Raw genomic sequence first — 179,628 nt, 5'->3', positions numbered from 1 at the left:
CAAACTCTGAAATCAGGCTTTAGCAACCCAAATCCGGCTGCTGAAGCGGCTCTCGGAGACCCCTATAGGGTGAGAGCGTCGATTTCAGATCGATGATTCTGGTTCCTCTGGAGCCGCCTCGAGCGGATATTCAGTGGGCCTCCTGGCAATCCGCAAAGTCGCTGACCGCAATGGAAAGTGCTTGACAGCCAAGGTAGGTTGCACCATAATCACAAGTTCTCTGCGGAGAGGTGCCCGAGTGGCTAAAGGGGGCAGACTGTAAATCTGTTGGCTTACGCCTACGCTGGTTCGAATCCAGCCCTCTCCACCAGAATGCAAGGCAGCAACCAGGCGAAAGCCGGTGAAGCAGGAAGTAACCGGGCGGGTGTAGCTCAATGGTAGAGCAGAAGCCTTCCAAGCTTACGACGAGGGTTCGATTCCCTTCACCCGCTCCAGCCTACCGGTTGCCGCCAGAGAAGTAAGTCAAGTTTCGCCCATGTGGCTCAGTGGTAGAGCACTCCCTTGGTAAGGGAGAGGTCGGCAGTTCGATCCTGCCCATGGGCACCATCAATCCCGCACTGGCAATTGCTACCGAGACAGGAGTCGCGAAATGGCAAAGGAAAAGTTCGAGCGGACCAAGCCGCACGTGAACGTAGGTACGATTGGTCACGTTGACCACGGCAAGACGACGCTGACGGCAGCGATTGCCACGGTGCTGGCAGCCAAGTTCGGTGGCGCAGCCAAGAAGTACGACGAAATCGACGCAGCGCCGGAAGAGAAGGCACGCGGCATCACGATCAACACCGCGCACGTGGAATACGAGACGGCCAACCGTCACTACGCTCACGTTGACTGCCCGGGCCACGCTGACTATGTGAAGAACATGATCACGGGCGCTGCGCAGATGGACGGCGCGATTCTGGTGTGCTCGGCCGCTGACGGCCCGATGCCGCAGACGCGTGAGCACATCCTGCTGGCCCGTCAGGTTGGCGTGCCGTACATCATCGTGTTCCTGAACAAGTGCGACATGGTGGACGACGCCGAGCTGCTCGAGCTGGTGGAAATGGAAGTGCGCGAGCTGCTGTCGAAGTACGAATTCCCGGGCGACGACACGCCGATCATCAAGGGTTCGGCCAAGCTGGCGCTGGAAGGCGACAAGGGCGAACTGGGTGAAGTGGCGATCATGAACCTGGCCGACGCGCTGGACACGTACATCCCGACGCCGGAGCGCGCTGTGGACGGTACGTTCCTGATGCCGGTGGAAGACGTGTTCTCGATCTCGGGCCGCGGTACCGTGGTGACCGGTCGTATCGAGCGTGGCGTGATCAAGGTCGGTGAAGAAATCGAAATCGTGGGTATCCGCCCGACGGTGAAGACGACTTGCACGGGCGTGGAAATGTTCCGCAAGCTGCTGGATCAAGGCCAGGCTGGTGACAACGTTGGTCTGCTGCTGCGCGGCACGAAGCGCGAAGACGTGGAGCGTGGTCAAGTTCTGTGCAAGCCGGGCTCGATCAAGCCGCACACGCACTTCACGGGTGAGGTGTACATTCTGTCGAAGGACGAAGGTGGTCGTCACACGCCGTTCTTCAACAACTACCGCCCGCAGTTCTATTTCCGTACGACCGACGTGACCGGCTCGATCGAGCTGCCGCAGGACAAGGAAATGGTGATGCCGGGTGACAACGTGTCGATCACTGTCAAGCTGATCGCCCCGATCGCCATGGAAGAAGGTCTGCGCTTCGCTATCCGCGAAGGTGGCCGTACCGTCGGCGCCGGCGTTGTGGCAAAGATCCTCGACTAAGTATTAGTCGAACTGGCGAACGCGGCATCAACCGGCCGCGTTCGTTTGCCAGAGGGGTTGGCAATGCCGACCCAAAGTTGTTCTAGGGGTATAGCTCAACTGGCAGAGCGTCGGTCTCCAAAACCGAAGGTTGGGGGTTCGATTCCCTCTGCCCCTGCCAAATCAATCAGCCGCGTCGCGAGGGGTAATCGTGACGCGGCTTAGTCTCGTTTGCGAAACATGGCCAATCCCAATGTCGAAACCGTAGGCGCCTCGAGCGGCAAGTGGCTGCTCGGCGTGGCGGTGCTCCTGGTGGTTGCCGGGGTCATCGGCTTCTACGCGCTCGCGCAGCAGCCCTCGTATGTACGAGGTGCCGCGCTCTTCGCCGGTATCGCAGCTGGCGTGGTTGTCGCGCTGCTGTCGGCGCCGGGCAAGGACTTCGTGGGATTCGCTCGTGAATCGTATCGGGAAGTTCGCAAGGTCGTCTGGCCGACGCGCAAGGAAGCCGGTCAGATGACCGGCCTTGTGTTCGTCTTCGTCGTCATCATGGCGCTGTTCCTGTGGTCGGCTGACAAGCTCATCGAGTGGGTGATTTTCTCCCTCGTGCTGGGCTGGAAATAAGAGGTAGCACATGACGGATAACGCTCAGCAGGAAACCACGGCCGCGGAATCGCCTTCGTCGAAGAAGCGCTGGTATGTGGTGCATGCCTACTCCGGTATGGAGAAGAGTGTGCAGCGCGCGCTGCAGGAGCGCATCGAGCGCGCCGAGATGCAGGACAAGTTTGGCCGCATCCTGGTGCCTTCGGAAGAAGTCGTCGAGATCAAGGGCGGCCACAAATCTGTGACCGAGCGTCGTTTCTTCCCTGGCTATGTGCTGGTGGAAATGGAAATGACCGACGAGACCTGGCACCTGGTGAAGAACACCAGCAAGGTGACTGGCTTCGTGGGCGGTGCGCGTAATCGCCCGAGCCCGATTTCCCAGCGGGAAGTCGACAAGATCATGACCCAGATGCAGGAAGGGGTCGAGAAGCCGCGTCCCAAGACGCTGTTTGAAGTGGGCGAAATGGTGCGAGTCAAGGACGGCCCGTTCACCGACTTCAACGGCAACGTCGAGGAAGTGAACTACGAAAAGTCGCGCCTGCGCGTGACGGTCACGATCTTCGGACGCGCAACGCCGGTCGAACTCGAGTTCGGTCAGGTCGAGAAGGTTTAAGCATTTTTGGCTGCTGGCGTCGTAAGACAGGCAGCAGCCAGGATAGGGTGCCCGCAAGGTGTGCCCAAGAGGAGCGTGAGGTTGTGCCGATTGGCATGGCGATAGCGCGTTACGACTCAACAGGATCTGATTCCAAAGGAACGGATCCGGATTGGAGTAAAGATGGCCAAGAAGATTATTGGCTTTATCAAGCTGCAAATCCCGGCTGGTAAGGCAAATCCCTCCCCGCCCGTTGGTCCCGCACTGGGTCAGCGTGGTCTGAACATCATGGAGTTCTGCAAGGCGTTCAACGCGCAGACTCAGGGCATGGAGCCTGGTCTGCCGGTGCCGGTGGTGATTACCGCCTTCGCTGACAAGAGCTTCACCTTCGTGATGAAGTCGCCGCCGGCGACCGTGCTGATCAAGAAGGCAGCAGGCATCACCAAGGGTTCGCCGAAGCCCCATACCGACAAGGTTGGCAAGATCACCCGCGCCCAGGCTGAAGAAATCGCCAAGGCCAAGAACGCTGACCTCACCGCTGCTGACCTCGACGCCGCCGTGCGTACGATCGCTGGTTCGGCCCGTTCGATGGGCATCACCGTGGAGGGTCTGTAAATGGCTAAGGTTTCCAAGCGCGTCGCCGCCAACAAGGCGAAGATCGAGCGTACCAAGTTCTACCCGATCGACGAGGCCCTGAGCCTGGTCAAGAGCTGCGCTTCGGCAAAGTTCGACGAGTCGATCGACGTGGCCGTGCAACTGGGCATCGACGCCAAGAAGTCGGACCAGGTCGTGCGTGGTTCCGTGGTGCTGCCGGCTGGTACCGGTAAGTCGGTTCGCGTTGCCGTGTTCGCCCAGGGTGAAAAGGCTGAAGCCGCCAAGGCCGCCGGTGCTGACGTGGTCGGCATGGAAGACCTGGCCGAGCAAGTCAAGGCCGGTAACCTGGACTTCGACATCGTGATCGCTTCGCCGGACACGATGCGTATCGTTGGTACGCTGGGTCAGATCCTCGGCCCGCGTGGCCTGATGCCGAACCCGAAGGTTGGCACCGTGACGCCGGACGTAGCCCAGGCTGTGAAGAACGCCAAGGCTGGTCAGGTTCAGTTCCGTGTCGATAAGGCCGGTATCATCCACGCCACCATCGGTCGTCGCTCGTTCGAAGACACCGCGCTGAAGAGCAACCTGAGCGCCCTGCTGGACGCACTGGTCAAGGCTAAGCCGGCTACGAGCAAGGGTGTCTACCTGCGCAAGATCGCTGTGTCGTCCACGATGGGCGTTGGCGTTCGCGTCGAACAGACTTCGCTGTCGGCCTGAGCTGACGGCAATCACTTGACCGGAACCCGATAACACCGGTCAGGGCAGGAATTGAAGATCTCGGCATCGCCGGGATCGTCTCCCGAGCCGAGGGGCAAAGGAGCATGGCTTTGGGCAGTGGCGCCCGTTGCGCGGAATGCGCGGCAGGTGCTGCTGGTTATCAAAGACCGCTGGTGTTCACACTGCAGCATTTCGGCAGCGTGGACTTAATCGGTCGGCACTTGCGGGGCACGCCCCGATGTGAGCCGGCCCGCCAGCGCAGATGGCGCACCCGAAGGGATTGATGAAGCTGGGCATGACCCGGCCGATTCGGGCCAATCGGACGCCGTTCGTTTGGACTGATGTGTCTGTATCAGGTTCACCTGGTGTATTCGCATCGTTTTGGAGCTTAACCGTGCCACTCAATATTGAAGATAAGAAGGCCGTCGTAGCTGAGGTTTCGGCGCAAGTCGCCAAGGCTCAGACCATCGTCGTGGCCGAATATCGCGGCATCACGGTTGGCGATCTGACCAAGCTGCGTGCTACCGCTCGTACGCAAGGCGTGTACCTGCGTGTTCTGAAGAACACGCTGGCCCGCCGTGCTGTCGAAGGTACGCCGTTTGCAGGCCTCGCAGAGCAAATGACCGGTCCGCTGATCTACGGTATTTCCGAAGATGCAGTGTCGTCGGCCAAGGTTCTGAACGACTTTGCCAAGACCAACGACAAGCTGGTCCTGCGCGCAGGGTCGTACAACGGTAACGTTCTCGATGCTGGCGCCGTCAAGGCCCTGGCTTCGATCCCGAGCCGTGACGAACTGATCGCTCAGCTGCTTGGCGTGATGCAAGCGCCGGTGTCGGGCTTTGCCCGCCTGCTGGCTGCAGTTGCCGCCAAGAAGGCAGAAGGCGCTCCCGCGGAAGCGGAAGTCCCGGCCGCCTGAGCCGTCGCATAGACAGATCGCATTACCGATCCCGAATCAAATCTAGTAGGAGTAATCCAAATGGCAATCACTAAAGACGACATCCTGGAAGCCGTTGGCGCGATGTCCGTGATGGAACTGAACGACCTGGTCAAGGCGTTCGAAGAGAAGTTTGGCGTGTCGGCTGCTGCCATGGCTGTGGCTGCTGCCCCGGGCGCTGGCGGTGCTGCCGCTGCTGAAGAAAAGACCGAGTTCAACGTGATTCTGGCCGAAGTCGGCTCGAACAAGGTTGGCGTGATCAAGGCCGTGCGCGAAATCACCGGTCTGGGTCTGAAGGAAGCCAAGGACCTGGTCGATGGCGCACCGAAGCCCGTCAAGGAAGGCGTGGACAAGGCTACCGCCGACGACGCGAAGAAAAAGCTGGAAGACGCTGGCGCCAAGGTCGACGTCAAGTAAGTGGTACCACGCGTGCCCCCGGGCACGCGGATGGGGCTGGCAAAGGGAAATTCCCGGCGCCAGCCTTTTTGCGCTTCTGTGGGGTGTGTTGGATGATTCACCCGGGCGGCGCAAAGACGCGCGAAATACGCGGAAATGTGCGGCAAGATATGCTTGGCACGCGACAATCGTTCGCTGCCTCAGCAGAAGCCAAACATCAGTGGCACACTAGGTGGTTGCTGATGTTTGTCTTCTGAACCGACTGCAGAAGACAAGTTTGGTCGGGTGTCCCCCGGGCGAGTACAGGCATTGCGCCGTGCAATGACCACACCGCCCGCAGCGTGCGGGCACCGTCAGCCAGAGGTTGGTAGCGGCCAACCGCCAAATCCCCTCCCAGTCGCTGAACACCTCAGGTGTTGGCCAGGTCCAGCCAGCCCTGCGATGATTCGGAGATCCCATGGCGTACAGCTTCACCGAAAAGAAGCGCATTCGCAAATCCTTTGCGAAGCGTGCGACGGTTCATCAGGTTCCATTCCTGCTTGCCACACAGATTGAATCCTACACCCAGTTTTTGCAAGCGGAAACGCCGCCCGCGCGTCGCAAGAGCGAGGGTCTGCAGGCCGCTTTCAACGCGATTTTCCCCATCTCCTCCCATAACGGGCTTGCCCGTATGGAGTTTGTCTCGTATCACCTGTCCAACCCGCCGTTCGACGTCAAGGAATGCCAGCAGCGTGGCCTGACGTTCCACTCGGCGCTGCGCGCAAAGGTTCGCCTGATCATCAATGATCGCGAGAACCCGGGCAAGGTGAAGGAAGTGAAGGAACAGGAAGTCTACATGGGCGAAATTCCGCTCATGACTTCGACGGGCTCCTTCGTCATCAACGGCACCGAGCGTGTCATCGTCAGCCAGCTGCACCGCTCGCCGGGCGTGTTCTTCGAGCACGACAAGGGCAAGACGCACAGCTCGGGCAAGCTGTTGTTCTCGGCACGGATTATTCCGTACCGTGGCTCGTGGCTCGACTTTGAATTCGATCCGAAGGACATCCTGTACTTCCGCGTCGACCGCCGCCGCAAGATGCCGGTGACGATCCTGCTGAAGTCGATCGGCCTGACGCCGGAACAGATCCTGGCGCACTTCTTCGTGTTCGACAATTTCACGCTGCAGAGCGAAGGCGCGCAACTCGAGTTCGTGCCCGAGCGTCTGCGCGGCGAAGTCGCGCGCTTCGACATCGTAGACAAGAACGGTCGCGTGGTCGTCGAGAAGGACAAGCGGATCAACGCCAAGCACATCCGTGATCTGGACTCCGCCGGCACCAAGCTGATCAGCGTGCCGGAAGACTACCTGCTGGGTCGCGTCCTGGCCAAGAACATCATTGATCCGGACACCGGTGAAGTGATCGCCAACGCCAACGACGAACTGACTGAGACGCTGCTGGAAAACCTGCGAGAAGCCGGCGTCAAGGACATCCAGACGCTGTACACGAACGACCTGGACCAGGGTCCGTACATCTCGCAAACGCTGCGTGCGGACGACACCGCGGACCAGACGGCCGCGCGTATCGCCATCTACCGCATGATGCGCCCGGGCGAGCCGCCCACCGAAGACGCCGTGGAAGCGCTGTTCCAGCGCCTGTTCTACAGCGAGGAATCGTACGATCTGTCGCGCGTTGGCCGCATGAAGGTCAACAGCCGTCTGTCGCGCCCGAGCGGCGAAGGCAGCATGGTGCTGCAGGACGAGGACATCCTCGAGACGATCAAGATCCTGGTGAATCTGCGTAACGGCAAGGGTGAAGTCGATGATATCGACCACCTGGGCAACCGTCGTGTGCGTTGCGTCGGCGAACTGGCAGAGAACCAGTTCCGTGCCGGCCTGTCGCGCGTGGAGCGCGCCGTCAAGGAGCGTCTGGGCCAGGCCGAGACCGAGAACCTGATGCCGCACGACCTGATCAACTCGAAGCCGATCTCGTCGGCGATTCGCGAGTTCTTCGGTTCGTCGCAGCTGTCGCAGTTCATGGACCAGACCAACCCGCTGTCGGAAATCACCCACAAGCGCCGTGTTTCGGCTCTTGGCCCGGGCGGTCTGACGCGCGAGCGCGCCGGCTTTGAAGTCCGAGACGTGCACCCGACCCACTATGGTCGCGTGTGCCCGATCGAAACGCCGGAAGGCCCGAACATTGGTCTGATCAACTCGCTGGCACTGTACGCCCGCCTGAACGAGTACGGCTTCCTGGAAACGCCGTACCGCAAGGTGGAAAACAGCAAGCTGACCGACCAGGTGGATTACCTGTCGGCCATCGAGGAAGGCAAGTACGTGGTGGCGCAGGCCAACGCGACCGTTGACGCCGAAGGCAACCTCATCGACGAACTGGTGTCGGCGCGTGAAGGTTCCGAACGTGAAACGCGTATGGTCACGCCGGACCGCGTCCAGTACATCGACGTGGCGCCGTCGCAGATCGTGTCGGCCGCTGCATCGCTGGTGCCGTTCCTGGAACACGATGACGCGAACCGTGCACTGATGGGCGCGAACATGCAGCGTCAGGCCGTGCCTTGCCTGCGTCCGGACAAGCCGCTGGTTGGTACCGGCATCGAGCGTACCGTGGCCGTTGACTCGGGCACGGCCGTTCAGGCAACGCGTGGTGGCGTGGTGGATTACGTCGATGCAATGCGTGTGGTGATCCGCGTGAACGACGACGAAGCCGTAGCCGGTGAAGTCGGCGTGGACATCTACAACCTGATCAAGTACACGCGTTCGAACCAGAACACCAACATCAACCAGCGTCCGATGGTGAAGGTTGGCGATATCGTTGCCCGTGGCGACGTGATCGCCGACGGCGCATCGACCGACCTGGGCGAACTGGCGCTGGGCCAGAACATGCTGGTCGCGTTCATGCCGTGGAACGGCTACAACTTCGAGGATTCGATCCTGATCTCGGAGCGTGTGGTTGCCGAAGACCGCTATACCTCGATTCACATCGAGGAACTGTCGGTCGTCGCCCGCGACACGAAGCTCGGACCTGAAGAAATCACGCGCGACATCTCGAACCTGGCCGAAGCGCAACTGGCGCGTCTGGACGAGTCTGGCATCACGTACATCGGCGCGGAAGTCGAAGCCGGCGACGTGCTGGTGGGCAAGGTCACGCCGAAGGGCGAAACCCAGCTCACGCCGGAAGAGAAGCTGCTGCGCGCGATCTTCGGCGAGAAGGCTTCGGACGTGAAGGACACGTCGCTGCGCGTGCCGTCGGGCATGAGCGGTATCGTGATCGACGTGCAGGTCTTCACGCGTGAAGGCGTGACGCGCGACAAGCGCGCCCAGTCGATCATCGACGACGAACTGAAGCGCTACCGTCTGGACCTGAACGACCAGCTCCGTATCGTGGAAGGCGACGCGTTCCAGCGTCTGGAGCGCATGCTGCTCGACAAGACCGTCAACGGCGGTCCGAAGAAGCTGGCGAAGGGTGCCAAGCTGACCCGCGAGTACCTGGCCGACCTGGACAAGTACCACTGGTTCGACATCCGTCCGGCCGACGAGGAAGTGGCTGCCCAGCTCGAAGCGGTGAAGGAAGCCATCGAGCAAAAGCGTCACGAGTTCGACCTGGCCTTCGAAGAGAAGCGCAAGAAGCTGACGCAGGGCGACGAACTGCCGCCGGGCGTGATCAAGATGGTCAAGGTGTACCTGGCCGTCAAGCGTCGCCTGCAGCCTGGCGACAAGATGGCAGGCCGTCACGGTAACAAGGGTGTCGTGTCGAAGATCGTTCCGATCGAAGACATGCCGTACATGGCCGACGGTACGCCGGCGGACATCGTGCTGAACCCGCTGGGCGTGCCTTCGCGGATGAACGTGGGTCAGATTCTGGAAACCCACCTGGGCTGGGCCGCTCGCGGTCTGGGCCAGCGTATCGGCGACATGCTCAAGGCTTCGGCCAAGGCGCAGGAACTCCGTCCGCTGCTCGCGCAGATCTACAACGAGAGTGGCAAGGCCGAAGACCTGGATAGCCTGAGCGACGCTGAAGTGCTGGAACTGGCGGGCAACCTGAAGAAGGGTGTTCCGTTCGCCACGCCGGTGTTCGATGGCGCGCACGAAGCGGAAATCCGCCGGATGCTCGACCTGGCCTACCCGGACGATATCGCGAAGGAACGCGGCCTGACGGCATCGAAGCAGCAGGTCACGCTGCACGATGGCCGTACCGGCGAAGCGTTCGAGCGTCCGGTCACGCTGGGTGTGATGCACATGCTGAAGCTGCACCACTTGGTCGACGACAAGATGCACGCCCGTTCCACCGGCCCGTACTCGCTGGTGACGCAGCAGCCGCTGGGCGGTAAGGCCCAGTTCGGTGGCCAGCGTTTCGGTGAGATGGAAGTGTGGGCACTGGAAGCCTACGGCGCATCGTACGTGCTGCAGGAAATGCTGACGGTTAAGTCTGATGACGTGAACGGCCGTACGAAGGTGTACGAGAACATCGTCAAGGGCGAGCACTCGATCGACGCCGGCATGCCGGAATCGTTCAACGTGCTGGTGAAGGAAATCCGCTCGCTGGGTATCGACATCGACCTGGATCGCTACTGATCCGGAGGACGAGGGTGCCGGCCGAGGCCGGTGCCCACCAGTGAGTGGTTTCCCACAGAATTGAATGCTGCTGCTCCGGACGAATTCCGGACCGGCGGCGAAACAAGGAGTTGCAATGAAAGCATTGCTCGATCTCTTTAAGCAGGTTCAGCAGGAAGAGCAGTTCGACGCGATCAAGATCGGCTTGGCCTCGCCCGAGAAGATCCGTTCGTGGTCGTACGGTGAAGTGAAGAAGCCGGAGACGATCAACTACCGTACGTTCAAGCCGGAACGCGACGGCCTGTTCTGCGCCAAGATCTTTGGCCCGATCAAGGACTACGAGTGCCTGTGCGGCAAGTACAAGCGCCTGAAGCACCGTGGCGTGATCTGCGAGAAGTGCGGCGTGGAAGTGACGCTGGCCAAGGTGCGCCGCGAGCGCATGGGCCACATCGAACTGGCTGCTCCGACCGCTCACATCTGGTTCCTGAAGTCGCTGCCGTCGCGTCTGGGCATGGTGCTCGACATGACGCTGCGCGACATCGAACGCGTGCTGTACTTCGAAGCGTTCGTGGTGCTGGAACCCGGCATGACTCCGCTCAAGAAGAGCCAGATCATGTCGGAAGACGATTACATCGCGAAGTGCGATGAATACGGTGAAGGCGAATTCGTGGCGATGATGGGTGCCGAGGGCATCCGTGAACTGCTGCGCGGCATCGACATCGAGAAGCAGATCGAACAGATCCGCGCCGAGCTGCAGGCCACCGGTTCCGAAGCCAAGATCAAGAAGTTCGCCAAGCGCCTGAAGGTGCTCGAGGCGTTCCAGCGCTCGGGCATCAAGCCCGAGTGGATGATCCTGGAAGTGCTGCCGGTGCTGCCGCCCGAACTGCGTCCGCTGGTTCCGCTCGATGGCGGCCGTTTCGCCACGTCGGACCTGAACGACCTGTATCGTCGCGTCATCAACCGTAACAACCGTCTGAAGCGCCTGCTGGAGCTGAAGGCTCCTGAAATCATCGTGCGCAACGAAAAGCGCATGCTGCAGGAAGCCGTCGACTCGCTGCTGGACAACGGCCGCCGCGGTAAGGCGATGACCGGTGCCAACAAGCGTCCGCTGAAGTCGCTGGCCGAAATGATCAAGGGTAAGGGCGGTCGTTTCCGTCAGAACCTGCTGGGCAAGCGCGTGGACTACTCGGGCCGTTCGGTCATCGTGGTGGGCCCGACGCTGAAGCTGCATCAGTGCGGTCTGCCCAAGCTGATGGCGCTCGAGCTGTTCAAGCCGTTCATCTTCCACAAGCTGGAAACGATGGGCATCGCCACGACGATCAAGGCTGCCAAGAAGGAAGTGGAAAGCCAGACGCCGGTGGTGTGGGACATCCTGGAAGAGGTGATCCGCGAGCATCCGGTGATGCTGAACCGCGCGCCGACGCTGCACCGTCTGGGCATCCAGGCGTTCGAGCCGGTGCTGATCGAAGGCAAGGCAATCCAGCTCCACCCGCTGGTCTGCGCCGCGTTCAACGCCGACTTCGACGGTGACCAGATGGCCGTTCACGTGCCGCTGTCGCTGGAAGCCCAGATGGAAGCCCGCACGCTGATGCTGGCGTCGAACAACGTGCTGTTCCCGGCCAACGGCGATCCGTCGATCGTGCCGTCGCAAGACGTGGTGCTGGGTCTGTACTACACGACCCGCGACAAGATCAACGGCAAGGGTGAAGGCATGACCTTCGCTGATATCAGCGAAGTCATCCGCGCCTATGAGAACAAGGAAGTCGAGCTCGCATCGCGCGTGAACGTCCGTATCACCGAGTACGAAGTGGTGAACAAGGACGCCGACGGCGACGCACGTTTCGCACCCAAGATCACGCTGCAGGCCACCACGGTCGGCCGCTCGATCCTGTCCGAGATCCTGCCGAAGGGCCTGCCGTTCTCGGTGCTGAACAAGCCGCTGAAGAAGAAGGAAATCTCGCGCCTGATCAACACCGCGTTCCGTAAGTGCGGTCTGCGCGAAACGGTGATCTTCGCTGACAAGCTGCTGCAGTCGGGCTTCCGCCTGGCTACGCGCGCCGGTATCTCGATCGCGATCGACGACATGCTGGTGCCGCCGCAGAAGGAGAAGATCATCTCCGACGCAGCCGCCAAGGTGAAGGAATACGACAAGCAGTACATGTCGGGTCTGGTGACGGACCAGGAGCGTTACAACAACGTCGTGGACATCTGGGGTGCTGCTGGTGACCAGGTGGGCAAGGCGATGATGGAGCAGCTCCAGCACGAAGACGTGGTCGACCGCACCGGCGCGACGGTCAAGCAGGAATCGTTCAACTCGATCTACATGATGGCGGACTCGGGTGCTCGCGGTAGCGCGGCCCAGATTCGTCAGCTGGCCGGTATGCGTGGCCTGATGGCCAAGCCGGACGGCTCGATCATTGAAACGCCGATTACGGCGAACTTCCGTGAAGGCCTGAACGTTCTGCAGTACTTCATCTCGACCCACGGTGCACGTAAGGGTCTGGCGGATACGGCACTGAAGACCGCGAACTCGGGTTACCTGACCCGTCGTCTGGTCGACGTGACGCAGGATCTGGTGGTGGTGGAAGACGATTGCGGTACCTCCAACGGCGTGGCCATGAAGGCCCTGGTCGAAGGCGGTGAAGTGATCGAAGCCCTGCGCGACCGTATTTTGGGCCGTGTGACCGTGGCTGACGTGGTGAATCCTGAAACCCAGGAAACCGCGATCGAGACCGGCACGCTGCTGGACGAAGACCTGGTCGAGCTGATCGACGCCATCGGCGTGGACGAAGTGAAGGTGCGTACTCCGCTGTCGTGCGATACGCGCTACGGCCTGTGCGGCAAGTGCTATGGCCGTGACCTCGGCCGCGGTGTGCTGGTGAACTCCGGCGAAGCGGTGGGTGTGATCGCTGCACAGTCGATCGGTGAGCCGGGTACCCAGCTGACCATGCGTACGTTCCACATCGGTGGTGCGGCATCGCGTGCGGCAGTGGCATCGAGCGTGGAAGCGAAGGCAACCGGTACCGTGCGTTTCACGGCGACCATGCGTTACGTTACCAACACGAAGGGCGAGCTGATCGTCATTTCGCGTTCGGGCGAAGCGCTGATCACCGACGACCACGGCCGCGAGCGCGAGCGCCACAAGATCCCTTACGGCGCTACGCTGCTCGTGCAAGACGGCCAGGCCATCAAGGCTGGTACGCAGCTGGCCACGTGGGACGCCCTGACGCGCCCGATCGTGTCGGAGTACACCGGCACGACCAAGTTCGAGAACGTCGAAGAGGGTGTGACTGTCGCCAAGCAGATGGACGAAGTCACCGGCCTGTCGACCCTCGTGGTGATCGACGCCAAGCGCCGCACGGCTGCCACCAAGGGTCTGCGCCCGCAGGTGAAGCTGCTCGACGCGAACAACCAGGAAGTGAAGATCCCGGGCACGGACCACTCCGTGACCATCGGCTTCCAGGTGGGCGCACTGATTACCGTGAAGGACGGCCAGCAGGTGCACGTGGGTGAAGTGCTCGCACGTATCCCGACCGAGTCGCAGAAGACCCGTGACATTACCGGTGGTCTGCCGCGAGTGGCTGAGCTGTTCGAAGCACGTTCGCCGAAGGACGCCGCCGTGCTGGCGGAAGTCACCGGTACCGTGTCGTTCGGCAAAGACACCAAGGGCAAGCAGCGCCTGGTGATTACGGACCTGGACGGCAACGCCCACGAGTTCCTGATCGCCAAGGAAAAGCAGGTGCTGGTGCACGACGGCCAGGTGGTGAACAAGGGCGAGATGATCGTGGAAGGTCCGGCGGATCCGCACGATATCCTGCGCCTGAAGGGCATCGAAGAGCTGGCGCACTACATCGTGGACGAAGTGCAGGACGTGTACCGTCTGCAGGGCGTGAAGATCAACGACAAGCACATCGAAGTGATTGTTCGTCAGATGCTGCGCCGCGTGCAGATCGCCGATGTGGGCGACACCAAGTTCATCCCGGGTGAACAGGTGGAGCGTTCGGAACTGCTCGACGAGAACGATCGTGTGATCGCCGACGGCAAGCGTCCGGCTACGCACGAGAACCTGCTGCTGGGTATTACGAAGGCGTCGCTGTCGACCGACAGCTTCATCTCGGCTGCATCGTTCCAGGAAACGACGCGCGTGCTGACCGAGGCCGCGATCATGGGCAAGACCGACGACCTGCGTGGTCTGAAGGAAAACGTGATCGTGGGTCGTCTGATCCCGGCCGGTACCGGCCTGGCCTACCACCGTGCCCGCAAGGCACGCGAGGCTGCCGAGCGCGAACGCGCCCAGGCGATCAGCGACGAAGAGCAATCGCTCTTCATCGAGCCGCCGGTGGTGCAAGCGACCGAAGGCGAGGGCGACGCAGTCTGATCGGCATCACGCCAAGCAGTACAGCGGTATAGAAAACCCGGCTCATCCGAGCCGGGTTTTTTTTTGCTTCCGCGTTTCCGTGCGGGCCGGAAATTTGCGTGACGTCAGGAAATCGATCGACGATGGGCGCTATGGTTGGCCGGAACGATTCTCAGCACGTCAACCAAAACCCATGCAGCCTCCATTTCCCGTTTCTCGTATTTCGCCAAGCCATCGAATTGTCCGTGGACTTGCAATTGCCGGGAGCTTGATGCTGGCTTCGACGCGGGCGGCAGCCGACGAGGCCTTATGGCTCGATCTGTCGGCCAGCCAGCCGGGCGCCACGGTGGAGGAACATCGCCGTCAGCGGTTCGAGGAACACTATGATTGCCTCTCGGGCCGCGGCAATGCACGCCTGTGCGAACGGCTCGAGGATCAGGCGCGCCAAGGCCAGATGGATGTGCTGCGTCAGAGTGCATCGCCGGCCCCGCTAACTCCGCCGGTTGACCCGGACGAATTCCGGCGGCAAGACATACCGTTGCCGGGGAGACGCTAACTGCAGCCGTACCCACGGCAGTCGTTCCCTAACCTGCCAACCGTACCCATCACCTTTCAGTTTCCATCCCCTGCGCGCCGTCACTCGACGGAACAGACTTCAATTGTTGCTGCGCGATTGCGTGGGGTACTTGGAGTCTGGTCCATGTTCGGAAGAACGATGTTGTTTGTCACGTTGACCGGTGTGTCGTCGGCCATCTCGGCCATGACCGCCGAGGAGATAAAGCGCGCCGACGCGCTCTATCAGGCCAATTGTGCAGTGTGTCACTCGGCAAGCCGGGGCGGGTATGTGGGGCCCGCCTTGCACAAGGACCGCCTTGTGCAGAGCGAGGCTGCGTTGCGTGGCACGATCATGACCGGTATCCCCGATACGCTGATGCCACCATTCCACTCGCGCCTGCCCGATGCAGATATTCATTTGCTGGCGGAGTACATCCATTCGCAGCCGGTCAGCAAGCCGGAATGGTCGATGAAGCAGGCCCAGGACAGCCTGGAAGTGCTGATCGACGAGAAGACGCTCCCGTCGAAGCCGACTTACAAGATCGACTCGGTCTACGACCTGATGGTGGTCATGGCCCGTGGACGCTATGGCCGGGGAATGGGTTCCGATAACGCCAAGACGGTCTTCCTCGACGGCAAAACCAATCAGGTGGTTGGCGAGATTGCCACACCGATTGCGCCGCACATCATGGATTTCAGCCCGGTCAATGAGCGATGGGCGTGGCTCAAGAGCGACGATGGCTACGTCTACAAGATCGACCTTTACTCGCTCAAGGTTGTACGCAAGATCAAGACGGGTTTGACGGGGCCGGGCATCGCCGTGTCGAACGACGGCAAATGGCTTGCCGCCAGTTCATTCGTGCCAAACCTCGTCATGATCCTGAAGGCGGATACGCTCGAACCCGTGAAGCACCTTCGGCTGGAAGGCACGGACCCGGACGGCAAGTTCATTCAGTCGGCAGGCGGGCCGGTAATCGGCAGCCGGATTAACAACAAGTTCGCGCTGACTCTGCGCCAGGCGGGGCAGATCTGGATCGTGGACCCGGATCGAGAGGGGATGCCCGTCACCAAGCTCGAGAAGGTCGGACGCAAGTTGCACGATACGTTCCTGACGCCAGATGGGCGATATTCGATGGTGGCCTCGTATGACGACAACAAGATCGTCGCCATCGATCTCAAGGAAGACAAGGTGGTTCGCGATATTCCAGCGGGCTGCCAGCCGCACGTCGGATCTGGCGCGGTGACGCCGATCGGCGGCCGAATGCTGGCTTTTGGTACCAACATCGGCAAGTGCGACAAGGGCGATGTGGTGACAGTCTGGGACACCAAGGATTTCTCGGTTGTGAAGAACATCCGCGTGGCCGGCCCGACCGAATCGCCGGCAGCCCATCCTGATGCGCCGTATGTCGCGGTCGATATCGTCAGCAAGGACAAGAGGGCCTCACAGATCCAGCTTATTGACAAGCAGAAGCTTGAAGTCGTGCGCACGCTCGAAGCCGGTGGCCATGCGTTCTTCCCGGAGTACACGCGTGATGGCAAGTATCTGTACGTGAGCGCGGGCTACTACGGAGACCGGATTCGTATCTACGACAGCAAGACACTGGAGTTGGTCGCCGAACACAAGATGGAAAGCCCGGCAGGCATCTTCTCGCGTGCCCGGACGCAATGGATCACCGTGGGCCTGCCGCCCACTCGCAAGAACTGATGGAGGAGTGACGCGATGACCGATTTTCGTTTGAACCGTAGCGCCGTCACGCTTGCATTGGTGCTGTTCTCGGTAGGAGTGCACGCCGAGACACCGAAGCTTGACGAGAAGGTGAAGGCAATCCTGCCGCTGTGTGCCTCTTGCCATGGCATCGATGGCATCAGCAGCGTTGGGCTGTACCCGAACCTATCGGGGCAGAAGCCGGAATACCTGGCCAAGCAGTTGCACGATTTCAAGGCTGGGCGCCGCAACGATCCTGTGATGCGGCCAATGGCCGAACCGCTGGACGATGCTGCGATCGATGCATTGTCGCGCTACTTCAGCAAGGTGAAGCCACCGAAGTGATGGAGCGTGCGGTGGCGGGCTCCGCCACCGCACGCCTGAAGCGGGCAGTCAGCACGGATTTGAGCAGGCTCATGGCTTCGCCGATTTGCTTGGTCGTCAACGAGGCATAGCCAAACAGCACGACCCGATCGGTCTTCTCCGATGCATTCCCGCAGGCGGCTTCCGGCAGCGGGTAAAGGCGGATGCCGTTGGCCAGTGCGCACTGAACGATCTCGTCAGCGGGTGGGCTGTCGGTCGGGAGGTGCAAGGCCAGGTGCATTCCGGTACTTGCCCCGCTGATCTGGCAATCGTCACCCCAGATACTGCGCAGGCCGGCCAGCAAGGCGTCGCGCTGGGCGCGATATCTCCGGCGCAGTTTGTAGAGATGGCGGCTGTAGTCCCCATACTCAAACAGACGCGCAAGCACTGCCTGCTCCAGCCATGGGCACCCATGATTCAGCAGTGCTTTTCGGCGTGCCATTGCATCGGCGAGTCTTGGGGGGCAGACCATGAAACCAAGACGGAGCCCTGGACCCAGCACTTTCGAGAAGGTACTCACATAAACGACGCGTGTGGGATCGAGTGCGGCCAGTGGCGGGAGCAGCGCGCTGTCATAGGCGAAGTCTCCGTCATAGTCATCCTCGATCACGCAGGCACCGACGCGTGCTGCCCACGCCAGCAACTCGCGCCGCCTGTCGAGCGACATTGTGTAGCCGAGCGGGTACTGGTGCGATGGCGTGGTATAGGCCAGTTGCACCGGTGCTTCCGGCAGGGCATGGGTGCATAGCCCTTGCGCGTCGACGGGGACGGTGACATGAACGGCATTCCCCAGTCGCGGCAGGTTGCAGAACCCCGCATAGCCCGGGGATTCCATCACGACGCGGCTGCCGTGGCGGATGAAGTGCGTGGCAAGGAGGTGGAGTGCTTCCTGCACGCCGGCGACGACGATGATCTGGCCTGGATCTACGGCCAGCGCACGTGTCGCGGCCAAGTAATCCGCGATCTGCACCCGCAGCCCCCACAGGCCTTCAGCGGGCGTGTACTCCGTCATGGCATGCCCCATATGGCGCAGCAACGGGTTCGCCAGTTTCGCCCAACGACGCGCCGGGAAGGCATCCGGCGCGGGGCGCCCGATCTTGAAGTCGAAGCGTACTGGCGACGGCGGCGGCGAGGTGTGAACGCCGGGGGTGGCGATGTCCGCGCCGGATTCGGCGAACTGGTGCGCGGATGTGGCATTCCCCGATGTTTTCACGCCGGGTGACGGCAGCGAAGACATTCGCGGTGTATCGGTCGCGACGAAGAATCCCCGGCCCGGCTCTCCACGCAGCAGGCCAGTATCGGCCAGGCATTCATATGCGCCAACCACGGTATTGCGCGAGACGCGCAACATCGCCATCAGAGCGGTAATCGAAGGGAGTCGATCTCCAGGTTGCAGGCACCCGGAGACGATCAGCCATTCGATCTGTCGCATGATCTGCCGCTTGTACGGCTCGGTGCCGTCCCGGGTAATGGAGATCGGCAGGGCAAAGGAATGGGTTTGCATCTTCCGTGGGGTTCGCTGAACCGTTGCTCGCGTCACAGAATGCGCGGCTTCGAATCATCCTAGGCCTGACGGGCAGTGCGATGGTTGTGCTGAGGCAAGGTGAGCCGGGATGCGTCGGATTGGGGCAACGCGGTTGTCGGCCGTTGAAGTCTTCACGACATTGACACGGACACATACAGGTGAGCCGGGCCTTAGTGGTATGGTTACGCCTTTCCTGGCTTTCCGAATCCCGCTGTCCCATGTCGCGCGCCCTGGCGATCCTCAAAGAAGTCTTCGGCTACCACGCATTCCGCGGCCGGCAGGGCGAGATCATCGACCACGTGGCCGAAGGCGGTGATTGCCTGGTGCTGATGCCGACCGGTGGCGGCAAGTCGCTCTGCTACCAGATTCCCGCGCTGCTCCGGCAGCAGGCAGGCCACGGCGTGGGTATCGTCGTATCGCCACTGATCGCGCTGATGCAGGATCAGGTCGCCGCACTGACGGAGGCGGGGGTTCGCGCCGCGGTGCTCAACTCGACGCTGAGCAGCAGCGAGGCATCGGCAGTCGAGCGGGACCTGCTGGCGGGGCGGCTGGATATCCTCTATGTGGCGCCGGAGCGGCTGATGACGCCGCGGTTCCTCGATCTGCTCGAGCGGACACGCGTGGGTCTCTTTGCGATTGACGAAGCGCATTGCGTATCGCAATGGGGACATGACTTCCGGCCCGAGTACATCCAGCTGTCGGTCCTGCACGAGCGCTTTCCGCGTGTTCCGCGTATCGCCTTGACGGCCACGGCCGATGCACTGACGCGCCAGGAGATTGTCGAGCGTCTGGCGCTGGACGAGGCGAGCGTCTTCATCTCAAGCTTCGACCGCCCCAATATCCGCTATCGGATCATCGAAAAGGACAACGCCCGGCAGCAGTTGCTCGCGTTCATCAAGGCAGAGCACATGAACGCGACTGGCGGGCACGACAGCGGCATTGTCTACTGCCTGTCGCGCAAGAAGGTCGAGGATACCGCAGCGTGGCTGTCCAGCCACGGCATCAACGCGCTGGGCTATCACGCCGGCATGGACTCCCAGATTCGCCAGACGCACCAGGCCCGATTCCGCGAGGAAGAAGGGATCGTGATGGTAGCCACCATCGCTTTCGGCATGGGTATCGACAAGCCGGACGTACGCTTTGTGGCGCACCTGGACCTGCCCAAGAGCATGGAAGGGTACTACCAGGAAACCGGACGCGCGGGACGCGACGGCCTGCCCGCCAATGCATGGATGGCATACGGGCTGGGCGACGTGGTGCAGCAGAAACGCATGATCGACGAGTCGGAAGCGGACGAGGCGCACAAGCGCGTCTCGTCGTCCAAGCTCGATGCCTTGCTGGGTTTGTGTGAAACCGCTGGCTGCCGGCGTGTGCGCATCCTGGCGTATTTCGACGAGACGGCCGAGCCTTGTGGAAATTGCGATACCTGCCTGGAGCCACCTTCCACATGGGATGGGACACGCGAGGCCCAGATGGCGCTGTCGTGTGTCTACCGTATCGCGCAGGCGAGCCGCGTCTATTTTGGCGCCACACATCTGATCGACGTGCTGCGTGGCAATGCCAACGAGAAGATCCGGCAATGGGGGCATGACAAGGTGTCGACGTTCGGCATCGGCAAGGATCGCTCGGTATCCGAATGGCACGCGATCTTCCGTCAGTTGATCGCGCACGGGCTTCTGGTCATCGATCACGGTGGACACGGAGCGTTGCTGCTAGGCGATTCGGCGCGTGCCGTGCTCAAGGGTGAGGAATTGATCACCCTGCGCCGCCAGGTCAGCAAGCCGGGCAAGTCCGGCGACCGTGGCGCGCGCGGGGCGCGGATCGACCATACGGCGACGATGGATGCCGACATGCTGGCCAACTGGGAAGCGCTGCGCGGCTGGCGGACCACCACGGCGCGCGAGCATGGCGTGCCCGCCTATGTGATCTTCCATGACGCCACGCTGGCGGAACTGGCGCGCAGCGCACCCGAGTCGCTCGATGAGCTGGCGGAAGTGCCCGGAATCGGTGCGTCGAAACTCGAACGCTACGGCGAGGAAATCCTCGAAATCCTGCGCGCGGTCTGAGCGTGAGGGCGCCCGGGGGATCTTCGGGTATACCGCTTGACCATTGCAAGCCGGCCTGCTAGAGTGCCAGATTCGAGTTTTTGGCTTTGGATTTCGCTCGTCTGTCGGATATGTGGATTTCGGTTCGCAACCAGGCAAGGCGACAGCGGGATCCTGGCGAGCTCGCGCTCTTTGGCAAGTCTGTCACTTCACAGCCCTTCCTCCAGAGCGTTCGCTCACCTTTCCCGTCCGAAACCCGTAGTTGCCCCTCATGTCGTCCGCTGGCAGAGGGGTGTTTTTGTAAAAACCAAGCTGGATTGAACAATGCCAACTATCAACCAACTGGTTCGCAAGCCGCGTGTCTCTGAAGTCATCAAGAGCAAGAGCCCAGCGCTTGAGAACTGCCCGCAGCGTCGCGGCGTGTGCACCCGCGTGTACACCACGACGCCGAAGAAGCCGAACTCGGCACTGCGTAAGGTCGCCAAGGTGCGCCTGACCAACGGTTTCGAAGTCATTTCGTACATCGGCGGTGAAGGCCACAACCTGCAGGAACACTCGGTCGTGCTGATTCGCGGCGGCCGTGTGAAGGACTTGCCGGGTGTGCGTTACCACATCGTCCGTGGCTCGCTGGATCTGCAAGGCGTGAAGGACCGCCGGCAGGCCCGTTCGAAGTACGGTGCGAAGCGTCCGAAGGCTGCCTAAGCTTCTACGCAAGCAATACCCGACAGAGCTGTGGCGCGAGTCATGGAACTGTCACCAGGCGGCGGTACAACGGAGCGTTTTTGTGCGCCGTGCCGTCGAGTAAGTGGTCACCCGGCGAATTTGCCCATTAAGCGAAGGCAAGCTAGTTGGTGACCGGAGAGCGGGAACAAGCAAGACCGCTTCTCAACTGAATCTAAAGGAAAAAAGATGCCACGTCGTCGTGAAGTCCCCAAGCGGGACATTCTGCCTGATCCGAAGTTCGGTAACGTTGAAGTTGCCAAGTTCATGAACGTGCTGATGCTGGACGGCAAGAAGTCGGTTGCCGAACGTATCGTGTACGGCGCGTTCGACCAGATCGAAAAGAAGGCAGGCAAGGCCCCCATCGAAGTGTTCTCCGTTGCGATCAACAACGTGAAGCCGGTGGTGGAAGTAAAGAGCCGTCGCGTGGGCGGCGCCAACTATCAGGTTCCGGTCGAAGTCCGTCCGTCGCGTCGTTTGGCATTGGCGATGCGTTGGCTGCGCGAGGCCGCGAAAAAACGCAGCGAGAAGTCGATGGCGCTGCGCCTGGCAGGTGAACTGCTTGAAGCTGCAGAGGGCCGTGGTGGCGCGATGAAGAAGCGCGACGAAGTGCACCGCATGGCCGAAGCCAACAAGGCGTTCTCGCACTTCCGCTTCTAAAGCGCGCGAGAAACATTGTTGGTTGCCGGGCGGGCTGTGTTTTTACACATCTCGCCCGTTTGTGTTAAGGGCGCAGACCATGAGATTTCTGCGCCTCATGGACGAATAGAGGATTAAAGTGGCTCGTAAGACTCCTATTGAGCGCTACCGTAACATCGGTATTTCGGCTCACATTGACGCGGGTAAAACCACCACGACCGAGCGGATCCTGTTCTACACCGGTGTGAACCACAAGATCGGTGAAGTGCATGATGGCGCGGCCACCATGGACTGGATGGAGCAGGAGCAGGAGCGCGGCATCACCATCACGTCTGCTGCGACCACCGCCTTCTGGAAGGGCATGGGCGGCAACTACCCCGAGCACCGCTTCAACATCATCGACACCCCGGGCCACGTGGACTTCACCATCGAGGTGGAGCGCTCCATGCGCGTGCTGGATGGCGCCTGCATGGTCTACTGCGCAGTGGGTGGCGTGCAGCCCCAGTCGGAAACCGTCTGGCGTCAGGCCAACAAGTACGGCGTGCCGCGTCTGGCGTTCGTCAACAAGATGGACCGTACCGGCGCGAACTTCTTCAAGGTCTACGACCAGCTGAAGACCCGCCTGAAGGCCAACCCGGTGCCCGTCGTGGTGCCGATCGGCGCTGAAGACGGCTTCCAGGGCGTTGTCGACCTGCTGGAAATGAAGGCGATCGTCTGGGACGAAGCCAGCCAGGGCGTGAAGTTCGAGTACCAGGACATCCCGGCCGAACTGCAAGCTACCGCTGACGAATGGCGCGAGAAGATGGTTGAGTCCGCCGCCGAAGCCAGCGAAGAGCTGATGGAAAAGTACCTGGGCGGCGAAGAGCTGACCCGCGCCGAGATCGTGAAGGCGCTGCGTGACCGTACCATCGCCTGCGAAATCCAGCCGATGCTGTGCGGCACCGCGTTCAAGAACAAGGGCGTGCAGCGTATGCTCGACGCCGTGATCGACTTCCTGCCGTCGCCGGTTGATATTCCGCCGGTCAAGGGCGTGGACGAAAGCGACGACGAGAAGAAGCTCGAGCGCAAGGCTGACGACAACGAGAAGTTCTCGGCGCTGGCGTTCAAGATCATGACCGACCCGTTCGTTGGTCAGCTGATTTTCTTCCGCGTGTACTCGGGCAAGATCAATTCGGGCGACACCGTGTACAACCCGGTGAAGCAGAAGAAGGAGCGTCTGGGCCGTATTCTGCAGATGCACGCCAACCAGCGCGAAGAAATCAAGGAAGTGCTGGCCGGTGACATCGCCGCCGCGGTGGGCCTGAAGGACGCCACCACGGGTGACACGCTGTGCGACCCCGCTGCCCCGATCGTGCTCGAGCGCATGGTGTTCCCGGAGCCGGTGATCTCGCAGGCTGTCGAGCCGAAGACCAAGGCTGACCAGGAAAAGATGGGCATCGCCCTGAACCGCCTGGCCGCTGAAGATCCGTCGTTCCGCGTGCGTACCGATGAAGAATCGGGCCAGACCATCATTTCGGGCATGGGCGAGCTCCACCTCGAAATTCTGGTCGACCGCATGAAGCGCGAATTCGGCGTGGAAGCCAACATCGGCGCGCCGCAGGTTGCCTACCGCGAAACCATTCGCAAGAAGGCCGAGGACGTCGAAGGCAAGTTCGTCAAGCAGTCGGGCGGCCGCGGCCAGTACGGTCACGCCGTGATCACGCTGGAACCGCAAGAGCCGGGCAAGGGCTTCGAATTCATCGACGCCATCAAGGGCGGTGTGATTCCTCGCGAATACATCCCGGCGGTCGAGAAGGGTATCGTCGACACGCTGCCGGCCGGTATCCTGGCTGGCTTCCCGGTGGTGGACGTGAAGGTCACGCTGACGTTCGGTTCGTACCACGATGTGGACTCGAACGAAAACGCGTTCCGCATGGCCGGCTCGATGGCTTTCAAGGAAGCCATGCGCAAGGCCAGCCCGGTTCTGCTCGAGCCGATGATGGCCGTGGAAGTGGAAACGCCGGAAGACTACACGGGTACCGTGATGGGCGACTTGTCGTCCCGCCGCGGCATCGTGCAGGGCATGGACGACATGGTGGGCGGCGGCAAGATCATCAAGGCCGAAGTCCCGCTGTCGGAAATGTTCGGTTACTCGACCGCGCTGCGTTCGGCCACGCAAGGCCGCGCCACGTACACCATGGAATTCAAGCACTACGCTGAGGCACCGAAGAACATCGCCGAAGCTGTGATGACGGCCAAGGGCAAGCAATAAAACGCTGTACCGCCACGCATGATCTGCGTGGCGGTGTAAAGAATCGAATCAGACTGTATTCCATTAGGAGCTGAAACATGGCAAAGGAAAAGTTCGAGCGGACCAAGCCGCACGTGAACGTAGGTACGATTGGTCACGTTGACCACGGCAAGACGACGCTGACGGCAGCGATTGCCACGGTGCTGGCAGCCAAGTTCGGTGGCGCAGCCAAGAAGTACGACGAAATCGACGCAGCGCCGGAAGAGAAGGCACGCGGCATCACGATCAACACCGCGCACGTGGAATACGAGACGGCCAACCGTCACTACGCTCACGTTGACTGCCCGGGCCACGCTGACTATGTGAAGAACATGATCACGGGCGCTGCGCAGATGGACGGCGCGATTCTGGTGTGCTCGGCCGCTGACGGCCCGATGCCGCAGACGCGTGAGCACATCCTGCTGGCCCGTCAGGTTGGCGTGCCGTACATCATCGTGTTCCTGAACAAGTGCGACATGGTGGACGACGCCGAGCTGCTCGAGCTGGTGGAAATGGAAGTGCGCGAGCTGCTGTCGAAGTACGAATTCCCGGGCGACGACACGCCGATCATCAAGGGTTCGGCCAAGCTGGCGCTGGAAGGCGACAAGGGCGAACTGGGTGAAGTGGCGATCATGAACCTGGCCGACGCGCTGGACACGTACATCCCGACGCCGGAGCGCGCTGTGGACGGTACGTTCCTGATGCCGGTGGAAGACGTGTTCTCGATCTCGGGCCGCGGTACCGTGGTGACCGGTCGTATCGAGCGTGGCGTGATCAAGGTCGGTGAAGAAATCGAAATCGTGGGTATCCGCCCGACGGTGAAGACGACTTGCACGGGCGTGGAAATGTTCCGCAAGCTGCTGGATCAAGGCCAGGCTGGTGACAACGTTGGTCTGCTGCTGCGCGGCACGAAGCGCGAAGACGTGGAGCGTGGTCAAGTTCTGTGCAAGCCGGGCTCGATCAAGCCGCACACGCACTTCACGGGTGAGGTGTACATTCTGTCGAAGGACGAAGGTGGTCGTCACACGCCGTTCTTCAACAACTACCGCCCGCAGTTCTATTTCCGTACGACCGACGTGACCGGCTCGATCGAGCTGCCGCAGGACAAGGAAATGGTGATGCCGGGTGACAACGTGTCGATCACTGTCAAGCTGATCGCCCCGATCGCCATGGAAGAAGGTCTGCGCTTCGCTATCCGCGAAGGTGGCCGTACCGTCGGCGCCGGCGTTGTGGCAAAGATCCTCGACTAAGCAATCTTCCTGGGACATGCCCGCGGGCATGTCCCCTTTTATCCGGGCCACTAGCCCATCGCTCTTTTAAGGAACAATCATGCAGAACCAGAAGATCCGTATCCGCCTGAAGGCTTTCGACTATCGCCTGATCGACCAGTCGGCAGCCGAAATCGTGGATACCGCCAAGCGTACCGGTGCTATCGTCAAGGGTCCCGTGCCCCTGCCGACCCGTATCCAGCGCTTCGACATCCTGCGTTCGCCGCACGTCAACAAGACCAGCCGCGATCAGTTCGAGATCCGCACTCACCAGCGCCTGATGGACATCGTCGACCCGACCGATAAGACCGTCGACGCGCTGATGAAGCTCGACCTGCCGGCAGGCGTGGACGTCGAGATCAAGGTGTAAATATGTTTCGGGCCGAATCGGCGGCCTGTTGCAGCAAAACGGCGAACTTCGGTTCGCCGTTTTTGTTTTGTGGTGACCCGGTTTCTTGCCTGGCTTAGCCCCGGCCGCGTCGCCGCAAGGTTTCTCCCGGGCACTCCCCAAACGCACGCCGGTATTCGACGCTGAATCGCCCCAGGTGAGCAAAGCCCCAGCGCAACGCGGCGGCCGTTACCGAAGACAGCGTTGCGTCATTGAGCAGATCCTGCCTCACCCGTTCCAGGCGGACCGTGCGCAGATAGGTCATCGGGCTCAGGCCACGATGCTCGCGGAATCCCGCATACAGGCTGCGCAGACTGACCCCCGCCATCTCGGCGAGCAGCGCGGGCGTCACCGCTGCATCGGCGTGGGCATGGATGTATTCCTCGACAACCTTCACGTGCCTTGGCGCCAGCGGCTTGCCGTGTTCGCGTAACACGTCGGACAGGCTGTGCGGCTGGAACGTCAGCAATGTGCCGATTGCCAACTGCTCGAGCTGGCAGGCAGTTAGCGGGTGGCTCGCGGTTTGCGGCGCGTGGTTCAAGGTGTCGGCAAGATACTGGACGAGCGACTGCCACCCCGTGTTGCGCCAGGCCATGCCGAGCTGGAAGCGCAGCGGCTGGTTCGGTCGCCGGCCCAGATATGCCGCGCAAACGCGTTCCAGCGCGCTGCGTTCGATGCGTACGATGAGTTGGTCGTTGTCGGCGCTCCATCGCATCCGCAGGGGTTCGCTCGGCGTCAGCACCGAGGCGCATTCCGAATCCGAGACAACGTGCTGCCCGCCGCAGTGAATATCCGCCTGGCCAGCCATCGGCATCTGTATCAGCAAGAAATCGCCGAGCGGGCCTGGGTCGATTGTCACGTCTCCGCCGTAACTGAGCCGGTTGAAGGACACTGCCCCCACGGGCACGTGATGCATTCGCGCACGCAGAGCATTGCCATGCAGGGTGAGTCGATGGGGCTTGAAGACCGACGCAACCCGTGCACGCGTGGTGTCGAGGTCGTCCGAATCGAACACCAGACGGCCGGTGTCGTGAAGCAGGGCACCTGCCAGCGGCACCATGGCCGGGGCAGTGGGGGGCATCTGCGGCATGTCTCGCTCCTGGCGGGGCCGGCCCGGGCGCTGCCGCTTCTGCCGGTGGATCGCCACCTTGACCGAACGTGCGCGCCGCGTGATTCCGGCTGTTGTCAGCCGGCTGGCACAGTGCGCAGCGGCTGATTCGCTGCGCACCACTATAGCGGATTCGTCCCCGGCCCCAACGTCCCCCTTGAACGGGGACGCACTTTCCTGCACTAATCGGATAGCCGCTGCACTAGGCGGCTAGTTTGCTGCGGTGCGGGTCTCCGATCATGAAGGCAACGGCGGGGCACGCACGGCGGCCATACCCACAAAACATACAGGAGCAAAAGGCATGGGCCAGACTATCCAGATCCAGACCCAGGACGGCAACTTCAGTGGCTATCTCGCCACTCCGGCAGGAGGCAAGGGCCCTGGCATCGTGCTGTGCCAGGAGATCTTCGGCGTCAATGCCACCATGCGGCAGGTGGCCGACTACTACGCCGAGGAAGGCTATACCGTGCTGGTGCCGGATCTGTTCTGGCGCATCGAGCACGGGATCGAGCTATCCGACCGCGGGGCGGACTTCCAGCGTGCACTCGGCTTGTACCAGCAATTTGACGAAGATAAGGGCGTGCAGGACGTCGGCGCCGCTCTCGCCACGCTACGCCAACGCCCCGAATGCGCTGGCCAGACCGGTGTGCTCGGCTTCTGCCTCGGCGGCAAGCTGGCCTATCTGGCGGCGTGCCGACTGCCGGACGTAGCCTGTGCCGTCGGCTACTACGGGGTTGGTATCGAGCGCGCGCTTGGCGAGGCCAGAAACATCCGTGGCCGGCTGGTACTGCATGTCGCCGAGCGCGATGGCTTCTGCCCGCCCGAGGCGCAGGCGAGCATCCGCGAAGCGCTGTCCGGCCAACCCGGTGTCGAACTGTACGTCTATCCGGGGATGGATCACGCGTTCGCGCGCACCGGCGGCGAGCACTTCGACAAGGCATCGGCTCTGATGGCGCACCAGCGTTCGATCGCGGCGTTCCGCGCCGAGATGGGGCCGCACTACGATTTCTCCGCGCTGTGGGACAAGCATTGCGAGTACGAATTCGCCACGCGCGATGTCGATGCCACGATGGCGACGATGGTGGCCGAGCCATACGTCAACCACATCCCGACGATGACCGGCGGCGTGGGCTACCGGCAGCTCAAGCGCTTCTACCAGCACCACTTCGTCCACAGCAATCCGCCCGACACCACGCTGATTCCGCTGTCCCGCACGATCGGCGCCAGCCAGGTAGTGGACGAGATCCTCTTCTGCTTTACCCACACCTGCGAGATCGACTGGATGCTCCCCGGCGTGCCTCCAACCGGCAAGCGCGTCGAGATCCCGCTGATCGCCATCATCAAGTTCCGTGGCGACAAGCTCTATCACGAGCATATCTATTGGGACCAGGCCAGCGTGCTGGTACAGGTCGGCCTGCTCGATCCCAAGGGGCTGCCCGTGGCCGGAATCGAGACGGCACGCAAGCTGCTGGACGAAACGCTGCCATCCAACACGCTGATGGCGCGCTGGAGCGAGAGCGAAGGCAAGTAACGCCCCCGGCCCACGTCGCGGAACGGGCGGAACGCGGGGACGGCACGTCAGAGGCCGCCCCGCACATCAATCGAGGAGACACCATCATGCAAGGCTTGCAGGACAAGGTAGCCATCGTCACAGGCGGCGCCACACTGATCGGCGCGGGGGTTGCCCGCGCATTTGCCGAAGCGGGTACCCGCGTGGCGATTCTCGATATCGACGCCGCCGGCGGCGAGCGCGTGGCGGCGTTGTTGGGACCGATGGCCATGTTCGTGCCCACCGACGTCACCCAGGACGATCAGGTCCGCAGCGCGGTGGCGCAGGTGGTCAGCCGATTCGGCGGCGTGGATTTTCTGGTCAACCTGGCCTGCACCTATCTGGATGATGGCTTTCGCTCTTCCCGCGCTGACTGGTTGGCGGCACTCGATGTGAACGTGGTGTCCGGCGTCATGCTGGCGCAGGCCGTGCACCCGCACATGCGCACGCGTGGCGGCGGTGCCATCGTCAATTTCACCAGCATCTCGGCGCGGGTCGCGCAGACCGGGCGCTGGCTCTATCCAGTATCCAAGGCCGCCATGGCGCAACTGACGCGCAGCATGGCGATGGACCTCGCGCCGGACCGCATCCGCGTCAATGCCGTCTCGCCGGGATGGACCTGGTGCCGGCTGATGGACGAAGTCAGCGGTGGCAACCGCGCGCGCACCGATGCCGTGGCCGCGCCCTTCCACATGCTCGGCCGCGTTGGCGAGCCGGACGAGGTCGCACAGGTGGTCCTGTTTCTCTGCTCGGATCACGCCAGCTTCGTCACCGGAGCGGACTACGCGGTGGATGGCGGATACGCCGCCATGGGCCCTGAACAGAACGTCCCGGCCATCGGCAAGCTGGCTGGCTGAATCGCCTTCCGAAAACAGATCACGGAGACAACCATGAGCCAACGTATTGCCATCGTCGGTGCCGGCCAGTCCGGATTACAGATGGCCCTGGGGCTGCAGGCCAGAGGCTATCGGGTGACATTGCTGTCTAATCGCACCGCGGACCAGATTCGCGCGGGCAAGGTGATGTCCAGCCAATGCATGTTCGACCGCGCGCTGCAGACCGAGCGCGATCTCGATCTCAACTGGTGGGAGGAAGCGTGCCCGCCCGTGGAAGGTATCGGCCTGGCCATTCCCCATCCGGAACGGCGCGGCGAGAAGCTGATCGACTGGGCGGCCCCGCTGGACCGCGTGGCGCAGGCAGTGGACCAGCGCCTGAAGATGCCGGCGTGGATGGATGCCTTTGTCGAACGCGGCGGCGATCTGCGCATTGTCGATGTTGGGCTGAATGAGTTGGAAGCCCTGACGCTCGACCACGACCTGGTGCTGCTGGCCGCCGGCAAGGGGGAGATCGTCAGCCGCTTCGAGCGCGACGCCGCACGCAGCCCTTTCAGCGCGCCACAACGCGCGCTGGCGCTGACGTACGTCACCGGCATGTTGCCGCGCACACCCTTCTCGCGGGTTTGCTTCAACCTCATCCCGGGGGTAGGGGAGTACTTCGTGTTCCCAGCGCTTACGCTATCCGGGCCATGCGAGATCATGGTGTTCGAAGGGGTACCGGGCGGCGACATGGACCGCTGGTCCGAAGCGCGCACGCCGGAAGCACACCTCGAGGAGAGCCTGCGCATCCTGCGTACCTATCTGCCCTGGGAGGCCGAGCGTTGCGATCGCGTGGCGCTGACCGATGCCAACGGCATCCTGTCGGGCCGCTTCGCGCCGACGGTGCGCAAGCCGGTACTGACCTTGCCTTCCGGTCGACTGGTGTTTGGCATGGCCGACGCCGTGGTCGTCAACGATCCCATCACTGGTCAGGGTTCGAATAACGCCGCCAAGTGCTGCAAGGTCTATCTGGATGCCATCCTCGCGCGGGACGGCCTTCCCTATGACGCGGACTGGATGAACCAGACGTTCGAGCGGTACTGGGCGTACGCGGGCGATGTGGTCAACTGGACCAACTCGCTGCTGACCCCGCCGCCGCCTCATATCCTCGGCCTCTTGGGCGCCGCGGGCCAGTCGCCGGCTTTGGCCGCGCGCATTGCCAACGGATTCGACAATCCACCGGATTTCTTCCCGTGGTGGTCCGATCCGGTGGCATGTCAGCAGTTGATCGACCAGCAACTGGCCAAGGCAGCGTGACGTGGACTCGACCAAGATAGTCGCAAGCGCGCCGGCGGGCGCGCCCGATCCCCGCGCCCTGCGAAGGGTCTGCGGACGGTTCGCGACGGGCGTGGCGATCATTGGTGCGTGCGCCCCACAAGGCCGGCCGGTGGGGCTGACCGTGAACTCGTTCGCCTCGCTGTCGCTGGATCCGCCGCTGATCGTTTGGAGCCTGGCGCGCCATTCGCCCAATGCGGCACTGTTTCAGTCAGGAGAGGCGTTCGGCGTGAGCATCCTCCGGGCCGGGCACGACGAACTGGCGCGTCGATTCGCCAGACCCCAGCCCGACAAGTTCGCCGGTGTGCCGCACTGGCGCTGTCCGCGTGGCGTGCCATATCTTGACGAGGCGCTCGCGACGCTTTCGTGCCGTGTCGAGCGCGCCGACCCGCTCGGCGATCACCTGCTGATCGTCGGTGCGGTAGAGGATTTTGCAGCCTCCGATGGTGATCCGCTGGTGTTCTACGGGGGCGATTTCGTCCGCGTGGCCGCCTGAAATGCACACTTCGGCGGCCATCGCGCCGCCACGAGTTGGCTTTACGCCGCAATTTCGCCGAATTCTGTCGCTACAGACGTGGTCCTGCGCGGGATTCGGCAATTGAACTTGCCCTTTCCAAGCTCCTGCGTTATAGTGTAAGGCTACCCGTTTCTCCGGGTAGCGGGGACCGTTTTGGTCGTGCGCAATTTCTTTCGCGCAACCCGCACTCACACAGTTTTCGTGTATCAATCAGCCCCGGCCAATCGCAGCTGGGAATGGAGCAAACCATGAGCCTTGGCCTTGTAGGTCGCAAGGTTGGCATGACCCGTATTTTCACGGACGACGGTGATTCGATTCCCGTTACCGTGGTCGAGGTCGGCGACAACCGCGTGACGCAAATCAAGACGGACGAGACCGACGGTTACACCGCCGTTCAAGTCACCTTTGGCAGCCGACGCGCAAGCCGCGTTACCAAGCCGCTGGCGGGTCACCTCGCCAAAGCCGGTGTGGAAGCTGGCGAAGTCATCAAAGAATTCCGCATCGATGCAGCCAAGGCTGCCGAGCTGCAAGCTGGCAGCTCGCTCTCCGTCGACCTGTTCCAGGTTGGCCAGAAGATCGACGTGCAGGGCGTGAGCATCGGTAAGGGCTACGCCGGTACCATCAAGCGCCACCACTTCGCATCGGGTCGTGCCACCCACGGTAACTCGCGTTCGCACAACGTTCCGGGTTCCATCGGTATGGCACAGGATCCGGGCCGCGTGTTCCCGGGCAAGCGCATGACGGGTCACCTGGGTGACGCTACCCGCACCGTGCAAAACCTCGAGATCGCCAAGATCGACGCAGAGCGCAAGCTGCTGCTGGTCAAGGGCGCCATCCCCGGTTCCAAGGGCGGCAAGGTCATCGTGACCCCGGCCGTCAAGGCCAAAGCTTAAGGAGCGCATGTAATGGAACTCAAGCTCCTCCAGGACAACGGTCAAATCGGCGCCGGCGTTGCCGCGTCTGCCGAAGTGTTCGGCCGTGACTACAACGAAGCCCTCGTTCACCAGATCGTCGTCGCTTACCAGGCCAACGCGCGTAGCGGTAACCGTAAGCAGAAGGATCGTGAAGAGGTCAAGCACACGACCAAGAAGCCGTGGCGCCAGAAGGGTACGGGCCGTGCTCGTGCCGGTATGTCGTCCTCGCCCCTGTGGCGTGGCGGTGGCCGTATCTTCCCGAATTCGCCGGAAGAGAACTTCAGCCAGAAGGTCAACAAGAAGATGTTCCGTGCTGGTATGCGCTCGATTTACTCGCAGCTCGCACGTGAAGGTCGTATCAACGTGGTGGACGGTTTCGCTGTCGACGCGCCCAAGACCAAGCTCTTGGCCGACAAGTTCAAGGCCATGGGCCTGGACTCGGTGCTGATCATCACCGACAACCTCGACGAGAACCTCTACCTGGCTTCGCGCAACCTGCCGAACGTGGCAGTCGTGGAGCCGCGTCATGCTGATCCGCTGTCGCTCGTGCACTACAAGAAGGTGCTGGTGACGAAGGCGGCTGTCGCGCAGATCGAGGAGTTGCTGAAATGACGCAAGTAGCCAAGAACGATCATCGTTTGATGCAGGTGCTGCTCGCGCCGGTGGTTTCCGAAAAGGCAACCCTGGTAGCCGACAAGAATGAACAAGTCGTGTTCGAAGTGGCTCGCGATGCCAACAAGGCAGAAGTGAAGGCCGCAGTCGAACTGCTGTTCAAGGTCGAGGTGCAGTCCGTTCAGATCCTGAACCAGAAGGGCAAGCAAAAGCGCTTTGGCCGCTTCATGGGCCGTCGCAACCACGTGAAGAAAGCTTACGTGTCGCTGAAGCCGGGTCAGGAAATCAATTTTGAAGCGGAGGCCAAGTAATCATGGCACTCGTCAAGACCAAGCCGACTTCCCCGGGTCGTCGCTCGATGGTGAAGGTGGTCAACAAGGACCTTCACAAGGGCGCCCCGCACGCTCCGCTGCTGGAAAAGCAATTCCAGAAGTCGGGTCGTAACAACAATGGTCATATCACCACCCGCCACAAGGGCGGTGGTCATAAGCACCACTACCGTGTGGTCGACTTCAAGCGCAACGACAAGGACGGCATCGCCGCCAAGGTCGAGCGCCTGGAATACGATCCGAACCGCAGCGCGAACATCGCGCTGGTGCTGTTCGCCGACGGCGAGCGCCGCTACATCATCGCCACGAAGGGCATGGTAGCCGGCCAAGCCCTGATGAACGGCTCGGAAGCGCCGATCAAGGCTGGTAACAACCTGCCGATCCGCAACATCCCGGTTGGTACCACGATCAACAACGTGGAAATCCTGCCTGGCAAGGGCGCGCAAGTTGCGCGTGCTGCTGGTGGTTCCGCCGTGCTGCTGGCCCGCGAAGGCCTGTACGCTCAGGTTCGTCTGCGCTCCGGTGAGGTGCGTCGCGTGCATATCGAATGCCGCGCCACCATCGGTGAAGTGGGCAACGAAGAGCACAGCCTGCGCGTCATCGGCAAGGCCGGTGCAACTCGCTGGCGCGGTATTCGCCCGACCGTTCGCGGCGTGGTGATGAACCCGGTCGACCACCCGCATGGTGGTGGTGAAGGCAAGACTGCTGCTGGTCGCGATCCTGTGTCGCCGTGGGGTACCCCTGCTAAGGGTTACCGTACACGCAGCAACAAGCGCACGGACAGCATGATCGTCCAGCGCCGCCACAAGCGCTAATCGGTAGGTAGGAGCTAAAGATATGACTCGTTCCGCAAAAAAGGGTCCGTTCTGCGACGGCCACCTGCTGAAGAAGGTGGAAGCGGCCGTTGGCGGCAAGGACAAGAAGCCCATCAAGACATGGTCGCGTCGTTCGACCATTCTGCCGGACTTCATCGGCCTGACGATCGCCGTGCACAACGGCCGTCAACACGTGCCGGTGTACGTGACGGAAAACATGGTTGGCCACAAGCTCGGCGAATTTGCGATCACTCGCACGTTCAAGGGCCACGCGGCTGACAAGAAAGCGAAGAGGTAAGGTGCCATCATGGAAGTGAAAGCGATTCATCGCGGTGCCCGCATCTCCGCCCAGAAGACGCGTCTGGTCGCTGACCAGATCCGTGGTCTGCCGATCGAGCGTGCGCTCAACATCCTGGCTTTCAGCCCGAAGAAGGCCGCCGGGATTGTGAAGAAGGTGGTCGAATCGGCCATCGCCAACGCTGAGCACAACGAAGGCGCCGACATCGACGAGCTGAAGGTCAAATCGATCTTCGTCGACAAGGCAACCTCGCTCAAGCGCTTCACCGCACGGGCGAAGGGCCGCGGCAACCGCATCGAGAAACAAACCTGTCACATCACTGTGACGCTCGGCAACTAAGGAGTCACGATGGGACAGAAGATTCATCCGACTGGCTTCCGTCTGGCCGTCAGCCGTAACTGGGCTTCGCGTTGGTACGCCAACAACACGAAGTTCGCCGGCATGCTGAAAGAAGACATCGAAGTTCGCGAGTTCCTGAAGAAGAAGCTCAAGAACGCATCGGTTGGCCGCGTCGTGATCGAGCGTCCTGCCCGTAATGCACGTATCACCATTTACAGCTCGCGTCCGGGCGTGGTGATCGGCAAGAAGGGTGAGGACATCGAACTGCTGAAGGCCGAGCTGCAACGTCGCATGGGCGTGCCCGTGCACGTGAACATCGAGGAAATCCGCAAGCCGGAAACCGATGCGCAGCTGATCGCCGATTCGATCACGCAGCAGCTCGAGCGCCGCATCATGTTCCGTCGCGCCATGAAGCGCGCGATGCAGAACGCGATGCGTCTGGGTGCCCAAGGCATCAAGATCATGAGCTCGGGTCGTCTGAACGGTATCGAAATCGCACGTACCGAGTGGTACCGCGAAGGCCGTGTGCCCCTGCACACCCTGCGCGCCGACATCGACTACGGCTTCTCCGAAGCCGAAACCACCTACGGCATCATCGGTGTCAAGGTGTGGGTCTACAAGGGTGATCACCTGGGCCGCAACGATGCGCCCGTGGTTGAAGAGCCGCAAGAAGACCGTCGTCGTCGCCCGGGTCGTCCGGAAGGCCGTCGCCGCGAAGGTGAAGGCCGTCCGGCTGGCAACCGCCGCGGTGGTGCCGGTGCTGGTCGTCGTGCTGCGCCTGGCGCAGATGCGAAGAGTGGAGAATAACAATGCTGCAACCGAAGCGTAGGAAGTATCGCAAGGAGCAGAAGGGCCGCAACACGGGTAAGGCTACCCGTGGTAACGCCGTGTCTTTCGGCGAATTCGGCCTGAAGGCAATGGGCCGTGGTCGCCTGACCGCTCGTCAGATCGAGTCGGCACGTCGTGCGATGACCCGTCACATCAAGCGTGGCGGCCGCATCTGGATCCGGATTTTCCCGGACAAGCCGATCTCGAAGAAGCCTGCCGAAGTTCGTATGGGTAACGGTAAGGGCAACCCGGAATACTACGTGGCTGAAATTCAGCCGGGCAAGATGCTGTACGAAATGGATGGCGTGAGCGAAGAGCTGGCGCGTGAGGCGTTCCGCCTCGCGGCCGCCAAGCTGCCGATCGCCACGAATTTCGTGGTGCGTCAGGTCGGTACGTAAGGAGAGTTAAGGATGAAAGCATCCGAACTGCGCGGCAAGGACGCCGCAGGCCTGAACCAGGAGCTCTCCGAGCTGCTGAAGGCCCAATTTAGCCTGCGCATGCAAAAGGCCACCCAACAGCTGCAGAACACCAGCCAGCTGAAGAAGGTGCGCAAGGACATCGCGCGTGTGCAAACCGTGCTGACCGAAAAGGCGAACGCGAAATGACTGAAGCTGCGAAGACTGAAACGTCGCTTCGCCGTACCCTCGTGGGTCGTGTCGTGAGCGACAAGATGGACAAGACCGTGACGGTCCTGATCGAAAACCGCGTCAAGCACCCCCTGTACGGCAAGTACGTGCTGCGTTCGAAGAAGTACCACGCACACGACGAGGCCAACCAGTACAAGGAAGGCGACAAGGTCGAGATCCAGGAAACCCGTCCGCTGTCGCGGACCAAGTCCTGGGTGGTTTCCCGGCTGGTAGAAGCTGCGCGCGTCATCTAAACACAACAGTGTATTGATGACTTGCAAGTCCAGGGTTATATGCTATAATCCTGGACTTCCGCTTTGTTGCGCTTGCCCCTGCAGTATCACCCGGGCGGGCCTGCGAAGCGAGCCAGGGTCTGGTGCTCCATGTTTTGCGGGGTAGCAGGCACTACCGACTTCCAAGTTGATCAACCCAAGCGGTGCGGGGCGCAATGCCAGGTACCGACGGGACCAAGACTGACCGGCGGGCTTCCTATATGGAGAGTCTGGCGGATTAAGTTGGGAAGATAACACCATGATTCAGACAGAAAGCCGGCTCGAAGTGGCCGATAACACCGGTGCGCGCGAAGTGCTGTGCATCAAGGTACTGGGTGGGTCCAAGCGCCGCTACGCGAGCGTGGGCGACATCATCAAGGTGACCGTGAAGGACGCAGCGCCGCGCGGTCGCGTGAAGAAGGGCGACATCTACAACGCAGTCGTCGTGCGTACCGCCAAGGGCGTGCGCCGCGCTGATGGTTCGCTCGTCAAGTTCGACGGCAATGCTGCTGTCCTGCTGAACAACAAGCTCGAGCCGATCGGCACCCGTATTTTCGGGCCGGTGACTCGTGAACTCCGTACCGAGCGCTTCATGAAGATCGTGTCGCTCGCTCCGGAAGTGCTGTAAGGAGCCGCCATGAACAAGATTCGCAAAGGCGACGAAGTCATCGTGCTGACCGGCAAGGACAAGGGCAAGCGCGGCACGGTGCAAGCAGTGCAGGGTGACAAGGTCGTGGTTGAAGGTGTGAACGTTGCCAAGAAGCACGCTCGCCCGAACCCGATGCTGGGCACCACCGGTGGTGTGGTCGACAAGCTCATGCCGCTGCATATTTCCAACGTTGCGCTCGTAGATGCCAATGGCAAGCCGTCGCGCGTCGGTATCAAGGTCGAAGACGGCAAGCGCGTGCGCGTGCTGAAGACGACCGGTGCCGTCCTGGCCGCTTGATTCTGGGCACAGATAGGAGTTGAGCATGACAGCACGTCTGCAAGAGTTTTACAAAGAACAGGTTGTGCCGGCGCTGATGAAGCAGTTCGGCTACAAGTCGGTCATGGAAGTGCCGCGTTTCACCAAGATCACCCTGAACATGGGCCTTGGCGAAGCCATCAATGACAAGAAGGTCATTGAACTGGCCGTCGGCGACCTGACCAAGATCGCCGGTCAGAAGCCTGTGGTGACGAAGGCCAAGAAGGCCATCGCCGGCTTCAAGATCCGTCAGGGCTACCCCATCGGTGCGATGGTGACCCTGCGCGGTGAGCGTATGTTCGAATTCCTGGATCGTTTCGTGACCGTGGCCCTGCCGCGCGTGCGTGACTTCCGTGGTGTGTCGGGCAAATCGTTCGACGGTCGTGGTAACTACAACATCGGTGTGAAAGAGCAGATCATTTTCCCCGAAATTGAGTACGACAAGATCGACGCACTGCGTGGTCTGAACATCAGCATCACGACGACGGCTAAGAACGACGAGGAAGCCAAGGCTCTCCTGAATGCGTTCAAGTTCCCGTTCCGTAATTAAGGGGTAACCGTGGCTAAACTGGCTCTGATTGAACGTGAGAAGAAGCGCGCAAAGCTCGTGGCGAAGTACGCCGACAAGCGCGCAAACCTCAAGGCCATTATTGACGACCAAGAAAAGTCGGAAGAAGAGCGTTATCTGGCGCGCCTCGAGCTGCAAAAGCTCCCGCGCAACGCGAACCCGACTCGCCAGCGTAACCGCTGCGCGATCACCGGTCGTCCCCGCGGTACCTTCCGCAAGTTTGGCCTGGCGCGTAACAAGATTCGTGAAATCGCCTTCAAGGGCGAAATTCCGGGTCTGACGAAAGCCAGCTGGTAATTACGCACAGGCTACAGGAGAAACAGTATGAGCATGAGCGATCCTATCGCCGATATGCTGACGCGCATTCGCAACGCCCAGGGCGTGCAGAAGGCGTCGGTGGTCATGCCCTCGTCCAAACTGAAGGCTGCGATCGCCAAAGTCCTGAAGGACGAAGGCTACGTCGAAGACTTCTCGGTGCAGGAAGAAGGCGGCAAGGCGCAACTGACCATTGGTCTGAAGTATTACGCCGGCCGTCCGGTGATCGAGCGCATTGAACGCGTTTCGAAGCCCGGTCTGCGCGTGTACAAGGGCCGCAGCGACATTCCCCACGTGATGAACGGCCTGGGCGTTGCGATCATCTCGACCCCGCAGGGTCTGATGACCGACCGCAAGGCACGTGCCACTGGCGTGGGCGGCGAAGTTCTCTGCTACGTCGCGTAAGGAGCAAACATGTCCCGTGTAGGTAAGGCTCCCATCGCGCTGCCGAAAGGCGCGGAAGTTAATGTGGCGGCTGGCGTGCTCTCCGTAAAGGGCCCGCTCGGTACGCTGTCCCAGCCGATTCATAGCCTGGTGAAGGTCAACGTTGCCGAAGGCACGCTGACGTTCGAACCGGCCGACGAATCGCGCGAAGCTAACGCCCTGCAAGGCACCATGCGCGCGCTGGCCGCGAACATGGTCAAGGGCGTGACCACCGGTTTCGAGCGCAAGCTGCAGCTGGTTGGCGTGGGTTACCGCGCTCAACTGCAGGGCGCCGCTCTGAAGCTCCAGCTTGGTTTCTCGCACGACGTGATCCATGAGATGCCGGAAGGCGTGAAGGCCGAAACGCCGACGCAGACCGAGATCATCATCAAGGGTGCGGACAAGCAGAAAGTCGGTCAGGTTGCCGCGGAAGTTCGCGCGTACCGTCCGCCTGAGCCCTACAAGGGCAAGGGTGTTCGCTACGCTGACGAGCGCGTCATCCTGAAGGAAACCAAGAAGAAGTAAGGGGTGCAATGATGAACAAGAAAGACGCTCGTTTGCGCCGTGCACGTCAGACCCGCGCCAAGATCGCGGAACTGAAGGTGAATCGTCTGACCGTGTTCCGTACGAATTCGCATATTTACGCTCAGGTGTACTCGCCGTGCGGCACGCAAGTGCTGGCTTCGGCTTCGACCGCCGAGGCAGAAGTGCGCAAGGAACTGAATGGCAACGGTGCTACCGTCGCTGCCGCCACCGTGGTGGGCAAGCGTGTTGCCGAGAAGGCAAAGGCTGCCGGCGTGGAAACCGTCGCGTTCGATCGCGCTGGCTTCCGCTTCCACGGCCGCGTGAAGGCCCTGGCTGACGCTGCCCGCGAAGCCGGCCTCAAGTTCTAAGCGCTCACAGAGAGATACGTCATGGCAAAGATGCAAGCAAAAGTCCAACAGGACGAACGCGACGACGGCCTCCGCGAGAAGATGATCTCGGTCAACCGTGTCACCAAAGTGGTGAAGGGTGGCCGTATCCTCGGTTTCGCTGCGCTGACCGTGGTGGGTGACGGCGATGGCCGCATCGGCATGGGCAAGGGCAAGGCCAAGGAAGTTCCGGTGGCCGTGCAGAAGGCAATGGACGAAGCCCGTCGCAAGATGGTCAAGGTCGCACTGAAGAACGGCACGCTGCAGCACGAAGTTGTTGGTCGTCACGGCGCCGCCAAGGTTCTGATGATGCCCGCCAAGGAAGGTACTGGCGTGATCGCCGGCGGCCCGATGCGCGCGATCTTCGAAGTGATGGGTGTGACGAACGTTGTGACCAAGTCGCACGGTTCGACGAACCCTTACAACATGGTTCGTGCCACCCTCGATGGTCTGACCAAGATGAGCACGCCGGCAGAAATCGCCGCCAAGCGTGGCAAGTCGGTTGAAGACATCCTCGGCTAAGGTGAACGAAATGTCGCAGAAAACCGTAAAAGTGCAACTCGTGCGCAGCCTGATCGGCACGCGCGAGGATCATCGCGCCACCGTTCGTGGCCTGGGCCTGCGCCGTCTGAACTCCGTTTCGGAGCTGCAGGACACGCCCGCCGTGCGCGGCATGATCAACAAGGTCTCGTACCTGGTCAAGGTTCTGGCCTGATCGGGACTTGGAGAGCAACATGCAACTGAACAACCTGAAACCGGCTGACGGTTCGAAGCACGCTAAGCGTCGCGTCGGCCGCGGTATCGGCTCCGGCCTGGGCAAGACGGCTGGTCGCGGTCACAAGGGTCAGAAGTCGCGTTCGGGCGGCTTCCACAAGGTGGGCTTCGAAGGCGGTCAAATGCCGCTGTATCGCCGCCTGCCGAAGCGTGGTTTCACCTCGCTGACCAAGGCCTTCACCGCCGAAGTGACCCTGCGCGACATCGAACGCCTGGAAGCTGCTGAAGTGGACCTGCTGGTCCTGAAGCAAGCTGGCCTGGTGGGCGAGCTGGTCAAGAGCGCAAAGGTCATCAAGGCCGGTGAACTGTCCCGCAAGGTGACGATCAAGGGTCTGGGCGCCACCGCTGGTGCCAAGGCTGCGATCGAAGCCGCTGGCGGCCAGATCGAAGCGTAATTACGCAGTAGCATTCGCAGCATAGGCGAAGTCACAGTCGGAGCATCGTTTGGCCACGGCGAAACCCAATGCAAGCGCGCAGGCCAGGAACACGGCGAAGTACGGCGACCTCAAGCGCCGGTTGATGTTCCTGGTGCTGGCTTTGATCGTCTACCGCATCGGTGCGCATATTCCGGTGCCGGGGATTGATCCGGACCAGCTTGCGAAGCTTTTCCAGTCTCAGTCAGGTGGCATCCTCGGGATGTTTAACCTGTTCTCGGGCGGTGCGCTGTCGCGCTTTACCGTCTTCGCGCTCGGCATCATGCCGTACATCTCGGCGTCGATCATCATGCAGTTGTTGACGATCGTGCTGCCACAGTTGGAGTCGTTGAAGAAGGAAGGGCAGGCAGGGCAACGCAAGATTACGCAGTACACGCGTTACGGCACTGTGGTTCTGGCCACGTTCCAGGCGCTGTCGATTGCGGTTGCGCTGGAATCGCAGCCTGGTCTCGTGTTGGAACCGGGTCTGATGTTCCGGGCCACGGCGGTGATCACGCTGGTGACTGGCACGATGTTCCTGATGTGGCTGGGTGAACAGATCACCGAGCGTGGTCTGGGCAACGGTATCTCGATCATCATCTTTGGCGGTATCGCGGCGGGCTTGCCCAATGCGATTGGCGGACTGTTCGAACTGGTCCGTACGGGTTCCATGAGCATCATCGCGGCGATCTTCATCGTGGCGATCATTGCGGGTGTGACCTTCGCCGTGGTGTTTATCGAGCGTGGCCAGCGCAAGATTCTGGTGAACTATGCCAAGCGTCAGGTCGGCAACAAGGTGTACGGCGGTCAGTCGTCGCACCTGCCGCTGAAGCTGAACATGGCAGGGGTGATTCCGCCGATCTTTGCATCGTCGATCATCCTGTTCCCGGCAACGATTGCGGGCTGGTTTACGTCGGACTCGACGAGTGCGGTGGGTCGGTTCATCAAGGACCTGGCTGCCACGCTGTCGCCGGGTCAGCCGGTGTACATCCTGCTGTATGCAACTGCGATTGTTTTCTTCTGCTTCTTCTATACGGCTCTGGTGTACAACAGCCGGGAAGTGGCGGATAACCTGAAAAAGAGTGGTGCCTTCATTCCGGGCATCCGTCCGGGCGAGCAAACGACGCGCTATATCGACAAGATCTTGGTGCGCCTGACGCTGGCTGGTGCGATTTACATCACACTAGTCTGCCTGTTGCCGGAATTCCTGGTGCTGCGCTGGAACGTTCCGTTCTATTTCGGCGGAACCTCGCTGCTGATCATCGTGGTCGTCACGATGGACTTCATGGCACAGGTACAGTCCTACGTCATGTCGCAGCAGTATGAGTCGCTGCTGAAGAAGGCGAATTTCAAGGGTAACCTGACCTTGCGTTAAAAACAGGTTGGGACAGGCTCAGGTATGGCAAAAGACGACGTCATCCAGATGCAAGGGGAGGTCCTGGAAAATCTCCCCAACGCGACGTTCCGCGTCAAGCTTGAAAACGGCCACATAGTACTGGGCCATATCTCCGGCAAGATGCGAATGAACTACATCCGGATTCTTCCGGGTGACAAGGTGACTGTCGAGCTGACCCCATATGATCTGTCACGCGCACGCATCGTCTTCCGGACGAAGTGAAGCGAACAGGAATTGAAGGAAGAGGAAAATCATGAAAGTGCTGGCTTCTGTTAAGCGCATTTGCCGCAACTGCAAAATCATCAAGCGCAACGGTGTCGTGCGCGTGATCTGCTCGTCGGATCCCCGCCACAAGCAACGCCAAGGCTAATCGGAAAGAGGATTGACGAATGGCACGTATCGCAGGGGTTAACATCCCGAACCACAAGCATACCGAAATCGGCCTGACGGCCATTTACGGTATCGGCCGCTCGCGCGCCCGCAAGATTTGCGAGGCCACCGGTGTACCGTTTGACAAGAAGGTCAAGGACCTGACCGACGCCGACCTGGAAAAGCTTCGTGATGAAGTGGGCAAGGTCACGGTCGAGGGTGACCTGCGTCGTGAAACCACGATGAACATCAAGCGTCTGATGGACCTTGGTTGCTATCGTGGCATGCGTCACCGCAAGGGTCTGCCGATGCGCGGTCAGCGTACCCGCACCAACGCTCGTACCCGTAAGGGTCCGCGCAAGGCCGGCGTGGCACTGAAGAAGTAAAGCCGAAGGCATAGGAAGAATCGAATGGCAAAAGGTCCGAATAACGCCGCCCAGCGCGCGCGTAAGAAGGTCAAGAAGAACGTTGCCGACGGCATTGCGCACGTCCACGCTTCGTTCAACAACACCATCATCACCATCACCGACCGCCAGGGCAACGCCCTGTCGTGGGCGACCGCAGGTGGCCAGGGCTTCAAGGGTTCGCGTAAGTCGACCCCGTTCGCTGCCCAGGTTGCTGCCGAGAACGCCGGCCGTGTTGCGCAAGACCAGGGTATCAAGAACCTGGAAGTGCGCATCAAGGGCCCCGGTCCCGGCCGTGAGTCGGCTGTCCGTGCGCTGAACGCGCTGGGCATCAAGATCGCGGTGATCGAAGATGTGACGCCGGTGCCGCACAACGGCTGCCGCCCGCCGAAGCGCCGTCGTATCTAAGCGCTTGGTTTGCCGGAGAATCGCAAGGGGGTTCTTATCCCTTGCCTCCGGACTGTGGTAGTATCGCGCGTTCACCTGCTGCAATCTGATTGCAGCAGGTTTTCGTTTTGCGTCTGGACGAAGGGGTCATTTCCTCCGCAGTCCGGCGTGTTGTCATGCTTTTGCGTTGCGTCCGTGCGGCAGGCTGCCTGTCGTTGGCGGATGAAGAACCATAAGCCCACCGTCCGTTACAACCGGTGACGGACTCATGGCGCGTCATGATGGCGCCGTGATCGATCAAAGGAAGATAAAGTGGCACGTTATATCGGCCCGAAGGCCAAACTCTCCCGCCGCGAAGGCACAGATCTGTTCCTGAAGAGCGCACGCCGCTCGCTGGCCGACAAGTGCAAGCTGGACAGCAAGCCTGGCCAACACGGTCGCACTTCGGGCGCCCGTACGTCCGACTACGGCAACCAGCTCCGCGAAAAGCAGAAGGTCAAGCGTATTTACGGCGTGCTCGAGCGTCAGTTCCGCCGTTACTTCGCCGAAGCCGATCGCCGCAAGGGCAACACTGGTGAAAACCTGCTGCAACTGCTGGAATCGCGTCTGGACAACGTGGTGTACCGCATGGGCTTCGGCTCGACCCGCGCTGAAGCGCGTCAGCTGGTGTCGCACAAGGCGATCCTGGTGAACGGTGAGACGCTGAATGTCCCGTCGGCCCAGATCAAGTCGGGCGATATCGTGTCGGTGCGCGAGCAGTCGAAGAAGCAAGTGCGTATCGCCGAAGCACTGTCGCTGGCCGAGCAGTCGGGCTTCCCGACCTGGGTTGCTGTGGACGCCAAGAAGTTCGAAGGCACGTACAAGCAAGCCCCGGATCGCGCCGACATCTCCGGCGACATCAACGAAAGCCTGATCGTCGAATTGTATTCGCGTTAATCGCCGAATCGATCATCGAACGGTTCAGCGCTTGCCTTTCAAGCAAGGCTTCGCTTTCAGCCCGACGCGCTTTGTGGCGCGCCGGGCTTATTGCCCATCGTACGATGGGATTCTCAGGTTCCAAACGTCAGCCTTATCGGTGTAACGAGCCGAGGGTATTGAAAAGGACAACCTAATGCAAACAGCACTCCTCAAGCCAAAAATCATCGCCGTTGAACCGCTGGGCGACCACCACGCCAAGGTCGTGATGGAGCCGTTCGAGCGCGGTTACGGTCATACGCTCGGTAATGCCCTGCGTCGCGTGCTGCTGTCGTCGATGGTCGGTTATGCACCGACTGAGGTCACGATCGCTGGGGTGGTCCACGAGTACTCCACCATCGACGGCGTGCAAGAAGACGTCGTCAACCTGCTCCTCAATCTGAAGGGCGTGGTGTTCAAGCTGCACAACCGCGACGAAGTCACGGTTTCTCTGCGCAAGGACGGTGAAGGCGTGGTGACGGCAGCCGATATCGAACTGCCGCACGACGTCGAGATCATCAACCCGGGTCATGTCATTGCTCACCTGTCCGCCGGTGGCAAGCTCGACATGCAGATCAAGGTTGAACAAGGCCGCGGCTATGTGCCGGGTAACGTTCGCAAGTTCGGTGACGAAGCCAGCAAGGTGATCGGCCGTATCGTGCTGGACGCCTCGTTCTCGCCGGTCCGCCGAGTTTCGTACGCCGTCGAATCGGCGCGTGTGGAACAGCGTACGGACCTGGACAAGCTGGTGATGAACATCGAAACCGACGGCGTGATCTCGCCCGAGGAAGCGATTCGTCAGTCGGCCCGTATCCTGGTTGACCAGCTGTCGGTGTTCGCCGCCCTGGAAGGCACCGAATCGGCTGCCGAAGCTGCTTCGAGCCGCGCGCCGCAGATCGATCCGATCCTGCTGCGTCCGGTCGACGACCTCGAACTGACGGTGCGTTCGGCCAACTGCCTGAAGGCCGAGAACATCTACTACATCGGCGACCTGATCCAGCGTACCGAGAACGAACTGCTCAAGACCCCGAATCTGGGTCGCAAGTCGCTCAACGAGATCAAGGAAGTCCTGGCTTCGCGTGGTCTGACGCTCGGCATGAAGCTCGAGAACTGGCCGCCCGCAGGTCTGGAGAAGTAATTGAAGTCGTGGGGCAGCGGTAACGCCGCCCCACACTTCGCACGCGCCACAGGCATTCCGCCCGTGGCATGGAAGCCCCACCGGCCCGCGCCGTTGCGTAAGCAAAGGCGATAGAAGAGCTGGTTAAACACTGAAATCGAAAGGAATCATCATGCGTCACCGTCATGGTTTGCGGAAACTGAACCGCACCTCGTCGCACCGTCTCGCGATGCTGCGCAACATGTCCAACTCGCTGTTCCAGCACGAGCTGATCAAGACCACCCTGCCCAAGGCGAAGGAACTGCGCAAGGTTGTCGAGCCGCTCATCACGCTGGCCAAGAAGGACACCGTTGCCAACCGCCGTCTGGCTTTCGCCCGTCTGCGCGACCGCGACATGGTTACCAAGCTGTTCACCGAACTGGGCCCGCGCTATGCCACCCGTCCGGGCGGCTACACCCGTATCCTGAAGTTCGGCTTCCGTCAGGGCGACAACGCGCCGATGGCGCTGGTCGAGCTGGTGGATCGTCCGGAAATCACCGAAGCCCCGGCTGAAGAAGCAGCGGAATAAGTGATGCCTGATCCCGTCTTTCGCTGACGGGATTCTGGACACGGCACTACAATCGAGCCAGGCTTTTGCCTGGCTCATTTGTTTTGTGCCTTGTTTGCGCTGGAATCTGGATATGACCGCTTCGAACGCTTCCCTTTCCGCTCAGTCGGCGGACCCGACGGAGTCGGTACTGATTGCGATGACGAACCTGCCCGACGAGGCGTCGGCGATCCGCCTGAGCGCGGCCATTCTCGAGGCGCGCGTAGCGGCGTGTGTGAACCGGATGGCACCATGCCAGTCGGAGTACTGGTGGCAGGGCAGGCTGGAGCAAGCGCAGGAATGGCCGCTGCTGATCAAGACGACGCAGCGTCAGTACGCGGCCTTGGAAAAGCTGATCCGCGCCACGCATCCTTACGACGTGCCGGAGCTTGTCGCATGGCCGCTGGCGGTCGGTTTGCCGGCCTATCTGGGCTGGGTCCGGAGTGAAGCGACGGGTGCTGACGACAAGGTCTGAAGCTTCTCAAGTATCGGAATATCAACACATGGTAATGACGGGTAGCAGCATCGGAACAATGTGGAAAACCGGTGCAACGCGCGGGAATCTGGTGCGACATATCGCCGCACTTTGGCTGACTGTATTCGCCTGCCTCTTCTTCTGGAACGTTGCACATGCGGCGACCGAAGACGATTTCCTGCCGCCGGAGCAGGCCTTTCGATTTGCCGCCAGACAGGTCGACCAGAAGACCGTCGAGGTTCGCTTCGACGTGGCAGATGGCTACTACCTGTACCGGGAGCGCTTTTCCTTCGCTGCCCAGCCGGCTGACGTAAAACTTGGCAAGCCGGAGATGCCTGCCGGAAAGGTCCATTTCGATGAGACCTTCGGCAAGGACATGGAGACGTATCGCGGCGCCGTTGTGATCAAGGTGCCGGTTGAGCAGGCGCCCGCAGATGGCCGCTGGTCGCTCGTGGTGACGTCGCAGGGTTGTGCGGACAAGGGGCTTTGCTATCCGCCGATGGAAAGCGTCTACAAGGTCGGTGGCTCCGTACTTGGCAACTTGTTCGGCGATCGTGGTGCGGCGGCTCAGTCGACGCCGGAGGCGCAGGCTCCTGCCGCAGTGCAACCTGCACCGGATCGCGCGGCGCCGACGCGTCAAAGCAAGGTGGTCGACGACACCGATCGCATCGCCAATGCGCTCGCCAGCCGCAATCTCGCGCTGATCGGGGCCCTGTTCTTCGGCCTCGGCATTCTTCTGACATTCACGCCGTGCGTGCTGCCGATGGTGCCGATTCTTTCGTCGATTGTCGTCGGCGAGCATGTCACGCGCGGGCGTGCGTTCCTGGTGTCGCTCTCCTACGTGCTTGGCATGGCCGTGGTCTACACCACGGTGGGCGTAGCGGCCGGTCTGGCTGGCGAAGGCCTGGCCGCGGCGCTCCAGACGCCCTGGGTGCTTGGCGCTTTCGCAGCCTTGATGGTCGCGCTCGCGATGTCCATGTTCGGCATGTACGAACTGCAGATGCCGCAGCGCTGGCAAGCCCGACTGACCGAATCCTCGAATCGCCGGCAGAGCGGGCAGTTTGTCGGTGCGGCCCTGATGGGGGCGATTTCCGCGCTGATCGTGGGGCCCTGCGTCACGGCACCGCTCGCGGGCGCGCTGGCGTATATCGCGCAAACCGGCGATGCCATCACCGGCGGCGCGGCCCTGATGGCGATGGCTCTCGGCATGGGCGTGCCGCTGATGCTGGTTGGGATGGGCGCCGGCAATCTGCTGCCACGAGCGGGCAAGTGGATGGAGGCTACCAAGCGCTTCTTCGGCTTCCTGCTTCTGGGCGTGGCGATCTGGATGGTGACGCCCGTACTGCCAGCGTGGGTCGTGATGCTGGCATGGGCGGCGCTGCTGCTTGTGGCGGCCGTCTATCTCGGCGCGTTCGATGCGCTGGGCCCGGACCCACGGGGCGTGATGCGACTGGGCAAGGGGCTTGGCCTGCTGGCGGCATTGGTGGGCGCGATTCAGATCGTTGGTGTGGCGTCGGGCGGACGAAATCCCTTGCAGCCGCTTTCCCATCTGAGTTTGTCGGCGGCCACGCTGCCACCGCATGTGGCCGAGATTCGCTTCGAGCGCGTGCGGAACATCGCCGAACTCGATGCGCGGATCGCTCAGGCCTCCGCTGCCGGGCATCCGGTGCTGCTGGATTTCTATGCCGACTGGTGCGTCAGTTGCAAGGAGATGGAGAAGCTCACGTTCCCGGACACGAAAGTCAGGGCGCAACTCGCGGACGTCGTCCTGTTGCAGGCTGACGTGACGGCCAACAATGCCGACGATCGCGCGTTACTGAAGCGTTTCGGTCTGTTCGGCCCGCCGGGCATCATCCTTTTCGGCAAGGATGGACAGGAGCGCCCGGTGCGGGTGATCGGCTATCAATCGGCATCGCGCTTCCTCGACAGCCTTGAGCGCGCGCTGGGGCCGCGGTCGCAGACCTGACCCGGCCCGGTCCGCGTCCTAGCGATCCAGCCAGCGGCCCAAGCCCCAGACGCCACCGATCACGGCGACCACGGCTCCCATCAGCCCGATCGACCACCAGAAGCCTTCAGGCTCTTGCAGCCACGGCATTCGCGCGAAGTTCATGCCGAAGATGCCCGTGATGAGCGTCAGCGGCATGAAGACCGCCGTGATGACGGTCAGCGCGCGCATGGTCCGGTTGGTTCGGTGGGCCACTGCGGAAAAGTGGATCTGCACCGCGGATTCGATCGAATCCTCGAGTCGCCGGGCGTGCGCCAGCACGCGCAGGATGTGCTCCATCAGGTCGTTGATGCGTACGAGCAGGACTTCGTCGCGGCTCGCTTCTTGCATACCTTCGGCATCTTCGGCGCTATAGCGGTTGTCGAGCAGACTGTCGCGAAACTCCTGCAGCGCATCCCGCTGCTCTTCACTGAGATGCTCCAGCCGCCTGAGCTGGATGCGCGCATCCAGCAGACCTTCCCAGCTTGAGAAACTATGGCGACTGCTCAGCAGCGCCCGCTGCCAGCGATCGAGCTGCCGGGTCAGCGGGGCACGCAGATCCAAGTAGCGGTCGACCATCGCGTTCAGCAGTCGCAGCATGAGGTCTTCGGGCCGGGTTGGCGGCCTGACGCCATGCACCAGCGCCGCCGTGCCGCCGGCGCGCGCGGACGCGGGGCGAGGCGCGCCACAGCTCTCGAGTAGCCTTTGGCGTACCTGTTCGATAGTGCGTGACGGCGAGGGCCGCACGGTTACCAGTACGTTGTCGAAGACGAAGAATGCAACTGGCTGTGTATCAATGCGGGCGAGCGCTGGCAGGAAGCCCGGCGCGTACTTGCGCGATGCCTTGCGCTGCGCGACGGATTGTGTGGCTTCGGCCTCGGCGAACTGCCGGCTGGTTTCGAAGGTGAGCTTGCGAAAGATCACCATGTCGTACGCGTGGGTCGTATCGAAGAACGACGGATGCGCAGGATTGGTGGCGTCGGCCAGATGCAGGTCGAGGATGGGAGCACCCGTCAGCGCCATCAGGCTGTCTCGCCAGACGCTGGGCGCTGGCGTGACTTCCTCGGTGCCAAAGTCCGCCCAGACAAACCGCGCGGCCGCATTTCCGGAGAGGAAGTCGCGTGCCGCGTCGAGTGTGTCCAGCGGATGTACCTGGTTGGCCGAGAAGCCTAGCAGCTGCATCCGCCGCTCAGGCCTGCAGCAGGCGCGCGGCGTCGCGCGCGAAGTAGGTCAGGATGCCATCCGCGCCGGCACGGCGGAATGCCAGCAGCGATTCCATCATGACCTTGTCGTGGTCGAGCCAGCCATTCTGCGCGGCGGCCTTGAGCATCGCGTACTCGCCGCTGACCTGATACACGTACGTCGGAAAGCGAAATTCGTCCTTCACGCGGCGCACGATGTCGAGGTACGGCATACCCGGCTTCACCATGACCATGTCGGCGCCTTCCATGATGTCCTGTGCGACTTCGCGCAGGGCCTCGTCTGTATTGGCCGGGTCCATCTGGTAGGTCATCTTGTTGCCCTTGCCCAGATTGCTGGCCGAGCCCACCGCATCGCGGAACGGGCCGTAGAACGCGGACGCATACTTGGCCGAGTAGGCCATGATGCGCGTGTGGATGTGGCCCGCTTCTTCCAGCGCGTTGCGCACGGCGCCGATACGGCCGTCCATCATGTCTGACGGCGCGACGATGTCGACACCTGCTTCCGCCTGGACAAGTGCCTGCTTGACGAGGATCTCGACGGTGATGTCGTTGATCACGTAGCCGTTCTCGTCGAGCACGCCATCCTGGCCATGGCTCGTGTACGGATCGAGCGCGACGTCGGTCAGCACGCCAAGCTCGGGAAAGCGATCCTTCAGCGCTCGCACGGCGCGAGGCACCAGGCCTTCGGGGTTCGTGGCCTCGATGCCGTCAGGTGTTTTCAGCGACGGATCGATCACCGGGAACAGCGCGATGACCGGAATGCCGAGCTTCACGCAGTCTTCCGCGACCGGCATCAGCAGGTCCACGGACACACGCTCCACGCCGGGCATCGACGCCACGGTCTGTCGCTGGTTCTGGCCTTCCAGGATAAAGACCGGATAGATCAGGTTGTCAGGCGACAGGCGATTCTCGCGCATCATGCGGCGCGAGAAGTCGTCGCGACGCATGCGGCGGGGACGGAACTCGGGGAACGTGGACATGGCTGAATCTTGGGAGAGTCGTGGACGAATGCGCGGCGCACGTCACCGCGAAAAGCCCGCGGCAGACAACAGCAGAAGTACGCCGAAAGAAAAAAGAACTTTTGTGCGTGCCCGCTATCATACTCGCGGACACCCTGTGTTGCTCCGCGCAGCGCGGATGTCCCCCGCTACTCCTCCCTGAGCGGGTACCCGCCCTGAACCGGCGGGAAAGTTCGTCCCCGTTGTTCGCAACGGGGCTTTTTTTTGCCGGTTCGAAGTCGATGCGTGGCCTCAGCCCTGCGGCGTGTCGGGCGTATCCGTCTTCGCAACGGCAGGCTGCGCTTCAGGCAACGCCAGCCAACCCGCCACTACCCGCTGCGCTTCTTCGATGCCGCGACGCTTCAGGCTGGAGAACAACTGGGCGGTGAGCGCCGGCGGGTTTTCCATCTGCGCCGCGTAATCGGCGAGCACCTTGCGCGTTTCGCGCAGCGCCTTGGCATTATCGCTGGTGGTCAGCTTGTCCGCCTTGGTCAACAACACGTGGATCGGCTTGCCGGTCGGCAGAAACCACTCGACCATCTGGCAATCGAGGTCCGTGAACGGGCGGCGCGCATCCATCATCAGGATCAGGCCGGACAACTGCGTCCGGGCCTGCACGTAGTCGGAAAGCAGGCCTTGCCAGTGAAACTTGGCGCTGCCAGACACTTCCGCATAGCCGTAGCCGGGCAGGTCGACCAGGAAGCCGACAGGATCGGGCGCCTTGACCGGCGCCACGGTGAAGAAGTTGATATGCTGCGTGCGCCCGGGCGTGCGTGACGAGAACGCCAGCCGCTTCTGGTTGCACAGGATGTTGATGGCCGTGGACTTGCCGGCGTTGGAGCGGCCGGCGAACGCCACCTCTGGGACGGCCGTGGCAGGCAGGTCGCGGAGGTGGTTGACGGTCGTAAAGAAGCGGGCCTGATGTAGGAGGGACATGCGCTGGAGTGTTGAGGCAGGTGACGAGTCGGCGGGGTGGTATACGACCCCTGGAAGGGACGTCGCCATAGAGACTGATCTAAGTCAATCCGGAAAGCGATTTATTGTACAATAACCCGGTTTACGGTCTCCTGAGCAGGTGACGTGTGGCATCCTTGCGCGATGTCATCGGCGATGCCTTAAATCGCCCGGGAAGCAATGTCCGGGGCAGGTTGGCGGGTGTTGCGTATACCGGTCTCACCCCTTGCTCGAAAAGGCGCTTCCTCACCGCCTGGCAAGGGAAGATCGGCATGCATTACGGTGTTCATAACAAATCTGACAAGGTATACGAATGAACCGCATTGCGAAACTTCTGGGTGTCATGGCGCTGGCCGTTCCGATGGCCGCCATGAGTGGGCTGGCATCTGCCGCAGAGCAGGCCGCCGCCAAGGCAGATCCCGCCAAGGGCGAGACGCTGTATTCGCAAGGCGCACCCGATCGCAATGTGCCGGCATGTCTTTCCTGCCACGGCGCAGCCGGCAACAGTGCCGCGGCCACCAATCCTAAGCTGGCTGGCCAGCAAGCGGAGTACGTGCACAAGCAACTGGCAGACTTCAAGGCCAAGAGCCGTAACAACGCCATCATGACGCCCTATGCGTCGGCGCTGAACGACCAGGAAATGAAGGACATCGGCGCCTATCTCGCCAAGCAGCAGGTCAAGCCTGCCACCGCGAAGAACAAGGACACGATCGAGGTTGGCCAGAAGATCTACCGCGGTGGTATCGCGGCCAAGGGCGTGCCGGCCTGCGCTGGCTGCCACGGCCCGACCGGTGCTGGCATCCCGGCGCAATATCCGCGAATCGGCGGCCAGTATTCCGAGTACACCGAAGCGCAACTGGTGGCGTTCCGCCAGGGCACCCGTACCAACAATTCGGTCATGAGCACGATCGCCGCCCAGATGTCGGATACCGAGATCAAGGCGGTCGCGGACTACGTCGCCGGCGTCCGTTAAGTCGTATCCGGCCGGCATGGCAGGGTATCCCCTTGGGGGGTGAACCAGCCGTGCCAGCAGCAATCGAAGAGGGTGGCCTGCTTGCCAAAGCACGTCCACCCTCTTTTGTTTTCCGGCGCCCAACCGGCGTCACATCAAGCACCAAACCGGATTTCGGGTATTACCGCACATGTCGACCCCTTCCACTTCAGGCCTGCACCTGAAGACTCATCACCGCGTGCTGCGCGACGGCGTCGAGTTGCTGTCCTCGATGCGCTTCGCCATCACGCTGCTGACGGTGATTGCCATCGCCAGCATCATCGGCACGGTGCTCAAGCAGAATGAGCCGTACCCGAACTATGTCAATCAGTTCGGGCCGTTCTGGGCGGACCTGTTCCACGCGCTGTCCCTGCAGAAGGTGTACAGCTCCTGGTGGTTCCTGCTGATCTTGGGCTTTCTCGTTGTCTCGACATCGCTCTGTATCGCGCGCAATGGGCCGAAGATGATCGTCGATATGCGCTCGTGGAAGGATCACGTGCGCGAGCGCAGCCTCCGCGCGTTCCATCATCGGGGTGAGTACGATGCATCGCGCGTCCGCACCGATGCCGCCGGCCGGGCGTATGCGCTGCTGCGCAACCGGGGTTATCGCATCAAGCCCGTCGAGCACGAGGGCGCCACCTTGCTGGCTGCCAAGGCCGGTTCGGCGAACAAGCTCGGCTACATCCTCGCGCACACGGCCATTGTCGTGATCTGCCTGGGCGGTTTGCTTGATGGCGACATGCTGATCCGGGCGCAAATGTGGTTTGGCGGCAAGAGCCCGATCGACGGCAATGCCATCATCAGCGAGATTCCGGCCAAGCACAGGCTCTCGCCGAGCAACCCGGGCTTCCGTGGCAATGCGTTCGTGCCCGAAGGCGCGACCGTGTCGACCGCGATCCTCAACATCGCCGACGGCGCGCTGGTGCAGGACCTGCCGTTCACGATCATGCTCAAGAAGTTCACCGTGGACTTCTATTCAACCGGGATGCCCAAGTTGTTCGCCTCCGATGTGGTGGTGACCGACCGGGCCACCGGCAAGAAGACCGAGGCGACGATCAAGGTCAATGAGCCATTGGTCATCGACGGCGTGGCCATCTATCAGTCGAGCTTCGAAGACGGCGGCTCGCGGCTGAAGTTCGTCGGGTATCCCATGACGGGCAGTACCCATGCGACGTTCCCGTTTGCCGGCACGATCGGTGGCAACGCGCCTCTCGCGGGCACGGGCACCGGTGCCGACAAGGATGGATTGACCGTCGAGTTCAGCGATTTCCGGCTGATGAACGTCGAGACCGTCACGGATGCGTCGGGCAAGGCCGACGCGCGTGGTGTGGCGCGCAAGTCCTCGCTGGGCACGCTGGAGCAGCACCTCGGCGCCGCCGCTAATCCGAACAAGGAAAAGGACCTGCGCAATGTCGGTCCGTCGGTGCAGTACAAGCTGCGCGACGCCAATGGTCAGGCGCGCGAGTTCAACAACTACATGCTGCCGGTGCAATTGGATGGGCAGACTGTGTTCCTGGCCGGTATGCGTGAATCGCCGAATGAGCCATTCCGCTACCTGAGAATTCCGGCAGATGACCAGAGTAGTGTGGCGGACTGGATGCGCCTGCGCGCGGCGCTGCAGGACAAGGGGATGCGCGGCGAAGCTGCCCGCCGTTTCGCCGAGATATCGATGCCGGGCGCCGACAAGGCGGACCTGCGCAAGCAACTGGCCGAAAGCGCCATGCGTGCGTTGGACCTGTTTGCCGGGGCCACTCGTACGTCGCCCGACGCGCCCCCGGGCGGTTTCACGGCGATCGCTGCCTTCCTGGAAAAATCGGTCCCGCAGGCTGATCAGCAAAAGGCCGCGGACGTGCTCCTGAAGATTCTAAACGGCTCGATGTGGGAGCTCTGGCAACTGGCGCGCGAGCAGGACAAGCTGCCGGCCATCCCGAATGACACGAAAAGCGGTGTCTTCCTCCAGCAGGCAATCAATGCGCTTTCGGACAGTTTCTTCTACGCCGCGCCGGTGTTTCTGCAGCTCGAAGACTTCCAGCAGGTCCAGGCCAGCGTGTTCCAGATGACTCGTGCGCCGGGCAAGAACATCGTGTATCTTGGGTGTTTGCTGCTTGTCCTGGGCGTGTTCGCAATGTTCTACATTCGCGAACGGCGCGTCTGGATCTGGATCAAGGACAAGGGCGCAGATGCTGCCGGACACTCCAGCGGTAGTCACGTCCTGATGGCGATGTCCACACAACGTCGCACGATGGATTTCGAGAAGGAATTCGTGGCGTTGCGCGCCGATATCGGCCGCGCCGTTGGCGCCGAGGTGACGGAAGCGGCTGCTGGTCATGATGCCGCGATGACGCAAGGGGCACCGCAATCGGGGCCATCAGCGTCAGATGATAAGCACGCGTCATCGCTATAGTACAAAGTACAAGAGCATGAACCGGCGTCAGCCTGTGCGGAGACCCGCGGGCGGGGGCGCAGCAGATAAAACAGGCGCGTAGCGCCAAAGAGCAGGAATGCCATGTCCTCGAATGTGAATCACGTCAATCCTGGCCTGACGCCGCGGCGTGCCGCGGCAACCGACGATGTGTCCCGTGACGCTGCCGGCCAGGACACCGCCTATCTCGAACCTTCGTTTCTGAGCCGCCTGGGCTGGACCGACTGGGTCTTCGCGCTGCTGCTCGTGGTCGGCGCCGGGTTTGCGCTCTCGCGCTACGGCCAGTGGATGAACGTCTATGACAAGGGCGTGCTGATTGCCGCAGTGCCGACGTTCGCGCTGCTGGGCTGGCACTGGAAGCCCGTCCGTCTGCTGATGATCGGCATCGCGGCGTTTTCGCTGTTCGCGATCCAACTCTATCAGGGCGACCTCGCGCGCGCAGAGCAGGCTTTCTTCCTGAAGTACTTCCTGTCGAGCCAGTCGGCCATCCTCTGGATGAGTGCGCTGGTGTTCCTCTCGACCCTGTTCTACTGGGTTGGACTGATTTCGCGGTCGGAAACCGGCTACAGCATTGGCAGCAAGCTCTGCTGGGCTGCGGTCGTGCTGGGCTTCACGGGTCTGATGGTGCGGTGGTACGAGTCGTACCTGATCGGCGCGGACATCGGCCATATTCCAATCTCGAACCTCTATGAGGTTTTCGTTCTCTTTTCGCTGATCACGTCCCTGTTTTATCTGTACTACCAGCGCCGCTACGCGACCCGCGCGCTTGGGCCGTTCGTGATGCTCGTGGTGTCCGCGGCAGTCGGTTTCTTGCTGTGGTACACGGTCAGCCGCAATGCCCAGGAGATCCAGCCGTTGGTGCCCGCCCTGCAGAGCTGGTGGATGAAGATCCACGTGCCGGCGAACTTCATCGGATACGGCACGTTCGCGCTGGCGGCAATGGTGTCGGTGGCCTACCTGCTCAAGCAACGTGGCATTCTGGCCGAGCGTCTGCCTTCGCTCGAGCTGCTCGACGACGTCATGTACAAGGCGATCGCGGTCGGGTTCGCCTTCTTCACGATCGCAACGATCCTCGGCGCACTGTGGGCTGCCGAGGCTTGGGGTGGCTACTGGAGCTGGGATCCGAAAGAGACCTGGGCGCTGATCGTCTGGCTCAACTATGCAGCTTGGCTGCACATGCGCCTGATGAAGGGGCTGCGCGGTACGGTTGCTGCATGGTGGGCGCTGGTTGGCCTGTTGGTGACGACCTTCGCCTTCCTCGGTGTGAACATGTTCCTATCGGGGCTGCACAGCTACGGCGAACTCTGATCCGCCAGACCATCTATCCAGATGACGAAGCCTGCCGATTCCGGCAGGCTTTTTTGTCTTCTGAGCGGACCCTGAACATCGGACAGGTGCGAACCGTCGCATGATGTTTTGCAGAGAATGCACTTCGATTTACGAAATATGCATCTTTAGGCATTTTTTACTATCTAAGAAGCCACTTTCCGCCGCTGAACGCCACATTTTTTTGAGGTGGGAGGAATAAATACATCACATCGGGTGTTTACTGAAAGAGAACGGCGCCGGCTGTCGGCACCGCCCTGAAGAAGGAGACCCTCATGATGGCTTCTCGTCACACTGCTGTATCGAAGCTCCGCCCGATCGCACTCGCGCTGGGTGCTGCCACTGTCCTGCTGGCCGGTTGTTCCAGCTTGGGGATGGGTGGTGGCAACATGCCGCCTACCGTGAAAGTCACCAACGGCGCGCTGACCGATCCGCAGGGCTTGACGCTGTACACGTTCGATCGTGACCCGGTGAACGGTGGCAAGAGCGTCTGCAACGGCATGTGCTCGACCAACTGGCCGCCGCTGCTGGCAGAGCCAGGCAAGAGCGCATCGGGTGACTACTCGATCATCACGCGCGATGACGGTACCCGGCAGTGGGCGTACAAGGGCAAGCCGCTTTATCGCTTTGCCAAGGACGCCAAGGCGGGCGACAAGTCAGGCGACAACTTCAACGCCGTCTGGCACGTCGCGATGCCGTGAAGCCCTGATCGTCGCTAGGCAATCCCGGCATGGAACCGTTTGAACGTCAGTTGGTGGTACTGGCGCCGCGTTTGCGGCGCCATGCCCGTGGTCTGACCGGCGATGCCATGCTGGCCGACGATCTCGTGCAGGACACGCTTGAGCGTGCCCTGCGTTATCGCTGGAGATTTCGCCTTCGCCCCGGCGCGTTATGGGGCGATGGCGCGGATGGGCTGCTGCCGTGGTTACTGACACTGATGCATCGGCTGCGCCTGAATCATCTGCGCAAGAGTGATGTCGTGACCGCAATGGATACGCTGCCGGAGGTGGTTGCCCATACCGCCGACCTCGGCCTGCGTCGCGATCTGTTACAGGCACTCGGCCAGTTACCGGAGCCACAGCGCGCGGTGCTGCTGCTCGTCAGCCTGGAGCAGTTCTCGTACGCCGAGGCCGCCAGGGTGCTCGACGTGCCGATCGGCACCGTGATGTCGCGCCTGGCGCGCGCTCGCGAACATATGCGTCGCCTGCTGGATGGCGGCGCCGATGGTGCTGCGGCAACAACTTCGTTGCAGCGGGTGAAATGATGGTGACCCCGACTCCAGTCGGCGAAGCCGACCTCCATGCATACGCGGACGGCCAGTTAAGCGGCCCGCGCCGGGCCGAAGTCGAAGCCTTCCTGGCAGCCGATCCGGAGGCCGCGCGCAAGGTCGAGGCCTGGCGTCGCCAAACGGCGGGGCTGCACGCATCATTGAACGCCGTCCTCAAGGAGGCGGTACCGCTGGACGCGCTTCCACGCGGATTGCGCGCCGGCAGCGGGCGCACAAAGGCTCACCGCCCGCTCTGGCCCGTGGCGCTAGCGCTGGCCGCCAGCGTCGCGACATTCATCATCGGTGGCACGAGCGGCTGGATGGCGCGTGGCCGTTTTGACGCCAACCTGGGTGGCGTGCCTCCACTCGAACGATTTGCGCGCGATGCATTGGCCAGCCATGTGGTTTATGCGCCCGAGGTTCGCCATGTGGTCGAGGTTCCCGCCAGCGATGAGGCGCATATGGTCGCCTGGCTGTCCAAGCGGCTCGGTGCGCCGCTGCAGGTCCCTGATCTCCGCGCACAAGGCTTTCGCCTGATCGGCGGGCGGCTCGGTGTGGCTGAGGGCGGTCCGATGGCTATCCTGATGTATGAGAATGACGCCGGGACACGCCTGTCGCTGCAACTGCGGCGGATGGCGCAAGGGACACCGGATACCGCATTCCGGCTCGAACGGCTGGCGCCTGCCCAGGGTGCTCAATCCACCGGGCCCGCTGCCATGGCGTTTTACTGGGTCGATCACAATCTCGGCTTCGCACTGGCGGGGCCGATCGATCGTGAGCGGCTGCTGGCACTGGCGACTGCCGTCTATCAGCAATACCAACGGGGATAATCGCACTGCCGCACCTTTCAGCAGTCTTCCCTGTCAAACTCCCCAGGCTCCATCAGGCTTCGTACGAACCATGCTGATTCCCTCTCCGAAATGGCTGCGCGGCGATGACATCGCTGCCACCGAGATTACCCCGCAGCACGTATTCACGGCGCGACGGCGCCTGCTGGCCATGGCGGCAGCGGGTACGGCCGGGGGCCTGGCAACGCCTTGGTTTGCGCGGGAGGCGTTCGCGCAGGGCTCGCCAGGCAAGCTCCCCAAGCTGACGGCCACGCTGAACAATGCCTACGCGGTGACGGAAAAACGCACGTCGTATGAGGACGTCACGACCTACAACAACTTTTACGAGTTCGGCACCGATAAGTCCGACCCGGCGCGATACGCCGCAACGCTGCGGCCGCGTCCGTGGCAAGTCGCGGTGGAGGGGCTGGTCAAGCAGCCCAAGGTTTACGACCTCGACGAACTCCTGAAGCTTGCGCCGCTTGAGGAGCGGGTGTATCGGCTCCGCTGTGTCGAAGGTTGGTCGATGGTGATCCCGTGGATTGGCTATCCGCTTGCGGAGCTAATCCGGCGTGTCGAGCCGCAGCCGGGCGCGAAGTTCGTCCAGTTCATCACGCTGGCCGACAAGAAGCAGATGCCCGGTATCAGCAGCGGGGTGCTGGAATGGCCCTACAGCGAGGGCTTGCGCATGGACGAGGCGATGCATCCGTTGGCACTTCTCACATTCGGACTCTACGGCGAGGTGTTGCCGAACCAGAACGGCGCGCCGGTGCGCATGGTGGTGCCCTGGAAGTATGGCTTCAAGAGCGCCAAGTCGATTGTGAAGATCCGCTTTGTCGACAAGCAGCCGCCGACGAGCTGGAACATCGCCGCGGCGAACGAGTACGGCTTCTACTCGAACGTGAACCCTGACGTGGACCATCCGCGCTGGAGCCAGGCCACGGAACGGCGTATCGGCGAAGACAAGGGGGGAGGCGGCTTCTCGGCCCTGTTCGCGCCGAAGCGCAAGACCTTGATGTTCAACGGCTACGGTGCGCAGGTGGCGTCGCTCTATCAGGGTATGGACCTGAGGAAGAATTTCTGATGGCCGAGCGCGATCTGCCGGCGTCGGCCGCGCAGGCTTCGCCGCGCCACGGTGGAGTGGCGTTGCTCGCGCCATCACGCGTGCGCGCGGTGAAGGTCTGTGCCTGGCTTCTGGCGCTCCTGCCGTTCGCGCGATTGATGTACCTCGGTGCCACGTCGCAGTTCGGAGCGAATCCACTCGAGTTCGTCACACGATCGACGGGCACTTGGACGCTAGTCATGCTGTGCGTCACGCTCGCGGTAACGCCGCTGCGCCGGATCACCGGCTGGCACTGGCTGATCCGGTCGCGCCGCATGTTTGGCCTGTTCACGTTTTTTTACGGCGTGCAGCACTTCATGCTGTGGCTCGCGGTGGATCGCGGCTTCGACGTAGCCTACATGATCAAGGACATTGGCAAGCGGCCATTTATCACGGTGGGGTTTGCGGCATTCGTGCTGATGGTCCCGTTGGCCGCCACATCGGCCAATGCGATGGTGCGCTGGCTTGGCGGCAGGCGCTGGCAATTGCTGCACCGGGCAATCTACGCGATTGCGGTACTGGCGATCCTGCACTACTGGTGGCACAAGGCCGGCAAGAACGATTTCCAGGAGGTCTCGATCTATGCCGTAGTGGTGTTCGTGCTGCTGGCGCTACGCGTGTGGTGGTGGCAGCAAAGGCGGCGGGCAGTGCCATAAAGAAGAAAAGGGCGACGTAGAACGTCGCCCTTTTTGCTTTGGCCGAGAGCCTGTCAGGCATCAGGCCTAAAGCCTCAAGCCTTTGGCCTCAGGTCAGACCTTCAGCAGTCGCTCGTTGCGGAACAGGTCCGCCGGCAACTCGCGCTCGCGCACCAGATGCACGGTATCGCCGTCGACCATCACCTCGGCCGCGCGGCCGCGCGTGTTGTAGTTCGAGCTCATCACGAAACCATAGGCGCCGGCCGACATCACCGCCAGCAGGTCGCCGGCCTGAACGGCCAGCGTGCGGTCGCGGCCGAGCCAGTCGCCGGACTCGCAGACCGGACCCACTACGTCGTACATCACCCCCGCGTCGTTGCGAGGGGCGACCGGTTCGATGCGGTGGAATGCCTCATACATCGCGGGACGCGCCAGATCGTTCATTGCCGCGTCGACGATGCAGAAGTTCTTGGCCGCGCCGGGCTTCAGGAATTCCACACGGGTCAACAACACGCCGGCGTTGCCGACCAGCGAACGGCCCGGTTCGAACAGGACCTCGCGGTGCCCGTGGCCGCGCGCGGCCACACGGTCGATCAGCGTGGTGGCGAACTTCGTGATGTCCGGCGGGGTTTCATCGTTGTAGGTGATGCCCAGGCCACCGCCCACATCGATATGTTCCAGCTTGATGCCTTCGGCCTCGAGCGCCTCGACCACGTCGAGCACCTTGTCGAGCGCCTCCAGATAAGGCGCCACCTCGGTGATCTGCGAGCCAATATGGCAGTCGATGCCGGTGACCTCAATATTCGGCAGCGCTGCGGCGGCACGATAGGTCGGCAGCACGTCCTCGAAGGCGACGCCGAACTTGTTGGCCTTGAGGCCCGTCGAGATGTACGGATGCGTCTTGGCATCCACATCCGGGTTGATGCGCAGCGATACGCGCGCGCGCTTGCCAAGACGGCCGGCGACAGCGTTCAGGCGGTCCAGTTCGGGAATCGACTCGACGTTGAAGCCGCGCACGTCGTGGCTCAGCGCCAACTCCATGTCGGCGACGTTCTTCGCGACACCAGAGAACACCACCTTGCGCGGGTCGCCGCCAGCCGCGATCACGCGCAGCAGCTCACCACCGGAAACGATGTCGAATCCCGCGCCGAGTTGCGCGAAGACCTGCAGTACGGCCAGGTTCGAATTGGCCTTCACCGCATATTGCACGTGGGCGTTGCGGCCCTTGCACGCGGCCGCGTAGGCGTTGTACGCGGCCGTCAGCGCGGCCCGCGAGTAGACAAAGGTCGGCGAGCCGAACTGGTCGGCAATGCGGGTCAGCGGGACTTGCTCGACGGCGAGAATGCCATCGCGGCGCGAAAAGAAATCGGTCATATTCAAACGGCACTCAACGTGCTGAGGGGGCGGAACTGTCACGAGCCGGTTCCACGGGCACGGGCGAGGCGGTCGACGGCTCCGACATGGGGCGCGCGGGCTCGACGGCTCCGGGCGCATCAGGTTTGCCCAGTCCGGGATCGGCCACGGTTGGCGCCGTCGGAGCGGGCGGCACGGTCGGCATGTACAGCGGGCCGCGAATGCCACATCCGGCCAGGGGCATCGCGAGTGTGGCGGCAAACGCCGATACAATCGCAGCACGACGCAGCATCGGGAAGTCCTTCATTGTCTGGATGGGTTCTCGGATGGCTGCGGGAAGCGCAAGGTTTCCCGACTTTTCCATCAATTGATGCCGGCCCGAGTGCCCATTCCGAACGGGGCGCCGGCGGCCTTGGAGTGTAGCATGCCCCCCCTCAGTGAAAGCGAGTTCCTGGCGCTGGCCAGCAAGGCACTGGACCAGCTGGAAGCGGCGATCGAAGCCGCCGCCGATGCGGCAGACGCCGACGTGGAAATCAATCGGACCGGCAACGTGATGGAACTCGAGTTCGAGGACGGCTCCAAGATCATCGTCAACAGCCAGGCGCCCATGCAGGAACTGTGGGTGGCAGCCAAGGCCGGTGGCTTCCATTTCCGTAACGATGGCAGCAAATGGGTCGATACGCGGGGCGGTGGCGAACTGTATGCCGCGCTGTCCGGGTACATGAGCCAGCAGGCAGGGGTCACCTTGACGCTGAAGTAAGCGTTCTGGCACGCCACGCCGAAACGAAAAAACCGGCCGCGAGGGCCGGTTTTTCGTTGGAGGCGGTGCCGGTCAGGCTCCGCCGAACATTTCCAGGATCTTCTTCTTTTCCGCCTCGGTGTCCTGTGGCGGGCGCGAGCTTTCGTCCGGCTTGCCAGGCCATGGGTCGCCCAGGCCCACAGATGCCACGCCTGCGCCGCCGGCGTTTTCCTCGAGCGTCCAGTCTCCCGCTACCATGACCACACCTTCAGGCGGCTGGCGATCCGGGCTTTCCGGCACACCCTTGAGCGCCTTGCTCATGTAGCCGACCCAGATCGGCAGTGCCAGTCCGCCACCGGTTTCGCGCACACCGAGGCTCTTGGGCTGGTCGTAGCCCATCCAGGCAATCGCCACCAGCTTCGGCGTGTAGCCGGCGAACCACGCATCGACCGCATCGTTGGTGGTACCGGTCTTGCCGGCCATGTCGTTACGGCCCAGGCGCTGCTTGGCCGGGTTCGCCGTGCCGCTACGCACGACCTCGCGCAGCATGCTGTCGGCGATGAACGCGGTGCGTGCGTCGAGCACCCGCACGGCATCGCCGCCAGCCTTCTGAGGATGAGTCTCCGAGACGATCTTGCCGCGCGAATCCTCGACCCGCTGGATCAGGAACGGGTTAATGCGATAGCCGCCATTGGCGAACACCGAGTAGGCGCCCGCCATCTGCAGCGGTGTCACGCTACCCGCGCCAAGCGCCATCGGCAGGTAGGCCGGATGCTTGTCGGCCTCGAAGCCGAAGCGCGTGATGTAGTCCTGGGCGTACTGCGTGCCGATCGCGCGCAGGATACGCACCGACACCAGGTTCTTCGACTTGGCCAGTGCGCGGCGCATCGTCATCGGACCTTCGAACTTGCCGTCGTAGTTCTTGGGTTCCCAGACCTGGCCACCCGTATCCGGTCCGATCGTCAGCGGTGCGTCATTGATCACCGTGGCCGGCGAGAAGCCCTTTTCGAGCGCAGCCGTGTAGATGAACGGCTTGAAACTCGATCCGGGCTGACGCCAGGCTTGCGTCACATGGTTGAACTTGTTCCGGTTGTAGTCGAAGCCACCCACCATCGAGCGGATCGCACCGTCCTCGGGGTTGATCGAGATGAACGCGGCGGCGACTTCCGGCAATTGTGTCACCGTCCACGAGTTGTCCTTCGGGTCCTGCGTCACGCGGATGATCGCGCCCGGGCGGATCTTCACTTTGGGCTGCGCGCTGGCCGCCAGCGACGGCGCGATGAAGCGCAGCGCCGTGCCTTCGATCGTTGCCACCTCGCCCGAGAGCAGAGTCGCGCGAACCTGTTTCGGCGTGACGCTCGTGACCACGGCGGAGCGCAGGTCGTCGCTGCCCGGATGCTCGACCAGCGCATCGTCGATGGCCTGTTCACGTTCGGTCGGATCGGACGGCAGGTCGATGAACGCTTCGGGGCCGCGATAGCCGTGCTTGCGCTCGTAGTTCATGATGCCGCTGCGCACGGACTCGTAGGCGGCATCCTGATCGGGCTTGGTCAGCGTGGTGTAGACCGTCAGGCCGCGGGTATAGGTTTCCTCGCGGTACTGCGCGTACATCAGCTGGCGCACGATTTCCGCCACGTACTCGGCGTGGGTCGAGAATTCGTTGCCTTCACTACGCACGTTCAGTGGTTCGCGCACGGCTTGGTCGTACTGTTCCGGCGTGATGTAGTGCAGGTCGCGCATGCGCTGCAGGATGTACTCCTGGCGCACCTTCGCGCGGCGTGGGTTGACCACCGGGTTGTAGGCCGACGGCGCCTTGGGCAGGCCGGCCAGCATGGCGGCCTCGGCCGGCGTCACGTCCTTGATCGACTTGCCGAAGTACACGCGCGCCGCGCTGGCGAAGCCGTAGGCGCGCTGCCCCAGATAGATCTGGTTCATGTAGAGCTCGAGGATCTGATCCTTGCTCAGATTCGCCTCGATCTTGTACGCGAGCAGCATTTCATAAATCTTGCGCGTGTAGGTCTTCTCGCTCGAAAGGAAGAAGTTGCGCGCCACCTGCATCGTGATCGTCGAGGCACCTTGCGACAGACCCCCGCGCAGGTTGGCCAGGCCGGCGCGCATCACGCCGACGAAGTCCACGCCGCCGTGCTCGTAGAACCGGTCGTCCTCGATCGCGAGCACGGCCTTCTTCATGACATCGGGGATTTCGGTGATCGGCACGAAGTTGCGACGTTCCTCGCCGAACTCGCCGATCAGCACGTTGTCGGCCGTATAGATCCGAAGGGGGATCTTGGGGCGGTAGTCGGTGATCGTGTCCAGCGACGGCAGGTTCGGCGCCGCCACAACCAACGCATAGCCAACCAGCAGCGCTACCGCTGCCATGCCGGCGATAAGCAGTCCGATCACCCAGATCATGATCCGTGCCCACAATGGGCGGCGGACGGGAAGGGACGGCTTCTGTTGTGCTGTGGCCATAAGGGTTTACCTAATCAGAGTGCCCGGATTATATCGCCGCCCCTCCGGCGGCCCGGCGTTCCTGTGGCGCGAAAGGCGCTATCGCGCTGTTACAAGATGTAATGGCCTGGGAGCTTGCGTGTCCTGCCTTGCAGGCGATTGCCATGGAACGCGCGCGGCGGGCCGGAAACGGGAGCGGTGGTGTCGAGTGTGTCGCCAGGAATACGGGCAAGGATCGCAGAATTGGCGCGGGGCAACGCTATGCAACGAAGTTGTTGTTGAGCGTCGGATTTTGGCAACGCTTTGGCAGGGTCGATCTGAAAAAGAAAGCGTGGTTAAACCGGCACATTGCCAGCGCCCTTGGATTTTGTAAGAATCGTCGACCATAAAAGAGCAAAACGTTTCATCCAAAGAAACTGGCTCGCACCGTTAGAGCAGACATGCCGTGGGCGAGTTCAAATGTCAGGGGGTCACCTTGCGACGGGGCATCTTGTCGGGTCTTCTACGCCGGACTACGGTCGGCGTAGATATTGGGTCGTCTAGCGTCAAGGTCGTGGAGCTGTCCGTCGGGGCAGGCAGAAACGACTTCAGGCTGGAAAAATGCGCCAGCGAATTGCTGGATCGCAACGCCGTTGCCGATGGCAACGTGGTCAACATCGAGGCCGTGGGTATCGCGCTGAAGCGCGCGCTCGGCAAGGCTGGCATCCGCACGAAGGAAGTCGTGCTCGGCGTGCCGTCCATGCTGACGGAGTCCCAGACGGTCAGTCTTCCGGACAATCTCTCGGAAGACGAACTCTATTCCCAGGTCGAATCCGAGGCGCACCGCCTCTATCCGCCTTCGCAGGCGGTCAACTTCGACTTTGCGGTGATTGGTCCCAGCGAAACCGAAGGCGGCATCGGCGTGCGTGTCACGGCCGCCAATAGCGATCGCGTGCAGGAGCGCGTGACGGCCGCCGAGATGGCTGGCCTGAAGCCTCAGGTGATGGACGTCGAAGAGTACGCCGTTCAACGCTCGATCGTGCAGATGCTCGGCGTGCCAGAAGGTCTCTCGGAAGCCGATGCCAAGGACCTCCCGGTTGTGGCGGTCGTCCATCTTGGCGGTAGCCGCTCCAAGGCGATCTTCTACCAGGGCTGGAAGGAACTGTACGAGCAGCCACTGAACAGCTACGGCGATCAGCTCACCCAGAGCGCCGCGCGCATGTTCACGCTCGATGCGCTCAAGGCCGAAATCAAGAAGCGCAAGAACACGCTGCCGGAGTCGTGGCGCGCGCAACTGCTCAAGCCGTCGCTCGAGGCGCTGGCCATGGAAGTGCAGGGCGCCATCGGCAACTTCATCGCCAGTTCCAGCCTTGGCCGTGTGGACGAGATCCTGCTTTCGGGCGGACATGCGTCCCTGCTCGGCGTGCAGGCGGCTATCCAGCAACAGACACAGATCACGACGACGCTGGCCAATCCTTTCGCAAACATGATGACCGCAGGCAAGGTCAACGAGCGCTATCTCCAGCGTGACCTGCCTGCGTACATCGTCAGTGCGGGACTGGCGCTGCGCGGTTTGCAATAACCCACCGGGGGGCAAGCATGTCCACGACGACGAATTCCATTCCGTCGGTCAACCTGCTGCCGTATCACGAGGCGCGCAAGGCGGCCCGGCGGAAGAAGGTCTACACGATGCTGGGCGGAGCAGCGGGCGCGGGGGCGCTCGTGGTTCTGATCGGCGGCTTCTATATCGACTCGCAGATCGATGCCGTCGCGGCACGCAATCAGGTGCTGAAGACGGAAAACGCCAGCATGGATGCGACGATCAGCAGGGTCAACTCGCTGAAGAAGGACATCGAGGCACTGCTGGATCGCCAACGCGCGATCGAGAGCCTGCAGGCGCAGCGAAACCTGCCCGTGCAACTGCTCGAGGAACTTGTGCGTCAGGTGCCGGAAGGCGTCTACCTGTCCAGCCTCAAGCAGACCGGTGACAAGTTCGTGATGTCTGGCGTGGCGCAGTCCAACGAGCGGGTGTCCGAGCTGTTGCGCAACATCAGCCAGGTGACCTGGCTCGACCAGGCGGATCTGGTGGAGTCCAAGGCCATCAACATGACCAACAACCTGCGCGAACAGCGCCGGTTGTTCGAATTCTCGATGCGCTTTTCCTATCGCGCGCCGGAAGTCCCGGGCGACAAGAAAAAGGGCGCCTCCGACGCCGCGGGCACGCCCGCTGGTCGAAAGGTCTGATCATGGCGCTCAATACCGAAATCTCCCTGCAGGACCTGACCGCGCAGTTCCGTGGCCTGAACCTGAACGAGCCGGAGACCTGGCCGACGGCGCCGCGCGTGGCCTTCTCCGCGCTTGCCGCCGCCATCGTGCTGGCGCTCGGCTGGCAGTTCTACTGGAGCGACAAGAGCGACGAGTTGGACCGCAAGCGGGCCGAGCAGGAAACGCTGAAGCAGCAGTTCCAGACCAAGGTGGCGCAGGTTGCGAACCTCGACGCGCTGGTCGCGCAGAAGGCCGAGGTTGAAAAGCGCGTGGCGCTTGCCGAGCACCAACTGCCGAACAGCACCGAGATGGATGCGCTGCTGGCCGATGTAAACCACGCAGGCGTGGCGCGCGGACTGCAGTTCGAACTGTTCAAGCCTCAGCCAGCCACGATCAAGGCGTACTACGCCGAAATCCCGGTCAACCTGAAAGTGACGGGCCGCTACCACGATGTCGCGCTCTTTAACGCCGACGTGGCGGCACTCTCGCGGATTGTTTCGATGGGGAACCTGAACATGTCGGTGAGCAAGGACGGCACGCTATCAATGGAAGCCGTCGCCATGGCCTACCGTGCATTGGATCCCGACGAGCAGGCCGCGCAGCGCAAGGCAGCCGCGGACGCCGCGAAGAAGGCCAAGGGAGGTGCCAAGTGAGCCGCCTGACCCGACGCCCTCCCATGGCACTGCGCGCAGTGGCGGTTGCGGCATTGGCCGTTGTCGCCCTGGCCGGCTGCGGTGCAGGCGAGGATGAACACCTCCAGCAATGGATGGCGCAGACGCGCGCGGCAAAGGTGCCGCCGCCCGAACCCTTGCCCGAGGTCAAGCCCTACGAGCCGCGCCAGTATGCAGGCACCAAATCTCCCGAGCCCTTCGCGCAGACGAAGATCGGTGAGTTGAACAAGGCGATGTCGGAGTCGCCGGAGGCCGGACGGCGGCACGAGCCCCTTGAAGACTATCCGTTGGAGAACTTCAAGATGCTCGGGATGCTGAAGAAGAACGGCGAGACCTACGGTGTCGTACGCGTAGATAACAAGATCCATCACGTAAAGGTGGGTCAGTATCTCGGCCAGAACTATGGCCGGGTGGTCCGCATCACCGATCAGGAGATCGTGCTGCGCGAATTGGTCCGGGAAGGGGTCTCAGAGTGGAAAGAGAAAATGACCAGCCTGAAGCTGGAGGCATCGGCATGATCACGGCACGATGGGTCAAGGCGCTCGCGGGCGCGGCAACGATGGTGCTGGTGCTCGCCTCTTCGGCGGCGCTGGCGCAGAACAACCAGGTCAAGCAGATGGAAGCCAACGTGCTTGGCGAGCAGACCGTATTTACGGTCGATCTGCAGGGACCATTGGCGCAGAAACCAGCGGACTTCACCACGCAGAATCCGGCGAAGATCGCGATCGACTTCTTCGACACGGGCTTCGCGGCGGGGCGCGCCCAGTACGAGTACGGCGGCAAGGTGCTCAAGAGCGCCAACGTGATGCAGATTGGGGACCGCACACGCGTGGTGCTGAACCTGAGCCGGTCGACAACATATCGCACCGAGGTGCGTGGCAACCAGTTCGTGGTGATGCTGGACAACGTCCAGCAGGCCGCGACCGGCGCGGTGCCGACGTTCGCGCCGGCGACGACGGTGCCGACATCGGCGATGGCAGCGAATCGTCCGTCGATTCGGAACATCGATTTCCGTCGCGGGGGCGATGGCGCCGGGCGTGTGGTGGTGGATCTCTCGTCGCGTGATTCAGGCATCAACATCGCGCAGCAGGGCCAGAACCTCGTGGTCGACTTCATGGGCACGTCGGTGCCGGCGGATCTGCGCCGCCGCTTCGATGTGACCGATTTCGGCACGCCAATCCAGAGCATGCGCGCGAGCGATGCCAATGGCAGCGCGAAACTGACGATCGAGCCGCGTGGCAACTGGGAGTACAGCTCGTACCAGACGGACAACCAGTTCGTGGTGGAGGTGCGGCAGGTCAAGGATGACCCGAACAAGCTGATCGCGGGCCAAGGCTTCCGCGGCGAGCGGCTATCCCTGAACTTCCAGAACATCGACATCCGCTCGCTGCTGCAGGTGTTCGCCGACTTCACGAACCTGAACATCATCACGAGCGACACGGTCCAGGGCAACCTGACGCTGCGCCTGAAGGATGTGCCGTGGGACCAGGCGCTGCAGATTGTGATGGATTCGAAGGGCCTGGCCTCGCGCCGCAACGGCAATGTGCTGTGGGTGGCGCCCAAGGCGGAACTGGCGACCAAGGAGAAGCTTGAACTCGAGGCGATGCAGCAGATCAACGAACTCGAGCCGATCCGCAGCCAGGTGTTCCAGCTCAACTACCAGCGTGCCGACGACGTTCGCAAGATGCTGCTCGGCATGGTTACAGGCACTGCCGGGGCGGCAGGTGCGATGCCGGTGCCGGTTGGTGGCGCAGCAGGCATGATGGGCGCGACGCGGATGCTGTCCAAACGCGGTTCGCTGACGGCGGATCCCCGCACGAACCAGCTGTTCGTGTCCGATGTATCGAGCAAGCTGGAGGAAGTGCAGATCTTCCTGCAGAAGATCGATATCCCGGTTCGGCAGGTGATCATCGAGGCACGCATCGTTGAGGCTAGCGATACCTTCAGCCGGAACCTCGGTGTGAAGCTCGGCTTTGCGTTGCCGAAGTCCGGCAGCTCGCTGAGCAGCAACTACGGTAACTCGCTGCCGAATGCCACGAACGACGGTACCCCGGCACTGAGCCTGCCGGCGGCAGCCATCAACAGCGTGAACCCGGCTACGGCGGCATTCAGTATCTTCAACGCCGCCGCGGGCCGATTCCTGGATCTGGAACTGTCCGCACTGGAAGCCGACGGCAAGGGCAAGATCATCTCGAGCCCGCGCGTCGTGACGGCCAACAACATCAAGGCACTGATCGAGCAGGGTACCGAACTGCCGTACCAGTCGGCCACCTCAAGCGGCGCGACCTCGGTGCAGTTCCGCAAGGCCAACCTGAAGCTTGAAGTCACGCCGCAGATCACGCCGGAAGGCAATGTGCTGCTGGACGTCGACGTGAACAAGGACAGCGTCGGTATCCGAACGGACAACGGCTTCGCCATCGACACCAAGCACGTGCAGACGCAGGTGCTGGTGGAGAACGGCGGCACGGTCGTAATCGGCGGTATCTATAGCCAGGAAGAGTCCAATACCGTGAACAAGGTACCTTGGCTGGGCGACCTCCCGGTGCTTGGCAACTTCTTCAAGAACAACGCCAAGGTCAACAACCGGACCGAACTGCTGGTGTTCCTGACGCCGCGTGTCCTGAACGATAACGTGTCGCTCAAATAACGCCGGCCGGGTGCAGCAGGGGGCCCGGATGCAGTAGACTGGCAGGCCGCGTCGCAAAACGACGCGGCCTTTTTCTATTTGGCGGCAACGTTGGCGGCTCTGAGGGTCGGCCAGGACCAGCGCGGCGGGATGATGCACAATGGCGTATGCATCACGCCCCTTGCGGGTTCCCGGCCTGACGCGGGTGCCCGCCGCCTTATCGTGCAAGACCTCAGTCCAGTGACAGCCAATCGCCCGAATATCTTCTTTGTTGGCCTGATGGGCGCCGGCAAGACCACCGTCGGCCGCACCGTGGCCCGTCGTCTCAACTATCCGTTCTTCGATTCCGATCATGAACTTGAGGCGCGCTGCGGCGTACGAATTCCGATAATTTTCGAGCATGAGGGCGAAGCGGGGTTCCGCGATCGCGAGGCCCAGGTGATTGCCGAGCTGACCGGGCGCAGTGGCATCGTTCTGGCCACAGGCGGCGGCGCGGTGCTCCGCGAGGTCAACCGCGCGGCGTTGAAGGCCAATGGCACTGTGGTCTATCTGCGCGCCAGCCCGCACGATCTGTGGCTGCGCACGCGGCATGACCGTAACCGACCGCTCCTGCAGACGGAGGATCCGAAGGGTCGCCTCGAGGCACTCTATGCCGAGCGCGATCCGCTCTATCGCGAGGTGGCGGACTTCATTATCGAAACCGGCAAGCCGACCGTGGCGCAGCTTGCTAATATGGTTCTTATGCAACTTGAAATGGCCGGCTTTGTGTTTCCGCCCGCGGAAATCGTGCCCGAATCTGCCGAGGATGGTGGGCCGCCGGCGCAGGACACCCATTCATGATCACGCTTGAAGTCGATCTCGGGACGCGTAGTTACCCGATCCACATTGGCAGCGGCCTGCTGGACCGCGCCGACCTGCTGGCCCCGCATGTACGCGGCCAGCATGCCGTCATTGTCACCAACGAGACCGTGGGCCCGCTGTACGCGGCGCGCGTCGAAGCTGTGCTTGCCGGCCTTGGCAAGACCGTGCGCACCGTGGTGCTGCCGGACGGCGAGCGCTTCAAGCACTGGGAAACGCTGAACCTGATTTTCGATGCGCTGCTCCAGGCAGGGGCCGACCGCAAGACCACGCTGATCGCGCTGGGCGGCGGGGTGGTGGGAGACATGACCGGGTTTGCCGCCGCATGCTACATGCGTGGCGTGCCGTTCGTGCAGATGCCGACCACGTTGCTGGCGCAAGTCGATTCGTCGGTGGGCGGCAAGACCGGCATCAATCATCCGCTCGGCAAGAACATGATCGGCGCGTTCCACCAGCCCAACGCGGTGATCGCCGACATTGACACGCTGCGCACGTTGCCCCCGCGCGAACTGGCGGCGGGCATGGCCGAGGTCATCAAGCACGGGGCAATCGCCGACGCCGACTACTTCGCTTGGATCGAGGACCATATCGCCGGGCTGAACGCCTGCGACACCGGCCTGATGGCCGAAGCGGTGCGACGCTCCTGCGAGATCAAGGCGTCCGTGGTGGCCCAGGACGAACGCGAAGGCGGCTTGCGCGCGATTCTCAATTTCGGCCATACGTTTGGTCACGCGATCGAAGCTGGCATGGGCTATGGCGAATGGCTGCATGGCGAGGCCGTGGGCTGTGGCATGGTGATGGCCGCGGACCTCTCGCATCGGCTCGGTTTTATCGACGTCGAGACGCGCGCCCGCATTCGCACGCTGACGCAGGCGGCGATGCTGCCGGTGGTGGCGCCGGATCTGGGTATCGATCGCTATATCGAGTTGATGAAGGTGGACAAGAAGGCCGAAGCGGGCAGCATCAAGTTCATCCTGCTGCGCAAGCTGGGTTCTGCCTTCATCACCACCGTGCCGGACGCGGACCTGCGCGAGACGCTGCGTCACGCGATATTGAAACCTCCCACCGAGGCCCCGGTCGCCTGAGCGAACGGTTATGCCTCGCAGCCCTGACCCTGTAACGGATAACGGATTGCCGCATGACCGCCCTGTCGACCGACCTTGAAGCCCACCTTGCTCCGTACGCCGCCCACTCCGCGCAGACCCGCGGACGGGTGCACGCGGAGCCGGCCTCGTCCTCCCGCAGCGAGTTTCAGCGCGACCGCGACCGTGTGATCCACAGTACCGCGTTCCGGCGGCTCGAGTACAAGACCCAGGTTTTCGTGAATCACGAGGGCGATCTGTTTCGGACGCGGCTGACCCATAGCCTGGAAGTCGCGCAGATCGCGCGGTCGATCGCGCGCAACCTGCGCCTCAACGAGGATCTGGTCGAGGCGATCTCGCTGGCCCACGATCTCGGCCACACACCGTTCGGCCATGCCGGGCAGGACGCGCTGAATGGCTGTATGAAGAACCACGGCGGATTCGAGCACAACCTGCAAAGCCTGCTGGTGGTGGACGAACTGGAAGAGCGCTACGGCGGCTTCAATGGCCTGAACCTGACCTTCGAGACGCGCGAAGGGATTCTCAAGCACTGCTCGCGTGTCAACGCGGCGGGGCTCGGCGAGCTGGGACGCCGCTTCCTGCAGGGCACGCAGCCGTCGCTCGAGGCCCAACTGGCCAACCTGGCGGATGAGATCGCCTACAACAATCACGATATCGACGATGGCCTGCGATCGGGGTTGCTGACCCTGGAGCAGCTCGACGAGGTGCCCATGTGGGGTCGCCACCGTGCCGAAGTGGCCGAGGCGTTCCCGGAGATCAATGGGCGCCGGGCAATCAACGAGACCGTTCGGCGCATGATCAATACGCTGATCGTCGACCTGATCGAGACCACGAGCCGCAACATTGCCACCGCCAATCCGAAATCTATCGACGCGGTGCGCGCGGCTGGCCCGCTGGTGTCCTTCAGTCCCAAGGTGCACGAGGAAGCCGCAGCCCTCAAGCGCTTCCTGTTCCGGCACCTGTACCGCCACTATCTGGTGATGCGGATGTCGGCCAAGGCCCAGCGGATCATCTCGGACCTGTTCACGGCCTTTATGCAGGATTCCCGCCTGTTGCCGCCGCAATATCAGGCAGGCCACGGGGCGGACCAGCCTCGCCTGATCGCGCATTACATCGCGGGCATGACTGACCGGTACGCCATCCGCGAGCACCGGCGGGTTTTCGCCGTCAGCGAGAGCAACTAGGCAGGCAGCGGGTGGGCAATTAGCGCCCACCAATAAACGGGGACAGATCCGCGTATCATTGCGCCATCGTTTCAGCAGGATGTTCGATGGCTCGTCTTCCCCGCTTCTCTCCCGCCGGCCTGCCGGCCCTCGTGTTGCAACGCGGCAACAATCGTCAGCCCGTGTTTCTGGGCCCGGACGACTATCTGCATTACCTCGACTGCCTGCGCATGGCCGCGCGCGAGCATGACGTCGCGGTCCACGCCTACGTTCTGCGTCCGAACCATATCCACCTGGTTGCCACGCCCAAGGGTGCTGACTCGCTGAGCCTGACGATGCAAGCCGTCGGCCGTCGCTACGCGCGCCATTTCAACCGAGCGGCCAGCCGTACCGGCACCCTTTGGGAAGGGCGCTTCCGTTCGGCCGTGATCGAGCCAGGCGCCTGGCTGCTGCCGGCCATGCTCTACGTAGAGTCCAACGCCATGCGCGCGGGCGATACAGCAACACTAGAGGCGGATCGCTGGAGCAGCTATCGTCATCACATCGGCATCGAGGCGAGCCCGCTTGTGAGTGATCACTCTATTTACTGGGAGCTTGGCAATACGCCATTCGAGCGGCAGTCCAATTACCGTGCGCTGGCGCTGGAAGGGCTGTCTGGCAAAACGCTGGCGACGTTGCAGAAACATGCGCACAGTGGCTGGCCGTTAGGCGACGATGCTTTCCTGGCGCAGCTCGAGCGTCATGCCACGCGACGCATTCATCCGCTGCCGAAAGGACGCCCCCGGAAATCCACCGAGTCCGAGAGCGAACGCCCGGGCGATACAGAGGATTTCGACAGCGCACCAACATGATGCATTTGTGCCCCATAAATAATATGTCCCCAATTAAATTGTGCGCCGAGATGGTGAGAAATTTAATGTGCTCTGACCCCATTTAATTTTTTTGCAAGGGCTCGGACGATTCTTTTATAGTTGCTCCACCCACAGTCATTGTGCGGCGCGTCACGCTCGTGTACGCCGCTGCGGTCCCGCTGTCTGACATCGTCGCTCGAAGAAGCACGTACACAGCCATCCCGTTCGGTCTGCCTTGCTGGCTGCGCAGCCTTCACCGGAATTCAGCCCGTGGACCACTCGCAACAATCCTCCGAACTCGCCGCCCGCCCGCAGGCTCAGGGCCTGTATGACCCGTCCAACGAGCACGATGCCTGCGGCGTCGGCATGGTGGCTCACATCAAGGGCAAGAAATCCCACGAAATCATCTCGCAGGGTCTGAAGATCCTCGAGAACCTGGACCACCGGGGTGCCGTGGGCGCCGACGCGCTGATGGGCGATGGCGCCGGTATCCTGATCCAGATCCCGGATCAGTTCTACCGCGAGGAAATGGCCAAGCAGGGCGTGACCCTGCCGCCCGCCGGCGAATATGGCGTGGGCATGATCTTTCTGCCTAAGGAACACGCATCGCGTCTGGCCTGCGAACAGGAACTCGAACGCACCGTGCGCCTGGAAGGCCAGGTCGTGCTGGGTTGGCGTGATGTGCCGGTGGACGCGAACATGCCGATGTCCCCGACCGTGCGCAAGACCGAGCCGGTGATCCGCCAGATCTTCATCGGTCGTGGCCGCGACATCATGACCACGGACGCGCTGGAACGTAAGCTCTACGTCATCCGCAAGACCGCCAGCCACGCCATCCAGGCGCTCAAGCTCAAGCACGGCAAGGAATACTTCGTGCCGTCGATGTCGGCCCGTACCGTCGTGTACAAGGGCCTGCTGCTGGCCAACCAGGTGGGCGAGTACTACCTGGACCTGCTGGACGCCCGCGCCGTGTCGGCCCTGGCTCTGGTCCACCAGCGCTTCTCGACCAATACGTTCCCGGCCTGGGAGCTGGCCCACCCGTACCGCATGGTTGCCCACAACGGCGAAATCAACACGGTGAAGGGCAACGTGAACTGGGTGAACGCGCGTACCGGCGCGATCTCGTCGCCGGTGCTCGGCGATGACCTGCCCAAGCTCTGGCCGCTGATCTACCCGGGCCAATCGGATACGGCATCGTTCGACAACTGCCTCGAACTGCTGACAATGGCCGGTTACCCGCTCGTCCACGCGATGATGATGATGATCCCGGAAGCTTGGGAACAACACACGCTGATGGACGACAACCGTCGTGCCTTCTACGAGTACCACGCCGCGATGATGGAGCCGTGGGACGGCCCGGCCGCGATCTGCTTCACCGACGGCCGCCAGATCGGCGCGACGCTGGACCGTAACGGTCTGCGTCCGGCCCGCTTCTACGTGACCGAAGACGATTTCGTCGTGCTGGCGTCGGAAGCCGGCGTGCTGCCGTTCCCCGAGTCGCGCATCGTCCAGAAGTGGCGTCTGCAGCCGGGCAAGATGTTCCTGATCGACATGGAGCAGGGTCGCATCATCGACGACAAGGAACTCAAGGACAACCTGGCCAACGCCAAGCCGTACAAGAGCTGGATCGACGCCGTGCGCATCAAGCTCGACGAGCTCGAGGCCAAGGCCGAGGACGTAGCCGCCGAGAAGAAGCCGGTGGCGCGTCTGCTCGACCGCCAGCAGGCATTCGGCTACACGCAGGAAGACGTCAAGTTCCTGATGGCCCCGATGGCCCTGGCCGGTGAGGAAGCCACGGGCTCGATGGGCAATGACTCGCCGCTGGCTGTGCTGTCGTCGAAGAACAAGACGCTCTACAACTACTTCAAGCAGCTTTTCGCGCAGGTGACCAACCCGCCGATCGACCCGATCCGCGAGAACATGGTGATGTCGCTGGTGTCGTTCATCGGTCCGAAGCCGAATCTGCTGGAGCTGAACAACATCAACCCGCCGATGCGCCTCGAAGTGTCCCAGCCCGTGCTGGACTTCAAGGACATCGCCAAGATCCGCAACATCGAGCACTACACCGGCGGCAAGTTCCGTTCGTACGAACTGAACATCTGCTACCCGGTGGCGTGGGGCAAGGAAGGCATCGAGGCCCGCCTGGCGTCGCTGTGCGCGGAAGCCGTGGATGCGGTGCGTTCGGGCTACAACATCCTGATCGTGACGGACCGTCGCGTGGACGATGGCCAGGTGGCCATTCCCGCGCTGCTGGCCACGTCGGCCATTCACCACCACCTGGTCGAGAAGGGCCTGCGCACGTCGGCCGGCCTGGTCGTGGAAACCGGTTCGGCCCGCGAAGTGCACCATTTCGCGCTGCTGGCCGGCTATGGCGCTGAAGCCGTGCACCCGTACCTGGCGATGGAAACGCTGGCCGACATGGCCTCGGGCCTGTCGGGTGACCTGTCGCCGGAAAAGGCTGTCAAGAACTTCGTCAAGGCGATCGGCAAGGGCCTGCACAAGGTGATGTCGAAGATGGGCATCTCCACGTACATGTCGTACACGGGCGCCCAGATCTTCGAAGCCATCGGCCTGTCGCGCGAACTGGTGCAGAAGTACTTCCACGGTACGCCGTCGAACGTCGAAGGCATCGGCATCTTCGAGGTGGCCGAGGAAGCGCTGCGCCTGCATCGCGACGCGTTTGGCAGCAACCCCGTGCTGGAAAACATGCTCGAAGCCGGCGGCGAATACGCATTCCGTATCCGCGGTGAAGAACACATGTGGACCCCGGACTCGATCGCCAAGCTGCAGCACTCGGTGCGCGCCGACGATGGCAAGGGCCAGTACCAGACGTACAAGGAATACGCGAACATCATCAACGACCAGAGCCGCCGTCACATGACGCTGCGTGGCCTGTTCGAGTTCAAGGTCGATCCGGCCCGCGCCATTCCGCTGGAAGAAGTGGAGTCGGCCAAGGACATCGTCAAGCGTTTCGCCAGCGGTGCCATGTCGCTGGGTTCGATCTCGACTGAAGCCCACACGACGCTGGCCGTGGCGATGAACCGCATCGGCGGCAAGTCGAACACCGGCGAAGGCGGCGAGGACGAGAAGCGCTATCGCAACGAACTGCGCGGCATCCCCATCAAGCAGGGCGACACGCTCAAGGGCCTGCTGGGCGATGGCGTGATCGAGCGCGACCTGGAATTGAAGGCGGGCGATTCGCTGCGCTCGAAGATCAAGCAGGTGGCCTCGGGCCGTTTCGGCGTGACTGCCGAATACCTGGCATCGGCCGATCAGATCCAGATCAAGATGGCCCAGGGCGCCAAGCCGGGCGAAGGCGGCCAGCTGCCCGGCCACAAAGTCTCGGACTACATCGGCAAGCTGCGTTACTCGGTGCCGGGTGTGGGTCTGATCTCGCCGCCGCCGCACCACGACATCTACTCGATCGAGGATCTGGCACAGCTGATCCACGACCTGAAGAATGTGAACCCGGTGTCGGACATCTCGGTCAAGCTCGTGTCCGAAGTGGGCGTGGGTACCGTGGCGGCTGGCGTGGCCAAGGCCAAGGCCGATCACGTGGTGATCGCCGGCCATGACGGCGGCACCGGCGCATCGCCGCTGTCGTCGATCAAGCACGCCGGCACGCCGTGGGAACTGGGTCTGGCCGAGACGCAGCAGACGCTGATGCTGAACGGCCTGCGCAACCGTATCCGCGTGCAAGCCGACGGTCAGATGAAGACCGGCCGCGACGTCGTGATCGGCGCGCTGCTGGGCGCTGACGAGTTCGGTTTTGCTACCGCGCCGCTGGTTGCCGAAGGCTGCATCATGATGCGCAAGTGCCATCTGAACACCTGCCCGGTGGGCGTGGCCACGCAAGATCCGGCGCTGCGCAAGAAATTCCAGGGCAAGCCCGAGCACGTTGTGAACTTCTTCTTCTTCGTTGCGGAAGAAGCGCGCGAGATCATGGCGCAACTGGGTATCCGCACGTTCGACGAACTGATCGGCCGCGCCGACCTGCTCGACATGCGCGCCGGTATCGAACACTGGAAGGCGCGTGGCCTGGACTTCGGCCGCATCTTCTACCAGCCGCCGTTCCCGGCCGACGTGCCGCGCTACCACACCGACGTGCAGGATCACGGCCTGTCGGCGGAAGCCGGCAAGGCGCTCGACCACGTGCTGATCGCCAAGGCGCGTCCGGCCATCGACAAGGGCGAACGCGTGTCGTTCATCCAGCCGGTGAAGAACGTGAACCGTACCGTTGGCGCGATGCTGTCCGGCGTGATCGCCAAGCAGCACGGCCACGAAGGCCTGGCCGACGACACGATCCACATCCAGTTCCAGGGCACCGCCGGCCAGTCGTTTGCCGCGTTCCTGGCACATGGCATCACGATGGATCTGGTGGGTGACGCTAATGACTACGTGGGCAAGGGCCTGTCGGGCGGCCGCGTGATCGTGCGCGCTCCGCACGAGTTCCGTGGCGATCCGACCCGCAACATCATCGTCGGCAACACGGTGCTGTACGGCGCCATCGCTGGTGAAGCCTTCTTCAACGGCGTGGGCGGCGAGCGCTTCGCGGTGCGTAACTCGGGTGCCACGGCTGTCGTGGAAGGCACGGGCGACCACGGTTGCGAATACATGACCGGCGGTACCGTCGTGGTGCTGGGTGGTACGGGACGTAACTTCGCAGCCGGCATGTCCGGTGGCGTGGCCTACGTCTACGACGAGGATGGCCTGTTCGACAAGCGCTGCAACACGTCGATGGTGGCGCTCGAGGCAGTGCTGGCTTCGGCCGACCAGGAGAAGGGCCAGCCCAAGGCGCAGTGGCACAAGTTCGGTGGCGAGCGGACGGCCGACGAAGTCATCCTGCGTAACCTGATCGAGCAGCACTTCCGCTACACCGGTTCGGAGCGCGCCAAGGCGCTGCTGGCGGACTGGACCACGGCACGCCGCAAGTTCGTCAAGGTCTTCCCGACCGAGTACAAGCGCGCGCTGGGCGAGATGTACGCGAAGGAACAGGCCGCGCGCGACAACGATCGCGAGGCAGTGGCCGCCTGATCGGTAGCCCCACGAGATGGCGCCGCGGCCAGGTTCGCGGCGCCGACAAGATACTGACCCCACGCGAGGCCGGCCCGGCCGCCTCGCGCCAAGCAAGACCAAGGATGCAACATGGGTAAGGCGACTGGTTTTCTCGAATTTGCGCGCCAGAATGAAGGCTACGAACCCGTAGTCAAGCGCGTGAAGCACTACAAGGAATTCGTGTTCGCGCTGTCGGACAGCGAGGCGAAGATTCAGGGTGCGCGCTGCATGGACTGCGGTATCCCGTTCTGCAACAACGGCTGCCCGGTCAACAACATCATTCCGGACTTCAACGACCTCGTGTATCGCCAGGACTGGAAGTCGGCGATCGAAGTCCTGCACCAGACCAACAACTTCCCCGAGTTCACGGGCCGCATCTGCCCGGCGCCGTGCGAAGCCGCCTGCACGCTCGGCATCAACGAGCTGCCGGTTGGCATCAAGTCGATCGAGCACGCGATCATCGACAAGGCCTGGGAAGAGGGCTGGGTCCAGCCGCAGGTGCCTGCGCACAAGACCGGCAAGACCGTCGCTGTCGTGGGTTCGGGACCCGCCGGCATGGCAGCCGCCCAGCAACTGGCGCGCGCCGGCCACGCTGTGACCGTGTTCGAGAAGAATGACCGCATCGGCGGCCTGCTCCGCTACGGCATTCCCGACTTCAAGATGGAGAAGACCCTGATCGACCGCCGCATCGAGCAGATGCAGGCCGAAGGCGTGACCTTCCGCGCTGGCGTGATGGTGACCGACGGCGCGCTGCCGGCCGGCATCAAGAACTACGCTCGCGAGACGATCTCGGCCCAGGCGCTGATGGAGCAGTTCGACGCCGTGGTACTGGCCGGTGGCGCCGAAGTGCCGCGCGACCTGCCCGTGCCGGGCCGCGATCTGGCCGGCGTGCACTACGCGCTGGAGTTCCTGATCCCGCAGAACAAGGAAGTGGCGGGCGATGGCGTCAACGAGATTCGTGCCGAAGGCAAGCACGTCATCGTGATCGGCGGTGGCGATACGGGTTCGGACTGCGTGGGCACGTCGAACCGCCACGGCGCAACCTCGGTGACGCAGTTCGAACTGCTGCCGCAGCCGCCGGAAGAAGAGAACAAGCCGCTGGTGTGGCCGTACTGGCCGATCAAGCTGCGCACGTCGTCGTCGCACGACGAAGGCTGCTCGCGTGACTGGTCGGTGGCCACCAAGGAACTGGTTGGCGAGAACGGCAAGGTCAAGGCCCTGAAGGCCTGCCGCGTCGAATGGAAGGACGGCAAGATGCAGGAAGTGCCGGGCAGCGAGTTCGTGCTGCAGGCCGACCTGGTGCTGTTGGCCATGGGCTTCACGAACCCGGTCGGCTCGATGCTCGAAGCGTTCGGTGTCGACACGGATGCACGCAAGAACGCCAAGGCATCGACCGAAGGCGATCGCGCTTACTACACCAACGTGCCGAAGGTGTTCGCCGCTGGCGACGTGCGCCGTGGTCAGTCGCTCGTGGTGTGGGCCATCCGCGAAGGCCGCCAGGCTGCCCGCTCGGTGGACGCGTTCCTGATGGGCCATTCGACCCTGCCGCGCTGATCCGTAGCGTTGGGTTCAAAAGCAAAACCCCCCGCAAGTGCGAACTTGCGGGGGGTTTGTTTATGGCTGGGTTGAGAGTCGTGGCGGGGCGTTCTAAAGCCGACGCTCCATCAACACGGCGTCATCACCGTAGTCAGCCAGCTTCTCCGCATACTCGCCAGCGGCGATCGTCGCGTACCCAAGCCTGCGCCACCACACGGCCGCCGACTGCACGGCGATCAGGCGAGACGACAGCAAGCCGTCCGCCAGCGCGGCATCGCGGGCCGCCGCGTATAGCCGTTGCGCCAGGCCCATTCCCCGGCCGACCGGCGCCACCGCCATGTCATGCACGAACCAGGTGAGCGCAGCCCCCGGCATCCAGTCTCGCGCCAGCACGCCATCGAGGGGCGGCAGCGCGTCTTCGGGCCAGGGGTGCGTGAACAGGTACGCCGCCAGCGCGCCATCTGGCAGGGCGGCTGCCCAGCAGGTGTCGGGGGATAGCGCCAGCCGGCTGGCGAGGGCATCGGAGGATTCGAGCAACATGTCGCCGTAGCACTGCGCCTGGACGGCGAGCACGGCGGGCATGTCGGCGACCGCTAATGGCCGCAGGACGATTTCAGGCATCCAGCGATTATAAATGGGCTCACATTGGGGTCCTCCCGGACAGCGTTTACGTGGTCTGTGCTGGCCGGGAGCATGTCTCTACAATGGCCCGAAACGATAACGAAGAAACTGCCTCGAATCCCTTTCAGCCGATTTGGAGCCGTCGCCTTGTGTGGCGGACCGGAGGAAATTGATGTCCGAAGTGCGCAAATCGAGGCGACTTTGGCGAGGTATAGCGAAGTTGCCAAAACTTGCTGCCATCCTGGCAGTTCTGCGGTGCGGGCCGCGGAGCGCCATATCGTGGGGCCTGGTTGCCTGTGCCGCGAGCACGGCGACGGCTCTCGCGCAACCGCCCGCCATCGCGCAGCTGGCAAGCATTCCCAGCGCCGGTCGTTCGGAGATGAGTCGTCCGGTGTCATTTCCGGCACGTCCTATCAGGATGATCGTTCCGTTTCCTGCGGGCGGTGTGTCTGACGCCGTCGCGCGGCTGCTGGCCGAGCGGCTGTCGGCTCGGCTCGGCGTGCCGATCGAGGTCGACAATCGTCCCGGAGCCTCGGGCACCATGGCTGGCGATGTGGTGGCGAAGGCAAGCTCCGATGGCCACACGTTGCTGTTCCATCAGGCCAACATACTGATCCAGCCCGGTCTGGAGCCTGTGCCATACGATGTCATTCGAGACTTCGTGCCGGTGGGCCGTGTGGCGACAATGCCGCTGTTCCTGGTCATTGACGGCCGCCTGCCCATGCAGACGCCCCAGCAGTGGGCCACCGCGGTACGCTCGAATCCGGGCTCCTACAGCTATGGCTACGGCCAGCCCGGCAGTCCATCTCACCTCTATGCCGAGTACGCCGTGCGGGGGCTCCCGAATGCGGTCCCGCTGGTAACGGCCAAGGGCGAGAGTGCCGTGGTGCAGGAAATGCTGGCCGGTCGCATCAGCGCCTGCTTTTGCTCGTACGTATCGATCCAGCAACACATTCGCTCGGGCGCGCTGCGCATGATCGCCGTGACCGGTGTGGCGCGTTCGCCGCTTGCGCCGCAGGTGCCAACGCTGCAGGAGTCGGGCATCGAAGGCTATGCCGCCGCCGCGTGGTATGGCGTGATGGTGCCGGCGAAGACGCCGCGGGCGATCGTGGCCAGGCTGGCGAATGAACTCGACAACGTCACCGAAGAGCGCGAAGTGCGCGCCCGGATGCTTGCCGCGGGCCTCACGCCGATGCAGGACTCGCCTGAGGCATTCGCCACGGCCATCCGCTCCGAATCGACCCAGTGGCAGGCCATCCTGCGTCAGACAGGGCAACACGGCGATCCCTGAAATGTCTTCTGCCGAGCGAAGATACTTCTCTTAACGATTGTTATCGTTTCCGGAACAGTGCGGTCACCATTTGGAACCGGCGCTGGGTAGGTACTAGCCCTTATAATGGCGGACTGTCCAAAAACGGTGACAATGTGACCGCTACTGTGCCGAACCCTTCTGGCCAAGTATTTGCTGGCCCGAATGTCGTCGAACTCGCGGATGTCGATTTTGCATACGCGGCTGGCGACAAGCCAATCCTCTCCGGCCTTTCCATGCGCTTTCCGCGCGGGAAGGTGGTGGCCGTCATGGGTGGCTCCGGCTGTGGCAAGACCACGGTCATGCGCCTTATCGGCGGCATGGTGCGCCCGCAGCGCGGCAGCGTCACTTTCAACGGTGCCGACATCGACGCCATGGACCAGAAGGGCCTGTATGCGGTCCGGCGACAGATGGGAATGTTGTTCCAGTTTGGCGCGCTGTTCACTGACTTGTCGGTATTCGACAACGTTGCATTTCCGCTGCGCGAACACACCGATCTGCCGGAGTCGATGATCCGGGATCTGGTGCTGATGAAGCTCAACGCAGTAGGGCTGCGCGGCGCACGCGACCTCATGCCCGCGCAGATTTCGGGCGGCATGGCGCGACGCGTGGCGCTAGCCCGCGCCATAGCGCTGGACCCCGCGCTACTGATGTACGACGAGCCGTTCGCCGGCCTCGACCCGATCTCGCTCGGCCTGACCGCAAGCCTGATCCGGAATCTCAACGACGCGCTCGGCGCGACCACGATCATCGTCTCGCATGACGTGAACGAGACATTCCTGATCGCCGATTACGTCTATTTCATCGCCAACGGCCGTATCGCGGCGGAAGGCACGCCCGACGCGATGCGCGGCTCGGATGATCCATTCGTGCGCCAGTTCGTTCACGCCGAGGTGGACGGTCCGGTGCCGTTCCACTATGCCGGTCCGGCACTGGCCGATGATTTCGGCGTAGGAGGCGCGAAGTGAACGGCTTCTTTACCTCGATTGGCTCGACGGTACGCCAGTTCGTCGGCGGCCTGGGTCATGCCACGCGCATGTTCCTGACGATGCTGGCGCTCTCGCCCGCGCTGTTGCGCCGCTTCCGGCTGGTGACCGACCAGGTGTTCTTCGTCGGCAACCTTTCGCTCGTGATCATCGCGGTGTCGGGTTTGTTCGTCGGATTCGTGCTGGGTCTGCAGGGCTACTACACGCTGAACCGCTTCGGTTCGGAGCAGGCGCTGGGCCTTCTGGTAGCCCTGTCGCTGGTGCGCGAGCTGGGGCCGGTGGTGGCAGCGCTGCTGTTCGCCGGCCGCGCTGGCACGTCGCTGACGGCCGAAATCGGTCTGATGAAGGCCGGTGAGCAACTCAGCGCCATGGAGATGATGGCCGTGAACCCGTTGCAGCGCGTGATCGCACCGCGTTTCTGGGCCGGCGTGATCGCCATGCCTGTGCTGGCCACGATCTTCAGCGCCCTGGGTGTCCTGGGTGGCTACCTGGTCGGCGTGCAACTGATTGGTGTGGACGCCGGCGCATTCTGGTCGCAGATGCAGAACGGCGTCGATGTGCGCGCGGATGTGCTCAACGGCGTGATCAAGAGCTTTATTTTCGGTATCACCGTGACGTTCATCGCGCTGTATCAAGGTTTCGAAGCCAAGCCGACCCCGGAGGGCGTATCGCGCGCCACCACACGTACCGTGGTACTGGCCTCGCTGGCCGTGCTGGGACTGGATTTCCTGCTGACCGCGCTGATGTTCAGCTAGGCCAGCCGCACCGATCGCATGAGAAAGAGAATCGCATGAAGAAGACTACGCTCGACTACTGGGTAGGGGTGTTCGTGGTACTGGGCTTTGCCGCGCTGCTGTTCCTGGCGCTCAAGGCCGGCAACATGAGCAGCTTCTCGTTCCAGGAGACCTACACGGTTACCGCGCAGTTCGACAACATCGGCGGACTGAAGCCGCGCGCGCCGATCAAGAGCGCGGGCGTGGTGGTTGGCCGCGTCGCATCCATCCGCCTCGACGACAAGAACTACATGGCCACGGTCGAGCTGAACCTCGACAAGCGCTACCAGTTCCCGAAGGACACGTCGGCCAAGATCCTGACGTCGGGCCTACTCGGCGAGCAGTACATCGGCCTCGAGGCCGGTGGCGACACGGCGATGCTGGCGCAGGGCGGCAAGATCACGATGACCCAGTCGGCGGTGGTGCTTGAAAACCTGATCGGCCAGTTCCTCTACAACAAGGCGGCCGATGCCGGCGCTGGTGGCGGATCGACCTCGTCAGGCTCGGGTGCCGGAGCGCTGCCTGCAGCGCCCGGTACTGGCGGGAGCGGCAAATGATGGTCTTGCAGCGCCTGGCCGTTGCATCGCTGGCGGCGCTTGCCCTGGCGGGTTGCGCAACGGGCCCGAACGCGAATCCCGCGGATCCGCTCGAGCCGTTCAACCGCGGCGTCAGCACGTTCAACGAGAAGCTCGACACCTATGCACTGAAGCCGGTGGCCACGGTCTATTCGGACTACACGCCGACCCCGGTGCAAATTGCGGTCGGCAATTTCTTCTCGAATGTCAGTGACGTCTACTCCGCGGCGAATAATCTGCTGCAAGGCAAGCCGTCGCGCGCGGCCGAGGACACGATGCGCGTGGCGATCAACAGTGTGCTCGGCATCGGGGGGCTGATCGACATCGCCACGCCGGCCGGCCTGCCGAAGTACAAGGAAGACTTCGGCCAGACCATGGGCGTGTGGGGTGTGCCTGCGGGGCCGTACCTGGTGCTGCCGCTGTTCGGGCCGAGCAGCGTGCGGGATACCGCAGGCATGATCGTGGACCGCTTCTCGGATCCGACCACCTATATCTCGCCCTGGTATGCCGGCTTGGGCCTGCAAACCGTCCGCGTGATCGACACGCGCGCGCAATTGCTTGGCGCGTCGAGCCTGATCGAGGCGGCGGCGCTGGACCGCTATTCGTTCCTGCGCGATTCATACCTGCAGCGGCGCAACTACCTGATCCACGACGGTGAGGTGCCGGACAAGGATGGTGGCGCGCCGGACGGAAAGCAGGACGACAACAGCGCGCCCGCGCAGCCATCCGCACCGGAGCCCGCCACGCCCACGACCCCAGCAAGTCCGAAGGCGGGTTGATTGCCCCATCAGGCCAGTGCTGACAACGCCTGTGTCGCCTGTGAGCACGCTGTGAGCCCTGCAACAAAGTGTTTGAATGTGGTGTTTGGAACATTTCGCGCCCCGCGCTTGCCCAACGCCTGTGTTTCAATGGTTCCGGTACCCGGCAGCGTCCAGGCCGGACCAGAATCGAAAGGATATTCACGATGATCAAGCGACTGCTGCTTCCCTTCCTCACCGTTTTCGCCTTCGCCGGTGCCGCGCACGCCCAGCAGGCGGCGGACACGTCTACCCCTGACGGCCTGGTCAAGTCCGTGGTCAACGACGTGATGACCAGCGTGCGCGCGGACAAGGACATGCAGGCCGGCAACATTGGCAAGATCTCGGCGCTGGTGGAGCAGAAGATCCTGCCGAACGCCAATTTCACCAAGACCACGCAGATCGCGATGGGCCGTAACTGGTCGAAGGCGTCGCCCGAGCAGCAGAAGGTCATCACCGACGAGTTCAAGACGCTGCTGATCCGCACGTACGCGGGCGCCATCGCGCAGATTCGCGACCAGCAGGTCCAGTTCCGTCCGTACCGCGGCACGCCTGAGGACACCGATGCCACGATCCGCACCCAGGTGATCAACAAGGGCGAGCCGATCCAGCTCGACTACCGTCTCGAGAAGACCGCGCAAGGCTGGAAGGTCTACGACATCAACGTGCTGGGCGCCTGGCTGACCGAGGCCTACAAGGGCAGCTTCAACACGATCGCCAACCAGCAGGGTGTCGACGGCATCATCAAGACGCTGCAGGACCGCAACCGCCAGTTGGCCAGCGCCAAGGGCTGATCCGGATTTCGTTGCGGCGCACCACGTCGCAACGATCTGGTCTACAATGGCCGTTCGCTCCCGCCTGCAACCGCTGAGCGGGAGCGTTTCATTTCCATCTCCCTGATTCCACGACCTTTCATGCCCGCCCTTGGCAATTCGCTGACCAACCGCAACGCCGCCACTGTGCTGCGTGACGGGCTGTCGCGTGTGACGCAGGGCGAAGTGACGGTCGATTGCAGCGCGCTGCAGCAGGTCGATTCGGCTGCCGTTGCCGTGCTGCTGGCCTGGCAACGTGTCGCGTCGCGGCGCGGGCAGACCCTGGCATTGAGTGGCGTGCCCGCCCAGCTGCGGTCGCTGGCCAGTCTCTATGGCGTCGATGGCCTGCTGGGCCTCGCTTCGGCCGCCGATCACGCGGACCATCACCACCGACATTGAACCGGCATCCGTTGCCGCGCGCCAGCAGCTTTCGCGCGTAGCCATGCGATGCCACGGCGTCCGGCCGAGGGTCGGCGTCGCGTCGAGCAAAGCGGGGTTTCCCCTGCATCCCCTATAATTCCGGGTTGTTCGTCCCCAAGTCGTCCCCAAGTGTCCTGACACGATTCCCCCAGGTGCTGCGCGGCTAACCTCAAGGGCGTTCCCCAACTCAAGATAGGCCGGCCGCAAAGCGGCCCAGTCACAAGACATTCGGCCATGAAAGCCATCGAAATTACCGATGTCCGCAAGCGCTACCGCAATCTGCAGGCGCTCAAGGGGGTCAGTTTCAGCGTCGAGCGCGGCGAGTTTTTCGGCCTGCTCGGGCCCAACGGCGCGGGCAAGACCACGCTGATCTCGATCCTCGCGGGCCTGAACCGCGCCAATTCGGGACGCGTCAGCGTGCTTGGCCACGACGTCGTGGACGACTACCGCATGGCGCGCCGCATGCTGGGCGTGGTGCCGCAGGAACTGGTCTTCGACCCGTTCTTCACGGTGCGCGAGACCCTGCGCCTGCAATCGGGCTACTTCGGGCTGACGCGCAACGACGACTGGATCGACGAGATCATGGCCAATCTCGATCTCACGAACAAGGCGGACAGCAACATGCGCCAGCTCTCGGGCGGCATGAAGCGCCGCGTGCTGGTGGCGCAGGCGCTGGTGCACCGGCCGCCCGTGATCGTGCTGGACGAGCCGACCGCCGGCGTGGACGTGGAACTGCGCCAGACGCTCTGGAAGTTCATCTCGCGCCTGAACCGCGAGGGCCACACGATCATCCTGACCACCCACTACCTGGAAGAAGCCGAGGCGCTGTGCGATCGCATCGCCATGCTCAAGTTCGGGGAAGTGGTGGCGCTGGACCGCACCAGCAACCTGCTGACCCAGTTCGCCGGGCTGCAACTGGTGCTCACGCTGTCACGGGGCACGCTGCCGCCGGCGCTGGAAGCGCTGCGCACGCCGTCCAACCCGGGGGAGCGCGCGCATCGCCTGCGCCTGTCCGGATACGAAGCCGTGGAGCCGATTCTTGCTGCGCTGCGGGAAGCCGGTTGCGAAATCGAAGACATGGAAATCAGCAAGGCCGACCTCGAGGACGTGTTCGTCCAGATCATGCGCCGCGAAGGCCAGATGCCGGGCGCCCTGCCCAATACCGCGATGGAGGCTGCGGCATGAAGAACCCGGCTGAAATCGACGTTGCCGACCAGCAGCGCCTGGAGTCGATGGCCGTGGGTGGCCTGATCGGCTTCCGCACGTTGCTCTACAAGGAGGTGCTGCGTTTCTGGAAGGTGTCCTTCCAGACCGTGGCCGCGCCGGTCCTGACCGCTGTGCTGTACCTGTTGATCTTTGGTCACGTGCTGGAAGACCGCGTGCGCGTCTACGACCAGATCAGCTATACCGCGTTCCTGGTGCCGGGCCTGGTAATGATGAGCGTGCTGCAGAATGCGTTCGCGAACAGCTCGTCGTCGCTGATCCAGTCAAAGATCACGGGCAACCTGGTGTTCATCCTGCTGCCGCCGCTGTCGCACTGGGAAATGTTTGGCGCCTACGTGGTGGCGTCGATCATCCGTGGGCTCTGCGTCGGCCTGGGCGTGCTGCTGGTGACCGCCTGGTTCGCCAACCTGCATTTCGCCCATATCGGCTGGATCCTGGTGTTCGGCCTGATGGGCGCGGGCATTCTCGGCACGCTGGGCCTGATCGCCGGCATCTGGGCCGAAAAATTCGACCAGCTGGCCGCGTTTCAGAACTTCCTGATCATGCCCGCGACGTTCCTGTCCGGCGTCTTCTATTCCATACATTCGCTGCCGGCGTTCTGGCAGGCTGTGTCCCACGCGAACCCGTTCTTCTACATGATCGACGGCTTCCGCTACGGCTTCTTTGGCGTGTCGGACGTGCCGCCGCTGCAGAGCCTGGCCGTCGTGGTCGTGGCCTTCGTGGTGCTGGCGGCGCTGGCGCTGCGGCTGCTGCGCAACGGATACAAGCTACGGTACTGATGTGCCGCCCTAACGGATTCAACCAGAGATAGACATGCTGCCAACACCGGAACAAGTCAGGGATTACATTGCCCAAGGATTGCCCTGCGAACATCTGGAAGTGGACGGCGACGGCCAGCACTTCTTCGCGACGATCGTGAGCGCGGAGTTCGATGGCAAACGCCTGATCCAGCGGCACCAGCGCGTGTACGCGGCGCTGGGAGAGCGGATGCGCGCGGAGATCCACGCGCTGTCGATGAAGACGCTGACCCCCGCCGAATGGCAGGCTGGCGGCAAGTAAGCGGCGTTCCGCACCACAGAACAACTTTGCCGGCTGGGCGTGTGCCCGGCTGGGACTACTGACAGAACATGGACAAATTCCAGATCCAGGGCAATGGGCCGCTCAAGGGCGAAATCCGCATCTCGGGCGCCAAGAACGCTGCGCTGCCGATCCTGTGCGCCGGCCTGCTGACCGCCGATACGGTGACCATCGGCAACGTTCCCGACCTGCAGGACACGCGCACCATGCTCAAGCTGCTGCGCCAGATGGGCATGAAGGCCGAGATGGTCGACGGCGTCGCCACGTTGCAGGGCGCCGACATCAACTCGCCCGAAGCGTCGTACGACCTCGTGAAGACGATGCGCGCGTCGATTCTCGTGCTCGGGCCGCTGGTGGCGCGCTTTGGCGAGGCACGTGTATCGCTGCCCGGTGGTTGCGGCATTGGCGCGCGTCCGGTGGACCAGCACATCAAGGGCCTGCAAGCGATGGGCGCCGAGATCACCATCGAGCACGGCTTCATTCATGCCCGCGCCAATCGTCTGAAGGGCGCTCGCGTGGTCACGGACATGATCACCGTGACCGGCACCGAGAATCTGCTGATGGCAGCCACGCTGGCCGAAGGCGAGACCGTGCTTGAAAACGCCGCGCGCGAGCCCGAGGTCACCGACCTGGCCGAACTGCTGGTGAAGATGGGCGCCAAGATCGAAGGCATCGGTACTGACCGCCTGGTGGTGCAGGGCGTGGATCGCCTGCACGGCGCCGAGCACAAGGTAGTGGCCGACCGCATCGAGGCGGGCACGTTCCTGTGCGCCGCAGCGGCCACGCTTGGCGACATCGTGCTGCGCGGCATCCCGCCGCTGATTCTCGACGCTGTGCTGATCAAGCTGCGCGAAGCCGGCGCTACCGTGGAAACCGGTGATGACTGGATTCGCCTGGCCATGCCGCAGCGCGCGCAGGCCGTGAGCTTCCGCACCTCCGAATACCCGGCGTTCCCGACCGACATGCAGGCGCAATTCATGGCGCTCAATGCCGTCGCCGAGGGTACCGCGCGTATCACCGAGACGATCTTCGAGAACCGCTTCATGCACGTGCAGGAACTGAACCGCCTGGGCGCCAACATCACCGCCGAAGGCAATACGGCCGTGGTGACCGGTGTGCCGCGACTGTCCGGCGCCAGCGTGATGGCCACCGACCTGCGCGCGTCGGCCAGTCTCGTGATCGCGGGTCTGGTGGCGGATGGCGAGACGGTGATCGACCGCATCTACCACCTGGATCGTGGGTACGACCGCATGGAAAACAAGCTGTCCGCGGTCGGCGCGAAGATCCTCCGCATCAGCTGAGGCACGACGCCCGCCACGAACGATGCCGAAACGGCAAGCCGCCCCCGAACACTGCTGAAGAATCTACGATGAGCCCCGCTTTCAATGCTTCGCCCGACCAGCTTACGCTGGCACTGTCAAAGGGCCGCATCTTCAAGGAAACGCTGCCACTGCTGGCTGCCGCCGGCATTCAGGTGACAGAGGATCCCGAGACTTCGCGCAAACTGATCCTGCCCACGTCCGATCCGGCTGTGCGCGTGATCATCGTGCGTGCTTCGGACGTGCCGACCTACGTGCAGTACGGCGCGGCCGATTTCGGCGTGGCCGGCAAGGACGTGTTGATGGAGCACGGCATGGCCGGCCTCTACGCGCCGATCGACCTGAACATCGCGCGCTGCCGCATGTCTGTGGCGGTGCCGGCCGGCTTCGACTACGTCAATGCGGTGCGCCAGGGCGCGCGCCTGGCCGTGGCCACCAAGTACGTGCAGACCGCGCGCGAGCACTTCGCGAAGAAGGGTGTGCACGTTGATCTGATCAAGCTCTACGGTTCGATGGAACTGGGGCCGCTGGTGGGGCTGTCCGACGCGATCGTCGATCTGGTCAGCACCGGCAGCACCTTGCGCGCCAATAACCTCGTCGAGGTGGAGGAGATCGTCCAGATCTCGTCGCGTCTGGTGGTCAACCAGGCAGCGCTCAAACTCAAGCGCGAACGGCTGGCGCCGATTCTCGATGCATTTGAACGGGCCTCGGCCGCGCTCGCCTGAGGCGGGCGGTGACCGGAGACCCGCGAGGAAAGAAGTCATGAACGATACCGAAATGGAAAACCTGTCGATCCGCCGGCTTGATTCGCGCGAGCCCGGTTTCGCCGGCGCGCTGCGTCAGGTGCTGGCGTTCGAAGCATCCGAAGACGAGGCGATCGACCGCGCTGCTGCCGATATCCTGGCCGATGTGCGCCGCCGTGGCGACGAGGCCGTGCTCGAGTACACGCGCCGCTTCGATCGCATGGAGGCCTCGTCGATGTCGGCACTGGCATTGTCGCAATCCGAACTGGAAGCCGCGCTGGAGGACCTCGAGCCGAAGCGCCGCGCCGCGCTGGAAGCCGCCGCTGCCCGCGTGCGTGCGTACCACGAGAAGCAGAAAATCGAATGCGGCAGCCATAGCTGGGAATACACCGAGGCCGATGGCACGATGCTGGGCCAGAAGGTGACCCCGCTCGACCGCGTGGGCCTCTACGTGCCGGGTGGCAAGGCCGCCTACCCGTCGTCGGTGCTGATGAATGCAATTCCGGCGCGCGTGGCTGGCGTCAAGGAAGTCATCATGGTCGTCCCGACGCCGGGCGGCGTGCGTAACGAACTGGTGCTGGCCGCCGCGCAGATCGCCGGCGTCGATCGCGTGTACACGATTGGTGGCGCGCAGGCCGTGGGCGCGCTCGCGTACGGCACCGCCACGCTGCCGCAGGTCGACAAGATCGTCGGCCCGGGCAATGCCTACGTGGCCGCTGCCAAGCGCCGCGTGTTCGGCACGGTCGGTATCGACATGATCGCCGGCCCGTCGGAAATCCTCGTGATCTGCGATGGCACCACCGACCCCGACTGGGTGGCGATGGACCTGTTCTCGCAGGCCGAGCACGACGAACTCGCGCAATCGATCCTGCTGTGCCCGGATGCCGAGTACCTGAACCGCGTGCTGGAAAGTATCCAGCGCCAGTTGCCGACGATGCCCCGCCGCGAGGTCATCGCCGCGTCGCTGTCGGGCCGTGGCGCACTGGTCAAGGTGCGCGACATGGAGGAAGCCTGCGAGATTGCCAACGCGATCGCGCCGGAGCACCTCGAGATCTCCGCCGAGAATCCGCGCCAGTGGAGCGAGAAGATTCGCCATGCCGGCGCCATCTTCCTGGGCCGTTACACGAGCGAGTCGCTCGGCGACTACTGTGCCGGCCCGAACCACGTGCTCCCCACTTCGCGCACCGCCCGTTTTTCGTCGCCGCTGGGTGTCTATGACTTCCAGAAGCGTTCGAGCCTGATCGAGGTGAGCGAGAACGGTGCGCAGATGCTGGGCCAGATCGCTGCCGAGCTTGCCTATGGCGAAGGCCTGCAGGCCCACGCGCGCAGTGCCGAGTACCGCTTCAAACGTTAAGCTGGATTCATCAAAGCAGGACCAACGAGGACCATCATGTCAGCCGTAGACCCATCCCTGATCGAACGCATCATCCGTGACGACGTGCGCGCCATGGGCGCCTACCACGTGGCCGATTCGCACGGACTGGTGAAGCTCGACGCGATGGAGAATCCGTACCGGCTGCCGCCCGAGCTGCGCGCGCAACTGGCCGCGCGGCTCGGCGAGGTCGCGCTGAATCGCTATCCGGTGCCGAGCAGCGAGGCGCTGCGCGCCAAGCTCAAGACGGTGATGAACGTGCCGGCCGGCATGGATGTGCTGCTGGGCAATGGCTCCGACGAAATCATCAGCATGTTGTCGCTGGCCGCGGCCAGGCCGGGTGCCAAGGTGATGGCGCCGGTGCCGGGCTTCGTCATGTACGCAATGTCGGCGCAGTTCGCCGGGCTCGAGTTCGTTGGTGTGCCGCTGCGCCCGGACTTCACGCTGGACCGCGCGGCAATGCTGGCGGCGATGGCCGAGCACAAGCCCGCCATCATCTATCTGGCCTACCCGAACAACCCAACGGGCAACCTGTTCGACGCCGACGATATGGCGGCGATCGTGCGTGCCGCCCAAGGCGAGGTGTGCCAGAGCCTGGTGGTGGTCGACGAGGCGTACCAGCCGTTCGCGCAGGAAAGCTGGATGCCGCGCCTGACGGAATTCGGCAACCTGCTGGTCATGCGTACCGTGTCGAAGCTTGGTCTGGCCGGTATCCGTCTGGGCTATGTAGCCGGCGCGCCCGAATGGTTGTCGCAGCTCGACAAGGTGCGCCCGCCGTACAACGTCAACGTGCTGACCGAAGCCACCGCGCTGTTCGCCCTCGAACACGTGGCCGTACTGGATGACCAGGCCGCCAAGTTGCGTGCGGAACGGTCGAAACTGGTCGAGGCCATGGCCGGAATGCCGGGCGTGACGGTGTTCCCGAGCGCGGCCAACTTCGTGCTGGTGCGCGTGCCGAATGCTGCACAGATCTTCGATCGCCTGCTGGCCCGGAAGGTATTGATCAAGAACGTGAGTAAAATGCACACGTTGCTGGCCAACTGTCTGCGCGTGACGGTCAGCACTCCGGAAGAAAACGTGCAGTTTCTTGAGGCATTCAAGGCCTCGTTGCAGGATTAACCCCACCATGCGTGTCGCAGAGGTCACCCGCAATACTTCGGAAACGCAGATCCGCGTTTCGCTGAATCTCGATGGCACTGGCCGCCAGAAACTGGCGTCCGGCGTGCCGTTCCTCGACCACATGCTGGATCAGATTGCCCGCCATGGCATGTTCGACCTCGAGGTCGAAGCCACGGGCGATACCCATATCGACGATCACCATACGGTGGAAGACGTCGGCATCACGCTGGGCCAGGCCGTGGCGCGTGCCATCGGCGACAAGAAGGGCATCACGCGCTATGGGCACAGCTACGTGCCGCTCGACGAGTGCCTGTCGCGGGTGGTGATCGACTTCTCGGGCCGTCCGGGCCTGGAGTTCCACGTGCCGTTCACGCGCGCCCGTGTGGGTAGCTTCGACGTTGACCTGACGATCGAGTTCTTCCGCGGTTTCGTCAATCACGCCGGCGTGACGCTCCATATCGACAATATTCGCGGCATCAACGCCCATCATCAATGCGAAACGGTGTTCAAGGCCTTCGGGCGTGCGCTGCGCATGGCGGTGGAGCTGGATCCGCGCGCGGCCAACACGATTCCGTCGACCAAGGGCACGCTCTAAGCCAGGTTGATCTCACGCGCCACCCTGTAGGCGTGCCGGCTGGTTGCGGCGCCCGCTGACCACCACCGACACCCGCACCCGATGGATACGCTCAAGTCCTTCATCTCGCTGCTGGCGCTGATCAATCCGATCGGGGCGATCCCGTTCTTCATCAGCCTGACCAGCCAGCAGACCGAGGCGGAAAAGCTGCGGACCATCAAGACGGCATCGGTATCGGTGGCGATCGTGGTGGGGGTCTCGGCGTTGCTCGGCCAGCAGATCATCGAGTTCTTCAATATCTCGGTGGCCTCGCTGGAAGTGGGTGGCGGCTTGCTAATGGTCATGATGGCCATGAACATGCTGAACGCGCAGACCAGTCGTACCAAGGCCACGCCGGAGGAAGAGAATGAGGCCGAAGCCAAGGCCAGTATCGCGGTGGTGCCGCTGGCGCTGCCGCTGCTGACCGGGCCGGGGTCGATCAGTACCGTGATCGTCTATGCGGGCAAGACGCAGCACTGGTACCAGTTGCTGATCCTGGTTGGCATTGGCGTGTTGCTTGGCGCTGTGGTGTATGTGACGTTCCGCGCGGCTGACCCCATCGCGCGGGTGATCGGACAGACCGGGATCAATATTGGCACGCGCCTGATGGGTCTAATACTCTCGGCGCTGGCCGTTGAATTCATTGTGGACGGGCTGAAGACATTGTTGCCTGTTTTGAAATCATGACTACCATAGCAATTGTGGATTACGGCATGGGCAACCTGCGCTCGGTAGCGCAGGCCCTGCGCACGGCGGCGCCGGAGGCGGATGTCCAGGTTGTGGATCGCCCGGAAGCGATCCGCGCGGCAGACCGCGTGGTCCTGCCGGGGCAGGGCGCGATGCCTGACTGCATGGGCGCGCTTGGCAATTCCGGCCTGCAGGAGGCGGTACTGGAAGCCGCCGCGACCAAGCCGATGCTGGGCGTGTGCGTTGGCGAACAGATGCTGTTCGAACGTAGCAGCGAAGCTCGTGCGGGCGAACGCAGCACGCCGGCGCTGGGGCTGATGCCCGGCGAGGTGATCCGTTTTGAACTGGAAGGCATGACGCAGCCCGACGGCTCGCGCTACAAGGTGCCGCAGATGGGATGGAACCGGGTACGCCAGTCGAAGCCGCATCCGCTGTGGAATGGCATTCCGGACAACAGCTGGTTTTACTTCGTGCACAGCTACTATGTGCACGCGCAGGATCCGGCCCACATCGCCGGCGAGACTGAATATGGCGTCGTGTTTACCAGTGCGGTGGCACGCGATAATATTTTCGCCACGCAGTTTCACCCGGAGAAGAGCGCCGCGATGGGTTTGCAGCTATACCGGAATTTCGTGCACTGGAATCCGTAAAGCGTCAGAAGCACCTGTTACCTGAAGCGCCAGTAATACCGTACAGCGATCACCTTTTCGTTCAGAGCCACCAACCAGACTGCGCATCTTTTGCCAAACTGACATGACCTGAGCGCCGACGCCCGGCGTCGGAATCGCTACCTTTTTCCCTTTACACAACCACCACGCTCGTCACGCATATGTTGCTCATTCCGGCCATCGACCTGAAGGACGGTCAGTGTGTACGCCTCAAACAAGGCGACATGGACCAGGCCACCGTCTTTTCCGAAGATCCCGCCGCCATGGCACGTCACTGGGTCAACCAGGGCGCGCGTCGCCTGCATCTGGTCGACTTGAATGGCGCATTCGTTGGCAAGCCACGCAACGAAGCCGCCATCAAGGCCATCATTGCCGAGGTTGGCGACGAGATCCCCGTCCAGCTTGGCGGCGGCATCCGCGATCTGAATACCATCGAGCGCTGGCTCGATGACGGCCTGTCGTACGTGATCATCGGCACGGCAGCGGTGAAGAACCCCGGCTTCCTCAAGGACGCTTGCGCCGCATTCGGCGGCCACATCATCGTCGGCCTCGATGCCAAGGACGGCAAGGTGGCCACCGATGGCTGGAGCAAGCTGACCGGTCACGAGGTGGCGGACCTGGCACGCAAGTACGAAGACTACGGTGTCGAGTCGATCATCTACACCGACATCGGTCGCGACGGCATGCTGCAGGGCATCAATATCGACGCCACGGTCAAGCTGGCCCGGTCGATGTCGATCCCGGTGATCGCCAGCGGTGGCCTGTCGAACATGGCCGACATCGACCAGCTTTGCGCCGTGGAAGGCGAAGGCGTGGAAGGCGTGATCTGCGGCCGCGCGATCTACTCGGGCGACCTGAATTTCGCGGCGGCCCAGGCCCACGCGGACAAGCTGGGCGCGGAGTAATCCAAGCTCGCGCGCCACAACCAGCCGTCGCCGATGCGGGCGACGGCGGGCAAGGAAACTCATGTTAGCCAAACGTATCATCCCCTGCCTGGACGTGACCAATGGGCGGGTGGTCAAGGGTGTCAATTTCGTCGAGCTGCGCGACGCGGGCGATCCCGTCGAGATCGCGCGGCGCTACGACGAGCAGGGTGCTGATGAAATCACATTTCTCGACATCACGGCAACCAGCGACGGCCGCGACCTGATCCTGCACATCATCGAGGCGGTGGCGTCGCAGGTGTTCATACCGCTGACCGTCGGGGGTGGCGTGCGCACTGTGGAAGATGTGCGGCGACTGCTGAATGCAGGCGCAGACAAGATCAGCGTGAACTCGTCGGCCATCGCCAATCCGCAGCTCGTGTCCGACGCAACGGGCAAGTACGGCTCGCAGTGCATCGTTGTGGCCATCGACGCCAAGCGCAGCTCCGCGCCCGGCGAACCGCCGCGCTGGGAAGTGTTCACTCACGGCGGCCGCAAGGCCACCGGACTCGATGCGGTGGAGTGGGCCCGCGAGATGGCACGGCGCGGCGCGGGCGAGATTCTGCTGACCAGCATGGATCGCGATGGCACGAAGAGCGGGTTCGACCTCGAACTCACGCGTGCTGTCAGCGACGCGGTGCCCGTGCCCGTTATTGCATCTGGCGGGGTCGGTGGCCTGCAGGATCTGGCCGATGGCATCCGCCTGGGACACGCCGACGCCGTACTGGCCGCCAGCATCTTCCACTATGGCGAGCACACCGTTGGTGAGGCAAAGGCTTTCATGGCCCGCGAGGGCATTCCCGTCCGGATGTGATCATGGCGAAGAAGTGGTTGAACAAGGTGAAGTGGGACGACAACGGTCTGGTGCCGGTGATCGTCCAGGAAGTCGGTTCCAACGACGTCCTGATGTTCGCGTTCATGAATCGCGACGCGCTGCAACGCACGGTGGAACTGGGCGAGGCCGTGTTCTGGTCGCGCTCGCGCAAGCGCCTGTGGCACAAGGGCGAAGAATCAGGCCACGTCCAGAAAGTGCATGAGATTCGTCTGGATTGTGACGAAGACGTGGTGTTGCTCAAGGTGACGCAGATCGACAGCATCGCCTGCCACACCGGCCGTCACTCATGCTTCTTCCAGAAGTTCGAGGGCGATGTCGAGTCCGGGGACTGGCAGACCGTCGAGCCGGTGCTCAAGGACCCGTCCTCGATCTACGCGGCCAAGCCATGAGCGATAACCTGTCTCAGGCCGATATCCTGGCCCGCGTGGCGGCCACGCTGGAATCGCGCAAGCCCGAAAACGGTGGTGACCCGGAGAAATCCTATGTCGCCAAGCTGTTCAAGAAGGGTGACGACGCGATTCTCAAGAAGATCGGCGAGGAAGCCACCGAAACGGTCATGGCCGCCAAGGATGCACGGGCTGCAGACTTGGCCGACGAGGCCGTTAGCAAGGTGGTCTACGAGGTGGCCGACCTGTGGTTCCACACCATGGTGCTGCTGGCTCGCATCGGTCGGACCCCGGAAGACGTCGTCAATGAACTGGCGCGCCGCGAAGGATTGTCCGGACTGGTCGAGAAGGCCAGCCGCAAGGAGTAGGATACGAGTCACGCGGCCCGAACCGGTTCGGGCGCGGCTTGATCCTGGAGGGCATGATGGCGACGGACTATACCTCGCAAGTCACGACGACCGCGGATGCTGACAGGCTCGATGGCCTGCGCAAGCTCACGCACATTCTTTATGCGCTCTATGCAGTCCACTGGTTCACCGGTGGCATCACGGCGTTGATCGCGATCATCGTCAATTACGTGAAGCGCGACGACACTCGGGGCACGCTCTACGCTTCGCACTTCGCCTGGCAGATCCGCACGTTCTGGTGGTCTATTGTGTGGTTCGTGGTGGGCGGCTGCATGTTCGTCACGGTATTGCTGTTTCCGGTGGCGATCGGCCTGTGGAGTGTTCTGTCATTGTGGATGCTGTATCGTATCGTCAAAGGCTGGCTGTATCTGAATGATCGCAAGCCGATGTATCCGGACGAGCAGTTCTGAGGCGTCCCAAGACGATGGCGGCAAGTCCGGAAGTGACTAGGCATTATTCGGACAAGCTGCAACAAGATCTCCATGAAAACCCAGGACAATTGCATTTTCTGCAAGATCGTGGCCGGCCAGATTCCTTCGAACAAGGTGTATGAGGACGAAGACTTGCTGGCGTTTCACGATATCCACCCCAAAGCGCCGGTACACTTTCTGCTGATTCCTAAATCGCATGTCGATTCGTTGGCCGATTGCGGTCCCGGCGAATCGGATGTGCTTGCTAGAATGATGCTTAAGGTGCCCGAACTGGCACGCCAGGCCGGCTGCAACAATGGATTCCGGACGGTGATCAACACCGGCACCGACGGAGGACAGGAAGTGTTCCACCTCCACATCCACGTGATGGGCGGACCGCGCAGCCAGTGGAAGGCGCCGGCGCCCTGACTGTTCGGGGCAACCAAGGTATGAGTGGACCGGGACGGATGTCGCGGTCCGGTGTCGCGCCGGCAACCGTCGCCCGGCGCGGCCTTTGAGGGACGGAACTACGGGGCCGGGCGGCATATCTTCCGACGCCCGCGGCTTTATCAGGAGCAAGAAATGGGTTCGTTTAGCATTTGGCATTGGCTGATCGTGCTGGTGATCGTCATGCTCGTTTTCGGTACCAAGAAGCTGCGCAATATTGGCCAGGATCTGGGTGGTGCGGTAAAGGGCTTCAAGGACGGCATGAAGGAAGGCAATACCGACGAGCCGGCCACTCCGACTCCGGCCAAGGAACTGCGCGATTCCACCACCATCGACGTCGAAGCCAAGGAAAAGTCGCGTCAGCAATAATTGTCTGACGGAATTTTCTCCTTGCCAGTCACCCTTGCGGCGGCCGCCGCCACGTACGTTGCGACGGCCCGCCATTCCCGTGTCCCTGTTCTGATGTCTGCATGATCGATCTCGGCATTTCCAAGCTGGCACTGATCGGCGCCGTCGCGCTGATCGTGATCGGCCCCGAGCGTTTGCCGAAGGTCGCGCGGACCGTCGGCGCGCTGGTCGGTCGCGCCCAGCGCTATATCAATGACGTCAAGGCCGAAGTCAGTCGCGAGGTGGAACTCGAGGAACTGCGCAAGATGCGCACGGAATTCGAGAACGCCGCGCGCGACGTCGAGCAGACCATCCACAAGGAAGTCAGCGAGCACACCCAGGCGCTTAACGAAGCGTTTGATGGCTCGGCCTCGTCGTCATCGTCCAGCGACACGGGTTCGGGCTATGTGCCCAGCTGGGACAGCGCGCACAAGTCGCACAATGGCCGCAAGAGTTGGCGCGTCAAGCAGGGCGCGCGTCCGATCTGGTTCAAGCGTCAGCAAAACACGCGCATGTGGGTGCAGTCCGGCGCCGCACGCGTGAAGCGCCACCGGCCCGCCAGTGGCCGCAACCGTTCCTTCTTCGAATAAGCATGGCGGGCTCCGCAGACCCCAACGACGAATCCCAGCAGGAAACCTTCATCTCCCACCTGATCGAATTGCGCGAGCGATTGGTCAAGGCGGTGGCGGGGGTGATTATTGTTTTCCTGGCCATGGTCTACTGGGCGCCACAGATCTTCAATCTGTTCGCGGCCCCGCTACTGCATTCGCTGCCCAAGGGCGGACGCATGATCGTCACCGATGTCACCGGCTCGTTCTTCGTTCCGATGAAGGTGACCATGCTGGTCGCATTCCTCATCGCCTTGCCATGGGTGCTGTACCAGATCTGGCAGTTCGTGGCGCCGGGACTTTATCAGCATGAAAAGAAGCTGGTCGTGCCGCTGGTGTCCAGTACCTATGTGCTGTTCCTGTGCGGCGTCGCATTCGCATACTTCCTGGTGTTCCCGACCGTGTTCCACTTCATGGCGCACTACAACGCGCCGCTTGGCGCGGACATGTCGACGGACATCGACAAATACTTGAGTTTCGCCATGACGACATTCCTGGCCTTCGGCATTACGTTCGAAGTGCCGGTAGTGGTGATCGTGCTGGTGAAATTCGGCGTGGTCGAGCTCGAGAAGCTCAAGCAAATCCGGCCTTATGTGATCGTCGGCGCATTTATTATCGCCGCAGTCGTCACGCCGCCGGATGTCATGTCACAGCTCCTGCTGGCCGTACCCCTGATCGCGTTGTACGAACTCGGGCTGCTGATGGCGCGATTCGTCTCGAAACAGCCGCTTGGTGCACCTGCCGAGGGTGAAACCCAGGCAGATTGAGTCCCAGGACATCAGTTAACGGCTGGCAACCCCTGAGACTGAATGCTGCGCATTGCACCAATTTGGTGAAAGTCCTCCCAATTGCTGTTGCTTCATCACAACAAGAAGCGTCGGTAAACCGCGTTTACGGCGAAAAAGACTTCTGGCGAGCAAGGGGGGTGACACATAATACGACGCAGACGTGAAGGTGAATGCGTCGCCCAAACACTTGGGCAACCAAGATTTCCCAATCAGTTGACAAGGAAAGTGTCGATATGAAGATGAAACTGTTTGCTGCTGCCGTCGCCGCTCTGGCCGCTGGTGGCGCCTATGCCCAGTCGAGCGTGACCCTGTACGGTGTGGTTGACGCTGGCGTCGAGTACGCTAACCACCAGCCGGGCGTGTCCGGTAGCCACGACGTCGTGCGCCTGAACTCGGGCGGCATGTCGGGCAGCCGTTGGGGCCTGCGTGGCGTTGAAGACCTGGGCGGTGGCCTGAAGGGCGTTTTCGTGCTGGAAAGCGGTTTCAACGTTGACACCGGTACGTCGGGCCAAAACAACCGTCTGTTCGGTCGTCAAGCCTTCGTCGGTATGCAAAGCCAGTTCGGCACGCTGACCCTGGGTCGCCACCAGACGCCGTTCTATGACTTCGGTCTGGCCTTCGACCCGATGGCCATCTCGTCGAACTACTCGATCACGGCTCAAGCTCCGGAATTCCAGCAACGTGCTGACAACTCGATCAAGTACATCGGTACGTTCGGTGGCCTGACCGGCTCGCTGCTGTACAGCACCGGCTCGAACACGGCTGGCACGGCTAGCGTCTACCAAGGTATCAGCGGCGAAGTTCCGGGTAACTACCACCTGGGCCGCGAGATGAGCGCAAGCGTGATGTACAACGGTGGCCCGTTCTCCGTTGGCGCCATCTATGACGAAACCAACGTTGGTATCGCTGCTGCTGACGGCGCCAAGATCCGCCGCACGTCGATCGCTGGTACGTACGCCTTCGGCCCGGCCAAGGTGTTCGCTGGCTACCGTTACGCTCACGCTCAAGGCGGCGCAGTTCTGCCGGGTGGTGTGAACACCGTTGACGGCGCTGCGAAGATTGCGAACGTCTCGAACCTGTACTGGCTGGGCATGGGTTACCAGCTGACCCCGGCTCTGTCGCTGACCGGCGCCGCGTACTACCAAGACTTCCGCAACACCGGTGCTGATCCGTGGAGCTTCGTTGTGTCGACGGACTACGCTTTCTCGAAGCGTACGGACGCCTACTTCAACGTGGCCTACACGAAGAACAAGGACGGCTCGACTCTGGGCACGTCGTCGGCTAGCCCGGGCAGCCTCGGTGGCTCCGGCTTCGGCACGACTCTGGGTTCGTACAACCAGTTCGGCGCCATGGTTGGCCTGCGCCACAAGTTCTAATTTGACGCGGGTGTAAGCCCGCTTCAGATTGGCTTCAGAACGCCGGCATCCTTTCGGATGCCGGCGTTTTGTTTTGTCCGGGGCTTTGATTGTGTGGGCATGCCAGCGATAGGTTTCGGGCCCGAATCGGAGGCTTCATCCGGTCCGATACTGGATGGCCACCGGCTTGCTGACCGATGACCAAAGCGATGCCGGGCACGCGGACACGGAAGGTGAGTCGCCCTTATGCTGCCGGCCCGGACGGGGTTGGCGAAGGCAGCGAGTCTGTGATCGTAGGGCGCTAGGCTTCTCATCCACCGCAGCAATACCTTCGGAATCCATGTGTGCCGAAGAGCGCCGTGTGCTTCCGGGGGGGGCCGATGTACCCAAACGAATATCTCTCCCAGCCAGCACAAACAAAAACCCCCGTCACTGCTGACGGGGGTTTTTGTATTGATATCTATGCCGGATGACTTACTAGCGAGCAGCGAGCTTGCCTACTCTTCCTCATCCAGCGGCATCGGCCTGCGCGGAGGAGGCGGGCGCTTGCCGATCGTGACAGTGAGTTCCGCCGGTTTGCCGCGTCGAATCACCTTCATCTTCACCTCGGCGCCCGGTTTCAACTGTGCAATCGCGTTGAGCAGGGCGGTGGTGTCCGAGATCGATTGATTGTCGACCGAGACCAGCACATCCCCAGGTTTGACGCCGGCCTTGTCAGCTGGCCCACCCTGGACCACCGCTGCAATCAGCGCGCCTTCCTTGGCTTCGAGCCCGAAAGACTCGGCAATCTCTGGGGTCAGATCCTGCGGCTCCACGCCGATCCAGCCACGTGTCACGCTACCCGTGGAGATGATCGATTCCATGACTTGCTTGGCGGTCGACACAGGAATCGCAAAGCCAATACCGAGCGAGCCGCCGGAGCGCGAATAGATCGCCGTGTTGATGCCAAGCAGATTGCCCTGTGCGTCGACCAGTGCACCACCAGAGTTACCGGGGTTGATCGCTGCATCGGTCTGAATGAAGTTCTCGAATGTGTTGATGCCGAGATGGCTGCGGCCGAGCGCCGAGACAATACCCATTGTCACGGTCTGGCCGACACCAAACGGGTTGCCGATAGCCAGCACCACATCGCCCACCTTCACGTTCTCGATCCGCCCCAGCGTGATCGCAGGCAAGTCCTTGAGCGTGACCTTCAGCACGGCAAGGTCCGTTTCGGGATCGGAGCCCACCACCTTGGCATTTGCCTTGCGTCCGTCGGTCAGCGCCACCTCGATTTCGTCGGCGCCATCCACAACGTGGTGGTTGGTTAGAATGTAACCTTCGGCACTGACGATCACGCCCGAGCCCAAGCTCGACACCGGCTCTTGGCGCTCCGGCAAGCGGTCGCCAAAGAAGAACCGGAACCACGGATCTTCGGCCTGCGGATTATTGGGCGATCGCTTCGATCCGTTCTTGCTGGTGAAAATATTGACGACTGCGGGCATGGCAAGGCGGGCCGCCTCGCTATAGGACCCCGGAGCGGCCGAACCTTCCACACTGGGGACGACCTCTTTTAGCGCCACAATGGGCGAACCCGATTGCACGGCCACCCGCCCGCGCTGCAGCCACTCGGGTTTGAGTGTGGCCACGACGAACCACACGGCCAGAACAACCGTGACAGCCTGAGCGAAGAACAGCCAGAAGCGGCGCAACATATTGGATTTTTGAGCAGAAAATGAAAACAAAAGAGCTTGAATTGTACTTGAACGACCTGCTGCAGGTTTCCCGTTTCAAGGACTATTGCCCGAATGGACTCCAGGTGCAGGGTCGGCCGGAGGTTGCCCATATTGTCACCGGTGTGACGGCGAGCTTGGCGCTGATCGATGCGGCGATCGAAGCCGGCGCGGACGCCATCCTCGTGCACCACGGCTATTTCTGGAAAAATGAGGACGCCTGTATCGTTGGCCAGAAACACGCCCGCCTGAAGCGCCTGCTGGGCGCCGATATCAATCTGCTGGCGTACCATCTGCCGCTAGACAGCCATCCTGAGCTTGGCAACAACGCCCAACTGGGTCTGCAGCTCGGGATCACCCCGACGGGCCGCTTCAGCGATGATCAGTTGGGCTGGACCGGCACGCTGCCGCAGCCCATGCCGCTCAGCGCCTTTGCGGCCCATGTGGGTGGCGTGCTGGAGCGGGAGCCGCTGGTCATCGGCGACGCCGACCAGATGATCCGCACTGTGGGCTGGTGTACCGGCGGCGCGCAGGGGTACTTCGCGGCCGCGGTGGACGCGGGCGTGGATCTTTATATGAGTGGGGAGGTGTCCGAGCCCACCACGCACCTGGCGCGGGAGAGCGGCGTGGCCTATCTGGCTGCCGGTCATCATGCGACGGAACGCTACGGCATCCGTGCAGTGGGCGAACATCTGGCGCAGCGCTTCGGGCTGCGTCACACTTTCATCGACATTCCGAACCCGGTCTGAGCCGGGCCGCAATCATCAGCTGCGCGGGGCTTTCAGGCTGTCGCGAATTTCGCGGAGCAGAACAATATCTTCCGGCGTGACGGCCGGCGCGGCAGGCTCTGCCTCCTTTTCGCGCATCTTGTTGAAGGCACGCACCATCATGAAAATGATGAATGCGAGAATCACGAAATTCACCACGATGGTCAGGAAATTTCCGTAAGCAAATACCGGCACGCCCGCTTTTTTCAGCGCATCCAGCGTTTGCGGGGTGCCTGGGGGGGGATCCGCCAGCATGACAAACATGTTGGAAAAGTCGAGTTTTCCCACGATTCTGCCGATGACAGGCATGATCAGGTCATTAACGACCGAATCGACGATCTTGCCAAATGCCGCCCCGATGATGACACCGACCGCCAGGTCGATGACATTGCCACGCATGGCGAAGGTCTTGAACTCGCTCATCATTCCCATAGCGCTATTCTCCGTTTTGTTGTTCCAGATTAACGTCTGAGTTTGACAGAGACTGCATCATCGCACCCTCGAGTGCAAGTCTGGATGCGGAAATTGCGTCTCCATGACCGATAAAAGCGCGGTCGGCTATCCGTAGTTCGCCTATCGTCGCCAGATGTGCCTCAGGTATAATTTTTTGTTGACGCAAGATTCAATTGATGACATCCCCTGGGGTTTGGAATGAGTGACCAGCAAGACGTGAAGAGCGTGGACAAAGGTCGCCGCAATTGGTTGATCGCGACTTCTGTCGCAGGCGGCGTAGGAGGCGTAGCAGTAGCAGTACCGTTCGTGAGTACCTTTGCACCTTCCGAGAAGGCGAAGGCTGCGGGCGCACCGGTCGAGGCGGACATTGGCGCCCTGAAGCCCGGTGAGATGATGACGGTGGAGTGGCGTGGCAAGCCAGTCTGGATTCTGCGGCGCACGCCGGAGATGATGGCTTCCCTGAAGAAGACCGACGCCGAAGTCGCAGACCCTAATTCCGACGTCCCCTTCACGATGCCGACGCCGGAGTACTGCAAGAACGAAAGCCGTTCCCGTGCCGACCACAAGGACCTGCTGGTCGTGGTTGGAATCTGTTCCCACCTCGGCTGCTCGCCATCCGGCCCATTTCCCGCAGGCGCCAACCCTCAGCTCGGCGCTGATCCCGGCTTCCTCTGCCCGTGCCATGGCTCGACCTTCGACCTGGCTGGCCGCGTGTTCAAGAACAAACCGGCCCCGCAGAACCTTGACGTACCCCCGTACCAGTTCCTGACCGACACCAAGCTCGTGATCGGCAAGGACGAGAAAGGAGAAGCCTGATCATGGCGGCCGAAAAAGAAGTCAAGACTACCGGGCTGCTGGGTTGGATCGACGCCCGCTTCCCAGCCACCCAACTTTGGGAAGACCACCTCTCCAAGTACTACGCGCCGAAGAACTTCAACTTCTGGTACTTCTTTGGTTCGCTCGCACTGCTGGTGCTGGTGATCCAGATCGTCACCGGCATCTTCCTGGTGATGAACTACAAGCCGGACGGCACGCTGAACGCGGCTGGCATTCCAGTGGCATTCGCCAGCGTGGAATTCATCATGCGCGAAGTGCCATGGGGCTGGCTGATCCGCTACATGCACTCCACCGGCGCTTCGGCGTTCTTCGTCGTGGTGTACCTGCACATGTTCCGGGGGCTGCTGTACGGTTCGTACCGAAAGCCGCGCGAACTGGTCTGGATCTTCGGCTGCCTGATCTTCCTGTGCCTGATGGCCGAAGCGTTCATGGGCTACCTGCTGCCCTGGGGCCAGATGTCCTATTGGGGCGCGCAGGTGATCGTGAACCTGTTCTCGGCGATTCCGGTGATCGGCCAGGACCTGTCGCTGTTCATCCGCGGTGACTACGTGGTGAGCGATGCCACGCTGAACCGATTCTTCTCCTTCCACGTGATCGCGGTGCCGCTGGTGCTGCTGGGCCTGGTGGTGGCGCACATCATCGCGCTGCACGAAGTGGGCTCGAACAACCCGGACGGCGTGGAAATCAAGGCGAAGAAGGATGAAAACGGCATTCCGCTCGATGGCATCCCGTTCCACCCGTACTACTCGGTGCATGACCTGCTGGGCGTGGCCGGCTTCCTGATCATCTTCTCGGCCGTGATCTTCTTCTTCCCGGAGGTGGGCGGCTATTTCCTGGAAGCCAACAACTTCTTCCCGGCGGATCCGTTGAAGACACCGCCGCACATCGCGCCGGTGTGGTACTTCACGCCGTTCTACTCGATGCTGCGCGCAACCACGGCGAACTTCCTGCCGATCCTGTGGGCGTTCTTCGCCATCGTGCTGGGCATGGTGTTCCTGCGCACCAAGGATGCACGCATCAAGATGGGTTCGGTGGCGATCCTGGTGATCCTGGCCGTGGGCTTCTATTTCATCGACGCCAAGTTCTGGGGCGTGCTGGTGATGGGCGGATCGGTGATCGTGCTGTTCTTCATGCCGTGGCTCGATTGCTCGCCGGTCAAGTCCATCCGCTACCGTCCCGCATTCCACAAGACGATCCTGGTTGTCTTCGTGGTGGTGTTCCTGATCCTCGGCTACCTCGGCGTGCAACCGCCGTCGCCGGTGGGTGAGAAGGTGTCGCAGCTCGGTACGCTGCTGTACTTCGCCTTCTTCCTGACCATGCCGCTGTGGAGCCGTGCCGGCACGTTCAAGCCGGTGCCGGAGCGCGTCACGTTCCATCCGCACTAAGACGCTGCGCGACCCTACAAGAGGACAAGGACACAAGATGAAAAAGTTGCTTTCGATCTTCGCACTGGTCGGCGCTTGTTTCGCGGCAATGCCCGCGATGGCTTCAGAAGGGGGCTTCCCGCTGGAGCCGGCGCCGCTGGACACGAGCGATGTGTCATCGCTGCAGCGCGGTGCCAAGCTGTTCGTCAACTACTGCCTGAATTGCCACGGCGCGTCGATGATGCGCTACAACCGGCTCAAGGGCCTGGACCTTACCGACGAACAGATCCAGCAGAACCTGCTGTTCTCGGCGGGCAAGGTGGGCGAAACGATGACAATCGCGATGCACCCGAAGGACGCCAAGGCATTCTTCGGCGCGATTCCCCCGGACCTGTCGGTCATCGCCCGCGCTCGCGGCAACGACTGGCTCTACACGTACCTGCGCACGTTCTACCGTGATGACACCCGCGCCACGGGCTGGAACAACCTGGTCTTCCCGAGCGTCGGCATGCCGCACGTGCTGTGGGAACTGCAGGGCCAGCGCGCCGCCAAGTTCGCGGAAGCCGAGGAACACGGCGAGAAGGTGCACAAGTTCACAGGTTTCGAGCAGATCACCCCGGGCAAGCTGAGCTCGCAGGAATATGACCAGGCCGCAGCCGATCTGGTGAACTACCTGAACTGGATGGCCGAGCCGGAACAAAGCCATCGCAAGCGTCTGGGCGTGTGGGTGCTCCTGTTCCTGGGCATGTTCACCGTGTTTGCCTGGCGCCTGAATGCCGCTTACTGGAAAGATGTGAGGTAAGCCTGTGTGGCTTGTCAGGCTGGTTGTAACAGCCTGGCGGTGCCCGCCGAAGGGCCGGCGCGGAGGTTGCAGCAGTGCAGCACCGCGTCGGCCCTTTTGTTTTACGCGACACCGGGCTGCCGTTCGGTCAAGTCGGCTTGGGGGCACACCTTGTATTTGTAACTTATTTGCTTTTCGATAGGGCGTTCTGACAGAATGTCTGCCCTGTCCGACCTAGCTCTGCCAAGTTCGCTGAAGTTATATCGATCTGGCGCACTCCACACCCAAGGAATTCAACCATGATGGTGTTGTATTCGGGTACCACTTGCCCGTTTTCCCAACGTTGCCGCCTTGTCCTGTTCGAAAAGGGCATGGACTTCGAGATCCGCGACGTTGACCTGTTCAACAAGCCGGAAGATATCTCGGTGATGAACCCGTACGGCCAGGTACCGATCCTCGTCGAACGTGACCTGATCCTGTACGAATCGAACATCATCAACGAGTATATCGACGAGCGCTTCCCGCACCCGCAGCTGATGCCGGCCGACCCGGTGCAGCGCGCCCGTGCCCGTCTGTTCCTGTTCAACTTCGAGAAGGAACTGTTCACGCACGTCTACGTGCTGGAAAACGAAAAGGGCAAGGCCGCTGAAAAGAATCACGAGCGCGCCCGCGCCGCGATTCGTGACCGCCTGACGCAACTGGCCCCGATTTTCGTCAAGAACAAGTACATGCTCGGCGAAGAGTTCTCGATGCTCGACGTCGCCATCGCCCCGCTGCTGTGGCGTCTGGATCACTATGGCATTGAGCTGTCGAAGAACGCCGCGCCGCTGCTGAAGTACGCCGAGCGTATCTTCAGCCGCCCGGCCTACATCGAAGCTCTGACCCCGTCTGAAAAGGTGATGCGTCGCTAAGACACATCCGACGTCGCCACCGCAAAGCGTAATGTCTGAAACATCCACCAAGCCCTATCTGATCCGGGCCATTTACGAATGGTGTACAGATAACGGCTTCACGCCGTACATCGCAGTCTTCGTCGACGGCAATACCAGCGTGCCGCGCGAATTCGTGAAGAACAACGAAATCGTGCTGAACGTGAGCTTCGACGCGACCAGCGGTCTCGATATGGGGAACGAGTGGATTACGTTCAGCGCGCGCTTCGGTGGCGTGTCGCGCAAGATCGAAGTGCCCGTGGATAACGTGCTGGCGATCTACGCGCGTGAGAACGGCCAAGGCATGGCGTTCCCGGTGGAACGTAGTATCCCCGAAACCCAGGCTGCGACGGAGCGGGAGAACAACCCGCCGCCGAAGCTCGCCTCGGTCGACAGCGATACGCCGGCGCCGGTAACGGCGGAAGAGGGCGTCTCTCCTGACGACGACCCGACGCCGCCGTCCGTGCCACGCATCGGCGGGAAGAAGCCTTCACTGAAGGTGGTCAAATAAGCCATCGTCAAAGCGGTCCGCTTGAAGTAGAATCGCGGACTGCACCAAAAATGCCGGCTTAGCTCATCAGGTAGAGCAGTTGATTTGTAATCATCAGGTGGCGGGTTCGAGTCCTGCAGCCGGCACCAAGAATTATGTGAAAAGGCCACGCGAGAGCGTGGCCTTTTTGCTTTTTGAGTACCTTATGTCGATGGTCGACGTAATGGGGCGATGTTATGTCGGATGGGGATGTCGACTGTAGCATCTAAAGAGTATCTGGCGGCCAGTGGCGACGTGATAACAGTTGCTTGGCGTCCGCCACTCAACCAACCATCAGTTCCCAATCCCCCTCAATCCGATTCCTCCCCCCGCGCTTCGCCCGATAAAGCATCAGATCCGCCTGCCTGATCAGCGCCGAGAGGTCCTGGCCCACATCCTCCCGGCGTCCGATGGCGACGCCGAGGCTGACCGTCATGCCGAACGGTCTGGCGCTCTCCAGCGTCACCCGGATCTCGCGCAGCTTTTCCTTTAGCTGCTCGGCGAGCCTCAACGCTTCGCCGGGTGTGCTCACCAGCGAAACCACCGCGAATTCTTCCCCGCCAAAGCGCGCGGCCAGGTCTCCGGTACCCAGCACTTCCCGGCACACGGCGCCAACGATCTCAAGCGCCCGGTCCCCCGCGATATGCCCATATGTGTCGTTGATCCGCTTGAAATGGTCGATATCGAACATCACCAGCGCGACGTAGGGTTTGTCGGCTGCAGGGCTTGCGCACAGGTCGCAAGCCCGTGCTTCGAGTGCGCGACGGTTCAGCAACTGCGTGAGCGCGTCCGTTTCCGCCATGGTGGTCAGCTGGGCGATCAGTCGCTGGCGGTCTTGTTCCAGTTGCTGCTTGTCCAGGCTGTAGCGCTTGAGTGTGTGAACGGCCTCGAGCAGCGCTCGGATTTCGCCACGGTAGTTGTTGGGCGATGGCACGCGTACGGAGAGATTGCCGTTCGCAATGGCCAGGATGGACCGTGTGGCCGCGAAGAATGGTTTCAGGATCTGCCGGCGAAACAGCGAATGCAGCCAGATCATCGTTCCCAGCAGCGCGAAGGCGATGGCGAATGCGCCGAGCAGCAGCGTCAGGGTGACGTCGCGGTTGCGGTGCAAGCGCGCGCGGGCGTGGTCGAGAATCTCGTCGCGCAACTGGACGATCGGCAGCATCGTCGGCACATACTGCGCGGCGAAATCACCGGTGGTGATGCCGGCGCCCATCGGACGTTTCGCGCGGCGGTAGACCTTGGTGACATAAGCCAGTCCGGCTTCGCCATACACCATGCCGACACGTCTTACCGCTTCCGGCGCGAGGGTAGGGTGATGGCCGGCGTGCGATGCCAGGAGCGTGCGAAGCTGCTCCACGCGGCCCTCGCTGTTGAAGATGCGTTGCTGCTCCTGTTCGGTCAGTTGCCGGTCCGATGCGAGCGCGCCCGTAAAGCGCGAACCGAGCAGCCCGGCGTGTTCGCGCAGCGCGGCCGCGAGCCGGGCCATCTGCAGGACGTCCAGGACTGCAGCGTCGCCGCTGACGATGTCCCCGATGGTGCCATCGGCGATGCCTGCAATGATCGGGATGACGTTCGCCATGTGGTTAACGGCGTTGTCCAGCAGCTCTGGGGATCGGGTCTGGCGCGGCACCAGCAGTACGTCGTCGGCATGTTTGCGCGCCTCCGCCAGCATGGTGATCGCGTGGGTGGCTGTCACGTAAAGCGCGGCGCACTCCTCGCAGTGGCTAGCCTCGATCGCTGCGTCGAGGTCACGCAGACTGGCATCGCTTTCCTCGCGGGCCTTGCGTAGTGCCGCGATGCGCTGCGCCGGCATCGGTACATCCTCGCCAAGCACGGCATTCATGGGGCCGCGTTCTGCTGATACCTTTTCCATCGCCAGCAGCGCCGCACGGAAGATCTCGAAATCCGAGAGTGCCTGGTCGCTGCGCGAGAATGCTTGCCACTGATGAGAGACCAGCCAGGCCAACAGCATCAGTACGGCAAGGCAGGCACCGGCGGAGACTCTTAGGAAGCGCTGACTGACAGAATATTGCGGAGTTGCTGCCTCGGGCTTCTCTGGTCGCCCGGATGTTGCACACATAAGACTTGAAAATCGGACCTATAGCGATTGGGACCTCAAAATTGCGAAACGGACATTCGTTGTCCGTCCACGAGCGAAACTGAAAGTGACATTTTTGCGAACTCACAATCGAATCCGATATCGGTTACGGAGGCAAGCTTCTTGATGATCGGTGAGATGTGTTCGTGGCACCGGTGTCGCATTTCCACCCATCGACGCAAGTTGTCATTACCACCAGACCCGGCTCCGTGATAATGCGCCGTGCGTCACATATGCCTTTTCCACGAAAGACACTTCCCGTGTGTTGGCCGACTGCGCGGGCGGAAGAATATAGCGGCCAATTGAAGGTTTTGTTGGGGTTCAACTGGAAGGGCAATTGAAATGGATGGAAAACTGGCAAGCTCGGTGAGGGTGTGCCTTGCTGCGGTAACGGCCGTTATCGCAGTAGCGGCCTGTGGTGGTGGCGGGGACGACAATTCGGGCGGCACGGTGATTCGGGTGACGGAAGCCGCCACGCTTTCGACGAAGCAGGTGAACAACAGTATGGTCGCCAATCCAGTCCGCTGGATGCCATCGGTAACCGACACGTGGCAGCTTCAACTCCAGGGAAAACTCGATACGAGTTACAACGTCGCGGTCTACGTGCTCGACCTGTTCGACACGCCACCGTCGACCATTGCATCGCTCAAGGAGCAGGGCAGGCGAGTCGTCTGCTATTTCTCCGCGGGAAGCAGCGAGGACTGGCGCCCCGATTTCCAGAGTTTCCAGCCCTCGGATATGGGCAACGTACTCAGCGGCTGGGCGGGCGAGCGCTGGCTGGATACGCGATCCAGCAATGTGCGCGGCATCATGGCCGCGCGTATGGATTTGGCGGTCTCGAAGGGGTGCGACGGCGTTGATCCCGACAATGTCGATGGATATACCAATAACACCGGCCTGCCGCTCACGGCGGACACCCAGCTCGACTACAACCGCTTTCTGGCTAACGCGGCACATGCGCGCGGTTTGGCGATCGGATTGAAGAACGACGTCGGCCAGCTCACCGATCTGGCATCGTCATTTGATTTCGCGATTAACGAGCAATGCTTCCAGTACAACGAGTGCGGCGGATACTCGGCCTTCACGGCGCAAGGCAAGCCGGTGTTCAACGTGGAATATGCGACGAAGTGGAAGGATGCGACAAAGCGGCCGGCGTTATGCGCCAACGCTGCCGCGCTGAGTATCCGGACGCTGGTGCTGCCGCTGGCGCTGAACGACAAGTATCGGTATAGCTGCGACTGATTCTGGGAGATTCTCAGGCGCCGCCGCGCTTTTCCATCTCTCGCCACGCCAGGAATAATCGCGTGTCGAATTCCAGTTGGTGGTAGCGCGGCTCCATATATTCGCAGAGCCGGTAGAACGCCTTGTCGTGGTCGGTCTCTTTCAAATGAGCGAGCTCGTGCACGACGATCATGCGCAGGAATTCCGGTGGTGCTTCCTTGAACAGCGACGCCACCCGGATTTCCTTCTTGGCTTTCAGCTTGCCACCCTGCACGCGAGAAATCGCGGTATGCAGCCCCAGCGCGTGCTGGGCGGTGTCCAGCCGCGCGTCATAACGCACCTTGTGCAGCGGTGGCGCGCTGCGCAGGTATTCCTGCTTGATCTCGGAGGTGTAGTCGTAGAGCGCGCGGTCGGTCTGGATCGTGTGGCGGTCCGGGTAGCGCCGGGCGATGTGCTCGCCCAGACGGTCGGCATCGATCAGTGCGCGCACCTGCGCGAGCACATCGGGCGGATAGCCGCCAAGAAAACGCATCGGGTCTTTCGCGCCCGGGCGCCACGCTTCATTCACGATGCTCAGTGATGGTGGTGGTGATGCATCCAGCTGTTGTCCATCGAATTCACGAACGACTCGACGGCGTCCTTGTCACCGATGGCATGGCGCATCATTTCGCCGCACTTGCAGAAGCCCTGGTACGGGAGGATGTGCGAGCACGCGGACGTCTTCTGCAGGTACAGGGTGACGGGTTTTGTGCACTTCTTGCACTTGAAACGGAGGGTCAGGGCGGCTTTGCTCATGGAATCGACTGCAATCGGGTTCGATTGGGAAACCAGATATTGTACTTGCCGCGCCCGATTTCATCCGGTGTGGCCGGGGCAGCGCCCGCCCGTTTGCTACACTCCCGCCATTCCCCGACATCCATCCGAACGCGCACCCCAATGGCACAGTACGTTTTCACCATGAACCGCGTGGGCAAGATCGTTCCGCCCAAGCGTCACATCCTCAAGGACATCTCGCTGTCCTTCTTCCCCGGCGCCAAGATCGGCGTGCTGGGCCTGAACGGCTCCGGCAAGTCCACGCTGCTGAAGATCATGGCCGGTCTCGACAAGGAGATTGAAGGCGAAGCCACGCCGATGCCGAACCTGAACATCGGCTATTTGTCGCAGGAGCCGCAGCTCGATCCCGAGCAGACCGTGCGTGAATCGGTCGAAGAGGCGCTCGGCGGGGTGTTCGAAGCCCGCAAGAAGCTCGACGAGATCTACGCCGCCTACGCCGAGCCGGACGCCGACTTCGACGCGTTGGCTGCCGAGCAGGCCAAGTACGAGGCGATCCTGTCCGCCAGCGACGGCAATAACGCCGAGCTGCAGCTCGAAATCGCCGCCGACGCGCTGCGCCTGCCGCCGTGGGACGCCAAGATTGGCAATCTGTCCGGTGGTGAAAAGCGTCGCGTGGCGCTGTGCCGCCTGCTGCTGTCGCGCCCCGACATGCTGCTGCTCGACGAGCCGACCAACCACCTCGACGCCGAATCGGTCGACTGGCTTGAACAGTTCCTGACGCGCTTCCCGGGCACCGTGGTGGCCGTCACCCACGACCGCTACTTCCTGGACAACGCCGCCGAGTGGATTCTGGAACTGGACCGCGGGCACGGCATTCCCTGGAAGGGCAACTACAGCTCGTGGCTGGAGCAGAAGGAAAACCGCCTGAAGCAGGAAGAGGCCAGCGAATCGGCCCGTCAGAAGGCGCTGAACAAGGAACTGGAGTGGGTGCGCCAGAACCCGAAGGGTCGTCAGGCCAAGTCGAAGGCGCGTCTGGCCCGTTTCGACGAACTGAATAGCCAGGAATACCAGAAGCGCAACGAAACCCAGGAGATCTTCATCCCCGTGGGTGAGCGCCTGGGTAACGAGGTCATCGAGTTCGACAACGTCAGCAAGGGGTTCGGCGATCGCATGCTGATCGAGAACCTGAGCTTCAAGGTGCCGCCGGGCGCGATCGTCGGCATCATCGGCCCGAACGGCGCCGGTAAGTCCACCTTCTTCAAGATGCTGACTGGCAAGGAACAGCCGGACAGCGGTGAGATCAAGATCGGGCCGACGGTGAAGATGGCGTTCGTCGACCAGAGCCGCGATGCGCTGGACGGCAACAAGACCGTGTTCGAGGAGATCTCGGGCGGGTCGGACATCCTGACCGTGGGCAGGTACGAAACGCCGTCGCGTGCGTACATCGGCCGCTTCAACTTCAAGGGTGGCGATCAGCAGAAGCAGGTGGGCACGCTGTCAGGCGGTGAACGTGGCCGTCTGCACATGGCCAAGACGCTGATTGCCGGCGGCAACGTGCTGCTGCTGGATGAACCGTCGAACGACCTGGACGTGGAAACGCTGCGCGCGCTGGAAGACGCGCTTCTCGAGTTTGCCGGCTGCGTGATGGTGATCTCGCACGATCGCTGGTTCCTGGACCGTATCGCAACGCACATCCTCGCCTTCGAAGGCGACTCGCACGTGGAGTTCTTCCCTGGCAACTATCAGGAATACGAAGCCGACAAGAAGAAGCGTCTCGGCGAAGAGGCCGCGAAGCCGAAGCGCATTCGGTATAAGCCGATCACGCGCTGATAGGTAAAGCAGTTTTGATTGGCTCCCCTCTCCCACTTGTGGGAGAGGGGAGAAAACCATCCAGCCCTACGCCCTCACCAGCCTTACCCCCTCACCAGCCTCACGAGCGTAATCTCCGAAGGCGCCCCGAACCGCTTCGGCGGCCCCCAGTAGCCGGTTCCACGGCTCACATACACCCACAGGTTGTCATGCCGGTTCAGCCCATGCACGTAGGGCTGCTGCATCGGCACGAACAGGTTCCAGGGCCAGAACTGTCCGCCGTGGGTATGCCCCGACAGTTGCAGATCGAAGCCCGCCGCCGCAGCAGCCGGCGCAGTGCGTGGCTGGTGCGCCAGCAGCACGCGTGCTGCCGCGTCCCGGGGCGCGCCGTCCAGGGCCTGCACCGGATCGCTGCGATGGCTCTCGATGAAGCCCCCGGCCGTGAAGTCGGTCACGCCGCCGAGCACCAGCGAGGCGTCGCCCCGCTCGACCACCACGTGTTCGTTCATCAGCACGCGCAGCCCCAGGCGGCGCAACTCCACGATCCAGGCTTCCGCGCCAGAGTAGTACTCGTGGTTGCCTGTGACCACGTACGCGCCGTGCCGCGCCGATAGCCGCGCGAATGGCGCCGTGTGCGCGGAAAGCTCGCGCACCGAGCCATCGACCAGGTCACCGGTGATAGCGATCGCATCGGGCGCCAGGCTGTTCACGCGATCGACGATGCGATCGATATACGGGCGTTTGATGGTGGGGCCCACGTGGATATCGCTGATCTGCGCGATCGTGAAGCCGTGCAGCGCGTCGGGCAGGTTGGCGATCGGCACGTCCACTTCCTTGACCTTCGCCAGCCCGCGCGCCTGGAAGAAGCCGATCACCGTCACGGCGAGGGCCAGCGCAATCGCGCCCAGGGCGCTATAGCCCGTCAGGCCGGGCGGACGCCAGCCAATGGCTAGCGTCACCAACAGGAAGAGGTCGCGCGCAATGGTCAGCACCAGCAGCGAAGAGAAGAACCCCATCGCCATCATGCCGACCCACGAAAGCTGGTCGGCCCACGGCGTCGATAGTCGGCGCGCCATCAACGCGGCTGGCATCAGCAGGGTCGAGGCGATGAGCCACAGCACGGCAAGGCTGTGGACGATCATTGGCACCGGCAGACCGGGCAGCAGCCGCACGCCGATATAGACATGGAGTAGCGCCACGATCAGCACGGGGATCAGTAGCGAACGTCGGGAACGTATGGCACTCATGGCGGGGGCGCGAAGATGAGATCGTTAGAAAGTGAGGGCGCAGCCGGGGCGCTTCAAGGGGTTTCGAGAGGCGTAACATGAATCGGAGAGCATAAAGATGCACGCCACCATCCCGAAATTCCTGGCCGGCCCAGAGAAGGTGATCTGTCAGATTTCCGTGGTCATCCTGAATGTTTTCGAGGCGGATTGTTCCAGTCTTCGCACTACTTTAGATTCGACCGACGATACGAGCGGTGTCGCATACTGCTCACTCATGCCGGAGATCTCATGTCATTCCCGAAGCGCACGTTCCTGAGCCAGGCACTGATGGCAGCCGCCCTGCTGACGGCGGTCACGCCTGCCGTCCTGGCGGCCAATCCCGGAACCTCGGCCAGCGCGGCCCAGAAGCTGCCGTCGCTGAACTGGCCGCGCAACTTCGACGCCGCGGGGGAGCACATCGAGCTCTATCAGCCCGAGATCGAGAAATGGGAAGGCAACCGGCTGTCGGGTCGGGCCGCGGTGGCCGTTGGCGACAAGGACGGCACGCCCACCTACGGCGTGGCCCGGTTCTCGGCGCAGGCCGATATCGACAAGCCATCCGGGCTGGTTCAGCTCACGCAGATCCAGATCGATAGCGTTGACGTGCCCACACGCCCCGATGCGGCCGACAAGGTGCGCACGGCGCTGATCGGCCGGCTGCCGCCCAAGGGGCTGACCGTCCCGCTCGATGAACTGCAGGCCAGCTACGCGGTGTCGCAGGAACTGGCTCGCGCAACCAGGGTGCCGGTCAAGAACGACGTGCCGCAAATTTTCTTCGCGACCACGCCCACGCTGCTTGTGCATGTCGATGGCGAGCCGGTCTGGCGCGCAGTGGCAGGCACGCAGATCGAGCGCGCGATCAACAGCCGCGCGCTGATGCTGCGCGAGCAGGGCGGCGAATTGTGGCTGCAGGCGGCGGGTTACTGGTATCGGTCGGAATCGGCCGGTGGTCATTGGGATAGCGTGGCCAACCCGCCCGCGGCCGTGCTGGGCGCCGCCAGCAAGCTGCAGGCGGCCAAGGACCAGACCAGGCCCGATCCGATGATGCCTGCCGATGGCAAGAAGCCCGCGCGGCCGCCCACCATATTGCTGGCAACCGGCCCTGCGGAACTGGTGGTCACCGACGGCGAGCCGCAGATGAAGCCGGTCGGCGGCGTCGAGCTGCTGACGGTGGGCAACGCCGATCACGCCGTGCTGCTGGACCCATCGACCAACCAGTACTACGTGCTGATCTCGGGCCGCTGGTTCCGGGCGCCGGTACTGAGCGGGCCGTGGGAGTTCGTCCCCGGCGACAAGCTGCCCGCCAATTTCGCCAAGATCTCGCCGCAGGACCCGAAGTCGAACGTGCTGGTGTCCGTCCCCGGCACGCCACAGGCCCGGGAAGCCGAGATCGCGGCGACGATTCCGCAGACGGCCTCGGTGTCGCGCACCAAGGCCACGATGACCGCGACCTATGATGGCGCGCCGAAGTTCGAGCCGATCACCGGTACGTCGCTGCGCTACGCGGTGAACACCGGCACGCCCGTGATCGAGGTCGATAGCGGCCGCTACTACGCGGTGTCGAACGGCATTTGGTTCACCTCCAGTGCGCCGGATGGCCCGTGGGTGGTCGCGACCGAGGTGCCTTCCGCGATCTACACGATTCCGCCGAGCTCGCCGGTGTACTACGTGACCTATGTGCGCATCTATTCGGTGACGCCGGAAACGGTAGTGGTGGGTTACACGCCCGGCTACATGGGCGTCGTGGTCAGCCCGGACGGCACCGTGGTCTACGGCACCGGCTACGTCTATCCGCCGTATGTCGGCACCTACTACTACGGATACCCGGTGACCTATGGCTATGGCGCCGGGTTTGGCATCGGCGTGGCCGAAGGCTTCGCTTTCGGATTCGCGGCTGGCGCGATCTGGGGCGCGGCGGCTCCGTACTGGGGGCCGTACTGGTGGGGCGGCCCGTACAACTGGAACTACGTGAACGTGAACCAAGCCAACTTCTATGGCCGTTGGGGGCAGGGCACGGTCACGCACGCCGAGGGCTGGAATGCCTGGACGGGCACGCAATGGCGCGGCACGGCCGGCTACGGCTATAACGCCGCTACCGGGGCGCGCTACCAGGGCAGCCGGGGCGCCGCGTTCAATCCGTACTCGGGCAACTATGCGGCGGGGCGTCAGGGCTCGTTCGCCAATCCTTCCACCGGCCGCGAAGGCGCCGCGCGTGGCGGCGTGGTCGGCAATGAGTACAACGGCAACTATGCGGCAGGGCGACAGGCTGCGGGCTACAACGCGCAGACTGGACGCGTCGGCGCTGCGGAAGCGGGCGTCGCGGGCAATACCCAGACCGGGCAGCACACGGCGGGCAGCCGCGGATTCGTCGCCAACCCGGACAAGGGCAATGCCGTGGCCTGGAACAACGGCAATGTCTACGCCGGGCACGACGGCAACGTCTACCAGCACACCGACAACGGCTGGCAGCAGCACACGCCCAACGGCTGGCAACCGGTGCAGCCGAACAACAACGTGCAGGGCCAGCTCGAGCAGCAGCGCCAGGCGCGCGAGGCCGGCCAGCAGCGCTTCAACAGTTCAGCGGCGCAGCAATGGCAAGGCCGTTTCGGTGGCGGCGGATTCCAGGGCGGAGGTGGACGCCTCGGTGGTGGTGGCGGCCACTTCCGCGGGGGATTCCGCAGGTAAGGAGGCCGCCATCAACCAATCGCCATTAGCGGCTGACCACCAGCCGTTAGTGGCGCGGCGACCATTCCCCCTTGCGCACGCCGATGGCCGTGACGAGTCCGTATGAAGTGATGCCGAGCGCCACGCCGAGGAAGTGTCCGTCAAGCCCCATCCCGGCGACGTTGGCCAGCAGCCAGCCACCGCCCGCCGCCAGGGCGATACGACACAGGCCCGCGGCGATCGGCCAACGCATACGGCCCGCACCCATCGACGCGAAGTAGAGCGCCATCCCCAGCCCGAAGCCGCCGAACGCCGGGCCGACCCACGACAGCGCGCGCGCGGCAATCGCGCCGACGTTGGGGTCCTGGGTGAACAGTCCGGCAAACTGGTTTGGCGCCAGCCCGACCGCCGCCCCTACCGTCCCGGCAATCAGCAAGGCGAGCAACGCGCCGACCCAGGCGGTGCGGCGCGCGGTATGCCAGTCACCGGCGCCCACCGCGCGGCCCACCAGGGCTGTCAACGCGGAGCCCACGCCGAACGCGAGCGGGATCATCAGGAATTCGAGCCGCGCGGAGATGCCATAGGCAGCCACGGTCGTGGTGCCGTAATGCCGCAACTGGGCCGTGACGAGAATCGTGGTCAGGTTGGCGACCGATGCGAGAGCGCAGGCCACCAGGCCGATGGAGAGAATCCGGTAGAACAGCGCCTTCGACGGGCGGATGCGCAGCGACGGCACGAAGCCCGCGCCGCCACGGAACACCACATAGGCCATCACCAACGCCGCCCCCCATGACACGGCCGCCAGGGCCGCGCCGATGCCTGCCAGGCCCATGCCGACGCGCTCCGCCAACCACCAGGACAGCACCGGAAACACCACCCACATGCCGCCCAGCACACGTGCTGCCAGCGCGTGGCGTCCGCCACCGCGTAGCACCGATGCCAGCGTATTGGCCAGCCACGCGGGCACCGCACCGGCGCCGAACAGCCAGATCGCGTAGCTCGCCGCGGCTTCGGCCGCCGTCGCGCCGGCCACCGCACCGAACACACTGCGCGGAAAGCCTGCCAGCACGATTGCGAAAATCAGCCCGGCCGTCACCGCGATGATCAGCGCGTGGAGCACCAGCGACGATGCCTCCTCGCGCTTGCCACCGCCGAGCGCGCGCGCGATGGCCGATACCACGCCCCCGCCCATCGCCCCCGTCGACATCTGTTGCAGCAGCAGCGCGAATGGCAGCACCACGGCCCATCCGGCCAGCGATGCCGTACCTTGCCGCGCGGCCAGCCAGGTTTCGATCAGTTGCGCGCCGGCCTGCAGGAACGCCACCAGACTGGTCGGCGCGGCCAGCACGGCAATGCCGCGCGCGATCTCGGTGGCGGGCACCGGCTCGGCAAGGGCCGCCGAACCATCGAGCGCAAGCGCATCAGACTTTTGCATGATCGGCCGCCTCCGAGGATGGTTCGCCAAAACGCGCGCGCAGATATCGACCGGCGCCTGGGCCGGGTTTTACGCGCAGGTCGTCCACGGTGATCGCGCTGCCATCGTCGCGCGTCAGCTTGCCGGCGATGATTTCCTTGCCCTCGCGCTTGTCCTCGAGCACGGTGAGCGGACCCTTCGGATCGGCCAGCCACCGGTCCGCCCAGTCCTTCAGCGTAACGAATACGGGAAAGAAGTCGCGGCCCATCTCGGTGAGCACGTAGACGTGGCGCGCGCCGCCGCCAGGGGCCGGCACTTTGTCGAGCAGCCCGTGCTCGACCATCGTCTTGAGCCGGGCGCTAAGTATGTTCGGGGCGATGCCCAGGTTCTTCTCGAACTCATCGAAACGCAAACTGCCGTAGTAGGCCTCGCGCATCAGCAGAATCGCCCACCGCTCGCCCAGCATCGCCATCGACCGCGCGATCGGGCAAGGCATGGTGGAAAAATCGGTCGGTATCATGTGTCTCCTCGCTCTTTTACTTTCAGGTTGCAAGTTATGACATGGATCATAGCTTGCGAATTGAAAGTTTGCAGGGCGAGTGCAAATCGACGATGCCGTGCGATGTGGAGTTTTCAGCGCTCCTTGAACACGTCCAGCTCCGCCACCGTCTCGCGCAGGAAGCTGATCAGCGCCCGCGTGGCCATCGACAGATGCGGATTCGCAGTGGTGAAGATGTAGAGCCGGTTGCCCAGTCCCTTGGGCTTCCAGTCGGGCAGCACGGGTACCAGCGTGCCGCGCCGCACATCTTCCCAGGTCATGTAGAGCGGCAGCAGGCTGATGCCGTGCCCCTGGCGCACGGCATTCATCAGGAAGGGAAAGTGTTCGGACTGCAGGTACGGCGTGATGTCGACATCCTCGCGTTCCGGGCCGTCGCAGGTATCGCGGCCCAGGGTCAGCAGGAAGCGCCTGGACGTGTAGGGCGGGCAGAGGAAGCGGCAGGCGGCCAGATCGGCGGGCTCCCGGATTGGCGCAATGCCGGCCAGATAGGCGGGCGAGGCACAGAGTTGCCAATGGATCGGGCACACGTCGCGCGCCACCGTATCGAGCGGCGGCTCGGACGTTACCTTGAGCGCCACGTCGATTTCCGCCGCGATCAGGTCGGTCACACGGTTGGCAAAGAACACGCGCAGCGAGATGCCCGGGTGCTTCTCGGCGAACTGCAGCAGCAGCGGGGCGATGAACGCATCGCCCAGGCCGGTGGGCACGCTCACGCGCACATGACCGCGCAGCGTCTTGCCCAGGCTGTCGATCTCGGCCTGCGCGGCCGCCACTTCCTGCAGGATACGCAAGCCGTGCTCGTAGAGCGATTGTCCCGCGTCGGTCATCTCTAGCCGGCGCGTGGTCCGCCGCAGCAGCATCGCGCCGGCCTGTTCTTCCAATTGGCCAAGCTGGCGGCTGATCTGCGAGCGCGTGACACCGCGCCGCCGGCCGGCTTCGGCCAGATTGCCGGCTTCCACGATGTCGACGAAAGCCTGGACGAGATGGAGATCCATAAAGCGCCTGAGTGAGCATTGTCAAGTTTGACGCAACATTGTGATTCCAGTCGGAGGCATTGTCGATGCCAGTAGGCACCGCTACAGTGTTCGGTCAACAAAATGCGCAGACAGGAGACCCCGCATGGCCGCAGACCTCTGGTTCGAATCGTTGCACCGCACCGGCACCGAAGTGCTCGACCGCGGTAATCGGCTGGCGGGTGGCCTGCGGCGGCTGGGGCTTGAGGAGGGCGCGGTGGTGGCCGTGATGCTGCGCAATGACCCGGTGTTTGCCGACGTCGTCTTCGCGTGCCGGACGGCCGGCGTCTACTACTGCCCGATCAACTGGCATTTCACGCCGGAGGAAGCCCGCTTCCTGCTGGAGGACAGCAGCGCCCGCGTGCTGATCATCGAGGCCGATCTGTTCCCGTCGATGCGCGAAGTGATTCCCGCAGGCATGACCGTGCTGACCGTGAACGGCAGCGACGCCGATGCCACCATCACCATCGCCTACGAACCCTGGCTCGCCACGCAATCGCCGTACGACGGCCCACGCGTTGCGCCACGTGGACATCTGGCCTATACGTCGGGCACCACCGGCCGTCCCAAGGGCGTGCTGCGCAGCGCGGTGCCGCTGGGTGAACTCGAGGACCAGACCGCGCGCATGCGATCGGTGGTGGCCAAGGCAATCGGGATCGTGCCGGGGTGCCGTGCGCTGATGTCCGCGCCGCTCTATCACAGCGCGCCCGGTGTCTTTATCCAGAACGCGCTGCAGATGGCCGAGCGCCTGGTACTGACGCCGCGCTTCGACGCCGAGCAGGTGCTGGCGCTGGTCGAGAAGCATCGCATCGACGTGCTCTACCTGGTGCCGATCATGTACGTGCGCCTGCTCAAGCTGCCGCCCGAGGTGCGCGCGCGCTACGACCTGTCGTCGATCCGCTTTGTCGCGTCCACGGGCTCGCCGTGCGCCCCGGAGGTCAAGCGCGCCATGCTCGACTGGTTCGGCCCGGTGATCCACGAAACCTATGCGTCGAGCGAGGCGGGCATGGTCACCGTGGCCACACCCGAGGATGCGGCCGAGCGTCCGGGCACGGCGGGGCGTCCGGTTGATGCGGCCAGCGTGCGCATCATCGACGAATCCGGACGACCCTGCGCGCCAGGCGAAGTCGGGCTCGTGTACGTCCGCCAGCCCGCCTATCCCGATTTCACCTACCTGAACAACGATGCCGCACGACGGACGATCGACGTGGACGGTCGCGTCACGCTTGGCGACATGGGGTACCTCGATGCGGATGGCTACCTGTTCATCTGCGACCGCGCGTCGGACATGGTCATCTCGGGTGGCGTGAACATCTATCCGGCCGAGATCGAGCATGAACTCGTGCGCTATCCCGGAGTGGCCGATTGCGTGGTGTTTGGCGTGCCGGACGACGAGTATGGCGAGCGGCTCCACGGCGTGATTCAGCCCATGGCCGGCACAACGCTCGATCCGGTGGCCGTGATCGACTGGATGCGAGGCCGGCTGTCCGGCTTCAAGGTGCCGCGCACGATCGAAATCGTCGCGCAGTTGCCGCGCGACGAAACGGGCAAGCTGGCAAAGCGCCGGCTGCGCGACCAGCACTGGGCAGGGCGGCAGCGAAGGGTTTGATGGAAGCCGGCCGCGACGGCGACGGCGTCGGCCACTGACAGGCTCCGCTTTCCCGCTTTGCGGGGGAGGGGAGACAACACACATAAAACACAAAGCAGCAGGAGACAACATGCATCGCAGAACCGCCATCCTGGCCGCGGCAGCGCTCGGCCTTGCCACGACCCTGTCATCCGCGTCCGCCGCATGGCCGGATCGGCCCATCAAGCTCGTGGTGCCCTACGCGCCCGGCGGCTCGACCGACCAGTTCGGTCGCGGGATCGCCGAAGGCGTGTCGCGGGAACTGAAGCAGCCGGTGCTCGTGGAGAACCGCCCCGGCGCAAACACGATGATCGGGACGCAGAGCGTGGCGCGCGCGCAGCCGGACGGCTACACGGTGCTGCTGGTCACCAGCGCGAGCATGGTGCTGAATCCGATGCTCTACAAGAAGCCCGGCTACGAGCCGCAGGAGTTCAAGATCATCACGGTCGGCGTGGAAGCGCCACTCGTGGTGGTCGTCAACAACCAGGTGCCGTCCAACAACATCAAGGAGTTCGCGGCTTACGCCAAGGCTGCCAATGGCAAGCTCAATTACTCGTCGGTGGGGCTCGGCAATTCGTTGCAGCTCGCCACGGAGATGTTGAAGACCGAACTCGGCATCGAGATGACGCACGTGCCGTACAACGGCTCGGCCCCGGCGCTGTCCGCGCTGCTGGGCAACAACGTCCAGCTTATGGTCGACGTGGTCAGCACGTCGCTGCCGCATATCAAGGCCGGCAAGCTCAAGGCGCTGGCCGTGACCGGAAGTTCGAGGCTCGACGTGCTGCCCAACGTGCCGACCGTCGCCGAAAGCGGCTACCCGAACTTCCGCGCCGCCACATGGTTCGGCCTGGCGGTGCCGGCGCATACGCCGCCCGAAGCCGTCGCAAAGCTGCAGGCCGCTGCATCGCACGTGCTGACGGAGGCGCAGTTCCGCAACACGTTCAACGCGCTCGGGTTCGTGGTACAGCCGCCGCGCACACAGGCTGAGATCGACCGCTACGTGACCGCCGATCGAGACAACTGGGGCAAGGTGATTCGCGCCAACCACATCACGCTGGATTGAGATTCAGAGGCGCTATCAAAATGATTCTGGCGTCGTTGCGCGGCCTTGCCGTACTACTTGTACTGTCTGCGGCCGCGCCCTTGCAGGGCGCGCATGTGCTCGCAGGCACATGCCGTTCCGCAGGCGGCTCGCATACGAGCCGAAACCCCTGCTTCACCCTAGCCAGAACCGCTTCGCTTCATTGTGATGGCGCCTCTTAGCCTGAATCCTGGGGGACAGCGGGAGCGACGGGCGTATAGTTGAGGGCTGCCGGAGGCGCTGGATGCCTCCGGTAGCCTCTGTCATCTTCCCCCGCTGCCAACGCTCACGCATCGACGCCATGACCGATTCCGCCGAGCCGCCCGATTCGTCCAACTCTTCCGGTTCCTCCGATCCCACCAAAGCCACGTCGCCTTCTGGTGCCGGCAAGCCCCCAGATTCCGCATCCACGCGACACCCGGACCAGCCCGACCGCCTGAGCAAGTTGCGCTTGCACGCGCGCAGCACCGCATTCCGCAAGACACGTCAGTTTGGCCGAATTTCGCGCACCACCATTCGCTATGGTGCGTTCATGTGCGGCGCGGGCTTCGTGGCGTTGTTCTCGATCGTCTTTGCCTATATCGCCGAAGTGGCGCTGAACTGGAACGCGAAGCTGACGACGGCCACGCCGTGGCTGGCGTTCGTGATCCTGCCGTTCGGGCTGGCCGCATTGCGCTGGCTGACCATTCGGCTGGCGCCGCAGGCGCGCGGCAGCGGCATTCCGCAGGTGATCGCCGCCGTGACGCTGCCGCCTGCGGGCGTTGCGCAGACCGTGCTGGTCTCGTTCCGGCAATCCATGTGGAAGGTGTTGCTGACGACCGGCGCATTGCTCGCCGGCGCCTCGGTGGGCCGTGAAGGGCCATCGGTTCAGGTCGGCGCCGCTGCCATGCTGGCCTGGGGCCGCTTGTGTCACGAGAAGCTCCAGTTTCGCATCGGATTTCATCCGAACGCGCTGATCGCGGCCGGTGCGGCCGGTGGTCTTGCCGCGGCATTCAACACGCCGCTGGCCGGGGTGGTGTTCGCGATCGAGGAATTGGGCCGTGGAACGTCGGTGCGTTGGGACAGGCTGGTGCTATCCGGCGTGCTGACGGCAGGCTTTCTGTCGCTGGCAGTGCTCGGCAACAATCCGTACTTCAGCGTCAAGGTGCCGATGCTGGTGCTGCACGACGCCTGGGGGCCGGTGCTGCTCTGCGCCGTGGTCAACGGCGTGATGGGCGGGCTGTTCGCCAAGCTGCTGATCGCGGGGGTGCCGGGCCTGACACCGTCATCGTGGCGCGGCTGGCTGAACGCGCATCCGGTCATGGTGGCGTTCTTCTGCGGCCTGATCGTGGCCGCGCTCGGCTGGGCAACCGCTGGCGCGACGTTCGGCACGGGCTATGAGCAGGCATCTGGCCTGATCAACGGCACGCCACACAGCACGATCTGGTTCGGGCTGGCGAAGTTCGTTGCCACCGTGGTGTCGTATTTCGCGGGCATCCCTGGTGGCATCTTTACCCCCTCGCTGGCCATCGGCGCGGGCATCGGCGACACCGTGTCCCATTTCCTCTCGGGCGCGACCGAGCCGCGCGTGCTGGCGCTGGTGTCGATGGCCGCATTCCTGGCCGCCGCCACGCAGGCGCCGATCACCGCCAGCGTGATCGTGATGGAGATGACCCGCACGCAGGATCTGACGATCTACCTGCTTGCGGCGTCGCTGCTGGCGTCGTTCCTGTCGCGCCAGTTCAACCCGCATCCGTTCTATCACCACATGGGCCACGCCTTCCGCCGCGAGGCAATGTCGATCGGCCGGAAGTCAGCGTCAGCGTCCGCGTGACGCGTGGTTGCCACCGCTGCCAGAGGAAAGGCGCAGTGGTGGCACGGTGGAGCCGCTGTGGCGGACACGGCCACTTTGTCTTAACATGTGCCGCGCGTGGACCGGGGGCTGCAGACCGGCGGCCACGCGTGTGTACCGGCGGCACACTGATACGTCGGCAATCGATGCAATCGGGGAGCAGGGGATGGCCACGCAACGACCAGTCGGCACGCGCTCGACCAGCAGATCCACCAGCAAGGCTTCGACCAGTACCAGTACCAGTACCAGTACCAATAACAGCACGCAAGCCGGGGCGCCGGGCAGCCAGCCTCGGCGCGAAACACCCCGGGCGGTGGACCTTGGTGCGGACACCACCATCTGGCACACGCGCGGATTGCAGACCAACTCCCGTATGCGCATGCCCGTCATGCAGCGCACCCCGTCGCGCCAGCTTCCACCTAGCCCGATACCGCGCCTGATCCTGTGGGCGGTGCTGATCGGCCTCGCGCTGGTATGCTTCAACGCCGTGAAGCACATGCTCCGCTAGCCGCCTCGGCCAATCTGTCGACCAGACGTCACTCCGGTGGACGGGTTTGAACCCTCGGCGCGGGGCCGACTCCAACGCGGAGCCGTTTTCAGGAGTGAGTTTTGAGATTGCCTCTTGCCGGGCTGGCGCTCGCCAGCCTGCTGGCGACGTCCGTCGCCCATGCCGCACCCGCAACACCCGCGAAACCCGCCACGCCTGCCGTAGCTGCCGCGCCGGCCCCCACCGGGACTGACGCGCTGGCCCAGATCCTTGGCACGCTCGAGATCGGCAACCCGCTGCCCGCGCTGCCGGATTGTGCCGATCACCGCACGCCGGATGGCAAGGACGTGACAGCGCTATGCGTCGAGCTGCGCGGCGACGGCACCATGCGCCAGATTGGCGTGCCGCGCGACAAGCGTCCGGTATTCATGGATGGCCCGCACCTGCTGGCATTCGTCGACGGCAATGCGCTGGTGGGCGTGATGGTGCCGACCGATGGCATCAAGTCGCAGGATGCCGCCGAGCAGTCGCTCTCCGCGCGCTACGGCAAGCCGTTCCGCAAGGAAATGGTCGACATGAAGGACAAGGCCGGCAATGCGGTGAAGACCATTCACGCGGGCTGGATGCATCGCCCGCTGACGGTCGAGCTGTACGCGATTCCGGAGGACCCGTCCGAAGGCACGATCGAACTGCTGCTGCCGCAGGCGCGCGCGCTGATGGCCAACCGCGATGCCGCGGTGGCCAAATCGCTCGCGCCACCGGCGTCAGACGCGGCGGCGAAGCCCGGCAAGGGGACCGAGAAAGCCGAGAAGGCCGAGAAGGAGAAGGCGGAGAAGAAGGCGCCCGTCAAACCGGTGAACCCCGGCAGCTGGTAAGGCGTCCGGAGTCGTTGGGCTCGTCAGAGCCCTTCCATCACCTTGTCGAGTCCGCGGACCACGCCGCGCACGGTGTGGACCTTGCGGATCGCCAGCAGTCCACCGGACACGTACGGCTTCGAGCCATCGCCGGCTTCGTGCTTCAGGTGCAGGCGCTGGCCATCGGCGCCGAAGATCACCTCCACGCCGAGCTGGTAGCCGGGCAGCCGCACCGCGTGCACCTGCGTGCCCGACATCGTCGCGCCGCGCGTTTCCTTCGGGCCGTTGACCTCGTCGATCGGCACCACCTGCGCGGCGGCCTTGACCTGGCCGAGCCGGAATGCGAGTTCGCGCACCGTGCCCGACGGCACGTCGACCTTGCCAGCCTTGGCGTAGTCAATGATTTCCCAGTGCTCCAGATGGCGCGCGGCCATTTCGGCAAACTTCTGCAGCAGCACCACCGTGATCGCGAAATTGCCGCAAGCCAGCACGCCACGATCTGCCTTGCGCGCGGCGGCGTCGATTTCCACGTAGTCGTCGTCCGTCAGCCCAGAGGTGCCCACCACGACGTGCGCGCCGCGCGCCAGCGCCTGCAGGATGTTGTGCTTTGCGATGGTCGGCTTGGTGTATTCGACGTAGACGTCGTAAGGCGTCTGGTTTAGTTCCTCGATGCTGGCCACGGCAATGCCCGGAGTGTCGGCGTGCCCCGTCAGTTTCGCCAGTGCCTGTCCCGCCGCGCCACGCGACAGGCCCGCCACCAGTGTCATGTCGGCGGCATGTGCCACGCCGCGTGCCAACTCGCCACCGGCCCAGCCGGTGACACCACCGACGGCAACGCGAATGTCATTGTTCATATTGGTCTCCGCTCTTGAGTACGTAGAGGATAGTGCAGCAGCGCGGTAGGCGCCCGGCAGGGCCGGTTGGCCAGCTTCGCCTAGCCAGCGGCCCGTCGCCGGTCGATCTTCCGCGCCAGCACGATCGACGTCTGGGTGTGATTGACGCCATCGAGCATCCCGATTTCATCGAGCAGTTTGTCGAGCCGCGCATGCGAGTCGCAGCGGATCACCGCCATGTAGTCCACCGGGCCGCTGACCGAATTGAGTTCCTCGATTTCCGGGAAGCGTTGCAATGCGCGCACCACGGCAGGGGATGCCTTGGGCTGCACGGAGAGCCCGCAGAACGCCAGGATCGCGTTGTCCTCCATCTGGCGGCCCAGCCGCACGCCGTAGCCGGCTATCACGCCGATCTTCTCCAGGCGCGCGATGCGCGCCACCACGGTGGTACGGGCGATGCCAAGCGCGCGCGCCAGGTTTGCAGCGCTCTCGCGTGCGTTGGCCTGCAGCAGGGCCAGCAGGTGCCGATCGGTCTGGTCGAGTTCCGCCATGGCTCGCTCTGACGATTCGTCAGTATTAAACGTCGATACGTCGGATTATGCCGGGCTTTCGTCAATCTTGTGGCTACAAAACGTGCGCGTTGCTGCCCATACTTCAGTCACAACGAATGCTTTCCATGACCTTCTGACGGAGCCCGCCATGCAACCCTCAACGCTTGGTCCCGCCGCCGTGCGCGACCTGACCCTGGCTCCACGGCCGCTATCCGTGGTGGTGCTCGGCGCTGGCAAGATCGGCCGTGTGATTGCCGCGATGCTGGCCGCCTCGGGCGACTACCGCGTCTGCCTGGTCGATCACGACGCGCACCGGCTCGACGGCATGCCGCGCCAGATCGCCGTGCGCGCGGGCGATCCAACCGAACCCGGCACCTGCGCGGCGCTGCTGGCCGGCGCTGATGCGGTGCTCAATGCGCTGCCGTTCCATGCCGCCGTCAACGTGGCAAAAGTGGCAGCGCGGCTTGGCGTGCACTACTTCGATCTGACCGAGGACGTGGCCGCCACCCGGGTGATTCGCGAACTGGGGCGGAGTGCGCGTGCCGTGCTGATGCCCCAGTGTGGGCTCGCGCCGGGTTTCATCGGCGTGGTCGGCCACGACCTCGCGCAGCGCTTCCTGCGCGGCGGCGGCGAACTTCTCGATTTGCGGATGCGCGTGGGCGCGCTGCCGCGCTATCCGAGCAACGCACTCAAGTACAACCTGACGTGGAGTACCGAGGGGCTGATCAACGAGTACTGCAACCCGTGCGAAGCCATCGTCGACGGTCGGCGCGTGGAACTGCCCGCGCTGGAAGGGCATGAGACCTTCGCACTGGACGGCGTCGAATACGAGGCCTTTAATACATCTGGAGGGCTGGGCACTTTGCCAGACACCCTGGCAGGCCATGCGCGGCAAGTCGACTACAAGTCGATCCGCTACCCCGGGCACTGCGCGCAGATGAAACTGCTGCTGAATGACCTGCGGCTGCGCGAACGGCGCGAGTGGCTGCGCGAGATCTTCGAGCACGCGATTCCGGTTACCGAGCAGGACGTGGTGATCGTCTTTGCCAGCGCCACCGGGCATCCGCCCGGCGTGAGGGGCGAAGGCAAGCGTGGACCGCTCACGCAGGCATCGTTCTCCGCGCGCATCGGCGGCATGGCGGACTTTGCCGGGATTGGCCACGTCAACGCGATCCAGCTGACCACGGCGGCGGGCATCTGCACGGCGCTCGACCTTGTGGCCACGGGCGTGCTGCCGCAGGCCGGGTTCGTGCCGCAGGAAGCCATGCCGCTCGACCGGTTCCTGGCCAACCGCTTCGGCCAGCACTACTCGCATCATCCGCTACAGGAGACGCTCGCATGAAAGCGCAAGAGATCGCAGCTTGCTGGCAGGCCATGGACCTGCCGCCACCGTGGACGCCAGCCGAAGGCGCCGCGCCAGGCGTGCTGGCCGTGCGTTCGCCGATCGACGGCGAGGTGTTCGGCCAGCTTGCGATGTGTGATGCCGCGCTGGCCAACGCGCGGATCGCGCGCGCCCATGCGGCCCAGACCACCTGGGCGCTGACGCCCGCGCCAGCGCGGGGCGAGGTGGTGCGGCGCTTTGGCGAGGCGCTGCGCGCAAACAAGGATGCGCTCGGGCGACTGGTCTCGCTGGAGTCCGGCAAGATCCTGCAGGAAGGCCTTGGCGAAGTGCAGGAGATGATCGATATCTGCGACTTCGCGGTAGGGCTGTCGCGCCAGTTGCACGGACTGACGATCGCCTCGGAGCGGCCCGCGCACGCGATGCGCGAAACCTGGCATCCGTATGGCCTGTGCGGCGTGATCTCGGCCTTCAATTTTCCGGTGGCCGTGTGGGCGTGGAATGCCGCGCTGGCGCTGGTCTGCGGCAACGGCGTGGTGTGGAAGCCGTCGGAAAAGACACCGCTTTGCGCGCTGGCCGCGCAGGGATTGCTCGATCGCGTATTCGAACGCCACGCGCCACAGTTCGACGGGCTCAGCTGCGTGCTGACCGGCGGCCGCCAGCTTGGCGAGCACCTCGTGCAGCATCCGGCCGTGCGCTTGATGAGCGCGACCGGATCGACGCGCATGGGCCGCGAAGTCGGCATGGCCTGTGCCGCGCATTTCAAGCGGGCGATTCTCGAACTCGGCGGCAACAACGCGGCGATCGTCACGCCATCGGCCGAGCTTGAAATGACGATTCGCGCGATGACGTTTGCGGCGGCGGGCACCGCCGGGCAGCGATGCACCACGTTGCGGCGCGCCTTTGTCCATGCCGATCTGATCGAGACCGTCACCAATCGGCTGCGACAGGTGTTCGCCCGGCTGCCGGTTGGCGATCCGTTGGAAGACGGCACGTTGGTGGGGCCGCTGATCGATCATGCGGCGGGCGATACGATGGCCAATGCGCTGGCGAGTTGCCGTGCCCAAGGGAACGTCGTGCACGGCGGAGAGCGTCTGCTTGGCGACCGCTATCCCCATGCCTGCTACGTGCGGCCCGCGCTGGTACTGACCGACGCGCAGCACGACACGATGCTGACCGAGACGTTCGCGCCGATTCTCTATCTGATGCCATACACCTCGCTGGATGAGGCCATCGCGCTCAATAACGCAGCGTCGCACGGGCTGTCGTCGTGCATCTTCACCGAGTCGTTGCGGGAAGCCGAGCGGTTTCTGTCATCGGCGGGCAGCGATTGCGGCATCGCCAACGTCAATATCGGCACCAGTGGCGCGGAAATCGGCGGCGCCTTTGGCGGCGAAAAGGCGACCGGCGGTGGTCGGGAATCAGGCTCGGATGCGTGGAAGGGCTACATGCGGCGTGCCACGAACACCATCAACTATGGCGATGCGTTGCCGCTGGCACAGGGTATCCGCTTCGACGTTTGATCGGATATATGTGCGGATGTGTGAGTAAAGCGCACGTATATACATGCGCGAATACGTTGCGAATCGTAACAAGGGTTACAGCAGCTTGACGCTGTATTACCAGACCCACCCGTATAACGTTCTTGCAGGTAGCAGCATCACTACAAGGACGCGGAAATGAAAAAAATATTGATGGGTTTGGCAGTGGCTGGCGCAGCCATGCTTGGCGGTTGCGCGGTGTACCCCACGCCGTACGGACCAGCCGTGGCACCGGCGCCGATCGCTGTGGCCCCCGCGCCGGTCTATGTGGGTCCGCCTGCCGTGGTGGTGCGGCCGTATGGCGGTTACTACGGCTACTACGGCCGTCGCTATTACCACTGGTAAGGCGAATGGCGGGCACATCCCTCGTCCACCATCGGGAGAGGGGTGTACGTGGCTGGCGTCAGCGCTTCAATCTTCCGCGCTGTTGTTCAGCCCACCCCAGCCGGGCGCGAGCTTTTCGCCGATCTCGCGCAGATCGACCAGGTCGAGTACTCGTCCGACCGTGTGGTCGACCAGTTCGTCGATTGTCTGTGGCTTCTGGTAGAACCCGGGCACCGGCGGGAACACGATCCCACCCATTTCCGTCACCGCGGTCATATTGCGCAGATGCGCCAGATTTAGCGGTGTTTCCCGCACCATCAGCACCAGCTTGCGCCGCTCCTTGAGCGTGACGTCCGCCGCGCGCGTGATGAGGTTGTCGGAAAGGCCGTGGGCGATTGCCGCGAGGGTGCGCATCGAGCAGGGCGCCACGATCATCGCGTTGGCGCGGAAGGAACCGCTGGCGATCGTCGCGCCGATGTCGCGCACGTTGTGAACCACATCGGCCAGCGCTTCCACTTCGGCGCGGCCCATGTCGAGTTCGTGCTGCAGGTTCATCACGCCGGCGGGCGACATCAGCAGATGCGTTTCCACATCGGCCACCCCCTGGAGCGCTTGCAGGAGCCGGACGCCGTAGATGGCGCCCGTCGCGCCCGTGATGGCGATGATCAGCCGTTGCGGCGCGCGGCCGTTGGTCACAGGCATGATGTGCTGGAGCGCGAAGGCCGTCAGGCCATCAAGCCTTCAGCAGCGATTGCAGTTCGCCGTTCTGGTACATCTCCATCATGATGTCCGAACCGCCGATGAACTCGCCGTTCACATAGAGCTGCGGAATCGTCGGCCAGTTGGCGTATTCCTTGATGCCCTGGCGGATCCCTTCGTCTTCGAGCACGTTGACCGTGGTCGGGGCGTCTACGCCACATGCCTTCAGGATCTGGATGGCCCGGCCCGAGAAACCGCACATCGGAAATTGCGCGGTGCCCTTCATGAACAGGACCACGGGGCTGCCCTTCACGATCTGGTCGATCTTCTGCTGTACGTCACTCATGATTGATATGCGTTCTGGTTGCGCGCGGCGCCAGGCTGGCACCGCTGAAATGGGGGGAGCGGTCCGGATTTTACCGGATTCGGGCCCTGCCTTCAGGTAGGGGTATTCGGGCTGGAAATCAACCGCGCAGGCGGCCACCGCTGCAGCGCTCGAGCCCGGCCAGATCGCGCGTGGTGAAGACCTCGACAAAGCCCGCCTCGGCCAGCTGCGCGCGCATGGCGGCGCCCTGGTCGTAACCGTGTTCCATCAGCAGCCAGCCGCCCGGCAGCAACCGCGCGGTGGCGCCCGCCACGATGGTGGCCAGGTCGCTCAGACCGTCTTCATGATCGGTCAGCGCGTCGATCGGCTCGAACCGCAGGTCGCCTTCCACCAGATGGGGGTCACCCTCCGCGATGTACGGCGGATTGCTGACGATAAGGTTGAAGCACAATCCGACCGGCAAGTCCTCATACCAGTCGGAAACCAGGAATCGGATGTTCTCGGCCTGAAGCGCGCGGGCGTTGTCTTCGGCCACCATCAGCGCGCCACGGGAGATATCGGTGGCCCAGACTTCGGCGTCGGGCCGCTCGCGGGCGATCGTCACGGCCAGGATGCCCGAGCCCGTGCCCATGTCCAGCACGCGTGGCGCCTTGACGTCGGCAATGCGCGCCAGCGATGCCTCGGCGGCCACTTCGGTATCTGGACGAGGGATCAGCACATCGGGGGTGACGCGGAAGGTACGGCCGAAGAACTCACGCTCTCCAATCAGATAGGCCATGGGTTCCCCGGTCAGCCGGCGGGCCAGCAACGTGGCAAATGCATCACGTTTTGGCGCGTCCAGATGGTCGTTGTCACGCGTGATCAGCTGCGTGCGCGTGAATCCCGTCACATGCGAGAGCAACATGCGGGCCTCCAGCACCGGTAGGCCGGCGATGGCTGCGAGGGTCAGCGCCTCGCGCAGCGTGGGGGCGGGCGGCAGCGCGCCCTGAGGACTCGGGGACATCGGCTTACTACTGACTTCGACCATCTGGGGAACCGGTACGCCAGTTTGCAAAAAACCCCGTCGGAACATCCCGACGGGGTTTTGCGCGGCATTTTGTGATTAGCGCCTAGTGTAAGCCGATTCCGGCCCCACCGCGCGCTGAATCACGTAGGGGATTTACTTGTTGACGGCGTCCTTGGCCTTGTCGGCGGTGGAGTTGACGGCGTCCTTGGCTGCATCCTTGGCGGCGGACATGGCGCTGCCGGCATCGGCCTTGGCCTTCTCGGCGGCAGCCGATACATCGGCGGCGGCATCGCTGGCGGCAGCCTTGGCGGCATCCGCGGCATCCGATGCAGCGGCGGCTGCGCTGCTGGCGGCGGCCTTGGCCGATTCCGCTGCGTTCTGCATCGCGGCGTCGGTATTCGTTTGCGGAGCCTCTTCCTTCTTGCCGCAGGCGGTCAGGGCGGCGGTGATCATCAGCAGAGCGAGCAGTTTTTTCATGATTTCATCCTTGTATGTCTGTTGGAGGAGTGAACTTCCATCCAGACTTCGGAACCCTTGAGCCTTGAAAGTGACGCATCGGGGTGGTCTGGTCGAAATCGATTATAGACAGTGCGTCTTTCCCGGCTAGTGCTGTTTCAAGCATTTACCTCAGTTACATATTCAGGATTCCTCACCCAGGGCGGCCAACTGGTCGGCCTGGTGCTCGGCGGAGAGTGCGGAAATCAGCTCGTCGAGGTCGCCATCCATGATCATGTCGATCTTGTAGAGCGTCAGGTTGATACGGTGGTCCGTCACCCGGCCTTGCGGGAAATTGTAGGTGCGGATGCGGTCGCTGCGGTCGCCAGAACCGATCAGATTGCGGCGCGTGTTGGCCTCTTTGGCCTGCGCCGCGCGGAGCTGCATGTCCTTGATGCGCGCGGCCAGCACCTTCATCGCTTTTTCCTTGTTGCGATGCTGGCTTCGGTCGTCCTGACATTCGACCACGATGCCCGTCGGCAGGTGGGTCAGGCGCACGGCGGAGTCAGTCTTGTTCACGTGCTGGCCGCCCGCGCCCGACGCGCGGAACGTGTCAACGCGCAGATCCGATGGGTTGATCTCGACTTCCCCAACCTCGTCCGCTTCCGGCATGACGGCCACGGTACAGGCCGACGTATGGATGCGACCCTGCGATTCGGTGGCCGGCACACGCTGCACGCGATGGCCACCCGACTCGAACTTGAGCCGGGAAAACGCGGCATCGCCAGCGATCCGGACGATCACTTCCTTGTAACCGCCAAGGTCCGAGGGCGACTCGCTCATGATCTCGACCTGCCAGCGCCGACGTTCCGCATAACGCGTGTACATGCGGAGCAGGTCGGCGGCGAAAAGCGCGCTTTCCTCGCCGCCAGTGCCGGCGCGGATTTCGAGCAACAGGTTGCGGTCGTCGTTCGGATCCTTCGGCAGCAACAGGGTCTGCAGCGAGTTTTCGAGTGACTGGAGACGCTCGCGGGCCGCGTCGATTTCATCGGCCGCAAACTCCTTCATCTCTGGGTCGTCAAGCAGCGCCTGCGCCGTGGCCAGGTCATCCTGGGCCTGGCGATACTGGCCGTACTGCTCCGCCACCGGCGACAGCTCGGCATGTTCGCGCGACAGTTTGCGGTACTGGTCCATGTTCGCCGTCGCGTCTTCGCGGGCGAGCAGGGCGTTGACTTCATCGAGTCGTTCGGCCAATTGGTCGAGCTTGGTGGAAATGCTGGCTTTCATCTTGGCGGAGGAATTCGGAGTCGCGGGGGGCATTGGCGGGCCGCGCAGATCGACACGCGGATGCCGGACGCTGGCGTGCGCCAGCGTTGAAGCGGGGAGCGGCTAGCGCTCGGAGTGGCTGCTGTGGCGGAACAGGCCCGGCACCAGGCGCAGCAGCGCCTCGCGGTCCTCGCCCTGGGTGTGGTTCAGCGCGTGGGTCGGGCCGTGCAGGAACTTGCGGGTCAGCGCGCCAGAGAGCGCCTCGAGCACGGCCGCGGGGTCGTCACCGCGCGCCAGCATCCGGCGCGCGCGTTCGACTTCGGCCTGGCGGATCGCCTCGCCCTGCGATTGCAGTTCGCGGATGACGGGCACGACGCTGCGCGTCTCCAGCCAGTGCATGAAATTCAGCACGCGGGAATCGATGATGGCCTCGGCCTGCGCCACGGCAGCCTGACGCAGCGCGTTGCCTTCGCGCACGACGGCGCCAAGGTCGTCGACGGTGTACAGGAACACGTCATCCAGGCGTGCAACTTCAGGCTCCACGTCACGCGGTACGGCAAGATCGACCATCATGATCGGGCGATGCTTGCGGCGCTTGACCGCGCGTTCGACCGCGCCCAGGCCGATGATCGGCAGCGAACTCGCGGTGCAGGAGACGACGATGTCGAATTCATGCAGACGGTCGCCAAGGTCCTGCAGGCGGATCGCCTGGGTGGTCAGCCCCTGCTCGGACAACTGTTCGGCCAGCTTTTCGCCGCGTTCGACGGTACGGTTGGCCACCACGATCTGGCGCGGCGTCTGCGCGGCGAAGTGCGTGGCGCACAGTTCGATCATCTCGCCGGCGCCGATGAACAGCACGCGCTGCGTGGAGACGCTCTCGAAAATGCGCTGCGCCAGGCGAACCGCAGCGGCCGCCATCGACACTGAATGCGCGCCGATCTCGGTCTGGCCGCGGACTTCCTTGGCCACCGCGAACGTGCGCTGGAAAAGCTGGTTCAGGTACGTGCCCAGCGCGCCGGCCTCACCGGCGGTGCGCACCGCATCCTTCAACTGCCCCAGGATCTGCGTTTCGCCGAGCACCATCGAGTCCAGGCCGCTGGCCACGCGAAACGCATGGCGCACGGCTTCCGACTGGGGCAGCGCGTACAGGTGCGGCGCCAATTCAGAAGCGGGGACGTTGTGATGCTGCGCCAGCCAGCGCAGCGTGTGCTCGAAACCTTCCTCGCCCGGCTTCAGCACGTCGGTCGCGCAGTAGATCTCGGTGCGGTTGCAGGTGGAGAGAATGGCGGCTTCGGTACCGTTGCGACCCGAGAGGTGGGTGCGCAGTGCGCCAAGCGCGGGTTTGATCTGCTCAAGCGGAAACGCCACACGTTCGCGGAGCGAGACGGGTGCCGTGGTGTGATTGATACCGATCGCGAGCAGTTGCATTTGTGGGGTTTGCGTGCCATCCGGAACTTCGCCGGAAGCGATGGTCATTATACCGCTCGGCTGCAAGGTTGCAGGAATCGAGGCGATTTGTTCCACCTGCAGTATTGTTATGCCGTGGCCGCCGGAAAGTGGCCGAAACGACACGAATGACACGGAGGAAGCGGATGCTCGGCTTGGCGGTGGTGGGCGCAGTGGTTGGACTGGCGGGGCGGCAGATGCATCCGTCCGGACGCGTCGTCAGCCTGCCAGCCGCGCTACTGCTGGGCGCGGCGGGTGCGCTGGCCGCTTTCTACACCGGACGCGCGGCGCATTTGTTCACCGATGGCCAACTGCTTGGCTGGGGTGCGGCGATCATCGGCGCGGCCGTGCTCGTGGGTGTCTGGGGTGTTGCGCGTCCGCGTCGGTAACGGGTGAACAGACGAAAAAGTCAGGAATCTCCGAGCATTTTTGTCGGGATTCAAGCCTTTGCATCAAGGAATCGACGCAGGATCGCCCCGGAGTAGTGACTGGCGACGTCACGTAGAAATGACGAAAAATCCACATGCGCGGTGTCGTCGGCCCGGTCCGAGATCGTTCGCAGTAGCGCGTAGGGCACGCCATATTCGTAGCAAATCTGCGCCAGGGCGGCGCCTTCCATTTCCACGGCCTGCAGCGCCGGCAATTGCTCGCGCAATCCGCTGACCGCCGCCGGCGAGCCGATGAACTGGTCGCCGCTGGCGATCATCCCCACGTGCAGGCGCGGATCGCGCACCCCGAAGCGAGCCAGCACGCCATCCGGGACTTCAGTGGCCAGATCTTGCCGAAGGAAGTCCTCGGCGGCCTGGCGCAAAGCGCCGGTGAGGCCGGGATCGGCCGGGAATTCGGTCCGGGCGAGCAACGGCACTTCGTGGCGCGGGAACAGTGGCCGGGCGTCCAGATCATGCTGGACGGTGCGGTCGGCCACCACGATATCGCCCACCCGAACCTCCGGGCCGACACCGCCGGCCAAGCCGGAGAAGACGATCTCGTTCACACCGAACTCGCGGATCAGCGTGACCGTCGTGGCCGCCGCGGCCACCTTGCCGATCCGTGCCAGCACCAGCACCACCGGCTGGCCGTGCAGCGTGCCGCTGTAGTAATCGCGCATCCCGATCGTGCGCTTCGTGGCGCGCGCGTCCTCATGGCGCATGGCGGCGATCAGCCCGTCGACTTCATCGTGCAGGGCGGCAAGAATGCCGAGGGTCATGGCAGGCAGGGCGGAAAACGCGGGAAACGAAGAGAGCGCCAGCATACCGGTGTGCCGACGGGGGCGAAAGGTCCGCGCGCCGTGCATATCAATTGGTCATCAATTGGTGACAGCGATGCTTTGGCCGAGCGCGTTTTTGTTACATTGCGATCCATGCCGACATTCGGGAGATCGACGGTTTGGAAACCTTCTCAAATCGCCGCGCCGCGCAGCAGGCGCTTGCTGACTGGTGTGCCCAGGGTCGCCTCGATGCGGCGGATCTGAGCACGGCCTGGGCGCCGACGCTGCCCGATCGCATGGACTGGCGCCGCTGGCTCGACCGCGCGCTGCTGATACTGGGGACGGCGCTGCTATGCGCCGGCGTGATCGTCTTCTTCGCCTTCAATTGGGCGGCACTCCACAAATTCACCAAGTTCGGGCTGCTGGCGGCGTTGCTGACCCTGCTGGCGGGCTTTGCCTCGTTGCGCCCGACCGACGATATGGCGGGTCGCGCCGCGTTGGGCGGCGCGCAGATCATGTCCGGCGTGCTGATGGCCGTGATCGGTCAGACCTACCAGACCGGCGCCGATGCCTGGCAGCTCTTCGCGCTCTGGACGCTGCTGGCGCTGCCCTGGGCGCTGGCCGCACGGGCTGCGCCGCATTGGTGGATCGTGCTGGTTGTCGGGAACGTAGCGCTGCTGCGATATGGCAGTGTGCGACTTGGCGTGGGCGGCATGTTCGAGTTGCTGTTCTCGGCGGACCATGCGCGCGAAACGATGCTGTTCCTGCTGGGTGCCGCGGTGGTCCAGCTAGCACTCTGGTACGGGCTGGCCGCCCGCGCGGGTAGCTGGGGCTTCCGGGGTGTCACCGGTCCCCGGCTGATCGGCATCCTGGCCTGCGCCTACGCGGGCTGGGTCGGGCTGATGAGTCTGCTGACCAGCCATGTCGAAGGCTCCGGCCTGCTGATCTGCATGGTGGCGCTGGTCGCGCTTGGCGCGTGGTTCCGCTGGCGCGCTTTCGATATCGTCGTGCTGAGCCTGGTTTGCCTGACCGGCATCGGCGTCATCATCTCGGCGGTTGGCCGCTGGCTGATCGATGCCTATGGCGACTTCGGATCGTTCCTGTTGCTCGCGCTGCTGACGGTCGGCCTGGCCGTCGTTGCTGCTACGTGGCTGCTGCGCGCATGGCGCGAAAAGAGCGGGAGGACGGCATGAGTACCGAACCATTCGAACGCCTGCTCTGGCAGCAACTTGCTGCTCGCGGTGCCGTGCAAGGCGAGTTCACGCCCGCGCTTCGCATGCCGTGGCCGATTCGCCTGCTGATGGGCGCGGCGGGCTGGCTCGGCGCGCTGTTCGCCCAATTGTTCCTGCTGGGCTCCGTGTTCGCCGTGACGCGGGGCAACGGCCCCGCTATCGCCATTACCGGGTTGCTGATGATTGGCGCGGCGATCCTGATGTATCGCACCACCAGTCAGGACAGCGCGCGCATCGCGCTGGGCCAGTTCGCGCTGGCCGCGAGTCTGGGCGGACAGGGCATGGTGATCGTTGGCGTGGGCGAGAGCCTTGGCATCGATCGGCTTTCGCAGACCGCTGTGTTCTGGCTGGGTGTGACCGCGCTGGAAGCCGTGCTGTTCGTGATCGTGCCGAACCGGCTGCATCGGTTCGTGGCGGTGACTGGCGGCTGGTCGGCAGCGACCATCGCGCTGTATATCGCGCTGGGCGGCTCCATGCGGAATCCGTTCCTGATGATGCCGCTCACGGTGGGCCTCCTGGGCGTGCTGGCGATGGCTGCCGTGATGGTCTTCGTGTTGAACGAGGCACGCATTGCGGCACGCGGGACACATGCGCTCTGGGAGCCCGCCGCCGACGCCACGTTGGTGTTCGGCCTGTCTTCGGCGCTAATCATCACTGGAACCGCGCTTCCGTCCGAGTTCCTGTTCGATGGCATCAGGCATTTGCAGACTCCCGGCAACTGGGTGCCCGGCGTGTTGGTCGGCGTCTGCCTGGTTGGCTTCGCGCAGATCGAGGGCGCGCGCATTCGCTGTGATGCCGGTATTCGTATCGGCCTGATGGTGCTGGCTGTGGCGTTCAGCGGCCTGATGGTGATGGCGCCGGCGGTCACGGCCGGCGTGCTTGCGCTGGCCATGGCATTGCGGCGCGCGTCGTTGCCGTGGATCGGGCTGGCCATCGCGGCGATTCTGCTCGGGTTTATCTGGTACTACAGCACGCTGCAGTGGACGCTGCTCGTCAAGTCGGTCACGCTCGCCGCCGCTGGCGTGTTGCTGCTGGCCGCGCGGCTTGCGCTGACCCGTATGCCACGCAAGGAGGCCATCGCATGAAACGCTGGATCATGATTGGATGGCTGCTGACCATCGCCGTGGCTGTGGCCGGCATCGTCGGCAAGGAGCGCGTGATCTCGCGTGGCGATGTGGTCTATCTGCGGCTGGCGCCGGTCGATCCACGGTCGCTGATGCAGGGCGACTACATGGCGCTGAATTTCGCCATCGGCATGGAAGTGTCGGCCGCGCATGGCCAGGATCAGACCGAGAATCGCCGTGACGAACTGGTGGTGATTCGCCGCGACGCCAGCAACGAGGGGCACTTCGTGCGCCTGCACAAGGGCGAGGCGCTGGCTGCCGGCGAGCAATTGCTGCGCGTGCAGAATGTCGCGTCGCGCTGGGGGCGGTCGAACGTGCAGGTATCGACCGATGCCTGGTTCTTCCAGGAAGGGCATGCCGAGCGCTTCTCGAAGGCGAGGTTCGGCGAGTTCCGGGTGGATGCCAGCGGGCAGGCCCTGCTGGTGGGAATGCGCGACGACAAGCTGGCGCCGATGTAGTGAGCGAGGCGCTGCAAGGGCGCCTCGTCGGCCTGCCGCGTCGTGATCCTGCTTCACGTTTGGCGCGGTGTTCCTGCTGTCCGCTTCTCGCGCACGCCGGAGGGCAAGGCCACCGTGGCGGCCTTCATGGACGCCTACAACAACATGGTCGTCTCGCTGCGCAACTACAAGGCGCAGGATGTGAAGGGCGGCCTGGGTCGCGGCGGCCAGCTCCAAGTCGGCTCGTAACGTCGATACCCTTCGGCGGAACTGGCCGAAACAAAAACGCCCACAACCTTGGAGGTTGTGGGCGTTTTTTATGGTCCGGGACCTCGGGAGGCGTCCCGAATGGCTTAGACGTTGAACAGGAAGTTCATCACGTCGCCATCGTGCACCACGTATTCCTTGCCTTCGGCGCGCATCTTGCCGGCTTCCTTGGCACCATGCTCGCCCTTGAACGCGATGAAATCATCGTACGCGATCGTCTGCGCGCGGATGAAGCCGCGTTCGAAGTCGGTGTGGATCACGCCCGCGGCCTTCGGGGCAGTGTCGCCCACATGGATGGTCCAGGCGCGCACTTCCTTCACGCCAGCGGTGAAGTATGTCTGCAGGCCAAGCAGCTTGAAGCCGGCGCGGATTACGCGGTCCAGGCCGGGCTCTTCCATGCCCAGGTCGGCCAGGAACTCGGCCTTGTCGGCGTCGTCCAGATCCGCGATCTCAGCCTCGATGGCGGCGCAGACGGCCACGACCGGCGAACCGGTGGTCTTGGCGTACTCGCGCACGGCGTCCAGGTGCGGGTTGTTCTCGAAACCGTCTTCACGCACGTTGGCCACGTACATGGTCGGCTTGGCGGTGATCAGGCAGAACGGGCGCAGGGCTTCCCATTCTTCCGGCGCGAGGTCCAGCGTGCGCACGGCCTTGGCTTGGTCCAGCACTGCCTGGGCCTTTTCGAGCACGGCCACCAGGCGCAGGGCTTCCTTGTCGCCGGCGCGGGCTGGCTTGATGTAGCGGGCCAGGGCCTTTTCCACGGTGGCCAGATCGGCCAGGGCGAGTTCGGTATTGATGACTTCGATGTCCGACAGCGGATCGACCTTGCCGGCGACGTGGATCACGTTGTCGTCCTCGAAGCAGCGCACCACGTGGGTGATGGCGTCAGTTTCGCGGATATTGGCCAGGAACTGGTTGCCCAGGCCTTCACCCTTCGACGCGCCAGCCACCAGACCGGCAATGTCGACGAACTCGACCGTCGCCGGCAGGATGCGCTCGGGCTTCACGATCTCGGCCAGCTTGGCCAGCCGCGGGTCCGGCACTTCCACGACGCCCACATTGGGTTCGATGGTGCAGAACGGATAGTTCTCGGCGGCGATGCCTGCTTTGGTCAGGGCGTTGAACAGCGTGGACTTGCCGACGTTGGGCAGGCCGACGATGCCGCATTTGAGGCTCATGGTAAACCTTTGAAGTCAATGGCTTACGACTGCCTGGCGCGCGGCTTGTCGCGTGGTGGGCGCCAGTCGATGACAGTCGGAAGTGAATTCGGGGAAGTGACGAGCAAGCACGGATCGCGGCGTTGGCTCACGGATCCTGCGCGTGCTTCATGCACGAAAGGGGCAATTGTAACCCTAGTAACCGTAGTAACCCTATCGGACGCCTTGATTAGAAAGGGTTTGGGCCAGACGGCCGCAGTGTTGCCGGGTGATGCATGGCCCGGCCGATGCCCGCGCGGGTAACCGGAAGGTACGGTTGACCGTCTTCTCGCCGCTCAGATGCGGCGCCGGACCATTGCTCGGATCGGCATGGCGCGATCGGACATCTTGCGGAAGATCAGAATGACCGCGACTCCGCACGCAATGCCCGCCAGCACATCCGCCAAGTAATGACCACCCTGCGTCGGTGTCGAAGCAATCATGACGATGTTGAGCATGACGGCGAGGGGAAAGACTGTTGGCAATCGTCGCAGCGCATAGGTGCAGATAATGGCCACCATCGTATGAAAGGAGGGCAGCGAAACCAGACCCTGCACGGGGTTGATGATCTGTAGCGAGCCGTTTCGCAGCAAATGGAAATGGGAAACCGTTTCCGAAGTGTTGGGAGCCGTGATGCCGAAATAGACAAAAGTACTGGAAGCCGGCACGGCGGTCGAAATAATCAAGAGTAGGGCCTCGGCCAACATGATCAGCAGGACAAACTCAGAAAGCTCTGCATGGTGGCGAGTCAGCCCCAGAATAATCGGTATGGTCAGAAGCTGAATATAAAAACTGAGATAAGCCGCTGCCAGGATTTGCCGCAGCGTTTCATAGGAATGGACCCAGCGATAGAAAGCCAGCCATTCGAAGCCGAGGGCTCGATCGAATGCCAGAAGCGTTTCATCCACCAGTGGGGCGCTGACGGTTGTGCACAGGTACTGCAGCGTATTGCACGCGACGATGAAACAAGCGAGCAGTACGACCCAGCATGTCACATTGGCGATTTCGCCAAGGCGTATTTTCTCCGTCAATGGTGCGTACCGATTGATTCGACTGAGGCCGTACAGGAATGTCGACACGAGAAGAAGGCCAATCGCCGACTGAATGGTGCTCATTGCGAGCCCATCCTCCACGTCATATTCCGTAGCTGAAAACCATATCCAGTCGACGCCAGCCAGCAGTAAAGTCAGAAACCATCCAATCAGATAGCGGCGCAGGTTCGAGCGATCCATTGTTGTTGTGGTTTTTTGGTATTGCTGCGAGAGGGAAGGGGGCCCTTGCGGCCAGCGTACACGCAAAGCAAAAATCCAGGCAAGCGATTCAAAGTGCGAAATGACCTCGACGTGGGGCATTTTCGATGGCACTCGCTTATTGCTTGCGGGATAAGAAGAAAATGACCTGCGGACCGGACGGCGCAGGTCGCCTTGACGGCAATGCCGGCTTCGGGCGGTCGGGTGCGCCGGCCGGGAGGCAAGCGGCAGAACCGGTCCGTATGCGTGTCCGAACCGATCACGCGGATGGAGCCCCCGTCACGTCGCTATAATTCAGGGATGTCCGGACCTGCCGCATCGGTGTCACGCACCGTCACTTCTTCCATGTCCTCGAATTCCTCTTCCCGCTTCCAGGTCGCCGTGGTCGGCGGCGGCATTGTTGGCAAGGCCTGCGCGCTGCTGCTGGCGCAGCAGGGTATGCAGGTGGCGCTGGCGGCGCCCCGGCCCGCTGCTGAGGGGGCCCGCCGGGGGGGCGATGACTGGGATGCCCGCATCTACGCGTTTTCCGCCAGTTCGCAGGCGCTGCTGGAGCGGCTGCGTGTCTGGGAGGCGCTGGACCCGGCGCGTGTGCAGCCCGTGCGCGACATGCGTGTGTTTGGTGATGAGAGTGCTGCCGAGACCGATCCCTCGCTCGATGGGGATCTGCATTTCTCGGCCTACGCCGCCGCCGTGCCGCAGCTCGCGTGGATCGTCGAATCTGGGCACGTCGAGCGCGTGCTCGACACCGCGCTGCGATTCCAGCACCAGGTGAAATGGTTCGACGACACGGCCACCGGGCTCGAGCGCGACGTCGACGGTGTGACGCTGACGCTGGCCAGCGGCGCACAAGTTCGCGCCAATTTGTTGGTTGGGGCCGACGGGTCCCGGTCCTGGGTGCGCCAGCAATGTCATATCGGCACCACGCAGCGGCGGTATCGGCAGCTTGGCGTGGTGGCCAACTTCCAGTGCGAACTGCCGCACCAGGAAACCGCCTGGCAATGGTTCCTGGGGGCGCCGGAGAAGTTGATGGCTGACGAGGAACCGGCCAACGGCGAAATCCTGGCGATGCTGCCGTTGCCGGGCAATCGGGTGTCGATGGTGTGGTCGGCCGATGAGGCACACGCCCACGACCTCCTCGCGTTGTCGCCCGAGGCGCTGGCCGCGACCGTGGCCCAGGTAGCCAGCGGCGCGGTGGGCGCCCGCTTTGGCGCACTGCGCTGCATCACGCCGGCGCAGGGCTTCCCGCTGGTGCTGCAGCGCGCCGAGCAGTTCGTCCAGCCGCACGTGGCGCTGGTCGGCGATGCCGCGCACGTGGTCCATCCGCTCGCCGGGCAGGGCATGAACCTGGGTTTGCGCGATGTGGTGGAACTCGGGCGGGTGATGGCCGACAAAGAGTCGTTCCGTTCGGAAGGGGATTTGCGCCTGTTGCGCCGCTACGAGCGCGCGCGCGCTACCGATTTGCTCTCGCTGACCGCCGCCACCGATGGCTTGCACCGGTTGTTCTCGCTGCCCGGCACGCCGGCGCGTGTGGTGCGCAATCTGGGGATGCGGGCGGTGGGCAGCCAGGGGCTGATCAAGCGGCTCCTGATCGGCCACGCGCTCGGGTGATGCAAGCCGGAAGAGGCGAATCCACAAACGAGCCACAAACCAGCCCATTAACGATTTACCATTCACGAACAAGCCGGCACACTGACCGGCGCATCGTTTTCCTGGAGTCACTATGTTCCAAATGTTCCGCCGCCGTTCCGCTCGCTTCGCCGCAATCGCGGCTCTGGCAAGCGGCGTGGGCGCCGCCGGCTATGCCCTGCACGCGCTGGCCGCGGACGAGCCGGGCACGGATCGCATCAAGGCGTCGATCCAGAAGATCCTGGGTGGCCGCGCCGAGGTCAAGAGCGTGACCAAGGCGCCGGTGCCAGGCCTGTACGAAGTCAACGTCAGCGGCCAGCTTGTCTATACCGACGCCACCGGTCGCTACATCATCAACGGCGAACTGATCGACACCAAGACCAACACGAACCTGACCGAGGAGCGTCTGGCCGAGTTGAACAAGATCAAGTGGTCGGATCTGCCGCTGTCGCGCGCCATCAAGTGGACCAAGGGTGACGGCAGCCGCACCGTGGCGGTGTTCTCGGACCCGAACTGCGGCTACTGCAAGAAGATCGAGCAGACCTTCCAGCAGATGGACAACATCACGGTCTACACCTTCCTCTATCCGGTGCTGTCGCCGGATTCCACGGTGAAGGCAAAGCAGGTGTGGTGCTCGGCCGATCGCACCAAGGTCTGGCGCGACTGGATGCTGAACCACGTGGCGCTCACCGGCAACGGATCCTGCAAGACGCCGGTCGATGAGAACCTCGAGCTTGGCCACAACCTGAACATCACGGGCACGCCGGCGGTGTTCTTCTCCGATGGCACGCGAATCCCTGGAGCCGCTGACGCGGCCACGCTGGAACGCAAGCTCGCCAGCCTGAAAAAATAAGACCGACGCCGGACCCCATCCGGCTGTATGAAGCGGCCGGTTGCTACCGGCCGCTTTGCATTTCCGCGCCCCGGATTGATTTCGAAAACGACGACGAAAACGGAGACACCATGACGTTCCAGGCCCTGTTGCTGACCCAGACCGATGGCAAGACGCACGCGGAGATCGCGCAGGTCGACGAGAGCCAGTTGCCCGCTGACGGCAACGTGCTGGTCGAAGTCGATTACTCCACGATCAACTTCAAGGACGGACTGGCGATCACCGGCCGTTCGCCCGTGGTGCGCAAATGGCCGATGGTGGCCGGCATCGACGGTGCGGGCACCGTGCTGCAATCGGCCGACCCGCGCTGGAAGGCCGGCGACCGTGTGGTGCTGAACGGCTTTGGTGTCGGCGAGACGCATTGGGGCTGCCTGGCCCAGCGCGCGCGGCTCAAGGGCGAGTGGCTGGTCCGCCTGCCCGACGCGTTCACCACGCGCCAGGCCATGGCGATTGGCACGGCGGGTTACACGGCGATGCTGTCGGTGCTGGCGCTCGAGCGCGGTGGCGTGAATGGACCTGTGCGTCCCGGCGATGGCGATGTGCTCGTGACCGGCGCATCGGGCGGGGTGGGCTCGGTGGCGATAGCGGTGCTGTCGAAGCTCGGCTATCGCGTGACCGCATCGACGGGAAAGACGTCGGAGGCAGACTTCCTGCGCGCGCTGGGTGCGGCGGAGGTGATCGACCGCGCCGAACTCGGCACGCCGGGCAAGCCGCTGCAGAAGGAACGCTGGGCAGCCGTGGTCGACTCCGTCGGCTCCTATACGCTCGTCAATGCCTGCGCCCAGGTGCGGTACGGCGGCGTGGTCACGGCATGTGGACTGGCGCAGGGCATGGATTTTCCGGCTTCGGTGGCGCCGTTCATCTTGCGTGGCGTGACGCTGGCCGGCATCGATAGCGTGATGGCGGCGATGCCGCTGCGCGAAACCGCGTGGAAGCGTCTGGCGCAGGATCTGGCGCCAGACCGGTTGCAGGCCATCACGCGCGAGATTCGGCTGGCGGAGGCCATCGACGCGGGGCACAAGATCGTCGATGGCGGCATGCGCGGACGCGTGGTGGTCAACGTCAACCGCTGAAGGCGGCGGTTGCCGCGCACTGGCGTCCCGGGCCGGTCCGGGACGTGACGCTACAATCGTGACCATGACGCCGATCCGCTACGCCATCGCCCCGCTTCATCCGGAAGCCCACCTGTTCGCCGTCACCGTGACGGTGGATGTTCCCGATCCCGCTGGCCAGGTTTTCACGCTCCCTGCGTGGATTCCGGGCAGCTACATGATTCGCGACTTCGCCCGCAATATCGTCCGCATCCGGGCCGATGCGGGCGACGTGGCGGTGCCGCTGACCAAGCTCGACAAGCAGAGCTGGCAGGCCGCGGCGCTGGCGGCGGATGCCGGGCCGCTAGTGGTCAGCTACGAGGTGTACGCGTGGGATTTGTCGGTGCGCGCCGCGCATCTCGATACCACGCACGGCTTCTTCAATGGCAGTTCGGTGTTCCTGCGTGTGGTCGGGCAGGACGATGGTCCGTGCTCGGTCGATATCCACGCGCCCGCGGGCGAAGCCTATGCCGACTGGCGCGTTGCTACAGCATTGCCCGAGGCACGCGGCCCCGGTGGCGCGCGGCGTTACGGCTTCGGACGCTACCAGGCCGCCGACTACGATGAACTGATCGACCATCCGGTGGAGATGGGCACGTTCGCGCTGGCCAGCTTCCGCGCCTGCGGCGTGCAGCATGACGTGGTCTTCACGGGCAAGGTGCCGCAGCTTGACCTGCAGCGCGTCTGCCGCGACCTGAAGAAGATCTGCGAGGCGCAGATCAAGCTGTTCGAGCCGCGCTCGGCCCGTGCGCCGATGCTCGACAGCAACCGCCGCTACGTGTTCATGACGATGGTCACGACCGACGGCTATGGCGGCCTGGAGCATCGCGCCAGCACGGCACTGATGTGCGCGCGTAACGATCTGCCCGCACGCGGCGACAGCGAGGCCAGCGAGGGGTATCGCACCTTCCTTGGCCTGTGCAGCCACGAGTATTTCCACACCTGGAACGTCAAGCGGATCAAGCCGGCGGCATTCGTGCCCTATCAGCTCGAGAGTGAGACCTACACGCCGCTGCTCTGGTTGTTCGAAGGCTTCACGAGCTACTACGACGATCTGGTTCTGGTTCGCACCGGGCTGGTGACCGACCAGCAATACGTCGAGATGCTGGGCAAGACCTGGAACGGCGTGCTGCGCGGCAGCGGCCGCACCAAGCAGAGCGTGGCGGACAGCTCGTTCGATGCCTGGACCAAGTACTACCGCCAGGACGAGAACGCGCCGAACGCCATCGTCAGCTACTACACCAAGGGTTCGCTGGTGGCGCTGGCGCTGGACCTGACGATCCGCGAGAAGACGCGCGGCCGCAAGTCGCTCGATGACATCATGCGCGCGCTATGGCAACGCTACGGGCGCGACTTCTACGCGCCGGGCGCCGCGCAGCGCGGCGTGACCGAGGCGGAGGTCTACGCGCTGTTCGATGATGTCACCGGCCTGAAGCTCGGTGCCCTGTTGCGCGCGCTGACCGAGGGCACGGGCGAGATCGGACTGGTGCCGTTGTTCCGTGCGTTCGGGGTCAAGGCGGAAGTCCAGAAGCCGGACGGCACGGCCGCGCTCGGCATCAAGACGGCCAAGCAGGACGGCTGGGTGCGCGTGAGCCAGGTGCTCGACGGTGGGGCGGGGCAGAAGGCCGGGCTGTCGGCGGGCGACCTGCTGGCCGCCGTCGACGGGCTGCGCGTGGCGCCGGGTCAGCTTGAAAAGCTGCTCGGGCGTTACCGGGCGGGCGATCGCGTGGAACTCCACGTGTTCCGGCGCGATGAACTGCAGGTATTGCCGGTGACGCTGGCGCGTGAGCCGGCGGTGCAGTACAAAGTGTCGGTGGAAACGGGCAAGCATGTCGGGAGAGCGCGCTGGCTTGGCCAGTAACCTGCCTGCCACCCTACCGTCGCCGCCCTGGCGACGGCAGGGCTCCCCTTTGACCCGGCCGACCCGGCATTTGTAATCGCCCCCCATGGAATACGCGCACGATCCCCGCACGTTCCTTTACTCGCACTACATCTACCGTGGCCTGCGCTCGGCCACGGGGGTCATCGGCATGACGCTGCTGGCCATGCAGTTCATGGACCTGCCCAGCGCGATGGTCGTCTCGATGGGCGCGCTGTGCACCAGCCTGATGGACCTGCCGAGCCCGCTGAACCACAAGTTCAACGAGATGCTGGCTAGCGTGCTGCTCTGCACGGCGGTGACCGTGGTGGTGGCGCTGGCCACGCCGTTCCCGCGCGTGATGCCGTTCGTGCTGGTGCTGGTCACATTCCTGGCCGGCATGATGACGGTCTACGGCAACAAGACCATGCCGTTGCAGTTCTCGATGTTGTTCGTCATGACGCTGACGATCAACGAGGAATTCGTCGTGCGCACGGCCTTGTCTCACGCGGGACTGTTCGGCGTGGGCGCACTGGGCTACTTGCTCTACGCGATCAGCGTGGCCTGGTTCATGGAACGCCGCACGCGGCAGCAGATCCTGGCGGAGTCGCTCTACGAGATGGCGGCCTACCTCGACATCAAGGCGGGGTTCTACGACGCCGGCACCGACTACGACGAGCTGTTCAACCGGCTGGTGCGCCAGCAGATCGTGGTGGCCGAGCGCCAGCAGGCTGCGCGCGACATGGTGCTGCGCGGCAACAAGACACCGTTCGATGGGCTGCTGGTGCGGGTGCACCTGCGCATGCTGGAACTCTACGAGTATCTGCTGTCGACCAATACCGACTATCCGTTGCTGCGGCAGACGTTCGGCGGCACGCCGGTGCTCGACGCGTTGCGCCGGCTCGTGCGCGGGCTCTGCAAGGACCTCGAGGAAATCGCCTACGACATCACGCGCGGGCGGCCGTCGTACAGCGCGCACGACTACGCGGCGGACCTGCGCGCGGTGGAAAGCGAGATCGCCCAGCTGCGCCACCTCAATGTGTCGGCCACGGCGATGACGGCACTGGTCGATACCTTCGACATGATTCGGGGCGCGGTCACGCTGATGGGGCAATTGCACGAGGCTTCGCGCACGCCGGTGGAGCCGGCCCAGGTGCTGCCTGGTTCGGACATGACACCGTTCCTGACGCGCCAGAAGTACGAACTGGGCGTGGTGCTCGACAGCCTGAACTGGCGCTCGCCGGCGTTCCGGTTCGCGGTGCGCATCACGCTGGCGGTGGGGACTGGGCTATTCCTGGGCGAGCATTTGCCGTACGCGTCGCACAGCTACTGGATCCTGCTGACCATCGTGGTGATCCTGAAGCCGAACTTCAGCATGACCAAGCAGCGCTACAACGATCGTCTGATCGGCACGCTGATCGGCTGCATCATCAGCGTCGGCATCCTGCACTGGATTCATGCGCCGCTGGTGCTGTTGGGTGTGCTCTATCTGGCGCTCGTGGCCAGCGCGGCGTTTTCCACGATCAAGTACCGCTACACCGCGATTGCCGCCTGTGTGCAGGTGCTGATCCAGATAAACCTGCTGATTCCGGGCAGCCAGACGGTGGTGGGCGAGCGGCTGGTCGATACCGTGATTGGCGGGATCATCGCGTCCGTGTTCAGCTTCGTGCTGCCGAGCTGGGAGTACCGCGCTATTCCGAAGCTGGTGGAGAACGTGCTGCAGGCCAACCGTCGCTACATTGCGGCCACGCGGGATCTGCTGCTGCGCAAGGCGCAGGACGACTTCGCATACCGTGTGCAGCGCAAGCAGTTCATGGATGCGCTGTCGGCGCTGATCTCGTCGTTCCAGCGCATGCTCGACGAGCCGCGCAGCCGGCAGCGCGCGGTGGATAACTTGAGCCGCTTCATCGTGCAGAACTACCTGGTGGCCGCGCACGTGGCCGCTGCGCGGATCCAGGTGCGGCAGCACTACGGCGAACTGGATGTGCCGGCAGCCGAGGCCTCGATTGAGCAGGCGACCGAGGCGGCCGTGCGGTCGTTGACGCTGGCCAGCGAGCGGCTGGCGGGCGAGGAACGGCATGGGGCGCGTGGCGCGGGGTTCATCCGCACACCGACAGAGGCGGCGGTGGCCGGCGTGGGCATGGTCCATCAGAGCGCGCCGTCCTCGGCCACGGATACCACGGACGATGACGCGAGCGAGCGCCGCGCGCGCATCGCGGACTCGGCGGATCGTCGCAAGGCCGAGGTGCTGGCGCAGGCCGCGGCGGCCGGCGAGATCGGTGCGGCCGAGCCGATTCAGCGGTCGCAGGACCAGCGTGCCGAGTCCACCGCGAGTGCTTCCGGGCGTGCCGCCAATGCGGTGCTGGAGCGCCGCCTGCGCGCGCTGCGCGAGGACGCGGCGAAGATCGCGCTGCGTACCGGCGCGATCGGCCGGGCGATCCGGACGCCGTGGAAGGGGTGATCGAACGGAATCGTGACGGGTTCTCTCTCCTCTCCCATGTGGCGGGCGAGGAGAGAAAACCCGCGGCATTGACGCTGACCTAGACCTTCCCAGTCGCCCCGGCTTCCTCCACGTCGGGCAGCTTGAACACGCCACTGTTGAACGAGTAGCCGTAAACCTCGCCGTACCGGCCCCAGTCGATCGCGATCGTCAGCACGCGCTGGGCCTCTTCCGGCTTCAGGAATGCCTGCATCTCGCGCAGGACGGTTTCCTCGCCAACCTCGCCGTCCTCGCTCTCTTCCAGCTCGCGCCGGATGTGAGCGGCCAGCGCCACGTGGCTCAGCAACTGCTTGCCGAACACGACCTTGCGTTCGGAGGGCTCGGTCTCGTAGTAGCTGCGGCCGAGCGCCGTCGATGTGATGTCGCCGCGCTCGATGGTCGCCAGCCCCAGCAACTGCATGGCCTCGCAGGCCGGCAGCAGTTCGTCGTCGGTCAGCCCGGCTTCGTCGGCCAGGTGCGGCAGGTCGGCGCGGCCGAAGAACGGCGATTCGTGCAGCAGGTCGAGAATGGCCTCCATCTGGCCGATGTCGGCTTCTGGCAGGCGGTAGCCGATCTGCTGCGCGGCAGCCATCGCGGGCACGCGCGGCCCCAGCGCCGCCGGCGAGGTCATCAGCGTGTAGACCTCGTCGATCAGCGCGCGCACCTGGGCGCTGTCGCGATTGCGCGGGCGCGCGAACGGCACCCGTACCTCGGCGCGCACGCGCCCCGGGTCGCTCGACAGGATCACGATCCGGTCGGCCATCATCACCGCTTCCTCAATGTTGTGCGAGACGATCAGGATGCTCTTGATGTTGGCGCGGCCCGATTCCCACAGGTCGAGCATTTCGTCGCGCAGCGTTTCGCCGGTTAGCACGTCAAGCGCCGAGAACGCCTCGTCCATCAGCAGCAGGTCCGGCTGCGTCACCAGCGCCCGGGCTATGCCCACACGCTGCCGCATGCCGCCGGACAGTTCACGCGGCAACGCGCTGTTGAAGCCCGAGAGGCCGATCATGTCGATGGCCGCTTCGGCGCGCCGCGCGCGTTCCGCCTTCGGCACGCCCTGCGCTTCCAGCCCAAGTTCCACGTTCTGCTGCACCGTCAACCACGGGAACAGCGCGAACGACTGGAACACCATGGCGATGCCTTCGGCCGTGCCGACCAGCTTCTGGCCACGGAACCGCACCTCGCCGCGATCCGCGCCGACCAGGCCGGCCATGATCCGCAGCAGCGTCGATTTGCCGGAGCCGGACTTGCCGAGCATGGCGACGATCTCGCCTTCACGCAGCGTGAGGTTGACGCCTTCGAGCACGGCGCGATCGGTATGGTCGGCGGTGCGGAATACCTTGCCCACGCCATGCAGTTCGATGACGGATGGGGCCAGTCTGGATGGGTTGTCGTGCAGTGCCATCGTGCGAATGTCAGAGTCGGGTGCGCAACTGCGCGAGATCGTAGAGGCGGTTCCAGAGCAGCCGGTTGAAGCCGACCACGAACAGCGCCATCACGCCGATGCCGAGTGCGATGCGTGGGAAGTCGCCCCGCGCGGTCATTTCGGCGATGTAGCTGCCCAGGCCGGTGGCTACGAGCGTGCGATCGCCCCAGGTCACGTATTCCGAGACGATACTCGCATTCCAGGACCCGCCTGCGGCCGTGACCAATCCGGTCAACAGGCTCGGGAACACGGCGGGAATCAGGAAGCGGCGCCACATCAGCCAGCCCTTGAGCCCGAAGTTGCGCGCGGCCAGCCGCAGTTCGGTGGGAATGCCGGAAGCCCCGGCCACCACATTGAACAGGATGTACCACTGGGTGCCGAAGATCATCAGCGGGCTGAGCCAGATCTCCGGATTGAGCCCGAACCTGACGATTGCCATCACGGCCAGCGGGAACATCAGGTTGGCCGGAAAGGCGGCCATGAACTGCGCGATCGGCTGGGCGATGCGCGCCACGGACGGGTTCAGGCCGATGCGGATGCCGATCGGCACCCAGATCAGCGCCGCCAGCGCGATCAGCACGATCACGCGCGTCATCGTCAGCACGCCAAGCCACAGCACGTGCGCGGCCTCGCCCCAGCCCACCTCGCTGTGCACGAAGTGCACCACGCGATAGAGCGCCGCCAGCGCGATGACGATGATCACCGTATCGCGCAGGCGTTCGAGCCAGGGGCTCCAGCGGGCCGGCGCGGCGGGCAGCACCACCATGTTGCGGTGGCGGGCGCTCCACGCCAGCGTGCGTCCGCCGAGGCTGGCGGTCCACTTGAGCAGCGCATGGACCCATGCGGAACGGCGCAGCAGGTCGAGCAGCCAGGACTGGGGCATGGTGTCCTGCGCCAGCGTTTCGAAGCGGAAGCGGTCGGCCCAGGCCACCAGCGGGCGGAACAGGAACTGGTCGTAGATCAGGATGCCGACCAGCATCGCCACGATGGCCCAGCCGATTGCTGGCAGGTTCTGCTGCTGGATCGCCAGCGCGATGTACGAGCCGATGCCGGGCAGGCGGATGTCATGGCCGGATACTGAAATGGCTTCCGAAGCGACCACGAAAAACCAGCCGCCGGACATCGACATCATCATGTTCCACAGCAGGCCGGGCATGGCGTACGGCACTTCGAGCCGCCAGAAACGCTGCCAGGGCGAAAGCCGGAACATTGCCGCGGCTTCGATGAGATCGCCGGGGATGGTGCGGAACGACTGATACAGGCTGAAGGCCATGTTCCAGGCCTGCGACGTGAAGATCGCGAAGATCGCCGCGCATTCCACGCCGACCAGGCTGCCGGGGAACAGGGCGATGAAGCCGGTGACCGTGATCGACAGGAAACCGAGCACCGGGATCGACTGCAGGATGTCCAGCGCCGGCACCATCACTTTCTCGGCGGTGCGATTGCGCGACGCGATGGCTGCGAAGGCGAACGAGAACAGCAGCGATGCCGCCAGCGCCGCCAGCATCCGGATGCTGGTGCGCATCAGATAGTAGGGCAGGCTGGCGACGTCCAGTTGTACGGACAGCGCATCGCCAGGCTGGTACGGCACGACCATCTGCTTGGCCGCAAAGGCCACGATGACGATGACCGCGAGGATGATCGGCAGCAGTGCGAAGTCGAACCGGTTTGGGGGCGCGGTCAGCAGGGGACCGACGTAGCCGGGTGCGGGTTGGTTATCTTGCGTTGGTGGCATGGGCACGGCCCTTCGTTTCGGAACCGCCGCACCCCCTCCATCGATCCCTCGCCCGCAGGCGGGGAGGGCGGCCAACACCGCGCAATTCCAACGCTGTCGGTTCGCGCCCCTTTCTCGCAGGCGGGAGAGGGGCTGGGGGAGAGGGCAAAGGCATCGTATGCTGATGACCTAACGCCCAAGCGGGCCAGGTAGTGTACCTAGAGACGCTATCAAAATGATTCCGGCGTCGTTGCGTGGCCTTGCCGTACTACTTGTACTGTCTGCGGCCATGCGTCCGGCCAGAATCGCTTCGCTTCATTTTGATAGCGCCCCTCAGTATGGAAGCAAATCATGACAACCACGACGGAAACCTGGCAATTGTTCGCCCACGGCCGTGTGCAGGGTGTGGGGTATCGTGCCGCATGTGCGGACCGGGCGACATCGCTCGGTCTGGGCGGGTGGGTGCGCAACCGTGTCGATGGCAGGGTGGAGGTGCTGGCCAGCGGGCCGCGCGAGCGCCTGGAGGCGCTACGCGTGTGGATGGAAGCGGGGCCGCCCGCAGCGCAGGTGTCGAAGGTGGAAGTGGCTCAGGCGGCGCCGCAGCTGTTCGATCGATTCGACTGGCTGCCCACGGCCTGAGTAATCGCTTGAGCGGCGGCCTGCATGTCGGCCCGCTCGTCGGCCCGGTCGGCCCGGTCGGCCCGATCGGTCAGGTCGCCTGCCAGTCGATACCGTCACGGCCGTGGCGCTCGAGCCAGTCGTTGGCCTGACGGAAATGGCCGCAGCCCAGGAATCCCCGGTGCGCTGACAGCGGCGACGGATGCGGCGCTTCCAGCACGCAATGCGTCTGGCCTTCGAGCAAGGCGCGCTTGGCCTGCGCGTGGCTGCCCCAGAGCAGGAACACCAGGTTCGGCCGCGATGCCGCCAGCGCGTGGATCACGCAGTCGGTCACAGCTTCCCAGCCGCGCTTCGCATGACTGGCGGCCTGTCCCTGCTCGACCGTCAGTACCGTGTTCAGCAGCAGCACGCCCTGACGTGCCCAGCCTTCCAGATTGCCCGACGCACGCGTCGGCGCCACGCCGTATTCCGCGCCGATCTCCTTGAAGATGTTGCGCAGGCTTGGTGGCACCTTGACGCCCTCGGGTACGGAGAAGGCCAGCCCGTGTGCCTGCGGGATCTCCAGTCCATCCACGACGCCGGTGCCGTGGTACGGGTCCTGACCAAGGATCACGACCTTGACCGCGTCTGGCGGCGTCAGGTGCAGGGCATGGAATACCGCGTGTGGAAACACCGGCTTGCCCGCCGCGCGTTCTTCGTCGACGAACGCGCACAGCGACGACCATTCGGCCTTGCCCAGGCATGGCGCGAGCAAGGTTCGCCAAGCGGCGGGCAGGGCATTGGCCTGCTCCTGCAGGCTGACGGTCTGGGGTGCGGCGCTGGAAGTTTCCGGCGTGTCGGGCGCAAACAGGTCGGCTTGCATCAAGATGGGGTGGTGAGACGGTAGCCGCGCGCGGCCTTGCTGAGGTCCGAAGGGGTCAACGGGGCGATGTGGGCGAGGCGCAGGGCGAACGCGCGCAATGCGGCTTCGACATGGCGTTCGTCAGCCCCATCGCGCGGCAGCCATTCCAGTTCGAGTTCCTGGATACGCTCGGTCCGCGACGTGCCGGGGGCGCTGATCGCGCCGGTGTCGAGCGCGGCCTCGATGCGCTCGCCATCCTGTTCGACGATCCAGGTGCGGCGGGCGAAGTCGGTCCGGAATACCGGAGCGAGCCGGTCTGCCAGCGGCGTCAGCACGGCGCGGGCATCGTCGGGGAAGCACGACAAGTCGATGGCCTCGCCCGCGACTGGCGTTTCCCATTCGTGGCGGGCAGCCAGGCCGGCGGCGCTGTGGCCAGCGGTCTTCAGCGTTTGCAGCCACTGCTCGCCCTTCCTGCGCAGGCGCAGTGCCGCGCGGGCCTGCGCCAGATCCCGGGTGGGGGTGTCGAGGTAGACGTTCAGCAACGTCAACTCGCCACGTGGCTGCCCGTTGGCGTCGAGCCAGGCCGCCACCGCGGCAAGCGCGGCGTCGGGCACGGCCAGTTTCAGTTCGATCTCGATGCCCATCTGGGAATCACGAGAACAGGCGGGCCAGTTCCACGCCCGGCTCCGGCGCGCGCATGAACGCTTCGCCGACCAGGAAGGCGTGGACGTCGGCGTCGCGCATCCGCTTGACGTCGTCGGGCCCGAGGATGCCCGATTCGGTTACCACGAGCCGGTCGGCCGGCATGCGCGGCAGCAGGTCCAGCGTGTTGTCCAGCGAGACCTCGAAGGTGCGCAGGTTGCGGTTGTTCACGCCCAGCAGCGGCGTCTTCAGTCGCAGCGCACTATCGAGTTCCTCGCCGCCGTGGACTTCCACGAGCACATCCATGCCGAGTTCGTGCGCGCACGCTTCCAGCTCGGCCATCAGGCCGTGGTCGAGCGCGGAGACGATCAGCAGGATGCAGTCGGCGCCCCAGGTGCGGGCTTCGTAGACCTGGTACATATCGACCATGAAGTCCTTGCGCAGCGCCGGCAGCGGGCAGGCGCCACGCGCGCGCTTCAGGTACTCGGCATGACCCTGGAAGAAATTCACGTCGGTCAGCACGGACAGGCACGCCGCGCCATGGGCGGCGTAGCTTTCGGCGATGGCCTCCGGCACGAAGTTCTCGCGCAGCACGCCCTTCGACGGCGAGGCTTTCTTGACCTCGGCGATCACGCCGGCGTTGCCGGCCGCGATCTTGTCGCGCAGTGCGCGCTCGAAGCCACGCGGGGCCATGCCGGTTTCGTGACGCAGGCTCTCGGCCTCGGCACGCAGGCTCGGCAGGTCGCGCTTCTTGCGCGCGGCTGCCACCTCATCGGCCTTCACGGCCAGGATCTTTTCCAGGATGTCGGACTTGGCTGACATGGGGGCTCACTTGAATTGCTGGGTGGCGCGCACGAACTGGTCGAGCTTCTCGCGAGCGGCGCCACTGGCGATGGCTTCGCGCGCGCGGCGGATACCATCCTCGATCGAACTGGCCACATTGGCCGCGTAGAGCGCGGTGCCGGCGTTCAGCGACACGATTTCGCGCGGGGTGCCGGGCACATCGCTCAGCGCCTCCAGCAGCATTTCCTTCGACTCGACGGCGTCTGCCACCTTCAGCCCGCGGTTCGAGATCATCGACAGGCCGAAGTCTTCAGGATGGATCTCGTACTCGCGCACTTCGCCGTCCTTGAGTTCGCCCACCAGGGTTGCCGCGCCGAGCGACACCTCGTCCATGCCGTCCTTGCCGTAGACCACGATCGCGTGTTGCGCGCCCAGGCGCTGCATCACGCGCACCTGGATGCCGACCAGGTCCGGATGGAACACGCCCATCAGGATGTTCGGCGCATCGGCAGGATTGGTCAGGGGGCCGAGAATGTTGAAGATGGTGCGCACGCCCATTTCCTTGCGGATCGGCGCCACGTTCTTCATGGCCGGATGATGGGTCGGGGCGAACATGAAGCCGATGCCGGTCTGCTCGATGCACTCGCCTACCTGCTCCGGCGTCAGCATGATGTTCACGCCCAGCGCCTCGAGCACGTCGGCACTGCCGGACTTCGACGACACGCCACGGTTGCCATGCTTGGCGATCTTCGCGCCAGCGGCAGCGGCGACGAACATCGACGCGGTGGAAATGTTGAACGTGTGCGAACCGTCGCCGCCGGTGCCGACGATATCCACGAAGTTCTCGCGGTCCTTGACGGTCACGTGATTGGCGAACTCGCGCATCACCTGTGCCGCCGCCGAGATCTCGCCGATCGTCTCTTTCTTGACGCGCAGGCCGGTCAGGATGGCCGCCGCCATCACGGGGGAAATCTGCCCCTGCATGATCTGCCGCATCAGGTGCAGCATTTCGTCATGAAAGATCTCGCGGTGCTCGATGCAGCGCGTCAGTGCTTCCTGCGGCGTGATGGACATGGCGGATTCTTGGGCAGAGTGTGCGGCGAAAGCGGAGAAATCGGTGCGCCTCATCGTGGCGCCTTGATGAAGTTGGCCAGCAGCGCATGGCCGTGTTCGGACAGGATCGATTCCGGATGGAACTGCACACCCTCGACGGCCAGCGTCTTGTGGCGCACACCCATGATCTCGCCGTCCGGCGTCCAGGCGGTGACAGCCAGGCAATCGGGCAGCGTTTCGCGCTCGATAGCCAGCGAATGATAGCGCGTCACGTCGAAGTGTTTGGGCAGCCCGGCGAAGACGCCTTCCTGCGTGGTCTCGATCGTGCTGACCTTGCCGTGCATCACCTGCTTGGCGCGGATCACCTTGCCGCCGAACGCCTCGCCAATGGCCTGATGGCCCAGGCACACGCCCAGCAGCGGAATCTTGCCCGCGAAGTGTTGCAGCACGGGCACCGAGATGCCGGCCTCGTGCGGGCTGCACGGCCCCGGCGACACGCAGATGTGGTCGGGCTTGAGCGCTTCGATTTCCTCGATCGTGATCTCGTCGTTGCGGAAGGTCCGCACATCGGCGCCTAGTTCGCCGAAATACTGCACCAGGTTGTAGGTGAACGAGTCGTAGTTGTCGATCATCAGCAGCATGTTCGTTTCTCCTGTTCCTGGGCTCAGAGGTCGGCGTCCAGACCGTCCTGGACCTGTTCGGCGGCGCGGATCACGGCGCGTGCCTTCGCTTCGGTTTCCCTCCATTCGGCTTCGGGGTCCGAATCCGCCACGATGCCGGCCGCGGCCTGCACATAGAGATTGCCGTCCTTGATCACACCGGTGCGGATGGCAATGGCCAGATCCATCTCGCCGCCGAACGACAGGTAGCCCACGGCGCCGCCGTAGATGCCGCGCTTGCGCGGTTCCAGTTCATCGATGATTTCCATCGCGCGCACCTTCGGCGCGCCGGACAGTGTGCCGGCCGGGAACGTGGCGCGCAGCACGTCGAGGTTGCTGATGCCGTCGCGCAGCGTGCCTTCCACGGAACTGACAATGTGCTGCACGTGCGAGTACTTCTCGATCACCATCTTGTCGGTGACCTTGACCGAACCCGTTTCCGCGATGCGGCCGATGTCGTTGCGAGCCAGGTCGATCAGCATCACGTGCTCGGCGATCTCCTTCGGATCGTTGAGCAGTTCCGTGGCCAGTTGGGCATCGCGCTCGGGGGTGCTGCCGCGCGGGCGGGTGCCGGCCAGCGGGCGGATCGTGACGATGCGGGCATTCTGCGTGTCGCCGTTGGCCTGGGCGCCGCCGACCTTGCGGGTCTCCTGGCGTACCAGGATTTCGGGCGAGGCGCCCACCACCTGGAAATCGCCGAAGTTGTAGAAGTACATGTACGGCGACGGATTCAGCGAACGCAGCGCGCGGTAGAGCGACAGCGGCGAGTCCCGATACGGCTTCATCAGGCGCTGGCCCACCTGCACCTGCATCATGTCGCCGGCCATGATGTATTCCTTGGCCTTGTGCACGGCGGCCAGGTAGTCGGGCTTGGCGAATTCGCGATAGACCTCGGTCAGCACGGAGGGGCTCGTCACCGGCACATCCACGGGCTGGCGCAGCTTCATGCGCAGTTCGCGCAGGCGCTGGCGGGCGCGGGAATAGGCTTCCGGCGTGGTCGGGTCGGCGTAGACGATCAGGTAGAGCTTGCCGGACAGGTTGTCGATGACCGCCAGTTCCTCGCACAGCAGCAACTGGATATCGGGCAGGCCGAGGTCGTCCGGCATCTGGGTGTCGGCCAGCTTCTTTTCGATATAGCGGACCGCGTCATAGCCGAAGTAGCCGGCCAGACCGCCGCAGAATCGCGGCAATCCGGGGCGCAGCGCCACCTTGAAGCGGCTTTCGAACTCGGCGATGAAATCGAGCGGGTTGCCTTCGTGCGTCTCCACGACCTTGCCGTCGGTGACCACTTCGGCACGGTGCCCGTAGGCGCGCAACAGCGTGCGGGCATGCAGGCCGATGAACGAGTAGCGGCCGAAACGCTCGCCCCCGACCACCGATTCCAGCAGGAATGTGTTCACGCCACGCGTTTGCGACTGGGCCAGCTTCAGGTACAGCGACAGCGGGGTTTCCAGGTCGGCCAGCGCCTCGGCGATGATGGGAATGCGGTTGTATCCCTGGTCGGCCAGCGATTTGAATTCCAGTTCGGTCATGTCGATCCTCTTCTTGCGGCGCCCGCCACGATGGTCGGGTTCAGGCGGCGCCGCGTGTGTCGTCGGCAGGGGGAGGGCTGGAGAAGTTGCGGCAACCCGCCCCGGGAGCGGACCGTGTAGCACACGCGTTTGACGCACGCGCACACACGGCCGAAGGCGTGGCGTGCGGCGCGTTCATGAGCTAACCGTAGCACACAGGCATCTGGGCTACGGCGCTGGCGGAAGGATCTGCCGGAGACGTCGGTCGACAGTGGATCTGGACCGGGCCGGCGGAGCTTGGGGGGTGACTGCGGCGGACTTAATAAGTCCCGATGTATCCCCGCAAGCCCGTCAGGAAACTCGCGAACGCACTTTACGCCTGTTCAGAGGCGCGCCAGCGACGCCAGGGCCAAGCCTGCCGATCACTGCCAAGAAAGTTGCGTTTGCGGTTGAGGAACATTGAATGGTGTTCAGCCGGGTTTAGCGGTGTGTTGCCCGATGTGCGGCAAGAAGCGCAGCCACGCGGGCAATGTCGGCGACTATACCATCGGCGTCGACGTCTTGTACAGGATTGCCATGGTTGTAGCCATATGGCATCAAGAGCACTCCCATGCCCGCCGCACGTGCCGCCCGCGCGTCATTTTCGGAGTCGCCGATGGCCAGCACGGCCTCCGGATCGACCCGGAATGCCTCGGCCACCTTGAGCAGCGGATACGGATCGGGTTTGCGCAGGGCGAACGCGTCGCCGCCGTAGACCAGATCGAAATACTGGGCCAGGCCGGTACGGGCCAGCAGCGGCTCGGTGAAGTTCCACGGCTTGTTGGTCACGCAGGCCATGCGCAGGCCCATCGCCTTGAGCGCCGTCAGGCCCTCGCGGACATTCGGGTAGACGTTCGAAAACTGGCCGTTGATCCGCACGTACTCGCGGTCGTACAGCGCGTAGGCATCAGCGAACAGCCCGTTGGCGTGCAGTGGCGAGAAACGCGCGTCCAGCACGCGGCGGATCAGGTTCTCCGACCCCTTGCCGACGAAGCTGACAATGTCCTCCTGGGACATCGGCTCGACCGGGCCCAGGTTGGGATGCTTGTGCGCCAGGGCCAGCAGCATCGCGTTGACGGCGGCGTGAAAATCGCCAGCGGTGTCGACCATGGTGCCATCGAGGTCGACGATCACCGCCCGGATGGCGTGCCAGTCCGTGCGGCGCAGTATTTCGAGACTCATGCGCGTGACTTCCCTGCCTGATTACTTGCCAACCGTGGCCAATTCGGCCCGCAGCGCGCCGATGACGCCCTTGTAGCCGCCGTCGGCGTCCGGCTTGCCGAATACGGCGGAGCCCGCCACGAACGTATCCGCGCCCGCCGCGGCGATCTCGGCGATGTTGTCCACCTTCACGCCACCGTCCACTTCCAGCAGGATCCGGCGGCCCGTGCGCGCGGTGTACGCGTCGATGCGCTGGCGCACGGCGCGCAGCTTGTTCAGCGTCTCGGGAATGAAAGACTGGCCGCCGAATCCCGGGTTCACGGACATCAGCAGGATCACGTCCAGGCGGTCCATCACGTGGTCCAGGTAGTGCAACGGCGTGGCCGGGTTGAACACCAGGCCGGCCTGGCAGCCGTTGTCGCGGATCAGCGCGAGCGAGCGGTCGATATGGTCGCTGGCCTCGGGGTGGAATGTGATGATGTTGGCGCCGGCGCGGGCAAAGTCCGGGATGATGCGATCCACCGGACGTACCATCAGGTGCACGTCGATTGGGGCGGTGACGTGCGGGCGGATCGCCTCGCAGACCAGCGGCCCCACGGTCAGGTTGGGCACGTAGTGGTTGTCCATCACATCGAAATGGATCCAGTCCGCGCCGGCTTCGGTGACGCGGCGCACTTCCTCGCCCAGGCGGGCAAAGTCGGCGGACAGGATGGACGGGGCAATGCGGAAGGTGGGGCTGCTCATGATATTCGGGCGGGCTGAAGGCGGAATGGGCGGTATTTTACGCCGGTCGGGCCCCCGGAGTCGGGACGAACGCCTGGCCGGGCCGCTTGCCCCTGCCATGGCCTTGCCGCACAATGCGCAACACCCGGCCGCCGCGCGGCCTGCCGACCCTTCTTACCACGTCGATACATGAGCGAGTACGCATTTTCCGTGGCCGTGCGCACGCAGTACATGCCGGACCAATCGGACCCAGACCGTGGACGCTACGCGTTCGCCTACACCATCACGATCCACAACACCGGCGAAGTCGCCGCGCAGCTGATCTCGCGCCACTGGATCATCACCGACAGCGACAACTCGACGCAGGAAGTCTCGGGCCTGGGCGTGGTCGGCCATCAGCCGCTGCTCAAGCCGGGCGAGCACTTCGAGTATTCGAGCTGGGCGACGATCTCCACCCCGGTGGGATCGATGAAGGGCGATTATTTCTGCGTGGCCGAAGACGGCCACCGTTTCGAGGTGCCGATTCCCGAATTCGCGCTGGTGCTGCCCCGAATGCTGCACTGAACCGCCGCACGGCGGGAACTAGGCCTCGGGCGGCGTGTCTGCATCCGTCGAAGTCTGGTTGGCGCGGGACGGATGGTCCTGCGGCGCGCGCGTGGGGCGCGGATTCTTCTTGGCGGTGCTCATCGTCCAGACCACGATGAAGATCAGCAACAGCAGCGCCACGCCGGCTTCGGCGGCAAGTAGCAGGGTAGGGTGGTTTTCGAAGAACTGGCTCATCGCGAGGGGGTCAGTCGACGGATCGGGTTGAGATTGTAGGACATGCGCGGGTTTGTGGACTGTCTGACCGCCGGCCGTGTCCGCGAAGAATGGACAAGATGGCAAATCAGTATTCCCTGCGCGCCCCCCGCGCATCGTCGAGCAACACTTCCTGGCGCGGCTGGCTTGTCCTGACGGGCGCTGCCGCACTGCTGGCCGGCTGCATGAGCGGGCCGCCCCCGCGTATCGAAGGTCCGGGCGGCGTGCCGGGCGGGAAGGCGCCTGCTACCTCATCCGCGGCAGGCCGGTTGCAACCGGCGAGCTGGGCGGAAATCGGTGGCTGGAGCCAGGACGACGTGCGTGCCGCCTGGCCCGCGCTGCTGGCGAGCTGCCAGGCGCTGAAAAAGCGCGCCGACTGGAACCGCGTCTGCGCCGTCGGCCTGATGGTGGACGCCGGCGATCTCGAGGCGATGCGCGCGTACTTCGAAACCAACTTCCTGCCATACCGCGTGGTCAACGTCGATGGGACGGACAACGGGTTGATCACCGGGTACTACGAACCGATCCTGCACGGCTCCCGCACGCGTCAGGGTGCGTATCAGGTCCCGCTCTATCGCCGGCCGCCGCAACTCGGCAAGGGCATGTTGCCGCCGCGCGCCGAACTGCTGCAGAACCCGGCGATGCGTGGCAGCGAACTGGTCTGGGTGGATGATCCGGTCGAAGCCGCGTTCCTGCAGATCCAGGGCTCCGGCCGCATCCGCATGGCCGATGGCACGATGATGCGTGTCGGCTACGGCGGCACCAATGACCAGCCGTTCCGCTCATTCGGCAAATGGCTGCTCGACCGTGGCGAGATCACGCCGGCGCAGGCCACGATGCAGGGCATCAAGGCATGGGCGCGTGCCAACCCGGGACGCGTGGACGAAATGCTCAACGTCAATCCGCGCTTTGTGTTCTTCCGCGAATTGCCGCCCACCAACGAAGGACCGGTAGGCGCGCTGGGCGTGCCGCTTACGGCGGAACGCTCGATAGCAGTTGATCCCGCAACCATCCCGCTTGGCGTGCCGGTTTTCCTGTCGACCACACGGCCACTTTCCTCCGAACCGATTCAACGTCTGATGTTCGCGCAGGACACGGGCTCCGCCATCAAGGGTGGCGTGCGCGCGGACTTCTTCTGGGGCGCAGGCGACGCCGCCGGCGAGACCGCCGGCCGCATGAAGCAGGGTGGCAGGATGTGGGTCCTGATGCCGCGCAGCTGACGTCATGTTATCGGCGGGCTACATACAGCAATGCCCGCCGTCCGAGTTAGTTCCCTGACACGGAGCAGGGTTATTCTCCTGCCCCGTTCCCCGCGTTGACTCGTGTCAATCGCGATGCAGTTCTTCTTCCCCATGATTGGAACATCTGTCGCGCGCCGCGCTCCATGCACGGTGCCGCAGCACAGCATTCCCCACTCGCTAATGAAAAATCATGAAAGCGAAATCATGGATGTTCCCCGCACTGGCGGCCATGCCGCTCTTCTTCTGGAGTGCGCACGGTAGCGCCCAGACGGCGCCGACTCAGAATCCCGAGCCGAAGCTGACTGCGGAAGAATTCAACCACGCCAGGCAGATCTATTTCGAACGGTGCGCAGGCTGCCATGGCGTGCTGCGCAAGGGCGCCACGGGCAAACCGCTGACACCCGACATCACGCGTGCCCGTGGCACCGAATACTTGAAGACGTTCATCAAGTACGGCAGTCCGGCCGGTATGCCCAACTGGGGCACCTCGGGCGATCTCACCGATCCCGAGGTCGATCTGATGGCGCGCTACATCCAGCTCGATCCTCCGACACCGCCGGAATTCTCGCTGGCCGACATCGAAAAATCGCGCAAGGACATCGTGCCCGTGGCCAAGCGGCCAACGCGCAAGATGAACAACTACAACCTGCAGAACCTGTTCTCGGTCACGCTGCGCGATTCCGGTGAGGTGGCCCTGATCGACGGCGACAGCAAGCAGATCATCAATATCGTCAAGACCGGCTACGCGGTGCACATCTCGCGCATGTCGGCGTCCGGGCGCTACCTGTACGTGATCGGCCGCGATGCGCGTCTGAACCTGATCGACCTGTGGCTGCCCAAGCCGGACAACGTCGCGGAAGTAAAGATCGGTCTCGAGGCGCGTTCGGTGGAAACCTCGAAGTACAAGGGCTACGAAGACAAGTACGCCGTGGCCGGCTCGTACTGGCCGCCGCAGTACGTGATCATGGAAGGTGACACACTCAAGCCGCTGAAGGTAGTGTCCACACGCGGCATGACCGTCGACAACGAGTACCACCCCGAGCCGCGTGTCGCATCGATCGTTGCCAGCCATTTCCGTCCCGAGTTCGTCATCAACGCGAAGGAAACAGGCAAGATCCTGATGGTCGATTATTCGGATCTGAAGAACCTGAAGACCACCACGATCGATTCCGCCAAGTTCCTTCATGACGGTGGTTTCGACTCCACGGGTCGCTACTTCCTGGTGGCCGCGAACGCATCGAACAAGATCGCTGTCGTGGATACCAAGGAAGACAAGCTGGCCGCGCTGGTCGATGTCGGCAAGACCCCGCACCCGGGACGTGGCGCGAACTTCGTGCATCCGAAGTTCGGTCCGGTCTGGGCCACGAGCCATCTCGGCGACGAAACCATCAGCCTGATCGGCACCGATCCCATCAACCACAAGGCGCAGGCCTGGAAGGTGGTCGAAACGCTCAAGGGACAGGGCGGTGGCTCGCTGTTCATCAAGACCAATCCGAAGTCGCACAACCTGTGGGTGGATACGCCGCTCAATCCCGACGCGAAGCTGAACCAGAGCGTGGCGGTGTTCGATACGCAGAAGCTGGAAGACGGTTACAAGGTGCTGCCGATCGCCGAATGGGCGAACCTGAAGGGCGAAGGCGCGAAGCGTGTGGTGCAGGCCGAGTACAACCAGGCCGGTGATGAAGTCTGGTTCTCGGTCTGGGGTACCAAGGATGGCGAGTCCGCGCTGGTCGTGGTCGATGACAAGACCCGCAAGCTCAAGACCGTGATCAAGGACCCGCGTCTGATTACCCCGACGGGCAAGTTCAACGCGCACAACACACAACACGACGTCTATTGATCAGGGGAAGGAGAATTCGCATGCATCCGTCTACAGTTATCGCCGCCGTGGCACTTGCTGCCGCGCTGCCGGTTACCGCGTTTGCCAGCCAGGAACTTGCCACAAGCAAGAACTGCATGGCTTGCCACAGCGTCGACAAGAAGCTGGTCGGCCCCGCCTACAAGGACATCGCCGCGAAGTACAAAGGTGACAAGGCGGCTGCTGCGCAGCTTTCTCAAAGCATCCTGAAGGGAAGTAGCGGAAAGTGGGGCCCGATCCCGATGCCGCCCAATCAGGTCAGCGAGGCGGAAGCCAACACGTTGGCCAAGTGGGTGCTAAGCCTCTGATCCATGTTCCGACTCTCCCGCTTCATGGAGGCGCTGCGCGACGGGGGGTCGGTCCCCCCGCCGCGCCGTGCCAGTGGTCCCGTGGTGATCTGGAATCTGGTGCGGCGCTGCAATCTCAACTGCAAGCACTGTTATTCCACATCTGCCGATACGGATTTCAAGGGCGAGCTGTCGACCGGCGAAGTCATGGCCGTGCTCGACCAGCTCAAGGCGGCGCGCGTGCCCGCGCTGATCCTGTCCGGTGGCGAACCGCTGTTGCGGCCGGACCTGTACGAGATCGCCGCGCGTGCGCGCGAACTCGGATTTCATCTCTCCCTGTCGTCGAATGGTACGTTGCTCGACGCGGCACACGCTGCGCGGCTCGCTGCGGCAGGGTTCGACTATGTCGGCGTGAGCCTGGATGGCATCGAAGCCACACACGATCGCTTCCGCCGCATGAATGGCGCCTTTACCCAGGCGATAGCCGGGCTGCGCATCGCGCGCGAAGCAGGCCTGCGCGTGGGGGTGCGCATGACGCTGACCGAGGCCAACGCGGCCGAGCTGCCTTCCGTGGTGGCCCTGGCCGAGGCCGAAGGCATCGACAAGTTCTATCTGTCCCACTTCAACTACGCCGGGCGAGGCCGCAGCCATCGCAACGATGACGCGCGCCACGCGGGTACACGCGTGGCGGTCGAGTGGTTGTTCGAGCATGTCTGGGCGCGCGCGCAGCAGGGTAGCGCCGGGGATTTCGTCACGGGCAACAACGATGCCGATGGCGTGTTCCTGCTGTACTGGATTGCGCGTCAATGGCCCGAGCGCGTTGCAGACATGCGAGAGCGACTGGTCAACTGGGGCGGCAATGCCACGGGTGTCGGTGTGGCCAATATCGACAACCTCGGCAATGTCCACCCGGACACGATGTGGTGGCAACTCTCTCTTGGCAACGTGCGCGAGCGCCCGTTCGGCGAGATCTGGGCCGACCGCAGCCATCCGTTGATGCGTGGCTTGGCCGCCAGGCCGAGACCGTTGCAGGGCCGATGCGCAACTTGCCTGCATCGTGACATCTGCAACGGCAATACGCGCGCGCGGGCCTACGCGGTCAGCGGCAATCCGTGGGCGCAGGACCCGGGCTGCTATCTCTCAGACGCGGAGATCAGTGCGCAGCCCAATCTGGAGACAGTGACATGAAGCACGCGATTCTCTGGACGTGCATGTTTGCTTCATTCGTCGCCAACGCGGAGACGACAATCGATCCCGCCAGCATCTACAGCAGCCACTGTGCGGCTTGCCATGGTGCCGATCGTCTGGGCGGCATGGGTCCGGCGCTGTTGCCGGAAAGCCTGGAGCGGCTGCGGCCCGACGACTTGCTCGACGTGCTGCGCAACGGTCGTCCGGCCACGCAGATGCAAGGCTTCTCCAAAGAACTCGGAGACGCCACGATCAAGCAGATGGCAACCTGGCTGCGCTCCGCACCCGCGGCCACGCCGCGCTGGGAGCAGGCGGACATCGAGGCATCGCGCATCGTCTATCACGCACCCGGCACGCTGCCGGCCCGGCCCGTTTTCAGTGCCGATCCTTCCAACCTGTTTCTGGTCGTCGAGGCCGGGACGCATCACGTCAGCGTGCTCGACGGCGACAAACTCGAACCGATTCACCGATTCACCACCCGGTTCGCGCTGCACGGCGGGCCGAAGTTCAGCAGTGACGGACGCTATGTGTACATGGCGAGCCGCGATGGCTGGGTCAGCAAGTACGACCTCTGGAACCTGAAGCTCGTGGCCGAGGTCCGCGCCGGCATGAATACCCGCAACCTTGCGGTCAGCGAAGATGGCGAGTGGGTGATGGTCGGCAATACGTTGCCCCAGACGCTGGTGCTGCTGCGCGCTTCGGATCTGTCACTGCAGCGTATCTATCCGGTCACGGGCGCGGGCGGGAAGTCCTCCCGCGTTTCAGCCGTTTACGACGCCGCGCCGCGTGGGTCGTTCATCGTCGCGCTGCGCGATATTCCCGAGGTCTGGGAGATCCCATACATCGGCAAGAAGACGTTCGAACCGCGCGTGATCGAACTCACGGACGTGCTCGACGACTTCTTCTTCGATCAGCCGTATCGCCACATTCTTGGCGCCTCGCGCACGGCCACGGGTCAGGTGATCGATCTCGACGCAGGCCGGAAAGTGGCGGACCTCGCGCTGACCGGCATGCCGCATCTTGGCAGCGGTATTACGTGGAAACGCAACGGCCGCGAAGTCATGGCATCCCCGAACCTGAAGCAGGGCGCGATCAGCGTGATCGACATGCAGTCCTGGAAGACCGTGGCGACGATCCCGACCAATGGGCCGGGCTTCTTCCTGCGTAGCCACGAAGCCACGCCATACGCATGGACCGACGCGATGATGAGTCCGAAACGCGACACATTGCAGGTGATCGACAAGCAGACACTCGCCATCGTTGGCAATGTCACGCCGTCTCCGGGACGCACCGCGGCGCACGTGGAGTTCACCCGTGATGGTCGATATGCGCTGGTCAGCCTGATGGAAGCCGATGGGGCGATCGTCGTCTACGACGCCAGGACGCTGAAGGAAATCAAGCGACTGCCGATGGACAAGCCGATCGGCAAGTACAACGTATTCAACAAGACTACGCGCTCGTCTGGCACGAGCCATTGAGGAGTACCAACATGCAAACGACCGGAAAGGTCTGGCTGGTTGGGGTGGGCCCGGGCGATCCGGAACTCGCCACCATGAAGGCAGTCAGGGCGCTACGTGAAGCGGATGTCTGGCTAGTGGACGATCTCGTGCCGGAGGCCATGCTGTGCTATGCGAACCCCGGGACGCAAATCATCTCGGTCGGCAAGCGTGGCGGCCGCTGTTCGGTGAGTCAATCCAGCATTCACGAGCAGGCGCTCGAGCACGCGCAGGCTGGCCGGTGCGTGGCGCGTGTCAAAGGCGGCGACCCATTGTTGTTCGGTCGCGGCGGCGAGGAAGCAGAGTTCCTGCGCGGGCACGGCATCGAAGTGGAAATTGTCAACGGCATCAGCAGTGGCATGGCTGCTGCGCAGGCGCTTGGCATTGCGCTGACCCATCGTCAGCATTGCCACGGTGTGACCTTCGTTACCGCGCATACGCGTGACGATGGCGATCCCGATTGGGCCGCATTGGTCGGCAGCCGGACGACGCTCGTCATCTACATGGGGATGAGCCGTCTTGCCGCCATTCGCGACGCCTTGCTGCAAGCGGGTATGCGGTCGGAAATGCCGGTTGCGGTGGTGATGCATGCTAGCCGTGGGGATGAGAAGCGTTGGGTTGGCAGCCTGGCCACATTGACCGAGGCTGCGGATGCCGGGCTTGCCAGCCCGGCGGTCATTCTGGTTGGGGAAGTCGTTGATATCCCCAACCCTGCTTCATTGACGGACCAGCACGCCTTCGGCGACCTTGCCGCTGGGCTGCCGTCCAAACAGCCCGAGCACGACCTGCAGCGAGAACGACAGCGCGCCCACCAGGAAGACCACATCACCGAAGGTACGCATCCAGCGTAGCGTTTGCAGGAGTGGCTGCTGCATGAAGGCCTCGCTGCGTGCATACCACAGGCCTTCACTTGCGCTGGCGATGAACTGGATGATACCCACCGGCAACAGGCTGGTGGCGATCATCAGAACCAGACCACCATTCATTCCCCAGAACGCAATCGACATCAGGCGCGGGTTCAGCGTGTAGTTGGGTCTGACATAGCGCAGTACCAGCAGCGTGAAGCCAAGCGCCAGGAAGCCGTAGACCCCGAACAGTGCAGCGTGTGCGTGCACGGCGGTGGTATTGAGACCTTGCACGAAGTACAGCGTGATCGGCGGGTTGATCATGAAGCCGAACACACCGGCGCCCAGCATGTTCCAGAACGCCACGGCGGTGAAGAACATCAGCGGCCAGCGCAGATTGGCCATCCACGGCGCGCGTTCCTTCAGGCGCCAGTTTTCCCATGCCTCATGTCCGAGCACGATCAGCGGCACGACTTCCAGCGCGCTGAAGCTCGCGCCGACGGCCATCACAGGCGTCGTTGTGCCAGCGAAGTAGAGATGGTGGAACGTACCAGGGATACCGCCGAGCATGAACAACGAGGCCGACGCGAGGCTGGCCGTCGTGGCCATCGGACGCGATACCAGGCCCAGCGTGGAGAAGATGAATGCCAATGCGGTGGTGGCAAATACTTCGAAGAAGCCTTCCACCCACAGGTGAACCACCCACCAGCGCCAGTATTCCATCACCGACAGGCTGGTGCGCTCGCCGTAGAACAGACCGGCGCCGTAGAACAGGCCGATGGCCACCACCGACGACGTCAGCAGCGCCAGCAGGTTCTTGTCACCGCCGCGCGCGCGCAGGGCGGGGGCAATGCCGCGCATCATCAGCACGAGCCAGATCACGATGCCAGCGAACTTGCCGATCTGCCAGAGTCGGCCCAGATCCACATACTCATAGCCTTGATGGCCGAGCCAGAAGTTCAGGTTGGGCGGCATCTTCTGCGCGATCGCCAGGTAGTTGCCGGCAAAGGAGCCGACCACCACGACCACGAGCGCCCAGAACAGGATGTCGACACCGAGCTTCTGATACTTCGGGTCCTTCCCGCCGTTGATCAGCGGAGCCAGGAACAGGCCGGCAGCCAGGAATCCAGTGGCGATCCAGAACAGCGCGCTCTGGATGTGCCAGGTGCGCGTCAGCGTGTACGGGAACCACTGCGAAACATCGATACCGTAGAACTTCTGCCCTTCCACCGTGTAGTGCGCGGTGAAGCCGCCGATCAGCACCTGGAAGGCGAACAGCGCCACCACCAGGAACAGGTACTTGCCGAGTGCGCGTTGCGAAGGCGTCAGGGCGAAGGTGGTCAGCGGGTCGCGTGCCGGTGCGGCAGGCAGGGGTTCTTCCTTGCCACGCAGGAACGCCCAGGCCCATACGAGCAGACCCACGCCGGCCAGCAGGATCACCACGCTCGCGATCGACCAGACGATGTTCTCCGCAGTGGGATGGTTGTCGATCAGAGGCTCATGCGGCCAGTTGTTGGTGTAGGTGGCGGTGTGCCCCGGACGATCGGTGGAGGCTGCCCAGGCGGTCCAGAAGAAGAAGTTGGTCAGGCGAGCGCGTCGCTCCGCCGAGGGCAGCGGGTTTTCCTTCATCGCGAAGCTCTCCCGGCTCTTGTGCAGCTCGGGCGCATCGGAGAACAGGCGGCTGTAGTAATCGGCCGTCTTGGCAATCGCCTTCGCGCGGCGGTCGGACACGGTCAGCGCCTGGCTGGCCGGGTCGAACTGATTGCTGCGGTACTCGGACTTGAGTTGCGCGCGCAAGGCGGCCTGCGCGGGCGCGTCCAGCGCGGCGTAATCCTTGCCGTACTGGTCACGCGCGGCCAGGTCGAGCCATGCGGTCAGTTCGCGGTGCAGCCAGTCGGCCGTCCAGTCCGGCGCCTGGTAGGCGCCGTGACCCCAGATGGAGCCAAGCTGCATACCACCGACGGACTGCCATGCGGTTTGACCGTCAAGGATTTCGTCACCGGTGAAAAGCGTGGCGCCGTCCGAGGTGACGACCTTGGCCGGAACGGGCGGCGCCTGCCGATAGACCTCGGCACCGTAGTAGCCGAGTAAGGAAAAGGTGACCGCCAGCACGGCGATCAACAAGAACCATAGTTTCTTGTAGGGGCCCACGATGAATTGCTCCTTCTTGATGTCGCAATGAATACCGCTTCATCTATGCGATTCGCGTGCCTGATAAGAGTCCTAAAAGATTCAACAGGTTGGCGTCGGGCGCGGTAATATTCACCGTGGCCGTTTAGGGTGTTTTTGACTATCTAGGGTTGTTTTGACCATGATCAGCGATGTGCTTCTTGCGGATCTTTGCGCCGACTTTCCCCAGGCCGTGCGGCTGCAGCGCCTGGTAGGGTGCTTACGCTCGCATTTCCACTGCGGAGCGGTGGCGATCCTGCGCCTGGAGGAGGACCATCTGCGTCCGATCGCGGTGGATGGGTTGGTGCGCGATGCCCTTGGGCGGCGGTTCTCCGTGGGCCTTCATCCCCGGCTTGCGGCGATCCTGGCGCGGCGCGGCGTCACATGCTTCCACCATGACAGTGCGTTGCCCGATCCGTACGACGGGTTGATCGACGAGCACGTGGGCGAGCCGCTGCCCGTCCACGACTGCATGGGCATCAGTCTCCAGAGCGAAGGCAAGCCATGGGGCGTGGTGACGCTGGACGCCCTGGAAGTCGGGACGTTTACCGCCTCGGCCCAAGAGGAACTGGGCCAGCTGACGGCGCTGATCGAGGCATCGATACGCACCTCGAGGCTGGAAGGCGAGATCCGCGCGCTACGCATGGGCCGCGCGGTGGGCGCAGCCGGGGAGACGGTGCGCGACGATGGCGAGGTCATCGGCGAAATCATCGGAGAGAGCGAGGCGATCGCGCAGCTCATGCACGAGATCGGCGTGGTGGCGGATTCTGAACTGCCGGTGCTGCTGCTCGGCGAGACCGGCGTTGGCAAGGAGTTGTTCGCGCACCGGCTGCACCGGCTGTCACGCCGCCGGGACCGCCCGCTGATTCACGTGAACTGCGCCGCACTGCCTGAATCCCTGGCCGAAAGCGAACTGTTCGGCCATGTGCGCGGCGCCTTCACGGGGGCGACGGGCGAGCGCCCTGGGCGCTTCGAGGCCGCCGACGGTGGCACGCTGTTCCTCGACGAGGTGGGCGAGCTGCCGCTGGCCATCCAGGCCAAGCTGCTCCGCACGCTGCAGAACGGCGAGATCCAGCGTCTGGGGTCCGATCGGCCGCGCCGCGTAGACGTGCGCGTGATCGCGGCGACCAACCGCAACCTGCGCGAGCATGTGCGCGACGGCTCGTTCCGCGCCGACCTGTATCACCGGCTCTCGGTCTATCCCATTCCGATTCCGCCGCTGCGCGAGCGCGGCAATGACGTGCTGCTGTTGGCGGGACGATTCCTGGAACTCAACCGGGCGCGGCTGGGCCTGCGCAGCCTGCGCCTGTCCGTCGCGGCGCAGGATGCGCTACGTCGATACACGTGGCCGGGCAACGTGCGCGAGCTGGAGCATGTGATCAGCCGGGCCGCGCTGAAGCTGCTCAGCCGGGGCGCCAGCCGCAAGGACATCATTACGCTCGACACCGATTTGCTGGATCTGGATGGGGTTGTCGCGCCAGCCGATGCGGCCGCCGATGCAGCGCCGTTTATGTCGGCGCCGGCCACCAGCTTGCGCGAGGCGGTGGAGGCCTGCCAGAGCCGGTGCATCGAGCAGGCCCTGGAGGCCCAGAGCGGGAATTGGGCCCAGGCCGCGCGGCAGCTTGGCATGGATGCTAGCAATCTGCACAAGCTGGCCCGCCGGCTCGGCGTCAAGCGCGACGAGCCAGGCGGCAGCAAGAGTGCGGCAAGAACGCGCTAGGACGCATTAGCCGCGGCAGCACGTACTAGCGCGGACGAAGGTCGACGATGCGCCGGGCCTTGCCGACGGAGCGCTCGACACCGCCTTCGGCAAGAATCTCAATGCCCGCCGTCACGCCGATATAGGACTTGATGTCGTGCGCGAGCTGCGATTCGGCCTGCCGCGCGGTGGCCGGATCTGCCCCATGCGCGCACTCCACGCGCACGATCAGCGTATCGAGCGGGCCATCCTTGTTCAGCACGCATTGGTAGTGAGGCGCGAGTTCCGCATGTTTGAGGATCAATTCCTCGATCTGCGACGGGAATACGTTCACGCCACGCACGATCATCATGTCGTCGGTGCGGCCGGTGATCTTCTCCATCCGGCGGAATGCGGCACGCGCGCTGCCGGGCATCAGGCGCGTGAGGTCGCGGGTGCGATAGCGGATGACCGGCATCGCTTCCTTCGTCAGCGAGGTGAAGACTAGTTCGCCGAACTCGCCGTCCGGCAGGACTTCGCCTGTATCGGGGTCGATGATCTCGGGGTAGAAGTGATCTTCCCAGATCGTCGGGCCGTCCTTGGTCTCGGCACACTCATTGGCGACGCCCGGGCCCATCACTTCGGACAAGCCGTAGATGTCGACAGCGGAGATGCCCATCCGCTTCTCGATCGCCAGACGCATTTCGGGCGTCCACGGCTCCGCGCCAAAGATGCCGATCTTTAGCGATGTGGAGGCCGGGTCGACACCTTGGCGCTCAAGCTCGTCGGCGATCGCCAGCATGTAGCTCGGCGTCACCATGATGACCTCGGGCTTGAAGTCCTGGATCAGTTGCACCTGCCGCTCGGTCTGGCCACCGCCGAAGGGAATGGCAGTGAGGCCTGCCTTCTCCACGCCGTAATGCGCGCCGAGTCCACCGGTGAACAAGCCATAGCCATAGCTGATGTGCACCTTGTCGCCGCGCCGGGCGCCCGATGCGCGGATCGAACGTGCCATGACCGTGGCCCAGGTGTCGATGTCGCCAAGGGTGTAGCCCACCACCGTGGGTTTGCCGGTAGTGCCCGACGAGGCATGGATGCGAGCGATCTTGTCCTGCGGCACCGCGAACATGCCGAACGGGTAGTTGTCGCGCAGGTCCTTCTTGGTCGTGAACGGAAAGCGGGCCAGATCGGCCAGCGATCGCACTTGGTCGGGATGCACGCCAGCCTCGTCGAACTTGCGCCGGTACACCGGCGAATGGTCATAGGCGTGGCGAAGGGACCATCTCAGACGATCAAGCTGCAGGGCCTGGAGCTCCTGTCGGCTGGCGGTCTCGATCGGCTCCAGGGGCAGATCGGTCAGGCGCGTAATCATGAATGTCTCCGTTTTCGGATCGGTGGCGCTACGTTGGCGCTGGCTTCTGCTTGTTTCCTGCGGTCTTGCTGCGTGGCTGTCTTTCCGCGTGTGTCAGGACTCCGCGGGTGGCACCACGTGCCCCTTGATCTGGGCCGACTTGCCGCGGAACATCGCCACGGGTTCGCCGGCGCGGTTGGTTACGCGGATGTCGTAGATGCCATGGCGGCCGGACAAGACCTGCTCGACTGCTTCGGCTGTCAGTACATCGCCGCCATGCACCGGGCGCAGGAATTCGATCGAGCAGCCCGACGCCACCGTATTGATGTTGTGGCTGTTGCAGGCGAATGCGAACGTCGAATCTGCCAGGGTGAACATCAGTCCACCATGGCAGATGCCATGGCCGTTCAGGAACTCGGGGCGGATCGGCATAGATATGCGGGCATAGCCGGGGCGGACCGCTTCCAGGACCATGCCGAGCCAGCGGCTGCAGGCATCGGACTCGTACATGGCATGGGCGGCCGCTTCGGCAAGCGCTTGGGGATCTTGCGTCAAGCGGGTCTCCTTTGGCGTTGGCGGGAATGCTGTCAGGCGCCTGTGAAGCGGGGCGCGCGTTTTTCGAGGAAGGCGTTCACGCCCTCGTTGTAGTCGTGCGATTGGCCAAGCTCGCGCTGCAGGTCGCGCTCCAGATCGAGTTGGGCGTCGTAGGTGTTGGTCGCGCTGGCGTGTATGGCCTGCTTGATCGCTGCCAGGGCGCGCGTGGGCTGCGCGGACAGATGCGTGGCCAGCGCCATGGCCTGCTCGGCCAGTAGTGGGTCGTCCATCACTTCCCAGACCAGACCCCATTTCGCGGCTTCTTCGGCGCTGAGCTTGTCGCCCGTCATGGCCAGGCCAAGCGCGCGCGCCATGCCTACCCGCTTGGGCAGCAGCCACGTGCCGCCAGAGTCGGGCAACAGTCCGATCTTCACGAAGGCCTGGATGAAGCTGGCCGACCGGGCCGCGAGCACGATGTCGCACGCGAAGGCCAGGTTCGCCCCCGCGCCAGCTGCCGTGCCGTTTACAGCGGCGATCACCGGCAGGGGCAGGGCTTGCAGGCGCCGCACGAGCGGGTTGAACCACGTATTGATAAGTTCGCCAAGATCGGTGGCTTGGCCGGGGGTGAAGTCGAGGTCGGCCAGATCCTGCCCGGCGCAGAAGCCACGTCCCGAACCGGTCAGCAATAGCGCGCGGGCACCGCCTGCCTCGACATGGTCGAGCGCGGTGACCAGTGCCCGATGCATGTCGCGTGTGAAGCTGTTGAGCTTGTCGGGACGGTTGAGCGTGACGACGGCCACATCACCCTGCCAGTGCAGCAGGATCGGGCCTGAATCGAGGCTTGCGCGCGCAGTTGTCTGCGCTTGGGATGGGGGCATGGTTGTCTCCTGCGCCATATTGTTCTCCTGGTTGGTAGTGGATCTGATGCCACGACGCGATGCACGGCCATTGTAGTGAGGACGCGATCGCTTTAAATTAACCGACCAGTCGGTCGGCAAATAGTAGACGGGATGGTGGCAGGGCGCAAGAGGCTGGTGCGCTTGACCTGCTGGGCGCAAGCACGCCAGTATCGTCCCCGCTGACACTCGACAAATAGAACCCAACCGCATTGCAAGGAGCAGACATGTCGTACGAGAACATCCTGGTGGAGACGCGAGGTCGCGTTGGTCTGGTGACGCTGAACCGGCCCAAAGCGCTCAATGCGCTCAATGACGCGCTGATGGACGAACTGGGCGCGGCGCTGACGGCATTCGACCAGGACGAGGCAATCGGCTGCATCGTCATCACGGGGAGCGAGCGTGCCTTCGCCGCAGGGGCCGATATCAGCATGATGGCGAAGTACTCCTATATGGATGTCTACAAGGGCGACTACATCACCCGCAACTGGGAGACAATCCGCCGCATCCGCAAACCGGTGATCGCCGCCGTGGCCGGCTATGCGCTGGGCGGTGGTTGCGAACTGGCGATGATGTGCGACATTGTGATTGCCGCCGACAGCGCGAAGTTCGGCCAGCCGGAAGTGAAGCTCGGCACGATGCCTGGCGCCGGCGGCACGCAGCGGCTGCCGCGTGCCGTCTCCAAGGCCAAGGCGATGGACCTGTGCCTGACCGCGCGCATGATGGATGCCACCGAGGCCGAGCGCGCCGGGCTGGTTTCCCGGATCGTCCCGGCAGACAAACTGGTAGACGAAGCCGTGGCCGCGGCCGAGACTATCGCCGGTTACTCGCTGCCGGTTGTCATGATGATCAAGGAGTCGGTGAACGCTGCCTATGAGACGACTCTGAATGAAGGGGTCCACTTCGAGCGCCGACTGTTCCACTCGACCTTCGCCACCGAAGACCAGAAGGAGGGTATGGCAGCGTTTGTGGAGAAGCGTGCACCCAATTTCCAGAATCGGTGACCCTGGACTAGGGAATACCCGAGGATAATCAAGGGTTATTAAATGGGCCGGAAAGTTATTTCCGGCCCATTTTTTCTTTATGATCAATGACTTGCCGAGTGCTGGCCGAATTCTTGAGCACGGTAACGTGACATTGGTGTTGCAAAGCCCGGTGAACCGGCCTAATATTCGCCCCCTCGCAACACGAAACGCACTGCAAACGCAGCAGCGACA

At 63.3% G+C, this 179,628-nt stretch carries 179 protein-coding genes, 5 tRNA genes and 1 pseudogene; 141 read left to right on the top strand and 44 right to left on the bottom strand.

Annotated elements, in window-relative coordinates:
* Positions 1 to 224 precede the first annotated feature (224 nt).
* The 16 genes from WD006_RS24495 to WD006_RS24420 all read left to right on the top strand — a co-directional run bounded on the left by WD006_RS24495 (position 225) and on the right by WD006_RS24420 (position 17,097).
* Positions 225 to 310 (top strand) — tRNA-Tyr (locus tag WD006_RS24495).
* Positions 311 to 360: 50 nt separating this feature from the next.
* A tRNA-Gly gene (locus WD006_RS24490) sits at positions 361 to 434 on the top strand.
* A gap of 37 nt (positions 435 to 471) precedes the next feature.
* Positions 472 to 546, top strand: a tRNA-Thr gene (locus WD006_RS24485).
* 43 nt (positions 547 to 589) lie between these two features.
* On the top strand, positions 590 to 1,780 hold the full coding sequence (tuf, locus tag WD006_RS24480; protein ID WP_011517774.1) for an elongation factor Tu: 1,191 nt from the start codon (positions 590 to 592) through the stop codon (positions 1,778 to 1,780).
* Positions 1,781 to 1,864: 84 nt separating this feature from the next.
* Positions 1,865 to 1,940, top strand: a tRNA-Trp gene (locus tag WD006_RS24475).
* A gap of 59 nt (positions 1,941 to 1,999) precedes the next feature.
* Positions 2,000 to 2,380: a preprotein translocase subunit SecE gene (gene secE, locus WD006_RS24470; protein WP_008649200.1), complete on the top strand. Its 381-nt coding sequence runs from the start codon at positions 2,000 to 2,002 to the stop codon at positions 2,378 to 2,380.
* A gap of 10 nt (positions 2,381 to 2,390) precedes the next feature.
* The gene (gene nusG / locus WD006_RS24465) at positions 2,391 to 2,972 is read left to right on the top strand and encodes a transcription termination/antitermination protein NusG (RefSeq protein ID WP_008649197.1); all 582 of its coding nucleotides are present in this window, start codon (positions 2,391 to 2,393) and stop codon (positions 2,970 to 2,972) included.
* 162 nt (positions 2,973 to 3,134) lie between these two features.
* On the top strand, positions 3,135 to 3,566 hold the full coding sequence (rplK, locus tag WD006_RS24460; RefSeq protein WP_010810467.1) for a 50S ribosomal protein L11: 432 nt from the start codon (positions 3,135 to 3,137) through the stop codon (positions 3,564 to 3,566).
* Positions 3,567 to 4,262 carry a 50S ribosomal protein L1 gene (gene rplA / locus WD006_RS24455; RefSeq protein WP_011517782.1) on the top strand — a complete coding sequence of 232 codons (696 nt, stop codon included), beginning with the start codon at positions 3,567 to 3,569 and terminating at the stop codon, positions 4,260 to 4,262.
* A 394-nt stretch (positions 4,263 to 4,656) separates the two neighbouring features.
* Positions 4,657 to 5,178, top strand: a complete 522-nt coding sequence (gene rplJ / locus WD006_RS24450; protein WP_375199052.1) for a 50S ribosomal protein L10 — start codon at positions 4,657 to 4,659, stop codon at positions 5,176 to 5,178.
* Positions 5,179 to 5,238: 60 nt separating this feature from the next.
* Positions 5,239 to 5,613: a 50S ribosomal protein L7/L12 gene (rplL, locus tag WD006_RS24445; RefSeq protein WP_008649193.1), complete on the top strand. Its 375-nt coding sequence runs from the start codon at positions 5,239 to 5,241 to the stop codon at positions 5,611 to 5,613.
* Positions 5,614 to 6,049: 436 nt separating this feature from the next.
* Positions 6,050 to 10,156: a DNA-directed RNA polymerase subunit beta gene (gene rpoB, locus WD006_RS24440; protein ID WP_008649192.1), complete on the top strand. Its 4,107-nt coding sequence runs from the start codon at positions 6,050 to 6,052 to the stop codon at positions 10,154 to 10,156.
* A gap of 115 nt (positions 10,157 to 10,271) precedes the next feature.
* Positions 10,272 to 14,513, top strand: coding sequence for a DNA-directed RNA polymerase subunit beta' (gene rpoC / locus WD006_RS24435; RefSeq protein WP_011517781.1), 4,242 nt, complete (start codon positions 10,272 to 10,274; stop codon positions 14,511 to 14,513).
* Positions 14,514 to 14,763: 250 nt separating this feature from the next.
* The gene (locus WD006_RS24430) at positions 14,764 to 15,048 is read left to right on the top strand and encodes a hypothetical protein (protein ID WP_029308638.1); all 285 of its coding nucleotides are present in this window, start codon (positions 14,764 to 14,766) and stop codon (positions 15,046 to 15,048) included.
* A 144-nt stretch (positions 15,049 to 15,192) separates the two neighbouring features.
* The gene (locus WD006_RS24425; protein WP_011517779.1) at positions 15,193 to 16,752 is read left to right on the top strand and encodes a nitrite reductase; all 1,560 of its coding nucleotides are present in this window, start codon (positions 15,193 to 15,195) and stop codon (positions 16,750 to 16,752) included.
* A gap of 15 nt (positions 16,753 to 16,767) precedes the next feature.
* Positions 16,768 to 17,097 carry a c-type cytochrome gene (locus WD006_RS24420; protein ID WP_008649187.1) on the top strand — a complete coding sequence of 110 codons (330 nt, stop codon included), beginning with the start codon at positions 16,768 to 16,770 and terminating at the stop codon, positions 17,095 to 17,097.
* On the opposite strand, the gene WD006_RS24415 is transcribed toward WD006_RS24420, so the two are convergent.
* Positions 17,072 to 18,619, bottom strand: a complete 1,548-nt coding sequence (locus WD006_RS24415; RefSeq protein WP_011517778.1) for a PLP-dependent aminotransferase family protein — start codon at positions 18,617 to 18,619, stop codon at positions 17,072 to 17,074. The genes WD006_RS24420 and WD006_RS24415 overlap by 26 nt on opposite strands.
* 239 nt (positions 18,620 to 18,858) lie before the next feature.
* Here WD006_RS24415 and recQ point away from each other — a divergent pair, with 239 nt between their 5' ends.
* From recQ to rpsJ, 6 genes are all read left to right on the top strand, one after another.
* On the top strand, positions 18,859 to 20,706 hold the full coding sequence (gene recQ / locus WD006_RS24410; RefSeq protein ID WP_029308637.1) for a DNA helicase RecQ: 1,848 nt from the start codon (positions 18,859 to 18,861) through the stop codon (positions 20,704 to 20,706).
* 303 nt (positions 20,707 to 21,009) lie between these two features.
* Positions 21,010 to 21,387 (top strand): 30S ribosomal protein S12, encoded by a 378-nt coding sequence (rpsL, locus tag WD006_RS24405; RefSeq protein ID WP_008649178.1) that lies wholly within the window; start codon positions 21,010 to 21,012, stop codon positions 21,385 to 21,387.
* 207 nt (positions 21,388 to 21,594) lie between these two features.
* Entirely contained in the window at positions 21,595 to 22,065 is a 471-nt protein-coding gene (rpsG, locus tag WD006_RS24400) for a 30S ribosomal protein S7 (protein WP_011517776.1), read from the top strand.
* A gap of 118 nt (positions 22,066 to 22,183) precedes the next feature.
* Positions 22,184 to 24,295, top strand: a complete 2,112-nt coding sequence (gene fusA, locus WD006_RS24395) for an elongation factor G (protein ID WP_011517775.1) — start codon at positions 22,184 to 22,186, stop codon at positions 24,293 to 24,295.
* 77 nt (positions 24,296 to 24,372) lie between these two features.
* On the top strand, positions 24,373 to 25,563 hold the full coding sequence (tuf, locus tag WD006_RS24390; protein ID WP_011517774.1) for an elongation factor Tu: 1,191 nt from the start codon (positions 24,373 to 24,375) through the stop codon (positions 25,561 to 25,563).
* Between the two features lie 79 nt (positions 25,564 to 25,642).
* Positions 25,643 to 25,951, top strand: a complete 309-nt coding sequence (gene rpsJ, locus WD006_RS24385) for a 30S ribosomal protein S10 (protein WP_006160488.1) — start codon at positions 25,643 to 25,645, stop codon at positions 25,949 to 25,951.
* 94 nt (positions 25,952 to 26,045) lie between these two features.
* Here rpsJ and WD006_RS24380 read toward each other — a convergent pair whose 3' ends face one another.
* The gene (locus WD006_RS24380) at positions 26,046 to 27,059 is read right to left on the bottom strand and encodes an AraC family transcriptional regulator (RefSeq protein WP_008642902.1); all 1,014 of its coding nucleotides are present in this window, start codon (positions 27,057 to 27,059) and stop codon (positions 26,046 to 26,048) included.
* A gap of 319 nt (positions 27,060 to 27,378) precedes the next feature.
* Between WD006_RS24380 and WD006_RS24375 the strand changes: the two genes are divergently transcribed.
* The 34 genes from WD006_RS24375 (at position 27,379) to dsbD (ending at position 48,348) form a co-directional block, all read left to right on the top strand.
* Positions 27,379 to 28,608 (top strand): dienelactone hydrolase family protein, encoded by a 1,230-nt coding sequence (locus tag WD006_RS24375; protein WP_029308636.1) that lies wholly within the window; start codon positions 27,379 to 27,381, stop codon positions 28,606 to 28,608.
* An 86-nt stretch (positions 28,609 to 28,694) separates the two neighbouring features.
* Complete coding sequence (locus WD006_RS24370; RefSeq protein ID WP_029308635.1) at positions 28,695 to 29,483, top strand: SDR family oxidoreductase; 789 nt, start codon at positions 28,695 to 28,697, stop codon at positions 29,481 to 29,483.
* A gap of 33 nt (positions 29,484 to 29,516) precedes the next feature.
* Positions 29,517 to 30,758, top strand: a complete 1,242-nt coding sequence (locus tag WD006_RS24365) for a styrene monooxygenase/indole monooxygenase family protein (protein ID WP_029308634.1) — start codon at positions 29,517 to 29,519, stop codon at positions 30,756 to 30,758.
* A gap of 1 nt (position 30,759) precedes the next feature.
* The gene (locus tag WD006_RS24360) at positions 30,760 to 31,272 is read left to right on the top strand and encodes a flavin reductase family protein (protein WP_029308633.1); all 513 of its coding nucleotides are present in this window, start codon (positions 30,760 to 30,762) and stop codon (positions 31,270 to 31,272) included.
* Positions 31,273 to 31,541: 269 nt separating this feature from the next.
* Positions 31,542 to 32,186 (top strand): 50S ribosomal protein L3, encoded by a 645-nt coding sequence (rplC, locus tag WD006_RS24355; RefSeq protein WP_011517768.1) that lies wholly within the window; start codon positions 31,542 to 31,544, stop codon positions 32,184 to 32,186.
* A gap of 12 nt (positions 32,187 to 32,198) precedes the next feature.
* Positions 32,199 to 32,819, top strand: a complete 621-nt coding sequence (gene rplD, locus WD006_RS24350) for a 50S ribosomal protein L4 (RefSeq protein WP_008642923.1) — start codon at positions 32,199 to 32,201, stop codon at positions 32,817 to 32,819.
* Complete coding sequence (gene rplW, locus WD006_RS24345; protein WP_006576245.1) at positions 32,816 to 33,130, top strand: 50S ribosomal protein L23; 315 nt, start codon at positions 32,816 to 32,818, stop codon at positions 33,128 to 33,130. The genes rplD and rplW overlap by 4 nt, the downstream gene beginning before the upstream one ends.
* A gap of 2 nt (positions 33,131 to 33,132) precedes the next feature.
* Complete coding sequence (gene rplB, locus WD006_RS24340) at positions 33,133 to 33,963, top strand: 50S ribosomal protein L2 (RefSeq protein WP_008642926.1); 831 nt, start codon at positions 33,133 to 33,135, stop codon at positions 33,961 to 33,963.
* Between the two features lie 22 nt (positions 33,964 to 33,985).
* Complete coding sequence (rpsS, locus tag WD006_RS24335) at positions 33,986 to 34,261, top strand: 30S ribosomal protein S19 (protein ID WP_008642928.1); 276 nt, start codon at positions 33,986 to 33,988, stop codon at positions 34,259 to 34,261.
* Positions 34,262 to 34,270: 9 nt separating this feature from the next.
* Positions 34,271 to 34,600 carry a 50S ribosomal protein L22 gene (rplV, locus tag WD006_RS24330; RefSeq protein WP_008642930.1) on the top strand — a complete coding sequence of 110 codons (330 nt, stop codon included), beginning with the start codon at positions 34,271 to 34,273 and terminating at the stop codon, positions 34,598 to 34,600.
* Between the two features lie 9 nt (positions 34,601 to 34,609).
* Positions 34,610 to 35,407 (top strand): 30S ribosomal protein S3, encoded by a 798-nt coding sequence (gene rpsC / locus WD006_RS24325; RefSeq protein WP_008642932.1) that lies wholly within the window; start codon positions 34,610 to 34,612, stop codon positions 35,405 to 35,407.
* Positions 35,408 to 35,409: 2 nt separating this feature from the next.
* Positions 35,410 to 35,826: a 50S ribosomal protein L16 gene (rplP, locus tag WD006_RS24320; protein WP_006576240.1), complete on the top strand. Its 417-nt coding sequence runs from the start codon at positions 35,410 to 35,412 to the stop codon at positions 35,824 to 35,826.
* Between the two features lie 12 nt (positions 35,827 to 35,838).
* The gene (gene rpmC, locus WD006_RS24315) at positions 35,839 to 36,033 is read left to right on the top strand and encodes a 50S ribosomal protein L29 (RefSeq protein ID WP_008642937.1); all 195 of its coding nucleotides are present in this window, start codon (positions 35,839 to 35,841) and stop codon (positions 36,031 to 36,033) included.
* On the top strand, positions 36,030 to 36,308 hold the full coding sequence (gene rpsQ, locus WD006_RS24310) for a 30S ribosomal protein S17 (protein WP_008642939.1): 279 nt from the start codon (positions 36,030 to 36,032) through the stop codon (positions 36,306 to 36,308). Before rpmC ends, rpsQ begins: the two co-directional genes overlap by 4 nt.
* A gap of 277 nt (positions 36,309 to 36,585) precedes the next feature.
* Complete coding sequence (gene rplN, locus WD006_RS24305) at positions 36,586 to 36,954, top strand: 50S ribosomal protein L14 (RefSeq protein ID WP_006576237.1); 369 nt, start codon at positions 36,586 to 36,588, stop codon at positions 36,952 to 36,954.
* A 9-nt stretch (positions 36,955 to 36,963) separates the two neighbouring features.
* Entirely contained in the window at positions 36,964 to 37,272 is a 309-nt protein-coding gene (rplX, locus tag WD006_RS24300) for a 50S ribosomal protein L24 (protein ID WP_008642940.1), read from the top strand.
* 25 nt (positions 37,273 to 37,297) lie between these two features.
* On the top strand, positions 37,298 to 37,840 hold the full coding sequence (gene rplE, locus WD006_RS24295) for a 50S ribosomal protein L5 (protein ID WP_008642941.1): 543 nt from the start codon (positions 37,298 to 37,300) through the stop codon (positions 37,838 to 37,840).
* 9 nt (positions 37,841 to 37,849) lie between these two features.
* Complete coding sequence (gene rpsN, locus WD006_RS24290) at positions 37,850 to 38,155, top strand: 30S ribosomal protein S14 (RefSeq protein ID WP_008642942.1); 306 nt, start codon at positions 37,850 to 37,852, stop codon at positions 38,153 to 38,155.
* Between the two features lie 27 nt (positions 38,156 to 38,182).
* On the top strand, positions 38,183 to 38,578 hold the full coding sequence (gene rpsH / locus WD006_RS24285; protein WP_011517767.1) for a 30S ribosomal protein S8: 396 nt from the start codon (positions 38,183 to 38,185) through the stop codon (positions 38,576 to 38,578).
* A gap of 9 nt (positions 38,579 to 38,587) precedes the next feature.
* On the top strand, positions 38,588 to 39,121 hold the full coding sequence (gene rplF, locus WD006_RS24280; RefSeq protein ID WP_011517766.1) for a 50S ribosomal protein L6: 534 nt from the start codon (positions 38,588 to 38,590) through the stop codon (positions 39,119 to 39,121).
* A gap of 11 nt (positions 39,122 to 39,132) precedes the next feature.
* Entirely contained in the window at positions 39,133 to 39,489 is a 357-nt protein-coding gene (gene rplR / locus WD006_RS24275; RefSeq protein WP_008642949.1) for a 50S ribosomal protein L18, read from the top strand.
* A 21-nt stretch (positions 39,490 to 39,510) separates the two neighbouring features.
* Entirely contained in the window at positions 39,511 to 40,029 is a 519-nt protein-coding gene (gene rpsE, locus WD006_RS24270) for a 30S ribosomal protein S5 (protein ID WP_008642951.1), read from the top strand.
* A gap of 10 nt (positions 40,030 to 40,039) precedes the next feature.
* Positions 40,040 to 40,222: a 50S ribosomal protein L30 gene (gene rpmD / locus WD006_RS24265; RefSeq protein ID WP_008642953.1), complete on the top strand. Its 183-nt coding sequence runs from the start codon at positions 40,040 to 40,042 to the stop codon at positions 40,220 to 40,222.
* A gap of 19 nt (positions 40,223 to 40,241) precedes the next feature.
* Positions 40,242 to 40,676, top strand: coding sequence for a 50S ribosomal protein L15 (gene rplO / locus WD006_RS24260; protein WP_008642954.1), 435 nt, complete (start codon positions 40,242 to 40,244; stop codon positions 40,674 to 40,676).
* 49 nt (positions 40,677 to 40,725) lie between these two features.
* A complete protein-coding gene (secY, locus tag WD006_RS24255) occupies positions 40,726 to 42,069 on the top strand; it encodes a preprotein translocase subunit SecY (RefSeq protein WP_008642955.1) in 1,344 nt (447 codons plus the stop codon).
* Between the two features lie 24 nt (positions 42,070 to 42,093).
* A complete protein-coding gene (gene infA, locus WD006_RS24250) occupies positions 42,094 to 42,312 on the top strand; it encodes a translation initiation factor IF-1 (protein WP_008642956.1) in 219 nt (72 codons plus the stop codon).
* A 31-nt stretch (positions 42,313 to 42,343) separates the two neighbouring features.
* Entirely contained in the window at positions 42,344 to 42,460 is a 117-nt protein-coding gene (gene rpmJ, locus WD006_RS24245) for a 50S ribosomal protein L36 (protein WP_008642959.1), read from the top strand.
* Between the two features lie 19 nt (positions 42,461 to 42,479).
* Positions 42,480 to 42,845 carry a 30S ribosomal protein S13 gene (rpsM, locus tag WD006_RS24240; RefSeq protein WP_008642961.1) on the top strand — a complete coding sequence of 122 codons (366 nt, stop codon included), beginning with the start codon at positions 42,480 to 42,482 and terminating at the stop codon, positions 42,843 to 42,845.
* Between the two features lie 24 nt (positions 42,846 to 42,869).
* A complete protein-coding gene (gene rpsK / locus WD006_RS24235) occupies positions 42,870 to 43,271 on the top strand; it encodes a 30S ribosomal protein S11 (RefSeq protein ID WP_008642963.1) in 402 nt (133 codons plus the stop codon).
* 291 nt (positions 43,272 to 43,562) lie between these two features.
* Positions 43,563 to 44,186, top strand: a complete 624-nt coding sequence (gene rpsD, locus WD006_RS24230) for a 30S ribosomal protein S4 (protein ID WP_011517763.1) — start codon at positions 43,563 to 43,565, stop codon at positions 44,184 to 44,186.
* 175 nt (positions 44,187 to 44,361) lie between these two features.
* Complete coding sequence (locus WD006_RS24225; protein ID WP_008642968.1) at positions 44,362 to 45,342, top strand: DNA-directed RNA polymerase subunit alpha; 981 nt, start codon at positions 44,362 to 44,364, stop codon at positions 45,340 to 45,342.
* A gap of 151 nt (positions 45,343 to 45,493) precedes the next feature.
* Positions 45,494 to 45,889: a 50S ribosomal protein L17 gene (gene rplQ / locus WD006_RS24220; protein WP_008642987.1), complete on the top strand. Its 396-nt coding sequence runs from the start codon at positions 45,494 to 45,496 to the stop codon at positions 45,887 to 45,889.
* Between the two features lie 112 nt (positions 45,890 to 46,001).
* Positions 46,002 to 46,382 carry a divalent-cation tolerance protein CutA gene (cutA, locus tag WD006_RS24215; RefSeq protein ID WP_029308632.1) on the top strand — a complete coding sequence of 127 codons (381 nt, stop codon included), beginning with the start codon at positions 46,002 to 46,004 and terminating at the stop codon, positions 46,380 to 46,382.
* Positions 46,383 to 46,440: 58 nt separating this feature from the next.
* Complete coding sequence (gene dsbD / locus WD006_RS24210) at positions 46,441 to 48,348, top strand: protein-disulfide reductase DsbD (protein WP_051723256.1); 1,908 nt, start codon at positions 46,441 to 46,443, stop codon at positions 48,346 to 48,348.
* Between the two features lie 18 nt (positions 48,349 to 48,366).
* Here the strand turns inward: dsbD and WD006_RS24205 are convergent, their stop codons facing one another.
* From WD006_RS24205 to yihA, 3 genes are all read right to left on the bottom strand, one after another.
* Positions 48,367 to 49,548 (bottom strand): magnesium transporter CorA family protein, encoded by a 1,182-nt coding sequence (locus WD006_RS24205; protein ID WP_029308630.1) that lies wholly within the window; start codon positions 49,546 to 49,548, stop codon positions 48,367 to 48,369.
* A gap of 7 nt (positions 49,549 to 49,555) precedes the next feature.
* Positions 49,556 to 50,548, bottom strand: coding sequence for a porphobilinogen synthase (gene hemB, locus WD006_RS24200; protein WP_008642991.1), 993 nt, complete (start codon positions 50,546 to 50,548; stop codon positions 49,556 to 49,558).
* A gap of 270 nt (positions 50,549 to 50,818) precedes the next feature.
* Positions 50,819 to 51,502: a ribosome biogenesis GTP-binding protein YihA/YsxC gene (gene yihA, locus WD006_RS24195; protein ID WP_008642992.1), complete on the bottom strand. Its 684-nt coding sequence runs from the start codon at positions 51,500 to 51,502 to the stop codon at positions 50,819 to 50,821.
* Positions 51,503 to 51,833: 331 nt separating this feature from the next.
* On the opposite strand from yihA, the gene WD006_RS24190 reads away from it, so the two are divergent.
* The 8 genes from WD006_RS24190 (at position 51,834) to msrQ (ending at position 60,111) form a co-directional block, all read left to right on the top strand.
* Positions 51,834 to 52,493 (top strand): c-type cytochrome, encoded by a 660-nt coding sequence (locus tag WD006_RS24190; RefSeq protein ID WP_011517758.1) that lies wholly within the window; start codon positions 51,834 to 51,836, stop codon positions 52,491 to 52,493.
* A gap of 169 nt (positions 52,494 to 52,662) precedes the next feature.
* Positions 52,663 to 54,915: a cytochrome c biogenesis protein ResB gene (locus tag WD006_RS24185; RefSeq protein WP_029308629.1), complete on the top strand. Its 2,253-nt coding sequence runs from the start codon at positions 52,663 to 52,665 to the stop codon at positions 54,913 to 54,915.
* A 102-nt stretch (positions 54,916 to 55,017) separates the two neighbouring features.
* Entirely contained in the window at positions 55,018 to 56,241 is a 1,224-nt protein-coding gene (gene ccsB / locus WD006_RS24180; protein WP_011517756.1) for a c-type cytochrome biogenesis protein CcsB, read from the top strand.
* A 293-nt stretch (positions 56,242 to 56,534) separates the two neighbouring features.
* Positions 56,535 to 56,960: a COG4315 family predicted lipoprotein gene (locus WD006_RS24175; RefSeq protein WP_011517755.1), complete on the top strand. Its 426-nt coding sequence runs from the start codon at positions 56,535 to 56,537 to the stop codon at positions 56,958 to 56,960.
* A gap of 29 nt (positions 56,961 to 56,989) precedes the next feature.
* A complete protein-coding gene (locus tag WD006_RS24170) occupies positions 56,990 to 57,523 on the top strand; it encodes an RNA polymerase sigma factor (protein WP_011517754.1) in 534 nt (177 codons plus the stop codon).
* On the top strand, positions 57,523 to 58,356 hold the full coding sequence (locus WD006_RS24165) for an anti-sigma factor family protein (RefSeq protein WP_029308628.1): 834 nt from the start codon (positions 57,523 to 57,525) through the stop codon (positions 58,354 to 58,356). Before WD006_RS24170 ends, WD006_RS24165 begins: the two co-directional genes overlap by 1 nt.
* Positions 58,357 to 58,426: 70 nt before the next feature.
* Positions 58,427 to 59,437: a protein-methionine-sulfoxide reductase catalytic subunit MsrP gene (msrP, locus tag WD006_RS24160; RefSeq protein WP_011517752.1), complete on the top strand. Its 1,011-nt coding sequence runs from the start codon at positions 58,427 to 58,429 to the stop codon at positions 59,435 to 59,437.
* Positions 59,437 to 60,111: a protein-methionine-sulfoxide reductase heme-binding subunit MsrQ gene (msrQ, locus tag WD006_RS24155; protein WP_011517751.1), complete on the top strand. Its 675-nt coding sequence runs from the start codon at positions 59,437 to 59,439 to the stop codon at positions 60,109 to 60,111. Before msrP ends, msrQ begins: the two co-directional genes overlap by 1 nt.
* A gap of 93 nt (positions 60,112 to 60,204) precedes the next feature.
* Here msrQ and lysA read toward each other — a convergent pair whose 3' ends face one another.
* Together lysA and lptM are read right to left on the bottom strand one after the other, a co-directional pair.
* On the bottom strand, positions 60,205 to 61,464 hold the full coding sequence (gene lysA, locus WD006_RS24150) for a diaminopimelate decarboxylase (protein WP_011517750.1): 1,260 nt from the start codon (positions 61,462 to 61,464) through the stop codon (positions 60,205 to 60,207).
* 13 nt (positions 61,465 to 61,477) lie between these two features.
* Positions 61,478 to 61,735, bottom strand: coding sequence for an LPS translocon maturation chaperone LptM (lptM, locus tag WD006_RS24145; protein ID WP_011517749.1), 258 nt, complete (start codon positions 61,733 to 61,735; stop codon positions 61,478 to 61,480).
* A 132-nt stretch (positions 61,736 to 61,867) separates the two neighbouring features.
* Here lptM and cyaY point away from each other — a divergent pair, with 132 nt between their 5' ends.
* Complete coding sequence (gene cyaY, locus WD006_RS24140) at positions 61,868 to 62,203, top strand: iron donor protein CyaY (RefSeq protein WP_011517748.1); 336 nt, start codon at positions 61,868 to 61,870, stop codon at positions 62,201 to 62,203.
* A 72-nt stretch (positions 62,204 to 62,275) separates the two neighbouring features.
* On the opposite strand, the gene WD006_RS24135 is transcribed toward cyaY, so the two are convergent.
* A complete protein-coding gene (locus tag WD006_RS24135) occupies positions 62,276 to 64,654 on the bottom strand; it encodes a penicillin-binding protein 1A (RefSeq protein WP_011517747.1) in 2,379 nt (792 codons plus the stop codon).
* A 469-nt stretch (positions 64,655 to 65,123) separates the two neighbouring features.
* Here WD006_RS24135 and pilM point away from each other — a divergent pair, with 469 nt between their 5' ends.
* From pilM to WD006_RS24080, 11 genes are all read left to right on the top strand, one after another.
* The gene (pilM, locus tag WD006_RS24130; RefSeq protein WP_029308627.1) at positions 65,124 to 66,194 is read left to right on the top strand and encodes a type IV pilus assembly protein PilM; all 1,071 of its coding nucleotides are present in this window, start codon (positions 65,124 to 65,126) and stop codon (positions 66,192 to 66,194) included.
* Between the two features lie 17 nt (positions 66,195 to 66,211).
* Entirely contained in the window at positions 66,212 to 66,856 is a 645-nt protein-coding gene (locus WD006_RS24125; RefSeq protein ID WP_011517743.1) for a PilN domain-containing protein, read from the top strand.
* A gap of 2 nt (positions 66,857 to 66,858) precedes the next feature.
* Positions 66,859 to 67,530 (top strand): type 4a pilus biogenesis protein PilO, encoded by a 672-nt coding sequence (locus tag WD006_RS24120; protein ID WP_011517742.1) that lies wholly within the window; start codon positions 66,859 to 66,861, stop codon positions 67,528 to 67,530.
* A gap of 23 nt (positions 67,531 to 67,553) precedes the next feature.
* Complete coding sequence (locus WD006_RS24115) at positions 67,554 to 68,066, top strand: pilus assembly protein PilP (RefSeq protein WP_008643012.1); 513 nt, start codon at positions 67,554 to 67,556, stop codon at positions 68,064 to 68,066.
* Entirely contained in the window at positions 68,063 to 70,195 is a 2,133-nt protein-coding gene (gene pilQ, locus WD006_RS24110; protein WP_011517740.1) for a type IV pilus secretin PilQ, read from the top strand. Before WD006_RS24115 ends, pilQ begins: the two co-directional genes overlap by 4 nt.
* Before the next feature lie 219 nt (positions 70,196 to 70,414).
* Positions 70,415 to 71,014 carry a shikimate kinase gene (locus WD006_RS24105; protein WP_035821309.1) on the top strand — a complete coding sequence of 200 codons (600 nt, stop codon included), beginning with the start codon at positions 70,415 to 70,417 and terminating at the stop codon, positions 71,012 to 71,014.
* Entirely contained in the window at positions 71,011 to 72,117 is a 1,107-nt protein-coding gene (gene aroB / locus WD006_RS24100; protein ID WP_011517738.1) for a 3-dehydroquinate synthase, read from the top strand. Before WD006_RS24105 ends, aroB begins: the two co-directional genes overlap by 4 nt.
* Before the next feature lie 53 nt (positions 72,118 to 72,170).
* The gene (locus WD006_RS24095; protein WP_011517737.1) at positions 72,171 to 73,319 is read left to right on the top strand and encodes a deoxyguanosinetriphosphate triphosphohydrolase; all 1,149 of its coding nucleotides are present in this window, start codon (positions 72,171 to 72,173) and stop codon (positions 73,317 to 73,319) included.
* 86 nt (positions 73,320 to 73,405) lie between these two features.
* Positions 73,406 to 74,149 (top strand): transposase, encoded by a 744-nt coding sequence (locus WD006_RS24090; protein WP_011517736.1) that lies wholly within the window; start codon positions 73,406 to 73,408, stop codon positions 74,147 to 74,149.
* Between the two features lie 366 nt (positions 74,150 to 74,515).
* Positions 74,516 to 79,183: a glutamate synthase-related protein gene (locus WD006_RS24085; protein ID WP_224446166.1), complete on the top strand. Its 4,668-nt coding sequence runs from the start codon at positions 74,516 to 74,518 to the stop codon at positions 79,181 to 79,183.
* Between the two features lie 111 nt (positions 79,184 to 79,294).
* Positions 79,295 to 80,758 (top strand): glutamate synthase subunit beta, encoded by a 1,464-nt coding sequence (locus WD006_RS24080; RefSeq protein WP_011517734.1) that lies wholly within the window; start codon positions 79,295 to 79,297, stop codon positions 80,756 to 80,758.
* Between the two features lie 93 nt (positions 80,759 to 80,851).
* Here WD006_RS24080 and WD006_RS24075 read toward each other — a convergent pair whose 3' ends face one another.
* Positions 80,852 to 81,361: a GNAT family N-acetyltransferase gene (locus tag WD006_RS24075; protein WP_011517733.1), complete on the bottom strand. Its 510-nt coding sequence runs from the start codon at positions 81,359 to 81,361 to the stop codon at positions 80,852 to 80,854.
* A 172-nt stretch (positions 81,362 to 81,533) separates the two neighbouring features.
* Here WD006_RS24075 and WD006_RS24070 point away from each other — a divergent pair, with 172 nt between their 5' ends.
* The 27 genes from WD006_RS24070 (at position 81,534) to WD006_RS23940 (ending at position 102,422) form a co-directional block, all read left to right on the top strand.
* Complete coding sequence (locus WD006_RS24070; protein ID WP_011517732.1) at positions 81,534 to 82,652, top strand: tripartite tricarboxylate transporter substrate binding protein; 1,119 nt, start codon at positions 81,534 to 81,536, stop codon at positions 82,650 to 82,652.
* A gap of 134 nt (positions 82,653 to 82,786) precedes the next feature.
* The gene (locus tag WD006_RS24065) at positions 82,787 to 83,638 is read left to right on the top strand and encodes an ABC transporter ATP-binding protein (RefSeq protein ID WP_011517731.1); all 852 of its coding nucleotides are present in this window, start codon (positions 82,787 to 82,789) and stop codon (positions 83,636 to 83,638) included.
* Positions 83,635 to 84,411 (top strand): lipid asymmetry maintenance ABC transporter permease subunit MlaE, encoded by a 777-nt coding sequence (gene mlaE / locus WD006_RS24060; protein ID WP_011517730.1) that lies wholly within the window; start codon positions 83,635 to 83,637, stop codon positions 84,409 to 84,411. The genes WD006_RS24065 and mlaE overlap by 4 nt, the downstream gene beginning before the upstream one ends.
* Before the next feature lie 35 nt (positions 84,412 to 84,446).
* Positions 84,447 to 84,986 carry an outer membrane lipid asymmetry maintenance protein MlaD gene (mlaD, locus tag WD006_RS24055; RefSeq protein ID WP_011517729.1) on the top strand — a complete coding sequence of 180 codons (540 nt, stop codon included), beginning with the start codon at positions 84,447 to 84,449 and terminating at the stop codon, positions 84,984 to 84,986.
* Positions 84,983 to 85,783 carry an MlaA family lipoprotein gene (locus WD006_RS24050; protein ID WP_011517728.1) on the top strand — a complete coding sequence of 267 codons (801 nt, stop codon included), beginning with the start codon at positions 84,983 to 84,985 and terminating at the stop codon, positions 85,781 to 85,783. The genes mlaD and WD006_RS24050 overlap by 4 nt, the downstream gene beginning before the upstream one ends.
* A 185-nt stretch (positions 85,784 to 85,968) precedes the next feature.
* The gene (locus tag WD006_RS24045; protein ID WP_029308625.1) at positions 85,969 to 86,595 is read left to right on the top strand and encodes an MlaC/ttg2D family ABC transporter substrate-binding protein; all 627 of its coding nucleotides are present in this window, start codon (positions 85,969 to 85,971) and stop codon (positions 86,593 to 86,595) included.
* A gap of 120 nt (positions 86,596 to 86,715) precedes the next feature.
* Entirely contained in the window at positions 86,716 to 87,012 is a 297-nt protein-coding gene (locus WD006_RS24040) for an STAS domain-containing protein (RefSeq protein WP_008643040.1), read from the top strand.
* Positions 87,013 to 87,267: 255 nt separating this feature from the next.
* Entirely contained in the window at positions 87,268 to 88,218 is a 951-nt protein-coding gene (locus tag WD006_RS24035; RefSeq protein WP_008643041.1) for an ABC transporter ATP-binding protein, read from the top strand.
* Entirely contained in the window at positions 88,215 to 89,036 is an 822-nt protein-coding gene (locus WD006_RS24030; RefSeq protein ID WP_011517726.1) for an ABC transporter permease, read from the top strand. The genes WD006_RS24035 and WD006_RS24030 overlap by 4 nt, the downstream gene beginning before the upstream one ends.
* A gap of 34 nt (positions 89,037 to 89,070) precedes the next feature.
* The gene (locus WD006_RS24025) at positions 89,071 to 89,316 is read left to right on the top strand and encodes a BolA family protein (RefSeq protein WP_011517725.1); all 246 of its coding nucleotides are present in this window, start codon (positions 89,071 to 89,073) and stop codon (positions 89,314 to 89,316) included.
* Between the two features lie 68 nt (positions 89,317 to 89,384).
* Positions 89,385 to 90,635, top strand: coding sequence for a UDP-N-acetylglucosamine 1-carboxyvinyltransferase (murA, locus tag WD006_RS24020; RefSeq protein ID WP_011517724.1), 1,251 nt, complete (start codon positions 89,385 to 89,387; stop codon positions 90,633 to 90,635).
* Positions 90,636 to 90,703: 68 nt separating this feature from the next.
* Positions 90,704 to 91,378: an ATP phosphoribosyltransferase gene (gene hisG, locus WD006_RS24015; protein WP_008643045.1), complete on the top strand. Its 675-nt coding sequence runs from the start codon at positions 90,704 to 90,706 to the stop codon at positions 91,376 to 91,378.
* A 37-nt stretch (positions 91,379 to 91,415) separates the two neighbouring features.
* Positions 91,416 to 92,750, top strand: coding sequence for a histidinol dehydrogenase (hisD, locus tag WD006_RS24010; RefSeq protein ID WP_011517723.1), 1,335 nt, complete (start codon positions 91,416 to 91,418; stop codon positions 92,748 to 92,750).
* Positions 92,751 to 92,786: 36 nt separating this feature from the next.
* The gene (hisC, locus tag WD006_RS24005) at positions 92,787 to 93,887 is read left to right on the top strand and encodes a histidinol-phosphate transaminase (protein ID WP_029308624.1); all 1,101 of its coding nucleotides are present in this window, start codon (positions 92,787 to 92,789) and stop codon (positions 93,885 to 93,887) included.
* 7 nt (positions 93,888 to 93,894) lie between these two features.
* Positions 93,895 to 94,482, top strand: coding sequence for an imidazoleglycerol-phosphate dehydratase HisB (gene hisB / locus WD006_RS24000; RefSeq protein ID WP_011517721.1), 588 nt, complete (start codon positions 93,895 to 93,897; stop codon positions 94,480 to 94,482).
* A gap of 81 nt (positions 94,483 to 94,563) precedes the next feature.
* Positions 94,564 to 95,187 carry a YchE family NAAT transporter gene (locus WD006_RS23995; protein ID WP_008643049.1) on the top strand — a complete coding sequence of 208 codons (624 nt, stop codon included), beginning with the start codon at positions 94,564 to 94,566 and terminating at the stop codon, positions 95,185 to 95,187.
* Positions 95,184 to 95,837: an imidazole glycerol phosphate synthase subunit HisH gene (hisH, locus tag WD006_RS23990; protein ID WP_011517720.1), complete on the top strand. Its 654-nt coding sequence runs from the start codon at positions 95,184 to 95,186 to the stop codon at positions 95,835 to 95,837. Before WD006_RS23995 ends, hisH begins: the two co-directional genes overlap by 4 nt.
* 179 nt (positions 95,838 to 96,016) lie before the next feature.
* Positions 96,017 to 96,760: a 1-(5-phosphoribosyl)-5-[(5-phosphoribosylamino)methylideneamino]imidazole-4-carboxamide isomerase gene (gene hisA, locus WD006_RS23985; protein WP_008643054.1), complete on the top strand. Its 744-nt coding sequence runs from the start codon at positions 96,017 to 96,019 to the stop codon at positions 96,758 to 96,760.
* A 61-nt stretch (positions 96,761 to 96,821) separates the two neighbouring features.
* Complete coding sequence (gene hisF / locus WD006_RS23980; protein ID WP_008643056.1) at positions 96,822 to 97,592, top strand: imidazole glycerol phosphate synthase subunit HisF; 771 nt, start codon at positions 96,822 to 96,824, stop codon at positions 97,590 to 97,592.
* Between the two features lie 2 nt (positions 97,593 to 97,594).
* Entirely contained in the window at positions 97,595 to 98,002 is a 408-nt protein-coding gene (gene hisI, locus WD006_RS23975; RefSeq protein ID WP_008643058.1) for a phosphoribosyl-AMP cyclohydrolase, read from the top strand.
* Entirely contained in the window at positions 97,999 to 98,367 is a 369-nt protein-coding gene (locus tag WD006_RS23970) for a phosphoribosyl-ATP diphosphatase (RefSeq protein WP_008643059.1), read from the top strand. The genes hisI and WD006_RS23970 overlap by 4 nt, the downstream gene beginning before the upstream one ends.
* Before the next feature lie 53 nt (positions 98,368 to 98,420).
* Positions 98,421 to 98,816 carry a DUF4870 family protein gene (locus tag WD006_RS23965; protein WP_008643061.1) on the top strand — a complete coding sequence of 132 codons (396 nt, stop codon included), beginning with the start codon at positions 98,421 to 98,423 and terminating at the stop codon, positions 98,814 to 98,816.
* Between the two features lie 72 nt (positions 98,817 to 98,888).
* Positions 98,889 to 99,245: a histidine triad nucleotide-binding protein gene (locus WD006_RS23960; RefSeq protein ID WP_008643063.1), complete on the top strand. Its 357-nt coding sequence runs from the start codon at positions 98,889 to 98,891 to the stop codon at positions 99,243 to 99,245.
* A gap of 153 nt (positions 99,246 to 99,398) precedes the next feature.
* A complete protein-coding gene (tatA, locus tag WD006_RS23955) occupies positions 99,399 to 99,632 on the top strand; it encodes a Sec-independent protein translocase subunit TatA (protein ID WP_011517718.1) in 234 nt (77 codons plus the stop codon).
* A 101-nt stretch (positions 99,633 to 99,733) separates the two neighbouring features.
* Complete coding sequence (tatB, locus tag WD006_RS23950) at positions 99,734 to 100,240, top strand: Sec-independent protein translocase protein TatB (protein WP_011517717.1); 507 nt, start codon at positions 99,734 to 99,736, stop codon at positions 100,238 to 100,240.
* 2 nt (positions 100,241 to 100,242) lie between these two features.
* Positions 100,243 to 101,025 (top strand): twin-arginine translocase subunit TatC, encoded by a 783-nt coding sequence (tatC, locus tag WD006_RS23945; RefSeq protein ID WP_008643069.1) that lies wholly within the window; start codon positions 100,243 to 100,245, stop codon positions 101,023 to 101,025.
* A gap of 254 nt (positions 101,026 to 101,279) precedes the next feature.
* Entirely contained in the window at positions 101,280 to 102,422 is a 1,143-nt protein-coding gene (locus WD006_RS23940) for a porin (protein WP_029308622.1), read from the top strand.
* Positions 102,423 to 102,898: 476 nt separating this feature from the next.
* On the opposite strand, the gene WD006_RS23935 is transcribed toward WD006_RS23940, so the two are convergent.
* Entirely contained in the window at positions 102,899 to 104,095 is a 1,197-nt protein-coding gene (locus tag WD006_RS23935) for a Do family serine endopeptidase (protein ID WP_011517715.1), read from the bottom strand.
* Between the two features lie 20 nt (positions 104,096 to 104,115).
* Here WD006_RS23935 and WD006_RS23930 point away from each other — a divergent pair, with 20 nt between their 5' ends.
* Positions 104,116 to 104,862, top strand: coding sequence for a Nif3-like dinuclear metal center hexameric protein (locus tag WD006_RS23930; RefSeq protein ID WP_011517714.1), 747 nt, complete (start codon positions 104,116 to 104,118; stop codon positions 104,860 to 104,862).
* Positions 104,863 to 104,877: 15 nt separating this feature from the next.
* Here the strand turns inward: WD006_RS23930 and mscL are convergent, their stop codons facing one another.
* The gene (gene mscL, locus WD006_RS23925) at positions 104,878 to 105,312 is read right to left on the bottom strand and encodes a large conductance mechanosensitive channel protein MscL (RefSeq protein WP_011517713.1); all 435 of its coding nucleotides are present in this window, start codon (positions 105,310 to 105,312) and stop codon (positions 104,878 to 104,880) included.
* Between the two features lie 219 nt (positions 105,313 to 105,531).
* Here mscL and petA point away from each other — a divergent pair, with 219 nt between their 5' ends.
* The 6 genes from petA to WD006_RS23895 all read left to right on the top strand — a co-directional run bounded on the left by petA (position 105,532) and on the right by WD006_RS23895 (position 109,883).
* Positions 105,532 to 106,149, top strand: a complete 618-nt coding sequence (gene petA / locus WD006_RS23920) for a ubiquinol-cytochrome c reductase iron-sulfur subunit (protein WP_011517712.1) — start codon at positions 105,532 to 105,534, stop codon at positions 106,147 to 106,149.
* A gap of 2 nt (positions 106,150 to 106,151) precedes the next feature.
* Positions 106,152 to 107,555, top strand: a complete 1,404-nt coding sequence (locus WD006_RS23915) for a cytochrome b (protein ID WP_011517711.1) — start codon at positions 106,152 to 106,154, stop codon at positions 107,553 to 107,555.
* Positions 107,556 to 107,592: 37 nt separating this feature from the next.
* The gene (locus tag WD006_RS23910; RefSeq protein WP_011517710.1) at positions 107,593 to 108,336 is read left to right on the top strand and encodes a cytochrome c1; all 744 of its coding nucleotides are present in this window, start codon (positions 107,593 to 107,595) and stop codon (positions 108,334 to 108,336) included.
* Positions 108,337 to 108,614: 278 nt separating this feature from the next.
* A complete protein-coding gene (locus WD006_RS23905; protein ID WP_008643086.1) occupies positions 108,615 to 109,226 on the top strand; it encodes a glutathione S-transferase N-terminal domain-containing protein in 612 nt (203 codons plus the stop codon).
* Positions 109,227 to 109,257: 31 nt separating this feature from the next.
* Positions 109,258 to 109,755 (top strand): ClpXP protease specificity-enhancing factor, encoded by a 498-nt coding sequence (locus tag WD006_RS23900; RefSeq protein ID WP_011517709.1) that lies wholly within the window; start codon positions 109,258 to 109,260, stop codon positions 109,753 to 109,755.
* A 52-nt stretch (positions 109,756 to 109,807) separates the two neighbouring features.
* A tRNA-Thr gene (locus WD006_RS23895) sits at positions 109,808 to 109,883 on the top strand.
* A gap of 173 nt (positions 109,884 to 110,056) precedes the next feature.
* Here the strand turns inward: WD006_RS23895 and WD006_RS23890 are convergent.
* Complete coding sequence (locus WD006_RS23890; RefSeq protein WP_035821295.1) at positions 110,057 to 111,748, bottom strand: GGDEF domain-containing protein; 1,692 nt, start codon at positions 111,746 to 111,748, stop codon at positions 110,057 to 110,059.
* A 468-nt stretch (positions 111,749 to 112,216) separates the two neighbouring features.
* Between WD006_RS23890 and WD006_RS23885 the strand changes: the two genes are divergently transcribed.
* Complete coding sequence (locus WD006_RS23885; RefSeq protein ID WP_011517707.1) at positions 112,217 to 113,116, top strand: endo alpha-1,4 polygalactosaminidase; 900 nt, start codon at positions 112,217 to 112,219, stop codon at positions 113,114 to 113,116.
* 13 nt (positions 113,117 to 113,129) lie between these two features.
* On the opposite strand, the gene WD006_RS23880 is transcribed toward WD006_RS23885, so the two are convergent.
* Positions 113,130 to 113,627: a M48 family metallopeptidase gene (locus tag WD006_RS23880; protein WP_011517706.1), complete on the bottom strand. Its 498-nt coding sequence runs from the start codon at positions 113,625 to 113,627 to the stop codon at positions 113,130 to 113,132.
* Positions 113,628 to 113,668: 41 nt separating this feature from the next.
* On the bottom strand, positions 113,669 to 113,890 hold the full coding sequence (locus tag WD006_RS23875; RefSeq protein WP_011517705.1) for a hypothetical protein: 222 nt from the start codon (positions 113,888 to 113,890) through the stop codon (positions 113,669 to 113,671).
* Positions 113,891 to 114,031: 141 nt separating this feature from the next.
* Between WD006_RS23875 and ettA the strand changes: the two genes are divergently transcribed.
* Positions 114,032 to 115,699 carry an energy-dependent translational throttle protein EttA gene (gene ettA / locus WD006_RS23870; protein ID WP_008643099.1) on the top strand — a complete coding sequence of 556 codons (1,668 nt, stop codon included), beginning with the start codon at positions 114,032 to 114,034 and terminating at the stop codon, positions 115,697 to 115,699.
* A gap of 83 nt (positions 115,700 to 115,782) precedes the next feature.
* Here ettA and WD006_RS23865 read toward each other — a convergent pair whose 3' ends face one another.
* Positions 115,783 to 116,925, bottom strand: coding sequence for a metallophosphoesterase (locus tag WD006_RS23865; RefSeq protein WP_011517703.1), 1,143 nt, complete (start codon positions 116,923 to 116,925; stop codon positions 115,783 to 115,785).
* A gap of 267 nt (positions 116,926 to 117,192) precedes the next feature.
* Between WD006_RS23865 and WD006_RS23860 the strand changes: the two genes are divergently transcribed.
* Positions 117,193 to 119,628 carry a carbohydrate-binding protein gene (locus tag WD006_RS23860; protein WP_029308605.1) on the top strand — a complete coding sequence of 812 codons (2,436 nt, stop codon included), beginning with the start codon at positions 117,193 to 117,195 and terminating at the stop codon, positions 119,626 to 119,628.
* Positions 119,629 to 119,674: 46 nt separating this feature from the next.
* On the opposite strand, the gene WD006_RS23855 is transcribed toward WD006_RS23860, so the two are convergent.
* From WD006_RS23855 to WD006_RS23845, 3 genes are all read right to left on the bottom strand, one after another.
* Positions 119,675 to 121,042 (bottom strand): MATE family efflux transporter, encoded by a 1,368-nt coding sequence (locus WD006_RS23855; protein WP_011517700.1) that lies wholly within the window; start codon positions 121,040 to 121,042, stop codon positions 119,675 to 119,677.
* Positions 121,029 to 121,541: a winged helix-turn-helix transcriptional regulator gene (locus WD006_RS23850; protein WP_011517699.1), complete on the bottom strand. Its 513-nt coding sequence runs from the start codon at positions 121,539 to 121,541 to the stop codon at positions 121,029 to 121,031. Before WD006_RS23850 ends, WD006_RS23855 begins: the two co-directional genes overlap by 14 nt.
* 113 nt (positions 121,542 to 121,654) lie before the next feature.
* Positions 121,655 to 122,575, bottom strand: a complete 921-nt coding sequence (locus tag WD006_RS23845) for a LysR family transcriptional regulator (protein ID WP_011517698.1) — start codon at positions 122,573 to 122,575, stop codon at positions 121,655 to 121,657.
* Positions 122,576 to 122,699: 124 nt separating this feature from the next.
* Between WD006_RS23845 and WD006_RS23840 the strand changes: the two genes are divergently transcribed.
* From WD006_RS23840 to WD006_RS23820, 5 genes are all read left to right on the top strand, one after another.
* Complete coding sequence (locus WD006_RS23840; protein ID WP_011517697.1) at positions 122,700 to 124,202, top strand: acyl-CoA synthetase; 1,503 nt, start codon at positions 122,700 to 122,702, stop codon at positions 124,200 to 124,202.
* A gap of 109 nt (positions 124,203 to 124,311) precedes the next feature.
* Positions 124,312 to 125,283 (top strand): Bug family tripartite tricarboxylate transporter substrate binding protein, encoded by a 972-nt coding sequence (locus WD006_RS23835; protein ID WP_011517696.1) that lies wholly within the window; start codon positions 124,312 to 124,314, stop codon positions 125,281 to 125,283.
* Between the two features lie 319 nt (positions 125,284 to 125,602).
* Positions 125,603 to 127,114, top strand: coding sequence for a chloride channel protein (locus WD006_RS23830; protein WP_375199111.1), 1,512 nt, complete (start codon positions 125,603 to 125,605; stop codon positions 127,112 to 127,114).
* Positions 127,115 to 127,298: 184 nt separating this feature from the next.
* A complete protein-coding gene (locus WD006_RS23825) occupies positions 127,299 to 127,640 on the top strand; it encodes a hypothetical protein (protein WP_011517692.1) in 342 nt (113 codons plus the stop codon).
* 101 nt (positions 127,641 to 127,741) lie between these two features.
* Positions 127,742 to 128,494, top strand: a complete 753-nt coding sequence (locus tag WD006_RS23820) for a hypothetical protein (protein ID WP_011517691.1) — start codon at positions 127,742 to 127,744, stop codon at positions 128,492 to 128,494.
* Between the two features lie 23 nt (positions 128,495 to 128,517).
* On the opposite strand, the gene dapB is transcribed toward WD006_RS23820, so the two are convergent.
* Together dapB and WD006_RS23810 are read right to left on the bottom strand one after the other, a co-directional pair.
* A complete protein-coding gene (dapB, locus tag WD006_RS23815; RefSeq protein WP_011517690.1) occupies positions 128,518 to 129,327 on the bottom strand; it encodes a 4-hydroxy-tetrahydrodipicolinate reductase in 810 nt (269 codons plus the stop codon).
* A gap of 80 nt (positions 129,328 to 129,407) precedes the next feature.
* Positions 129,408 to 129,857 carry an Lrp/AsnC family transcriptional regulator gene (locus WD006_RS23810; RefSeq protein ID WP_008643127.1) on the bottom strand — a complete coding sequence of 150 codons (450 nt, stop codon included), beginning with the start codon at positions 129,855 to 129,857 and terminating at the stop codon, positions 129,408 to 129,410.
* 148 nt (positions 129,858 to 130,005) lie between these two features.
* Here WD006_RS23810 and WD006_RS23805 point away from each other — a divergent pair, with 148 nt between their 5' ends.
* From WD006_RS23805 to WD006_RS23795, 3 genes are all read left to right on the top strand, one after another.
* Complete coding sequence (locus WD006_RS23805) at positions 130,006 to 131,199, top strand: saccharopine dehydrogenase C-terminal domain-containing protein (protein WP_011517689.1); 1,194 nt, start codon at positions 130,006 to 130,008, stop codon at positions 131,197 to 131,199.
* A complete protein-coding gene (locus WD006_RS23800) occupies positions 131,196 to 132,719 on the top strand; it encodes an L-piperidine-6-carboxylate dehydrogenase (protein ID WP_011517688.1) in 1,524 nt (507 codons plus the stop codon). Before WD006_RS23805 ends, WD006_RS23800 begins: the two co-directional genes overlap by 4 nt.
* 171 nt (positions 132,720 to 132,890) lie before the next feature.
* Positions 132,891 to 133,082 carry a hypothetical protein gene (locus WD006_RS23795; protein WP_008650882.1) on the top strand — a complete coding sequence of 64 codons (192 nt, stop codon included), beginning with the start codon at positions 132,891 to 132,893 and terminating at the stop codon, positions 133,080 to 133,082.
* A gap of 66 nt (positions 133,083 to 133,148) precedes the next feature.
* Here the strand turns inward: WD006_RS23795 and WD006_RS23790 are convergent, their stop codons facing one another.
* The 6 genes from WD006_RS23790 to hemA form a co-directional block, all read right to left on the bottom strand.
* Positions 133,149 to 133,763 (bottom strand): UbiX family flavin prenyltransferase, encoded by a 615-nt coding sequence (locus tag WD006_RS23790; protein WP_011517686.1) that lies wholly within the window; start codon positions 133,761 to 133,763, stop codon positions 133,149 to 133,151.
* A gap of 31 nt (positions 133,764 to 133,794) precedes the next feature.
* Positions 133,795 to 134,106, bottom strand: coding sequence for a Grx4 family monothiol glutaredoxin (grxD, locus tag WD006_RS23785; RefSeq protein ID WP_008650878.1), 312 nt, complete (start codon positions 134,104 to 134,106; stop codon positions 133,795 to 133,797).
* A gap of 118 nt (positions 134,107 to 134,224) precedes the next feature.
* Entirely contained in the window at positions 134,225 to 135,088 is an 864-nt protein-coding gene (prmC, locus tag WD006_RS23780; RefSeq protein WP_029308603.1) for a peptide chain release factor N(5)-glutamine methyltransferase, read from the bottom strand.
* A gap of 156 nt (positions 135,089 to 135,244) precedes the next feature.
* A complete protein-coding gene (locus WD006_RS23775; protein WP_011517683.1) occupies positions 135,245 to 135,568 on the bottom strand; it encodes a hypothetical protein in 324 nt (107 codons plus the stop codon).
* 162 nt (positions 135,569 to 135,730) lie between these two features.
* Positions 135,731 to 136,813, bottom strand: a complete 1,083-nt coding sequence (gene prfA / locus WD006_RS23770) for a peptide chain release factor 1 (protein WP_029308602.1) — start codon at positions 136,811 to 136,813, stop codon at positions 135,731 to 135,733.
* 102 nt (positions 136,814 to 136,915) lie between these two features.
* Complete coding sequence (gene hemA / locus WD006_RS23765; RefSeq protein ID WP_029308601.1) at positions 136,916 to 138,220, bottom strand: glutamyl-tRNA reductase; 1,305 nt, start codon at positions 138,218 to 138,220, stop codon at positions 136,916 to 136,918.
* 146 nt (positions 138,221 to 138,366) lie between these two features.
* On the opposite strand from hemA, the gene WD006_RS23760 reads away from it, so the two are divergent.
* Positions 138,367 to 138,627, top strand: a complete 261-nt coding sequence (locus WD006_RS23760) for a hypothetical protein (protein ID WP_375199112.1) — start codon at positions 138,367 to 138,369, stop codon at positions 138,625 to 138,627.
* Between the two features lie 50 nt (positions 138,628 to 138,677).
* Here WD006_RS23760 and WD006_RS23755 read toward each other — a convergent pair whose 3' ends face one another.
* Entirely contained in the window at positions 138,678 to 139,445 is a 768-nt protein-coding gene (locus WD006_RS23755) for a 5'-methylthioadenosine/adenosylhomocysteine nucleosidase (protein WP_029308600.1), read from the bottom strand.
* 179 nt (positions 139,446 to 139,624) lie between these two features.
* Between WD006_RS23755 and WD006_RS23750 the strand changes: the two genes are divergently transcribed.
* The 4 genes from WD006_RS23750 to WD006_RS23735 are packed head-to-tail and all read left to right on the top strand — an operon-like array spanning position 139,625 to position 142,487.
* Complete coding sequence (locus tag WD006_RS23750) at positions 139,625 to 140,638, top strand: DUF2157 domain-containing protein (protein ID WP_011517678.1); 1,014 nt, start codon at positions 139,625 to 139,627, stop codon at positions 140,636 to 140,638.
* On the top strand, positions 140,635 to 141,762 hold the full coding sequence (locus tag WD006_RS23745) for a DUF4401 domain-containing protein (RefSeq protein ID WP_011517677.1): 1,128 nt from the start codon (positions 140,635 to 140,637) through the stop codon (positions 141,760 to 141,762). The genes WD006_RS23750 and WD006_RS23745 overlap by 4 nt, the downstream gene beginning before the upstream one ends.
* On the top strand, positions 141,759 to 142,259 hold the full coding sequence (locus WD006_RS23740) for a GDYXXLXY domain-containing protein (protein ID WP_011517676.1): 501 nt from the start codon (positions 141,759 to 141,761) through the stop codon (positions 142,257 to 142,259). Before WD006_RS23745 ends, WD006_RS23740 begins: the two co-directional genes overlap by 4 nt.
* A gap of 42 nt (positions 142,260 to 142,301) precedes the next feature.
* Complete coding sequence (locus WD006_RS23735) at positions 142,302 to 142,487, top strand: hypothetical protein (RefSeq protein WP_011517675.1); 186 nt, start codon at positions 142,302 to 142,304, stop codon at positions 142,485 to 142,487.
* 104 nt (positions 142,488 to 142,591) lie between these two features.
* Here WD006_RS23735 and ychF read toward each other — a convergent pair whose 3' ends face one another.
* Both ychF and WD006_RS23725 read right to left on the bottom strand, forming a co-directional pair.
* The gene (gene ychF / locus WD006_RS23730; RefSeq protein WP_011517674.1) at positions 142,592 to 143,683 is read right to left on the bottom strand and encodes a redox-regulated ATPase YchF; all 1,092 of its coding nucleotides are present in this window, start codon (positions 143,681 to 143,683) and stop codon (positions 142,592 to 142,594) included.
* Positions 143,684 to 143,997: 314 nt separating this feature from the next.
* Positions 143,998 to 145,053, bottom strand: a complete 1,056-nt coding sequence (locus tag WD006_RS23725; RefSeq protein ID WP_080710376.1) for a phosphatase PAP2 family protein — start codon at positions 145,051 to 145,053, stop codon at positions 143,998 to 144,000.
* Between the two features lie 81 nt (positions 145,054 to 145,134).
* On the opposite strand from WD006_RS23725, the gene WD006_RS23720 reads away from it, so the two are divergent.
* The 5 genes from WD006_RS23720 to WD006_RS23700 all read left to right on the top strand — a co-directional run bounded on the left by WD006_RS23720 (position 145,135) and on the right by WD006_RS23700 (position 152,879).
* Positions 145,135 to 146,559, top strand: coding sequence for a UbiH/UbiF family hydroxylase (locus WD006_RS23720; protein ID WP_011517672.1), 1,425 nt, complete (start codon positions 145,135 to 145,137; stop codon positions 146,557 to 146,559).
* Positions 146,560 to 146,671: 112 nt separating this feature from the next.
* Positions 146,672 to 147,430 carry a DsbC family protein gene (locus WD006_RS23715; RefSeq protein WP_011517671.1) on the top strand — a complete coding sequence of 253 codons (759 nt, stop codon included), beginning with the start codon at positions 146,672 to 146,674 and terminating at the stop codon, positions 147,428 to 147,430.
* 110 nt (positions 147,431 to 147,540) lie between these two features.
* Positions 147,541 to 148,542 (top strand): MDR family oxidoreductase, encoded by a 1,002-nt coding sequence (locus WD006_RS23710; protein WP_011517670.1) that lies wholly within the window; start codon positions 147,541 to 147,543, stop codon positions 148,540 to 148,542.
* A gap of 64 nt (positions 148,543 to 148,606) precedes the next feature.
* Positions 148,607 to 150,421: a M61 family metallopeptidase gene (locus WD006_RS23705; protein ID WP_011517669.1), complete on the top strand. Its 1,815-nt coding sequence runs from the start codon at positions 148,607 to 148,609 to the stop codon at positions 150,419 to 150,421.
* An 85-nt stretch (positions 150,422 to 150,506) separates the two neighbouring features.
* Positions 150,507 to 152,879, top strand: a complete 2,373-nt coding sequence (locus WD006_RS23700; RefSeq protein WP_011517668.1) for an FUSC family protein — start codon at positions 150,507 to 150,509, stop codon at positions 152,877 to 152,879.
* A 79-nt stretch (positions 152,880 to 152,958) separates the two neighbouring features.
* Here the strand turns inward: WD006_RS23700 and WD006_RS23695 are convergent, their stop codons facing one another.
* The gene (locus WD006_RS23695) at positions 152,959 to 154,305 is read right to left on the bottom strand and encodes a nitrate/sulfonate/bicarbonate ABC transporter ATP-binding protein (protein ID WP_011517667.1); all 1,347 of its coding nucleotides are present in this window, start codon (positions 154,303 to 154,305) and stop codon (positions 152,959 to 152,961) included.
* A gap of 10 nt (positions 154,306 to 154,315) precedes the next feature.
* On the bottom strand, positions 154,316 to 156,061 hold the full coding sequence (locus WD006_RS23690) for an ABC transporter permease (protein WP_008647147.1): 1,746 nt from the start codon (positions 156,059 to 156,061) through the stop codon (positions 154,316 to 154,318).
* 330 nt (positions 156,062 to 156,391) lie between these two features.
* Between WD006_RS23690 and WD006_RS23685 the strand changes: the two genes are divergently transcribed.
* Positions 156,392 to 156,679, top strand: coding sequence for an acylphosphatase (locus WD006_RS23685; protein ID WP_011517665.1), 288 nt, complete (start codon positions 156,392 to 156,394; stop codon positions 156,677 to 156,679).
* A gap of 70 nt (positions 156,680 to 156,749) precedes the next feature.
* Here WD006_RS23685 and WD006_RS23680 read toward each other — a convergent pair whose 3' ends face one another.
* The 8 genes from WD006_RS23680 to rpe form a co-directional block, all read right to left on the bottom strand.
* Positions 156,750 to 157,520: a uracil-DNA glycosylase gene (locus WD006_RS23680; protein ID WP_011517664.1), complete on the bottom strand. Its 771-nt coding sequence runs from the start codon at positions 157,518 to 157,520 to the stop codon at positions 156,750 to 156,752.
* Positions 157,520 to 158,143 (bottom strand): CYTH domain-containing protein, encoded by a 624-nt coding sequence (locus tag WD006_RS23675; RefSeq protein WP_011517663.1) that lies wholly within the window; start codon positions 158,141 to 158,143, stop codon positions 157,520 to 157,522. Before WD006_RS23675 ends, WD006_RS23680 begins: the two co-directional genes overlap by 1 nt.
* A 7-nt stretch (positions 158,144 to 158,150) precedes the next feature.
* The gene (gene trpC / locus WD006_RS23670) at positions 158,151 to 158,963 is read right to left on the bottom strand and encodes an indole-3-glycerol phosphate synthase TrpC (protein ID WP_011517662.1); all 813 of its coding nucleotides are present in this window, start codon (positions 158,961 to 158,963) and stop codon (positions 158,151 to 158,153) included.
* A 6-nt stretch (positions 158,964 to 158,969) separates the two neighbouring features.
* Complete coding sequence (gene trpD, locus WD006_RS23665; RefSeq protein ID WP_035822072.1) at positions 158,970 to 159,998, bottom strand: anthranilate phosphoribosyltransferase; 1,029 nt, start codon at positions 159,996 to 159,998, stop codon at positions 158,970 to 158,972.
* 50 nt (positions 159,999 to 160,048) lie between these two features.
* Positions 160,049 to 160,618 (bottom strand): aminodeoxychorismate/anthranilate synthase component II, encoded by a 570-nt coding sequence (locus WD006_RS23660; RefSeq protein ID WP_008647587.1) that lies wholly within the window; start codon positions 160,616 to 160,618, stop codon positions 160,049 to 160,051.
* A 23-nt stretch (positions 160,619 to 160,641) separates the two neighbouring features.
* A complete protein-coding gene (trpE, locus tag WD006_RS23655) occupies positions 160,642 to 162,168 on the bottom strand; it encodes an anthranilate synthase component I (RefSeq protein ID WP_008647586.1) in 1,527 nt (508 codons plus the stop codon).
* Positions 162,169 to 162,627: 459 nt separating this feature from the next.
* Positions 162,628 to 163,368, bottom strand: coding sequence for a phosphoglycolate phosphatase (gene gph / locus WD006_RS23650; RefSeq protein WP_011517660.1), 741 nt, complete (start codon positions 163,366 to 163,368; stop codon positions 162,628 to 162,630).
* Positions 163,369 to 163,389: 21 nt separating this feature from the next.
* Complete coding sequence (gene rpe, locus WD006_RS23645) at positions 163,390 to 164,091, bottom strand: ribulose-phosphate 3-epimerase (protein WP_029308596.1); 702 nt, start codon at positions 164,089 to 164,091, stop codon at positions 163,390 to 163,392.
* Between the two features lie 168 nt (positions 164,092 to 164,259).
* On the opposite strand from rpe, the gene apaG reads away from it, so the two are divergent.
* A complete protein-coding gene (gene apaG, locus WD006_RS23640) occupies positions 164,260 to 164,634 on the top strand; it encodes a Co2+/Mg2+ efflux protein ApaG (protein ID WP_008647582.1) in 375 nt (124 codons plus the stop codon).
* Positions 164,635 to 164,652: 18 nt separating this feature from the next.
* On the opposite strand, the gene WD006_RS23635 is transcribed toward apaG, so the two are convergent.
* Positions 164,653 to 164,850, bottom strand: coding sequence for a hypothetical protein (locus WD006_RS23635; RefSeq protein ID WP_011517658.1), 198 nt, complete (start codon positions 164,848 to 164,850; stop codon positions 164,653 to 164,655).
* Between the two features lie 98 nt (positions 164,851 to 164,948).
* On the opposite strand from WD006_RS23635, the gene mltA reads away from it, so the two are divergent.
* The 6 genes and pseudogenes from mltA to cobA all read left to right on the top strand — a co-directional run.
* Positions 164,949 to 166,088 (top strand): murein transglycosylase A, encoded by a 1,140-nt coding sequence (gene mltA / locus WD006_RS23630; RefSeq protein WP_029308595.1) that lies wholly within the window; start codon positions 164,949 to 164,951, stop codon positions 166,086 to 166,088.
* Between the two features lie 211 nt (positions 166,089 to 166,299).
* Positions 166,300 to 167,949, top strand: a complete 1,650-nt coding sequence (locus tag WD006_RS23625) for a nitrite reductase (RefSeq protein WP_011517656.1) — start codon at positions 166,300 to 166,302, stop codon at positions 167,947 to 167,949.
* Between the two features lie 20 nt (positions 167,950 to 167,969).
* Positions 167,970 to 168,275: a c-type cytochrome gene (locus WD006_RS23620; protein WP_011517655.1), complete on the top strand. Its 306-nt coding sequence runs from the start codon at positions 167,970 to 167,972 to the stop codon at positions 168,273 to 168,275.
* Between the two features lie 3 nt (positions 168,276 to 168,278).
* Positions 168,279 to 169,442 (top strand): heme d1 biosynthesis radical SAM protein NirJ, encoded by a 1,164-nt coding sequence (nirJ, locus tag WD006_RS23615; RefSeq protein ID WP_011517654.1) that lies wholly within the window; start codon positions 168,279 to 168,281, stop codon positions 169,440 to 169,442.
* Positions 169,439 to 170,920 carry a nitrite reductase gene (locus tag WD006_RS23610; protein WP_011517653.1) on the top strand — a complete coding sequence of 494 codons (1,482 nt, stop codon included), beginning with the start codon at positions 169,439 to 169,441 and terminating at the stop codon, positions 170,918 to 170,920. The genes nirJ and WD006_RS23610 overlap by 4 nt, the downstream gene beginning before the upstream one ends.
* Positions 170,921 to 170,931: 11 nt before the next feature.
* A pseudogene (gene cobA / locus WD006_RS23605) lies at positions 170,932 to 171,636 on the top strand (uroporphyrinogen-III C-methyltransferase); the annotation flags it as partial.
* A gap of 18 nt (positions 171,637 to 171,654) precedes the next feature.
* Here the strand turns inward: cobA and WD006_RS23600 are convergent.
* A complete protein-coding gene (locus WD006_RS23600; protein ID WP_011517651.1) occupies positions 171,655 to 173,934 on the bottom strand; it encodes a nitric-oxide reductase large subunit in 2,280 nt (759 codons plus the stop codon).
* A 160-nt stretch (positions 173,935 to 174,094) separates the two neighbouring features.
* On the opposite strand from WD006_RS23600, the gene norR reads away from it, so the two are divergent.
* Positions 174,095 to 175,672, top strand: coding sequence for a nitric oxide reductase transcriptional regulator NorR (gene norR, locus WD006_RS23595; RefSeq protein WP_011517648.1), 1,578 nt, complete (start codon positions 174,095 to 174,097; stop codon positions 175,670 to 175,672).
* 25 nt (positions 175,673 to 175,697) lie between these two features.
* Here norR and paaK read toward each other — a convergent pair whose 3' ends face one another.
* From paaK to paaG, 3 genes are all read right to left on the bottom strand, one after another.
* A complete protein-coding gene (gene paaK / locus WD006_RS23590) occupies positions 175,698 to 177,002 on the bottom strand; it encodes a phenylacetate--CoA ligase PaaK (RefSeq protein ID WP_008647562.1) in 1,305 nt (434 codons plus the stop codon).
* A gap of 93 nt (positions 177,003 to 177,095) precedes the next feature.
* Positions 177,096 to 177,536 (bottom strand): hydroxyphenylacetyl-CoA thioesterase PaaI, encoded by a 441-nt coding sequence (paaI, locus tag WD006_RS23585; RefSeq protein ID WP_008647561.1) that lies wholly within the window; start codon positions 177,534 to 177,536, stop codon positions 177,096 to 177,098.
* Between the two features lie 32 nt (positions 177,537 to 177,568).
* A complete protein-coding gene (gene paaG / locus WD006_RS23580; protein ID WP_011517647.1) occupies positions 177,569 to 178,411 on the bottom strand; it encodes a 2-(1,2-epoxy-1,2-dihydrophenyl)acetyl-CoA isomerase PaaG in 843 nt (280 codons plus the stop codon).
* A 227-nt stretch (positions 178,412 to 178,638) separates the two neighbouring features.
* Between paaG and WD006_RS23575 the strand changes: the two genes are divergently transcribed.
* On the top strand, positions 178,639 to 179,415 hold the full coding sequence (locus WD006_RS23575; protein ID WP_011517646.1) for an enoyl-CoA hydratase: 777 nt from the start codon (positions 178,639 to 178,641) through the stop codon (positions 179,413 to 179,415).
* The last annotated feature ends 213 nt before the right edge of the window (positions 179,416 to 179,628 follow it).

This window comes from Cupriavidus sp. Met-2, from assembly GCF_049843575.1.
Taxonomy (GTDB): Bacteria; Pseudomonadota; Gammaproteobacteria; order Burkholderiales; family Burkholderiaceae; genus Cupriavidus; species Cupriavidus metallidurans.
Note: the sequence above shows the minus strand (reverse complement) of the source record. Positions and strands in the feature narration are given on the sequence as shown.

Coding starts and splice junctions, on each gene's coding strand:
- WD006_RS24415 (WP_011517778.1), bottom strand. CDS start 18,619: ATGCAAACCCATTCCTTTGCCCTGCCGATCTCCATTACCCGGGACGGC.
- nirJ (WP_011517654.1), top strand. CDS start 168,279: ATGTTCCGACTCTCCCGCTTCATGGAGGCGCTGCGCGACGGGGGGTCG.
- WD006_RS24420 (WP_008649187.1), top strand. CDS start 16,768: ATGACCGATTTTCGTTTGAACCGTAGCGCCGTCACGCTTGCATTGGTG.
- WD006_RS23635 (WP_011517658.1), bottom strand. CDS start 164,850: ATGAGCCAGTTCTTCGAAAACCACCCTACCCTGCTACTTGCCGCCGAA.
- hisD (WP_011517723.1), top strand. CDS start 91,416: ATGAACGATACCGAAATGGAAAACCTGTCGATCCGCCGGCTTGATTCG.
- rplO (WP_008642954.1), top strand. CDS start 40,242: ATGCAACTGAACAACCTGAAACCGGCTGACGGTTCGAAGCACGCTAAG.
- WD006_RS24035 (WP_008643041.1), top strand. CDS start 87,268: ATGAAAGCCATCGAAATTACCGATGTCCGCAAGCGCTACCGCAATCTG.
- WD006_RS23790 (WP_011517686.1), bottom strand. CDS start 133,763: ATGCCTGTGACCAACGGCCGCGCGCCGCAACGGCTGATCATCGCCATC.
- lptM (WP_011517749.1), bottom strand. CDS start 61,735: ATGCTGCGTCGTGCTGCGATTGTATCGGCGTTTGCCGCCACACTCGCG.
- mltA (WP_029308595.1), top strand. CDS start 164,949: ATGGCAAATCAGTATTCCCTGCGCGCCCCCCGCGCATCGTCGAGCAAC.
- WD006_RS23755 (WP_029308600.1), bottom strand. CDS start 139,445: ATGACCCTCGGCATTCTTGCCGCCCTGCACGATGAAGTCGACGGGCTG.
- WD006_RS23850 (WP_011517699.1), bottom strand. CDS start 121,541: ATGATACCGACCGATTTTTCCACCATGCCTTGCCCGATCGCGCGGTCG.
- WD006_RS24375 (WP_029308636.1), top strand. CDS start 27,379: ATGGGCCAGACTATCCAGATCCAGACCCAGGACGGCAACTTCAGTGGC.
- WD006_RS23905 (WP_008643086.1), top strand. CDS start 108,615: ATGATGGTGTTGTATTCGGGTACCACTTGCCCGTTTTCCCAACGTTGC.
- WD006_RS23825 (WP_011517692.1), top strand. CDS start 127,299: ATGGCCACGCAACGACCAGTCGGCACGCGCTCGACCAGCAGATCCACC.
- WD006_RS23930 (WP_011517714.1), top strand. CDS start 104,116: ATGAAAACAAAAGAGCTTGAATTGTACTTGAACGACCTGCTGCAGGTT.
- WD006_RS23625 (WP_011517656.1), top strand. CDS start 166,300: ATGAAAGCGAAATCATGGATGTTCCCCGCACTGGCGGCCATGCCGCTC.
- rpoC (WP_011517781.1), top strand. CDS start 10,272: ATGAAAGCATTGCTCGATCTCTTTAAGCAGGTTCAGCAGGAAGAGCAG.
- WD006_RS24045 (WP_029308625.1), top strand. CDS start 85,969: ATGATCAAGCGACTGCTGCTTCCCTTCCTCACCGTTTTCGCCTTCGCC.
- msrQ (WP_011517751.1), top strand. CDS start 59,437: ATGGCCGAGCGCGATCTGCCGGCGTCGGCCGCGCAGGCTTCGCCGCGC.
- WD006_RS24040 (WP_008643040.1), top strand. CDS start 86,716: ATGCCCGCCCTTGGCAATTCGCTGACCAACCGCAACGCCGCCACTGTG.
- WD006_RS23835 (WP_011517696.1), top strand. CDS start 124,312: ATGCATCGCAGAACCGCCATCCTGGCCGCGGCAGCGCTCGGCCTTGCC.
- WD006_RS23715 (WP_011517671.1), top strand. CDS start 146,672: ATGTTCCAAATGTTCCGCCGCCGTTCCGCTCGCTTCGCCGCAATCGCG.
- murA (WP_011517724.1), top strand. CDS start 89,385: ATGGACAAATTCCAGATCCAGGGCAATGGGCCGCTCAAGGGCGAAATC.
- WD006_RS23865 (WP_011517703.1), bottom strand. CDS start 116,925: ATGAGTGCCATACGTTCCCGACGTTCGCTACTGATCCCCGTGCTGATC.
- WD006_RS23995 (WP_008643049.1), top strand. CDS start 94,564: ATGGATACGCTCAAGTCCTTCATCTCGCTGCTGGCGCTGATCAATCCG.
- hisH (WP_011517720.1), top strand. CDS start 95,184: ATGACTACCATAGCAATTGTGGATTACGGCATGGGCAACCTGCGCTCG.
- WD006_RS23910 (WP_011517710.1), top strand. CDS start 107,593: ATGAAAAAGTTGCTTTCGATCTTCGCACTGGTCGGCGCTTGTTTCGCG.
- rplQ (WP_008642987.1), top strand. CDS start 45,494: ATGCGTCACCGTCATGGTTTGCGGAAACTGAACCGCACCTCGTCGCAC.
- mlaD (WP_011517729.1), top strand. CDS start 84,447: ATGAAGAAGACTACGCTCGACTACTGGGTAGGGGTGTTCGTGGTACTG.
- recQ (WP_029308637.1), top strand. CDS start 18,859: ATGTCGCGCGCCCTGGCGATCCTCAAAGAAGTCTTCGGCTACCACGCA.
- WD006_RS23885 (WP_011517707.1), top strand. CDS start 112,217: ATGGATGGAAAACTGGCAAGCTCGGTGAGGGTGTGCCTTGCTGCGGTA.
- WD006_RS24205 (WP_029308630.1), bottom strand. CDS start 49,548: ATGCAGCTGCTAGGCTTCTCGGCCAACCAGGTACATCCGCTGGACACA.
- WD006_RS23960 (WP_008643063.1), top strand. CDS start 98,889: ATGAAAACCCAGGACAATTGCATTTTCTGCAAGATCGTGGCCGGCCAG.
- WD006_RS24030 (WP_011517726.1), top strand. CDS start 88,215: ATGAAGAACCCGGCTGAAATCGACGTTGCCGACCAGCAGCGCCTGGAG.
- rpsC (WP_008642932.1), top strand. CDS start 34,610: ATGGGACAGAAGATTCATCCGACTGGCTTCCGTCTGGCCGTCAGCCGT.
- WD006_RS24115 (WP_008643012.1), top strand. CDS start 67,554: ATGGCACTGCGCGCAGTGGCGGTTGCGGCATTGGCCGTTGTCGCCCTG.
- WD006_RS23610 (WP_011517653.1), top strand. CDS start 169,439: ATGAAGCACGCGATTCTCTGGACGTGCATGTTTGCTTCATTCGTCGCC.
- rplB (WP_008642926.1), top strand. CDS start 33,133: ATGGCACTCGTCAAGACCAAGCCGACTTCCCCGGGTCGTCGCTCGATG.
- secE (WP_008649200.1), top strand. CDS start 2,000: ATGGCCAATCCCAATGTCGAAACCGTAGGCGCCTCGAGCGGCAAGTGG.
- hisC (WP_029308624.1), top strand. CDS start 92,787: ATGTCAGCCGTAGACCCATCCCTGATCGAACGCATCATCCGTGACGAC.
- WD006_RS24165 (WP_029308628.1), top strand. CDS start 57,523: ATGGTGACCCCGACTCCAGTCGGCGAAGCCGACCTCCATGCATACGCG.
- WD006_RS23970 (WP_008643059.1), top strand. CDS start 97,999: ATGAGCGATAACCTGTCTCAGGCCGATATCCTGGCCCGCGTGGCGGCC.
- tatA (WP_011517718.1), top strand. CDS start 99,399: ATGGGTTCGTTTAGCATTTGGCATTGGCTGATCGTGCTGGTGATCGTC.
- WD006_RS23740 (WP_011517676.1), top strand. CDS start 141,759: ATGAAACGCTGGATCATGATTGGATGGCTGCTGACCATCGCCGTGGCT.
- hisA (WP_008643054.1), top strand. CDS start 96,017: ATGTTGCTCATTCCGGCCATCGACCTGAAGGACGGTCAGTGTGTACGC.
- WD006_RS24095 (WP_011517737.1), top strand. CDS start 72,171: ATGACCGCCCTGTCGACCGACCTTGAAGCCCACCTTGCTCCGTACGCC.
- WD006_RS23760 (WP_375199112.1), top strand. CDS start 138,367: ATGACACGGAGGAAGCGGATGCTCGGCTTGGCGGTGGTGGGCGCAGTG.
- WD006_RS23915 (WP_011517711.1), top strand. CDS start 106,152: ATGGCGGCCGAAAAAGAAGTCAAGACTACCGGGCTGCTGGGTTGGATC.
- WD006_RS23700 (WP_011517668.1), top strand. CDS start 150,507: ATGGAATACGCGCACGATCCCCGCACGTTCCTTTACTCGCACTACATC.
- rplA (WP_011517782.1), top strand. CDS start 3,567: ATGGCTAAGGTTTCCAAGCGCGTCGCCGCCAACAAGGCGAAGATCGAG.
- rplW (WP_006576245.1), top strand. CDS start 32,816: ATGACGCAAGTAGCCAAGAACGATCATCGTTTGATGCAGGTGCTGCTC.
- WD006_RS23840 (WP_011517697.1), top strand. CDS start 122,700: ATGGCCGCAGACCTCTGGTTCGAATCGTTGCACCGCACCGGCACCGAA.
- rplF (WP_011517766.1), top strand. CDS start 38,588: ATGTCCCGTGTAGGTAAGGCTCCCATCGCGCTGCCGAAAGGCGCGGAA.
- grxD (WP_008650878.1), bottom strand. CDS start 134,106: ATGAGTGACGTACAGCAGAAGATCGACCAGATCGTGAAGGGCAGCCCC.
- ychF (WP_011517674.1), bottom strand. CDS start 143,683: ATGAGCCTCAAATGCGGCATCGTCGGCCTGCCCAACGTCGGCAAGTCC.
- rplR (WP_008642949.1), top strand. CDS start 39,133: ATGAACAAGAAAGACGCTCGTTTGCGCCGTGCACGTCAGACCCGCGCC.
- rplP (WP_006576240.1), top strand. CDS start 35,410: ATGCTGCAACCGAAGCGTAGGAAGTATCGCAAGGAGCAGAAGGGCCGC.
- cyaY (WP_011517748.1), top strand. CDS start 61,868: ATGCCCCCCCTCAGTGAAAGCGAGTTCCTGGCGCTGGCCAGCAAGGCA.
- rplE (WP_008642941.1), top strand. CDS start 37,298: ATGACAGCACGTCTGCAAGAGTTTTACAAAGAACAGGTTGTGCCGGCG.
- WD006_RS23705 (WP_011517669.1), top strand. CDS start 148,607: ATGACGCCGATCCGCTACGCCATCGCCCCGCTTCATCCGGAAGCCCAC.
- WD006_RS24370 (WP_029308635.1), top strand. CDS start 28,695: ATGCAAGGCTTGCAGGACAAGGTAGCCATCGTCACAGGCGGCGCCACA.
- rpmD (WP_008642953.1), top strand. CDS start 40,040: ATGTCGCAGAAAACCGTAAAAGTGCAACTCGTGCGCAGCCTGATCGGC.
- prmC (WP_029308603.1), bottom strand. CDS start 135,088: ATGTCCCCGAGTCCTCAGGGCGCGCTGCCGCCCGCCCCCACGCTGCGC.
- WD006_RS23575 (WP_011517646.1), top strand. CDS start 178,639: ATGTCGTACGAGAACATCCTGGTGGAGACGCGAGGTCGCGTTGGTCTG.
- rpmC (WP_008642937.1), top strand. CDS start 35,839: ATGAAAGCATCCGAACTGCGCGGCAAGGACGCCGCAGGCCTGAACCAG.
- hisI (WP_008643058.1), top strand. CDS start 97,595: ATGGCGAAGAAGTGGTTGAACAAGGTGAAGTGGGACGACAACGGTCTG.
- WD006_RS24380 (WP_008642902.1), bottom strand. CDS start 27,059: ATGCCGCAGATGCCCCCCACTGCCCCGGCCATGGTGCCGCTGGCAGGT.
- WD006_RS23810 (WP_008643127.1), bottom strand. CDS start 129,857: ATGGCGGAACTCGACCAGACCGATCGGCACCTGCTGGCCCTGCTGCAG.
- WD006_RS23805 (WP_011517689.1), top strand. CDS start 130,006: ATGCAACCCTCAACGCTTGGTCCCGCCGCCGTGCGCGACCTGACCCTG.
- rpsK (WP_008642963.1), top strand. CDS start 42,870: ATGGCAAAAGGTCCGAATAACGCCGCCCAGCGCGCGCGTAAGAAGGTC.
- WD006_RS24365 (WP_029308634.1), top strand. CDS start 29,517: ATGAGCCAACGTATTGCCATCGTCGGTGCCGGCCAGTCCGGATTACAG.
- tuf (WP_011517774.1), top strand. CDS start 590: ATGGCAAAGGAAAAGTTCGAGCGGACCAAGCCGCACGTGAACGTAGGT.
- rplD (WP_008642923.1), top strand. CDS start 32,199: ATGGAACTCAAGCTCCTCCAGGACAACGGTCAAATCGGCGCCGGCGTT.
- tatC (WP_008643069.1), top strand. CDS start 100,243: ATGGCGGGCTCCGCAGACCCCAACGACGAATCCCAGCAGGAAACCTTC.
- WD006_RS24025 (WP_011517725.1), top strand. CDS start 89,071: ATGCTGCCAACACCGGAACAAGTCAGGGATTACATTGCCCAAGGATTG.
- hemA (WP_029308601.1), bottom strand. CDS start 138,220: ATGCAACTGCTCGCGATCGGTATCAATCACACCACGGCACCCGTCTCG.
- petA (WP_011517712.1), top strand. CDS start 105,532: ATGAGTGACCAGCAAGACGTGAAGAGCGTGGACAAAGGTCGCCGCAAT.
- WD006_RS23965 (WP_008643061.1), top strand. CDS start 98,421: ATGATGGCGACGGACTATACCTCGCAAGTCACGACGACCGCGGATGCT.
- rpsL (WP_008649178.1), top strand. CDS start 21,010: ATGCCAACTATCAACCAACTGGTTCGCAAGCCGCGTGTCTCTGAAGTC.
- rplK (WP_010810467.1), top strand. CDS start 3,135: ATGGCCAAGAAGATTATTGGCTTTATCAAGCTGCAAATCCCGGCTGGT.
- WD006_RS24190 (WP_011517758.1), top strand. CDS start 51,834: ATGAACCGCATTGCGAAACTTCTGGGTGTCATGGCGCTGGCCGTTCCG.
- trpD (WP_035822072.1), bottom strand. CDS start 159,998: ATGTCCATCACGCCGCAGGAAGCACTGACGCGCTGCATCGAGCACCGC.
- rpe (WP_029308596.1), bottom strand. CDS start 164,091: ATGAGCAGCCCCACCTTCCGCATTGCCCCGTCCATCCTGTCCGCCGAC.
- hisB (WP_011517721.1), top strand. CDS start 93,895: ATGCGTGTCGCAGAGGTCACCCGCAATACTTCGGAAACGCAGATCCGC.
- hisG (WP_008643045.1), top strand. CDS start 90,704: ATGAGCCCCGCTTTCAATGCTTCGCCCGACCAGCTTACGCTGGCACTG.
- pilQ (WP_011517740.1), top strand. CDS start 68,063: ATGATCACGGCACGATGGGTCAAGGCGCTCGCGGGCGCGGCAACGATG.
- WD006_RS24425 (WP_011517779.1), top strand. CDS start 15,193: ATGTTCGGAAGAACGATGTTGTTTGTCACGTTGACCGGTGTGTCGTCG.
- WD006_RS23880 (WP_011517706.1), bottom strand. CDS start 113,627: ATGCGTTTTCTTGGCGGCTATCCGCCCGATGTGCTCGCGCAGGTGCGC.
- WD006_RS23900 (WP_011517709.1), top strand. CDS start 109,258: ATGTCTGAAACATCCACCAAGCCCTATCTGATCCGGGCCATTTACGAA.
- WD006_RS23775 (WP_011517683.1), bottom strand. CDS start 135,568: ATGAAAAAACTGCTCGCTCTGCTGATGATCACCGCCGCCCTGACCGCC.
- aroB (WP_011517738.1), top strand. CDS start 71,011: ATGATCACGCTTGAAGTCGATCTCGGGACGCGTAGTTACCCGATCCAC.
- WD006_RS24070 (WP_011517732.1), top strand. CDS start 81,534: ATGTCCGAAGTGCGCAAATCGAGGCGACTTTGGCGAGGTATAGCGAAG.
- msrP (WP_011517752.1), top strand. CDS start 58,427: ATGCTGATTCCCTCTCCGAAATGGCTGCGCGGCGATGACATCGCTGCC.
- WD006_RS24175 (WP_011517755.1), top strand. CDS start 56,535: ATGATGGCTTCTCGTCACACTGCTGTATCGAAGCTCCGCCCGATCGCA.
- rpsH (WP_011517767.1), top strand. CDS start 38,183: ATGAGCATGAGCGATCCTATCGCCGATATGCTGACGCGCATTCGCAAC.
- rpsM (WP_008642961.1), top strand. CDS start 42,480: ATGGCACGTATCGCAGGGGTTAACATCCCGAACCACAAGCATACCGAA.
- WD006_RS23830 (WP_375199111.1), top strand. CDS start 125,603: ATGACCGATTCCGCCGAGCCGCCCGATTCGTCCAACTCTTCCGGTTCC.
- WD006_RS24120 (WP_011517742.1), top strand. CDS start 66,859: ATGGCGCTCAATACCGAAATCTCCCTGCAGGACCTGACCGCGCAGTTC.
- ettA (WP_008643099.1), top strand. CDS start 114,032: ATGGCACAGTACGTTTTCACCATGAACCGCGTGGGCAAGATCGTTCCG.
- WD006_RS24185 (WP_029308629.1), top strand. CDS start 52,663: ATGTCGACCCCTTCCACTTCAGGCCTGCACCTGAAGACTCATCACCGC.
- mscL (WP_011517713.1), bottom strand. CDS start 105,312: ATGGGAATGATGAGCGAGTTCAAGACCTTCGCCATGCGTGGCAATGTC.
- hisF (WP_008643056.1), top strand. CDS start 96,822: ATGTTAGCCAAACGTATCATCCCCTGCCTGGACGTGACCAATGGGCGG.
- WD006_RS24135 (WP_011517747.1), bottom strand. CDS start 64,654: ATGGCCACAGCACAACAGAAGCCGTCCCTTCCCGTCCGCCGCCCATTG.
- WD006_RS24085 (WP_224446166.1), top strand. CDS start 74,516: ATGGTGGCTCACATCAAGGGCAAGAAATCCCACGAAATCATCTCGCAG.
- lysA (WP_011517750.1), bottom strand. CDS start 61,464: ATGACCGATTTCTTTTCGCGCCGCGATGGCATTCTCGCCGTCGAGCAA.
- paaK (WP_008647562.1), bottom strand. CDS start 177,002: ATGATTACGCGCCTGACCGATCTGCCCCTGGAGCCGATCGAGACCGCC.
- trpC (WP_011517662.1), bottom strand. CDS start 158,963: ATGTCAGCCAAGTCCGACATCCTGGAAAAGATCCTGGCCGTGAAGGCC.
- norR (WP_011517648.1), top strand. CDS start 174,095: ATGATCAGCGATGTGCTTCTTGCGGATCTTTGCGCCGACTTTCCCCAG.
- WD006_RS23845 (WP_011517698.1), bottom strand. CDS start 122,575: ATGGATCTCCATCTCGTCCAGGCTTTCGTCGACATCGTGGAAGCCGGC.
- rpmJ (WP_008642959.1), top strand. CDS start 42,344: ATGAAAGTGCTGGCTTCTGTTAAGCGCATTTGCCGCAACTGCAAAATC.
- gph (WP_011517660.1), bottom strand. CDS start 163,368: ATGAGTCTCGAAATACTGCGCCGCACGGACTGGCACGCCATCCGGGCG.
- rpsS (WP_008642928.1), top strand. CDS start 33,986: ATGACTCGTTCCGCAAAAAAGGGTCCGTTCTGCGACGGCCACCTGCTG.
- WD006_RS24125 (WP_011517743.1), top strand. CDS start 66,212: ATGTCCACGACGACGAATTCCATTCCGTCGGTCAACCTGCTGCCGTAT.
- rpsJ (WP_006160488.1), top strand. CDS start 25,643: ATGCAGAACCAGAAGATCCGTATCCGCCTGAAGGCTTTCGACTATCGC.
- dapB (WP_011517690.1), bottom strand. CDS start 129,327: ATGAACAATGACATTCGCGTTGCCGTCGGTGGTGTCACCGGCTGGGCC.
- tuf (WP_011517774.1), top strand. CDS start 24,373: ATGGCAAAGGAAAAGTTCGAGCGGACCAAGCCGCACGTGAACGTAGGT.
- rpoB (WP_008649192.1), top strand. CDS start 6,050: ATGGCGTACAGCTTCACCGAAAAGAAGCGCATTCGCAAATCCTTTGCG.
- WD006_RS23795 (WP_008650882.1), top strand. CDS start 132,891: ATGGGTTTGGCAGTGGCTGGCGCAGCCATGCTTGGCGGTTGCGCGGTG.
- tatB (WP_011517717.1), top strand. CDS start 99,734: ATGATCGATCTCGGCATTTCCAAGCTGGCACTGATCGGCGCCGTCGCG.
- WD006_RS23860 (WP_029308605.1), top strand. CDS start 117,193: ATGTCATTCCCGAAGCGCACGTTCCTGAGCCAGGCACTGATGGCAGCC.
- WD006_RS24090 (WP_011517736.1), top strand. CDS start 73,406: ATGGCTCGTCTTCCCCGCTTCTCTCCCGCCGGCCTGCCGGCCCTCGTG.
- paaG (WP_011517647.1), bottom strand. CDS start 178,411: ATGGCGCAGGAGACAACCATGCCCCCATCCCAAGCGCAGACAACTGCG.
- rplX (WP_008642940.1), top strand. CDS start 36,964: ATGAACAAGATTCGCAAAGGCGACGAAGTCATCGTGCTGACCGGCAAG.
- WD006_RS24080 (WP_011517734.1), top strand. CDS start 79,295: ATGGGTAAGGCGACTGGTTTTCTCGAATTTGCGCGCCAGAATGAAGGC.
- WD006_RS23745 (WP_011517677.1), top strand. CDS start 140,635: ATGAGTACCGAACCATTCGAACGCCTGCTCTGGCAGCAACTTGCTGCT.
- WD006_RS23725 (WP_080710376.1), bottom strand. CDS start 145,053: ATGCCCCACGTCGAGGTCATTTCGCACTTTGAATCGCTTGCCTGGATT.
- WD006_RS24225 (WP_008642968.1), top strand. CDS start 44,362: ATGCAAACAGCACTCCTCAAGCCAAAAATCATCGCCGTTGAACCGCTG.
- WD006_RS23660 (WP_008647587.1), bottom strand. CDS start 160,618: ATGCTGCTGATGATCGACAACTACGACTCGTTCACCTACAACCTGGTG.
- WD006_RS23940 (WP_029308622.1), top strand. CDS start 101,280: ATGAAGATGAAACTGTTTGCTGCTGCCGTCGCCGCTCTGGCCGCTGGT.
- WD006_RS23935 (WP_011517715.1), bottom strand. CDS start 104,095: ATGTTGCGCCGCTTCTGGCTGTTCTTCGCTCAGGCTGTCACGGTTGTT.
- WD006_RS23620 (WP_011517655.1), top strand. CDS start 167,970: ATGCATCCGTCTACAGTTATCGCCGCCGTGGCACTTGCTGCCGCGCTG.
- rpsG (WP_011517776.1), top strand. CDS start 21,595: ATGCCACGTCGTCGTGAAGTCCCCAAGCGGGACATTCTGCCTGATCCG.
- WD006_RS23695 (WP_011517667.1), bottom strand. CDS start 154,305: ATGGCACTGCACGACAACCCATCCAGACTGGCCCCATCCGTCATCGAA.
- rplV (WP_008642930.1), top strand. CDS start 34,271: ATGGAAGTGAAAGCGATTCATCGCGGTGCCCGCATCTCCGCCCAGAAG.
- hemB (WP_008642991.1), bottom strand. CDS start 50,548: ATGTCCACGTTCCCCGAGTTCCGTCCCCGCCGCATGCGTCGCGACGAC.
- WD006_RS23875 (WP_011517705.1), bottom strand. CDS start 113,890: ATGAGCAAAGCCGCCCTGACCCTCCGTTTCAAGTGCAAGAAGTGCACA.
- rplN (WP_006576237.1), top strand. CDS start 36,586: ATGATTCAGACAGAAAGCCGGCTCGAAGTGGCCGATAACACCGGTGCG.
- WD006_RS24050 (WP_011517728.1), top strand. CDS start 84,983: ATGATGGTCTTGCAGCGCCTGGCCGTTGCATCGCTGGCGGCGCTTGCC.
- rpsQ (WP_008642939.1), top strand. CDS start 36,030: ATGACTGAAGCTGCGAAGACTGAAACGTCGCTTCGCCGTACCCTCGTG.
- WD006_RS23680 (WP_011517664.1), bottom strand. CDS start 157,520: ATGCAAGCCGACCTGTTTGCGCCCGACACGCCGGAAACTTCCAGCGCC.
- WD006_RS23855 (WP_011517700.1), bottom strand. CDS start 121,042: ATGCAAAAGTCTGATGCGCTTGCGCTCGATGGTTCGGCGGCCCTTGCC.
- WD006_RS23690 (WP_008647147.1), bottom strand. CDS start 156,061: ATGCCACCAACGCAAGATAACCAACCCGCACCCGGCTACGTCGGTCCC.
- trpE (WP_008647586.1), bottom strand. CDS start 162,168: ATGACCGAACTGGAATTCAAATCGCTGGCCGACCAGGGATACAACCGC.
- WD006_RS23800 (WP_011517688.1), top strand. CDS start 131,196: ATGAAAGCGCAAGAGATCGCAGCTTGCTGGCAGGCCATGGACCTGCCG.
- rpsE (WP_008642951.1), top strand. CDS start 39,511: ATGGCAAAGATGCAAGCAAAAGTCCAACAGGACGAACGCGACGACGGC.
- dsbD (WP_051723256.1), top strand. CDS start 46,441: ATGTGGAAAACCGGTGCAACGCGCGGGAATCTGGTGCGACATATCGCC.
- ccsB (WP_011517756.1), top strand. CDS start 55,018: ATGTCCTCGAATGTGAATCACGTCAATCCTGGCCTGACGCCGCGGCGT.
- WD006_RS24170 (WP_011517754.1), top strand. CDS start 56,990: ATGGAACCGTTTGAACGTCAGTTGGTGGTACTGGCGCCGCGTTTGCGG.
- infA (WP_008642956.1), top strand. CDS start 42,094: ATGGCAAAAGACGACGTCATCCAGATGCAAGGGGAGGTCCTGGAAAAT.
- yihA (WP_008642992.1), bottom strand. CDS start 51,502: ATGTCCCTCCTACATCAGGCCCGCTTCTTTACGACCGTCAACCACCTC.
- WD006_RS24430 (WP_029308638.1), top strand. CDS start 14,764: ATGCTGGCTTCGACGCGGGCGGCAGCCGACGAGGCCTTATGGCTCGAT.
- rplC (WP_011517768.1), top strand. CDS start 31,542: ATGAGCCTTGGCCTTGTAGGTCGCAAGGTTGGCATGACCCGTATTTTC.
- cutA (WP_029308632.1), top strand. CDS start 46,002: ATGACCGCTTCGAACGCTTCCCTTTCCGCTCAGTCGGCGGACCCGACG.
- prfA (WP_029308602.1), bottom strand. CDS start 136,813: ATGAAAGCCAGCATTTCCACCAAGCTCGACCAATTGGCCGAACGACTC.
- WD006_RS23685 (WP_011517665.1), top strand. CDS start 156,392: ATGACAACCACGACGGAAACCTGGCAATTGTTCGCCCACGGCCGTGTG.
- apaG (WP_008647582.1), top strand. CDS start 164,260: ATGAGCGAGTACGCATTTTCCGTGGCCGTGCGCACGCAGTACATGCCG.
- WD006_RS23675 (WP_011517663.1), bottom strand. CDS start 158,143: ATGGGCATCGAGATCGAACTGAAACTGGCCGTGCCCGACGCCGCGCTT.
- WD006_RS24075 (WP_011517733.1), bottom strand. CDS start 81,361: ATGCCTGAAATCGTCCTGCGGCCATTAGCGGTCGCCGACATGCCCGCC.
- nusG (WP_008649197.1), top strand. CDS start 2,391: ATGACGGATAACGCTCAGCAGGAAACCACGGCCGCGGAATCGCCTTCG.
- WD006_RS23890 (WP_035821295.1), bottom strand. CDS start 111,748: ATGCTGTTGGCCTGGCTGGTCTCTCATCAGTGGCAAGCATTCTCGCGC.
- WD006_RS23710 (WP_011517670.1), top strand. CDS start 147,541: ATGACGTTCCAGGCCCTGTTGCTGACCCAGACCGATGGCAAGACGCAC.
- rplL (WP_008649193.1), top strand. CDS start 5,239: ATGGCAATCACTAAAGACGACATCCTGGAAGCCGTTGGCGCGATGTCC.
- WD006_RS23720 (WP_011517672.1), top strand. CDS start 145,135: ATGCCGGCTTCGGGCGGTCGGGTGCGCCGGCCGGGAGGCAAGCGGCAG.